This is a genomic window from Streptomyces paromomycinus (assembly GCF_003865155.1).
GTDB classification, from domain to species: domain Bacteria; phylum Actinomycetota; class Actinomycetes; order Streptomycetales; family Streptomycetaceae; genus Streptomyces; species Streptomyces chrestomyceticus.
In genome coordinates this window covers 7,835,807-8,061,444 of sequence record NZ_BHZD01000001.1, presented here as the reverse complement: position 1 = coordinate 8,061,444, position 225,638 = coordinate 7,835,807, and the positions used below count along the sequence as shown (strand labels likewise).

Sequence of the window (225,638 nt, the reverse complement as noted above, 5' to 3'; positions counted from 1 at the left end):
AGCCGTAGCCCCGGCCATACTCAGTCATCGATCCCCTAGAGCCGCGAGGCGGTGCGCTCCAGAGTGGCAGCGCCTGCGGTACCGACCGCCTCTTTCTGCACGTGCGGTTGTTCGATCCGCCGCTACGTCGCGCGGAACGTTACCGTACCGCGATCAGATGACCACTTCGACGCTCTCTCCGGGTGGCTGTCCAGACACCCGTTCGGTCTCCAGTGCGCTCTGCAGAATCACCACGGCAGCGGCCTGATCCACCACCGAACGTCCCTTTTTGCTCCGCACTCCCGAGGCCCGCAGCCCCTGGGTGGCTGTGACGGTTGTCATGCGCTCATCGACGAGGCGTACCGCCACCGGAGCGATCCCGCGCGCCATCTCCTGCGCGAAGGCCCGCACCTTGGCCGCGGCCGGCCCCTCTCCCCCGTTCAGGGAGCGGGGCAGGCCGACGACGACCTCGATGGGCTCGTACTCCTCGACAATGGCCCGAAGCCGCCGGTGCGCGGCCGGGACGTCCCGGCCCGGCACCGTCTCCACGGGGGTCGCGAGGACCCCGTCGGGGTCGCACGAGGCGACCCCGATCCGGGCGTCACCGACGTCGATGGCGAGGCGCCTGCCGCGTCGCATCTCACTCACGCGCTCAGGCCGCCTCGGCCACGAGACGCTCGACGGCCTCGATCGCCTCGGGCACCGCGGCGGCGTTCTGGCCGCCGCCCTGGGCGACGTCCGGCTTGCCGCCGCCACCGCCACCGAGCGTCTTGGCAGCCGTACGGACCAGGTCACCGGCCTTGATGCCGCGCTCGCGGGCGGCCTCGTTGGTGGCGATCACGGTCAGCGGGCGGCCGTTGGCGACGGTGAACAGGGCGACCACGGCCGGGCGGTCGCCCGGGATGCGGCCGCGCACGTCCAGCACCAGCTTGCGCAGGTCGTCGGCGGAGGTGCCGTCGGCGACCTGGGCGGCGGCCAGCGCGACACCCCGTACGTCCTTGGCCTCCTGGGCCAGCCCGGCGGCGGCCTGGAGGACCTTCTCGGCGCGGTAGCGCTCGATCTCCTTCTCCGCCTCCCGGAGCTTGGCCAGCATCCCGGAGACCTTCTCGGGCAGCTCCTCGGGACGGCCCTTGACCAGCTCGGTCAGCTGCGAGACGACGGTGTGCTCGCGGGCCAGGAAGTGGTACGCGTCGGCGCCGACCAGGGCTTCCACCCGGCGCACGCCGGAGCCGATGGAGGACTCGCCGAGCAGCTTGACCAGGCCCAGCTGGGCGGTGTTGGCGACGTGCGTGCCGCCGCACAGCTCCTTGGAGAAGTCGCCGATGGTCACCACACGCACCTGGTCGCCGTACTTCTCGCCGAACTCGGCGATGGCGCCCTGCTTCTTGGCGTCCTCCATGCTCATGACCTCGGCCTGGACGTCCAGCTCGCGGGAGAGCACCTCGTTGATCCGCTGCTCGACGTCGGTCAGGACCGTGCCGGGCACGGCGGCCGGCGAGCCGAAGTCGAAGCGGAAGCGGCCCGGGGAGTTCTCCGAGCCGGCCTGGGCGGCGGTCGGGCCGAGCGCGTCGCGCAGCGCCTGGTGGGTGAGGTGGGTGGCGCTGTGGGCGCGGGCGATGGCCCGGCGGCGCTTGACGTCGATGGTGGCGTACGCGGCCGAGCCGACCACGACCTCGCCGACCTGGACGACACCCTTGTGCACCGTGACGCCGGGGACCGGCCGCTGCACGTCGCGGACCTCGACGACGGCGCCCGACTCCAGCCGGATGCGGCCGGTGTCGGCGAGCTGGCCGCCGCCCTCGGCGTAGAAGGGGGTGCGGTCCAGGACGATCTCGACCTCGTCGCCCTCGTGGGCGGCGGGGGCGGCGGTGCCGTTGGCCAGCAGGCCCACGACGGTGGACTCGCCCTCGGTGTGGCTGTAGCCGGTGAAGACGGTGGCGCCGGCCCGGTCGGCGACCTCGCGGTAGGCGGACAGGTCGGCGTGGCCGTGCTTCTTGGCCTGGGCGTCGGCCTTGGCGCGCTCCCGCTGCTCCTTCATCAGCCGGCGGAAGCCGTTCTCGTCCACCGAAAGGCCCTGTTCGGCGGCCATTTCGAGGGTGAGGTCGATGGGGAAGCCCCAGGTGTCGTGGAGCAGGAACGCCTTGTCGCCGGAGAGCACCGTGCCGCCGCCGGCCTTGGTCTCGCTGACGGCGGTGTCCAGGATGGTGGTGCCGGCCTTGAGCGTCTTGAGGAAGGCGGCCTCCTCGGCGAGGGCGACCGTCTCGATGCGCTTGCGGTCCTCCAGCAGCTCCGGGTACTGCTGGCCCATCGTCTTGATGACGACGTCCAGCAGATCGGCGACGACCGGGCCGGTGGCGCCGAGCAGGCGCATGTTGCGGATGGCGCGGCGCATGATGCGGCGCAGCACGTAGCCGCGGCCCTCGTTGCCGGGGGTGACGCCGTCGCCGATGAGCATGGTGGAGGTGCGCATGTGGTCGGCGACCACGCGCAGCGACACGTCGGTGTCCGCGCCGGCGCCGTAGCGCACACCGGTCAGCTCGCCGGCCTTGTCGATGACGACCCGCAGGGTGTCGGTCTCGTACATGTTGTGGACGCCCTGGAGGATCATCGCCAGGCGTTCCAGGCCGAGGCCGGTGTCGATGTTCTGGCTGGGCAGGTCGCCGAGGATCTCGAAGTCGTCCTTCGAGGTGCCGGCGCCCCGCTCGTACTGCATGAAGACCAGGTTCCAGATCTCCACGTACCGCTCGTCGTTGACGGCCGGGCCGCCCTCGACGCCGAACTCGGGGCCGCGGTCGTAGTTGATCTCGGAGCAGGGGCCGCACGGGCCCGGGACGCCCATGGACCAGTAGTTCTCCGACTTGCCCAGGCGCTGGATGCGCTCCTTGGGCACGCCGACGACCTCGTGCCAGATGCGCTCGGCCTCGTCGTCGTCCAGGTAGACCGTGACCCAGAGGCGTTCCGGGTCCAGGCCGTAGCCGCCGTCCGCCTGCGAGCTGGTCAGCAGCTCCCAGGCGTACTTGATGGCGCCTTCCTTGAAGTAGTCGCCGAAGGAGAAGTTGCCGCACATCTGGAAGAACGTGCCGTGCCGGGTGGTCTTGCCGACCTCTTCGATGTCCGGCGTGCGCACGCACTTCTGGACGCTGGTGGCGCGGTCGAAGGGCGGCTTGACCTCGCCGAGGAAGTACGGCTTGAAGGGCACCATGCCCGCGGGGACCAGCAGCAGGGTCGGGTCGTCCGCGATGAGCGACGCCGACGGCACTACGGTGTGCCCGCGCTCCTCGAAGAAGCGCAGCCAGCGGCGGCGGATTTCAGCCGACTCCATCAGTGGTCCTCATTTCCGGTCGGTCCGGTCGGGCCGGGTGTTCTTGTTCGGTGCTGCGTGAGCTGGTGCTGCGTGCTGCGGTACTGCGTCGTTTCGAGTGCGCCGCGGGAGCGTGCCGGCGGCAGTTCGCGGGCGTCGCCCGGGTCCGTCAGGCCCAGCGCTTCGTGGAGCTGCCCTTCACGGTCCGCCATTCCCGTCCGGACGTCCAACGCGAATTGGCGCAGCCGCTGTCCGGTCTCGACGGCCTTGTCGGCGGCCTGCGCCGCGAGGCTGTCGGGCTGGAGCTTGCGCAGCTTGCGGTTGACCTTGGTGGTGGCCCAGACTCCGGCGGCGGCGCCGGTGGTGAACCAGAATGCGCGGCGGAACATCGCGGCGATCAGTCCTTGGAGCGACGGTTGCGGCGCCCGCCTCGGCGGGCTGCGGGCAGGGTACGGCCGACGACGGTGCGCTTCGGCTCGGGCGGTGCGCCCTTCTTGCCGATCGCGCGGCGCACCCCGTAGCCGAACGCCGCGACCTTGACCAGCGGTCCGCCGAACGCGGAGGAGACGGTCGAGGAGAGCGCGGAGGCGTTGGCGGTGACCTCCTGGACGTCGGAGGCGATCGCGTCGACGCGGGCGAGCTGGGTGTGCGCGGAGCGGACGGTCGCGGACGCGTCGGCCAGCAGCGGTACGGCCTGTTCGGACACCTCGGCGACCATCTTGGTCGTCGCCTTGAGCGTCTGCGCGAGCCTCACCAGCGCCAGGGCCAGGAAGGACACGAGGATCGCCCAGAAGACGGCCACGAGGATCCCGGCCACCTCTCCACCGGACACGTTGGCACCACTCTCCGACTGACTTGTTCTGGTTTCGTCCCGCTCGAACGGCAGAGCCCGAGCCTATCGCGCCGCGGCCGCCGGCCCGTACCGCGTTCCCCGTGCGGCGCGGGGCCCACCGCCGGGCGATTGTACGGTGCGCACACCTGCGAGTACGCTCCGTGTTCCATGCGACGCTCCATGCGCCCCGATCCCTTCCCCCGGGTTTCCCGCCCCTTCGCCGCGCGCCTGCGGGTGCCCGGGAACCTGCCCGCGGAGCTCACCCGGTTCGTCGGCCGTGACGGTGAACTCGCCGCGCTCGCCGGTCATCTGGAGTCCGCCCGGCTGGTGACGGTCACCGGTGTCGGCGGGGCCGGGAAGACCCGGCTCGCCACCCAGGCCGCGGAGATCTTGCAGGATCGCTTCTGCGACGGGGTGTGGCTGGTCGAGCTGGCTGCCCTGCGCCACGGCGGCCTGCTGGACCACGCCGTGGCCGAAGCACTGGGCCTCGCCGACCACACGGGCCGGCCGCCGCGCGCCGCGCTCCGCGACCACCTCGCCGGACGCGAGCTGCTGCTCGTCCTGGACGGGTACGAGCACCTGGTCGACGACTGCGCCGTGCTCGCCGCCGACCTGCTGCGACGGGCGCCCGGCCTGCGGGTCCTGGCGGCGGGCCGGCGCCCGCTCGGGCTGCCCGGCGAGCAGAACCTGCCGCTGCCGCCGATGGACGGCCCGGACGCGGCCGCCCTCTTCCACGACCGCGCCGCTGCCGTCGTGCCCGGCTTCCGCACCGACGCGGACGGCGAAGCCGCCGTCGCCGAGCTGTGCCGGCGGCTCGACGGCATCCCGCTCGCCCTGGAACTGGCCGCCGGGCGGCTGCGGGTCCTGTCGGTGGCACAGCTGCTGCACCGGATCGACGACCGCTTCCGGCTGCTGACCGGGGGTGCCCGTACCTCTCCCCCGGCCTTCCCGGCGTCCCCGGAGCCGGGCACCCCACCGGCACGTCACCAGACCCTGCGGACGACGATCGGCTGGAGCCACGAGCTGTGCACCCCCGCGGAGCGCCTGCTGTGGGCGCGGCTCTCCGTCTTCGCCGGGCAGTTCGACCTGGACGCCGCCGAGTACATCTGCTCCGGCCCCGACCTGCCCGCGGACGAACTGCTCGACGTCCTCGGTGAACTGGTGGCCCAGTCCGTGGCCGTACGGGAGGAGACCCCGGCGGGCCTGCGCTACCGGATGCTGGACACCGTGCGGGAGTACGGGGCCGGCTGGCTGGAAGCGCTGGGCGACGTCGAGCGGCTGCGCCGCAGGCACCGCGACTGGTACGTGGGCCTGGCCACCTGGTGCGAGCTGGACTGGTTCAGTCCGCGGCAGGCCGAGGTCGCCGCCCGTATCGAATGCGAGCTGCCCAACCTGCGGATCGCCCTGGAATACAGCCTCGACAGCTCCGGAGACGCGCACCTGGGCCAGTACCTGGCAGGCACCTTGTGGTTCTACTGGGTCGGCTGCGGCCGGCTCTCGGAAGGGCGGCACTGGCTTGACCGCTCCCTGGAGCTGGACAGCGAGCACGACGACGCACGCCTCAAGGCCCTGTGGGTGGCCGGGTACGTGGCGGTGCTCCAGGGCGACGCGGTCGGCGCGCTGGGCGCGCTGCGGGAATGCGGCGAGGAGGCGGAGCGCGCGGGCAACGCCACCGCGGCCGCGTACGCCGTGCACCGCACCGGATGCCTCGCACTGGTCCGCGACGACATGCCGCGCGCCGAGCGGCTGCTGCGCGACGCGCTCTCCCGCTACCGGGACATCGGCGAACTCAACAGCAACGTACTGATGGCACAGGTCGAACTGGCGATGGCGGTGGCCTTCCAGGGCGACATCGCGGAGGCGGTGCGGCTGTGCGAGGACGTACAGCAGGTCTGCGACGACCACGGGGAGCGGTGGGCCCTGGCGTACGCGCTGTTCGTACTGGCCTACGCGGCCTGGAACCGCGGCGAGGCGGCGCGGGCGCGCGCGCTGCTGGAGGAGTGTCTCGCCATCGACCATGCCTTCCACGACCTGCTGGGCGCGGTGCTGGCCGTCGAGCTGCTGGCGCTGGTCACCCTCGGCGAAGGCGATCCGGCGGAAGCGGCGCTACTGCAAGGGGCCGCCGGGCGGATCTGGCCCTCGGTCGGGCTGCCGCTGTTCGGCTCCCGCTACTACAACCAGCCGCACCAGCTGTGCGAGGAGCAGGCGCGGGAGCTGCTGGGAGCGGAGCGGTACGAGCGCTGCGCGCGGGCCGGCAGCCGGCTCGACCTGGACGCGACGGTCGCCCGGATTCTGAGCGACGGCGACAGCGACAGCAGCGGCAGCGGCAGCGGGGACGCACGGCCGGACGGCGCCGTACCCGGCCTGCGGGCCACACCACCGGGGCCACGCCCGGAAAACAGCGAACCCGCCGCCTCCCCCACCGCGAGCGGCGGGGAGACGACGGGCTGAGCACGCGGCTGTCCGCGCGCGGGGCGCGCGGACCGATCCGTGCGGCGCCTACGCCTGGATCAACGGGCGTAGTACTCGACGACGAGCTGCTCGTCGCAGATCACCGGGATCTCCTTGCGCTGCGGGTCACGGTCCAGGCGGAACGCCAGGGCCTTCAGGTTGACCTGCAGGTAGCGGGGGGTCTCACCGTCGGGGGCGTAGCCACCCTCACGCGCGACCTGGAAGGGGTGCTTCTCGCGGCTGCGCTCGCGGACCATCACGACGTCGTCGGGACGGACGCGGAAGGACGGCTTGTCGACCTTGCGGTCGTTCACCGAGATGTGGCCGTGGACGACCATCTGACGGGCCTGGTAGATCGTCCGGGCGATGCCCGAACGCAGGACGAGCGCGTCCAGACGGCGCTCAAGCTCGATGATCAGCGCTTCGCCGGTCTTGCCTTCGACCTTCCGAGCGCGGTCGTAGGCACGCGCCATCTGGCGCTCGCTGATGTCGTACTGCGCACGCAGACGCTGCTTCTCCAGCAGACGGACCTTGTAGTCACTGTTCTGCTTGCGGCCACGGCCGTGCTCGCCGGGCGGGTAGGGACGGGCCTCGAAGTACTTGACGGCCTTCGGCGTCAGGGCGATGCCGAGAGCGCGCGACTTCTTGACCTTGGGACGCGACTGGTTCACGTGGAACGGACCTCCGTGTAGGTTAGGTTAGGCTTACCTTACTTCGAGGAGAACGCATGTTTCGACCTGGGATCCCCCTGCCCGGTGCTGGTCAGAGCACCGGGACGGGTCAGCCGCGTCCCGTGGAAGACGCCCAGCAGCCAGCCGCCGCCGAGCGCGTACGAACCCTCGTCGAGTCCAATGGTATGGCCTCGCTGAGCATCCCCGGAATCGAGGACCCCGACGACGCCGGACTCTCGTCCCCAGTATGCCGTACGGTCACCAGTGCTGGTGACGTGCTCCTCCTGGTTCCCGGGGACTCCGCGGCCGCCAGGGCCGCCGCCCACGCCCAGGACGACGACCTGACCGCCGTGATGGAGATCACCGATGTGGCACCCGTCTCGGTGCCGCACCGCATCCGCGGCCGGGCCTGGGTGGCGGGCTGGCTCACCCCCGTACGCAACGAGGACCGCGCCCGCGCGGCCATGCTGCTCGCCGAACGGCACCCGGTCGGCGAGCTGCTCGGCATCGGCGAGGCCCTGCAGCCGGACCCGCCGCCGGGCATGTTCGGCCGGCCCGCGTGGATGATGCTGCGCATGGAGGTCGGCGAGGCGGCCGTGGACGACCTGTGGGGTGCCCAGGCCGTCGAGCCGGACGAGTTCGCCCGGGCCGAACCCGACCCGCTGGCGGCCCACGAGGCGGAGCTGCTCCAGCACCTCCACTCGGCCCACAGCGACCAGGTCCGCGGTCTGTGCACGCTGCTCGGGGACCGCTCGCAGCGCGCGTGCGACTTCCGCGACCGGGCCGTACCGGTGGCCCTGGACCGCTTCGGCCTGCGGGTCCGCTTCACCGACGACGCACACCGCTCGTTCGACGCCCGCTTCGACTTCCCGGAACCCGTCCGCGACGTCGCCGAACTCCGCCGCGCCATGCACACCCTCTTCGACGCGGCCGCGTCCGGATGACCACGGCAGCCGCTCCTCGCCGGACGGGCCGGCAACCGGCCCGTCCGGCGATCGGGAAGCCGTGCAAAAGCCCTTGAGCCACCGCGTCACAGATAGAGCGCCCGGTTGACCGGAATGCCCTGCTCCGCGCAGCCCCGCTCGTAGTGGTCGATGAACCAGAAGACGTCGATCACCTCCGTCACCCGGTCCCGCTCGTCGAGGAACTCCACCGGCCCGTTCAGCCAGAAGACGGTCTTCATGCCCTCGTCGGAGACCAGGGTGTGGGTACGGCCCGGACTCTCCCGGACGAAGTCGCCGGGGCGGCCGACCCAGTCGTACTCCAGGTAGCGCCAGCTGCCGTCGAGCACATAGCCCGAGACCGGCCCGCGATGGCGGTGCCGGCCCAGCACGCCCCCCGCCTGCACCCACAGGACGTTCGCGGCCGAACTGCTGCGGATGTCGAACGTCAGATGCTTGATCATCACCTGCGGGGCGAACGGGATCCAGGGCGAGTCCGCCGCCGCGATGTGCCCTTCGGGCAGCGCGTACTGGTCCCGGCGCCGGTCGATCCGCGCTTCGGTCTCGGCCAGACTGTCCGCATCCGGATTCGAGCTGATCGTCATGGCGGGATCCTTCCTGTCGGTGCCGGGGCGAACGCGCAGGCACCGCCATGGTCGACGCTCCCCGCCCCGGAACGACAGTCGCCTTCCGGACGGCCGGGTCAGCAAGAATCAGCCCGTCCGGCGCTTGAGGACGGCCCTCGGCCACGAGCGGCCCGCACCCGGCACGCAACCGTCCGCCCGCGTCCCCGCGTCCACGGTTCCCCGCCGCGAAGCCGGTCCCGCGTCTACGGCTCCTCGCCGCGAAGGCGCCCCCGTACCCGGTCCGTCACATCCGCATACCGCGCCTCGGCGCCGTACCGCGTAGGCGCGTAATACCGCTTGCCGTGCACCTCGTCCGGCGCATACTGCTGGGCCGCGATCCCGCCGGGCAGGTCGTGCGGATACTGATAGCCCTTGCCGTGGCCCAGTTTCTCGGCGCCCTTGTAGTGGCTGTCGCGCAGATGCGCCGGCACCGGGCCCGCCAGACCGGCCCGTACGTCCGCGAGGGCCGCGTCGATGGCCAGGTAGGCCGCGTTGGACTTGGGGGCCAGCGCCAGCGCGATCGTGGCCTGGCTGAGCGTGATCCGGGCCTCCGGGAAGCCGATCAGCGCGACGGCCTGGGCCGCGGCCACCGCGGTCTGCAGGGCGGACGGGTCGGCGAGCCCGATGTCCTCGCTCGCCGAGATCATCAGCCGGCGGGCGATGAACCGCGGGTCCTCGCCCGCCTCGATCATCCGCGCGAGGTAGTGCAGCGCCGCGTCCACGTCGGAGCCGCGGATCGACTTGATCAGCGCGCTGGCAACGTCGTAGTGCTGGTCACCGGCCCGGTCGTACTTGACCGCGGCCCGGTCGACGGACTCCTCCAGCGTCTGGAGGGTGATCTCCTTCTCCCCCTTGGAGATGGCCGACCCGGCCCCCGCCTCCAGGGCCGTGAGCGCCCGGCGCGCGTCGCCGCCCGCGATGCGCAGCAGGTGCGCCTCGGTGTCCTCGGGCAGGGTGACCGCGCCCGCCAGCCCCCGCGCGTCCGTCAACGCGCGCTTGAGCAGGCCGCGCAGGTCGTCGTCGGTGAGCGGTTCGAGCGTCAGCAGCAGCGAGCGGGAGAGCAGCGGGGAGATCACCGAGAAGTACGGGTTCTCGGTCGTCGCGGCGATCAGCGTCACCCAGCGGTTCTCGACGGCGGGCAGCAGGGAGTCCTGCTGGGCCTTGCTGAAGCGGTGGATCTCGTCGAGGAAGAGGACGGTCTCCTTGCCGTAGCCGCCCGAGGCGCGGCGCGCGCCGTCGATGACGGCGCGGACTTCCTTGACGCCCGCGGTGATCGCGGAGAGCTCCACGAAGCGCTTGTTCGTCGCCTGGCTGACCACGTACGCGAGGGTGGTCTTGCCGATGCCGGGCGGGCCCCACAGGAAGACGGAGGACGGGCCGGCAGGTCCGCCGTTGCCCTCGCCGACCAGGCGGCGCAGCGGCGATCCGGGCTTGAGCAGATGCTGCTGGCCGACCACCTCGTCGAGGGTGCGCGGACGCATCCGTACGGCGAGGGGTGACCCGGTGGGGTCTTTCTCCTGGCGGTCTTCGGCAGCGGCGGTGAACAGGTCGGGCTCCACGCTGAGAGCCTAATTCACCGCACTGACAATGCCGCCGGGCAGCCGGTTCCCCGGCCGCCCGGCGGCGTCGTCCGAAGCCCGGACCGGCCTCAGAGCAGCGAGCTCCAGTACGACCACCACTTGGTGAGGATCAGCAGTGCGATCACGCCGTACCAGAGCACCGGCACGACCCAGTGGAACTCCAGCACGGCCTTCCGCAGGCCGGCCGGCGCGGGGATGATGCCGTGCTTGAGGTTGTGCACGGTGGTGTACCAGAACATCAGGATGGTGACGCACCAGGTCAGCGTGCACCACAGGCACAGCGAGTTGATGACGTACAGCGACTGCGACATCAGCCACATGCAGAAGACGGAGGCGGCGAGGGTGCCGATGTTCAGCCCGATCCAGTACCAGGCGCGGTAGCGGGCCCCGGCGAGCAGGCCGACGCCGATCCCGATGACCACGCCGAAGGCGATGAGACCGGCGACCGGGTTGGGGAAGCCGAAGACCTCGGCCTGCGGGCTCTGCATCACGCTGCCGCAGGAGACGATCGGGCTCAGGCTGCAGGCCGGCTTGAAGTTCGGGTCCTTCAGCAGCTCGATCTTGTCCATGGTGATCACCCAGGACGCGAGCAGCCCCAGGGCGCTGGTGATCACCAGCAGCCAGGCCAGGCCCCGTCCCGAGCCGGTCGGGCCGCCGCCGCGGCCCGGGTGATCGTCGCCGGTGGACACGTCGTCAAGCGCTGTCGTCGTCATATCGCCGTTCCGTCGGTGCCGTGGGGAGTGAGCGGGCGGCGCGTTCCAACTGGCGCGCGCCGGGCCCTCATTCTGCCCCAACCGGACACCTGACCACTGTTCGATGCGCATAAAGACCCCCTTCCGAGCCACCGCGCGCGCAGCGCGGTGGACGGCCGGAAGGGGGTCTCTACACGACGACAGCGGCCCCGTACAGAGGCGGCCGGGATCAGCCGAGCCTGCGGCGGACCTCTTCGGCCACCGAGTCGAGCGCGACCGGGGTCTGCTCGCCGCTCTCCAGGTCCTTGAGCTGCACGACGCCTTCGGCCAGATCCCGCTCACCGGCGACGACCGCGAGGCGGGCGCCCGAGCGGTTCGCCGACTTCATCGCGTTCTTCAGACCCTTGCCGCCGTACGCGAAGTCGGTGGCGACCCCGGCCCGGCGCAGCTCGGTGACGGTGGCGAACAGGGTCCGCCGGGCCTCCTCGCCGAGCGGCACGGCGAAGACGGCGGTGCTCGCGGGCAGCTCCAGCTCGACGCCCTCGGCCTCCAGCGCGAGGACCGTGCGGTCCACGCCGAGCGCCCAGCCCACCGAGGGCAGCGCGGGGCCGCCGATCATCTCGGACAGGCCGTCGTAGCGCCCGCCGCCGCCGACCGCGGACTGCGAGCCGAGGCCGTCGTGGACGAACTCGAAGGTGGTACGGGTGTAGTAGTCCAGGCCGCGCACCAGCTTCGGGTCGTCCTCGTAGGCGACGCCCGCCGCGGTCAGCAGCTCGCGCACCTGCTCGTGGTACGCCTTGCACGCCTCGCACAGGTGGTCGCGCAGCAGCGGCGCGCCCACCAGCTGCTTCTGCACGTCGGGGCGCTTGTCGTCGAGGACCCGCAGCGGGTTGATCTCGGCGCGGCGGCGGGTGTCCTCGTCCAGGTCGAGCCCGTACAGGAACTCCTGGAGGGCGGCCCGGTAGACGGGGCGGCACTCCTTGTCGCCGAGCGAGTTCAGCAGGATGCGGAAGTTCTTCAGGCCCAGCGACCGGTAGGCGTCGTCGGCCAGGATGATCAGCTCGGCGTCCAGCGCCGGGTCCTCGGCACCGATGGCCTCGGCGCCGACCTGGGAGAAGTGGCGGTAGCGGCCCTTCTGCGGGCGCTCGTAGCGGTAGTACGAGCCGGAGTACCAGAGCTTGACGGGGAGGTTGCCCGTCTTGTGGAGGTTGGCCTCCAGGGCGGCGCGCAGCACCGAGGCGGTGCCTTCGGGGCGCAGCGCGAGCTTGTCGCCGCCCTTGGTCTCGAAGGCGTACATCTCCTTGGTCACGATGTCGGTGGACTCGCCGACGCCGCGTGCGAACAGCTCGACGTTCTCGAATCCGGGCGTCTCGACGTAGCCGTAACCGGAGCGCTTGAGGGGTCCGGAGATCGCGTCGCGGACCGCCAGGTAGGTGGCGGACTGCGGCGGGATCAGGTCGTAGGTGCCCTTGGGGGCCTTGAAGGTGCTCACGGAAGTTCTCGTCACATTCCTCGTCGCGGAGCCGGGCTGTGCGGTGCGCCGTCTCCGAGGCCGGCGGCCACCTCCCGCAGGAACGGGTTGGTGGCGCGCTCGCGGCCGATGGTGGTCTGGGGGCCGTGGCCGGACAGTACGACGGTCTCGTCCTGGAGGGGCAGGCACACCCGCTCCAGCGACCGCAGTATCTCGGCGTGGTCGCCGCCCGGCAGGTCGGTACGTCCGATGGAGCCGGCGAACAGCAGGTCGCCCGAGAAGAAGACCGGCGGGCACCCCTGATTTCCAGAAGTGGCGGCCTGCTCGGGCATCCGGAAGGTCACCGACCCCTTGGTATGGCCCGGGGCGTGCGCGACCGAGAACTCCATCCCGGCCAGCTCCAGCCGCGCGCCGTCGCCCAGCTCCTTGACGTCGTCCGGCTCCCCCACGGTCAGCTCGCCCATGAGCTGCTGCCCGATGGAACGGCCGAGGGCCTTCTCCGGGTCGCTCATCATGTAGCGGTCGGCGGGGTGGATCCAGGCGGGCACGTCGTGCGCGCCGCACACCGGGACGACCGAGGCGACGTGGTCGATGTGTCCGTGGGTGAGGACGACGGCGACGGGCTTGAGCCGATGCTTCTTGAGCGCTTCCTCGACGCCCTGGGCGGCCTGGTGGCCCGGGTCGATGATCACGCACTCCTCACCCGCGGCCGGGGCGACCAGGTAACAGTTGGTCCCCCAGGCCCCGGCGGGGAACCCGGCAATGAGCACGTTCGTCCTCAACAATCGACAGCGGCGGACGGATCACCGGCGGCGATCCGGAAGATTTCGGCTGTTGAAGAGCCTACCGGCGGGACTCCCGCCCCGGCGAACCCGTATACGGTACGGCCCACGGCAGACCTCAGCGCACACCTAGGAGACGACCGGTGGTCAGCAGCGATCAGCGGCGGCGGCAGCTCGCCCGCGAGAAGTACGAGCGCCAGCAGCAGCGGCGTGCCGCGGCCCGGCGCAAGCACAAGCGCCGCAACGTGATCGTCGCGGCGGCCGTGGCGGTCGCGCTGGCCGCCGGCGCGGCCGCGTACGCCTCGGTCGGGCTGGCGGGCGGCGGTGACGACACGGTCGACGCGGCGGCGCCGAGCCCGAGCAAGGCCGCCGACCCGTGCGGCAAGCCGGCGCCGGGCTCGCCGTCCAAGAAGACCTGGAAGAAGGAGCCGGAGATGTCCGTCGACACCTCCGCGGCGTACGCGATGAAGCTGCAGACGACCTGCGGCGACATCGGCATCAAGCTGGACGCCGCGAAGGCGCCGCACACCGTCAACTCCTTCGCGTTCCTGGCGGGCGAGAAGTTCCTCGACCACAGCAAGTGCCACCGGCTGGTCGACCAGGGCATCTACGTCCTCCAGTGCGGCGACCCGACCGGCACCGGCGCGGGCACCCCCGGCTACACCGTCCCGGACGAGAACCTCAAGGACCCGAAGCTCAAGGGCGACATCTACCCGGCGGGCACGGTCGCGATGGCCAACCGCTACGACGGCAAGAGCGACAAGACCCGTAACAGCGGCGGCAGCCAGTTCTTCCTCGTCTACCAGGACAGCAAGCTGCCCCCGAACTACACGCCGTTCGGCACCGTCACCGAGGGCATGGACGTCCTGAAGAAGATCGCGGCAGCGGGCTCCGTCCCCGACCAGGCGACGGGCAACACCGCGCCCAACGCGACGGTGGTGATCGACCGGGCGACCGTCACCAAAACCTGACCCGGGTGCGCCCCCGGGCACGCCGGAGGCGCCGCCGCGGTGGGCGAACCGCAAATTTCGGTCGTGCTGGATGCGGACAGCCGGCCCGCCGGTCGCCTAGATTGGCGTTGTGTAGGGTGCCTGCTCCGACGGCTGCCACCCGCACCCGCAAGACACCCGTCGGACCGGCCGGGGCGCTGCCCCGCCGGACAGAAACTGTGGACGATGCCGGGGGGCGACGCGCTCTCGTCGGCATCATGTGGAGGAGGCGCTGTGAGCAGCGACCCATGGGGCCGCGTCGACGAGACGGGGACCGTGTACGTGCGTACCGCCGACGGCGAGCAGGTCGTCGGATCGTGGCAGGCGGGAACTCCCGAAGAGGCCCTCGCCTACTTCGAGCGCAAGTATGAGGGCCTGGTCGTCGAGATCGGCCTCCTCGAACGGCGGGTCAGGACCACCGACCTGTCGGCCAAGGACGCGACGGCCGCGATCGACCACCTGCGGCAGCAGGTGGACGAGCACCACGCGGTGGGTGACCTGGACGCGCTGCGCAAGCGGCTGGACCAGCTCGTCACCGATGTCGAGGCGCGCCGCGAGGAGCGCAAGGCGCAGAAGGCGCGGCAGAGCGACGAGGCCCGGCAGGCCAAGGAGAAGCTGGTCGCCGAGGCCGAGGAGCTGGCGGCCAGCGAGCAGTGGCGGGCGGCCGGCGAGCGGCTGCGGGCCCTGGTGGACACCTGGAAGGGCCTGCCGCGGCTGGACCGCAAGGCGGACGACGAGCTGTGGCACCGCTTCTCGCACGCCCGCTCGGCGTTCTCCAAGCGGCGCAAGGCGCACTTCGCGTCGCTGGACGCGCAGCGCGAGGAGGCCCGGAAGACCAAGGAGCGGCTGGTCTCGGAGGCCGAGGCGCTGTCCGGTTCGACGGACTGGGGGCCCACCGCGGCCCGTTACCGCGAGCTGATGGCCGACTGGAAGGCCGCGGGCCGCGCCCAGCGTGAGCACGAGGACGACCTGTGGAACCGCTTCCGCGGCGCCCAGGACGTCTTCTTCCAGGCGCGCAGCGAGGTGTTCGCCGAGCGCGACGCCGAGCAGCGGGAGAACCTGACGCGCAAGGAGGAGCTGGTCGTCGAGGCGGAGAAGCTGCTCCCGGTCTCGGACCTGAAGGCGGCGCGGGCCGCGTTCCGTTCGATCAACGAGCGGTGGGAGGCCATCGGCCATGTGCCGCGGGACGCCCGCCCGAAGATCGAGGGCCGGATGCACGCGGTCGAGCGCGCCATCCAGGAGTCCGAGGAGGCCGAGTGGCGCCGGACGAACCCGGAGGCGCGGGCGCGCGCCGCGGGTCTGACCGGGCAGCTCCAGGACGCGGTCGACAAGCTGCAGAAGCAGATCGACGCGGCCCGCGCGGCCGGCAACGACGCCAAGGCCGACAAGCTCGGCCGCGAGCTGGAGGGCCGGCAGGCGCTGCTGGACCAGGCGCTGAAGGGGCTGGAGGAGTTCGGCGGTAAGTAGGCAGCAGGACGAGGGCCCCGGTACGGCATGCCGTACCGGGGCCCTCGTACGTGGTCGTTACGGGCGCCGTGCCGAGGTCACGCGGTACACGTCGTACACGCCCTCCACACTCCGTACCGCCTTCAGGACGTGCCCAAGATGCTTCGGGTCGCCCATCTCGAAGGTGAAGCGGGAGGTCGCCACCCGGTCGCGGGACGTCTGGACGGCCGCGGACAGGATGTTGACGTGCTGGTCGGACAGGATGCGGGTGACGTCCGACAGCAGCCGGGAGCGGTCCAGCGCCTCGACCTGGATGGCGACCAGGAACACCGAGGACTGGGTGGGCGCCCACTCGACGTCGAGGATGCGCTCCGGCTGCTTGGACAGCGAGTCGACGTTGACGCAGTCGGCGCGGTGCACCGAGACGCCGTTGCCGCGGGTGACGAAACCGATGATCGGGTCGCCCGGCACCGGCGTACAGCAGCGCGCCAGCTTCACCCACACGTCGTCGACGCCCTTGACCACCACGCCCGGGTCGGCGCTGGAGCGCCGCTTGGAGCGCGGCCGGATCGGTGTGGACTCGGCGATGTCCTCGGTCGCCTCGTCCTGCCCGCCGAGCGCCTGGACCAGCTTCTGCACGACGCTCTGCGCCGTGACGTGGCCCTCGCCGATGGCGGCGTACAGGGACGAGATGTCCGGGTAGCGCATCTCGTGCGCGAGGGTGACCAGCGAGTCCCCGGTGAGGATGCGCTGGATCGGCAGGTTCTGTTTGCGCATCGCGCGGGCGATGGCGTCCTTGCCCTGCTCGATGGCCTCGTCGCGGCGCTCCTTGGAGAACCAGGCGCGGATCTTGTTGCGGGCGCGCGGCGACTTCACGAAGCCGAGCCAGTCCCGGGAGGGTCCGGCGCCGGGCGCCTTGGAGGTGAAGACCTCCACGAGGTCGCCGTTGTCGAGGGTCGATTCGAGCGGGACGAGCCGTCCGTTGACGCGGGCGCCTATGGTCCGGTGGCCGACCTCGGTGTGCACCGCGTAGGCGAAGTCCACGGGAGTGGCACCGGCGGGCAGCGCTATCACGTCACCCTTCGGCGTGAAGACGAAGACCTCGTTGCGGGACAGGTCGAAGCGCAGCGACTCCAGGAACTCGCCCGGGTCCTCGGTCTCCTTCTGCCAGTCCAGCAGCTGGCGCAGCCACGCCATGTCGTTGACTGTGTCTTGACCGTCGGCCTTGTTCTTCGGTACGTCGGTGCGCACCTTGGACGCGCCGGCCACCGCCTCCTGCTTGTACTTCCAGTGCGCGGCGATGCCGTACTCCGCGCGCCGGTGCATGTCGAACGTACGGATCTGCAGCTCGACGGGCTTGCCGCTGGGACCGATCACGGTCGTGTGCAGCGACTGGTACATGTTGAACTTGGGCATCGCGATGTAGTCCTTGAACCGCCCCGGGACCGGGTTCCACCGGGCGTGGACGGTGCCGAGCGCCGCGTAGCAGTCACGGACGGTGTCGACGAGGACGCGGATGCCCACCAGGTCGTAGATCTCGGCGAAGTCACGGCCCCGCACGATCATCTTCTGGTAGACGCTGTAGTAGTGCTTCGGCCGGCCCGTGACGGTGGCCTTGATGCGCGCCGCGCGCAGGTCGGCCTGGACCTCGTCGGTCACTATGGCCAGATATTCGTCGCGCTTGGGGGCGCGCTCGGCGACGAGCCGCACGATCTCGTCGTACATCTTGGGGTAGAGGATCGCGAAGGCGAGGTCCTCCAGCTCCCACTTGATGGTGTTCATGCCCAGGCGGTGCGCCAGCGGAGCGTAGATCTCCAGCGTCTCGCGGGCCTTCTTCTCCTGCTTCTCGCGCTTGAGGTAGCGCATGGTGCGCATGTTGTGCAGCCGGTCGGCCAGCTTGATCACCAGGACCCGGGGGTCCTTGGCCATCGCCACGACCATCTTGCGCACGGTCTCGGCCTGCGCGGCCTCGCCGAACTTGACCTTGTCCAGCTTGGTGACGCCGTCCACCAGCAACGCGACCTGGTCGCCGAAGTCGCGGCGCAGGGTGTCCAGGCCGTACTCGGTGTCCTCGACGGTGTCGTGCAGCAGGCCCGCCATCAGGGTGGCCGGGTCCATACCCAGCTCGGCGAGGATCGTGGTCACCGCGAGCGGGTGGGTGATGTACGGGTCGCCGCTCTTGCGCTTCTGACCGCGGTGCCAGCGCTCGGCGACCTGGTAGGCGCGTTCCACCTGCCGCAGGGTGGCGGTCTCGATCTTCGGGTCGTTGCTGCGCACGATCCGCAGCAGCGGTTCGAGGACCGGGTTGTACGGGCTCTGCCGCTGCACGCCCAGGCGCGCCAGGCGGGCCCGTACCCGGTTGGAGGAGCCGGTGCGGCCGGTGTAGACGGGCGGCGTGGGCTTGGCGGCCGGCACGGGGGACGCGGCGGGCCGGACGGCGGGCGGCTGCGACCTGGGCACGCCGGTGCCCTCGCTGTTCTTCTGCGCACCCGAGCCCTGCGCACCCGAGGCAGCCGCGTCCGCGGGGCCGGGCTGGTCCGGATGGGCGGACGGCGACGCCCCCGGGCGGAGTCCGGGAGAAAGCGGCTGGGCCTCGTCTGGCAAGAGCACTCCTCAAAGGGGGTCCGGACCACAAGACCACGAACGGGTCGGGCTGCCATGGTATCGACCTCGGCGCTCCGGCTCTTCCGCGGCCGCCGGGTCCGTACATGACAGCAAAAGGGCATCCGGGTTTGTTCCGGATGCCCTTTTGCTCGCTCTTTGCGGAATTCCGCGCGTACGGAGGCGGCTAGGCCACCGCCGTACGGACGGCCCGCAGGCCCATCAGACCGTGATCAGCGACTCCAGCGGAGCGCCCTTCAGGCCCGGCCCCAGCCGCTGCCGCCCGGCCAGGAAACCCAGCTCCAGCAGCACCGCCACACCGGCGACCTCGGCCCCGGCCCGCCGGACCAGCTCCAGCGACGCCTCGGCCGTACCGCCGGTGGCCAGCACGTCGTCGATCACCAGCACCCGGTCGCCGGGCGCGAGCGCGTCCGCGTGTATCTCGATCTCGGCCGCGCCGTACTCCAGGTCGTACGCCTGGCGGAGCGTCGCGCCAGGCAGCTTGCCTGCCTTGCGTACGGGCACGAAGCCGATGCCGGCCCGTACGGCCACCGGAGCGGCCAGGATGAATCCGCGCGCCTCCAGGCCCACGACCTTGTCGGCCTCGTACCGCTCGCACAGCGACACGAACGCGTCGGTCAGCGCGCCGAAGGCGGCCGGGTCCGCCAGCAGCGGCGTGATGTCCTTGAACACCACGCCCTGCTTCGGGTAGTCCGGCACGTCCGCGATCCGGCTGAGCAGCAGCTCCCGCAGGCCGTCGGGGGCGCTCATCGGCGCTTGCCCGACGGGCGGCCGCGGCCGCGGTTGCGGGACGCGGGCTGGGTGCGCTGGCCGACCATGCTGCCGGCCGCGTCCTCGTCGGTCTCCGCGTCCTGCGGCAGGTCCTCGTCACCGGCGCCCTGCGCGGTCTCCTGCTGCTCCGGCGCGTCGGCCTTGGCGGCGGCCGCGGCGCGCTTCGCGCGCACCCGCTTGGCCAGCGCCTTCATCTCCGGGTCGCGCTCCTTGAAGTCGGCGACCAGCGGGGTCGCGATGAAGATCGAGGAGTACGCACCGGCCGCGAGGCCGACGAACAGGGCGAGCGAGATGTCGTTGAGCATCCCGGCGCCGAGCACACCGCCACCGACGAAGAGCAGACCGGCGACCGGCAGCAGCGCCACGACCGTGGTGTTGATGGAGCGCACCAGGGTCGAGTTGATGCTGCGGTTGGCCAGCTCGCTGTAGGTGAAGCGGGTCTGCTTCCCGATGTCCTTCGACGCTTCCTTGAGGCTGTCGAAGACCACGACGGTGTCGTAGAGGGAGTAACCGAGGATCGTCAGCAGACCGATGACGGTGCCCGGGGTGACCTCGAAGCCGACCAGCGCGTACACGCCGACCGTGATCGTGAGGTCGTGGATCAGCGCGATCAGGGCCGCCAGCGCCATCCGCCACTCGAAGGCGATGGCGAGGTAGATCACCACCAGGATCATGAAGATCCCCAGGCCCAGCCAGGCCTTGTTGGCGATCTCCTCACCCCAGCTGGGGCCGACGAGCTGGGTGTTGATGTCCTTGACCGGGACGTTCAGGTCCTTGGCTAGGGCCTCCTGCACCGGCAGCGACTGCTGGGTGTCCAGCTCGCTGATCTGGATGCGCAGACCGCCGTTGCCGAGCTTCTGGACGGTGGCCTGGTGGCCCTCCGCCGCGGCCTCGGCCTTGTGCTCCGCCTCCGTCGCGGAGACGGAGGTCTTCGGGGTGGTGAAGACCGCGCCGCCGGAGAACTCGATGCCCATGTTCAGGCCGCGCACCGCCAGGCCGACGATGGCCGTGATGGTGATCAGGATCGAGATGCCGTACCAGATCTTCCGCTTGCCGATGAAGTCGTAACCGACCTCACCGCGGTAGAGCCGGGCGCCGATGTTGCCGAGCTTCGACATCTCACGCCTCCTTCGTCTCGGTGGGAGCGGTGGTACGACGGCGGCGCAGCGGCGGCTTGGCGCCCAGGCGCTTGGGGTCCAGACCGGACCACGGGTGGCCGCCCGCGAAGAACTTCCGGCGGGCCAGCAGCGTCATCAGCGGCTTGGTGAAGAAGAAGACCACCACGACGTCGAGGAGGGTGGTCAGGCCCAGCGTGAACGCGAAGCCCTTCACCTTGCCGACGGTGACGATGAACAGCACGAACGCGGCCAGGAACGACACGAAGTCGGAGACCAGGATCGTGCGCCGGGCGCGCGGCCAGCCGCGTTCGACAGCCGGGCGCAGGGTGCGGCCCTCGCGGATCTCGTCCCGGATGCGTTCGAAGTAGACGATGAAGGAGTCGGCCGTGATGCCGATGGCGACGATGGCGCCGCAGACGGCCGGCAGGTTCAGCGCGAAGCCGATGGCCGGGCCCAGCAACGTCATGATCGCGTAGGTGAGGACCGCGGAGACCGCGAGGCTCGCCAGCGCGACCAGCGCCAGACCGCGGTAGTAGGCGACCAGGTAGACGACGACCAGCGCGAGGCCGATGGCGCCCGCGATCAGCCCCGCCTGGAGCTGCTCGCCGCCGAGCGCCGCGGTGACCGTGGTCTCGTCGGCGATCTTGAAGGAGAGCGGCAGGGCGCCGTAGGACAGCATGTTCGCCAGGTCCTCGGCGGTCTGCTGGGTGAAGCCGCCGGAGATGGTGGCGCTGCCGCCGTTCAGCCGCTGGCTGACCCGCGGGTCGGAGACGACCGCACCGTCCAGCACGATGGCGAACTGGTTCTGCGGCTGGGTCTTGGCGGCCAGCTTGCCGGTGATGTCGGCGAACTTCTTGCCGCCGGCGCCGGTGAAGTCCATCTGGACGATCCAGCCCTGGCCCTGCTGGCTGTCGAAGACCGCGGAGGCGTCCTTGACGTCGGTGCCCTCGACGCCGACCGGGCCCAGCACGTACTTCTGCGAGCCGTCGTCCTTGCAGGCCACGACCGGGTCGCCCGGCTTCGTGCCGGCGGCCTTCTCACCGGCCGCCGCGCGCGACTGCTTGGTGGTGCAGTCCAGGTCGGCGAGCTGCTTCTGCAGCGCGGCCGGGATCTCGTCGGCGCCGGTGGACGGCTGCGGGGTGTCGCTCGGCGCGGGCGTGCTGCTGCCGGACGCCTTCGGCGGGTCGGACGGACCCTTCTTCAGCGCGTCGGTGACGGCGCGGCCCTGGGTCGTGGAGGTGGGCGTCGGCTTCGTGGAGGGCTTGTCACCCTGCTTGCCGTCGTCCTTCCCGTCCTTCTTGCCGTCGTCGCCCTTGCCGCTCGCGGAGGGGGTGGGGCTCGGGCTGGTCGACGGTGTCTTCGCACCGGCGGTGGTGGTCAGCACCGGCCGGAAGCCGAGCTGAGCGGTGGTACCGACCTGCTGGCGGGCCTGTTTCGCGTCCGTCCCCTTGGGGATGTTGACGACGATGTGGTTGGTGCCCTGGGTCTGGACCTCGGCCTCGGACACACCGAGCCCGTTGACACGCCGCTCCATGATGCCCGCGGCGGTGTTCATGTTGGTCTCGTTGATCGCGTTGGGCTTGCCGGGCTGGTTACGGGCCTCCAGCGTGAAGCTCGTACCGCCGGCGAGGTCGATGCCCAGCCGGGGCGTCGAGCTGCCGGAGAGGAACATCCCGCCGACCAGCGCCACCATGGCGATCAAGATCAGGACCAGGGTGCGCCCCGGCCTTCCCTGGCCCCCAGGAGACCTGCGGCCCTTTTTCGGTGCTGCCACCTTCTCGTATCTCCCTGTCCAACCGCCCGGCTCGGTGCCTTGCCGGGCGGCCACGAAGTGTAGTGGGGACGTGCCCCCGCCGGAGCCTAAACCGTCCCGGAACCGCGGTGCACCGCTCGAAGGGTGCTCCGCGGTTCCGTCGGGGCGGGGCTACTTCGCGTCGGCGCCGCCGTCCTTCTTCTCGGCCTGGTCGGCCTTGTCGGCCTGCGCACCGCTCTTGGCGCCCTCGGCGGCCTCGGCGCCGGCCGCGTCCTCGGCCTTCCCGGCGTCCTTCGCGTCCGCGGCGGGCTCGCCCTTCGCCAGGTCGGCCTTCGGCGACTTGTCCAGGTTCGCGGGCTTGTCGCCGGCGTCGGCCCGGTCGTCCGCGGCGGTCACGGCCGGGGTGCCCTCGGTCAGCGACGAGGCGTCGTCCGGCACGACCGCGCCGTCCTTGCCGCCCTCGGCGCCGTCGAGGATGCGGTTGTACTCCTCGTCCGGGAGGACCGCGCCGACCGCGTTCTTGGCGTAGAGGGCGTGCACGCCGGGGGCCACCTCCAGGAGGACGGTGTCGTCGTGGATCTCCTTGACGGTGGCGTACATGCCCCCAATCGTCCGGACGCCGGTGCCGGGCTGCATCTCGTCGCGCATCTGCGCGGCCGCCTGCTGCTTCTTCTTGGCGGACCGGGTCATCAGGAACATGGCCCCGATGAGGACGATGAAGGGGAGGAGAGTCACGATACTCACGGGACGAAAATCCTTCGCACGACCGCAAGTCCGCGGTCTGATATACGGGGGTGGGAATGCCGGACCATACGGTCGGCATCGGCGGAGTCTAAGCGAGTCCGCACCGGTGGAACAACGCCCAGCATGGCACCGCAGTTCCTGACCCGGCGAGTCCCCGCGCCGTCACGCCCCGAAGAGCCCCTGCTGTCCGGCGCCGCCCGCCTGCTGCTGGGGCGGCGTCAGCCCCATGTGGGTCCAGGCGGCGGGGGTGGCGATCCGGCCCCGGGGGGTACGGGCGAGCAGGCCCTCGCGTACGAGGAACGGCTCGGCGACCTCCTCGACGGTCTCACGCTCCTCCCCCACCGCCACCGCCAGGGTGGACAGGCCCACCGGTCCGCCGCCGAACAGCTTGAGCAGCGCGGTGAGCACCGCGCGGTCCAGGCGGTCCAGGCCGCGGGCGTCGACCTCGTAGACGTCCAGGGCCTGTGCGGCGGTCTCCCGGGTGATCACGCCGTCCGCCTTGACCTGCGCGTAGTCGCGGACGCGGCGCAGCAGGCGGTTGGCGATGCGGGGGGTGCCGCGGGAGCGCCCGGCGATCTCCGCGGCGCCCTCGGCCTCTATGTGCACGTCGAGCAGCCCGGCGGAGCGGTGGATGACGCGTTCCAGTTCGCCGGGGGCGTAGAACTCCATGTGGCCGGTGAAGCCGAAGCGGTCGCGCAGCGGCGGGGGCAGCAGGCCTGCCCGGGTGGTGGCGCCGACCAGGGTGAAGGGCGGCAGTTCCAAGGGGATGGCGGTGGCACCGGGGCCCTTGCCGACGATGACGTCGACGCGGAAGTCCTCCATGGCCATGTAGAGCATCTCCTCGGCGGGCCGGGACATCCGGTGGATCTCGTCGAGGAAGAGCACCTCGCCCTCCTGGAGGGAGGACAGGATCGCGGCCAGGTCGCCGGCGTGCTGGATGGCGGGGCCCGAGGTGATCCGGATCGGGGCGCCCATCTCGGCGGCGATGATCATGGAGAGGGTGGTCTTGCCCAGGCCGGGGGCGCCGGAGAGCAGGACGTGGTCGGCGGTGGCACCCCGGGCGCGGGCCGCGCGCAGGACCAGGTCGAGCTGCTCGCGCACCCGCTCCTGGCCCACGAACTCGTCCAGGTCCTTGGGGCGCAGCGCGGCCTCGACCGCGGTGTCCTCGCCGTCCGCGTCGGACCCCACCAGCCGGTCGGGCCACTCGGCCGTGCCGCCCGGGGGCGGTCCGGCCGCGGTCTCGGTGGGCTCGTCCCAGTTCACTGCGTCCTGCCTCACGTGGTCGTACCGGCCGGGTCGGCCGGCTTCATGTCGCGGTTCTTACGGGGGTGGCCGGCCGTACGGGCCCGGGGCGCGAAGCCGCCGCGCCGGGCCCGGCGGCCAGGGGTCGCTTCCCACCGCACCGGGCTCACCGCGCCCGGTTCAGCGACTGGAGGGCCGCCTTGAGCAGCTGCGACACCTGCGGCGTGCCGCCCTCGGCGAGCGCCGCCTCGGCCTGCGGCGCGACCGCGGACACCGCCTCGTCGGCCTCCCGGGTCGCGTACCCCAGGCCGATCAGCGCGGCGTGCAGCTGGTCGCCCCACCCGGCCGTCACGGCACTGCCGACGCCCGCGCCGCCCGTGCCGACGGGCGCTCCGAGCCGGTCCTTCAGCTCCAGCAGAAGCTTCTGTGCACCCTTCTTGCCGATGCCGGGCACGGCCGTGAGCGTCTTCTCGTCACCGTTGGCGACGGCGAGGCGCAGCGTGTCCGGGGAGTGCACCGCGAGCATGGCCTGCGCCAGCCGCGGCCCCACCCCGCTGGCGGTCTGCAGCAGTTCGAACGTCTGCCGCTCGTCGTCGTCGGCGAAGCCGTACAGGGTGAGCGAGTCCTCCCGTACGACGAGGGAGGTGGCCAGTTTGGCCTGCTGGCCGATGCGCAGCCCGGACAGGGTGCCCGGCGTGCACTGCACGGCCATGCCGATGCCGCCCACCTCCACGACGGCGGTGTCCGGAGCCAGGGCCGCGACCGGGCCGGAGACGAAGGCGATCATCGGGTGGTGCCCTTCTGGGGTGTCCCGGGCCGCGGCCCGGGTGCGCGTGCGGGAGTACGTCGGACTGGTGCGGGCGCCGGGCGGGCACGGGCGGCCGCCTGTGCCTGCTGGAGCCGGTTGACGGCGTGCGCCTGCTGGAGGCGGTTGACGGCGGGCGCGCGCCAGATGTGGCAGATGGCCAGCGCCAGCGCGTCCGCCGCGTCGGCCGGCTTGGGCGGGGCGTCCAGCCGCAGCAGCCGGGTGACCATCGCGCCGACCTGCGCCTTGTCGGCGCGGCCCGACCCGGTCACGGCGGCCTTGACCTCGCTGGGGGTGTGCAGCGCGACGGGCAGTCCGCGGCGCGCGGCGCACAGCATGGCGACCGCGCTGGCCTGGGCGGTGCCCATGACCGTACGGACATTGTGCTGGCTGAAGACCCGCTCGACGGCGACGCAGTCGGGCCGCTGCTCGTCGAGCCACTCCTCGATGCCGCGCTCGATGAGCACCAGCCGGTGCGCGATGTCCGCGTCGGTGGGCGTGCGGACGACGCCGACGCCGGCCATCGTCAGCGGGCGGCCCGCGACGCCGTCGACCACGCCGACACCGCAGCGTGTCAGCCCCGGGTCCACGCCCAGCACCTTCATCGCCGCTCCCCCCACTTCTCCCCTGGGTCCAACCGTTCGCCGCGGGCCTCGACCCGCTGATCAGCACAGTATCCGCTGCCACTGACAACGCAGGACGGGCCGGCGGGGTGTGTTCCCCGCCGGCCCGTCACCGCCGCAGCTGACCGCCTGTCAGGCGTCGACCTTCGCCATGACCTCGTCGGACACGTCGAAGTTGGCGAAGACGTTCTGCACGTCGTCGCTGTCCTCCAGCGCGTCGACCAGCTTGAAGATCTTGCGGGCGCCCTCATCGTCCAGCTCGACCTGCATGGTCGGCACGAAGTTGGTGTCGGCCGAGTCGTAGTCGATGCCCTCCTTCTGGAGAGCGGTGCGCACCGCGACCAGGTCGGTGGCCTCGCTGAGCACCTCGAAGGACTCACCGAGGTCGTTGACCTCCTCGGCACCCGCGTCCAGGACCGCGCCGAGCACGTCGTCCTCGGACAGCTCGCCCTTGGGGACGATCACCACGCCCTTGCGGTTGAACAGGTACGAGACCGAGCCGGGGTCGGCCATCGAGCCGCCGTTGCGGGTCATCGCGACCCGCACGTCCGAGGCGGCGCGGTTGCGGTTGTCGGTGAGGCACTCGATGAGCACCGCGACACCGTTGGGGCCGTACCCCTCGTACATGATCGTCTCGTAGTCGGCACCGCCGGCCTCAAGACCGGCGCCGCGCTTGACCGCGGAGTCGATGTTCTTGTTCGGAACCGACTGCTTCTTCGCCTTCTGGATGGCGTCGAAGAGGGTCGGGTTGCCCTCGACGTCGGCGCCGCCGGTGCGCGCCGCGACCTCGATGTTCTTGATCAGCTTCGCGAAGAGCTTGCCGCGCTTGGCGTCGATCACGGCCTTCTTGTGCTTCGTCGTAGCCCATTTAGAGTGGCCGGACATCCGCCTGTCTCCTTCGCGTAACCAGGTTGAGAAACGAACGCCCCAGATCCTACCGGGACGGGGTCGGGCCGCCGCACACACGGCGCCCGCCCCGCGGCGGACCACTACGCACCGGCGCGCACCATGTCCACGAAGTACGCGTGCACCCGATGGTCGCCCGTGAGCTCCGGATGGAAGGACGTGGCAAGGACGTTACCCTGCCGGACCGCCACCGTGTGCCCGTCGTACGACGCCAGCACCTCGACGACGGCCCCCGTCGACTCCACCCAGGGCGCCCGGATGAAGACGCCCTGGACCGCTCCGCCCGCGATTCCGGCCACCTCGACCGCCGCCTCGAACGACTCGTTCTGCCGCCCGAAGGCGTTACGGCGCACGATCATGTCGATGCCGCCCAGCGTCTCCTGGTCGGCGCGCCCGTCCAGCAGCTTGTCGGCCAGCATGATCATGCCCGCACACGTCCCGTAGACCGGCTTGCCGGAGCGCACGAACTCCCTCAGCGGCTCCAGCATCCCGAAAACGACCGCCAGCTTGGACATGGTCGTGGACTCACCGCCCGGTATGACCAGGCCGTCCAGATCATCCAGTTCCTCGGGCCGGCGCACCGGCCGGGCCAGGGCGTCCGCCGTCGCCAGCGCCGTCAGATGCTCGCGCACGTCGCCCTGGAGGGCCAGCACGCCGATGGTGGGGGTACTCATGCGTCCGTCGTTCTCCCGCTCGCCGTCTTCGCGCCCTCGGCGCCCGTCCGCCCGCTCACCAGCCGCGGTTGGCGTAACGCTCCGCCTCGGGCAGCGTGTCGCAGTTGATGCCGACCATGGCCTCGCCCAGGTTGCGCGAGACGTCCGCGACGATCTTCGGGTCGTCGTAGAACGTGGTCGCCTTCACGATGGCGGCGGCGCGCTTGGCCGGGTCACCGGACTTGAAGATGCCGGACCCCACGAAGACGCCCTCGGCGCCGAGCTGGCGCATCAGCGCGGCGTCGGCCGGCGTGGCCACACCACCGGCGGAGAACAGCACGACCGGCAGCTTGCCCAGCTCGGCGACCTCCTTGACCAGCTCGTACGGGGCCCGCAGCTCCTTGGCCGCGGCGAACAGCTCGTTGTTGTCACAGCCCCGCAGCTTGGCGATCTCACCCTTGATCTGACGCAGGTGACGCACCGCCTCGACGACGTTGCCGGTACCGGCCTCGCCCTTCGAACGGATCATGGCCGCACCCTCGGCGATCCGGCGCAGCGCCTCACCCAGGTTGGTGGCGCCGCACACGAACGGGGTGGTGAACGCCCACTTGTCGGAGTGGTTGACCTCGTCGGCCGGGGTCAGCACCTCGGACTCGTCGATGTAGTCGACGCCGAGGGACTGCAGCACCTGCGCCTCGACGAAGTGCCCGATCCGCGACTTGGCCATGACCGGGATGGAGACCGCCTCGATGATCCCGTCGATCATGTCCGGGTCGGACATCCGGGCCACCCCGCCGTCCTTGCGGATGTCCGCGGGCACCCGCTCCAGGGCCATGACCGCGACGGCACCGGCGTCCTCGGCGATCTTCGCTTCCTCCGGCGTGACGACATCCATGATCACGCCGCCCTTGAGCTGCTCGGCCATGCCGCGCTTGACGCGGGCGGTACCGGTCTCGGGGTTCCCGGCGGGAGCGGTGGCAGACGTGGCGTTCGGCGTGCTGGACACGGTATGACCTCACTAAGTGCGGGCGGATGGACTCCGCCGCCCACACAACCGTTTGCGCCCGGCCAGTGAAAAGGGCCAATCGGAAGGCAGTGGCTCGTCAGCGGCCGACAGCACGGTCGCCGAGCACCAACGGGGGCTCGTCGTCCATCTCGAAGGCCATCGGAAACGGCGCATGCCCCGCGAGCCGGAACCAGCGCACCACCCGGTGACGGCGCACGGCACGCGCGGCCCGCACGGCGTCGTTGTGGAACCGCCGCGCCATCGGCACCCGGCGCACCGCCGCCGTCAGCTCGGCCACCGTCTGCTCACCGCCGGGCGCCTCCCGCACGGCTTCGAGCTGCCCCTCGTCGTCGAAGACCGCCCGCAGCGCCTGGCTCAGCCCGCTCTCGGCCACCTCCCGCTGCTCCTCGGCCGCCTGCCGCGCCTCGTGCGCCACCTCGTAGAGCACGATCGACGCGGCCGGATCGAGAATCCCCGACGTCCCCAGCTCCTGAGCCACCGAGGCCCGCCGCAACAACTGCGCGTCCAGCGCCGCGCGCGCCGCGTCGATACGGGCGTGCAGACGGTCCAGCCGCCCCGCGGTCCAGCTCAGGTAGACACCGATGACGACGAGAACGGCCGCGATCCAGATCAAAGTGGTCACGCCGGGTCACAGTACCGGCCGCCACGAACTCCTCGGTGTTCGCCTGGTGGGGGGTGCGATGCGCGCGTTGCGCGCGTGGTGCGCGGTGGGGCCGGTGGTGGGTGGGCTCGGGGTCACTCCGGGGTCACGCGACCCCGAGCCCTGCCCGTCGGGCGACTTTCGGAGTCATCGGGCTGGGCTTTTCACAAGCCCGAGCGTTCCCGGTGCGGTGCGCGCGTTGTGCGCGGAGGGGCCGGTGGGTGGGGGCTCGGGGCCGCTCCGGGGTCACTCCTCGGCATCCTTTAGTTGAAGTGATTTGGATACGTGGGCCCGCGTGCGGACTGCCTGCGGGGAGACCCCTGCGCGACCCCGAGCCCCGGCCGTCGGGCGGCTTTCCGAGCGATCGGGCTGGGGACTTACACAAGCCGGGCGTGTCCCGGTGCGTCCCGGCACCCCGGTGCGCCCCTGCGCCCGAGTGCCCGGGCGCGCGAGTGCCCGAGTGGCGTCCGGCGCGCCAGCGTCCGAGGGCTCGCGTGCCCGAGTGGCCGCGCGTCGTCCGGCGCGTCAGCGTCCGAGTGCCCGAGCATCCGGGTGCCCGAGTGGCCGGGTGTGGTCCGGCACGCCAGTGCCCGGGTGCGCGAGTAGCGTCCGGCGCGTCAGCGCCCGAGTGGCGCGGCGGAGCCGCGTCGGGGTGGGCTGGTCCGGGGCGCGCGTCTCATCGCCGGGGAGTGGGCTGCCGTGCCGCCATGCCCGCCGTGAGCCTCACCACCAGGAGGGCGGGCACCGGTGTGATCGGAAACCTCCCCCACCGACCTCGGCTCGCCGAACCGGCCGGAGGGGGCGTGTAGGGGGCCATCCCCGCAGGCAGTCCGCACGCCGGCCCACGTATCAATTCACTTCAACTAAAGGATGCCGAGGAGTTGGCCCCCTGCGCGCCCCCGCCCCCACCACGAACCCCACGCGAGCCGAACGTCAGCACAAAACCACCCTCGCGCGAAGCGCACGAGGGCACCCCGGGCCTTCGGCGGCCAAAGGCCGCCTCAGTCCCGCGCCAACCCCCACCGCGCACGCAACCCCGTCCGCTCATCCGTCGCCACCATCGCCGCCCCCGCGGTAACCGTCTCGTACACGGCGAGAATGTCCGCCCCGACCGTCGACCAGTCGAAGCGCCGCACATGCCGGCTCCCCCGCTCCCGCAGCTCCGCGAGCCGATCGGGGTCCCCCAGGAGCCGTACTGCCGCAGCGGCGAGCGCCCCCGCATCCTCGTTGGCGAACAGCTCCCCGGCCTCCCCCTGATCCAGCACCTGGGCGAACGCGTCCAGGTCACTGGCCAGCACCGGCGCCCCCGCCGACATCGCCTCGACGAGGATGATGCCGAACGACTCGCCCCCGGTGTTGGGCGCGACGTACAGGTCCACGCTGCGCAGCAGCCGCGCCTTGTCCTCGTCGCTGACCATGCCGAGGAACTCCACCCGGGAGCGCAGGTCGGCGGGCAGTGCCGCGACGGCTTCCTCCTCGTCGCCGCGGCCCGCGACCAGGAGCCGGGCGTCGGGTACGGCGGCGAGGATGTCCGGCAGGGCCCGCATGAGGACGGGCAGGCCCTTGCGGGGTTCGTCGATGCGGCCGATGAAGCCGATGGTGCGGCCCTGCCACTCCTCCTTCGGCGCGGCGTCGGCGAAGAAGTCGACGTCGACGCCGTTGGGGATGACGACCGCGTCGCCCCCGAGGTGTTCGACCAGGGTGCGCCGGGCGTATTCGCTGACCGCGATCCGGGCGCTGATCTTCTCCAGCGCGGGCTGCAGGATCGGGTACGCCGCGATCATGACGCGGGAGCGCGGGTTGGAGGTGTGGAAGGTGGCCACGATCGGGCCCTGCGCCGCCCAGCAGGCGAGCAGCCCGACGGACGGGGTGCCGGGTTCGTGGATGTGGATGACGTCGAAGGCGCCGTCGTGCAGCCAGCGGCGGACGCGGGCCGCCGACAGGAAGCCGAAGTTGAGCCGGGCAACCGAACCGTTGTACGGCACGGGGACGGCACGTCCGGCGGAGACGACGTACGCCGGCAGTGGTGTCTCGTCGTCCGCCGGAGCGAGTACGGACACCTCGTGGCCCAGCCGGATCAGGTGCTCGGCGAGGTCACGGATGTGGAACTGGACGCCGCCCGGAACGTCCCACGAGTACGGGCAGACGATGCCGATTCTCAAGACTGCTCCGTCCCCCGGGCGTCGGCACGCGCCTCATCGGTACCCGCTGCACCGGGACGCACCCCGTCGGCACCCCCCGCCTCCGCGCGCCCGGCGCGCCCCGCGGGGCCCCGCGCCTCCAGGTCACCGAGCCACAGACGTTGCAGCATGTGCCAGTCCTCCGGGTGGTCGGCGATGCCGGAGGCGAAGGCGTCGGCCATCTCCTGCGTCATCGTGGCGGCCTTCTCGGCGCGGGTGCCGGTCTGCGGCACCTCGATCTCCGGGTGCACCCGCCCGCGCATGACGGAGCTTTCGTCGTACCACAGGGTGACCGGCAGGAGCATCGCCCCGGTCTGCACCGCGAGCATCGCGGGCCCGGCCGGCATCTTGGCCGCCTCACCGAAGAATTTCACCTCGATGCCGGAGGCGGACAGGTCCCGGTCGGCGACGAGGCAGACCAGGCCGCCGGCCCGCAGCCGCCGGGCGAGGATGCCGAACGCGGCGCCGCCGGTGTGCGGCAGCACCTCCATGCCCAGGCCCTCGCGGTAGGCGACGAACCGGTCGTAGAGCGATTCGGGCTTGAGGCGTTCGGCGACGGTGGTGAAGGGCACGCCCAGTTTGGTGGTGACCCAGGCGCCCGCGAGGTCGTAGTTGCCCATGTGCGGCAGGGCGAGGATCACGCCGCGGCCGCTCTTCAGACCGTCCACCAGGTGGTGCACGTCGGCAGGCGCGAACCCGCCCCGTATCCGCTCCTTGCTCCAGGCCGGCAGCCGGAAGGATTCCATCCAGTAGCGCAGATAGGAGCGCATCCCGGCCCGGGACAGCTGGGCGAGGCGCTGCGGCGTGGCGTCCGGGACGACGCGCGCGAGATTGGCCTCCAGGCGCAGGATGCCCTTGCCGCGCCGTTTCCAGACCGTGTCGGCGATCCGGCTCCCGAGCGCCTTCGCGGCAGGTTCGGGCAGTTTCTTGACCGCGCTCCAGCCCAGGGCGTACGCCCCGTCGGTCAGCTTCTCGCGGTCGATGGTCGGGCGCTTCACGCGCTGTTCCCCCCTTGTGCGACGGCGTCGGCCTCGGCGGACTCCCGGCGTACGGTCACCACGCGCTGGGCGAGGGTGACCGCGCTGCCGACGGCGACCACCCACAGGGCGACCGGCAGCAGGTACTGGACGCCGGGGACGCCGAAGGCGTGCAGTCCGGCGAGGCCGGCGGCGACCAGCGTGATGACGAGCCGCTCGGCCCGTTCCACCAGTCCGTTGACGTTCACCGGCAGCCCGATGCTCTCGCCCCTGGCCTTGGTGTACGAGACGACCTGGCCGCTGGCCAGGCAGAAGATCGCCACCGCGCAGAGCCAGAGACTGTCGCCGGCCCCGGCGTACCAGAGCGCCAGCCCGCCGAAGATCGCCGAGTCGGCGACCCGGTCGAGCGTGGAGTCGAGGAAGGCCCCCCAGCGGCTGGAGCGGCCCAGCTGCCGGGCCATGTTGCCGTCCACCAGGTCCGAGAACACGAACAGCGTGATGACGATCGTGCCCCAGAAGAACTCGCCGAGCGGGAAGAAGACCAGGGCACCCGCCACCACACCCCCCGTGCCGACGAGGGTGACCGCGTCCGGGCTGACCCCGAGACGGATGAGCAGGGCGGCGAATGGCGTGAGGACACGCGTGAAGAATGCACGCGCGTACGTGTTCAGCATGGCCTTCCCGGAGGTCGATACGGGCCGCGCGGTCAATGGGGCCACCGGCTGGCCCATCGTAGCCAGGCGGCACCCGCGTACCGCGAACGCACCACGGCCCGGGGCACGACCTGTGACCGGCCAAGACGTGGGCGCAGCAGCTGTCACACCGGCGCGGGCCCGCGGTGGCGGGGCGTACCGCAAGATCCCTGATCGTCCCTTGTGCGATGTATGGACGTGCCATGACCAGGGTGGAAAGCTCGAACCACCGCAAAGTGTCGACCGGGAGGCGAGACACATGGGCGAGAAGACGAGGACACATCCAGGAGCCGCCGGCAGGGCGACATCGGCCGGCCGGCCCACGTCCCTGAGGAATGTGGTGCTGGTCGGCCACAGTGGTGCGGGGAAAACGACGCTGGTGGAGGCGCTGGCCCTGGCGACCGGCGCGGTCAACCGGGCGGGCCGGGTGGAGGACGGCGGCTGCCTGTCGGACTACGACGAGATCGAGCACCGGCAGCAGCGGTCGGTGCAGCTGTCCCTGGTGCCCGTCGACTACGGCGGAATCAAGATCAACGTATTGGACACACCCGGGTACGCCGACTTCGTCGGAGAGCTGAGGGCCGGTCTGCGGGCAGCGGACGCGGCCCTCTTCGTCGTTTCGGCGGCGGACGGCGTGGACGGCGCGACGCGCATGGTCTGGGACGAGTGCGCGGCGGTCCGGATGCCGCGCGCGCTGGTCATCACGCACCTGGAGGCCGCGCGCGCCGACTTCGACCAGATGACCCGGCTGTGCGGCGCCACGCTGGGCGGCGACGACCCGGACGCCGTCCTCCCCCTGTACCTGCCGCTGTACGGCACGGCGGGCGCCGACGGCCACGCGCCGGTGCACGGTCTGATCGGCCTGCTCACCCAGCGGGTCTTCGACTACTCCTCCGGCGAACGCGTCGAGCGCGCGCCGGAGGCCGACGAGCTGCCGCTGATCGAGGAGGCCCGCAACCGGCTCATCGAGGGCATCATCGCCGAGAGCGAGGACGAGTCCCTCATGGACCGCTACCTCGCGGGCGAGGACATCGACGTGAAGACGCTCATCGGTGACCTGGAGACGGCGGTGGCCCGCGGCACCTTCCACCCCGTGCTGGCCGCGGCCCCGGCCGCGGAGGGCGCCCGGCAGGGCCTCGGCACCGTCGAGCTGCTGGATCTGATCGCCCGCGGCTTCCCCACCCCCGCCGAACGCGAAGCCCCGGCCGTCACCACCCCCGACGGCAAGCCGCGCCCGGCGCTGACCTGCGATCCGGCGGGCCCGCTGGTCGCCGAGGTGGTCAAGACCTCCTCCGACCCGTACGTGGGCCGGCTCTCGCTGGTCCGGGTCTTCTCCGGCACCCTGCGGCCGGACGAGACGGTGCACGTGTCGGGGCACGGCCTGGAGGACCGCGGCCACGAGGACCACGACGTGGACGAACGGATCGGCGCCCTGTCCGCCCCGTTCGGCAAGACCCAGCGCTCCCTGTCGCAGGCGATCGCCGGCGATCTGGCCTGTGTGGCGAAGCTGACCCGCGCCGAGACCGGTGACACGCTCTCCGACAAGGACGCGCCGCTCCTGATGGAGCCGTGGACGATGCCGGACCCGCTGCTGCCGGTCGCCATCCAGGCGCACAGCAAGGCGGACGAGGACAAGCTCTCCCAGGGGCTGTCCCGGCTCGTCGCCGAGGACCCGACGATGCGCCTGGAGCACAACCAGGGCACCCACCAGGTGGTGCTGTGGTGCCTGGGCGAGGCGCATGTCGACGTGGCCCTGGAGCGGCTGCGGTCCCGGTACGGCGTGCAGGTCGACACCGTGCCGTACAAGGTCTCGCTGCGGGAGACCTTCGGCGGCAAGGCGGCGGGCCGCGGGCGGCATGTGAAGCAGTCCGGCGGGCACGGCCAGTACGCGATCTGCGAGATCGAGGTGGAACCGCTGCCGGGCGGCAGCGGCATCGAGTTCGTGGACAAGGTCGTGGGCGGCGCGGTGCCGCGGCAGTTCATCCCGTCCGTGGAGAAGGGCGTACGGGCGCAGGCGGCGCGCGGTGTCGCGGCCGGCTATCCGCTGGTCGACGTCCGCGTCACGCTGCTGGACGGCAAGGCGCACTCGGTGGACTCCTCCGACGCCGCGTTCCAGACGGCGGGTTCGCTGGCGCTGCGCGAGGCCGCCGGGGACGCCCGTATCCATCTGCTGGAGCCGGTGGCCGAGGTGACCGTACTGGTTCCGGACGATTTCGTCGGGGCGGTGATGAGCGATCTGTCCGGGCGGCGCGGCCGGGTGGTGGGCACCGATCAGGCGGGGCACGGGCGCACTCTCGTACGGGCCGAGGTGCCGGAGATCGAGATCAGCCGGTACGCCGTGGACCTGCGCTCCCTCTCGCACGGCACCGGCCGCTTCCACCGGTCCTACACGCGGCACGAGCCGATGCCGCCGCAGCTCGCCGCGAAGCTCCGCGAACAGGAGGAGAACGGCTCGTGAGAGCCCGCACACCGGCTCCGCCGCACGTCACGTCGCCGGCCGTCCGCCTCGGCAGCACCGGGGTGGACGGCGGCGGTACGCTGTGACCGCAGCTCAGAAGGTGTGCGACCGACGGTAGTTGGGCAGAAGGCCGCAGCAGCGGATGCGTGCGGGTGATGGGGGCGGTAGTGGCAGCAGACGGCTTCGACTTCAGTCCCGGGGCGCAGGTCCCGCTGTCCGGCGGTGCCGGACAGACCGCGGCCACCCAGGCGTTGGCCTCGGCGGCGTACCGGGACAATCCGCTCGCCGACATCTCCAAGGCCGACTCCGCCACCGCGAAGTCGACCATCAAACCACCCAAACTCTCCCTGTTCGAGCCGAATCTGGGCGAGGCGTTCTCCCGCGCGCTCCAACTGCGGATGCTCGGCGGTGCCCGCGGCGCGCTCATCCAGTCCTTCGGCATCGAACCGCAGACGGTCGTCGAGCACTGCCTCGCCGCCATCCGCATCCGCAAGATCCGTGATGTGAAGCTGACCGTCCTGATGGTGGGCTTCGGGCTGCTCTTCCTGCCCGGCGTGCTGCTGTGGCTGGGCGCGTTCCAGCTCAAGAAGCTGCTGTCGAAGGCGCAGGGCACCGGCACCTCGGCGCTCGGTGTGGCGCTGATGCTCGCCGTCGGCGCCATCGCGGTGCTCTTCCTGGTGAAGCTGCCGTTCACCGGTTTCTGGTCGGTGTATCTGCGCGCCATGGTGGTGGTGCCGGTGATCGGCTGGTGGTGGGCGAAGCGGATCAGTGAGGCCACCGCGAAGGATCTGCGGGAGGCGTGGAAGGGCCTGCTCGAAGGCGGCGGCGTGGGCGCCAAGATCCCCGAGGCGGTCCCCAAGGACCCGAACGAGACCGCCGCCGAGCAGATGCGCCAGAGCCTGGCGAAGCTCACCGCCGAGCAGCACAGCAACGTCGCCTTCTACGCGGGCCCCAACGGCATACTCGGCATGGGCACCCGCTGGGGCAGCTGGCAGATGGCCGAGGAGCTGCGGCCCGCCGTGGAGGGCGGCGAGATCAACCCGTTCCGCAGCTACGACGTGATCCGCGTCATCCACGACCGGCTGCGGCTGCTGGAGCGCAGCCCGCTGCACACCGGCGGCTTCAAGGACGCCCCCTCCGTACGCCACTGGGTCGTGGTGCCGGTCGGCGAGAAGGCCGGTTCCGTCTCCCGCCCCGAGGGCACCGAGGTGGAGGCGTTCCAGGTGCGCGGGCACGAGATAGAGCGGATCTGCAACGAGCAGCAGTTCGGCAGCGGCAGCCGGCACTACCTCGGCGTGCAGTTCGTACTGTGGGACGGCCAGCTGGTGATAACCCTGCTGATCACGGTCACCGTGCTGCACGAGACGCTGCGGGTGGAGGTCACCGGTCACGCCCTCGGCCCGGTCAATCCGCTGTTCACCTCCAAGCCGGCGCCGAAGAGCAAGAGCGTCTCCAAGACGGTGAAGTTCTGGGAGACCAAGTCCGTGAGCCTGCCGCTGGTCGACGCGAGCGAGGTGGTACGGCTCGCCGCCCGCGCCCCGCTGACGTGGTTCCCCGGCTTCCTGGAGTTCCTGGGCGGGAAGCTGACCCTGCCGGAGCCCTTCGGCCTGCGGCACGCCTGGGCCGACAAGCCCTGGCGGCACCGCTTCATGGCCGACGACGCGCTGCGGGCGGCGACCCCGGTGCTGCGCGTGGTGCACTCCGCCGCCCTGAGCGTGCTGAAGGAGAACGGTGTGGACATCGCGCGCTTCGACAGCCGCTCGCTGGTGCTGAGCGGCCAGGTGCAGGCCGCAGAGCCCAAGAAGGCCGACGAGTACAACGCGTAGCCGCGGAGCCGCTCGTCGCGGCGGTCGGCCGAGAACCCCGGGACGGCCGGGCGGCCGAACGCCCTGGGGCGGGGTGGCCGCGTACACCGCCGGGCCCTCGCGTCGTGGTCGCGCGCCGTTGCGGCGGGAATTTCGCCGGAGCGGCGCCGGGGCGTAGGCGGGCCCGCGCACTCGTCGGGCCCGCCTGCCGTGGAACCGTCTACCGGAAGATCCCTGTATGTCCCAGTGAGTACCGTCCCGGCTGCGGATAGACCGCCAGCCCGTGCGGTCCCTCCCCCACCGGAATCTTGGCCAGCGTCTTCCCGGTCCTGGTGTCCATCGCGTACACCTCGGAGTTGTAGCGGCCGGACAGCCACAGCACGTTGCCGTCGGCGGACACCCCGCCCATGTCGGGGCTGCCGCCGCCGGGGATGTGCCACTTGTCCACGAGTTTGCCGCTCTTGAAGTCGAGCAGGGAGACGGAGCCCTCGCCGCGGTTGGAGATGTACATCTTCTCGGAGTCACGGCTGACGTAGAGGCCGTGGGCGCCCTTGCCGGTCGGCATCAGCTTCGGCTGTTCGAACGTGTCGCCGTCCAGCACCCACATGCCGTCGGCCATCATGTCCGCGACGTACCACGTCCGGCCGTCCGGCGACATCTTCACGTCCTGCGGCATGGCGCCCCGGAACGGCAGTTTCTGCTGTCCGACGACCTTCATCCGCTCGGTGTCGACCTTCAGCAGTTCGCCCGAGAACTCGCAGGAGACGATGAAGTACTTCCCGTCCACCGAGAAGTCCGCGTGGTTGACGCCCGCGCAGCTGACCGGGACGGTCTTGCGCACCTCCATCGACTTCGGGTCGCGGAAGACCAGTTCCTTGTCCATGGAGGCCATCACGACGGCGTACTTGCCGTTCGGCGTGAAGTAGAGGTTGTACGGGTCGTGCACGTCCACCGCCTGGCCGGACCTGCCGGTCGCCGGGTCGATCGGCGTCAGGTCGTGGCCGCGGTTGTTGTTCACCCACAGGGTCTTCATGTCCCAGGACGGGACGACGTGCTGCGGCTGCACCCCGACCGGGATGGTCTCGATGACCTTGTACGTCTTGGGGTCGATGACGCTGACCGTGTCGGAGCCGGTGTTGGGCACGTACACGCGGGAGGGGAAGTTTCTGACCTGCGGCGCGAGCTTGTTCGGGCGGTCGGCCGCGTACACGTCGCGCTCGTCCAGCGGCGGCGGCATGCCCGGCAGCAGCGACTTGGCGGCCTGCGCGGGCGAGGCCGGGGTCGACGCCCCGGGGCTGCCGCCGGCGGCCTCCGGTCCGCTGCCGCCGCACCCCGCCGCCGTCAGTGCGCAGGCGACGGCCAGCAGCGCGGCCCGCCGGCCGGTACGGGCACGTTTTCGATCGTGGGTCGGGGTCCGGTCAGCCATCAGGTCACAAGCTCCGTTGTCGTCACCGCGCGCAGTCCGCGCCGGTGCAGGCCGTCGAGGATCGGGGGCAGCGCGGCAACCGTGCCGGCGTGCCCGAGGTGGAGGCTCACGATGGATCCCGCGCGGGCCCGGTCCAGCACGGTGCGCTGGACGGCGGGGGCGCCGGGGTCGTCCGCGTCGAGGGAGTCGACGTCGTAGGAGAGGACGTGCGGATAGCCGGCCTTACGGGCCAGCCGGGTCACCAGTGCGGTGGCGTACTGCGTACGGGAGGGGCGGAACCAGCTGCCGATCGTGCCGGTCAGTTTCCGCAGCCGGTCGGCGCATCCGGTGATCTCGGCGTACGCCTCGGCCGCCGGGAGGGTGCAGAGGTCGAGGTGGCGCTGGGTGTGATTGCCCAGTTCGTGGCCGCCGTCGAGAATGCGGCGGGCCATCAGCGGCTGCTCGTCGAGCCAGCTGCCGACGGCGAGCACGGTCACCCGGGCGCCGGCCCGCTCGGCCTCGCCGAGCAGCGCGGCGGCCGTCTTCGGGTCGCCCTGGCCGTGGAAGGTGAGGGCGATCGCGTCGCCGCGCTGCGGGCCGTGCTGGATCTGTACGGGCAGGCCGGGCGCGCGGGTCGGCGGGCGGGCCCGCCGGGCGGCGCCCGAGGCGGCCGTTCCCGAGGGGCGCGTCCCGGGACCCGGCGGACCGGTCCCGCTCGGTGGCGGGGAGCCGGAGGCCCGTACGGGCGCGGTGTCCGTACGGGCTGTCGCGCACCCCGGGGCGAGCGCACCGGCGGCCGCGGCCGTGGCGGTGCGCAGCACGGAGCGACGAGGCAGGGAAGTCACCCCACCATTAGAGGGCAACGTGTCCGCATTTGTCGCTTTGTCGGATTTATCGCAGCGCGTGTCTCGGCCGTCGCTGCGACGTCCGGGCTACTGCGGCCAGGCGTCGGCCAGCATCTTGCGGGTGTCGGCCAGCAGCTGCGGCAGCACCTTCGTCTGTCCCACCACGGGCATGAAGTTGGTGTCGCCGCCCCAGCGCGGCACGACGTGCTGGTGCAGGTGGGCGGCGATGCCGGCACCGGCCACGGCGCCCTGGTTGAGGCCGATGTTGAAGCCGTGCGCGCCGGAGGCGGCCCGCAGCGCGGTCATCGCCCGCTTGGTGAACTCGGCCAGCTCCAGGGTCTCGGCCCGGTCCAGCTCGGTGTAGTCGGCCACGTGGCGGTACGGGACCGACATCAGGTGGCCGCCGTTGTACGGGTAGAGGTTGAGCACCGCGTACACGTGCTCGCCGCGGGCGATCACCAGCCCGTCCTCGTCCGACTTGGCCGGAATCGTGCAGAAGGGGCAGCCGTCCTCGGCGCCCGGTCCGGACGGTTTGTTCTCCCCCTGGATGTACGCCATCCGGTGGGGCGTCCACAGTCGCTGGAAGGCGTCCTGTGTCCCGACTCCGATCTGCTGCTCCGGCTCACTCGTCATGCGGGCCAGCATATTCCCCGGTCGCGCGGGCATGCGGCGAGGGGCGGCCCCGGACTCCGGGACCGCCCCTCGCTCAGAGCCGGGAGCTCACACCTGGACCCGGCGCTCCACCGCGTCCAGGATCTCGGCGATCGCCTGCGCCTTCGGGATGCCGTTCTTCTGCGACCCGTCGCGGTAGCGGAAGGACACCGCGCCGTTGGCGACGTCCTCGTCACCCGCGATGATCATGTACGGCACCTTGCTGCGCTGCGCGTTCCTGATCTTCTTCTGCATCCGGTCCGAGGAGGCGTCCACCTCGACCCGCAGCCCCTGCTTCTTGGCCTCGGCGGCGAACTCCTGGAGGTACGGGACGTGGTCGTCGCCGATCGGGATGCCGGTGGCCTGCACGGGGGCCAGCCACACCGGGAAGGCGCCCGCGTAGTGCTCCAGCAGCACCGCGAAGAACCGCTCGATGGAGCCGAACAGGGCGCGGTGGATCATCACCGGGCGCTGCTTGGAGCCGTCCGGCGCGGTGTACTCCAGGTCGAAGCGCTCCGGCAGGTTGAAGTCCAGCTGGACGGTCGACATCTGCCAGGTGCGGCCGATGGCGTCCTTGGTCTGCACCGAGATCTTCGGTCCGTAGAACGCGGCGCCGCCCGGGTCCGGGACCAGCGGCAGGCCCTGCTTCTCGGCGACCTTGCGCAGCGTCTCGGTGGCCTCTTCCCAGACCTCGTCCGAGCCGACGAACTTCTCCGGGTCCTTGGTGGACAGCTCCAGGTAGAAGTCGGTCAGGCCGTAGTCGCGCAGCAGGTCCAGGACGAAGGTGAGCGTGGCGTCCAGCTCGTCCGCCATCTGCTCCTTGGTGCAGTAGATGTGCGCGTCGTCCTGGGTGAAGCCGCGGGCGCGGGTCAGGCCGTGCACCACACCGGACTTCTCGTACCGGTACACGGTCCCGAACTCGAACAGACGCAGCGGCAGTTCGCGGTACGAGCGGCCGCGCGCGTCGAAGATCAGGTTGTGCATCGGGCAGTTCATGGGCTTGAGGTAGTAGTCCACGCCCTCGTCGAGCTGCATGGGCGGGTACATGCCGTCGGCGTACCAGTCCAGGTGGCCCGACTTCTCGAACAGCTTCCCCTTGGTGGCGTGCGGGGTGTAGACGAACTCGTAGTCCGCCTCCTCGTGGCGCCGCCGCGAGTAGTCCTCCATCACCCGGCGGATGATGCCGCCCTTGGGGTGGAAGACCGCCAGGCCCGAGCCGATGTCCTCCGGGATGGAGAACAGGTCCAGCTCAGCGCCCAGCTTGCGGTGGTCGCGCTTCTCGGCCTCGGCGAGGAACTCCAGGTACGCCTTGAGCTCGTCCTTGGTCGGCCACGCGGTGCCGTAGATGCGCTGGAGCTGCTTGTTCTTCTCACTGCCGCGCCAGTACGCGGCGGCCGAGCGCATCAGCTTGAAGGCCGGGATGACCCGGGTGCTGGGCAGGTGCGGGCCGCGGCACAGGTCCTTCCAGCACAGGTCGCCGCTCTTGGCGTCGAGGTTGTCGTAGATGGTCAGCTCACCGGCACCGACCTCGGCGGACGCACCCTCGGCGGCCTCCGCGGCGGAGCCCTTGAGGCCGATCAGCTCCAGCTTGTACGGCTCGCCGGCCAGCTCGGCGCGGGCGTCGTCGTCGCTCACCGCGCGCCGGGCGAACCGCTGCCCGCGCTTCTGGATCTCCTGCATCTTCTTCTCGATGCGCTTGAGGTCCTCGGGGGTGAACGGGGTCTCGACGTCGAAGTCGTAGTAGAAGCCGTCCTTGATGGGCGGGCCGATGCCCAGCTTCGCCTCCGGGAACAGCTCCTGCACGGCCTGCGCCATCACGTGCGCGGTGGAGTGGCGCAGAATGTTCAGGCCGTCCTCGCTGCCGATGTCGACGGGCTCGACCTCGTCGCCCTCGTTCAGCTCGTACGCCAGGTCCCTGAGCTGCCCGGCGACGCGGGCGGCGACGACGGAGCGCTCGCCCTGGAAGAGGTCGGCGGCCGTAGTGCCCGTGGTCACCACGCGTTCTTCCCGCTCGGAATCGCGTTGGATGGTCACACGGACGTCTGACACCGGTCTCTCCTGACTTCTCGGGCGCGACAGCGTTTGCTGCGCAGGCGAATCGTACCGAGGGACCGGCGGTCCTCGCGAAACGGTTATGGCGGGGCGGCGCGGTGGGGGGCTGGGGTTCCTGTGTCCTCAAGCGCCGGACGGGCTTGTGGGGGCTGGGCCCTTGGGGGCGGTTGGGCCGGGTGGGGGTGCGCGTTGTGCGCGATGGGTCCGGTGGTGGGGGCTCGGGGCCACACAGGGGTCACTCCTCGGCACCGTGTACGTCGCCCAGGGTGTGTTGGTGAGCCGGGGGCTCCCGGCTGCCTGCGGGGAGACCCCTGTATGTCCCCGAGCCCGCGCCGTTTGCGGCTATCCCGCCATCGTGGTGAGGAACAGCCACAGGCGGGGCCGAGCGCACCTCGCGCGCAGCGCGAGGAGGGGAGAGATGACTGGGCCGCCTTGCGAGGCTCACGTGCAAGCGGCATGACCCCCTACCCCGGCGTGCGCCTCACCATGTGGTCAGGGCTCACCAGGGTGATCGAAAAACTCCCCCAGCTGACCCGGACTCGCCGAACCGGCCGGCGGGGGCGTGTAGGGGGCCATCCCCGCAGGCAGCCGGGAGCCTTCGTTCACCAACGCACCCTGGGTGACGTACACGGTGCCGAGGAGTTGGCCCCCTGCGCGCCCCCGCCACCACCACCCAAGCAATGCGAGCCGCGCGTCAGCGCAAACCTCGCGCGAAGCGCGAACGAGCCCCCTCACTCCTCCGGCAACGGCAACGGCAACGGCCCCCCACAAGCCTCCTCAAAAAAGTCCAGATTCTCCTGGAGCGACTTCAGCAACCGATCCCGCTCCGCCTCGTCCACCTGAACAGGCGTGACATCCGACGCCCCCGTGATGCGGCGAAAGCCGCCCCGGCTCTCCAGCCGCCCGCTGACCCGGATCGGCAGGCCGACCAGATGGGCGTGCCCGGCGATGCGGTAGTCCTCCTCGTCGAGCGCGACCCGTACCTGGAGCACGTCGGCCCCGGACAGCACCCGCAGCCGCACCACGCCGGGGCCCCCGGGGCGCTCGCGCCGCAGCCGTACCACCGCGCCGGTGACCCGCACCGGCAGCGACGGCTCGTCGCGGACGTAGCGCTGGGCGGCCTGCTGGAGCGCGGGCAGGTCGCCGGGCGAGAACTCGACCGGTTCGGGCCGGGCGGCGAACCCCGGGGGCGGGCCCGCCCCCGGCGACCACTCCACCGAGATCCGCACCCCCTCCGCGTCCCGCACCAGCGAGATCAGCGCCTCCGCCAGCTCATGGCACACCCCCAGCTCCACGGCGGCGTCGAACGCCTCCATTCCGCCGGTCGCCCGCTGGTAGTCCGTGGCGTCCCGGGTCGCGTGCAGCGCGCGCTGGAGCCCGGCCACGGCCGCGCGGCCCGCCGCCACCGGCACGTACGCGGTCAGCCGCCGCCCGGCCGGCGCGGGCCCGACCAGCACGTCCGCCATGAAGGCCTCGGCCTTGCGCTTGTGCCGGGCGCCGTAGAAGCCCGCCCTGCCGTACGTGCCGAGCGCACCGGCCATCAGCATCGAGCGGGCCGCCGTACGCAGCTGCTCCTGCGCGACCCACGGGGTGCCGCCGATGCCGTCCTCCGGGACCTCGCGCTCCCAGCGCACTTCGTCGCTGGGCACCGCGAGCGCCGCCAGGACCTCGCGCGCGGACGGCGCGGCGCTGTGCGCGAGGGCAACCAGCGCCTCCGCGATCAAGTCGGTGCTGTCCGGAAACGTCCGGGTCTGCGGTACGAGCAGACTGGTGCTCCCGGCGGCTCCGCCGGGCGGCGTCCAGCGGGCGTAGTGGCCGGCGGCGCCTCCCCGCCGCCGCCAGCCGTGCCGCGCCAGCAGGGCGCCGAGCACCGCCGGATCCAGCTGTGCCGGGTCCGGAAGCCGGAACGCGTACTCGTCGGTCGGCCGGTGCATCAGGGTCTCCCTCCCGCCCCGACCCGCGTCATGATCTCGCAGAGCGCGCGGTCGTCGAAGATCCGCGTGGTCGGGATCCGCACGTTGGTCCTGCGCCGTCCGGTCACCTCATGGCCGGCCAGGTTGATCCAGTAGCAGCTGTGCCGCAGTTCGAGCCGGTCGTGGTCCGCCCGCAGCCAGTCCTCCTGGGTCCGCGGCACCAGCATCACGACCAGGATCTTGTGCACCGCCACGGGCGTCCGCGCGAGCTTCACCAGATGGGCGTTGTCCAGGGTGAAGGCGAAGCTCGCGCCGGGCGGCCGGGGGTCGACCTGGTACGTGCACTTCAACTGCACCTTGATGGTCACTTCGTCGTCGACGGCATGGCCGGGCGCGCCATGGCTGACGTGCCAGTCGATGCCGTTGTCCGGGAAAGGCTGGGCCAGCGAGCAGCCCGACGCGGCGGCCACCGCGTGAAGATAGCCCACCTGGAGCGTCTCCATACAGGCCGTGGTGGCGAGCGCGCCGCGCAGCGAAGCCGTGCGCGCGGGCACCAGTCCCCCGGGGTCGGGCTGCGCGAGCGTCATCGCTCAAGTGCCTTCCGGGCCGGGTCGTTCGAAGGGGCTGCCGTCGTGGCGGCGGCCCGTTGTGGTGTTCTTGTCCGTCTCAAGTGGTCAACAAACCAGGACGGTTCGACAACCGGAACCCTCGGGTATCACCAGGTCGGGTGGCCGCGTCGGCTCACCCGCCGCATGAGCGCGAGGAGTTGTGAAGATGCCGTGCTGGTACGACGGTCCGCTCGCTTCCTTCGACACCGAGACCACCGGGATCGACGTGGAGCGAGATCGCATCGTGTCCGCCGCCCTGGTCGTCCAGGAAACCCCGCGCAGCGTCCCCCGCGTCACCCGGTGGCTGGTCAATCCCGGTGTGCCGGTCCCCGAAGCGGCCACCGCCGTGCACGGCCTGACGGACGAACACCTCGCCCTGTACGGCCGCTGGCCGGCACCCGTCATGGAGGAGATAGCCCGCGCGCTGACCGACCAGTCGCTCGCCGGGCGGCCGCTCATCGTGATGAACGCGCCGTTCGACCTGACCCTTCTGGACCGTGAACTGCGGCGGCACCGCGCCGCCTCGCTCCCCCACTACCTGGGCGCCCACCCGCTGTCCGTGCTGGACCCGAGGGTGCTGGACAAGCACCTGGACCGCTATCGCAAGGGCCGCCGCACACTCACGGACCTGTGCGCGGAGTACGGGGTCGAGCTGACCGGAGCGCACGAGGCCGCCGCGGACGCCCTCGCCGCACTCCAGGTCGTACGGGCGCTGGGGCAGCGGTACGCGGAGCGGCTGGAGTCGCTGAGCCCGGCGCAGCTGCACACCCGGCAGGCCGTGTGGCACGCCGCACAGGCGCGCGGCCTGGAGGCGTGGTTCGCGCGCAACGGCACGGAGGAGGCGGTGGATCCGCACTGGCCGATGCGTCCGGATCTCCCGGCCGCCGCCTGAACGACGCAGCACGACGCCGTACGCCGGGCCCCTGCCGGGCGCCGGTGCGCCAACGCCGAGGGCCGGACTGCCTGTTGACAGTCCGGCCCTCGGTCCCGGTGGGCGATACTGGGTTCGAACCAGTGACCTCTTCGGTGTGAACGAAGCGCTCTCCCACTGAGCTAATCGCCCGGGTGTTTTCCGCTCCCGGGGTTTCCCCCGCGAACGACTCGAACAATACAGGCCGTCGGGCCTATTCATCAAATTCCCCGCCCGCGCATTCCGGTCCCCCTCAGTCTGGAGGCCAGGCCCCGGTGTCCGGCGCGCATCATCAGCGTGTGGTTGGCGACGAAGAACGGCCGGCCCGGCAGCGCGAGCCGGCGTAACGACGGCTTGCGCACCTCGACCTCCTGCTCGAAGACGGCGCACGTCCCACCGCCGGACGCGCCCACCGTCCAGCGCGCGAAGCCTTCCAGGTCGCCGCGCATCGCTATCTCCAGGACGCCGGTGGCCGGGTCGTGGCACGTCTCGGTCGCGGTCACGGTGAGGACGTACGGGAGCAGCGACCGGAAGCTGGCGGTGCCGCTGCGGTCGTCGACGCGGGTCACCCGACGCACTTGCGGCCACCACTGCGGATACGTTTCTGCGTCCTCCAGGGCGGCGAAGACCACCGGGGGCGGCGCGGCCAGCCGCCATTCGCTGCGGAAGCGGTACCGGTGCAGGACGTGCTGCCAGTCGACCATGCCCCTCAGTCTGCCGCCCGGCGGGGCACCGGGAGAACGACGACGGCCCGGAGGTCTGAAAACCTCCGGGCCGTCGTCCGGTGTGGGCGATACTGGGTTCGAACCAGTGACCTCTTCGGTGTGAACGAAGCGCTCTCCCGCTGAGCTAATCGCCCGGGCGCAGCGCCAACATTACCGCACGTCGCAGGGGTCTCGTGACCACCCGCGGGGACGGGCGGCACTCATCCGGCCGCGCGCCGGTCATTCACCCGTGTTCCACGGCAGCACGAGGCCGAACTTCCACAGGTACACGGCCAGCCCGGCCACGATGATCACGGCACCGACGCCGGTCAGGATGATGTTGCGGCGCCGCACCTTCGGGTCCAGGGCCTTCTGCGCGGCCTCGGTGACCTTGCGCTTGGTCCAGCGCAGCACCAGCTGGGCCCAGACGAACTCGGTCGCCCAGATCGCCATGCCCGCGAAGATCACCAGCCAGCCCGGTCCGGGCAGCGGCAGCATGATGATGCCGCCGACGACCACCGCGAGGCCGACGATGAATATGCCGGCCTGCCAGCTCAGGTGCAGGGGCCGGGAACGCTTGATGAAGTGCGGCGCCCGGGAGCCGAGTCGCTGTTCCACGTCCGCAGTCTCCCCCGCGGCACCCTCTTGTGCAGCCGGGGCCGCCGCGGCGGCGGTGATCCCGACTCCCCCGTTACTCTCCGTATTCATGCGGCCCAACTTACCCGACGGACGACGGTCACCGGAATGGCCGCCGAGGAGGATTGGCAACTCCGCCGTAAGAGGTACCGGAAGTCACCCAAAACCCTCAGAGGGGTTTACAACGGCACCGTAGGTGGCATGTCGATTTCGCCGACGTGCGAATCCCCGAGCGCACACTGAGCGAAAGGCCCTGGCGCTTATGAACACCACGGTCAGCTGCGAGCTGCACCTGCGCCTCGTTGTGTCGAGCGAGTCGTCACTGCCTGTACCCGCGGGCCTGCGGTATGACACGGCCGATCCCTATGCCGTGCACGCGACCTTCCACACCGGAGCCGAGGAAACCGTCGAGTGGGTCTTCGCCCGCGACCTCCTCGCCGAGGGCCTGCACCGGCCCACGGGCACCGGAGACGTCCGCGTATGGCCGTCCCGGAGCCACGGACAGGGCGTTGTCTGCATCGCCCTGAGCTCCCCGGAAGGCGAGGCCCTCCTGGAAGCCCCGGCGCGGGCCCTGGAGTCGTTCCTGAAGAGGACCGACGCGGCGGTTCCACCCGGTACGGAGCACCGGCACTTCGATCTCGACACGGAGCTCTCCCACATCCTCGCGGAGAACTGAAAGGCGGCGCAGCAGCCCATCGCAGCCATCCACCGCACCGAACCGCTCACACCTGCACCGTCCGACTCGGGGCGACGGCACAGGACCGACAAGTTCATACGGCACGAGCCGGCGCCGTCGCCGCGGACCCACCGCGGAGACGGCGCCGAGGCTTGTTGGACGCGCTAGAGTCGGCGACCATTCGGCAAGGACACCGGGGGCGGCGCCGTCCGACCCCACCCGGCCAGGGAGCGAAACCGTGATGATCACCCACGACACCCGGTGCGCGCTCGACGCGGTCGTCGACCTGTTGAACACCGCCCCGGAGGGCGACGCCCCCGGCGCCACCGACAGCCTGACCGACCTCGCGGCGCTGCAGGCGTTCGTCACGCGGAACGCGATCAGCGACGTGGGCACGCTCGGCGACCGTGACCTGGCCTCCGTACGGGCCGTACGGACCCGCTTCGCCGACGTCTTCGCGGCGCCGGACGACCGGACGGCCGCCGAGCGGCTCAACGACCTGGTCGCGGCGGCCGGCACCACACCGCGGCTGACCGACCACGACGGCTACGACTGGCACGTGCACTACTTCGCGCCCGGCGCCTCGGTCGCCGAGCACCTGGCGGCGGACGGCGGCATGGCGCTGGCGTTCCTGGTGGTCGCCGGGGAGCGGGAGCGGCTGCGGCACTGCGAGGCGCCGGACTGCCGGTTCGCCTTCGTGGACCTGTCCCGCAACCGTTCGCGCCGCTACTGCGACAGCCGTACGTGCGGCAACCGGCTGCACGTCGCGGCCTACCGGGCGCGCCGCCGCGAAGCCACCCGCTGACGGTACGGCCCGGGCCCGCCCGGATCGTCGCCCCCTCGTCCGGCCTCACAGGACGAGGAGGTCGTGCAGGGCGCCGATGAGCAGCAGGGCGGCGATGAAGGTGAGGAAGAGCATCAGCGGCGGCTGGGACAACGCGAAAAGACAGCCACGCGGTTCGGGGGCCGGGGGGTCCGCCGCTGTGACGGCGGGGTCCCGGGGAAGGGCGCACTCGTCGTTCATCTCGCGCCGATGATGGCGCAGACGATCAGGCGGGAAGGCCCGGATCACCCGTCAGAGCCAGGAGTTCACCAGATCCCGTGCACTTCCGTGATCGCTACGGTGTCCGAGGGGTCACCCGCAGGGAGCGTGCGGCACCCGCCGTGCAGCGCCTCCGGCGGCCCGCCTCCCGGGCCCGGCCGCCGTGCGGCTCCGGATGATCCCGCGCGCGTTCAGATCCCGTGCTTCTTCAGGATGGCCTCGATGTCGGAGAAGTCCTCCTCCGGCGCGCCGCTCCGGCCCTTGGCCTGGGCCGCGGGCTGCGGGGACCGCGTGCCCGCGCCGAGCGACGGGGCGGACGCCTTGGGCGCCACGGCGGCCGGGCCCTGCTGCCGGGCCGCGGCGCGGCGCTCCTTGCGGCTGCCGCCGGCCTTGAGGGAGTGCCGCTCGGCCATCCTCGCGATCATGAACAGCACGACCGAGAGCGCCAGCACCCCGAAGCCCGCCCAGACCACGGGCTTGAAGACCACACCGGTCAGCCAGTCGATGACGCCGGTCATCGCCAGGCCCACGGGGACCAGCGAGACGGCCGCGATACGGGTCGCCGCCAGGAACCGCTTGCGGTAGGCGGTCAGCGCGGCGATGCCCAGGCCCGCCACCGACACCACGGTACAGATGGTCGAGCTCAGCATCCCCGGTCCTCCTGCCGATCGGTTCTCGTCCTCCGTCGCGCCCGGCCCGCTCTCCCGCGAGGCGGCAGCGCGACGCCCCTCTTGCCCTGCTCTGCCTCCATCCTGCCTCCTTCCGGGCGCCCAGGGCCACGATCCGGAGCAGGCTCAGGGACATCTAGGGGTCCGGCTCCTCCGCAGGTGCCGGTCCGGCTCCGCGGGTGCCGGTTCGGCCGGGGTGCCGCGGGCTGGGAGACTGGGCGCATGAACGACGCCACGACCTCCGGTTCCGCCCGCCCCGTCGTCCTCGACGTGTGGTGCGAGCTGCAGTGCCCGGACTGCACCGCCGCACTCGACGACCTGCGGGCCCTGCGCGAGCACTACGGGGACCGGCTGGACATCCGGCTGCGCCACTTCCCGCTGGCCAAGCACCAGCACGCCTACGCCGCCGCCCAGGCCGCCGAGGAAGCCATGGAGCAGGGCAAGGGCCGGCCGTTCGTGGAGGCCGTCCTGGCCCGTACGGAGGAGCTGGGCGCCAAGGGCGAGCAGCTGCTGCTCGCGGTGGCCGGTGAACTGGGCCTCGACGCGGAGGAGATGGACACCGCGCTCATCGACGGCCGGCACCTGCTGGCCGTGGACGCCGATCAGGCGGAGGGCAAGGCGATCGGCGTGACCGGCACGCCCACGTACACGATCGGCGGGGAGCTGCTGGACGGCAGCAAGAGCCAGGACGGCCTGCGCGAGCGCATCACGGAGATCGCCGACCGGCTGCTGGCCGGGCAGGGCTGACCCGGCCCGCGCCGCGCCGGGCGGGGGCAGGTCGGGCCGCCCGCTCAGAGCAGGAGCTTGTGCAGGGAGTATTCGGTCGGCCGGTAGCCCAGGGTCTCGTAGAGACCGCGGGCCCTCGGGTTGTCCACGTAGACGTTGAGCCCCAGGACGGTGCGGCCCGCGTCCAGGGTGTCCCGCTCGGCGACCAGCATGAGCGTCCGGCCGTGCCCGCGTCCGCGGTGCTCCGGTGCCACCCGGATGTCCATGACATAGCCGCCGGGCCGGGCCGGGTGGTACGTCGTGGTCCAGACCGTCCCGACATCGATTCCCTCGTGGGCCAGCACGCGCAGCGACTGGTGCGCGGTGGCCGGCCCGTCCGGGAGCAGCGTCGCGTGGTCCTGCTCCGCGTTGCGCTCCGCGCGCTCGCGCGGCATCCCGTTGCCCACCTTCGCTTCGACGTAGGTGGTGACCGCCGCGGCCAGCCAGGCCGGGTACTCCTGCGCGCCGAGCGGCCGCACGGCACTGCCCGCGGGAAGTCCGGGCGGTGCGGCGAGCTCCTTGAGCATCCGGCGGCTGTGCTCCGTGTAGCCGAGGGCGGCGGCCAGCCGCAGGGCCGGCTCCGCGTCGGCCGGCACGTCCAGCGAGACCCGCCGGCAGCCCCAGCCGCGCAGCACCTCCTCGGCGGCGAGGGCCGCGACGGTGCCGCGGCCGCGGTGCCGGTCGCGTTCGTCGATGTGCAGGTCCGCGATGCGCCCGGCGGACAGGCCCAGCCGGGCGTCGACGGCCAGAGTTATCCGGCCCACCGGGCGGCTGTTGACACAGACTTCGTACGTACGGGCCCGGCCGCCGTCGTCGCGTCGTTCCTCGGGGCCGGCGGGGCGCAGCGTAGTGGTCACGCTGGCTTTCTACCCGGTTTTCCGGGCGTACGTCATCAGCGCGGGTCGAAGTCGGCGGCGGCGCGTTCAGCGAAGACCCGCATCGCCTCGGCGGTCAACGGCCCGGGCGTGTCACCCAGTTGGCGTCCGTCGACCCGGGTGACGGCCTGCACGTCGCGGAGCGTGGAGGTCAGGAAGATTTCGTCGGCGCGCTCCAGGACGTCCAGCGGCAGGTCGGTCTCCTTGGCGCCGGTCCACTCGACGGCAAGGGCGCGGGTGATGCCCGCCAGGCAGCCGGAGGACAGCGGCGGGGTGTGCAGCACGCCGTCCAGGGCGACGAAGACGTTGGAGCCGGTGCCCTCGCAGAGCTGCCCGACGGTGTTGCCGAAGAGCGCCTCGGAGGCGCCCTTCGCGCGGGCGCGGGCTAGCGCGACGACGTTCTCCCCGTAGGAGGTGCTCTTCAGGCCCGCCAGCGCGCCGCGCTCGTTACGGGTCCAGGGGACGGTGACGACCGTGGTGGTGTCGGGGCGGCGCGGCGCCTCGCCGAGCGCGACGACCAGTGTGGGGGCCGCCTCGCCGCGGTCCGAGCCGAGGGGCGAGAGGCCGCCGGTATACGTGATGCGCAGCCGGCCGAGCGGTACGGGACCGGCCTCCAGGACGGCCGCGCAGGCGCGCCGAATCTCGTCGTGGTCGGGGTCGGGGAGGCCGAGGCCGCGGGCGGAGGCGGTGAGCCGGTCCAGGTGGCGGGTGAGGGCGAAGGCCCGCCCGTCGACGGTCCGCAGCGTCTCGAAGACGCCGTCGCCGACCGTCAGGCCGTGGTCGAGGACCGAGACCCGGGCGCCCTCGGCGTCGCGCAGCTCTCCGTCGAGCCAGATCTTCATGGTCGTGTCCCTCCGCCGCTCGGCTCGTGCAGGCCCGACGCTACCGCCAGCAGTCTGCGGGCCTTCAGCTCGGTCTCGTCCCACTCCCCCTCGGGGTCCGAGCCCCAGGTGATGCCCGCTCCGGCGCCGAAGCGCAGCACCGGCCCCTCGGGGGCCGCGCGGTCGATCCAGAACGTACGGATGCCCACCGCCAGCTCACCGGTGCCGCGGTCGGCGTCCACCCAGCCGATGCCGCCGCAGTACGGGCCGCGGGGCGCGGTCTCCAGTTCCTCGATGACGCGCTGCGACGCGAGCTTCGGGGCGCCGGTGATGGAGCCCGCCGGGAAGGTGGCGTCGAAGAGGTCCGCCCAGCCGGTCTTCTCGTGCTCCTCCGCCAGCTCGCCGCGCACGGTGGAGACGAGATGGACCAGACCGGGGTGCGCCTCGATCGCGCAGAGTGCCGGGACGGTGACGGACCCGGTGCGGCAGACCTGGCCGAGGTCGTTGCGGACCAGGTCGACGATCATCACGTTCTCCGCCCGGTCCTTGTCCCGCAGGTCCTCGGGCACCCGGCCGGTGCCCTTGATGGGGCCGGACTCGACGGTGCGCCCGGAGCGGCGCAGGAACAGTTCGGGGGAAGCGGTGGCGACCTCGGTGCCGTGTGCGGGGAGGCGGACCGTGCCCGCGTACGGGGCCGGGTTGCCGCGGGCCAGGACGGCGGACAGCGCGTCGACGTCGGCGCGTGCGGGATCCGGCAGCGGCGCGCTGAGAATCCGGCAGAGGTTCACCTGATAGACCTCGCCGGCGGCTATGTGGGCGCGTATGCGCCGTACGCCCTCGATGTAGGCGGCGCGGTCCAGCGAACTGCGCCAGTCCCCGGGGGCCGGGCCCCGCCAGCGGGCGGGGTCGGGTGGGGGCGCCGCCCGGTCCTCCCGTACGTCCCCGAAGCGCGCGCAGAGCAGACCGCCCTCGTAGTCGGCGACGACGGCCCACCACCCCGCCGAGTCCAGGGCCTCTGGATCACGGGTGACATCGCGCAGGTCAGTGGCTGTACGGCCGCCGAAACGGGCCAGCGGAGGGAGGTCGTTCACGCCATCGAGTCTATGGCTGGGGCCCGGCGCCCGCCCCGATCGGGCGAGCAGCGCAGCACGCTGCACAAACGCGTTTTTGTACTGGCCCAGGAATCCGCTAGAGTTCAACACGTCGCCGGGACGCGGAAGCGAAACGGAGACGCGGTTCCTCCCCGGACCTGGTCCGGAAAGGCGCCTGCGGACGTAGCTCAGTTGGTAGAGCACCACCTTGCCAAGGTGGATGTCGCGAGTTCGAGTCTCGTCGTCCGCTCGAAGTGGGGGATCTTCCCGACCCCCGCACTCCTGGTGGAGTGGCCGAGAGGCGAGGCAACGGCCTGCAAAGCCGTCTACACGGGTTCAAATCCCGTCTCCACCTCCAAGGACGATTAGCTCAGCGGGAGAGCGCTTCCCTGACACGGAAGAGGTCACTGGTTCAATCCCAGTATCGTCCACTGGTCCGCAAGGACCGATCCCCCGGCCTTCGGGCAGGGCGGAACCCGCGCGATTAGCTCAGCGGGAGAGCGCTTCCCTGACACGGAAGAGGTCACTGGTTCAATCCCAGTATCGCGCACGCAGCACCCCGCGGCCCCGGCCGCGGTCCCGAGGACGATTAGCTCAGCGGGAGAGCGCTTCCCTGACACGGAAGAGGTCACTGGTTCAATCCCAGTATCGTCCACACCGTAAGGCCGAGGGCCGGAGCTTCTTGCTCCGGCCCTCGGCCGTTGTGGCGTTCCGGGCGGTCGCGGCCCCGGACCTCAGGAGGAGAAGAGCATCCGGCCGAAGCCGCGCTGTCCGTGACCGCCGTGGTGTCCGTGGTGGCCGTAGTGACCCTGGTGCGGTGCGCCCCACACGGGAGCGGACGGGTACGCCTGGGGGCCGGGCGGAGGCGGCGGGGCCTGCTGGGCCCACTGCGTCTCCAGGCGGGACAGCGCCTCCAGCTCCCCGTAGTCGAGGAAGATTCCCCGGCAGCCGGCGCACTGCTCGATCTGCACGCCGTTGCGGTTGTACGTCTGCATCGGTGCATGGCACTTGGGACAGTGCATGGCGCTCATCTCCTGTCAGGAGGGCGGCTCCCCGGAACGTCCGTCCGGCGGTGACGGTTTCACCCTACGGCTCCGGCCGGTCCGCCAACTCGGGTCCGGCGCAAGCCATCCGGCCGCAGGCGTCCACGACGGCCCCCTCGTCCTCGTCCAGCGGCCGGCCCGCCGCGGCGGCCTTGGCGACGGCGAGCGCGGCGGTCTGGACCGTCAGGGCGCGGGCCGGGGTGTCCAGTTCCGGCCAGGGAGCACCGCGGGGGCGTACGGCGGGTCCGCCGGCTGCGCGGTAGGCGCCGAGGAAGCGGGACCAGGCGGCGGGGGCCAGCAGACCGGTGGCGAACCAGGCGGCGGGGCGGGCCAGGTCCCATGCCGGGTCGCCGAGTCCCAGGTCGTCGATGTCTATGAGGAGCCAGGGGCCGTCCGGCACGGGGTGCCTGACGAGCTGTCCGAGGTGGAGGTCGCCGTGGCAGAGGGCGGTCGCGCGGGGCGGCGGGGCCTCGTCGCGGGCCCACGGGGGCAGCTGGGCCCAGGCGCGCTCGACGGTGGTGGCGGCGCGCCGGAGGGCCGGGGCGGGCGGGGCTCCAGTACCCGGTTCCGCGGTCGCGGCCCGCATACGGGCCAGGGCGCGGGCGGCCTTCGCCGGGCCACGCATCGGCGGTACCGGGCCGGGCAGCCGCGACGGCGCGACGGTGTGCAGCCGGGCGAGCAGCCGGGCCGTCTCCTCCCAGGGGGCGGCGTCGGGCGCGTCCGGGGAGACCGGCCGTCCGTACGGCCAGCGCGTCGCGGGGCGGCCGTCGGGGAGCGAGGTCAGGAGGCCGTCGGAGTCGGCCACCGGTGGCGACGGCAGGGGCGGGAGGGGCAGCGGCGGCAGCAGGATGCCGTGCAGCGCGGGGTGTGCGGCGATACGGAGCCGGACGGCCAGCCGCTCCGGGTCGCAGTCCGCAGCGTGCGCCTTGGCCACGACACGCCCGCTGCGGACGAGGGTGGCGTCGGGGCGGTCGGCGAGGAGGGTGGGGCGGTGGGCGGGGCGGGGATCGGTTCCGGGGTCGGGACCGGCTTCGGGACCCGCTCCAAGATCGACCTCGGGGCCAGGGCCAGGGCCGGGGCCGGGGTCGGCTTCGAGGCCGGGGCGGGCCCCGGGCCCGGGATCGGCCTCGGGCCCGAGGTGGGCCTCGGCCGCCAGGGCGGCCAGGCGGGCGATGTGTGACGCGGTCGCGGACATCGTTCCCCCCGGACGGAGTGGTTCGCCGGGGATCGTACGCCGTCGGCCGGGGCCGGGCCCCGGACAGACCGATGGCCGGGCATCTCCCCAGATGCCCGGCCACTCGTGCCGTCCGCCGCACCCCCGTCCCCACGGGGTTGTAGGCCGGAAGATCCCCCGTCCCGGGCCGCTCTCCCAGGACCGGGGCGCCTCAGCGCCCCAGCATTCCGGCCACGGACGACGCCTGTGTCATGACGGCCTCCCAGCCGCCGAACACCACGGCGAGCAGGACCGCCAGCGGCAGCACCATGGCCACCGCGACCAGCGGATGGCGGGTACCTGGACGCCGCCCGCCGAACGCCGAGGCGGCCCTGCGCCCTTGCGTGCGGACGGCCGTGCGCCCGAAGCTGTCTGCCATCGCCTAGCTCCCCGTCGAATTGGGGCGGCGGGCGTCTGACCTCGGGGGACGAGTGCGTTCGCCCGCCGCTTGCCTCCCACATTAGGGAACCGGCGGGCCCCGGGCGTCATGCCGTCGTACCGATTGGACGGCCTACGGGAGGATGACGGTACGCCGCGCCGCGTACTCCCCTGGGTGGAGACATCCCCCCGGAACCCCGGGTCATCCCGGAGGGGACGCTCACCCGGCGGCCGTCTCGGACTCCTCGGCCCGCGGAACGGGATGCTCGACCAGCGCCAGCACCCGGCTGGCCATGAACCGGGCCGTCCGCACCACCGAGCCGCTGCGGGTGACTTCGCTCACTTCCACCACTCCCCTGCGCACCGCCGTCTCGACTCTGCGGCCCGCTCTGCTCGCCACCACTTCGTACGTCCGGGTCGTGTCCCCGGCATCCACGACGATCTCGACTCGGTCACCCTTCACCGCGCCAATCCCCCTTCCGCGACGGATCATTGGGAGCACGCGCAGGAGGCCGGGCCGCGCCGCGCCCGGATTCCTGCCGCTCTTTCAGAATCCCACCCGGCACTGACAATCCGGCCGCCGACTCATGCGCGGCCTATCAGCACAGCGAGCCGTCAATCCGTAAGCTGTGCCACGTCAGACGGGACCGGGCAGCGGGGATGGACATGGCGATGATGCGGCTCCGGCGCGAGGACCCGCGTGTCGTCGGTTCGTACCGGCTGCACCGGCGGCTCGGCGCGGGCGGGATGGGTGTGGTCTATCTCGGCTCCGACAAGCGCGGGCAACGGGTCGCGCTGAAGGTCATCCGGCCGGATCTGGCCGAGGACCAGGAATTCCGGTCACGCTTCGCCCGTGAGGTGTCGGCCGCGCGGCGCATCCGCGGCGGCTGTACGGCGCGGCTGGTGGCCGCCGACCTCGACGCGGACCGGCCGTGGTTCGCCACCCAGTACGTCCCCGGGCCCTCGCTGCACGACAAGGTCAACGACGAGGGGCCGCTGTACCCGGCGCAGGTCGCCTCGATCGGCGCCGCGCTCTCCGAGGGCCTGCTGGCGGTGCACGACGCGGGCGTGGTCCACCGCGACCTGAAGCCGTCCAACATCCTGCTCTCCCCCAAGGGCCCGCGCATCATCGACTTCGGCATCGCCTGGGCCACCGGCGCGAGCACGCTCACCCACGTCGGTACGGCGGTCGGCTCGCCCGGCTTCCTCGCGCCGGAGCAGGTACGGGGCGCCGCGGTGACCCCGGCGACGGACATCTTCGCGCTCGGCGCCACACTCGCGTACGCCTGCACGGCGGACTCTCCCTTCGGCCAGGGCAGTTCGGAGGTCATGCTCTACCGCGTCGTCCACGAGGAGGCGCACCTGGGCGGTGTGCCGGACGCGTTGGCGCCGCTGCTGGCGGCCTGTCTGGCCAAGGACCCGGCGGACCGGCCCTCCACGCTGTCGCTGTCGCTGCGGCTGAAGGAGATCGCCGCGCGGGAGGCGCAGGGGCTGTCGTCGCCGGGTGGGTCCGGCGGCGAGGCGCTGCCCGGCGGGGCCGGGCGCGGGCGGGCCGGCCGTGGTCCGGCGTCCGAGCGTGGCGCGTCCCCGGACCGGGGGGCCGTGTCCGAGCGGAGCACTCCGGCCCGGGCCAGGCCCGTACGGCCGCAGGCGGACCGGCCGACCGGGAAGCGCGCGGAGGAGTACGCGCGGCAGCGGACGGAACGGCGGCCGGCCGGCACACCGACGCCGCGTCCGCAGGCGCCGCGCGGCGGCGCGCCGGGGCGCGGGAGCGCGCCGGGCCGCCCTCAGCCGGGCCCCGGGGCCGCTCCTGCGGGGCCTCCGGGGGATGCCGCGCCGAAGTCCCGTGGCGGCAGGCGGCCGTCCGTACCGGGGGCACGCACCTCCGGGCGTAACGGTTCTCGTCCGGCGCGGGCGCCCCGCACGGGGGCGCGGACGTCGCCCGGCGGACGCAGGCCAGGGCCCGACCGGCGGTTGCTGCGCCAGCGGATCATCGTGTTCATCACGGTGACGCTGCTGGTCGCGTTGGGGATCGCGACGGCGCAGGGGTGCCAGGGTCCGGCGCGCAGCCTGGGGGCCGAGGGGTCGGTGGTGACCTCGTCCGCGTCGTCGTCCACGTCCACGGCACCGGTGCATTCCGGGCGAAGTTGAGCGGCGTACCGGCCGGCTCCAGCCCAGACCGAGCAGACGTACCGAGGTCCGGGCGGGGGCCTCACGGGCCGTTGACAGGCCGTCCAGCGTGCTCCGCAAGGGCCCGGTAGGCAACTGACGGATGGGCCGGTCCGGGATGGTCCGCCGCGTACCGGTCACCGTGAATCGCCAGCATCGCCCAGTGCCACGCCTCGTCGTGGAAAACGAGGCCGCGGTACGGGTCACCGTCCGGCTCGTACGGGTAGCGCTCCAGCGCGGTTTCCCTGGCGGCCGAGGACGTCAGACCGCCATGCTGCCGCATCACATAGGCGTAGCCACGCCGCTCGGCCTGCAAGCAGTCGAGGTGATCCGCCTCGCTCCACGTCATGGCCGACTCTCGCCCTACTCGGTGGCCCGCCCCGTGTCCCCCCGCCCCGCCGTCACCGCGTAGAACGCCACCGCTGCCGCCGCCCCCACGTTGAGGGAGTCGACGTCGTGGGCCATCGGGATGCGGACCCAGGTGTCGGCGGCCCGTAGGGCCTTGGGGGTGAGGCCGTCGCCTTCGGCGCCGAGCAGCAGGGCCGCGCGGTCCAGGCGGTGGGGCGCCACCTCGTCCAGGGGGACGGCCTTGGCGTCCGGAGTGAGGGCCAGGAGGGGGAAGCCTGCCGCGCGAACCGCTTCGAGGTCGCGGGGCCAGTTCTCCAGACGGGCGTACGGGACGGCGAAGACCGCGCCCATGGAGACCTTGACCGAGCGCCGGTAGAGGGGGTCGGCGCAGTCCGGGGAGAGCAGGACCGCGTCCATGCCGAGGGCGGCGGCGCTGCGGAAGATCGCGCCGATGTTGGTGTGGTCGTTCACGGCTTCCATGACCGCGATCCGGCGGGTGCCGGGACGGGCCAGGAGTTCGGCGGCCGTCGGCAGGGGCTTGCGGGCCATGGACGCCAGGGCGCCGCGGTGGACGTGGTAGCCGGTCACGCGTTCGGCGAGGGCCGGGCTGACCACGTACACGGGGGCCTGGACCTCGTCGATGACGTCGCGCATGACGTCGACCCACTTGGCGGACAGCAGCATCGAGCGCATCGCGTAACCGGCGTGCTCGGCGCGCCGGACGACCTTCTCGCCCTCCGCGATGAACAGGCCCTCGGCCGGTTCACGGCGGCGGCGCAGTTCGACGTCGGTCAGACCGGTGTAGTCGCTCAGCCGCGGGTCGTCCGGGTCGTCGACGGTGATGATCTCAGCCACGGGATGGGGTGCCTTGTCGGTGCGGGCCGGCGAAAGGTTTCGCGGGTCAGGGGGCGGGGTTCACGGCGACGACGTCGCCGATGACGATGACGGCGGGCGGGCGGACGCCTTCGGCCCGTACCGTCTCGCCGAGGGTGCCGAGGGTGGCGTCCACCCGGCGCTGGGCCGCGGTGGTGCCTTCCTGGACGACGGCGACGGGGGTGTCGGCGCCGCGTCCGTGGGCGATGAGCGTGGCGGCGATGGCGCCGCTGTTCTCGACGCCCATGAGGACGACGACGGTGCCGCGCAGGCGGGCGAGGGCGGCCCAGTCGACGGTGGAGCGCTCGTCGTCGGGCGCGACATGGCCGCTGACGACGGTGAACTCCTGGGCGACGCCGCGGTGGGTGACGGGGATGCCGGCGGCGGAGGGCACGCTGATGGAGCTGGAGATGCCGGGGACGACGGTGCAGGGGATGCCGGCCTCGGCGAGGGCCTGGAGCTCTTCCATGCCGCGGCCGAAGACGTACGGGTCGCCGCCCTTGAGGCGGACCACGGCCTTTCCGGCGCGGGCGTGCTCTATCAGGGCGTTGTTGATGGCCTCCTGGGCCATGAACCGGCCGTAGGGGATCTTCGCAGCGTCGATGACCTCGACGTGCGGCGGCAGTTCGGCGAGCAGGTCGCGGGGGCCGAGCCGGTCGGCGATGACCACGTCGGCCTCGGCGAGCAGCCGGCGGCCGCGCACGGTGATCAGGTCGGGGTCGCCGGGGCCGCCGCCGACCAGGGCGACGCCGGTGGCGCGGGCGCGGTGGTGCGGGGCGGCGAGGGTGCCGTCGCGCAGGCCCTCGACGATGGCGTCCCGTACGGCGGCGGAGCGGCGCGGATCGCGGCCGGTGAGGACCGCGACGGTGACGCCCTCGCTGCGGCCGGTGGCCGGGGTCCAGGCGGTGGCGGCCTCGGCGTCGTCGGAGCGCACGCACCACACGCGGCGGTCCTCGGCCTCCTGGGAGGCGGCGGCGTTGGCCTCGGGGTCGTCGGTGGAGATCAGCGCGTACCAGGCGTCCGCGAGGTCCCCGGACTCGTACCGGCGGCGCTCCCAGCGGATCTCGCCGGTGTCGGCCATCGCCTCGACGGACGGCTTGGCGGACGGCGAGATCAGCAGGACGTCGGCGCCGGCGGCGACCAGGGAGGGCAGGCGGCGCTGGGCGACCTGGCCGCCGCCGAGGACGACCACGCGGCGGCCGGACAGGCGCAGTCCGACGGGGTAGGCGGCGTGTTCGGCGTGCTCGGCCATGGCGGTACGGCTCCTTGTGCGGTGGCGCGGGGCGCTGGTGGTGCGGGCAGCGCTCGCGGGCGGGGGAACGGGGACGCGTTCGCCGCTACGGCGCTGGAGCGGCTGGCGGGCGGGGCGGCTCGGCCCCGGGGTTCCGTACCTGGTGAGAGGGTACGGGCCCGGCCCACAGCCTATGTGGCTGCGGGCCGGGGGTCATGCTCAGGGCCGGTGGCCCGGCGGTCAGCTCTTCTCCGTGACTCCGGCGGAGTCGAAGGTGGCGACCTCGTGCATGGCGCGGGCGGCGCTCTGCACGACGGGCAGCGCCAGCAGGGCGCCGGTGCCCTCGCCGAGCCGCAGGTCGAGGTCGACCAGCGGGCGCAGTCCGAGCTTGTTGAGCGCGGCGACGTGGCCGGGCTCGGCGCTGCGGTGGCCGGCGATGCAGGCGGCCAGCGCCTCGGGGGCGATGGCGCGGGCCACCAGGGCGGCGGCTCCGGCGCTGACGCCGTCCAGGATCACCGGCGTACGCAGCGAGGCACCGCCGAGGATCAGGCCGGCCATCGCCGCGTGCTCCAGGCCGCCGACCGCGGCGAGGACGCCGATGGGGTCGGCGGGGTCGGGCCGGTGCAGTTCCAGGCCGCGGCGGACCACGTCGACCTTGCGGGTGTGCGTCTCGTCGTTGATGCCGGTGCCGCGGCCGGTGACCTCGGCGGGGTCGGTCTCGGTGTAGACGGAGATCAGGGCGGCGGAGGTGGTGGTGTTGGCGATGCCCATCTCGCCGGTGATCAGCGCCTTGTTCCCGGCGGCCACCAGGTCGCGGGCGGTCTCGATGCCCACTTCGAGGGCGCGCAGCACCTCTTCGTGGCTCATCGCGGGGCCCACGGTGAAGTCGGCGGTGCCCGGCCGGATCTTGCGCGGCAGCAGACCGGGAGTGGTCGGCAGGTCGGCCGCCACACCCACGTCCACGACGCAGACCTCGGCGCCCACCTGGTTGGCGAAGGCGTTGCAGACCGCGCCGCCGCCCAGGAAGTTGGCGACCATCTGCGCCGTCACCTCCTGGGGCCAGGGGGTGACGCCCTGGGCGTGCACGCCGTGGTCGCCCGCGAAGACGGCGACGGCGGCCGGCTCCGGGATCGGCGGCGGGCACTTGCGGGACAGGCCGCACAGCTGCGCGGAGATGATCTCCAGCATGCCGAGGGCGCCCGCGGGCTTGGTCATCCGCTTCTGGCGCTCCCACGCCTCGCCGAGCGCCTTGGCGTCCAGCGGACGGATGCCCTGGAGGGTCTCCTGGAGGAGGTCGGCGGGCGCCTCGCCGGGCAGGGCGCGGCGGCCGTACGTCTCCTCGTGGACGACCCAGGACAGCGGGCGGCGCTTGGCCCAGCCGGCCTGCATCAGCTCGGGCTCGTCGGGGAACTCGTCGACGAATCCGACGCAGAGGTACGCGACGACCTCCAGGTGGTCGGGCAGGCCCAGCTCGCGGACCATCTCGCGCTCGTCGAAGAAGCTGACCCAGCCGACGCCCAGGCCCTCGGCGCGGGCCGCCAGCCACAGGTTCTCCACCGCGAGGGCGGAGCTGTACGGGGCCATCTGGGGCTGGGTGTGACGGCCCAGGGTGTGCCGGCCGCCGCGGGTCGAGTCGGCGGTCACCACGATGTTGACCGGCGTTTCGAGGATGGCCTCGATCTTCAGCTCGCGGAACTGCTTGGCGCGGGCCTTGGGCAGGGACTTCGCGTACGCCTCGCGCTGCGCCGAGGCGAGCTGGTGCATCCGCTCCCGGGTCTCCTGCGAGCGGATGACGACGAAGTCCCAGGGCTGGGAGTGGCCGACGCTGGGGGCGGTGTGGGCCGCTTCCAGGACGCGCAGCAGCACCTCGTTGGGGATGGGGTCGGGGCGGAAGCCGTTGCGGATGTCGCGGCGTTCGCGCATGACGCGGTGCACGGCGGCCCGCTCGGAGTCGTCGTAGCCGGTGGCCGGAGGGGTGGTGGGCGCGGCCGGTACGGCGGCGGGGCCGGTCTCGGGCTCCGCGTCGGCTTCCGCGGCGGGGGCCTCGGTGGGCTGCTCCTGGGGGGCGTCCACCGGGGCGGCCGTGGCGTCGGGAGCCTGCGCCGTGTCCGTACCGTCCTGGTCGTCGCCGAGCTGGACGAGTTCGGAGGCGTCCTGCTCCGGGGCGGGCCGGTCGGCGGCGTCGTCCGGCGCTTCGGTCTCGGCGGCCTGGGCGGCCTCGGCCGCGGGCGCCGGGGCTTCCTCCGCCACCGGCGCGGCCGGAGTCTGCTCTGCGGCCGGGGCCGTCTGCGCGGGGCCCTGGGCCTCGGAGGTCTGCTCCGGGGAGACCGGGGCGGCGGCCTGCCCGGCCTCCGTGGGCACGGCCTCGGCGGCCGGGTCCTGCGCGTCGGCGGCCGGTACGGCCTCGGACACGTCGGCCGGCTGCTGCTCGGCGACCGCCGCCGGGGTGGCCGGTGCCGCGTCGGCTGCCTGCGGCTGCGGCTCTCCGGCCGGGGCGGCCGTCTCCTGCGGTACGTCGGTCACGGGCACGGTGGCCTGCTCCTGCTCCGGTACGGCCTGTTCTTGCTGCCCCACGGCCTGATCCTGCTCAGGTACGACCGGGGCGGCCGCGGTTTCCACGGGGGCCGCGGGCGATTCCGTACCGGGAGCTGTCCCGGCCGCGGTCTCCTGCGCCTCGGCCGCGCTCTGCGCCGGCTCGGCGGCCGGGGCGGCGGGTGCCTCCTCGGCGACCTGTATGGGCTGCGGCACCTGGGCCGGTTCCGCGGGCTGCGCGCCGTCGGCCGTGCCCGTGGCGTGCGTCGTCACACTCGGGTCGGTCACGTCCTGGGCCGGCTCCCCCGGTTGCGTGCCCCCGGCTTCCGGGACCGGCTGCCCGGCCGGTACGGGCTGTCCGGCCGTCGCGGCCTCGCCGGCCGGTGCCTGCTGCTCCGCCACCACGGGCTCGGCCGTCACGGCCTCCGCCACCACGGGCTCCGCCGCCTGCTCGCTGCCGTCGGCGTCCGTCTGCGGCGCGGCCCCCTCCGGAGCGGCCTCCGGCATGCCCTCGGGGCCTTCCGGAGCGGCCTCCGGCTGCGCTGCCGGGGCGACGGCTTCGGCCGCCTCGGCCTGCCCGTCGGCCTGCCCCTCGACCGGCTCCGCCGTCACATCAGTCGCCGCGTCAGCCGCCGTCACATCCGTAACCGCAGCCTCCTCAGCACCGAGATCGACCGATTCTGCAGCCGGAGCGGCGTCCGGGACCGCAGCGGTGTCCGGGACCGCAGCCTCGCCCGCGTCCGAAGGCTCGGCCACGTCCGGAGCCTCGGCCACCTCCGCGGCCTCGGCCACCTCCGCAGCCGGCGCCTCCCCGGCGGCCGTGGCCGTGTCCGGAACGGCCTGAACCGCGGCGGCGGCCTGTGCGGCGACCGGTGCCACCGGGGCCGCCTGCGCCGGAGCGCTGTCCCAGGACGGAACCTGCGCGGGCATCTGCTGCATGGGCATCTGCGCCGGCATCTGTACGGGGATCTCACCGAGCTGCGGCCCGGGCAGCGGTGCCGTACCGGAGGCCGCGTAGGCCTCGGCGGCGGACGTCTGCTGCGCGGCGGGGGCGGCAGCGGGGGCTTCCGGCTGCGGTGCGCCCTCCTCGACGTCCAGGTACTCGGGGCCGGTCGTCGGCGGGCCGGGGTTGCCGCGCACCGGAGTGCTCGGCGGCGCGCCGGCCGGGCCGCGGTCGGCGAGCGAGCGGACCACACCGCCGGTCGCGTCGGGCACCGGCGGGCCCATGTGCAGGGGGCGGCGCGGCGGCGCGGGGGCCTGCTGCGGCGCGGCGGGCGGCGGTACGCGTACGCCGCCCAGGTCGACGGAGGCGGAGTCGCGGCCGCCGCTCTCGTGGTCGCCGGCCTCCGGCGGCACCGGCTCGTACGCCATGGCGCCGAGCGGCGCGGAGTCGTACGGCCCGGCCTGCTCGGGCACGGTCGGCTGGGGCGCCGGCTGCGCCGACTGGGCCTGCTGGGCCTGCTGCGGGTACTGCGGCTGGTGGTGCTGCTGCTCGCTGCCCCACGCGCCCTGGGCGCCCGGCATCAGCAGCAGGTCGTCGTCCTCGGTGCCCGCGTCGGCGGGGTCCAGGAAGGTGTACGCGTCGGGCGCCTGGGGCGCCCCCGGCGGCTGCGTCGGGCCGGCATCGGCAGGCGGGGGAACGGCCGCCGGCTGCGGCTGTCCGGGCTGTGCGCCTGCGTTCTCCGGCAGTCCCTCGCCCGGGACCTGGCCGGTGTCGGTCATGCGTACCCCTCGCCCATTGGTAGTGCTCCTTCCAACCGCTCGTGCGACGCGCTCCACCGCGGCGCGCCGACCGCCCCTATAGCTAGAACGAGCGAGCGCGCCTCGCGGCACGTCCGCCCTTGAGTGCTTCATTTACGGCCAAAACCACAGCATGTTCCGGATATTGGCGTACGAAACCGAACGTGGGGCGGCGGCGCAACGATCCGCCAGCCTACCCCGCGCCGGTTGCGGGCCGGGTCACGGGTGAGCAACCCGGTAGCCGCTGAGCAGGAAGACGACGGCGCGTTCCCGCTCGACCCAGGCGGAGGTGTCCAGTTCGACGGACTGGAGGAGCGCGCATTCGGTCTCGTAGCCGCCGTCGGCCAGCGCGCGGCCGATCGCCTCGGCCTCGTCGCGGGTCGACGCGTGCGTCACGATGCGCTCGGGCCGGCGGGCCGCGCAGGCGGTGACCACCGCCGCTCCCCCGCCGCCGACCCGCACGACGTCCGGTTCCGGCAGGTCCTCCAGCACCTGGGGCGCCTGCCCCTGGACGACCTGGAGCTGGACGCCGTACCGGCGGGCGACCGCCGCGGTGCGCTCACAGGCGTCCGGGTCGGCGTCGACGGCGATGACGGCGGCGCCGAAGCGCGCTGCTTCGACGGCGGCGGCTCCGCTGCCCGCGCCGATGTCCCAGACGAGGTCTCCGGGCCGGGGCCCGAGGCGGGCCAGCTGGGCGCTGCGCAACTGGACGGATTCCCCCTCGTCCAGGACGCCGCCGTACGCCTGTGCGGGCAGCCCCCAGCCGCGCGGCGACGACGGGTAGGCGACGTCGCGCCCGGCCAGCCAGCCGCTGCCCTGGGTGGCGGCGTTGGCCCCGCCGACGACGATGACGACGTTGGGGTCGCGCCAGACGTGGTCGGCGGCCTTGTCGGAGGTGAGGACCGTCACCCGCTCGCGCGCGGTGCCCAGTTCCTCGCAGATGACGAAGGTGCGGTGGACGCCGTCCAGCAGCAGGGCGAGTTCGGCGGGGCCGGCGCCCGGCGCGGTGAGCACCGCGACCTTGGTGTGCGCGCGGCAGACGTTGACCGCCCGTCGCAGGTCGCGGCTGTGGGCGACGACGATCTGGGCGTCGTCCCAGGGCATTCCGGCGCGGGCGAAGGCGGCCGCGACGGACGAGACGGCGGGCACCACCTCGACCTCCAGGCCGTGCTCGGGTGCCCGCAGGGTCCGTACGACACCGAAGAAGCCGGGGTCGCCGTCGGCGAGCACCACGGCGGTGCCGCGGTGCTGGGCGATGCGGCGGGCGGCCAGGCCCACACTGCCCAGCCGGATGTGTTCGGCGTGCGGGGGCACTTCGGGCAGGGCGAGGTGGTGGGCGGCGCCGGCCACCAGGGTCGCCGCGCCGAGGGCGGAGCGGGCGGCGGCGGTCAACGGCGAACCGTCCCACCCGATCACCGTGACCCGGTCGGCCATCGTCGTCAGTCTCCTGAACTTCGCTTGCTACGGAACAGGGCAGGGCAATACGGGACAGAACTGCGGAACGCCGCACTCTCGCAGACACGCCGGGCGTCTCGCGCGGCGGCGGTCAGCCGCTCACGGCGTCCGGCGGGCAGGCCGAGACTACCCCGAGAGGTCCGGACCACAGCGAGGCGGGCCGGGGCACCGGTGGCCGGAACCGCCCGGTCGCGCGGGCCGCGGGCGCCGGGCCGTTCCCGCCGGGCGGGCCCCGGCGAGCGCGGTCACGGCGGGCGCGGTCACGGCACGGGCGCTCAGTTCCACTCGGGATAGGCGAAGCCGTTGGCGTCGGCCATCCGGCCCGGTACGCCGTCGAGGTCCTCGGGCAGCAGGCTCCACACGATCAGGTCCGTACGGATGTCCGCCCAGCCGCCGTCCTCGGTGCGCGAGCGGGCTATCCAGGCGTTGCGCAGCACGCCCTCGCTGATGCAGCCGACCTTCTGGGCGACCTGCTGGGCGGCGGTGTTGTCGGCGGCGGTGCGCAGCTCGACCCGTTCGAACTTCTGGTCCCTGAAGAGCCACTGCGCGACGGCGAGGACGGATTCGCAGGCGTAGCCCTCGCCGCGCGCCCAGGGGGCGGTGACATAGGCGATCTCGGTGCTCAGGATGCGCCAGTCGGTGTGGTCGAGTTCGACCGTGCCGACCAGGCGCTGGGTGAGGAACTCGGTGACGGCGAAGGCGATGCCGCGGCCTTCGGTGCGGACCGCGGCGGACCGGCGGGTGGCCCAGTCACGGGCGGTGTCGGTGGTGTACGGCTGCGGCCGCGCGGTCCAGGCGGCGGTCAGCTCGTCGTTCATCATCTCGGTGAGCGCGGGCACGTCGGCCTCTTCGAAAGGGCGAAGCACCAACCGATCCGTGCTGATGGAGATGTCCGGAAAGGTGGATGTCATGCCGCTGCTCCAACGCCGTTGACCGTGCTGCTCCGAAGTTCGGGCCCTGTTGACCGTCTTGAGTGCACCAGAATGCAGCATCCGACCGGGGATGTGCCACGCACGCGGGCCCCGGTGGCGCACGGAGCGCTCCCGGGGCCCGTCGTCTGTCCGGCTCAGCCGTCCTTACGGTGCTGACCTGCGGTGACGGCGATCAGCTCTGCGGAGCGCCGAACGCCGGGATCACCGAGCCGTCCGTGTACTTGTCCTCGATGAACTTCTTGACCTCGGGCGAGTTCAGCAACTTCGCCAGCTTCTTGACCCGCGGGTCGTCCTCGTTGCCCTTCTTGACGGCCAGGAAGTTGGCGTACGGGTTGCCCTCGGCCTTCTCCAGGGCGAGCGCGTCGGTGGAGGGCTTGAGCTGGGCGCCGATGGCGAAGTTGCCGTTGATGACGGCGGCGTCCACGTCGGCGAGGCGCGGCGCGACCTGCCCGGCCTCCAGCTCGGTGATCTTGATGCCCTTGGCGTCCTCGACGTCGGTCAGCTTGGCGTCGGAGCCGACGCCCTTCTTGAGGGTGATGACGCCGTTGTCGGCGAGCAGCTTGAGCGCGCGGCCCTCGTTGGACGGGTCGTTGGGGACGGACACGGTGTTGCCGGCCGTCAGCTCGGAGAGCTTCTCGACCTTCTTCGAGTACACGCCGAGCGGCTCGATGGCCACGTTGACGACCGGCACGACGTGGGTGCCGTTCTTCTTGTTGTAGGTGTCCAGGAACGGCTTGTGCTGGAAGAAGTTCGCGTCGACCTGGCCGTCCTCGGTGACCTTGTTCGGCAGGTTGTAGTCGTTGAACTCCTTCACCTCCAGCTTGAGCCCTTCCTTCGCCGCGAGCTTGTCGCGGACGAAGTTGAGGATCGCCCCGTGCGGGGTGGGGCTGGCGGCGACGGTCAGCGGCGCGCTGCTGTCCGCCTTCTTGCCCCCTCCGGAGGAGGAGACGTCGGAGGGCGCGCTGCAGGCGCTCGCGCCGAGGGCGACGGCTGCCGCGGCGGCGACGGCCACGGTGATGTTGCGGGTGGTACGCACGAAGAGTGCCCCTATCTCGGTTTCTCGGTCGCGCGGGGCCGGCGGCTCCGCGCGGGGTGCGCCCGGCAAAGGGTCCGGGCTCAAGAGGGTCCGCTGGACCCGGTCTCAGGCGCCGACCCGCTCCTTGGGGGTGTCGGCGGGTGCGGCCCCGTCGGTCTGTCCGGCGGCGGTGGCCGGGGCGGGTGCCTTGCGCAGTCCGACGCGTACGGAGGAGGAGCCGCGGCTGCCGCGGCGGGCCAGCCTGCGCACGATCAGGTCGCCGAGCAGCTGGACGGCGACGACCAGGACGATCAGCAGCACGATGGTGATGACCATGAGGTTGGTCTCGTACTGGAGGTAGCCGTAGGTGTAGGCCAGGTTGCCCAGGCCGCCGCCGCCCACCGCGCCGGCGATGGCGGAGTAGCCGATCAGCGTGATGACGGTGGTGGTGACGGCCGCGACCAGCGCGGGCAGGGCCTGCGGCAGCAGCACCTTGAAGACGATGGTCCAGGTGCCGCCGCCCATCGACTGGGCGGCCTCGATCAGCCCGTGGTCGACCTCGCGCAGCGCGGCCTCGACGAGCCGGGCGAAGAACGGGATGGCGGCGATCACCAGGGGTACGACCGCACCGGTGGGGCCGATGGAGACGCCGACGATCAGGCGCGTGAAGGGGATCAGCGCGACCATCAGGATCAGGAAGGGGAAGGACCGGCCGATGTTCACCACCGCGCCGATGATCTTGTTGACCACGACGTTCTGCAGGACGCCGCCGCGGTCGGTCAGGATCAGAAGGACGCCGAGCGGGATGCCGAACAGGACGGCGTAGAACGTCGACCACCACACCATGAAGAGCGTGTCGAGCGTGTTGTTGTACAGCAGCGGCTGCATCTGCGACCAGGTCACTTGGCACCTTCCTTCACCAGCGCGCCGGCGGGCGCCGTCGTCGCGGGCGCGGCCGGGTCGCCGGCCACGTCCACCTGGAGGCCCTGCTCGCGCAGGAAGCCGATGGGCACGACGTTGTCCTCGAAGCGGCCGGGCAGCTCGATGCGCATCCGGCCGATCTGCTTGCCGCCGACGGTGTCCATGGCGGCGCCCAGGATGGAGATGTCCACGTTGTACGTACGGGACAGCTCGGAGATCACCGGGCGGGTGGCGGCCTCGCCGTGGAAGGTGACGTCCACGACGGTGCGGTCCGGCCCGGAGGGCTCGCCGCCGACCGGGAACAGCTCACGGGCCAGCTCGGAGCCGGGGGTGGCGAGCAGCTCGGAGACGGTGCCCTGCTCGACGACGCGGCCGTTCTTCATCAGCGCGGCCGAGTCGCAGATCGTCTTGACGACGTCCATCTCGTGCGTGATCAGCAGCACGGTCAGGCCGAGCTGGCGGTTGAGGTCGCGCAGCAGCTGGAGGATGGAGCGGGTGGTCTCCGGGTCCAGGGCGCTGGTGGCCTCGTCGGAGAGCAGCACCTTGGGGTCGCCGGCCAGGGCGCGGGCGATGCCGACGCGCTGCTTCTGGCCGCCGGAGAGCTGGGCGGGGTACGCCTTGGCCTTGTCGGCGAGGCCGACCAGGTCGAGCAGTTCCAGCGCCTTGCGGGAGCGCTCGCGGCGGTCGACCTTGAGGATCTCCAGCGGCAGCTCGATGTTGTCCTGGACGGTGCGCGAGGACAGCAGGTTGAAGTGCTGGAAGACCATGCCGATGTGGCTGCGCGCGGCACGCAGCGCGGCGTTGGCGCGCTGTCCCTTGCCGGCCAGCGAGGTCAGTTCCTGGCCCGCGACGGTGACCGTGCCGGAGGTGGGGCGCTCCAGGAGGTTGACGCAGCGGATGAGGGTGGACTTGCCGGCGCCGCTCTGGCCGATGACGCCGTACACCTCGCCCTCGCGGACGTGCAGATCGACGCCGTCCAGGGCGGTGACTTCGCGGTCTCCTGAGCGGTAGACCTTGGTCAGGCCCGTTGTGGTGATCACTGGGAATTCCGTCACTGTCGTGTGCCGGGCGGCTCGCCCGCCGGGCACGGGGCATTCATTGCGGAGTGCGGCATGGAGGACCGAGAGGGGGCGCTGTGGACGCGGTGGCCCGGCTTCGGGTTCCGGTGACGCGGGGCGGCCGGGTCCGTGGGGTACGGCGGTGTACGTCTCGCACGGCTCAAGGCGGCGGGTCTCGCTTCGGGGCGCGAGGCTCGGCGGGGGCCCTCAGTGGTCACACATTCGACACATGCAACGAGCACCGGGCGTCAGGGGCGCCTCGGTCGCAGGGGTGCGGTTGCTCGTCGTGGTCATGTTCGCCAGTAAACCAGACACGCGTACGGCCGGATCAAGCCTGTCCGTATGGCGGACAGGCCCGACCGAAGGGTGGACGGTAGGTCAGTCCGCCGTGATGATCTCCAGGCCGTCCGCCGTGGCCTGCACGGACACCGCCGACAGGTCCTCGACGATCACGTCGGCGGACAGCTCGCCGGCCCGGTGGGTTGTGGTCAACGCCACGGTGGTCATGCCCGCCGCGCGGCCGGCCGTCAGCCCGGCGGGCGCGTCCTCGAAGACCACGCAGTCGGCCGGGTCCACGCCCAGCCGCCGGGCGGCCAGCAGGAACGGCTCCGGGTCGGGCTTGCCGCGGGTGATGTCGTCGGCGGCTATCAGGGCCTTGGGGCGGATGCCGACCTCGGCGAGCCGGGCCTCGGCCAGCCGGGCGGTGGCGGAGGTGACGACCGCCCAGCGCTCCGGCGGCAGCTGCGACAGCAGCGCGAGGGTGCCGGGCAGCGCGACCACGCCGCCCGCGACGTCCTCGACCTCCAGCCGCTCGATCCGGGCCAGCGCCTCCGGTGTCCGGGCGGCGGGCAGCAGATCGCCGATGATCTCGGCGGCCGGGCGCCCGTGCAGCTCGACCCGGGCGAATTCCTCGGGCGTGATGCCGTACTCCTCGGCCCACCGCGTCCAGCAGCGGTTCACGGAGTCCATGGAGGAGACGAGGGTGCCGTCGTTGTCGAAGAGCAGGGCGGCCGCGGAGATCTTCATGCTGCGCCAGGGTACGTGACAGGGGGTGACCGGACGGAGGGGGTGCGGACGGCTGCTCGGAGTGACCGGCCGGAGCGCCCGCGGGCAGCCGCTCGAAGCGACCGAGGGCGGCCGGTCGCGGCGGTCACGGGTGACCGGCCCGCGTGCCCGCGCCCGGTCGCCGAAGATCGCCCACCCGTGACCGGCGGGCCCGCGCGCACCCCCCGCCCGGCCGCCGATTAGAGTCACCTCATGCCCCTTTTCTCCACTGCGCGCAGCCGCGCCGCGCGGAGGTCCCGGTGATCGACGCGCTGACGGCCGCGATCGGCGTGACCGCGCTCGCCCTGGCCGCCTGGTGCGGCTTCGCCGCGTACCGCGACGAGCCGACGAAGGACTGGCACTTCATCGGCATGGCCGTGGTCTCGCTGCTCGGCGTGGTCCAACTGATCGTCGGGCTGGTGCAGTTGGGGGGCGGCCAGACACCCCGGGACGGTACGGCGATCTTCGTCGCCTATCTGGTCGGGGCGGCGGCCTGCGTGCCGGCCACCGGTTTCCTCTCGCTCTCGGAGCGGACCCGCTGGGGCTCGGCCACCGTCGCGGCGGGCGCGGTGGTCCTCGCCGTACTGGAAGTGCGGCTGTTCGACATCTGGGGAGGCGGCCATGCCTGAGACATCCGCGGGAGCCCGGTCCTCCGAGGCCGCTCCGAAGGGCTCCGCCGGGGAGCGGCGCTCCCTGGGCACCGGCCCCGGGCGGCTGCTGGTGGCCCTGTACGGCGTCTTCACCGTCGCCGCCGCGTCGCGCGCGGCCTACCAGCTGATCGCGCAGTTCGACCGGGCGCCGCTGGCGTACATCCTGTCCGCGGTCTCCGCGGTGGTCTACGCCTTCATCCTGTTCTCGCTGGTGCGCGGCGGGGAGGGGGCCCGCCGCGCGGCGGTCGTGTGCTGCGCGCTGGAGCTGCTCGGCGTGCTCGGCGTCGGCACGTGGACGCTGGTGGACCGCTCCGCCTTCCCGGACGCCACCGTCTGGTCGAACTTCGGGATGGGCTACCTCTTCATCCCGATCTTCCTGCCGGTGACCGGTCTACTCTGGCTGCGGCGGGCCCGCCGGGCGTGACACTTTCCCGGCGGGCCCTCGCCGTCCGGGGCCGGTCGGTCAGGCGCTCGCCACGTAGTCCTGCGCCGCGCCTGCCACGCCGGCCGCCTCCTTCTCCAGCGTGATGCGGCTGAGCCGGGGGCTGACCTGCTCGGTGCCGACGGAGGCGTAGCCGTGACTGCGGTACAGGCGCAGGTTGCCCTCGCTGCGGTGCCCGGCGGTCAGCCGGTAGCGCTTGGCCGAGCGCTCTGTGGCCAGCCGCTCCTCGACGGCGGTCAGCAGCCGTCCGCCGAGTCCGTGGCGCTGCATCCGCGGGTGGACGACGAGCGTGCCGATGGCGGCGGTGCCGTCGGCGCCGACCGTGCCGCGCACCGCCCCGACGACCTCCGTGCCGAGCCGGGCCACCACCACGCAGGCGTCGCTCAGTTCGGCACGCAGGTCATCCAGGGTCTGGGTGAGCGGCGGGATCGAGTAGTCGTCGTACAGCGCGGCCTCCGGCTGGTAGCAGAGGTACTGGAGTTTGAGGATCTGCTCGGCGTCCTGGTCGGTCGCTGCCGAGACGGTCACGCTCATGCCCATGCGCGTTTGCCTCCCCTTGTTCGGTTCGGTGCGCCCGGGCGCGCAGAGGGTGCGAGGGTACGCCCGGACCGATTGCCCTGACCGACAGCGCCGTGGGGTGCACGTCGCCGTCGTGGCGTGACTGACGCTGCTGCTTCCGGACTCCCCGGTTTCGCGCAGCGGCAACCTCCGCCGTGAGCATTCTGCGCAGGCATTCCAGGCAACGGGAACGGACCGGCCCCAAGCTCCCCTGTGACATTCCCAACGCGCTCGCGATTTCGCGGTAGGTGAGGTCGGAGCGCGACAACAGGGCACGGACCAGGGCGGGGCAGCGTCCGGGGAGCCGTTCGACGACGGCGAGCAGGGCCCGGCGTGCCTCGGCCTCCAGGGCCGCGCGTTCGGCGACGGCGGCGATCGGGGGCTGCGGTCCGGTGGGGTCGTACGGGATCTCCCATTGCGCCAGCCGCCGTGCGCAGCGGGCTTCGGCGCGGACCGCGTGGCGCAGCCAGCGGACGGGTTCGGCGGGCGGCCCGGCCGCGCGGGTGTGTTCCAGCAGCCGGGTCCACACGCCCTGTTCGAGGTCTTCGGCATCGGCTCCGGCGGCGGCCGCTTCGGCCGCGACTTCGGCGGCGAGCAGGGGGCGCAGCGTACGAATGAGGTCGTCGTCCGTGGTGGCGTGCCGCATGGCGTGCGAGACGCGGCGGCGCGGCCCGGTGGTTTCGCCGGTGCCACGGCCTCACTCGTCCGTGGCACCGGCGGTCGTGGGGTGACGCGTTGCGGCGCCCCGCCGGTCAGTGCTTGCGGAACTCCGCGGCGGCCAGCAGGGCCGTGTCGCAGTTGTCGGAGAAGAGGCCGTCGATACCGGTGGCCAGGCACTTCTTGAAGTAGCCCAGCGCGTCGCCGTACGCGTTCGGGTCGGTGCCGCGGCGGAAGTCGGCGGGCAGGAAGGTGTTCTCGTTACGGCCGGTGTAGGGGTGCAGGACCAGTCCGGCGGCGTGTGCGTCCTTGACGACGGAGGAGGGCGCGCCCAGCTTGTCGTCCTTGGTGCGCGGAAGGATGACGGTCAGGTCCGGTCCGATGCCCTCCGCGAAGCCGGAGATCCACTTCAGGCCGGCGGGCTTGACCAGGTCGGCGGTGGTGCGCGGGTCGCCCGCCACCTCGAAGTCCCACGGGCGGTCCTTGAGGGTGCCCAGCAGGACGACCTTGGGGCAGGCCACGAGCTTGTCGAGGCGCTGGATGCTGCTGGGCTCGAAGGACTGCAGGAAGTTGGGCGAGTGCTTCTTGTGGCGGCCGTACTTGCGCAGCAGCCGGGCGAGACGTTCCTCCAGCCCCAGGCCCAGCTTGCGGAAGTAGGTGGGGTGCTTGGTCTCAATGTGCAGCCAGATGCGGCGGCCGCGCTTGCGGCCCTCGCGGTCGGCCCACTTCAGCACCTCTTCGAAGGTGGGTACGTCCCACACGCCGTCATAAAGGGTGTTGTGCTGCCGGGTGCCCGGAATGCGCTCCTTCGCCCGGAGCGTCTTCAGCTCGGCGAGCGTGAAGTCCTCGGTGAACCAGCCGGTGAGCTTCACACCGTCGACCGACTTGGTTGTCTTGCGGTGCGCGAACTCCGGGTGCGCGGAGACGTCCGTGGTGGCGGTGATGTCGTTCTCGTGGCGGCAGACGAGGTGGCCGTCCTTGGTCGGCACGACGTCCTGCTCGATGACGTCCGCGCCCATGTCCAGGGCGAGCTGGTAGGAGCCGAGGGTGTGCTCGGGGCGGTAGCCGCTGGCGCCGCGGTGGCCGACGATCAGCGGTACGGGCAGCTCGTCGTGCGCGCCGTGACCGCGCCCGCGGGAACTCGCGGCGCTCGCCGTGCCGGTGCCGCCCCAGACCGCCGCACCCGCGCCGAGGGCCGCCGCGCCCAGTACCGTCCGGCGTCCCGGCTGCTGCCGTTCCTGCATGATCGCGCTCCTTGCTCCAGGGCACCGGTGAGGGTGTCCGGCACCTGACAATGGGGTCGGGGCGATCCTAGGCACGTACACCTTTCGAACGGGAGACCCGGCCCCCAACGCGTGGGAAACGGATGTCAACTCTGCGTATCGGTCCCGTGAACCCGATGTGCGATCGAGGCGGGCCGACGAGTATCGTCCTGGGCTGCATACTCGTGCACGCTCGCGGCGGCCGCCGCAGACCACCCACGACCGGAGGGCCCGTTGTCCCGCATTCTGCTGAAGGCGTTTCTCGGATTCGTCATGCGTGTCCTGTTCCGCCCGAAGGTCGAGGGCGTGGAGCGCATCCCGGGCAGTGGGCCGGTGATCCTGGCCGGCAACCACGTCACCTTCATCGACTCGCTCTTCCTCTCGCTCATCGTCAAGCGCCAGGTGTTCTTCATCGGCAAGGACGAGTACGTGAACGGCAAGGGCTTCAAGGGCCGCCTGATGGCCTGGTTCTTCACCACCGCCGGCATGATCCCGGTGGACCGGGACGGCGGGCACGGCGGCGTCGCCGCCCTGATGACCGGCCGCCGCATCCTGGAGGAGGGGAAGATCTTCGGCATCTACCCCGAGGGCACCCGCTCCCCCGACGGCCGGCTGTACCGCGGCCGTACCGGCATCGCCCGGCTCGCCCTGATGACCGGCGCGCCCGTCGTGCCGTTCGCGATGATCGGCACCGACAAGGTGCAGCCCGGCGGCAAGGGCCGCCCGCACGTGGCGCCGGTGACCTGCCGCTTCGGTGAGCCGCTGGACTTCTCCCGCTACGAGGGCATGGACCGGGACCGCTACGTGCTGCGCGCCGTCACCGACGAGGTGATGAGCGACGTCATGGAGCTGTCCGGCCAGGAGTACGTGGACATGTACGCCACCAAGGCACGCGCGGCCTGACCGCCGCCCGGACCCGCTGAGCGCAGGGCCCCGTCCGATCCCGGACGGGGCCCTGCGCGTTGCCGCGGTGTCACTCCCGTACGACAGCTGTCCCGTACCGCTAACAGGGCACGCGGAATCCTTCCGCCGACGGCCGCCCGGCGGCGAGCATCGCGGCCTCGGCCCGGGGCAGTACCTTGCCCCCCGCGCTGCGCAGCCGGGGCGGGACCGTGGTCGCGCCGATCCGCGCGCCCGGCGCGCTGCTGTTCTTCACCGTCACCCGGTTCAGCGGCGCGGGCTCGATACGGCCCCGCTCCTTGACGTACGCCACGAAGCTCTCGAAGTCGCGGTTGTGCCGGAAGGGCCGGGTGAAGCCGGTGAACGCCGGGTAGCCGTCCTGGTTGAGCAGCGTGTACGACGGCGCCGCGACGCGGTACGAGCGGGTCACGTCCAGCGCGGTGCCGTCGATGAACACGTCGGCCGGGTCGACCCGGTCACCCGCCGGGCCCGTCGCGTCGAAGCTGTAGCGGACGTTGGCGGAGACGGCCAGCGGCGCGTACTTCAGACCGCCGCCGACGGGCACGGTCCACTGCTGCTCCAGCGCGTCGTGGATCTGCTGCCCGGTGACGGTGGCCGTGACGATCGGGTCGCCGAAGCCGACCGCGTTCCACGCCTTGCCGAAGGCGACCGTGCCGTTCGTCGCGGCGTCGTACGGGAGGTCCCCGGCGATGATGGCCTGCCCGATGCGCGGCGCGATGGCGATGAGGGCCAGGTCGGCGGGGACGGCGGGGTCGAGGTTGGCGTCGTTCATCGGGCCCTGCGGCTGCCGCCCGGCCCACAGCGCCCAGTCGGCCACCAGGTCGCCCATGGTGGACTCGCCCGCCGCGTTGCGGGTCCGGGTGAAGGAGGCGGACTGCTTGCCGAGGGGCAGCGCGGCGCGCCGGGTCCCGTACCCCGCCCAGTACTTGACGACGTCCGACAGCTCCGGGTGGGGCGCCACGTCGCGGGTGTTGGGGTGGTTGGTGGAGGTGGTCAGCTCGCGGACGACCTTGCCGGTGCTCGGGTCCAGGCGGAGGCTGATCTCGTTGACGATCTGGCCGTGGCAGCCGGCCTCGACGAACGGGCGGGGTACCCCGTCGGGGTCGGGGACCATCATGTTGAAGGCGGTGTGCCAGTGGCCGCAGACGATGGCGTCGATGTCGGGCGAGCAGCGCAGCGCCAGTTCGTAGGCGGGGCCCGAGGGGTTGGTGCCGCTGTTGAAGTCGCCGCCGGCCACCGCGCCGTCGTGCATGCTGAGCACGATCGCGTTGACGCCGCGTGACTTCAGCTCGGCGGCGCAGCGGTTGGCGGTGGCCAGCTGGTCGAGGGTGCGCAGGCCCGGCTGGTAGGAGGCCGGCATGGTCTCGGTGCCGATGGCGGTCAGGTGGATGAAGCCGATCGGCAGCCGTCGTCCCTGTCCGGCGTCCACCCACTCGATGTTGTACGGCGGCAGGACCAGTTCCCCGTTGCGGGCCCACACCGTGTTGGCGCTGTAGTACGCGAAGTCGGCGCCGTGGAACCGCTGTCCGGAGGAGTCGACGAAGGAGTTGTCCCAGTCGACCGTCGGGTAGGAGATGCCGTCCACCATGTGCTGGGAGAGGAAGGCGGGCGACTTGTCGAACTCGTGGTTGCCCGCCGAGGCGAAGTCCATGCCCATCCGGTTGAGGGCTTCGATGGTCGGCTCGTCGGCGAGCGACTCGGCGGGGAACTCCCAGCCGGAGAAGAGGTCGCCGGGCGCGAAGAAGAGGGAGTTGGCGCGGTCCGCCCGCAGCCGTTCGAGGTGCGCGGCCATGTAGGCCACGCCGCCCACGGTGTACTTCCTGCCACCGGCGCCGGTGATGACCGAGCTGCTGCCCGGGGCCGCCTGGAGGTATCCGTGGAGGTCGGTGATGTTGAGCAGTTGCACGTCCACGTACTCGTCAGCCGACCCCGCGTCGCGCGCGTGGCCGGAGGCGTAGGCGTGGGTGCCGACCGCGCTGGCGGTGGCCAGAGCCCCCGCCGCGGTGAGGAACATGCGTCTGCCGAGCTCTGCCAAGGTCGTCACCCTCCAGAGAGTGCCCGAGTGCGGGGGAACGACTGGAGAGTCAAACGAGCCATGGGAGCCTCCCGGCCCACACGAGGCGGCCGGAACGTGAACGGGCGGGGGACAACTGCCGTCCCCCGCCCGGTACCACGGACCACAGGGGTCACTGCGGCACCTTCTCAGAAATCACTCGGACCGGTGATGCACGTTTTCACGGTTCACCCGGACCGGTGACAAAAGGCCGCCCGGACCACCCGGATCAGTGACGCGTGACCTCGGCCTCGGGTTCGGGCTCCACCCCGGCGGAGCCGTCCTCCAGCCGCTGCCCGCGCAGCAGGAACCACGCGGCACAGGCGGCGGCGATCAGGACGGCCGCGCCGACCCCGGCCGCGGTGTCCAGGCCGTCGACGAACGCGTGCTGAGCGGCCTTCAGCAGGCCGTCCCCGGCGTCGGGCGGCAGGCTTCCGGACGCCTCGACGGCACCGCCGAGCGACTCCCTGGCGGCGTCCGCGGTCGTCTCCGGCACTCCCTGCGGGGTCGCGAAGTCCCGGTAGATGCCGGTGACGATGGAGCCGAGCAGCGCGATGCCGAGGGCCGCGCCCAGTTCGTACGCCGTCTCCGAGACCGCGGAGGCGGCGCCCGCCTGCTCCTTGGGCACGCTGGAGAGGATCACGTCCGCGGTGACGGTGAAGGCGAAGCCCGCCCCGATGCCGACGGCGAACAGGATCGCGCCGAGGGTGAAGGTGCTGGTGTCCTGCCCCAGGCCGATGCAGCCGGCCAGGGCCAGGCCGACCACGCCCAGACCGCCGGCGACGACGAGCCGTACGGACAGCCGCCGGGCCACGTACCCGGCGGCCAGTCCGGCGCCCACCGCGCCGATCGCGGCGGGCAGCTCGACCAGGCCCGCGTTGAGCGGCGAGCGCAGCTGCACCATCTGGAGGAACTGCGAGAGGAAGAAGACCAGGCCGGACAGGCCCAGGATGGTCAGCAGGTCGGCCAGTACGGCGCCGGAGAAGCCGCGGTGCTGGAAGAGCTTCATGTCCAGCAGCGGCGAGGCCAGGGACTGCTGCCGGCGGACGAAGGTGACCAGCGCGAGCAGCCCGAGGACGGCGGCCGCCGCGATGTCCCAGCGGAAGCCGTGCACCGACGCTTCCTTGACCGCGTAGACGACGCCGACCATGCCCACCAGGGACAGGCCCACACTGGGCAGGTCCCACGGCCCGGGGTTCGGGTTGCGGGACTCCGGCAGCACCTTGGCACCGATGATCACCAGCAGCGCCATCACCGGCAGGTTGATCAGGAAGACCGAGCCCCACCAGAAGTGGCCCAGCAGGAAACCGCCGAGCACCGGGCCGACGGCCGCGCCCGCCGAGGCCATGGCGCCCCAGATGCCGATGGCCAGGCTGCGTTCCTTGGGGTCGTGGAAGAGGTTGCGGATCAGCGCGAGGGTGGACGGCATCAGCGTCGCGCCCGCCACACCCAGCAGCGCCCGCGCCACGATCATCATGGCCGGGCTGCTCGCGTAGGCGGCGAGCACCGACATGGCGCCGAACACGACCGATCCGGTCAGCAGCAGCTTCTTGCGTCCGATGCGGTCGCCGAGGCTGCCCATGGAGACCAGCAGACCGGCGATGACGAACGAGTAGACGTCGCCGATCCACAGCAGCTGGGTGCCGGACGGGCGCAGGTCCTCACTGAGGAACGGGGTGGCCAGGCCCAGGACGGTGGCGTCCACGCCGACCAGCAGGACGGCGAGGACCAGGACGGCGAGCGCGAGCCAGCGTCCGGGGCGGGGCTGGTGCTCCGCGGTGGCGCCGGTGCGCTCCGCGGTCTCCTTGGCGGGCTTGCTCATTTCTCCATGCTCCGTCGGATGCCGCCGAGCAGCAGCTCGGCGATCGAGTGGTCGAGGTCCCTGCGGGCGACGCGCCCTTCGTGCACGGCCCACGCGCCGGCGCCGATCAGTCCGTACAGCGCCTCGGTGAGCCACACGGGCGTCAGGTCGATCCGGAAGTCGCCCTCCTCCTGGCCGCGCCGGAACAGGGCGTGGATCCGGGCGTCCAGCCGCGCCCAGCCGTCGTTGACCTCCTCGCCCTCGAAGAGCTGGTTCTCGGTGTAGAGGAAGGACAGGAAGCCGGCGACCGGCTCGGACGCGGTGATCAGCCGGCGCAGCGCGCTCACCGCGTCGTCCTCGTCGAGTCGGGCGGCGTCCAGCGCCTCGGTGAACTGCCGGATGCCCAGCTCCTCCAGCGCCTTGATCAGGGCGTCGCGGCCCGCGAAGTGCCGGTGGAGGGTGGCCCGGCTGATGCCGGCGGCCTTGGCGATCTCGTCCATGCCGGCGGTCGCCTTGCGGGTGAGCAGGCCGGCGGCTTCTTTCAGTACGTGTTCTCGGTCAACGGCCATGAGACAGAGAATACCCGAATGAGACACGAACGTCTCACGCCTTTTCTCCCGCCCCTCCCCCGCCCCTTCCGGAAAACGGCCGCGGCCCCTCCGGACATCTCCGAAGGGGCCGCGGCCCGGGTGCGAACACCGCCGTCCGGTGCTCGCACCCGCCGTATCCATGCGGGCGCACGGTCGCTCAGCGCTTGGCGTCCGCCCACTCCCGCTGCGCAGCCAGATCCGTCTTGACCTCCGCCAGCTGGACGGCGACGGCGGACGGGGCCGTGCCGCCCCGGCCGCTGCGCGAGGCGAGCGCGCCGGCCACGTTCAGCACCGTCCGCACCTCAGGCGTCAGATGCGGCGAGATCGCGGCGAACTGCTCGTCGCTCAGCTCGTCCAGCTCGATGCCGTGCCGCTCGCACTCCTTCACGCACTCCCCCGCGACCTCGTGCGCCACCCGGAACGGCACCCCCTGCCGCACCAGCCACTCGGCGATGTCCGTGGCCAGCGAGAACCCCGCCGGGGCCAGCTCCGCCATCCGCTCCCGGTTGACGGTCAGCGTGGCCATCATCCCGGTGAACGCCGGCAGCAGGATCTCCAGCTGGTCGCAGGAGTCGAAGACCGGCTCCTTGTCCTCCTGGAGGTCCCGGTTGTACGCGAGCGGCAGCGCCTTCAGCGTGGCCAGCAAGCCCGTCAGGTTGCCGACCAGCCGCCCGGACTTGCCACGGGCCAGCTCGGCGATGTCCGGGTTCTTCTTCTGCGGCATGATCGAGGAGCCGGTGGAGAAGGCGTCGTGCAGGGTCACGAAGGAGAACTCCTTCGTGTTCCAGATGATGACCTCCTCCGCGATCCGGGACAGGTCGATACCGATCATCGCGGTGACGAAGGCGAACTCGGCGACGAAGTCCCGGGACGCCGTCCCGTCGATGGAGTTGGCCGCGCTGCCGCCCTCGAACCCGAGGTCGGCGGCGACCGCCTCCGGGTCCAGCCCGAGCGAGGAGCCCGCCAGGGCCCCCGACCCGTACGGCGAGACAGCCGTCCGCGCGTCCCACTGCCGCAGCCGCTCCGCGTTCCGCGACATGGCCTGGACGTGTGCGAGGACATGGTGCGCGAACAGCACCGGCTGCGCGTGCTGGAGGTGCGTACGTCCCGGCATCGCGACATCCGGGTGCGCCTCAGCCAGCCCGACCAGCGCCTCCTGAAGATCCGCGATCAGTCCGCCGATGATCCGGGCATGGTCCCGTAGATACATCCGGAACAGCGTGGCGACCTGGTCGTTCCGGGACCGCCCGGCCCGCAGCTTGCCGCCGAGGTCCGGTCCGAGCCGCTCCAGCAGCCCCCGCTCCAGCGCGGTGTGCACGTCCTCGTCCGCGACGGTCCCGACGAAACTCCCGTCGGCGACATCGGCCTCCAGCTGATCCAGCCCGCTCAGCATCCGCGTGAGCTCGTCCTCGGTGAGCAGCCCCGCCTTGTGCAGCACGCGCGCGTGGGCACGGGAACCCGCGATGTCGTACGGCGCCAGCCGCCAGTCGAAGTGGACGGAGGCGGACAGCTTCGCCAGGGCCTCGGCGGGCCCGTCGGCGAACCGGCCGCCCCAGAGCCGGACGTCACCGCTGTTGCTGCTCACTTGCTCAGCTCCTCGTGGATGGTGAGATGTACGGATCCCCGGCGGCCGGCGGAGAACCGGCCGCCGGGGACGGAGCCGGAGCAGCAGAAGCCCCCCGGCCGTGACGGCTTCCCGCCCCTGGGCTTCGCGCCCTTACGCCAGATCCCGCTTGGCGGCGATCTTCGACGACATCCCGAAGATCTCGATGAAGCCCTTCGACAGCGACTGGTCGAAGGTGTCGCCCGTGTCGTACGTCGCCAGGTTGAAGTCGTACAGCGACTGCTCCGACCGCCGGCCGGTGACCACCGCGCGCCCGCCGTGCAGCGTCATCCGGATGTCACCGGACACCGCCTGGTTCGCCTCCTCGACGAACCCGTCCAGGGCCCGCTTCAGCGGCGAGAACCACAGACCGTCGTAGACCAGCTCGCCCCACCGCTGCTCGACCTGCCGCTTGTAGCGGGCCAGCTCACGCTCGACGGTGACGCTCTCCAGCTCCTGGTGCGCGGTGATCAGCGCGATCGCGCCGGGCGCCTCGTAGACCTCCCGGGACTTGATGCCGACCAGCCGGTCCTCGACCATGTCGATCCGGCCGATCCCGTGCGCGCCGGCCCGCTCGTTGAGCTGCTGAATGGCCTGGAGCACCGACACGGGCTTGCCGTCGATCGCGACCGGCACGCCCTCCTTGAAGGTGATGACGACCTCGTCGGCCTCGCGCGGGGTGGCCGGGTTGGACGTGTACTCGTACACGTCCTCGATCGGCGCGTTCCAGATGTCCTCCAGGAAGCCGGTCTCCACGGCCCGCCCGAAGACGTTCTGGTCGATCGAGTACGGCGACTTCTTGGTCGTCGTGATCGGCAGGTTCTTGCTCTCGCAGAACGCGATCGCCTTGTCCCGCGTCATCGCGTAGTCCCGGACGGGAGCGATGCACTTCAGGTCCGGCGCCAGGGACGAGATCCCCGCCTCGAACCGCACCTGGTCGTTCCCCTTGCCGGTGCAGCCGTGCGCCACGGTGCTCGCCCCGTGCTTCTCGGCCGCGGCGACGAGGTGCTTGACGATCGTCGGCCGGGACAGCGCGGAGACCAGCGGGTACCGGTCCATGTACAGCGCGTTGGCCTTGATCGCCGGCAGGCAGTACTCGTCGGCGAATTCGTCCTTGGCGTCCGCGACCTCCGCCTCGACCGCGCCACAGGCGAGCGCGCGCTTACGGATGACGTCCAGGTCTTCACCGCCCTGGCCGACATCCACAGCCACGGCGATGACCTCGGCGCCCGTCTCCTCGGCGATCCAGCCGATGGCGACGGAGGTGTCCAGGCCGCCCGAGTAGGCGAGTACGACGCGCTCGGTCACGGGTTTCTCCTTACGGTGCATACGCTGATGGGTATAACTATGCACTCCACCGCATGATTCGTCAACGCGCTTCACACGAATGGCGCAGCCGCGGCCCCAGGACAGCGAATCACCCCAGGTCAACGCACGTTGAGCACCCTCCCCCCACTACTCCCCCAGCACCTCCGCCAACACCGTCACATGGCTCAGCTCCACGCTCTTGGTCGCAGTGAGCAGCGTCAGCGGCCCATCCTCCGCACACCCCCGCAGCCGCTCCAGCGCCTCCACGGCCGGCGAAACGGCCAGCTCCGCCCGATACCGCTCGGCAAACTCCTCGTACCGCTCGGCCCGGTGCCCGTACCAGGTACGCAGCTCCTTCGACGGCGCCACGTCCTTGCACCACTCGTCCAGCCGCGCGGCATCCTTCGCCACCCCGCGCGGCCACAGCCGGTCCACGAGCACCCGCACCCCGTCCTCGGCCTCGGGCGCCTCGTACACCCGACGCTGCCGAACCTCTCCCCGCCCTGACCGCTCACCCATGACGCCATGCAAGCACGCCCCCATCCGGCCTGCACGGCGCCAATACATCCCTTTTCAGACGTTCTGCACCCCCACGAGGCCCCCGCTTTGGAATCAGGGGCCCGGACAGGGTATTTTTCTTGTGCACGCCGCGACCGGGAAAACCCGGCCGAAGCGAGCACCGGGACGTGGCGCAGCTTGGTAGCGCACTTGACTGGGGGTCAAGGGGTCGCAGGTTCAAATCCTGTCGTCCCGACTCGTGAGAGTCGCAGGTCAGAGGCTGTATCGGAGAGATCCGATGCGGCCTCTTGGCCATTTCTCGGGCCGTTTCGGCGGCAGGCCCGTGACCATCACTGTGTACAAGTGGGACGTGCGGTCCTTTCCGGGTTCGGGCTCAGGTGGCGCCACGCCACCACTCACGCATCGGGCAGGTCCGTTCTGAGCGGTTAGCGGTCAGTCGTACTGCCCCAGCGCATCCGCGAGCAGACGCCCCTCCTTCGCCCCGCGGCGCATCAGGGCGGCGGCCGTGACGTGCAGCTCGTTCCAGGAGTGCGGGCGGCCGATCGTGGCTGCGTCGGGAACGAGCGGGACGGCCACGGTCAGGGCTTCGGCGGCCTCCCGGGCCCCGGCGTACGCGTGGGCCAGGCAGCACCCGTACCAGGTGCGGTCACGTCGGTATGGGGCCTCCAGCTTTGCCAGCCCGGTGCGTAGATGCCCGATGGCGTCGGGCCAGTCCCGCAAATGCATGGCGATCATGCCACGCTGGAGCGTGAACCACGTCTCGCCGTAGAAGTACATCCACGCGGGCTCGTCCTCCGGGTGCTCGGACGCCCGGGTGATCAGTCCCTGCGCCTCGTCGATCAGACGGTGGGCATGGTCTCCCGCGCCGTTGAGGGAGTGTCCGCGCGCGGCCATCTGCGCCGCCATCCCCCGCACGCCGGGAGACGCGTCCGGGGCCGACCAGCGCGCCGCCTCGGCCAGCCGTACGGCGCGGTCGCCCTGGCCTCCGGACCAGGCCATGTGAGCCTTCATGCTCAGCGTCGTGGCGGCCATGTCCGCGTCGCCGGCCTCCAGGGCCCAGTCGTGACTGCGGTCGTACCAGGCGAGCGCCGCGGCGGTCTGCCCCTGGTCCTGTGCCATCCACGCGAGGAACTGGGCGTGTTCGGCGGCGAGCCGGACCACCCGCCCCGCGAGCGGGCCCCGGGCACTCCCGAACAGGTCCACGACAGCACGGAGTTGCTGCCGCATCAGGCCCACCAGCGGCCGGGAGCCGATCAGGTCCTCGGCGGAACGGTGCTCGGCCAGCAGCCTGTCCAGCCGGTCCAGGGTGGCGGCGTCCGCCTTGTGCGTCGCCTCGGTCGCACCGGTGATGCGCGCGAGCAGATCGGCGTCGGGCCCGGGGCCGGGCAGCACAAGCCCCGCGACCGGTGCGCGGTACGGCTCAGCCACATGTACCGGCGCTCCCAGCCCGCCGACGATGCGCTGCCGCACCTCACCGGACGTCACCCTGCGACGCCCACGCTCGATATCGGAGACGTCCGGCTGCGCCAGCCCGACGCGTTCACCGACCTTCGTCTGTGAAAGTCCCGAGAGTCTGCGGTAGGTGCGCAGGACGGCGCCCCAGTCCTCGGCGGCGAGCGCGGAAAGCAGTTCCGGATGGGACCAGATGCTGAGGCCGGGTGCCGTCATACGGCGAATATAGGACGGCCTATAGGGCTGCGGGATGGGCCTGGCAGGCGCTCGTCCCGATGATCGGTCCGTAAGAACCCGGCGGCTGCGCGGACGGCTGCGGGACGTGACCGACCCGAAAGGGCGAATCGGCATGGCACGAGTTGCCGGAACCTTGCCCCGCGCCTCCGAGAGCGCGGCCACCGCCAGACGTCTGGTGCACGACGCCCTTTTCGCCTGGGGGCTGGAGGATTTGGCCGATGACGGCGCCCTGGTCGTGTCCGAGCTGGTGTCCAACGCCGTCCAGCACGCGCGGAGCCGTTGCATCCGAATCTCGGTCACCCGGCCGGGAGCGGCCCGCGTGCGTATCAGCGTCGTGGACAAGTCGACGAAGCTGCCGGAACTCCGGGAGCCGGGCGGCGGGGACGAGGACGGGCGTGGTCTCGCCCTCGTGGCCGGCCTGGCGGCGGCCTGGGGCGCCGATCCGTTGCCGTGGGGCAAGCGGGTGTGGGCGGAGTTGCACGGGAAGGAACGAGGATGAGCGACGAGCGGAGCCCATGGGTGGGCGACCTCATCCATGACGAGGCCCCCTGCCGGCGCGGGATCGTCACGGACGTGCGCGGCGGGACCGTGTGGGTGCTTCGGCCGGAGTGGGGGCAGGGGCAGTGGGCCTCCCGCCACCCCGGCCGCCTGACGTTGATCAGGCCGCGCGAGGACGTGCGGGATCAGTTGTAGGGGCATGCCTCCCCTCGCCGGACGCCCCTCACCTCACCCGCTGCCCACCCCGAATTACTGCCACCACATCCAGCACCGCCGCCACATCCGCCACCGGATCCCCACCCACCGCCACCAGATCCGCGTCGTACCCCGCCGCGATGCGTCCCTTCCGGCCGCCCAGCCCGCATACCAGCGCCGCCGTCGAGGTCGCGGCTCGGAGGGCCTCTACCGGGGAGAAGCCGAAGTCGGCCATGGCGGTGATGCCGTACGGGTAGCTGCCGTGGGCCTTCACCGGGAAGATGCCGGAGTCGCTGCCGAGGGACAGGGGAACTCCGGCTGCGCGGAGGGTGGCGAGGCCCGTGACGAGGGACGGGATGCGGCGGGCGATGTGGGGTGGTGGCGGAGGGCCGCCGGGGAGGGCGCCGAGGGTGAGGGAGGCGGTGGTGCCGCGGCGGGCCATTTCCTCGATCACTTGGCGGTCGAAGTCGACGCCGGCCTCGGTGAGGAAGAAGCAGTGTTCGATGGTGTCGAAGCCGGTGGCGACCGCTTCGCGGATGCCGGTGGTGGCGTGGGCGTGGGCGGTGACGGGCAGGTTGTGGCGGTGGGCCTCGTCGACGACGGCGCGCAGTTCGTCGCGGCCGTACTGGACGCTGTACGGGTCGGAGCCGGGGGTGAGGTCGCCGCCGGTCACCATGACTTTGACGAGGTCGGCGCCGCGTTCGGCCCGTTCGCGTACGGCCGCGCGGACGCCGTCCACGCCCTCCGCCGCACCGCCGAGGAACCAGCAGTGACCGCGGGTGGTGGTGAGGGGCGGGCCGGCGGCGATCACGTGCGGGCCGGCCGCCGGGTCCTGTGCGGTTTCCGTGCGGAGGCGGAGGGTGAGGTAGGCGCGGTCGCCGAGGTCTCGTACGGTCGTGACCCCGGCGGCCAGGGAGGCTCGCGCGGCGGCTCGGATGCGGTCGAGGAGGGTGGTGTCGTCGGCGGTGGTGAGCCGGCCGATGACGTCGTCGCTCGCGTCGAACGCCAGGTGGGTGTGGGTGTCGATGAAGCCGGGGAGGAGGGTGGCGGCGCCCAGGTCCAGGATGTCGGTGCCGATGAGCGGCAGCCCGCCGGGGCGGACGGCGGCGATCCGGCCGTTCTCGATCAGTACGGTGGGCCGTTCGGTCAGTCCTGGGCCCACTCCGTCGAACAGTGCTCGTGCGCGTACTGCCAGCATCGGGCCTCCCGTACCGCGTACCCGGCCCGGCCGGCTGAGCCGGGCTGCTCGGCCGCCCGGCCGCGGTGGCCTGGGCGAGGACCCAGTACAGCGGCCGGGCGGGTGGGCGGGTGAGGAACCCGCGGTTCAGCGTGCCTTTTGCGCCAGGTGCAGCAGGTGGTCGGCGAGGGCCTGGCCGCCGGCCGGGTCGCGGCTGATGAGCATCAGGGTGTCGTCGCCGGCGATGGTGCCGAGGATGTCGTGCAGTTCGGCCTGGTCGATGGCGGAGGCCAGGAACTGGGCGGCGCCGGGCGGGGTGCGCAGGACCACGAGGTTGGCGGACGCCTCGGCGGAGATCAGGAGTTCCCCGGAGAGCCGGCGCATCCGCTCCTCCTTGGCGGACTCCCCCAGCGGCGCCCGCGGCTTGCGGTCGCCGCCCTCGCTCGGTACCGCGTAGATCAGCTCGCCGCCGGTGTTGCGGATCTTCACCGCGCCCAGTTCGTCCAGGTCACGGGAGAGGGTGGCCTGGGTGACGGAGAGGCCGTCGTCGGCGAGCAGCTTGGCGAGCTGGCTCTGGGAGCGGACGGCCTGCCGGTTGAGGATGTCCACGATCCGGCGGTGGCGGGCGGTGCGGGTCTGCGGTACGGCAGGTCCCCCGTGCAGCGTCTCGTTGTCCTGCGCCTCGGTCATCGTTGTCGTCAGTCTCCGGATCGTTGTTCCCCGTGTGCCCCTGCGAGGGCCGCGTCGAGGACGGCGGGGAGCTTCCGGAGGAACGTATCCGCTTCGTCGTCCGAGACGATCAGCGGCGGGGCGAGCCGGACGACGTCCGGCGCGACCGCGTTCACCAGGAGGCCCGCGTCCTGAGCCGCCCGCTGCACCTGCGGTGCGAGGGGCTCGGACAAGACGATACCCAGGAGGAGTCCCACGCCGCGGACCTGGCCGACGAGCGGGTGCGCCGACGCCTCGATCCCGCCACGCAGCCGCTCGCCGACCCGCTTGACGTGGTCGAGGAGCCCGTCGGCCTCGATGGTGTCGAGGACGGCGAGCGCGCCGGCGCACACGACCGGGTTGCCGCTGAAGGTCGAGCCGTGCGAGCCGGGGGTGAGCAGGCCGGCGGCCGGGCCGAAGGCGAGGGTGGCGCCGATGGGCAGGCCGCCGCCGAGGCCCTTGGCGAGGGTGATCACGTCGGCCTCGACGCCCTGGGCCTGCGAGGCCAGCCAGTGGCCCGTACGGCCGATGCCGGTCTGGATCTCGTCCAGGACGAGCAGGGTGCCGGTGGCGGCGGTGATCTCGCGGGCGGCGGCGAGGTAGCCGGGGGGCGGGACGACGACGCCGTTCTCGCCCTGGACCGGTTCGATGATCACGAGGGCGGTGTCCGTGGTGACGGCGGCGCGCAGGGCTTCCGCGTCCCCGTACGGGACGAAGTCGACGTCGCCGGGGAGCGGCCGGAAGGGGGCCTGCTTGGCGGGCTGGCCGGTGAGCGCGAGGGCGCCCATGGTGCGGCCGTGGAAGCCGCCGGTCGTGGAGACCATGTGCGGCCGCCCGGTCAGCCGGCCGATCTTGAAGGCGGCCTCGTTGGCCTCGGCGCCGGAGTTGGAGAAGTAGACCCGGCCGGGGCGGCCGGCGATCCGCAGCAGCCGTTCGGCCAGCGCGACGGTGGGTTCGGCGACGAAGAAGTTGGAGACGTGCCCGAGCGTGGCGATCTGCTCGGAGACGGCGCGCACGACGGCGGGGTGCGCGTGGCCGAGGGCGTTGACGGCGATGCCGCCGAGGAAGTCGAGGTAGTCGTTGCCGTCGGCGTCCTGGACCCGGACGCCTTCGCCGCGTACGAGGGGGACGCGCGGGGTGCCGAAGTTGTCCATCATGGCGCCCTGCCAGCGCTCGGTGAGCGTGGTGTTGGACGCTGTAGTGGGCGTCGTATCCGTGGCCACGTCGCTCATGCCGCTCCCGCCTTCTCGCTCGCGCTGCTGCCCTCGGTGTCCGCGATACCCGCGGCACCCGCCGTCCCGTTCATCACGTCCGTCATGCCCGGCCCGCGCTTCACTTCCGGCCCGTCCGGCACGACCATCGTGCCGATCCCCTCGTCGGTGAAGATCTCCAGCAGGATCGAGTGCTGCACCCGGCCGTCGATGACGCGCGCGGTGTGCACCCCGTTGCGTACGGCGTGCAGGCAGCCCCGCATCTTCGGCACCATGCCGCTGGCCAGGTCGGGCAGCAGCTTCTCCAGCTCGGTGGCGGTGAGCCGGGAGATCACCTCGTCGCTGTGCGGCCAGTCCTCGTACAGGCCCTCCACGTCGGTGAGGACCATCAGCGTCTCGGCGCCGAGGGCCGCGGCCAGGGCCGCCGCCGCGGTGTCCGCGTTGACGTTGAAGACGCCGGTCCCGTCGCCCGCGTCGGCGCTGCGCGCGACGGAGGAGATGACCGGGATGCGGCCGTCGTCCAGCAGGGCCCGTACGGCGCCGGTGTCGATCGCGGTGACCTCGCCGACCCGTCCGATGTCCACCCGCTCGCCGTCCACCTGGGCGTAGTGCCGCGTGGCGGTCATCAGGTGGGCGTCCTCGCCGGTCATGCCGACGGCGAGCGGGCCGTGCTGGTTGAGCAGTCCGACCAGTTCGCGCTGCACCTGTCCGGCGAGCACCATGCGTACGACGTCCATGGCCTCGGGCGTGGTGACCCGCAGGCCCGCCTTGAACTCCGACTCCAGGCCCAGCCGGTCCAGCTGGGCGCTGATCTGCGGGCCGCCGCCGTGCACGACGACCGGCCGCAGTCCGGCGTGCCGCAGGAAGACGACGTCCTGGGCGAAGGCGGCCTTCAGCTCCTCGTCGACCATGGCGTTGCCGCCGAACTTGATGACGACGGTCTTGCCGTGGTGGCGGGTCAGCCAGGGCAGCGCCTCGATGAGGGTGCGGGCCTTGGGCAGCGCGGTGTGCTTACGGGTGCTCATGAGGAGTACGCGCTGTTCTCGTGGACGTAGTCGGCGGTGAGGTCGTTCGCCCAGATCACCGCGGACTCGGTACCCGCGCTGAGGTCGGCGGTGATCCGTACCTCCCGGTAGCGCATGTCGACCAGGTCCCGGTCCTCGCCCACCGAGCCGTTCTTGCAGACCCAGACGTCGTTGATGGCGACGTTCAGCCGGTCCGGGTCGAAGACGGCGGAGGTGGTGCCGATGGCGGACAGCACCCGCCCCCAGTTCGGGTCCTCACCATGAATGGCGCACTTCAGCAGGTTGTTCCGGGCGATGGACCGGCCCACCTCGACGGCGTCGTCCTCGCTCGCCGCGCCGACGACCTCGATCCGGATGTCCTTGCTCGCGCCCTCCGCGTCCCCGATGAGCTGCCGCGCGAGGTCGTCGCAGACCGTGCGGACCGCGTCGGCGAACGCGTCGTACTCCGGGACCTCCCCGGACGCGCCCGAGGCCAGCAGCAGCACCGTGTCGTTCGTGGACATGCAGCCGTCGGAGTCGACCCGGTCGAAGGTGGTCCGCGTCGCGTCGCGCAGCGCCCGGTCCAGGACCGGGGGCTCCAGGTCCGCGTCGGTGGTCAGCACGACGAGCATGGTGGCCAGCCCCGGCGCGAGCATCCCCGCGCCCTTGGCCATGCCGCCGACGGTCCACCCGTCCCGGCTCACCACCGCGGTCTTGTGCACGCTGTCCGTGGTCTTGATCGCGATCGCGGCCTTCTCCCCGCCGTGCACGCTCAGCTCGACGGCGGCCTTCTCGATGCCCGGCAGCAGCTTGTCCATCGGCAGCCGTACGCCGATCAGTCCGGTCGAGGCGATGGCGACCTCGCCCGCGCTGTGCCCCTTGAGCACCCCGGCGGCCTTCTCCGCGGTGGCGTGGGTGTCCTGGAAGCCCTCGGGGCCGGTGCAGGCGTTGGCCCCGCCGGAGTTCAGCACCACGGCCGAAACCTGGCCGCCTTTGAGCACCTGCTCGGACCAGAGGACCGGGGCGGCCTTGACGCGGTTGGCGGTGAAGACGCCGGCGGCGGCCAGTCGCGGACCGTTGTTCACCACCAGGGCGAGGTCCGGGTTCCCGTTCTCCTTGATCCCGGCGGCGATGCCCGCCGCCGAGAAACCCTTGGCTGCCGTGACGCTCACGGTGCGACTCCGATCGTAGAGAGCCCGGTGGCCTCGTCGAGGCCCAGGGCGATGTTCATGCTCTGCACCGCGCCGCCGGCGGTGCCTTTCGTCAGGTTGTCGATGGCGCTGACCACGACGATCCGGCCGGCCGCCGTGTCGAGCGCGACCTGCACCAGTGCAATGTTCGATCCGTACACGGCCGCGGTCGACGGCCACTGCCCCTCCGGGAGCAGCCGTACGAACGGCTCGTCGCCCAGCGCCTTCTCGTACGCGGCCCGTACATCGGCTGCGTCCACGCCGGGCCGGGCCTTGGCGGAGCAGGTGGCGAGGATGCCGCGGGACATGGGCGCGAGGGTCGGCGTGAAGGAGACGGTGACCGGCTCCCCCGCCACGGCGCCGAGATTCTGCGCCATCTCCGGTGTGTGCCGGTGCACGCCGCCCACGCCGTACGGGCTCATCGAGCCCATCACCTCGCTGCCCAGCAGGTGCGGCTTGGGCGCCTTGCCCGCGCCGGAGGCACCCGAGGCGGCGACCACGACGGCCTCCGGCTCGGCGAGCCCCGCCGCGTACGCCGGGAAGAGGGCCAGCGAGACGGCCGTCGGATAACAGCCAGGGACCGCGATACGCCGCGCCCCGCGCAGTGCCTCCCGCGCCCCCGGCAGCTCGGGCAGCCCGTACGGCCAGGTCCCGGCGTGCGGCGAACCGTAGAACTGCTCCCAGGCCGCCGCATCCGCCAGCCGGAAGTCCGCTCCGCAGTCCACCACCAGCGCCTCGGGCCCCAGCGCCTCGGCCACCGCGGCCGACTGCCCGTGCGGCAACGCGAGAAAGATGACGTCGTGCCCGGCCAGCGCCTCGGCCGTGGTGGCCACCAGCTCCCGCCCGGCCAACGGCACCAGGTGCGGCTGCACCACTCCGAGGCGCTGCCCGGCGTTGCCGTGCGCGGTCACCGCGCCGATCTCGACCTCCGGATGCCCCAGAAGCAGCCGCAGAACCTCTCCCCCGGCATAGCCACTCGCTCCGGCCACTGCTGCTCGTACTGGCATGGATCCTCCTCCTTGGGGGCATGACTATACGGATAGCGGCAGTTTTATGCAATGACGAGGTGCGCGCCCGGAGCTTGGGCGAGTGACTGAGCGCTTCGGTTGGCATGGGTGCGCGTCGACTCAGCCAGGCGTACGGTGTGGGCCACCCTTCGGAGCTTGGGCGGCGGCCGGTTGCCGCTGACGTACCGTGGACCGATGGGGAACGTGTTCCGGTGCGGTGGGCAGAGTCTCCACCTGTCCAATGGCGGCACCGAGGTGTTCATCGACGTACTGATGTTGGCAGTGTCTGATCTTGCTGCTGACGAGTGGGACTACCGGTTCGCCGCCCTCCTGACGCTGCAGGACCAGAACGTGATGGGGCGCGGGGCCGTCGGCTTCGACCTGCGGGACATCGCATGGGGTGCGTCCACGGCGGAACGCGACCGGTCGAAGGACTTCGTACTGCGCGCCACCGAACTGGCACTGGGCCGCCACCGGTGGAGCGAGTTGGGCTACGACCCACCTTTCGCCCGTGACTACCTGCTTCAGTTCACCTCCATGGTCACGTCCTTGGTGCCGACCGACGGTACTCAGCTCGGCGGCGGAGACTTTCCGCCTCCGGAGGAACGTGCGGTGGCCTCGTGCGCACGTCATCGGGTTCTCAGCGCACTGCCGCACTGGGAGGGCTGCTTCCTCTGCAACCGCCCGAGACCATCCTGAGCGCTTCGGTTGGCGAGAGCCGCCGGCCGAAGCGCTCAGGCACCGTCAGGCACGCTCCAGCGGGTTGGCCATGGTGCGGTCCGGCCAAGTGCCGGCCACCAATTGCGCTGCCGCGCACCGCGGCTTCCGTTCCGCCTGGTCGCGGAAGAGGCGGACGAAGGACTCGGCGAAGCCCAGGCGGGGGTATGCCTTGACGAGCGCTTCGACGAAGGCGGGGTCGAAGGCGTCCAGCCCTGCCCCGGAGACGTCCGCGCTCGTTCCCACCTGCAGCAGGCGGCTCTCCAGGTCCTCCTCCGGCTCCACGTCGTCCCGCATGTGCAGCACGATGAGTTCGGCCGCCCGCGCGCGCCGTTCACGCGGCCAGTCCAGGCCGGCCGCGAAGACCCACGCCAGATGACCGCCGGCCTCCTCGAAGGGGACCGCGTGGCTGTCGAACGGCGGGGTGAGCCCCAGGTCGTGCAGCAGCGCCGAGACGAACAGCAGCTCACGGTCGAAATCGAGACCACGGGCCTGCGCCCACGCCGCACCGAAGAAGTACGAGCGCACCGAGTGGTGGTACAGCGCGTCGTCCGCGTATTGCGTACACACCGACTGCGCCAGCTCCGCGGCCCGCCCATCGGGGGCCCGTACACCTGCGACGTCGATCAACACCGTTCCACCCCTGACAAGAGAAGATCGTCGTTCGGGCGCTCAGAATACGGTGACGCGGGCACGGCGATCGGCGGGTAGCGATGTGAGACGGGCCTGAGCTCGACCGGGTCGGCGGGGTCCATGGCCCGGCGGGGCAGGTGAGGGGAGCGCGGGCTCAGTCCCTCGCCCGCGCTCCTCCTCCACCGGCTCGCCGTTCCGCGCCGGCTTCCCGCTACGTGTTCCGCGTTGTTCTCCTGGTCCTGCTACTGGTCCTGCTGCTCGCGCTTGGCCTGTTCCGTCTTGTGCTTCTCCTTGATCCGCACGTTTTCCTTGCGGACCTCGGCCTGGGTGGCACGCTCCTTCTGCAGCCACTCGGGGGACTCCGCCTTCAGCGCGTCGATCTGCTCGGTGGTGAGCGCCTCGGTGACTCCGCCGCGGGCGAGGCCCGAGATGGAGACGCCCAGCTTCGCCGCCACGACGGGCCGCGGGTGCGGGCCGTTGAGCCGCAGTTCCCGGAGCCACTCGGGCGGGTCGGTCTGCAGCGCGTTCAGCTCGGCGCGCGAGACGACACCCTCCTGGAATGCGGCGGGGGTGGCTTCGAGGTACACACCCAGCTTCTTCGCCGCGGTCGCGGGCTTCATCGTCTGGGTGTTCTGGTGCGACGTCATGCTGTCAAGGGTATCGATCGTGTGCGCTACCGCTGACCACGACCGGTAACCTGGCGGAGTGACAGGCTCGGAAGAAACCCTCTCGTTCCGGCTCGCGTACGTCCCGGGGGTGACGCCCACGAAGTGGGTGCGGATCTGGAACGAGCGGCTGCCCGGCATTCCGCTGGAACTCGTCGCGACGCCTCCCGCCGAGGCGTACGACGTCCTGCGGGACGGCGGCGCCGACGCGGGTTTCGTACGGCTGCCGGCCGACCGGACGTTCTTCAGCGCGATCCCCCTCTATACGGAGACGACGGTGGTCGTGGTCCCGAAGGACCACCTCTTCACGGCGGCCGACGAGGTCTCCACGGAGGATCTGGCCGACGAGGTCGTGCTGCATCCCCTCGACGACACCCTCGGCTGGGAGCGCCCGCCGGGGCAGCCCGCGTTCGAGCGGCCCGCGACGACTGCCGACGCCATCGAGCTGGTCGCAGCGGGCATCGGCCTGCTGGTCGTCCCGCAGTCGCTGGCCCGGCTGTACCACCGCAAGGATCTGAAGTACCGGACACTGACGGACGCCCCGCAGTCCCAGGTCGCGCTGGCCTGGCCGGAGGAGCGGACCACCGATCAGGTCGAGGACTTCATCGGCATCGTCCGCGGCCGGACCGTCAACAGCACGCGCGGCCGTACCCAGCCCGAGGCCAAGGCTCAGCCGCAGACCAAGAACGCGGGTAAGTCCGGCGCCCGCCAGAAGCCCGCGGCCACCGGCAAGAGCGGCAAGGCGGCCGGTAAGGGCCCCAAGGGCCCGCGTAGCCGCTCGGGTGCCGGTGCCGCGAAGGGGGCCCGGCGCGGCAAGCCCCGCCGCCGGTCCTGATCATCGCCGGCGTCGGCCCCGGCCACCTCCACTGCCCGGCGCCTGCCTGAGGCGCGCCCGTCAGCTCCCCGGACGGACCGCCGCCCATCCCCGCTCCAGCAGGTCGAAGACTTCTTCGGTGGCCTGGCGGGGTGCGGGCCGCCCGCCGGTGAGGGTGCGGGAGGCGAGGGCGAAGTGGGCCAGGGCGGCGCAGGTGACGTCGTCCTCGGGGGCGCCGGCTTCCTGGGCGATGGCGCGCGCCAGGGCTGCTTCGTGGCGCATCCACATGCGGTGGGCGTAGTCGCGTAGTGCCGGGGTGTCGTCCACCAGGCGGGCGAACGCGGTGACGTCGAGAGAGGCCGCGTGTTCCTGGGTGAGCAGGACGTAGGCGCGGAGCGCCTGAAGGATCGACTGTCCGGGTGCCCGGTCGCGTACGGCGGCGACGAGGGACGCCTCGATGTCCTCCTCCAGGTCGAAGACGAGCGCTTCCTTGCTGGCGAAGTGCTTGAACAAGGTCGTCACCGAGACGTCGGCGGCCTCCGCGATCTCTTTGACGCCGACCTGCTCGTAGCCGCGTTCGAGGAAGAGCCGCAGTGCGGCGTCGGCCAGGGCCTGGCGGGTCCGGGCCTTCTTGCGTTCGCGGCGGCCGACCGGCGCGCCGGTACCTGCCGCGGTGGGGGCGGGCGGCTCGATGCGGGGGGCGGGTTCGGTCACGGGTGCAGCCTACTCCACGGCTTAGCGGGTCCAAAAGTTTAGTGATTGCGCTTTTTTAGTGGGTGTGCTTTTTTGGTGAGGCGCCGGCAGTCGGTCCGGCGTTCCGTTCACCCTCGGAGGGGAACCATGAACCTCACCCGTGAGGCCCGTGTCGCCGTCGTCGGCGCGGGCCCCGGTGGCCTGGTGTGTGCCCGCGTACTGCAGCTCCACGGCCGTTCCGTCACCGTCTTCGAGCGCGAGGCGGCCTTCGACGCCCGCCCGCAGGGCGGCTCGCTCGATCTGCACCCCGAGACGGGCCAGGCGGCGCTGCGCGCGGCGGGTGTGCTCGACCGGTTCCACGCCCTGTCCCGCCCCGAGGGCCAGGAGTGGCGGAAGGTGGATCACGTCACCGCGGCCGCCCTGGAACAGGAGTGGCCCCCCGGGGACGAGGGCGCGGGCGTCGAGGACCGGCCGGAGATCGACCGGGGGCACCTGCGGGGGTTGCTGCTGGACTCGCTCGCGCCGGGCACGGTCCGCTGGGGAAGCGCGGTCAGCGGCGCCGTACCGCTCGCTGACGGCACCTGCCGGCTGGAGTTCACGGACGGCACCTCCGAGGTCTTCGACCTGGTCGTCGGCGCCGACGGCGCGTGGTCGCGGGTCCGCCCGGCCGTCTCGGACGCCCTTCCCGCCTATACGGGTGTCGCCTTCGTCGAGACCGGCTTCGACGACAGCGACGTACGCCATCCCGCCCTGGCGCGGCTGGTCGGGCCGGGCACGCTGGTGGCGGAGTCCGGTTCGACGGTCCTGTTCGCCCAGCGGAACAGCAACGGTCACATCCGTACGTACGTGGCTTTCCGGGCTCCGCAGGACTGGCGCACGGCCGCCGGGCTGGACGTGGACGACACGGCGGCGATGCGTGCGCACCTGGGTGCGCGGCTCGACGGATGGGCCGAGGTCCTGCGGTACGCCATGCTGAACGGTGACCACGGCTTCGCCGACCGGCCGCTGTTCGCGCTGCCCGTACCGCACATCTGGGAGCACGTCCCGGGCGTCACGCTGCTGGGGGACGCCGCGCACCTGATGCCGCCCCTCGGCGTGGGCGTCAACCACGCGCTGCTCGACGGCGCCGAGCTGGCGCAGGCGCTGGTCGGTGCGGAGCGGGTGGACGACGCGGTACGTGCGTACGAAGAGGTGATGCTGCCCCGGTCGGCCGACTTGGCGAAGAGGTGCGCGGAGGGGCTGGGGCACTTGGTGCCGTGAGGGAACTCCGGCTCGCCCGAGTGGGCCGTACGGAAACGGGTCCGCCCCGGCCGGACAGCACTGCTGTCGGCCGGGGCAGACCCGTCGTACAGGTGCGGGGCGGCCGGCGGGCGGGAGCACCCGCCCGCCGGCCACCCCGGCGCCGTATCAGCTGCCGAGGGTGGCGAGCGCCTGGTTGAACGTCTGCGACGGGCGCATGACGGCCGCGGCCTTGGCCACCGAAGGCTGGTAGTAGCCGCCGATGTCGGCCGGCGAGCCCTGGACCGCGATCAGCTCGTCGACGATGGTCTGCTCCTGCTCGGCCAGCGTCGCCGCAAGGGCCGCGAAGGACTCCGCGAGCTGCGCGTCCTCGGTCTGCTCGGCCAGCTCCCGGGCCCAGTACAGGGCCAGGTAGAAGTGGCTGCCGCGGTTGTCGATGCCGCCGAGCTTGCGGCTGGGCGACTTGTTCTCGGAGAGGAACGAGCCGGTCGCGCGGTCGAGGGTGTCGGCGAGCACCTGGGCGCGCGCGTTGCCCGTCTTCTGCGCGAGGTGCTCGAAGCTCACCGCGAGCGCGAGGAACTCGCCCAGGCTGTCCCAGCGCAGGTAGTTCTCCTTGACCAGCTGCTGGACGTGCTTGGGCGCGGAGCCGCCGGCGCCGGTCTCGAACAGGCCGCCGCCGTTGATGAGCGGCACCACCGAGAGCATCTTGGCGCTGGTGCCCAGCTCCAGGATCGGGAACAGGTCGGTGAGGTAGTCACGCAGCACGTTGCCGGTGACGGAGATGGTGTTCTCGCCGCGGCGGATGCGCTCGACCGAGAACTTCGTCGCCTCGACCGGGGACATGATCTCGATACGCAGGCCCTCGGTGTCGTGCTCCGGGAGGTACTGCTCGACCTTGGCGATCAGGTTCGCGTCGTGCGCGCGGCCCTCGTCCAGCCAGAACACGGCCGGGTCGCCGGTCGCGCGGGCGCGGGTGACGGCCAGCTTGACCCAGTCGCGGATCGGCACGTCCTTGGTCTGGCACATACGGAAGATGTCGCCGGCGGCGACCGTCTGCTCCAGGACCGCGTTGCCGTCCTTGTCGAGGACCCGCACCGTACCGGTGGCAGCGATCTCGAAGGTCTTGTCGTGGCTGCCGTACTCCTCGGCCTTCTGCGCCATCAGGCCGACGTTCGGCACCGAGCCCATGGTCGACGGGTCGTACGCGCCGTTGGCCTTGCAGTCCTCGATGACGGCCTGGTAGACGCCGGCGTAGCTGCTGTCCGGGATGACGGCGAGGGCGTCCTGCTCCTGGTCGTCCTTGTTCCACATGTGGCCGGAGGTACGGATCATGGCCGGCATGGAGGCGTCGACGATGACGTCGCTGGGGACGTGCAGGTTGGTGATGCCCCGGTGGGAGTCGACCATGGCCAGGTCCGGGCCCTCGGCCAGCTCCGCGTCGAAGGACGCCTTGATCTCCTCGCCCTGGGGCAGCGACTCCAGGCCCTTCCAGATGCCGCCCAGACCGTCGTTCGGGGTCAGACCGGCCTTGGCGAGCACGTCACCGTACTGGGCGAAGGTCTTCGGGAAGAAGGCGCGCACCACGTGACCGAAGATGATCGGGTCGGAGACCTTCATCATCGTGGCCTTGAGGTGCACCGAGAACAGCACGCCCTCGGCCTTGGCGCGGGCGACCTGCTCCTTGAGGAACTCGCGCAGCACGGCGACGCGCATGACGGAGGCGTCCACGACCTCGCCCGCGAGCACCGGTACCGACTCGCGCAGCACGGTGGTCGAGCCGTCGTCACCGGCCAGCTCGATGCGCAGGGTGCTGTCCTCGGCGATGACCACGGACTTCTCGGTGGAGCGGAAGTCGTCGCCGCTCATGTGCGCGACCTCGGTCTTCGAGTCGGCCGACCAGGCGCCCATCCGGTGCGGGTTGGCCTTGGCGTAGTTCTTCACCGAGGCGGGGGCGCGGCGGTCGGAGTTGCCCTCGCGCAGCACCGGGTTGACGGCGCTGCCCTTGACCTTGTCGTAGCGGGCGCGGATGTCGCGCTCCTCGTCGGTCTTCGGGTCGTCCGGGTAGTCCGGCAGGGCGTAACCCTGCTCCTGCAGCTCGGCGACGGCCGCCTTGAGCTGCGGGATCGAGGCCGAGATGTTCGGCAGCTTGATGATGTTGGCCTCGGGCGTCTTCGCCAGCTCACCGAGCTCGGCGAGTGCGTCGTCGATGCGCTGTTCCTCCTGGAGCCACTCCGGGAACCCGGCGATGATCCGGCCCGCCAGGGAGATGTCACGGCTCTCCACCGCGACCCCGGCCGTCGAGGCGTAGGCCTCGATCACCGGCAGGAACGAATACGTCGCCAGGGCCGGGGCCTCGTCAGTGTGTGTGTAGATGATGGTCGAGTCAGTCACCGGGTGCTCCGCTCCACGTCTGCAACATTGCTCGACATCAAGATATCTCGTGATCGGGTCCTTACCGGAAGGGCCCTGGCCGGTCAGGGTTCCGGGCGGGGTCATGCAGCAGGTTCCCGTCGGCTCTGCCCCGTCGCCGCTCGCCCGGCAGCCGATGCGTACGCGCCGTCCCGCCGCGAATCCTTTGCATGATTCCCACAACTCCACGCCCTCGAACTCCGTGGAGGCTGCCACCTGTGACCCCAGCTCTCCCCTGGCAGAGTGAGCAACAAGTTGATCATTTCCCGGCCCGACACGGCCCGTCGCGGCCCGGGGAATTGTCTCCATGCGACAAAGGGGGTTCATCTGATGGCACAGGGGATTCATCTCATGGGTGCGGCCACCGAGGATGTGGTGGTCACCGGGCTCGGAGCCACGACGCCGCTGGGCGGGGACGCCGCCTCGACCTGGGAGGCCATGCTGGCCGGGCGGTCCGGCATCAGCGCCATCGAGGAGGAGTGGGCGGCCGGACTGCCCGTACGGATCGCGGGCCGGCTCGCGGTCGAGCCCGGTACGGTCCTGGACCGGGTGCAGGCCCGGCGCATGGACCGGTGCGAACAGGTCGCGCTCGTGGCGGCCCGGGAGGCGTGGGCCGACGCGGGGGCGCCGGCCGTCGATCCGGAGCGGCTGGCCGTGGTGATCGGTACGGGTACGGGCGGCGCCCTCACCATGCTCGGCCAGGACGACGTACTCGAAACGTCCGGCGTACGGAAGGTGTCCCCGCACACCGTCCCGATGCTGATGGCGAACGGCCCCGCCGCCTGGGTCAGCATCGAACTGGGGGCGCGCGGCGGCGCCCACACGCCGGTCAGCGCCTGCGCCTCCGGGGCCGAGGCCATCGCCATGGGCCTGGACCTGATCCGCCTCGGCCGGGCCGACGTGGTGGTGGCGGGCGGCGCCGAGGCGTGTGTCCACCCGCTGCCGCTGGCCGGCTTCGCCCAGGCCAAGGCGCATTCGACGCGCAACGACGAGCCGGAGCTGGCATCGCGCCCGTTCGACGTCGACCGGGACGGTTTCGTGATCGGCGAAGGTTCGGCCGTGGTCGTTCTGGAACGTGCCGGATTCGCCGCCGCCCGCGCGGCCCGCGCGCACGCCACCCTCGCGGGCGCGGGCGTCACCTCGGACGCCCACCACATCACGGCCGCGCACCCCGAGGGGCAGGTCCGCGCGATGCGGCTGGCCCTGTCCGCCGCCGGGCTGGCACCGCGCGACATCGAGCATGTGCATGCCCATGCGACATCCACTCCCCTGGGCGACCTCGCGGAGGCCCGGTCGATCACGGAGGCCGTCGGCACCCACCCGTCCGTCACCGCGACCAAGTCGATGACCGGCCACCTCTTCGGCGCGGCCGGAGCAGCGGGCGCCCTCGCCGCGATCCTCGCCGTACGCGACGGTGTCGTCCCCGCGACGCAGAACGTCGACACCCTCGACCCGGAGGTCGGCCTCGACGTCGTCATGGGCGAGCCGCGGAAGGGTGCCCTGTCCTCCGCCCTCACCAACTCCTTCGGCTTCGGCGGTCACAACGCGTGTCTGGTGTTCACGGCGGCGCCTTGAGGGGCGGCATGCAGGTCCTCGCCCCGCGGGAGCCCGTACTCGTAGAGTGCCGCCCATGCTCCTGTGGATCAACGGCCCTTTCGGCGGCGGCAAGACGCAGACCGCGCACGAGATCCAGCGCCGGCTCCCCGGCAGCGTCATCTGCGACCCCGAGCACGTCGGCTTCGGCCTGCACCGGATGACTCCGCCGGCCCTGCGCGGCGACTTCCAGGACCTCCCGGCCTGGCGGCAGGGTGTCCACGAGGTGCTGGACCTGGCCCTGACCAGGCACCCGGGCACGGTGATCGCCCCGATGACGCTCGTGGAGACGGCCTACTTCGACGAGATCGTCGGCCGGCTGCGGGACCGCGGCCACGACGTCCGGCACTTCGCGCTGCTCGCGGACCGGCGGACGGTGCTGCGGCGGCTGCGTGAGCGCGGCTTCGGGCATGTCGTGGGGTTCGTCGCCGGGAAGGACACCCCGTTGCGGCGGGAGAGCTTCGCCGTGGCGAAGCTGGACCACTGTCTGGAGCGGCTGCGGAGGCCGGAGTTCCGTGAGCACGTGTGGACCGACCGGCGTACGGTCGCACAGGTCGCCGGTCACATCGCCGCCTCGGCCGGGCTGGAGCTGGCCCCCGACACCGACAGCGCGCTCCGTGGGCGGCTGCGCCGTACGTGGACGAGTGTCAAGCACGTCCGCTTCGGCTGATCTGGTCGGCGGGGTCGGCCGGTGGGGTCGGCCGGTGGGGTCGGTCGGTGGGGTCGGTCGGTGGGGTCGGCCGGTCGGTGGAGTCGGCCGGTCGGTGGAGTCGGCCGGTCGGCCCGGTCGGCGGTCTCGGCCGGTCGGCGGTCTCGGCCGGTCGGCCCGGTCGGCGGTCTCGCCCAGTCGGGCGCCGGGCCGGGCCGTCGGGTCGGGCGCTCTTACCAACTCTGGCCCGCGACCTGCCGGGTCGTGACATTGACCCTGTTGAAGAAGTTCGTCATACCGATCATGAGTACCAGAGCGGAGAGCTGCCGCTCGTCGTAGTGCGCCGCGGCCTCGTCCCAGACCGCGTCCGGCACCGGGTCGGTACGGTCGCCGAGCCGGGTGGCGGCCTCGGTGAGCGCCAGCGCGGCGCGCTCGGCCGGGGTGAAGAAGGGGACGTCGGCCCAAGCCGCCACGGTGTGCAGCCGCTCGTCACGCTCACCGGCCTTCCGGGCCTGCTGTGTGCCGCCGTGCACGCAGAAGCTGCACCCGTTGATCTGGCTCGCCCGCAGGTGGACCAGGTCGAGCGTGGCCTGCGGGACGCCGGCCTTCTTGACCGCCTTGAGAACGGCGAGGACGTGTTCCGTGACGCCGGGCAGCAGCACGGCCGGGTTCGAAATCCGTGCCCGTACGGCGGCGGCTTCCGCTCCACCCTGCGCGCCCTGCGCGCTCTCCGTGCCCTCCGTGCTCTCCGTGCTCTCCGTGCTCTCCGTGCTCTGCATGATCGTGGCTCCTGTCCTGCCGCTCGTGCCCCGCTCCTGTGCCGGTCCGGCGCACCGGTCCTACGGGCCGATCCGTCACATCGAGGGGAAACGTTTCGTCATCGTTCTGACGGAACACGACGGGAGAATGTGACCGGTGGACGAGAAAGATTTCCTGGCGGAGCGCTTCGAGGAACACCGGGCGCATCTGCGGGCGGTGGCATACCGGATGCTCGGTTCGCTGAGCGAGGCGGACGACGCCGTGCAAGAAGCCTGGCTGCGGCTCAGCCGCTCCGACGTCAGCGGCGTGGCCAACCTCGGCGGCTGGCTGACGACGGTCGTCGGCCGGGTGTGCCTGGACCTACTACGGACGCGTACGGCACGCGGCGAGGAACCTTTCGACGTACGCGTCCCCGACCCCGTCATCAGCAGCGCCATCCGCGGTGGAAGGGACGGGAGCGGTACGGACGGGGCCGATCCGGAGCAGCAGGCGCTGCTGGCCGACGCGGTCGGGCTCGCCCTGCTGGTGGTACTCCAGACGCTGGTGCCCGCCGAACGTCTGGCGTTCGTTCTGCACGACATGTTCGGGGTGCCGTTCGACGAGATCGGCCCCCTCGTCGGGCGTACTCCGGCCGCGGCCCGGCAGCTCGCCAGCCGGGCTCGCCGCCGGGTGCGGAACACGGCCGCCGTGCCCGACACGGATCTCGGCCGGCAGCGCGAGGTGGTCGATGCCTTCCTCGCCGCCGCGCGCGACGGTGACTTCGACAGGTTGCTCGCGGTGCTCGATCCGGACGTGGTGCTCCGTGCCGACACGGGCACCGGCTTCCCGGGGCTGACCAGGACGGTTCACGGTGCGCACGAGGTGGCCGGGCGGGCGCTCGCTTTCCGGCGGTCCGCGCACGGTGCGCGGTACGCGCTGGTGAACGGGGCCGCGGGGGTGGTCACGGTCGTGGACGGGGCGCCGGTATCGGTGATGGGCCTGACGGTCGTGGGCGGGAAGATCGTCGCGATCGACATCCTCGCGGATCCGGAACGGCTGCGGGGGCTGGACCTGACGGCGCTCGGTGCGGACGCTGACGGCTGACGGCGGGAGGGCTCCGACGGGAGGGCATGTCGGCGGGAGAGCATGTCGGCGGCACTGTGGTGTTCCGCATGTGGAAGCGGGGGTTTTCCTCATGGTGGCGGCTGTGGACGGCGCTCTAACCTGAAGATCGCTGCACCGAGAGGCGCAGCGATCCGCACCGTGTACTGAATCAGGGGGAAAACCGTGCGTCGTCATCTTCGAGTCCTCGCGGCCGTCGCGCTGGCAGGTGTCGCTGTGAGCGGGCTCGGCGCGTGCGGGCTCACGGACCGCTCCACGTACGAGGACGATGCCAAGCTCTCCGCGAACATCAAGTCCGTGCGCTTGGACAGTGGTTCGGGTGGGCTCACCCTGCGCGGCAAGAAGTCCCTCGACACGGTGTCGGTCCACCGCGAGCTGCGGTATCGGGGCGAGCGGCCCGAGAAGGCGAGCCACCACGTGGAAAACGGTGTACTGGTGCTCGGCGGCTGCGGGAGCAACTGCTCGGTGCACTACACAGTCGTCGTACCGGCAGGCCTCCCGGTGACGGGCGAAACCGGATCCGGCGCGGTGAACCTCTCGGAGGTCGGTGCGGTACGAATGACCACCAGTTCCGGCGCGGTAAACCTGAACGGCGTGAGTGGCGCCGTGGACGTCCGTACCTCCAACGGACGGATCCACGGGCGCGGCTTGAGAGGGAACGGTGTGCAGGCGCGGACCAGCAACGGTGCCGTCGATCTCGTCACGGAGATACCGCAGAGCGTCCTGGCCGAGACGTCGAACGGCGCGATCAGCCTCACCGTGCCGGGCGGCCGACACAACCGCTACCGAATAGCCGCCGAGACCGACAACGGCCACAAGAGCCTGAATGTGCCCAACGACCCGGCCGGCACATACCGGCTCGACCTCACCACGGCGAACGGAGCCATCACGGTCAAGGAAGCCTGACCGGGCGACGGGGCAGCCAGTCAGGCAAGGACGGCGCACGCAACCGCCGTGTCGGACACTCACGGGAGACAGGGACGGGGGACGGAGGGGCAGCGCACAGAGCCGTCGTGTGGATGTTCACCGGACGAGGTCGGAACGCTAACCCTCCGTACGGAACTTTCCGGGGCGAGGCCGGAACACTGGATCTCCGTACGGAACTTCACGGAACGAGGCCGGAACACCGGACCTCCGTACGGAACTCCACGGGACGGGGGCATTGCGCGGGGCTCTGCGCGGGCCATCACAGGGCAGGGGGGCAGGGGGGGCAGGGCGCGAGGACATCGTGCAGGTGCCCGCGGGCAGGGGCAGGCGCAGGCGCAAGGCAGGTAGGCAGGCAGGCAGGCAGGAGGGCGGGCACCAGGCAAGCGTGTGTGACGCAGGAGCCAGAGGCAGACGTGTGGCACGGGCGCCGAAGGCAAGCGTGTTGCACGAGCCTCGGGCAGGCGTGTGGCACGGGCATCAGGCGAGCGTGTGGCGTGCGGGCGGGCGTGTGGTCGTGCGCCGGAGACAGCGTGGGGCATGGGCGCCGAAGGCAAGTGTGTTGCACGGGCGCCGGGCAGGCGTGTGGCAGGGGGCCAGGCTGGCGTGTGGCACGGGCCCCGGGCAGGCGTGTGGCACGGGGGCCAAGCGGGCGTGGGGCGTGCGAGCGGGCGTGTGGCTGTGCGCCGGAGACAGGCGTGGGGCACGGGGCAGGCGTGTGAGTGCCCGGGGCTGGACACTCACGGCATGGGGAGGGTGGGGCGGGGGGGAGGGGGCGGAACCGTTGCGCAAATGCTCGCGGCTCGGGGAACGAAGGCACGGCCCCGTCGTGCGGATGCCCTCGGCGCGGAGAGGAGCACGTGACTGTCGTGCGGATGCCCGCGGCATCGGAAAGGAAGCGGGGGCGGGCGCGAGGCTGGTGTGCGGGAACGTCGAGGGAGACTGTCGTGCGGGGAGTGTTTAGGGGCCGTCGTGCGGGCGCCCGCGGGTTGCTGTTGCGGGCGCCCGCCCCCGTCACGGGCTCAGGTGCCGGGATCACTGCCCTCCCGGCGGGGCCGCAGCCGGAGTGTTCAGGCGGACGAGGTCGCTTCGACGCCGCCCGGCACTCCTGCCGCGCCGCCCGGCATCTCTACTGAACCGGCCGACACTGCTACCGCGCCGCCAGACGCCTCTACCGCGCCGCCAGACATCTCTCCCTCGCTGTCCGGCACTTCTACCGCGCTGGCCGACGCCTCTGTCGGGCGATCCGACGCTTCTTGCCGGGCAGCCGATGTCTCTTTCAGGGCAGCCGATGCCTGCTCCGGGGTGCCGCCTCCGTATGGGCGGGTGATGAGTTCCATCGCGTGGCCTGCCGGGTCGAAGAAGTAGACCCCGCGGCCGCCGTCGTTGTGGTTGATCTCGCCCGGGTGCTTCCCGTGCGGGTCGGCGTAGTAGGTGAGGCCGGCCTGCTGGATTCGTGCGAAGGCGGTGTCGAATTCGGCTTCGCTGATGAGGAACGCGTAGTGCTGCATGACGATCGATTCCGCCGGGATCGTGGCGAAGTCCAGAGTGACGCCGTTCGCGGTGTCCACCGGAAGGAACGGGCCCCACTCGGTACCGATGTCGAGCCCGAGGATGTCTGCCAGGAAGATGGCGGATTCCCGGTTGTCCCGGGAGTGGATGATGATGTGGTTCAACTGCACTGACACTGTGGAATGCCTCCGTAAGGCAAACTCACGGACACCTCCATGCCTCACCCGGTCGGTGACCGACACGCGATGCCGTCGCCGCCGATGGTAAGCGGCGCCCCCGGTTTCGTCGAGTGACCTGCGGCCGAGACCGTTCGGGCGCCGTTCGGGAGGCTTCCGGCTCATCCGCCGGGGCGTTAAGCCGCGCGGGCAACGATGACGGCCTCGACACCGGCGATACCCAGGACCGTCAGGTCCTCACCCAGGCCCGTCAGGTCCTCGCTGATCAGCCGGTACGGGGCGGCCAGGTCCGGCACCCGGACGGCGGCGTGCAGGTTCGCCGTGTGGCGGGCCGGCCGTGGCAGGCCGGAGCGGCCGGCTTCCTCGTCGCGTCGTGTGGGCTGCACGGTCAGTTGCCGGATCTGCTGAACCCGTCCCTCGCGCCCTGAGCCCCGGCTGCCCGCTGCCCCGTCGGAGCCGTGGCCTTGGCCGGCCGCCGACGCGGCAGGGCCGTGCTCAGTCGGCCGGGCGGGGCATGAACGCCATGCCGACCGAGGCGGGGGCGGTCTCGATGAAGCCGAACTTGGCGTAGAGGTGGCGGGCGTCGCCGTCGGCGATCAGGGAGACGTAGGCGCCTGCCGGTGCGCGGCGCTCCAGTTCGGCGGTGAGGGCGGCCATGATGCGCTTGCCGAGGCCGTGGCCCTGGTGCTGGGGCAGCACACAGATGTCGACGATCTGGAAGAAGCAGCCACCGTCGCCGATGATCCGGCCCATGCCGACGGGGTCTGCGCCGTCCGCCGCGCCGCCGTCCGCGGGCCTCGGCGACGCGTGCACGGTGACGCCGTACCAGGTGTTCGGGAGGCCGATCGCCGCGCCCTCGGCCGACTTGGCGCCGAGGCCGGTCGCCCGGCGCAGTTGCCGGTACGTGTCGGCCGTCGGGACACCGGGCCTGACCTCGTAGCCGTCGTAGCCGTCATAGACGTTGGTGCCGTTGGTGCCGTCGTAACCGTCACTGTCGTCACTGTCGTTGCTGCCGTCGGTGGCGTCGGTACCGTCGGTCCGGCCGCCATGCGCGGTGACATCACCGTTCCCCTGTTTCATGCCTGACAGGTTAACGGTCCGGTCTGGTACGGAGCGGGAGGCCGCGAACCGGAGCGCAACGAAAAGACGTTGGGCGGCAGTTGCGCGTATGTCATGATCAGCGCGTGACTGATCCGGGGGCCGCCGCAGCCAAGGCGGAGAGGGCCGACCACGCCGACTGGGTGCGTGCGGCAGCTCGTAACAATGCCGAGTGGTGCGACGCGGTCTGCCGCGCTCACGGTCTACGGGGCGACTTCGGCGACGGCGCCTGGGCAAGTCCCCACCGCACTCCCCCGCTCTATCCGGACGCCGTGACGCTGACGGACCGCCTCGGCACTTCCGCCGATGCCGCCGCAGATCTGCTGGCCCGTATCAACACGGCTTCCCCCGGCTGCTCGGTCAAGGACAGTTTCGCGCGTCTGGACCTGGCTCCGGCGGGCTTCGAGGTGCTTTTCGAGGCTCAGTGGATCCATCGTCCGGCCCCAGCACCGACCACCGCCCCCGCGTTCCTGGGGTCCCTTGCCCATCCGCTGGAATGGGACGTGCTCACCGAGCCCGCCGACCTGTCCGCCTGGGCTGTCGCATGGGGAGCGGAACCGGGCGATTGCGGCCCGTTCCGGCCGGAGTTGCTCGCGGACGACGCCACCCACTTCCTGCGCGCCCGGCCCGCCGACACCGACACTGGCACAGGCACCGGCACAGGCACTGACACCGGCACTGGCACCGGCACAAACATCCTGGCCGGAGCCGTCGCCACCCTCAGCGGCGGCGAACTGGTCGGCCTGTCCAACGTCTTCACCACCCCCGAAGCCGCGACCGCCGGCATCGGCCCTCAGGACACCTGGGCCGGCTGCGTCTCCGCCGTGACCGCCCGGTGGCCCGGTCTGCCGGTCGTCGGCTACGAGTCCGGCGCCGACCTGGAGGCAGCGGTGGCCAACGGGTTCCGGGCGGTCGGGCCGCTGCGCGTCTGGTGGCGTACCGTACGGCCGGATGCGGACCATGCGGGCACAGGGGCGGCGGAAGGGGCGTAACAGGAACAGTCGTACGGGCGATTTCGGGGAGCATGACCACTCGATCAGCGGCAGCGGCCTGGTCGACCCTCGCCCTCCCCCTGGCCGCCCTGACCGCCCTGGCCGCCCTGTTCGCGGCGGGCCCCGCCGCCCCGACCGCCCTGTTCGCGGCGGGCCCCGCCGCCGCCACGTCCGCCCCCTCCCTCGCCGCCGCGTCCGCCCCGGCCGTCGGCCCGGACGTAGCCGTCTCACAAGCTGGCAACTACCCGACACAGCCGAACAGTTACGGCAACTTCTCGGTCAGCTGGACCTCGGCCGGTACGGCCGACACCACCGGCATCACCCACCTGACCGTCGACCTGCCGCCCGGGCTGACGACCGGGGGCGCGCTGATGTACTCGACGCCGTACGACTACACCTTCGACCAGACCGTGTCGCCGGACGGACGGCACCTGGAAGCGACCTTCCGCGGCACCCGCGTGCCCGGCCGCGGCGACTTCATGAAGGTGCAGGTGTCCTCGGGTGCGGAACGGCCGTCCGGGGTGATCAGGGCCACCGTCGCCAACCGTGACGACGTCGATGCCGCCGACAACGTGAGCACGTACACGGTCAACGGTCCTCAGCGGCCCGCCGATGTGCCGCGGCAGCCGGTGGTGACCGGGATCGGCACGACCACCGGGCCGGGCGCCGGCGGCACCGCCGTCACCGTCACCGGGACCGGCCTGGACGACGGGTTCGTGCTCTTCGGCGCCGACCAGGGCACCGCGTCGCACTGCACGGCCACGCAGTGCACCGCCACCACGCCCGGCGGCTCCGGCAGCGTTCCGGTCACCGTCGTCACTCCGGGCGGAGCCGCGGGCGCGCCGGGCGGCTTCGTCTACACCGGGCCGCCACCCGCGCCGCCCGCCGCACCGGTGGTGACCGGCCTGAACAGGATCAGCGGCCCGTCGCAGGGCGGGACTTCGGTGTCCGTCCTCGGAAAGAACCTGGCGGGCGGCACGATCGCGTTCGGGGACGCACCGGCCGCGCACGTCTCCTGCGGGGACTCCTTCTGCAGCAGCACCTCGCCCGCCGGGTCGGGGACCGTGCACGTCACCGTGACGACGGCGGGCGGTACGAGTGCCACCGTGGACGCGGACCGGTTCACGTACACGGGCCCAGAGGTTACGCACACGGGCCCGGCTGCTCCGTCGGCTCCGGGCACGCGGCGGCGCTGAACACCGCTGTGCGGGCGGGGCGGCCACGTCCCACCCGTCGCCGCAGCACCATTGCACTGATCGCTGCCTGCTGGTTAGCTCTTGAGGGCTCCCGGCCGTCCGGTCCGGGGGCCCGAGGGCGGGCGCAATCGGTTCTGCGGAACCTTGGACCGGTTCTTCGAGGGGGTGGCCGGTGATGCGCGACGCAACCGGCGCAGACACGGACTCGGCAGACTTACGGTACGACGGCGGCACACCGCAGCCCGGCGGACCGGCCCGGCAGCAACCCGCCGGACCACCCCGCCGCCGCCTCCTGCACACCGGCGCCGCGCTGGCGGCCGGCGCCGCGGGCGGGGCGCTCCTCAGCGCCTGCAGTCCCTCGGCGGCCAGGAGCGTGGGCGCCGACGGCAGGATCATCGTCGAGATGTGGCACGGTCAGGCCGACACCGGCCGCAAGGCCATTCAGGCGCTCGTGGACGACTTCAACCGCAGGCAGTCGCGCATCCGGGTCGACGCCGGGGGCGGCGGGGTGGTGGCCGACGCCATGCTCCAGAAGGTGACGGCGGCGCTGGCCGCGGGCTCGTACCCGGACATCGCGTACATCTTCGGGGCCGACCTGGCCCGGGTGGCCCGCAGCCCCCGCGTCGTCGACCTCACCGGCTCGCTGCGCGGCACCGCTCACTGGCCGCACTTCTGGGGCTCGGTCCGCGACGCCGTCGAACTCAACGGCCAGGTGCGGGCGGCGCCCGCCGTACTGGACTCCCTGTGCTACGTCTACAACAGGAAACTGTTCCGGCAGGCCGGGGTGCCCTACCCCAAGGCGGGCTGGACGTGGGACGACTTCGTCCGTACGGCACGCCTGCTGACCGACCCGCGCCGCGGCACCTTCGGTACGAGCTGGCCCGGTACCGGCGACGAGGACACCGTGTGGCGGCTGTGGCCGCTGGTGTGGGACCTCGGCGGCGAGGTCATCGCCCCGGACGGGCACAGCATCGGCTTCAAGGACGTCGGGGAGCGGGCGCTGGACACCCTGGCGCGGCTCGCCGCCGACAAGAGCGTCTATGTGGACCCGAAGCCGGGCGCCGAGCAGATGCACCAGGTCTTCATCGGCGGGCGGATGGCAATGATGGCCACCGGCCCGTGGGAGTTGCCGGACATCGTCGACGGCGAGGTCGACTACGACGTGGTGCCGCTGCCGACGTACAGCGGCCGGCCCTGCACGATCGCCGGCCCGGACACCTGGACCGTCTTCGACAACGGGCCGGAACGGTCGCGGGCCGCCGTCGAGTTCCTGCGCTGGCTGGGCGATCCGGCGCAGGACGTGCGGTGGGCGCTGGGCGGCGGCAGCCTGCCGCTGAGCAGGGCGACGGCCGCGCGTCCGGAATGGCGGCGGCACTCGGCGCGGACCACCGGGCTGCCGGTGTTCACCGCGGCGCTGAACACCGCGCGGGTCCGGCCCGTCCACCCGGCGTACCCGCAGATCTCGCAGGCCGTCGGCGAGGCGGTCGTGGCGGTGCTGCTGGGCCGCAGCTCGCCTGCCGAGGCGCTGCGGTCCTGCGCCGAGAAGGCCGACGCGGCCCTGCTGATCCCGCGATGAGACCGGACGACGCCCACGAGGCGGCGGCCGGACGCGGCCGGACGGAAGAGGGTGCCATGCCGTCAGAGCCCCGCGCGGGCCACGGGAAGAGCCAAAGCCGTGCCCCGGCGCGCGGTCCGGCGCCCCGCCGTACGACACCCCGCGCCCTCACCCTGGACCCGCACCGGTACGACGACGGCCGACGGGACACGCGTACGGCCACGAACCGGACGTCAGGCACCCCCGCTCCCCGCCGCCCGCGCACCCTCGCCGGCCGTGCCCGCCGGGAGAACGCCACCGCCTGGGCCTTCATCAGCCCGTCCGTCCTGATCATTCTCGGGCTGAGCATCGTCCCCGTCGTCTGGTCGCTGCTGCTGTCCTTCCGGGCGGACGACCTGGTCACGCCGGGGCGCTGGGTGGGCCTGGACAACTACCACGCGCTGGTGCGCGACCCGGGCTTCCGTACGGCGGTGGAGAACACCCTCGTCTACGCGGGCCTGTACGTGCCGCTCAGCCTGGTCGGCGGCCTGGCCCTCGCGCTGGCGCTCAACCGCCGCATCCGGCTGATCGGCCTCTACCGGACGCTGATCTTCATTCCGTTCGTGATCTCGGCCGCGGCGCAGGGCGTGCTGTTCTTCTTCATCCTCGACCCGCAGTTCGGGGTGGCCAACTCCCTGCTGCACCACCTGGGCGTGTCCCCGCAGGGCTTCCTCTCCGACCCGGGGCAGGCGCTGTACCTGCTGGTGCTCATCTCGCTGTGGAGCGGGATCGGCTTCTGTGTCGTCGTCTATCTGGCCGCGCTCCAGGACGTGCCGCCGGAACTGATCGAGTCGGCGCGGCTGGACGGCGCGAGCCGGCTGCGGGTGCTGTGGCACATCAAGCTGCCTTCGCTGACGCCGGTGACCGTCTTCCTGCTGCTGTGGCAGCTGATCACCGCGCTCCAGGTGTTCGACCTGATCTACGTCACGACGAAGGGCGGCCCGCTCGGGTCGACCACCGTCATCGTCTACTTCGTATGGGAGCAGGCGTTCCAGATGTTCACCGCCGGATACGGGGCCGCCGCCGCGTACGTCCTCGCGGTCGCCCTGCTCGTCGTGGGCACCGCCCTGCGCCTGTACCGGCGGCGCCGGCCGGGTGCCGCGCCGCACGGAGCGGTCCGTTGAGCGCGCCCGCGGCCGTGCCGCCCGGTGCCGCGCGCCCGCACGGGAGCGCAGGCACGAGCGGGAGCGCCACGCCGCGGCGCCCGGCCCGGCGCCGGCGCCTGCCCTTCAGCGCCTGGCACCTGGTGCTCGCGCCGCTGTCGCTGGGGTTCGCGCTGCCGCTGGTGTGGCTGGTGCTCAGTTCGGTGATGACCAACGCGGAGATCAACCGTTTCCCGCCCTCGCTGTGGCCGGCCGGCGTCGACCTGGGCGGGTACGACTACGTGCTGGGCAACGCGATGTTCCCGCGGTGGTTCGCCAACTCCTCGGTCGTCGCGGTCACCGCGGTCCTTTCCAACCTGGTGCTCGGTTCGCTGGGCGGCTACGCCTTCGCCCGGATGCGGTTCGCCGGGTCGCGGCTGCTGCTGGGGCTGATGCTGGCGACCATGGTCATCCCGTTCCAGCTCACCATGATCCCGACGTTCCTGGTGATGAAGAACCTGGGGCTGATCGACACGCTGGGGGCGCTGATCGTGCCGTCCCTGGTCACGCCGTTCGCGGTCTTCCTCTTCCGGCAGTTCTTCCTGGCGCTGCCCCGGGAGCTGGAGGAGGCCGCCTGGATCGACGGGTGCTCGCGGCTGCGGGTGCTGTACTCCGTCGTCCTGCCGCTGGCCCGCCCGGCGCTGGCCACCGTCGCCGTACTGACCTTCCTGACCACCTGGAACGACCTGACCTGGCCGCTCATCGCGATCAACCACGACACCCAGTACACGCTCCAGCTCGGGCTGACCACCTTCCAGGGGCAGCACCACAACCGGTGGTCGGCGATCATGGCGGGCAATGTGATCACGGTGCTGCCGGTGCTGGTGGCGTTCCTCTTCGCGCAGAAGACCTTCATCCAGTCGCTGACGTCGAGCGGGTTGAAGGGGTAGCCCGGCCCCGCCCCCTCCCGCCCGTACCGAGCCCTGCCGGTCTTCGAGCCCCGATCCCCTCGTCGAGCCCCCGCCCCGGAGGTACCCGTGCCCCGCTCCTTCGACCTCCTCGTGATCGGCGACGCCAACCCCGACGTGGTGGTCGGCCCGGTCCCGCCCATCCTGGAATACGGGCAGCGCGAGCGACTCGTCGCCTCGGGACGCCTCCTGATGGGCGGTTCGGCCGCGATCACGGCCTGCGGAGCGGCGCGGCTGGGGCTGCGCGTGGCGTTCGCCGGGCGGGTCGGTGACGACGCCGCGGGCGCCTTCGTGCGTACGGCGCTGGCCGAGCGCGGCGTGGACGTCACGGCGCTGGCCACGGACCCGGAGCTGCCCACCCCGCTCACCACCGTGCTCACCCGGGGCGACGACCGCGCCATCCTCACCGCCCCCGGCTGCCTGGCCGCCACCGGGGCACAGGACGTGCCGGACCGGCTGCTGGCCGACTGCCGGCACGTGCACGCCGGATCGTTCTTCCTGATGCCGCGCCTGGCCCGGGCGCTCGGCGACCTCTTCGCGCGGGCCCGCGGGCACGGCGCCGCCACCTCGCTCGACACGAACGACGACCCCGCGCAGCGCTGGGACCCGGAACTCCTCGGCCCCGTACTGACGTCCACCGACGTCCTGCTGCCGAACGCGGCGGAGGCGCGGGCACTGGCCGCGACGCTGGCCCCCGCATCCCCCGCATCCCCCGCATCCCCCGATCCCGGCTCATCGGAAGGCGACGGACCCGAATGCGGCCCGCCCGCCACGGCCGCCGCTGCCGCCGCCCTCGCCCGCCTCGGCCCGCTCGTCGTCGTCAAGGACGGCGCGTCCGGCGCGCTCGCCCACGACGGCGTCACGCTCACCCGTACGGCTGCCGTCCCCGCCGACCCGGTGGACAGCGTCGGCGCCGGGGACAGCTTCGACGCCGGTTTCGTCGCCGCGGTCCTGCACGGCCTGGACCTGCCCGCGGCGCTCTCCTTCGCCGCGGCCTGCGGCGCCCTGTCCACCCGCGCCCACGGCGGTACGGCGGCCCAGCCCACCTGGGACGAGGCCCGTGCCACCGCCCTCACCATCCGACCAGGGAGCCACGCATGACCAGCCCTGCCCCGACCGGCCCCACCACCCCGACCGGCCGCACCGGCCCCGGCACCGTGAAGATCGCCTTCATCGGCGCCGGCAGTGTCGTGTTCACCCAGGGACTCCTCGCCGACCTGCTCGCCTTCCCCGAACTGCGGCGCGTCCACGTCGCCCTGCACGACATCGACCCGGAACGCCTCGCCACCGCCGAGGGCGCGGCCCGCCACATCGCCGCCACCCGCGGCGCCGAGCCGGTCGTCACCGCCCACCTCGACCGCCGGGCGGCGCTCGAAGGCGCGGACTTCGTCATCAACACCGTCCAGGTCGGCATGAACGAGGCCACCCGTCTCGACTTCCGCATCCCCGCCCGCTACGGGCTGCGCCAGACCATCGGCGACACCCTCGGCGTCGGCGGCATCTTCCGCGCGCTGCGCACCTTCCCGGTGCTGCGCGCCCTCGCCGACGACATCGCCGAACTCTGCCCGGACGCGTGGCTGCTGAACTACACCAACCCGATGGCGATGAACGTGATGTACCTGGCGCAGGCCACACCGCTGCGCCGCGTCGTCGGCCTGTGCCACTCGGTGTACTGGACGGTGCACGACCTCGCCGAACTGCTGGGCGTCCCGTACGAAGAGGTCTCCTACCTGGCCGCGGGCGTCAACCACCAGGCGTGGGTGCTGCGTTTTGAACACAACGGGCAGAACCTGTACCCGCTGCTCGACGACATGATCGCCAAGGATCCGCAACTGCTGCGCCGGGTACGGGTGGACATGTACCGCCGGCTCGGCCACTACCCGACCGAGACCAGCGAGCACTCCTCCGAGTACGTGCCCTGGTACCTCCACCACGACAGCGAGGTGGAGCGGCTGCGGCTGCCGATCGGCACGTACCTGGACATCATCAAGGAGAACACCGCGGAGTACGAGCGGACCCGGGACGCGCTCGCCGCCGGAGCACCGCTGCCGGTGGAGGGCACGATGGAGTACGCCCCGCAGATCATCCACAGCATCGTCTCCGGCACCCCGCGCACGGTCTACGGCAACGTCCCCAACCACGGCCTGATCGACAACCTGCCCGCCGAGGCCGTGGTGGAGGTGCCGTGCCTGGTGGACCCGCTGGGCGTCCAGCCGACCCGGGTCGGCGCTCTGCCCCCGCAGTGCGCGGCCCTGAACCGGGCCTACGTCAGCGCCAACGAACTGGTCGTACGGGCCGCGGTGGACGGCGACCCGCGCCACATCAGGCACGCGGCGATGGCCGACCCGGCCACCGCGGCCGCACTGCCCGTCGAGCGCATCTGGGACCTGTGCGACGACCTCGTACGCGCCCACGCCGACCTGCTCCAGCCGGAACTGCGGGAGGTGCTGGGGCACTGAGGGCCTGGGCCCGGCACCGCTACCGGAAGCCGAACGCCATCCACTTGCCGGGCTCGGACAGCGGCTCGAAGCCCACCCGCGCGTACACGTCGTGGGCGTCGCCGGTCGCCAGCAGGATGCGGCTCAGGCCGTACGGTGCCAGGTGGTCGCGGATGTGGGTGACGAGGGCGGTGCCGAGGCCCTTGCCGCGGGCGGCGGGGGCAATGTAGACGTCGCAGAGCCAGGCGAAGGTGGTGCGGTCGGTGATGACGCGGGCGTAGCCGACCTGCCGTCCCCGGCCGGGACCGGCGCCGTCCGCCGTCCCGGTCTCGTAGAGGCCGAAGTTGAGCGACCCCGCCACCGCGCGGTCCTGGCGCTCGCGCGGGCGCCCGAGTGCCCAGTAGGCGTCGGTGGAGAGCCAGTGGTGGATCAGGGCCAGGTCCAGCCGGTCCGCGTCGGTGGAGACCTCGTAACCGGCCGGGATGCCGTCGGACACGGTCGCGGGTGCGCGCTCGCCCGGAGCGTCGGGGGTGCTGTCGTTCATGGACGGAGGCTCGCAGAGGAGCCGTCCGGAGTCGAACGTATTACCCGTCGCCCCGTCCGTGGTCCCGCGCCTCGCCCCGCCCGTCCGGCGTCCCCCGTCGGCTCATCCCTGCCCCGCCACTTCGTCGTACGCCGTGCGTAACCGCCGCGCTCCCTCGGCCAGTTCGGCCGTACCCGCGGCCGATGCGAACGTCAGGCGCAGGTGCGGGGCGGGAGGCTCGGCGGCGAAGTACGGACGGCCGGGCGCGACCGCGACACCCGCGCGCAGTGCCGCGCCGGCGAGGGCCGCCTCGTCCGTACCGTCGGGCAGGCGCAGCCAGAAGTGGTAACCGCCGGGCGGGACGACCTGCACGCCCGGGCCCGCCCCGGACGGCTCCGTACCGCCGAAATGCCTCCGGAGTGCGGTGGCCAGCGCGTCCCGCCGCACTGCCAACTGCCCGGAGACGGCACGCAGGTGGCGGTTCCAGGCCGGGGAGCCCACCAGTTCCAGGGCCGCTTCCTGGAGCGGCCTGGGGACGAAGAAGCTGTCCACGACCTGGATGGCGCGCAGCCGGTCGAGGACCGGCCCGTGCGCGGCGAGCGCGCCCACCCGCAGGCTCGGCGAGGTGGCCTTGGTCAGCGAGCAGACGTGGACGACCGTGCCGTCCGGGTCGTCGGCGATCAGCGTGGGCGGCAGCGGCGGCGCGTCCTCGTGGACGAGGCGGCGCGCGAAGTCGTCCTCGACCACGAACGCGCCGGCCGCGCGGGCGATCCGCAGCACCTCGGCCCGGCGCCCGGCGGTCAGCACGGTCCCGGTCGGGTTCTGGAACAGCGGCTGGCAGACGAAGAGCCGGGCCCCGCTGGCGCGGAACGCCTCGGCCAGCAGGTCGGTCCGTACCCCGTCCGCGTCCATCGGTACGGGCACGGGCCGCAGCCCGGACGCGCGGGCGGCGGCCAGCATGCCCGGGTACGTCGGTGACTCGACGAGCACCGGCGCGCCGGGCGGGGCCAGCGCGCGCAGCGCCGCGGTCAGCGCGCTCTGTCCGCCCGCCGTCACCAGGACGTCGGAGTCGGCGAGGGTGCCGCCGGGGCCGCCGATCTCGCGCGCGAACCAGGCCCGCAGTTCGGTGACGCCTTCCATGGGCGGCCGGCCCCAGGCTCCGGGGCGGCGTCCGGCCCGTGCGAGCGCGGCGGCGAGCGCGCGTTCCGGCTGGAGGCCGGGGTGCAGATAGCCGCCGTTCAGCTCGATGACGCCAGGGGCGGGCGCGGCCAGGGTGGCCAGCACGCCGGAGGCGTCCACGCCGCGCGGCGTGTGGTCGTCGGCGGCCTCCGCGCTCAGCGCGATCTCCTGCCAGGAGGTGTCCACGGCGCGCGCCTGCGGCCGGGCCTCGGCGCGGAAGGCTCCGGCGCCGGGGCGGGTGGTCACCAGCCCCTCGGCCGCCAGCTCGGCCAGGGCGCGGGAGACCGTCACCGGGCTGACCCGGTGCCGTTCGACCAGGGCGCGACTCGATGGCAGCTTCTCACCCGGAGAGTAGCGGTTGAGGCCGTCGCGGAGGATGGCGGCCAGTTCAGCGACGCTGCTACGCTCATGCATGAGAGATCACGATAGCGCTACTCCGGGCAGCACGATAGCGGTCAACGCCCCGGGCGCCGGGCCCGCCGAAGCCCGCCCCGCCGCCGGAGCCGCCCACCCGGCCGCCGGTCCGGCCTCCGGAGCCACCGCTCCGGTCGGCACGGCCCCCCGCCCAGCCCCCGTCGTGCACGCCCCCGCCCCCCGCGCCGCCGCCCGCGGCACCCTGCTCGCCGCCCTCGGTGTCGCCTCCTTCTCCCTGACCTTCCCGGCCACCGCCTGGGCCCTGGAGGGCATGGGCGCCTGGACGGTGGTGACCCTGCGCAGCGTGCTCGCCGCCGCCGTCGCCGGGACCTGCATGGTCGTCCTCCGCGTCCGGCTGCCGGAACGCCGCCACTGGGCGGGCCTGGCCGTCGTGGCAGCCGGTGTCGTCCTCGGTTTCCCGCTGCTGACGACCCTCGCGCTGGAGACCTCCACCACCTCGCACGCCGCGGTCGTCGTCGGCCTGCTGCCGCTGACCACCGCCGCGTTCTCGGCCGTACGGACCGGCGCCCGCCCGTCGCGCACCTTCTGGGCCGCGGCGCTGGCCGGCGCGGTCGTCGTCATCGGCTTCGCCGTCCAGCAGAGCGGCGGCGCGCTGAGCACCGGCGACCTCTGTCTCTTCGCGGCGCTCCTCGTGTGCGCGGCGGGCTACACCGAGGGCGGCCGGCTCGCCCGTCACCTGCCGGGCTGGCAGGTGATCGGCTGGGCCCTGGTGACGGCCCTGCCGGTCACCGTGCCCGGCGCCGCCCTGGCGCTGGTCGCCGAACCGCCGCACCTGACGGCGCACGCGGTGGCGGGCCTGCTGTGGCTGGCTCTCGGCTCGCAGTTCCTCGGCCTGGTGGTCTGGTACCGCGGCATGGCGGCCGTCGGCGTCGCCAAGGCCAGTCAGCTCCAGCTCGCCCAGCCGCTGCTGACGCTGGTCTGGTCGGTGCTGCTGCTCGGCGAGCAGTTGCCGCTGGCCGCTCCGGCCGCCGCCGTCGCCGTCCTCGTCTGCATCGTCGTCACCCAGCGTTCGGCCTCCTGAGGGCGGCGGGAGCAAAAGTCCGTACCGGAGCTGTGCGGGTGGCGCGTTCCGCGGGTGCATCGGCGGCGCCCGGCCGTAGACTGACGGCCACGGAACAGTCACCCTCCGACCGACTGACGAGGAGGCCGTAGCCGATGAGAGCGAGTGTGGGAGACCGGCTGCTGGTGCACGGCAGGATCGTGGGGCAGCACGACCGGACCGCCGAGATCATCGAAGTCCTGGGGGCGGACGGCACCCCGCCGTACCGGGTGCGTTTCGAGGACGGCCACGAGACGCTGATGTCGCCCGGCCCGGACACCGTCGTACGGCACTTCACGGCCGACGCCCAGGAGTAGCGGGCCGGCCGGCGCTCACGACGCGGGGCGCGGGGGCCGCACCGGCCCGTGGTAGTGGTCGGCGACGACCCGCGCCATCGCGCCGGTGCGGTCCTCGGCCACCTCCTTCGCGGAAAAGAAGAGGTGCCCGCGCACCTGCGGGTAGCCGCGGGCCAGGGTGAGGTGGCGGGAGAGCTCGGCGGGGTCCTGCCAGGCGGGCGGCTGGCCCGGCGCGCCCGCCTTGTACAGCGCCTCGCCGATGCACAGCTGGACGCGGGTGCCGGTGACCGTCTCCGACCACCAGGGCAGGAGCTTGGCGTAGTCGGCGGCGGGGAAGCCGATGTTCCAGTAGACCTGCGGCACGATGTAGTCGATCCACTCCTCGCGCACCCACTTGCGGGTGTCGGCGTAGAGGTCGTCGTAGGTCTGCACGCCCGCGCGGGTGTCCGAACCGGCCGGGTCGGTGGCCTGGTTGCGCCATATGGCGAAGGGGCTGATACCGAAGCGTACGGGCCGGTGGTGCGTACGGCGCGGCCTGCGCCACCGGCCGCCGCCCAGGCCGGGCCACCGGCCGCCGCCGCCCGGCGACCGCGCGTCCCGCACCCGCTGCGCGGTCTCGCGCACCAGCAGGTCGATGTTGTCGCGCCGCCAGTCCGCCCGGTTCGCGAAGTCCCCGCCGTACTCCTCGTACGCGGCGTCGTCGTCGAAGGTCTGGCCCGCCACCGGGTACGGGTAGAAGTAGTCGTCGAAGTGGACGCCGTCGATGTCGTAGCGCTCCACCGCGTCCAGGATCGCGTCCTGCACGAAGGCGCGGACCTCGGGCAGGCCCGGGTTGTAGTACAGCTTGCCGCCGTACGGCACGGCCCAGTCCGGACGCAGCCGCGCCGGGTGGGTGGGCACCAGCCGCGACGGGTCGGTGTGGTTGGCGATGCGGTACGGGTTGAACCAGGCGTGCAGCTCCAGTCCGCGCCGGTGGGCCTCGCGGACGGCGAAGCCGAGCGGGTCCCAGCCGGGATCACGGCCCTGCACACCGGTCAGGTACTCCGACCAGGGCTCGAACGGGGACGGCCACAGCGCGTCCGCCGTCGGCCGCACCTGGAAGACCACCGTGTTGAGGCGGCGCGCCACCGCCGCGTCCAGGTACGCGCGCAGTTCGGCCTGCTGCGAGGCGGCGGGCAGGCCCGCCTTGGAGGGCCAGTCCCGGTTGGCGACCGTGGCCAGCCACATGCCGCGGAACTCCGGCCGGCCGCCGTTCGCACCGCGGCCGCGGGCCGCCGCGCTCCCCGGTGCCGGTGCCGCGGCGGCCGCCGAGAGAGCCGCGACCGCGAACGCTCTTCGTGTGATCCGTCTCATGCCGCGCCCCCAAAGTGTCCGGAACGTCCGTCTCAGGACAACAGAATGCCCGCCCCTGCCCCCGCCGCACAGCATTCCGCGGAGTAACGTCGGGGCCGAGGCGGACGCCGGGGTCCCTGCCGCAGGTACGGACGGCCCCGCGCGCCCCGCCGGACCCCGAGATCAGCGAAAGGCACGATGTGACCGACATCGAACGCGTCGGAGTGGTGGGCTGCGGCCAGATGGGCGCCGGTATCGCCGAGGTGTGCGCCCGCTCCGGCCTGGACGTGATGGTCGCTGAGACCACCGGTGAGGCGCTGGAGCTGGGCCGTACGCGGCTGACCAACTCCCTCGGCAAGGCAGCCGAGCGCGGCAAGATCACCGTCGCGGAGCGCGACGCGACGCTCGACCGGCTCAGCTTCACCACCGACCTCGGTGAGTTCGCCGACCGCGACCTCGTCATCGAGGCGGTCGTGGAGAACGAGCAGGTCAAGACGGAGATCTTCCAGGTCCTCGACCAGGTGGTCACCCGCCCGGACGCGATCTTGGCCTCCAACACCTCCTCCATCCCGCTGGTGAAGCTGGCCGTCGCCACCTCCCGCCCCGACCAGGTCATCGGCATCCACTTCTTCAACCCGGCGCCGGTGCAGAAGCTGGTCGAGCTGATCCCCGCGCTGACCACCGGCGAGGAGACGATCAAGCGGTCGGAGGCGCTGGTCCACGACGTGCTGGGCAAGCACGCGATCCGCGCCCAGGACCGCTCCGGCTTCGTCGTCAACGCGCTGCTGATCCCGTACCTGCTCTCGGCGATCCGGATGTTCGAGTCCGGCATCGCCAGCCGCGAGGACATCGACAACGGCATGGAGATGGGCTGCGCCCACCCGATGGGCCCGCTCAAGCTCTCCGACCTGATCGGCCTGGACACGGTCGCCTCGGTCGCCAACTCGATGTACGAGGAGTACAAGGAAGCCCTCTACGCCGCTCCCCCGCTGCTGGCGCGCATGGTCGACGCGGGCCGCCTCGGCCGCAAGACCGGGTCGGGGTTCTACTCGTACTGATCCCGTACTGATCCTGTACAGACCCCGTACTGACCCCGTACGGATCTTGTACGCCCCGCCGCACGCAGGAGTAAGGGCGGGACCGGTGCCCCGGTCCCGCCCTTTTCCGCGTCGCCGGTGCGAAGCCCGCGACCGTCCGTGCCGCCCGCCGTCCCCGATTCCCTGAGTGGCGCCCCCCGTCGTGGTCCGCCCGCCGCTCGGGGGAAAGACGGCGGGCGGACAAACCGGCCGATGGGCGCCCGTCCACCGGCAGCGGCCCCCGTTGCAACCAGCGTCGGCTTTCCGGGCCGTGACCGGGAGCGTGTGAAGCCGGTCTCTTCGGGTGCGCGGTTCACACCCCGTGTGAACCGGGCGCTCCCCCGGCGGCCGTCACGGCGGGTGACTTCACACGGGGTGTGCGCGGCAGACCCGCATATTCGTCCCGCACACGTTCCCCCGCCCGTACCGAGGTAGTTGACTGGTGCGCGTATGGACAACGAAGTCCCGTCCGAGAGAGGAAAGAGGAGCGGACCGTGACCGCCCACCCCGAACCCGACCTGGTTGCCACCGACATGGCGGAGTTGAGACGCTGCCTGGATGTGCGGACGGCACGTGTCGACGGCCAACTGGCGCTGCTCGCGCAGCGCTCCGAACAGAACGAGCGTGACGCGGGCGACATGCAGGCCCGCGTCACGCGGTTGGAGCACGGCCGCTGGCCGCTGCCCTCCATCGCCGCACTCACGGGGCTCGCGGCGCTGGCGATCGCCGTATGGCAGGCGATGGGGCGCTGAGGCCGGCGGGTCAGCGGCGCGCCTCAGGTGCCGCGGCCCGGGTCACCCCAGCCGGATGTGATGCAGCAGCAGCAGAGCGGCCGCCATGTTGGCGGCCGGCACCTCCCCTCGCGCGATCATGTCGGGTACCAGTTTCAGGGGGACCCACTCCCGTTTGTCGGACTCGAAGTCGTCCTCGGGATGGCCCACGTACGCGCCCTGGTCGGACCAGAAGATGTGGTGCCGGGCGTCCGTGAGGCCGTTGGACGGCTCCACCGAGAGGAGGTGTTCGAGGGGGCCGGGGCGCCACCCGGTCTCCTCCTCCATCTCCCGGGCGGCCGCGGCGGCGATGTCCTCGCCGTCCTCGACCACGCCTGCGGCGAGTTCCCATCCCCAGGTGTCGGTGATGAAGCGGTGCCGCCACAGCAGCAGCACCTCGTTGGCCTCGTTGACCACTGTGGCCACGGCGACGGGCCGCAACCGGATCAGGAAGTGATCCAGGTGGCGGCCGTCGGGGAGTTCGACATCGGCGAGGTTGACCCGGAACCAGCGGTTCTCGTACACGGTCTGCTCACTGAGATTCTTCCATCGCACGTATGTGCCACCTTCCGCCGTTGAGCAGGCAAGGTGACACGGGCCGGCCTCACAGTGGAACGCGCAGCGCCTCGTCGATCAGATCGGCAGCTCGGTCGGTGGCGGAACCTCCGGTTTCGGCCAGGTGCTCGCGCACCGCCCGCAGCCGGTCCCGTAACCGCTGCGACTCCATTCCCCGCGCCTGTTCGGTCATCTGCGCGGCGTTGGCCACAGCCTGGTCCGCGTCCCCTTGGCGCAGCTCGATATGGGTGAGCATGGCCAGCCGGTGGACCCGGCCCCGGTCGTGCGCGGGGGTGTCGACGGCGGCGTCCGCGTGGGCCCGGGCGGCCCGCAGGTCCCCCAGGCTCAGCAGCGCCTCCGCCACTTGGACGTTCACCAGGCCCGGCTGGACGTAATCCGTTTCGTCGGGTTCCTGACCAGGGCGTATGCGCTCGGCCGCCGCCTCCGCCCGTCGGATGCAGGAGAGCGCGCTCGCGCCGTCGCCCAGGCGTGCGTACGCCTTGGCCTGCATCGCGTAGAGGTCGGCCGCGAGCGCCGGGGTGATCTGCGGCCCCGCCGCCCGCAGGGCCGCCTCCGCGAAGGCGACCGCCTGACGGTACTCCCGTACGAACAGGGACTGGTTGACCAGCAGCGCGATGACGTACGCGCCGAGCCCCCGGTCCCCGCTCGCCTTGGCCAGCCGCAGCGCCTGATGGAAGTAGCGCTGGGCGAGCCCCAGGGCGTCCGAGTCGTACGCACAGATTCCCGCGACGGCCACCAGCCCGCCGGTGGCCCGGTGGAGCTGACGGCCCGTCGCGTCGGTGTAACTGCCCCGCAGCAGCGGCGCCGCCTCGGTGTTGAGGAATCCCACGATCCGCGTTCTCGTCGCGATACCACCCGCCTTCCGGTACATCTGCTCGTAGTGCGTACGCGCCGCGCGGAGCATCTCGATGTCCGCCATGGAGACCCTGGTCAGGCCGGTCCGGGACACGTCGGAGTCCTCGGGCGGGTTCTCCCACTCCCAGACCGGGATGACCGCCGAGGTACCGGTGAGGGCGGGGGCGGACAGCACATGGGGGCGCTGCTGCTCGTCGGAACGCCACAGCGCGGTGGCCCGTTCCACGAATCCGGAGAGCGGCGTGTCCGGGGCGCGGCGCACCCCCGGCCGGCTCAGTCCGATGTCGTCGAGGCCCACGGCCCGGTGCAGCCGTTCGCTGAGCACCTCACAGATCAGGTCGGGCACCTGGCCCCTGGGCCGCTGGCCCTTCAGCCACCGGGCCACGGCCGTGTGTTCGTAGCGCAGCGCGAGTCCGCGCTGCCGGCCGAGCTGGTTGACGTGCAGCGCCAGCCCGGCGTGCGATATGCCTGCCTCGTCGAGAATCGCGTCGAGCAGGCTGTTGGGCTCCATGGTGCCCTCCTGACGGGGCCGCCCCGCCTCCCTGGCCGGGCGACCGCTCGTAGACTCAACAACCCTTGAGATCAGCGTAGACAGGCGGCCTTCACACGGGGTGTGAACCGGCCGCGCCCTGCTTCACTCCGCCCGGCCCGCCCGGACGCGCCCGCGTGCCAGGGCCGCCGGGTCCGCCCCGGCGGGTACCCGCAGGCGGTCGTTGCAGAGCACCAGCAGCGCCACGTCGTCGGAGAGCCGCCCGCCGCAATGGCGCAGCAGCGCGGCCCGTACGCCTTCCACGACCGCGGCGGCGCGGCAGTCCCGGACCGACCGGACGCTCTCGTCGAGCGCACTCGGCAGCGGGAAGAACGTGCCGTCGGCGTCCCGCGCGTCCGTCGCCCCGTCGGTGTGCAGGAAGAGCGCCTGGCCGGGCAGCAGCGGCGGACATTCGGTCACCGGCAGTTCGGCGGGCAGCGGGAACAGGCCGAGCGGCGGCATCGGTTCGCCGGGCGCGTCGGGCAGCGCGCCGCTGCGGCTGAGGCGGTACGGCCATGGATGCCCGCAGTTGAGGGTCCGTACGGAGCCGTCCGGGGCGATCTCCACCAGCAGCAGCGTCACGAACTCCTCGGACAGCGGGTTCTCCGGCTCCCCGCCCCCGGCCGACGGGTGCTCAGCGCGCGCCCGCTCCCGCAGGTGCCGGTGCAGCGCCCGCTCCAGGCGGCGGAGCACCCGGCCCAGCTCCGGCTCGTCGTGGACCGCCTCACGGAAGCTGCCGAGCACCGCGGCGACCGTGCCCAGGGCGCCGAGGCCGTGGCCGCGCACGTCGCCGATGACGACCCGTACGCCGTGCCGGGTCGCCACGACGTCGTACAGGTCGCCGCCGACCGTCGCCGCCTCGCCCGCCGCCAGGTGGTCGGCGGCGACCACGATGCCGTCCACCCGCGCGGGCGGCGGGCGCAGCAGCACCCGCTGCGCCGCGGTGGCCACCTCTTTCGTACGCTCCAGCTCCCGCAGCAGGCGCAGCCGCCGGCCCGCGGTCAGATAGCTGGCGGCGACGACCACGAGGACGGCACAGCAGGTGCCGATCCGGGTGAGGGGATGCGCCCCGGAGGACTCCGTCCCGAGGGGCAGCAGCGCGAGCAGGGCGCACAGACCGCCGAGCACGACACACTGACGCCGGCCGGTGCCGGCGCAGGCTATGGCGGGGGCCGCGGCGAGGAGCTGGAGGAACTGGCCTTCGGCTGGGGTGCAGCGCTCCCAGACCACCACGGCGAGCACCCACAGACCGGGCAGCACGAGGACGAAGGCCCGCCGGGCCCGCGCGGCGCGCAGCCGCCCGGCACTCCGCCGCGCCCAGGATCGGATCATGCCGATGCTTCCCCCCAGCAACCATCGAGGCGGTCGGCCCGGTCCCGCGGCAGACCCTCTGTCTGAGCAAGCCGCATCGTCCGCTGACGATTCTTGCGACCGCATGTGCTCACACGGATACTTTGCGCTCTGATCTCACCCGATCGGATGAAGGTCGGCGCAACGCAGCGGGGCCCGGCGACGAACCTGAGGTTCGTCGCCGGGCCCCGCCGGCAATCCCGCGTGGATCAGGCGCCGCGCAGTACCGCGCCCGTCCGCTCGACCGCGGATGCGACCGCCGCGTCACGGGCGGCGGACGCCTCGTCGGCGGTCAGCGTGCGGTCGGGTGCCCGGAAGCGCAGCGCGTAGGCCAGGGACTTCTTGCCCTCGCCCACCTGCTCGCCGGTGAACACGTCGAACAGCCGCAGCGATTCGAGGAGGCCGCCCGCGCCGGAGCGCAGCGCCGCCTCCACCTCCGCCGCCGGGACCGACGCGTCCACGATCAGCGCGACGTCCTGGGTGGCGACCGGGAAGGTGGAGATCCGCGGGGCCTGGACGGCGCCCGGGCCGGCCCGCTCCACGCGGTCCAGGTCGATCTCCATCGCGCCGGTGCGCTCCGGCAGGCCGAGCGCCTTGGTGACGCGCGGGTGCAGCTCACCGGCGTTGCCGACGAGCACCTCCTCGCCGTCGATCAGCGCGAGCAGCGCCGCGCAGCGGCCCGGGTGGAAGGGCGCGTGCTGGTCCTGGCGGACGATCAGCTCGACGCCCGCCTCGCGTGCCACGGTGCGGCCCGCCTCGACGGCGTCCGCCCAGGTCGCCGGGCGGCCCTTGCCCCACCAGCCGTCCTGCTCGCGGGCGCCGGCGAACACCACCGCGACGCGGCGCGGCTGCTCGGGCAGCGCGGCGTCCAGCGCGGCGATCTCCTCGTCGGCCGGGCGGCGGTCGACGGGCAGCCGTACGGACGGCTTCTCGTCGCCGGTCGGCCGGAAGACCAGGCCGGTCTCGAAGAGCGCGAGGTCGTGCGAGCCACGGCCGTCGTTGCGGCGCAGCGCGCCGAGCAGGCCCGGGAGCAACGTCGTACGGAGCAGCGGCTCCTCGTCGGAGAGCGGGTTGACCAGCCGCACGGTCCGGCGGCGCGGGTCGTCGTCCTCGATGCCGAGCTGGTCGAGCACCGTCTCGCCGATGAACGGGTAGTTCAGCGCCTCGACGTAACCGGCACCGGCCAGCGCGCGGCCGACCCGGCGGTGCAGCCGCTGACGCTCCGTCAGGCCCCGCCCGGCGGGCGGCTTCGGCAGCGTGGAGGGCAGGTTCTCGTAGCCCTCCAGGCGGATCACCTCTTCGGCGAGGTCGTTCGGGTCGGTCAGGTCGGGCCGCCAGGACGGCACCGTCACGACCAGCTCGTCCTGGCCGTACACGTCACAGCCGACCTGCTGGAGACGCCGTACGACGGTCTCGCGGCCGTACGTGACGCCCGCGACGCGGTCCGGGTGGTCCGCGCTCACGGTGATCGTGCGCGGCCCGCTGGGCGAGACGACCTCGGTGACGCCGGCCTCGGCGGTGCCGCCCGCGAGCAGCACCAGCAGGTCGACGGTGCGCTGCGCCGCGGCGGACGCGGCCTGCGGGTCCACGCCGCGCTCGAAGCGCTTGGACGCCTCGGAGGTCAGCCGGTGACGGCGGGCGGTGCGGGCGATGGCCACCGCGTCGAAGTGCGCGGCCTCGATCACGACCTCGGTGGTGCCGTCGACCACGCCGGTCTCCGGGTCTGCCACCGCGTCCGCGATCTCGGTGTTGGCGCCGCCCATCACGCCCGCGAGGCCGATCGGGCCGCGGTTGTCGGTGATGACCAGGTCACCGGCGTCCAGGACGCGCTTGGTGCCGTCCAGGGTCGTCAGCTTCTCGCCGGGCTCCGCGCGGCGCACGCCGATCGTGCCCTCCACACGGGAGCGGTCGTAGGCGTGCAGCGGCTGGCCGAGCTCCAGCATCACGTAGTTGGTGACGTCCACGGCGAGCGAGATCGGGCGCATGCCGGCCTTCTGCAGGCGGCGCTGGAGCCAGATCGGGGAGCGCGCCTCCGGGTCCAGCCCGACGACGGTACGGGCCGTGAAGCGGTCGCAGCCCATCGGGTCGGCGACCTTGACCGGGTAGCCGTAGGAGTTCGGCGGCGGCACGTCCAGCAGCGCGGGGTCGCGCAGCGGCAGGCCGTAGGCGATGGCGGCCTCGCGGGCGATGCCGCGCATGGACAGGCAGTCGCCGCGGTTGGCGGTGACGGCGATGTCCAGGACCTCGTCGACGAGCTGGAGCAGCTCGATGGCGTCGGTGCCGGGCTCGTACTCCGGCGGCAGCACGATGATCCCGCCGCTGCCGTCGTCGCCCATGCCCAGCTCGTCGCCCGAGCAGATCATGCCGTGCGAGACCTTGCCGTACGTCTTCCGCGCGGCGATCTTGAAGTCGCCGGGCAGGGTGGCGCCGGGCAGCACCACGACGACCTTGTCGCCGACGGCGAAGTTACGGGCGCCGCAGACGATCTCCTGCGGCTCACCGGTGCCGTTGGCCTGGCCGACGTCGACCGTGCAGAAGCGGATCGGCTTCTTGAAGCCCTCCAGCTCCTCGATGGTCAGCACCTTGCCGACGACCAGGGGGCCTTCCAGACCGGCGCCCAGCTGCTCGACGGTCTCGACCTCCAGACCGGTGGCGACGAGTTTGGCCTGTACGTCCCGGCCGGACTCGCCGTCCGGCAGGTCGACGTACTCCCGCAGCCAAGAAAGCGGGACCCGCATCAGATCTCCATCCCGAAAGGCCGGGTGAACCGGACGTCACCCTCGACCATGTCTCGCATGTCCTCGACGTTGTGGCGGAACATCAGCATCCGTTCGATGCCGAACCCGAAGGCGAATCCGCTGTACTTCTCCGGGTCGACGCCGCAGGCGACCAGCACCCGCGGGTTGACCATGCCGCAGCCGCCCAGCTCGATCCAGCCCTCGCTGGAGCAGGTGCGGCACGGGCGCTCCGGGTCGCCGACGGAGGCGCCGCGGCAGACGTAGCAGACCATGTCCATCTCGGCGGACGGCTCGGTGAACGGGAAGTAGTTCGGCCGCAGCCGGGTCTGCATGCCCTCGCCGAAGAGCGCCCTGACCATGTGGTCCAGAGTGCCCTTGAGGTCCGCCATGGTCAGGCCCTCGTCGATGGCGAGCAGCTCGACCTGGGAGAACACCGGGGTGTGGGTGGCGTCCAGCTCGTCGGTGCGGTAGACGCGGCCGGGGCAGACCACGTACAGCGGCGGCTCGCGGTCGAGCATCGACCGGATCTGCACGGGCGAGGTGTGGGTGCGCAGCACCACACCGGACTGGTCGGTCCCGGTCGCGGCGTTCTCGACGAAGAACGTGTCGTGCGTCGTGCGGGCCGGGTGGTCCGGCGAGAGGTTCAGGGCGTCGAAGTTCAGCCACTCCGACTCGACCTCGGGGCCCTCGGCGACCTCGTAGCCCATGGCCACGAAGATGTCCTCGATCCGCTCGGACAGGGTGGTGAGCGGGTGCCGGGCACCGGCCTGGGCGCGGTCGTACGGCAGTGTGACGTCCACCGCCTCCTCGACCAGCACCCGGGCGTCGCGCTCCGCCTCCAGCTCTTCCTGGCGCTTCTTGAGCGCCTGGCTCACCTGGCCGCGGGCCTGGCCGACGCGCTTGCCGGCCTCGGCCTTGGCCTGCGGCGGCAGCGCGCCGATCTCGCGGTTGGCCAGCGCCAGCGGCGAGGTGCCGCCGGTCTGCGCGACCTTCACCTCGTGGAGCGCCTGGAGGTCACCGGCGGCGGCGATGGCGGCGAGCGCCTCGTCCCGCATGCGGGCGATCTCTTCCGGTTTCAGGGCCTCGACCTCGACAGGGTCGTACGACTTATTGGGTGCGGACATCTCTTCCCGTGCTTCCGATGGGCTTGGCGCGCGGCTTGCCCCCGACGTGTGCAGTGCCAAAGGTGCCAAAGGTGCAGTCTACGGGGCAGGGCGGCCGCGCCTCATCCGAGCCCCGACGGGGGTGGGCCCGCCGGGCGCCGCTCAGGCCATGAAGGCCGGGGTCCCGACGGGCAGGATAAATCGGAACAGGGCGCCGCCGGCGGGCGCGCGGCCGACCGTGACGGTGCCGCCGTGGGCCTCGACGATGCCCTTGACGATGTAGAGGCCCAGGCCGGTGCCGCCGCGTTTGCTGCCCCGCCAGAAGCGGGTGAAGACGCGGCTCATCGACTCCTCGGGGATGCCGGGGCCCTCGTCGCTCACGGTGACGCTCGTCCCTTCCGCTCCGGAGCCGCTCGCTGCCGGCTCCACCTCGATGGTGACGGTTCCCTCGCCGTGCCGCACCGCGTTTTCCAGCAGGTTGCCCAGCACCTGGTCGACCTTGTCCGGGTCCGCCCACAGATCGGGCAGCGGCCCGGTCGCGCGGATCAGGAAACGGTCGGGCAGCTGCCCCGCCGTCGCCTGCGCCTGGACGTGCCGGCGTACGGCGGCGACCATGTCCACCCGCTGGCGGCGCACCTCCAGCCGGCCCGAGTCGATGCGGGAGATGTCCAGCAGCTCGGCGATGAGCCGGGTGACGCGGTTGGCGTCCGCGTCCACGGTCTCCAGCATCAGCCGCTTCTGGTCGTCGGTGAACCGCTCCCACTTCTGCAGCAGGGTGGCGGTGAAGCCCTTCACCGAGGTGAGCGGCGAGCGCAGCTCGTGGGCGACGGTGGCGATCAGCTCGGCGTGGGACAGCTCGGTGCGGCGCCGCGCCTCGGTGCCGCGCAGCGCGACGACCAGCCGCCGGACGGGTCCGGTGGGGTGGCTGCGGACGTACCGTGCGGAGACCAGCACCTCGCGGCCGCCGAGCAGCAGGTTGCGCTCCGGCTGGCCGCTGCGGATCGCCAGTCCCCCGTACGGGTCGGTCAGCTGCCACCAGCGGCGGCCCTCGATGTCCTGGAGCGGCAGCGCCTTCTCCAGCGGGCGGCCCAGCGCGTCGTGCGGGTCGATGGCGGTGATCCGGGCCGCGGCGGCGTTGAAGCAGACGACCCGGCCGGTCTCGTCGGCGACGACCAGGCCGTCGGGCAGGTCGTCCGGGTGGAGCCCGGCACCGGTGGGATCAGCCCCGAGAGGCACGGGGCCGACGTCCGGACAGGGATCGGCGGCGACTGCCGTACCGGATGCTTTCGTACTCATCCCCGCTGCCCCCTTCCGGTCCCCCCGGGCACGCAACCCTACTAGTCGCCGGAGGCGGAGCGGCACCCTCCGGTGGTGCGCTGGGCGCGGGCCGAGGCGTACAGGCAGACGGCGGCGGCCGTGGCCAGGTTGAGGCTCTCGGCCTTGCCGTGGATGGGTACGCGCACCACGGCGTCCGCCAGCGCGCGGGTCTCCGCCGGCAGGCCCCACGCCTCGTTGCCGAACACCCAGGCGGTGGGGCCGCTCATGGTGCCCGCGTCCAGCTCGGCGTCCAGGTCGTCGGCGCCCGCGCCGTCGGCCGCCACGATGCGTACGCCGGCCTCCCGCAGCCCGCCGACCACCTGTTCGACCGGTACGCCCACGGCGACCGGGAGGTGGAAGAGCGAGCCGACCGAGGCGCGTACGGACTTCGGGTTGTACAGGTCCACGGAGGCGTCGGTCAGCACGACCGCGTCGGCGCCCGCGGCGTCCGCGCAGCGCAGCACCGTACCGGCGTTGCCGGGGTCGCGTACGTTGGCGAGCACCGCGACCAGCTTGGGCCGGGCGGCCAGGATCTCCTCGAACGGTGAGTCCAGGAACCGGCAGACGCCGATCAGGCCCTGCGGGGTGACGGTCTGGGACAGCTCGGCGATGGTCGCGTCGTCGGCGAAACGGACCGGCACCCCGGCCGCCCGCACCGCGTCGACGATCTCCGCGTGCCGCTCGGCGGCCTCCGGGGTGGCGAACAGCTCGACGAGCGTGCGCTCGCCGCCGGAGCGGTGCTCGACGGCTTCCCGTACGGCCTGTGGGCCCTCGGCGATGAACCGGCGCTCCTTGCCGCGGAAGTTGCGGCGGGCCAGCCGCCGGGCGGCGGCGACGCGTGCGGAACGCGGGGAGATCAACTCGGGGGTGCCCATGGGCGGCGGCTCACTTCTTCGGGTGGGTGGGGGCGTGCGGAAAGCGACGGACCCGCAGGCCAGGGGCCTGCGGGTCCGTGACAAACGTGCCTCAGGCCGTGGTTCAGGCGGCCTTCGGGGCGTTGACGTCGCTCGGCAGCGCCTTCTGGGCCACCTCGACCAGCGCGGCGAACGCGTTGGAGTCGTTGACCGCGAGCTCGGCCAGGATCTTGCGGTCCACCTCGATGTTGGCGGCCTTCAGACCCTGCACGAAGCGGTTGTAGGTCATGCCGTTGGCGCGGGCAGCGGCGTTGATGCGCTGGATCCACAGCTGACGGAAGTCGCCCTTGCGCTTCTTGCGGTCGTTGTAGTTGTAGACGAGGGAGTGGGTGACCTGCTCCTTCGCCTTGCGGTAGAGGCGGGAACGCTGGCCGCGGTAGCCGCTGGCCTGCTCGAGGATCGCCCGGCGCTTCTTGTGGGCGTTGACTGCCCGCTTGACGCGTGCCACTTGTTAACTCCTTGTAGCGGGGCCGTGGTTGTCGTCACACGGCCCGAATCGAATGGGTCCCGGTCCGGGTCCTGTGCCGCGCCCTGGGGCGGGCGGTCAGGACTTACTTGCCGAGAAGCTTCTTGATCTTCGCGGCGTCGCCCGGGGCCATCTCGGCGTTGCCGGTGAGGCGACGCGTCACGCGGGACGACTTGTGCTCGAGCAGGTGGCGCTTGCCGGCGCGCTCCCGCATCACCTTGCCGGAGCCGGTGACCTTGAAGCGCTTGCTGGCACCGCTGTGCGTCTTGTTCTTCGGCATGCGCCGTTCTCTCCTCTTGGATGGCGCCCCCACCGGTCCGGGGACCGGCGCCCGGGGGCGTCAGATGTATCGGTTGCTGTCCGTCCGGGGCGACCCCGGCGCGGTCCGGGGCGCGCGCCCTGGATCACGCCTCGGCGGGCTCCTCGACGTCCTGCTCCGGGGCAGGACCCTGGCGCTCCGCCTTGCGGGCGGCCTGTGCCTCGCGGGCCTCGGCCATCGCCTCGGTCTTCTTCTTGTGCGGACCGAGGACCATGATCATGTTGCGGCCGTCCTGCTTGGGGTTCGACTCGATGAACCCCAGGTCCTGGACGTCCTCCGCGAGGCGCTGCAGCAGTCGGAAGCCCAGCTCGGGACGGGACTGCTCGCGACCACGGAACATGATCGTGATCTTGACCTTGTCACCCTGCTTGAGGAACCGGACGACGTGACCCTTTTTGGTGTCGTAGTCGTGCGGGTCGATCTTCGGCCGGAGCTTCATCTCCTTGATGACCGTGTGCGCCTGGTTCTTGCGCGCCTCACGGGCCTTCATGGCCGACTCGTACTTGAACTTTCCGTAGTCCATGAGCTTGCAGACCGGCGGACGGGCGTTCGCCGCCACCTCGACCAGGTCGAGGTCGTACTCCTGCGCAAGCTCCAGGGCCTTGGCAAGCGGCACGATGCCGACCTGCTCGCCACTGGGACCGACGAGTCGCACCTCGGGGACGCGAATCCGGTCGTTGATGCGGGGCTCGGCGCTGATGGATCCTCCTCGGTAGCACCACGCGACGGCCTGGCGGACTGCCGCGTAACGTCTGTTTCGGTGTGACCAACCGCGCCGGAATGCGAAAAACGCCCCGGACGGGACACAGGCGGGGCTCCTCAAAGGATCAGGAGCACCGCCGCGATGTCATCGCGGGGCGCAGCCGGACCGTTGACCCACCGACCGTGAGGTCGGTTCGGGTGGGAGATCGGAGCCTCCACTTGTGGGTCGGGCACGTCAGTGCTCGACCGGTCGGATTCCCAGAATACACGAGCGGACGGCTGGGCCCCACTCGTGTACGGGGCGGGCCGCGGGGGCGGGCCGGGTCCGCGCGCGGGCGGGGACCGGGCGGGGCCTAAGGTTGGGCAGACCCCTGAGCAGGAAGTGAAGCGCGAGCCATGAGTGACCAGACCCCGCAGCAGCCCGGACCGGCGGAGCCGGGCGGCCCCGCCGCCCCCGCGAACCCGGACTTCGACGCCATGACCCGCGACATCGCGGACGTACCGGCGGTCGAGGTGATCACCACGGTGGCCGTGCACCTGATGTCCTCGGCGGCGGTCAACCTCGGGCTCGCCGAGGAAGGCAGCGAGCACAAGGACCTGGACGAGGCCCGCAAGCTCATCCAGGCGCTGGCCGGGCTGGTCACCGCCAGCGCGACCGAGATCGGCTCGTACCATGCCGCTCCGCTGCGGGACGGGCTGAAGTCGCTGCAGCTCGCCTTCCGCGAGGCGTCGCTGGTGCCGGACGAGCCGGGGCAGGGGCCCGGGGAGAAGTTCACGGGGCCGGTGTACGGGTAGCCCGTAGAGCAGGTGGAAGGGCCGCTCCCGGGTCGGTGCCGGGAGCGGCCCTTTCGTTCTCGGTGGACGGCCTACGTGGCCGACGGATCGTTTCGGCTAGTCGGCGGACCGTTCGTCCGCGACCAGCTTCGGTTCGTTCGGCGGGTGGGTGATCTGGTGCACCACCGCGGCCAGCGCGCCACCGATCATGGGCGCCACGATGAACAGCCAGAGCTGCGACAGCGCGCCGCCGCCCGCGAACAGGGCCGGGCCGATGCTGCGGGCCGGGTTCACCGACGTACCCGTGAGCGGGATGCCGACCAGGTGCACGACCGCCAGCGCCAGGCCGATCGGCAGGCCGTCGAAGCCGACCACCGCCACCCGGTGCGTCACCGCGAGCACCACGAACACCAGCAGGAACGTCAGCACGATCTCGGCCACGAAGGCGCCGCCGAGATTGATGTGCACGGCCGAGCGGTCACCCCACCCGTTGGAGCCGAACGCCTCGCTGGTCTTCAGGCCCGGCACCTGCTTGGCGACCAGGAACAGCAGCGCGGCGCCGACGATGCCGCCCAGGAGCTGGGCGATCCAGTACTCGACCGCCGCACGCGGGGTGATGCGGCGCGCCAGCAGCATGCCGAGCGTCACCGCCGGGTTGACGTGGCTGCCGGAGATCGGGCCGAGCGCGTATGCCAGGGCCAACAGGGTGAAGCCGAATGCCAGGGCGATGCCGAAGGTTCCGATGTACTCGCCGGCCAGCACCGCGGAGCCGACGGCGAAGAACACCAGGAGCAACGTCCCGAGGAACTCGGATACGACCGTGCGGGTCTCCGTTGTCGTCTCCATGGGGCCTCCTCGCGCGGATCTTGCTCTCTCCTTCGCATTGTGAGCCCGGTCACGGGGTTCTGCCTGTTGGCGGTGGCAGCAGCGGTCGGGGCCGTCAGCGGGTGAAGAAGGCTCCGGCGGTGTCGGCGCCGGGCGGCAGCAGGGCCAGGTCGAGGCCGCGTACGAGCCGGGACCGCAGCGTCTCGTCGGCGGCCAGCGCCTCGGCCAGCCGCTGCGCGACGGCGGCGGGCGCGGCCTCCGGGGCGAGCCCGAGGGCCAGGGTCGCGTCGGCCTCCGCCGACGGGTCCAGGCGGGCGGCCAGGACGTCCGGCTCGGCGGCCAGCAAGGCGCGCACCGCGTCCGTGACGGCCGGGTCCTCGCGCGGGTCGCTGCTCTCCCGGCCCTCCGCGATGGCGCGCAGTGCGGCGCCGGTGAGCTGGTACGTCGCCGGGCCCGCCAGGTCGATGACGACGGTGTCCGCCTTCTCGTGGGCGGCGGCGAGCAGGGCCTGGCGCATCGGTACGGCCACCGGGCGGGCGTCCGGGCGCCAGCGGTGCAGCGTCTCCATGGACGTGAAGGCGGGCAGTGCGCGGCGGCCGTCGGGGGCCTGCAGCGTCGGCACGGCCATGTCGCTGGTCTTCTCCCGCTGCAGGCCGTCCGGACCGGTCTCCACCTCGCCGAGGACGGCGACGACCGGGACGAGGAGCCGGGCCCGGCTCAGCAGGGGCAGGAGCCGGGCCTCGGAGGCGGCGGCCTGGTCCTGGGAGCGCGCCGCGTAGGCCGCCAAGGCGGCCGCCAGTTCCGGGTCGGCGGTGCCGTCGTCGTCGGAGAAGTCTGAGGTGGGGATGTTTTTGAGCACGTTGTCGAGCCTAGCGCTGGGCCCTTTGGGCCCGGTTTTCGGGCCGGTCGGTCCCGGTTCGCTTTCGGGTGCGGCGCCGTTCGCGCCTGCGGCGGGCGGGGGCCGCTGCGGAGCGCCCCTCGGGCGCGGGTTTTCGGGGCGCCGGTGCCGGTCCGCATTGAGGTGCGGCGCCGTTGCGCCTGCGGCGGGCGGGGGCCGCTGCGGAGCGCCCATTGGGCGCGGGTTTCCTGGGGCGCCGGTGTCGGTCCGCTTTGAGGTGCGCCGCCGTTGCGCCTGCGGCGGGCGGTGGCCGCTGCGCGGGGCTGTCAAGGTTCGGGGGCGGGCCTGCGCGGCAGGCCGCTCCGGCCCGCCCCCTTCCGTTGGGGGGGTGGAAGGGGGTCGTGAGGAGGTGGGGTGGGTGGCTGGGTGCGGCGGTGTTTGGGCTGGGACCGGTTCGGTGGGTGGGGTGGTGCGGCGGTGTTTGGGCTGGTCAGGTGCGCTTGCGCCAGAAGACTGCGGAGGTGGTGATCAGGGCTATGCCCCCGATCGTCGCTGTCCACGGGAGCCAACCGGTCTTGTCGGTGGCCGGGGCGGTGGTCGGGCCGGTGCCGAAGTACTGCTTGGTGTGGGTGGCTGGTTCGGGCTTTTGGGGGGTCGGCTCGAGGGTTCTGGCCTCTTCTATCGCGGCGGCCGGGTCCACCATGCCGGCGCCCAGCTCGTCGTTGCGGCCGTCTTCGGGGGCGTCCTGGGCGGTGTCGGTGAGGAGTTTCTTGATCTGGGCGGGGCTGAGGTCCGGGTGGGCGGAGCGGACGAGTGCCACCGCGCCGGAGACGAAGGCGGACGCGGCGCTGGTGCCCCAGCCCTCGTAGTACTTGCGGTCCGGGTTGGCGATGACGACGCCGACGCCGGGCGCGCAGACGGTGGCGTACCAGCGGCGGGTGGAGAAGTTGGCGCGGGAGCCCCACTGGTCGACGGCGGTCACGGCGATCACGCCGGGGTAGGCGGCCGGGTAGGAGACGTGGTCGCCGTCCTTGCCGCCGTTGCCGGCCGAGGCGATGACCGGGACGCCCTTGCTCAGGGCGTACTGGATCGCGGCGTCCTCGCGGGGTTCGGGGTGCGCGGAGCGGCTGTCGTCGCCGAGGGAGAGGTTGATGACGTCGGCGCCGTGGTCGGTGGCCCACCGGATGCCGTCGGCGAGGGCCCCGGCGCGTTCGGTGCGGGCGCGCCGGCGTTGCGGGTCGCTGTCTTCGAGGATCACGCGGACGGGGAGGATCTTCGCCTCGGGCGCGACGCCGATGACGCCGTCGGCCCGGTCGGCGCCGTGGCCGTGGCCCGCGATGATGCCGGACATGGCGGTGCCGTGCTCGGCCCAGGAGCTGTCGCCGGGGCTCGCGCCGAAGCCGACCAGGTCGTTGGCGGGCAGGACCTGGCCCTGGAGGTCGGGGTGGTCCGCGTCGACGCCGGTGTCCAGGACGGCGACGGTGATGCCGTCGCCCTTGGTGGTCTCCCAGGCCTTCTCGGCGTGCAGGGCGTTCAGCGCCCACTCCTGGGCGCGTATGCCGTCGGCGTGGGCGGGCAGGGCGGGCAGCACGGTCAGCGCGGCGGCGGACAGGGTGACACCGGCGGCGCGCAGCAGGGGCCTCCTGGTCATTGCGGCTCCGTGGTTCCCTTGGCGGCCTGTTTCCGGAAGGTCTGCTCGATCCGTTCGGTGACGGCCTTGGCGTCGTGGCCCAGTCCGGCTTCGGCGGGAGCGGTGGTGGCGCCGGTGCGGGTGGCTTCGGCGGCGGGCTGCGGGTCGTCGACGGTACGGCCGTCGGCGAAGCCGGAGACGGCGTAGACGACGACGGGCAGGTCGTCGAGGACGCGGATGCTCCAGCTGGCGCGCTGGTCGGGCCCGAAGTCTGCCGCGGGAGTGCCCTTGGCGGCGTACGGGCGGGGCATCAGGTCCGTACGGGTGTCGAGGCGCTCCTCGGCGAAGCGGCGGCGCAGGTCCTGCATGGCGGTGCGGTCGGCCTTGGTGGCGACGGCGCCGACGGTGACGAGGTTGGTGCGGGTGACGTCGATGTAGGTGGCGCGTACCAGGCGGTGGCAGCCGACCGGGGCGAGTGCCTTGGCCAGCAGCGGGTCGAAGGCGCCCGCGCAGCCGCTGTCGGGGGCGACGGCGGCCCGGATCCAGGTGCGGTCGGCGCCGCCGGGGCCGGTGCCCACGCCGTTCAGGGTGCGGGGGAAGAGCGTGTCGACGGGGGCGCTGTGCCAGACCTCGCGGCCCTGGGCGAAGACCGCCTCGGCGGCGGGGCTGCCGCCCGTGTCGTCGGCGAGCCAGGTGCCGGCGGTGGCTCCCGCAACGAGGCCGAGACCGAGTACGAGTCCGGCGGCCGCGAGCGCGGTGCGCCGGGAGGGCCTGGCGCGGAAGGCCGGAGCCGGGGGCAGGGGCGGCCCGGAGAGCGGAGTGCCGGTGGGGGGCGGTTCGGTCACGGCCGGGGGCTGGGTGGGGCGGGGCGGGGTGTTCGGGTGCGCTTCGGCGGCACCGGGGCCGTTCCAGAAGGCTTCGCTGTTGGCGAGGTGGAAGGCGGCGGTGTCGCGGGGGGTGGCGGAACGGTCCGCCGGGGGCTGGGCGGGGACGGGCGCGGGTGCGGGCCCGAGTGTGGCGTCCGTACGGGGCGGGGCCGGGGTCGGGGCGTGGGTAGGCAGCGGGGGGACGCCCGCGGGGGGCGGGGGTTCCGTGGAGGCCTGGGGCGCCGGCGGGGCAGCGGGGCGGGGCGGGGCGGCGGTCGGAGTCGCGGGGCGGGGCGGGGTCGCTGCCGGGGCCGTGGTGGGCGCGGCGGGCGGCATGGGGCCGGGGCCGGGCTTGGCGGGGCGTTCCGGCGGGACCGGGCGCAGGACGGCGGTCTGCGGGTCCTCGGCGGGCGGTGCCGGTACCCGGGGCGGGGTGCGGGGAAGGCGCGACGCGTCGGCGAAGTCGGCTTCGGTGCTCACCCGCGCTCCCCCTCGCGCCTGTGTTCCACCGGCCCGACCGGCAATCGGGGCAGGGTGGTTCGTATCCGGACATCACACCGCTGACCTGCTGGTTGCGGCGTCCGCCACTCTACGGGCTGGCGCCGCCGGTGCTCCAACTCGTCCGCCGTGGCCGGGCGTCCGGCGCCCGGTCTGTCGTGTTCTCTCCCCCTACCCACCCGTAGCCCGTTCTGGCAGGCTGCGGGCCATGTCCCGGTACTCGTGCGACGCAGTTGGTGACAGGGCCCGCCTCGACCGGGCCACCGCCGGTCTCGACGCGCCGCTGGCCGTCGTGGACCTGGCGGCGTTCGACGCCAACGCCGCCGATCTGGTGCGGCGGGCCCAGGGCAAGCCGGTGCGGGTGGCGAGCAAGTCGGTACGCTGCCGGGCCCTGCTGGAGCGGGCGCTGGCGCGCGACGGCTTCGCGGGGATCATGAGCTTCACGCTGGCCGAGTCGCTGTGGCTGGCCCGGTCGGGGTTCGCGGACGTGCTGCTGGCGTATCCGTCTGCGGACCGGGCCGGGTTCGCGGAGCTGACGGCCGACCCGAAGCCGGCCGGCGCGGTGACCGTGCTGGTCGATGACGTGGCGCAGCTGGAACTGATCGACGCGGCCCGGCCCGCGGGTGGCGGCGAGGAGGTGCGGGTGTGTCTGGAGTGGGACACCGCGTTGCGGCCGCTGGGCGGGCGGGTGCGGGTGGGTGCGCGGCGTTCGCCGCTGAGCCGCCCGGAGCAGGTGGCCGCGCTGGCCCGTGCGGTGACGCGCCGTCCGGGATTCCGGGTGGTGGGCCTGATGGCGTACGAGGGGCATGTGGCGGGTGTGGGTGACGCGGTGGCCGGGCAGCCGCTGCGCTCGCGGGCCGTGCGGGCGATGCAGTCGGCGGCGCGCCGGGACATCGCGCGGCGGCGCTGGGAGGTGGTGCGCGCGGTGCGGGCCGAGGCGCCGGACCTGGAGTTCGTCAACGGCGGCGGTACGGGCAGCGTGCAGCACACGGCGGCGGAGGCTGCGGTGACGGAGGTGGCGGCGGGTTCGGGGCTGTACGTGCCGCGGCTGTTCGACAACTACCGGTCGTTCTCGGGACGTCCGGCGGCGATGTTCGCGCAGCCGGTGGTGCGGCGGCCGGGGGACGGTGTCGTGACCGTGCTGGGCGGCGGGTATCCGGCGTCCGGGGTGGCGGGGCGGGACCGGTCGCCGGTGCCGTATCTGCCCGAGGGGCTGCGGTACGACCCGCAGGAGGAGGCCGGGGAGGTGCAGACGCCGCTGCTGGGGCCGGCCACGGACGGACTGCGGCTCGGCGACAAGGTGTGGTTCCGGCACGCGAAGGCCGGTGAGCTGTGCGAGCGGTTCGCCGAACTGCACCTGGTCGAGGGGGACCGGGTGATGGCGACGGTGCCGACGTACCGCGGGGAGGGCCGCACCTTCCTGTAGGTGACGGGAAGCACGGCCCTCCGGGCGGGTCAGGCGTGGATGCGGTCCTTCTGGTCGGGGACGACCGTGCCGTCGGGGCGGCGGACCGGGCCGGTGCCGCCGTCGGTGTTGGTGTAGCCGGTGGTGGCGCAGGGGTACGTACCGGACTTCTTGGGCAGCGGCTCGATGAACATGGGGTTGACCACCCAGCGGCCGTCGGCGTTGTCGTAGCCGCGGCACATCAGTTCCGGCTGGTTGCGGTTGACGGCCAGGTGAATGCCGGTGGCGTCGTTGACGAAGGTGACGTCGGTGTTGGCGTCGCCGCCGCCGAGCGCGATGCGGTGCGCGGGGTCCTGGAACCGCCACGCCTCGGCGCCCTTGATCTTGAAGATCTCCTGGTTGATCAGGCAGCGCTTGCCGTCCATGTACGGAAGCACCTCGCCGTGGCCGTCCTTGACGTCGCCGCAGCCTCGGATGCCGGTGGTGAACCGGCCGTTCTTCAGGATGCTGCGGACGCCGATGGTGTGCGCGCGGTCGACGCCCACGCCGCCGGACCACGCCTCGGCGACGGTCTCCGAGGACGCGGAGACGATGTAGACCTCGAACCCGGCCGCCTTGAGGGTGCGGATCAGGTCCTTCTGCTGGTCGTAGTAGCGGATGTAGCCGGCCAGCCGGTGGGTGCCGACGGTCTGCTGCGCGCCGATCGGCGCGGCGAGGGCCTCGGCGCGGGCCTGCCGGGTGTACGAGGTGAGCTGGGCCGGGGTCAGGCCGGCGAACAGCTGCGGGACCCAGGCGTACTCCGGCTTGGTGCGGCGGTGATTCCACTCGCCGGCGAAAGCGGCCTTGCCGTCCATGGTGCGGGCGGTGCCGCGGATCTCCATGATCTCGTCGGCGCAGGCCGCGTTCTTCGAGGTGCGCAGCGGGCGCCCGACGGGTACGGAGGTGCCGCAGGCCTTGGTCAGGGCGCGGTCGGCCGCCGTGGTCATCCAGGGGCTGGTGGCCTTCCAGCTCTTGGGGCGCAGGATCTTGTCGTGCTTGAGGGACCAGGCGAGCGTGGCGTCGGTGATGTCGTTCTTGACGACGGTGTTGTCCCAGTCGAAGGCGGCGACGGGGCGGCCCTCGGGGCCCGGCTTCGGGTGCGCGCAGGTGCCGCGCTCGTCGATCATGCGCTGGATCTTCGCGCGGTTGGCGCCGTACCACTTGATGTTCTTGGAGAGCTGCGGACAGCTCGTACGCTCCGGGGCCTTCGCGGGGTGCGCGGGCGCGGCGACCGCGGGTCCGGTGGCCACGAGGGTGGTGACGGTCGCGGCGGCGGCGAGTCCCAGGGCGAGGGCGTGTCTGGTGCGCATGGTTCTCCGGTGATTGGGGCGGAATGTCGGCAGTGACATTCCTGCGGGCAGAGCACCCCGGGACCGGCGCGCCGGGGCGCCGGTCCCGGTGGTGATCTTCGGACTGTATCCGCGAAGAAGGCTGCGGCCTACACGGGTGTGACGTACGCCCCTGCGATTCCGCCGTCCACCAGGAACTCCGCGGCGTTCACGAAGGACGCGTCGTCGCTGGCGAGGAAGGCGACCGCGGCGGCGATCTCCTCCGGCTCGGCGAACCGGCCGACCGGGACGTGCACCAGGCGGCGCGCGGCGCGCTCCGGGTCCTTGGCGAACAGTTCCTTCAGCAGCGGTGTGTTCACCGGCCCCGGGCACAGCGCGTTCACCCGGATGCCCTCGCGGGCGAACTGCACGCCCAGCTCGCGGGACATCGACAGCACGCCGCCCTTGGAGGCGGTGTAGCTGATCTGCGAGGTGGCGGCGCCCATGACGGCCACGAAGGACGCCGTGTTGATGATGGAGCCCTTGCCCTGCCGCTGCATGTAGGGCAGCGCGTGCTTGCAGCACAGGTAGACGGAGGTGAGGTTGACCTCCTGGACGCGCTTCCAGGCGTCCAGCCCGGTGGTGAGGATCGAGTCGTCGTCGGCGGGCGAGATGCCGGCGTTGTTGAAGGCCACGTCCACCGAGCCGTACGTGTCGTACGCGGCCTTGAACAGCGCTTCGACCTGGTCGGAGTCGGTCACGTCGACCTGGACGAAGGTGCCGCCGACCTCCTCGGCGGCGGCCTTGCCGGCCTTCTCGTCGATGTCGGCGCACACGACGTTGGCACCCTCGGAGGCCAGGCGGCGGGCGGTGGCCAGGCCGATGCCGCTGCCGGCGCCGGTGATGACGGCGGTGCGGCCGACGAGCCGGCGGCACACGGGGGTCGCGCTGCCTTCGGTGGCCGCGGCGGTCTGGTCGGTCACTTAGCTCTCCTCGGTGCTGATGAAGATGTTCTTGGTCTCGGTGAAGGCGGCGAGCGCGCCGGGGCCCAGCTCCCGGCCGAGGCCGGACTGCTTGTAGCCGCCGAACGGGGTCCAGTAGCGGACGCTGCTGTGCGAGTTGACGGAGAGGTTCCCGGCCGCGACCGCGCCGGACACCCGCAGCGCGCGGCCGACGTCGCGGGTCCAGACGGAGCCGGACAGGCCGTAGTCGGTGGCGTTGGCGAGCCGTACGGCGTCGGCCTCGTCCTCGAAGGGGATGGCGACGGCGACCGGGCCGAAGATCTCCTCGACGGCGGTCCGGTCGTCCGGCCTGCCCTCCAGGACGGTGGCCGGGTACCAGAAGCCCTTGCCCTTGGGGGCCTCGCCGCGGATGGCGGCGGGCGCGTCCTCGGAGACGTACGACCGTACGCGCTCGCGCTGGGCCGCGGAGATCAGCGGACCCATCTGCGTCGCCGGATCGGCCGGGTCGCCCGCGACGAACGCCTTCACGGCGGGCTCCAGCAGCTCCATGAAGCGGTCGTAGACCGAGCGCTGGATGAGGATGCGGCTGCGGGCGCAGCAGTCCTGGCCGGTGTTGTCCAGGAAGGAGCCGGGGGCGGCGGCCGCGGCCCGTTCGATGTCGGCGTCGGCGAAGACGATGTTGGGGCTCTTGCCGCCCAGTTCGAGGGTGAGGCGCTTGGTCTGTGCGGCGCACTTGGCGGCGACGGCGCGGCCAGTGGCGGTGGAGCCGGTGAAGACGACCTTGGCGACGCCGGGGTGCTCGACGAGGGCGTTGCCGGTGACGGCGCCCTCGCCCGGCAGGACCTGGAACAGTCCCTCGGGCAGGCCCGCCTCCAGCCCGTACTCGGCGAGCCGGAGGGCGGTCAGCGGGGTGGTCTCGGCGGGCTTGAGGAGGACGGCGTTGCCGGCGGCCAGCGCGGGGGCCGTACCCCAGGCGGCGATCGGCATCGGGAAGTTCCAGGGCGCGATGACGGCGACGACACCGAGCGGTTCCTGGACGGTGATGTTCAGCCCACCGGCGACGGGGATCTGGGTGCCGGTCAGCCGCTCCACTCCCCCGGCGGCGTAGTGCAGCAGGTCGACGACGTTGTTCGCCTCCCACCGGGCGTTGCCCAGGGGGTGGCCGGCCTCGGTCAGCTCCAGCTGGGCCAGCGACTCGCTGTTCTCCTCGACGATCCCGGCGAACCGCCGCAGGACGCGGGCCCGGTCGCCGGGCGGCAGCGCGGCCCACTTCTCCTGCGCCGCGGCGGCCCGCCGGACCGCTTCGTCCACCTCGGCGGGGGTGGTGACGGGGACGACGGCTACCGGTTCCTCGGTCGCCGGGTTGATGATGCGCAGCTCTTGCAACACGTAGCGGTCTTCCTTACATGCGCTCGAAGGAGCGGAAGCGCTCCCAGTCCGTGACGGCGGCGTCGTAGGCGTCCTGTTCGACGCGGGCCATGTGGAGGTAGTGCTCGACGACCTCGTCGCCGAACGCTTCGCGGGCGATGGGGCTGGCCTCCCACAGGGCGGCGGCCTCGCGGAGGGTGCCGGGCACGTGGTCGGCGTCGCCCGCGTAGGCGTTGCCGGTACACGCCTCGGGGAGTTCCAGCTCGTGCTCTATGCCGTAGAGGCCGGCGGCGACCATGGCGGCGACGGCGAGGTACGGGTTGACGTCGCCGCCGGGCAGGCGGTTCTCCAGGCGGTGGCCGGGGCCGTGGCCGATGACGCGCAGCGCGCAGGTGCGGTTGTCCGGGCCCCAGGCGACGGCGGTGGGGGCGAAGGAGCCGGGCCGGAAGCGCTTGTAGGAGTTGATGTTGGGGGCGTAGAAGAGCGTGAAGTCGCGCAGCGCGGCGAGCTGTCCGGCCAGGAAGTGCCGCATGACCGTCGACATGCCGTACGGGCCCGAGTCGTCGGCCATCACGGGCTGCCCGGCCTCGTCGCGCAGCGAGAGGTGGATGTGGCAGCTGTTGCCCTCGCGCTCGTCGTACTTGGCCATGAAGGTCAGCGCCATGCCCTCCTGGGCGGCGATCTCCTTGGCGCCGGTCTTGTAGACGGAGTGCTGGTCGCAGGTGGTCAGCGCCTCGTCGTAGCGGAAGGCGATCTCGTGCTGGCCGAGGTTGCACTCGCCCTTGGCGGACTCCACGGTCATCCCGGCGGCGCCCATCTCGTTGCGGATGCGGCGCAGCAGGGGTTCGATGCGGCCGGTGCCGAGGACGGAGTAGTCGGTGTTGTACTGGTTGGCGGGGGTCATCCCGCGGTAGCCGCGGTTCCAGGCGTCCTCGTAGGTGTCGCGGAAGACGATGAACTCCAGCTCGGTGCCCGCGTAGGCGCTCCAGCCACGCTCGGCGAGCCGGTCGAGCTGGCGGCGCAGGATCTGCCGCGGGGAGGCGGCGACCGGCGAGCCGTCGTGCCAGGCGAGGTCGGCGGTGAGCAGGGCGGTGCCGGGGTTCCAGGGCGTGCGGCGCAGGGTGGCGGCGTCGCCGTGCATGGCGAAGTCGCCGTAGCCGCGCTCCCAGGAGGACATCGCGTAGCCCTGCACGGTGTTGACGTCCACGTCCACGGCGAGGAGGTAGTTGCAGCCCTCGGTGCCGTGCTCCAGCACCTCGTCGAGGAAGTGGCGGGCCGCGAACCGCTTGCCGGTGAGCCTGCCCTGCATGTCGGTGAAGGCCAGGACGACAGTGTCGATCTCCCCGGCGTCGACGAGCCTTCTCAGCTCCTCGACGGAGAGCGGGGGCGTGCGGTCTGCCACGGTGGTGCCTCCTGTCGCTGCATCCGGAGGTCATAAGGTAGGCCGACGAACCATTGGTTGGGAAGGGGTTCCGGTGGACGGTGCGGACAACGGCGCGGCGGGCTGCGCGCAAGACGGTCCGGCGATGCGCCCGGCGGACCGGCTGGCGCCCGTACTGCGCCCGGTGCGGGCGGGCAACGGGTTCGAGGAGGCGCTGGAGCAGATACTCCAGGTCGTCCGGCTGGGTCTGGTGCCGGGCGGCGAACGCCTGCCCGCCGAGCGGGAGTTGGCGGAGCGGCTGCACATCAGCCGGGTGACCTTGCGCGAGGTGCTCAAGGTGCTCCAGGACGAGGGGCTGGTGGAGAGCCGGCGCGGCCGCTACGGCGGTACGTTCGTCCGGCCGCGCGGGGAGTCGGCGGGCGAGGACGAGCTGCGGCGCCGTATCGGGAAGGTGGACGTCGAGGACACCCTGCGGTTCCGCGAGGTGCTGGAGGTGGGCGCTGCCGGGCTGTGCGCCGCGCACGGCCTGGACGACGGGCAGGCACGGCGGCTGCGGGAGGCCCTGGCGGCCACCCACGACGCGCCGCTGGCGGACTACCGGCGGCGCGACACGCTGCTGCATCTGACGCTGGCCGAGCTGGCCGGTTCGCCGTCGTTGGCGGCGCAGTACGCCGCGGTGCGGGCGGGCGTGAACGAGCTGCTGGACTGCATCCCGCTGCTGGTACGCAATCTGGAGCACTCCCAGGCGCAGCACACCGCGCTGGTCGAAGCCGTACTGGAGGGTGACGCGGACGGCGCGCGGGAAGTGATGCGGGAACACTGCGCGGGCACGGCGGCGCTGCTGCGCGGGTTCTTGACGGGCCCGCCGGCGTAACCAGTCTTTTACGCAGGGGGCTTGCGCTCGGCCGCGCCGCGAGGCAAAGGTATGCGGCTGAACCATTACTGCACTTCCCCCCTCACGCACCCCTCGGCGAGGCAGGAGCGGCTCATGGCCGACAGCACGGATCCCCGTACCGCACCGCCCGCGTCCACCGCAGCCGGCGCATCCGTACCCCAGGACGCCTACCTCCAGAAGCGCACGCTGCGGCGCGGCAGCGCGGGTCCGCTCCTGCTCACCGGCCTGGGCGTCGCGTACGTCGTCTCCGGCGACTTCTCCGGCTGGAACAACGGCCTGGCCCAGGGCGGCTTCGGCGGACTGGCCGTCGCCGCGGTCCTGATGGGCCTGATGTACACCTGCCTGGTCTTCGCACTGGCCGAGCTGGCCTCGATCCTGCCCACGGCGGGCGGCGGCTACGGCTTCGCCCGCCGCGCGCTGGGCACCTGGGGCGGCTTCCTGACCGGCACGGCCATCCTCATCGAGTACGTCCTCGCGCCCGCCGCGATCTCCATCTTCATCGGCGACTACGTGGAGTCCCTCGGCCTGTTCGGGCTCACCTCCAGCTGGCCCGTGTACCTGGCCTGCTTCGTCGTCTTCATCGGCATCCACCTGTGGGGCGTGGGCGAGGCGCTGCGCTTCAGCCTGGCCGTCACCGCCGTCGCGGTCGCCGCGGTCGTCGTCTTCGCGATCGGCGCGCTGAGCGACTTCCACGTCGGCGCGCTGGACGACATCCCGGTCGACTCGGACGCGTTCGGGGCGAGTTCGTGGCTTCCGTTCGGCATTCTCGGCATCTGGGCGGCGTTCCCGTTCGGCATGTGGTTCTTCCTCGGCGTCGAGGGCGTGCCGCTGGCCGCCGAGGAGACCAGGGACCCGGCCCGTACGCTGCCGAAGGCGATGGCCGCCGCGATGGGCATCCTGCTGCTGCTCGCGCTGGTCACCTTCGTCGCCGCGACCGGCGCCCGGGGCTCCGCCGCCATCCAGTCGGCGGGCGACCCGCTGGTGCAGGCCCTTCAGCCGCACGGGGAGCCCACCGCCGTCTCCCGCATCGTCAACTACGCGGGCCTGGCGGGCCTGGTGGCGTCCTTCTTCTCCCTCATCTTCGCCGGCTCCCGGCAGCTCTTCGCGCTCTCCCGGGCCGGCTACCTGCCCCGCTTCCTGTCCCTCACCAGCCGCCGCAAGGCCCCGTACCTGGCACTGCTGGTGCCCGGCGCGCTGGGCTTCGCGCTGGCCGCCGCGACCGGCGACGGCGCCCGGATGCTCAACATCGCCGTATTCGGCGCCACCATCTCCTACGCCCTGATGTCGCTCTCGCACATCGTGCTGCGCCGCCGCGAACCGGGGCTGCCCCGCCCGTACCGCACTCCGGGCGGCACCCTCACCTCGTCCGTCGCCTTCGTCCTGGCCTGCGCCGCGCTGGTGGCGACGTTCCTCGTCGACAAGCAGGCCGCCTTCATGGCTCTCGGTGTCTACGGCGTCGCCCTGGCGTACTTCGCGTTCTACTCCCGGCACCGGCTGGTCGCGGCGGCCCCGGAGGAGGAGTTCGCGGCGCTCGCGGCGGCCGAGGCCGAACTGGAACGCGACTGACCGGCAGCCGCCGGGCAGCCCCTCACCCCCGCACCCTCCGGAGGCCCCGTGTCCACTCCCCCGCCCCTCATCGGTGTCACCACCTACGTCGCCGACGACGCCCGCTGGGGCGTCTGGGCCCTGCCCGCCGCCGTGCTCCCGGCCGGCTACCACCGGCTCGTGCAGCGCTGCGGCGGCCTCGCCGCACTGCTGCCGCCCGGCGACCCGGGCACCGCGGCCGCAGCCGTCACCCGGCTGGACGGCCTCGTGATCGCGGGCGGCCCGGACGTGGAGCCCGTACGGTACGGAGCCGACGCCGACCCGCGCACCGGCCCGCCGGCCCGCGACCGGGACGCCTGGGAGCTGGCGCTGATCGACGCCGCGCTGGAGGCACACGTGCCGCTGCTCGGCATCTGCCGGGGCCTGCAACTGCTGAACGTCGCCCTCGGCGGCACCCTCGTCCAGCACATCGACGGGCACGCGGGCCCGGCCGGCGTCTTCGGCCGCCACGAGGTCAAGCCGGAGCCCGGCACCCTGCTCGGCGGCATCCTGCCCGAGGCGGTGTCCGTACCGACGTACCACCACCAGGCCGTGGACCGGCTCGGCAGCGGCCTGCTGCCGTCCGCCCACGCGGCGGACGGCACGGTCGAGGCCCTGGAACTGCCCGGCGCCGGGCATTTCGTCCTGTCGGTGCAGTGGCATCCGGAGGCCGGGGACGACACCCGGGTGATGGACGCGCTGGTGCGGGCGGCGAAAGGCTCCTGAAAACCGTTCCCGGGAGCTGCAAATTGCGGCGGCAAACCCATCCGATTCAGCGATGCCATCTCGCACCGGAGCCCGGATACGCTCGCTGAAACGGCGCTGACCTGCGTCAACGCCGTGGGGCTCGGCCGTTTCCGGCGGAGCCCGGCTTCGTGCTGTCCTTCCGACGGAAGTGGGTTCCGCCATGACGCACCGATTCCACCGACGCCACCTGAAGTCCGCCGCCTTGGGCCTGTCCACCGCGCTGGCCCTCGGCTTCCTCGCCCAGCCCGGATCCGCCGTGGCCGCCCCCGGCCAGTGCGGGGGCAGCGAGAGCGACTACGTCCAGGCCCCGCAGGCGGGCGGCAGAGCGCAGTTCGAGCTGTCCAAGCCGTACACCCAGGACGGCACCAAGGTACGGACCGTGCAGTTCCAGGCGGGCGGCGCGCTCACGGTCGTACCGACGGACTCCGCGAGCACGGCGCAGGGCAACTGGATCTTCGAGCCGCCGAACGGGAGCAATCCCGCGAAGAAGGGGGTGGTGACCTTCGTGACGCAGGTGTCCACGTCCGACGGAGCGCGCTACCGCACCGTCTTCACCGTCCCCGTCCCGGTCTGCAACCCGCGGAACCAGCAGCGGCCCACCAATGTCTTCCAGATCAGAGGCGACCGCACGGTCACCGTCTTCGCCCCCAACGGCCGGTCCGTCACCGGCGCCGACGCGGCATACCAGGCCGACCGCTGAGCCGCGTGCTCACGGCAGGGCCCGGGTCAGCCCCAGCAGGTGGCGGGCCGGGCCCGCGGGCCGCTGTCCGGCGGGCCAGACGGCCCGCAGCTCGCGCCCGAAGCCCGTACCGAGCACGGGCACCTCGACCAGCCGCCGGGCCGCCAGCTCCTCCCCCACGGCCAGTTCGCTCAGCACCGACGGCCCGGCGCCGCTCACCGCGGCGGCCTTGACCGCCGTCGTGGAGGCCAGCTCCAGCAGCGGTGCGGCGAGCCCGCCGTGCCCGGCCAGCGCCGCGTCCAGGACCTGCCGGGTGCCGGAACCGCGTTCGCGCAGGATCAGCGGGGTCGCGGCGAGTTCGGCCGCCGTCAGCTCCGTGCGGCGCCGGGCCCAGGGGTGGGCGGGCGCGGCGACCACCACCAGGCGGTCGTGGCCGATGACCGCGCCGTCCAGCCCGGCGGGCACGTCCAGCCCTTCCACGAACCCGAGGTCCGCCTCGCCCGTGAGCAGCCGCTCGGCGACGGCGGCGGAGTTCCCGGCCAGCAGGGAGACCGCGGTGTCCGGGCGCTGCGCGCGCAGCGCGATCAGCCAGCCCGGCAGCAGGTACTCGGCGATGGTCATACTGGCGGCGACCCGCAGCCGCGAGTCCCGCCGCCCGCGCAGCGCCTGCGCGCCCGCGTCGAACGCCTCGGCGGCCTCCACCACCTGCCTGGCCCAGTCCGTGACCAGGGCACCCGCGTCCGTCAGGCGGGAGCCGCGCGGCGAGCGCTCGACCAGGGCGACCCCCAGTTGCTGCTCCATCGAGCGGAGGCGGCTGCTGGCGGCGGGCTGGCTGATGCCCCGCTCGCGGGCCGCCCGCCCGAGGCTGCCGAGCCGGGCGACGGCGAGCAGCAGCTCCAGCGCGCCGAGGTCCGGTACCCGGTGCGACAGCGGAACCACTGGGCCCGTCGCCGTGTGCCCTTCGTTTCCTGCACCCATAACCCCACCTTATGGCCTCATAGGCACGAGCTCCCTGGTGGGAGGCGGTGCGTGGACCGACCCTGGAAGACATGCCACCCCTGACGCAGCTTTCCGCCCGCCCCGGCCCCCGTCTCTCCGGCACGTCCCCGGCCCTGCGTCACCTCGGCCCCAACTGGTACGCCGCCGTCATGGGCACCGCCATCGTCGCCAACGCCGGCGCGGCCCTGCCGCTGCACGCCCCCGGACTGCGCGGCGCGTACGTCGTGGTCTGGGCCCTGTCCGCCGTCCTGCTGGCGGCCCTGCTCACCGCCCGTACCGTCCACTGGCTGCGCCACACCGACCAGGCGCGGCGCCACCTGCTCGACCCGGCGGTGGCGCCGTTCTACGGCTGCCTGGCGATGGCCCTGCTGGCGGTCGGCGGCGGGACGCTCGCCGTCGGCCCGGACGTGCTCGGCGAGCGGGCCGCCGTCGCCGCCGACGCGGTCCTGTGGTGCGCCGGTACGGCGGTCGGCCTCGCGGCGGCCGCGGCGGTGCCGTACTTGATGGTGGCCCGGCACCGCGTCGAGGCCGGCACCGCCTCCCCCGTGTGGATCCTGCCGCTGGTCGCGCCGATGGTCTCCGCGGCGCTCGGGCCGGGCCTGGTGCCGCACCTGCCGGCCGGGCAGTGGCGGGCGGCGATGCTGCTCGCCTGTTACGCGATGTTCGGGATGTCCCTGCTGGCCACCCTGCTGGTGCTGCCGCTGGTGCTGGCCCGGCTCATCCACCACGGCCCGCTGCCGCTCGCGCTGAGCCCGACGCTGTTCCTCGTCCTCGGGCCGCTCGGCCAGTCCACGACCGCGGTCAGCAACCTCGCGGACGCCGCGCCGGGCGCGGTCGGCGCCGGGTACGCACAGGCGATGAGCGGCTTCGCGCTCCTGTACGGCGTGCCGGTCATGGGCTTCGCGCTGCTGTGGCTGGCGCTGGCGACGGCCCTGGTCGTCCGGGCCTTCCGGGCCGGGATGACGTTCTCGATGACCTGGTGGGCGTTCACCTTCCCGGTCGGTACGTGCGTGACGGGCGCGGCCGGTCTGGCGCGGCACACCGGACTCACCGCCTTCACCTGGCTCGCGGTGGGACTGTTCGCCGTACTGGTGGCGGCCTGGCTGACGGCCGGGACCCGTACCGCGCTGGGGCTGGCGCGCGGTCAGCTCCTCGTGGCGCCGCCGGAGAAGCCGGGTGCGGCGGCCCTGGCGGGCGCGACCGCGATCGCGTCCCGGCTGGTGCCCTCGGCACCGGCGGGCACGGTGGCTCCGGTGGCCGCCGCGGTTCCGGCGGATTCCACGGCGCCGGTGCCCCCGGGGGCCTTGGTGACCTCTGAAGCACCGGCGGCCGCGGCGGCCCCGCGCCCCCGGTAGCGCCGCTCAGCGGGCCGCGTCCAACGCGGCCCCGAGCACCGTCGGCGCCTCGGCCAACGACGGCCCGTACCACGTCAGATGACGCCCGCTGACCAGCGCGGACGGCAGCCCCGGGAACGCCTCGGGGCCGTCGTCCGCCGTGAAGCGGTACGGCTCGTCCGGGAGCACCACCAGGTCGGCGCCGCGCGCGTGCAGCTCCTCGACCGGGACGCGCGGATACCGTTCGGCGTGGTCCGCGTAGAGGTTGCGCACGCCGAGCCGGGCGAGCAGGTCGCCCGCGAAGGTGTCCCGGCCCAGCACCATCCAGGGCCGCCGCCAGATCGGCACCACCGCGCCGCGCGCGTCAGCCACCCCGGCACGGACCCCGGCACCGGCCCCGGCCCGTACGTCCTGCCAGGCGTCCGCCGCGTCGTCCAGCCAGCCGGGTCTGGGCAGCCGGCAGCCACGCACCAGGACCCGTTCCAGTTCGCGCAGCGCCTGGTCCAGGTCCCGGATCTCGGTGACCAGGACGTCCAGTCCGGCGGCCCGCAGCGCGCCGAGGTCCGGTGCCCGGTTCTCCTCCTCGTTGGCCAGCACGAGGTCGGGCGCGAGGGCGGCGATCCGGGCCGTGTCCGGGTTCTTGGTGCCGCCGACGCGCGGCACGTCCAGCCCGGCGGGGTGACTGCACCAGTCGGTGACACCGACGAGCAGGTCGGGCGCGGTGGCGGCCACGGCCTCGGTGAGTGAGGGCACGAGGGAGACCACGCGCGGGGCGCGGTGCTGACCGGTCGTCATCACCCCACCGTACGCGGGCGTGGCCTCACCCGACGTGGAAAGGCCCCGCCCCCGGCCGTACAGCCAGGGACGGGGCCCGCGCGGTGCCGGCGGGTTCAGCGCCTCACTTCACCGGCGCCATCTTGTCGACGATGCCCGGGTGGGCGTCGATCCACTTCTCGACACCGTCGTTCTCGTGGCCCTTGCCGGCGTCCTGGATCTCCTTCTCCAGGCTGCCCAGCTCCTCGGGCGACATCTTCCAGTTCTTCAGCCAGCCGTTGAACTCCGGGAACTTCTCCGGGAAGCTCTTGTGGCCCAGCGACTTGATCTGGTTGTTGTCGCCCCAGGTGTGCTTCGGGTCGGCGAGCTTGGTCAGGTCGTACTTGCTGTACGCCCAGTGCGGCGACCAGAGCACGACCGCGATCGGCTCCTTCTTGGCGTAGGCGCGGTCCAGCTCGGCCAGCATGGAGCTGGTACCGGCCTCGGTGATCTGGAAGTCCTGGAGGCCGTACGCGGGGGCGACGGTGTCCTTCAGACGCTTCATCTCACCGGTGCCCGGCTCGATGCCGATGATCTTGCCCTTGAACTCGTCCTGGTGCTCGCGCAGGTCGTCCAGCGTCTTGACGTCCTTGACGTACGACGGCACCGCGATCTCCAGCGACGTCTTGTCGTACCAGGCGCCGATGTCGACGAGATCGTCCTTGTACTGGTCCCAGTACTGCTTCTGCGCGACCGGCAGCCAGCCGTCGAACTCGACGTCGATCTGCCCGCTGGACAGGCCGGTCCACATCGGGCCGACGTCGAGGTTACGGATGTTCGGCTTGTAGCCGCGCTTCTCCAGGACGTTCTTCCACAGGTACGTGGTGGCGATGCCCTCGTCCCACGCCGGGTAGCCGATGTTCGGCGCCGCGCCGGCGTCCTTGCCCTTGGCGAACGTGGCGTTCGCCGACGGCGCGAACTTGTCGACCAGGCCCGGGTTCTTCTTCAGCCAGCTGCGCACGCCGTCCTGCTCGTGGCCCTCGCCGGCGCTCTTGACCTCGTTCTCCAGGCTGGTGAGCTGCTTCTCGTCCAGGTGGAAGTTCTTCATCCACTTGGCGACCTCGGGCTCGTCCTGGGCGAAGCCCTTGCGGCCGAGCAGGTGCAGGCTGTCACCGGAGCCGAAGGAGCCCTTGGGGTCTTCGAGCTTGGTGAGGTCGTACTTGTCGTACGCCCAGTGCGGCGACCACAGCGTGACGGCGATCGGCTTCTTGGCCGCGTACGCCCGGTCCAGCTCGGTGAGCATGGACGCGGTGCTGGACTCGGCGACCTTGTACTCGCCCTCCAGGCCGTAGTCCTTGAGGACCTTGTCCTTGAGGATCTTCATTTCGCCGGCGCCCGGCTCGATGCCGGTGATCTTGCCGCCGAACTCGCCCGCCCTGCCCTTGAGGTCGTCGAGGGTCTTGACGTCCTTCATGTACGACGGGACCGCGATCTCCAGCGAGGTCTTGTCGTACCAGGCGCCGAGGTCTTCGAGCTTGTCCTGGTACTTCTTGTAGTACTCGGCGTGCGTGGTGGGCAGCCAGGCGTTGGTCTGCACGTCGATGTCGCCGCGGGCCTGCCCGGTGAACAGCGCGCCGGCCTCCAGTGCCTGCGCCTTCGGCTTGAAGCCGCGCTGTTCGAGGATCTCCTTCCACAGGTACGTGGTGGCCTTGCCCTCGTCCCAGTTGACGTACCCGAGGGTGATCGGGCGGCCGCCGCCGTCGGTCTTCGCGCCGTCCTTGCCGAAGACGTTCAGACCGCCCGCGACCAGCGCGAGCACGACCACGCCGACCATCGCGACGGAGGTGGCGGGCTTCCAGTACAGGAACTTCGTGCCGCCCAGCGCGGCCTGCGCCTTGGCCAGCGCGCGGCGGCCCAGCGGCGAGACCCGCTCGTTGAGGGCGCCGGTCATCCGGTCCAGGTACATGGCGAGGATGACGACGGCGAGACCGGCCTCGAAGCCGAGGGCCACGTTCACGGAGCTGACCGCGTTGTAGACCGACGAGCCCAGGCCCTCCGCGCCGACCATGCCGGCGATGACGACCATGGACAGCGCCAGCATGATGACCTGGTTGATACCGGCCATGATGGTGGGCAGCGCCAGCGGCAGCTGCACCCGGAAGAGGGTGCGGCGCGGGTGCGTACCGAACGCTTCCGCCGCCTCGACCAGTTCCCCGTCGACCTGCCGGATGCCCAGCTCGGTCATCCGGACGGCGGGCGGCATCGAGAAGATGATGGTCGCGACCATGCCGGGCATCACGCCGATGCCGAAGAAGAGGATGCCGGGGATCAGGTAGACCATCGCGGGCATCGTCTGCATCAGGTCCAGGACCGGGCGCAGCGCGCCGCCGACGACGCGGTTGCGGGCCGCCCAGATGCCGAGCGGCACCGCGACGACGATGGTGATGATGCAGGCGACCAGCACCAGCGACAGGGACTGCATGGTGGCCTGCCACTGCTCGATCGAGTCGATCAGCGCGAAGCCGGCGAAGGTGAGGACGGCGGCCGGCAGACCGCGCAGCCACCAGGCGAGCACCGCGAAGATGCCCATCAGCAGGAACGGCTGCGGGGCGGTGAGGACCGCCTCGATGCCGTTGTACATGGCCGTCAGGACGTCCGAGACGAAGTCGAAGAGCCACGCGAGGTGGCTGCGCAGCCATTCGACGCAGGTGTTGGCCCAGGAGCCGACATCGATTCTAGGCACCGGCGATCACCTTGCCCTCGGGCTTGCCGCCCGTCATGCCGTCGGGTTTGCCGTCCGGCTGGACGTCCGCCGTGCCGTCGGCGGCCGTCTGCCTGCCGCCGGCGTCGGCCTTCTTGTCCGCGGTCTCCGTGGGCGCGGCTTCGGCCTCCGCGGCCCGCGTGTCCGCGGCCTTCGTCTTCGCGGTCTTCGTCTTCACGGTCTCCGTCTTCACGGCATCCGCCTGCCCGGCGGTTCCGCCCGCCTGCCCGGCGGTTCCGCCCGGCTGCCCGCCTTCGCCCAGTACGGACAGCAGCCGCTGCACCGGCACCGCGCCGGCCAGTGCGCCCTCCGCGTCCACGACGGCGACCGGCACGGTCCCGAGGGAGCAGGGTCCGAACAGCTCCGCGACCGGCGTGTCCAGGGGGACCGTGGCGGGTGCGGCGGCGAGGAAGTCCTCGGCCGTACGGATCGTCTCGCCGTGGTCCGCGGTGCGGCCCAGTACCTCGTCGGCGTCGACCATGATGGCTCCGGCGGTGAGCACCCGGGAGCGGTCGACGTCCTGGATGAAGGACGCGACGTAGTCGTTGGCGGGCCGCAGGAGGATGTCCTCGGCGCTGCCGATCTGCACGATGCGGCCGTCGCGCATGACGGCGATCCGGTCGCCGAGGCGCATGGCCTCGTTGAGGTCGTGGGTGATGAAGACGATGGTCTTCTTCAGCGTCTTCTGGAGCTCCAGGAGCTGGTCCTGCATGTCGCGGCGGATCAGCGGGTCCAGCGCGCTGAAGGACTCGTCCATCAGCAGCAGATCGGCGTCGGTGGCCAGCGCGCGGGCCAGGCCCACCCGCTGCTGCATGCCGCCGGACAGCTCGTCGGGCCAGGACTTCTCCCAGCCTTCGAGGCCCGCGAGGTGCAGTGCCTCGGTGGCGCGCTTCTCGCGTTCGGCCCGGGGGACGCCCTGGACCTCCAGCCCGTACGCGGCGTTCTCCAGCACACTGCGGTGCGGGAAGAGCGCGAAGTGCTGGAAGACCATGGAGATCTTCTCGGAGCGGACCTTGCGCAGTTCCCTGTCGCTGAGCGAGGTCAGGTCCTGACCGTCGAACCGGACGCTTCCGGCGGTCGGCTCCAGCAGCCCGTTGAGGGTCCGCAGCAGCGTGGACTTACCGGATCCGGACAGACCCATGACGACGAAGATCTGGCCCTCGTCCACGGAGAACGACGCGTCGATCACCGCGGCGGTCGTTCCGTCGGCCCGCAGCTCCTCGCGGCTTGCACCGTCTTCGAGCCGTCGTACGGCGTCCTCGGGTCGTCTCCCGAACACTTTGTACACGTGCTCGGCTTGCAGCCTGGCCACATACACCTCTCGAATTGACTGTGTACGACCCGCCACCCCCGTCGGCAGGTCGTGGAGCGTGCACGGGTCGGGCCCGCCGTTAACCGGTGGAAATGTTGAATATCCACCGGTCCCGCTCCGGCCGCGCGCCTGCCCCCTTTGAAAAATGACAAACACATAAGTGACTCAGTTCACACACCCACCCGTCCCGCCTCCGCGGCACCACCCGGTCGCACCACCCGCGGTACGGCATCATCGGGGTGTGACTCGACGCCTGATGCTCCTCGACACCGCCTCCCTCTACTTCCGCGCCTATTTCGGCGTGCCGGAGTCGGTCCGGGCGCCGGACGGCACGCCGGTGAACGCGGTGCGCGGCCTGCTGGACTTCATCGCCCGGCTCGTCCAGGACCACCAGCCCGACGACCTGGTGGCCTGCATGGACTTCGACTGGCGCCCGCAGTGGCGGGTCGACCTCATCCCCTCGTACAAGGCGCACCGGGTCGCCGAGGAGGCGCCGTCCGGCTCCCCCGAACCGGACGCCGAGGAGATTCCGGACACCCTCTCCCCGCAGGTCCCGGTGATCGAGGAGGTGCTCGACGCGCTCGGTATCGCCCGGGTCGGCGCCGCCGGGTACGAGGCGGACGACATCATCGGCACCCTCACCGCCCACGCCACCGGGCCGGTCGACATCGTCACCGGCGACCGGGACCTGTTCCAGCTGGCCGACGACGCGCGGGGCGTCCGCATCCTGTATCCGCTCAAGGGCGTCGGCACCCTCCAGATGACCGACGAGGCCCTGCTGCGCGAGAAGTACGGCGTGGACGGCAGCGGTTACGCCGACCTGGCGCTGCTGCGCGGCGACCCCAGTGACGGCCTGCCGGGGGTGCCGGGCATCGGCGAGAAGACCGCCGCCAAGCTGCTGGCCCAGTACGGCGACCTGGCGGGGATCATGGCCGCGGCCGACGACCCGGCGTCCAAGCTCACCCCCTCGCAGCGCAAGCGGCTGACCGAGGCCCGGCCGTACGTCGAGGTCGCGCCGAAGGTCGTACGGGTGGCCGCCGACGTGCCGGTGCCGGACTTCGACGCCGCGCTGCCCGGCGAGCCGGCCGACCCCGAGCGGCTGCAGGCGCTCGCCGACCAGTGGGGACTCGGCGGTTCTTTGCAGCGGCTCCTGGCGACGCTCCGCCCCTGAACTGTTAGGTTAGGTAAACCTAACAAGACCGTGGCAGGGGAGATCGTCGTGGCAGCAGAGCGTCCGGCCCGCAAGAAGCCCAAGCTCATTCACGCAGAGGTGCTGCGCACCGAGCAGCTCACGCCGCACATGGTGCGGGTGGTGCTGGGCGGTGACGGCCTGGCGGAGTTCTCGGCGGGCGAGTACACCGACCATTACGTCAAGCTGGTCTTCCCGGTTCCCGGCGTGGCCTACCCGCAGCCGCTGGACATCGCCGAGATCCGCGCCACGTTCCCCCGTGACCAGTGGCCCAGGACCCGCACCTACACCGTGCGCAGCTGGGACCCGGACACGCGGGAACTGGCGGTCGACTTCGTGGTGCACGGCGACACCGGCCTCGCGGGGCCGTGGGCGGCGCAGGCCCGTCCGGGTGACGAGGCGCTGCTCCTCGGCCCCGGCGGCGCGTACGCCCCGGACGCCGACGCCGACTGGCACCTGCTCGCCGGTGACGAGAGCGCCCTGCCGGCCATCGCCGCCTCCCTGGCCCGGGCGCCCGAGGAGGTACCCGTCCACGCCTTCATCGAGGTCGCCGGCCCCGAGGAGGAGCAGAAGCTGGAGGCGCCGGCCGGCGCCGAGATCACCTGGCTGCACCGCGGCGCCGCGCCGGTCGGCGAGCGGCTGGTCGAGGCCGTCCGCGCGCTGGACTTCCCCGCGGGCCGGGTGCACGCTTTCGTCCACGGCGAGGCGGGCTTCGTGAAGGAGTTGCGCAAGTTGCTGCGCGTCGAGCGGGAAGTGCCGCGCGAGGACCTGTCGATCTCCGGCTACTGGCGCAAGGGCCACGACGAGGACGGCTGGCAGGCGTCCAAGCAGCAGTGGAACCAGCAGGTCGAAGCCGAGCAGGAGACCACTCCGCCGGCCGCTTCCTGACGGGCTTCCGGGGGGCCGGTGGTGGAATCCGTACAGCGGGCGGTCGGTGCCGTGGTCGGCTCGGCCGCCGGGGACGCCCTCGGCGCGCCCTTCGAGTTCGGCGCGCCGGGTGCGTACACGGACCGCTTTCCCGACGGCCGGGGAACCATGTGCGGAGGCGGTGGTCGGGATCCCGGCGAAGCCACGGACGACACGCAGATGGCGGTGCTGACCGCCGAATCGCTGCTGGAACGCGGCGGGCTCGACCTCCCCGACGTCTTCCGCAGATTCCGGCGCTGGGCGGCGGCCGAGCCGAAGGACATCGGTCTGCAGACCGAGGACGTGCTCGGCAACGGCGAGCCGTGGGACCGGACCGCCGTCCGGCACTTCCAGGTCAACCGGCGCGCCGCGGGCAACGGCTCACTGATGCGCGCCACGCCCGCCGCTGTGTACTTCGCCGCGGCGGGCCGGGCGGTGTCCATGGACGCCGCCCGGCGGCTGTCCGCGCTGACGCACGGGGACCCGGCAGCCGGGGAGGGTGTGGCACTGTTCCACGCGCTGCTGCACGCCGCCCTTCAGGACGACGACCCGCTCGACGCCCTGCCGGACGCGCTCTCCCGCCTCCACCCCGCCCACCGCGCGCGCTACGCCGCCGTCCTCGCGCCCGGCTGGCACCCGGACCAGGCCACCGAGTTCAACGGCGCGGTGTGGCCCTGCCTCGGCTCCGCCGTCTGGGCACTGCGCACCACCGGCTCGTACGAGGACGCGCTGCGTGCCGCCATCGATCTGGGCGGCGACACCGACACCGTCGCCGCGGTCACCGGCGGCCTCGCCGGCGCGGTCTACGGGGCCGACGCGATCCCGGAGCCCTGGGTCCAGAAGCTGCACGTACCGCTGCCCGGGTTCGGGGGCCGGGTTCTGCGGGTAGACGAACTGCGGACTCTGGCCGAAGAGTTGGTGTGCACCGCGGTCGGCCCGTGCTGACCGTGGCCGGACCGTACAAGCCATGGCCGGGCGGCGCGCCTTCTTATGGAACAGCGACCTCCGCCCCGTACCACCTGGCATTCCACGAGCAGGACGCCCTCCGGGGACAGTACGCATCTGCCGGACACCCACGAACCCGGCACCGCCACCCCACATCCTCGCTGCATCCCAGAAGGCAAGCACGGCGTGTCGGCCGGGCCCCCACGACGCGCCCGACACGCCGGTCCGACACCGCCCACGAGCCGACACGCCCCGCCCGGCCCCTCGCCAGCGCCGTAGCGACCTGACACGCCCTGCCGGAACCGGGGGGCAGCGCCGCGCTCACCCCAGCACACTTCCGACGACCGCCACGACCGCCACTCCCTCCGCGATCTCGGTCCCCGTGCTCGCGGCGTAGCCCAGCACCAGCCCCGGCCACCCGGGGCCCTGCCGGTGCCAGGAGAGCGGCTGCACCTTGACGCCCCGGGCGAGCGCGGCCGCTGCCAGGTCCGCGTCGGCGAAGTCCGCGACGAAGGTGACCGTCAGGTGCAGGCCCGCCGCTGCGCCCCGCACGCGTGCGGGGTCAGCGCCCAGACGGTGGTGCATCCGGCCGCCTCCAGTGCGGGGGCGCACGTCACCGCGGTCGGCATCTCCGCGGACTCGCCCGGCCAGGCCCGCGCCCGTCTCGCCGCCCGTCCGCACGCGGCGACGGTGCACTGGCAGGAGGACGACCTGACCGACCTGCCGTACGCCGACGCCTCCTTCGACCACCTCTTCGTCTGCTTCGTCCTGGAGCACCTGCCCGACCCCGCCCAGGCGCTGGCAGGCATGCGGCGCGTCCTGCGGCCGGGCGGCGGCATCACCGTCATCGAGGGGGCCACGGGTCGGCGTTCTTCCACCCGGGTCCCGGGGCCGGGCGAACGGCCCGCGGGCCCGTCCCCCGACCAGGGAACGGACCCGCGCGACGGAACACCGGCAACCAGGGCCCGGCCCCCCGGCCAGGTCTGGAAGCCGCCTCACGGCCTCACGGCCACCCGGCCTCACCCCACCGACGAGTACGCCACCACGCCCCGCAGCACCGCGTCCACGGCCTTGCGGGCGTTGCGGGCCACCTCCGGCGGTGCGGCGGCGGCGATCTGGCCGAGGATGTCGATCAGCTGCTTGCACCAGCGCACGAAGTCGCCGGCCGGCATCTCCGCCTCGCGCAGCACCTCGTCCAGGCCGAATCCGGAGGCCCAGCGGTACGCGGCCCAGGCGAAGCCGAGGTCCGGCTCGCGCTGGCCGACGCCCTCGGCCTGGTTGATCTTGTGGTCCTCCTCCAGGGCGTCCAGCCGGCCCCAGATCCGCACCATCTCGGCGAGCGCGTCCCGCGCCTTGCCCGACGGCAGCTTCGGCGCCACCGCGTCGTCCGCCTGCCGGGCCTCGTAGACCAGGGCCGAGGCGCAGGCGGCCAGTTCGGCGGGGCCCAGCCCGTTCCAGACGCCGGCGCGCAGGCATTCGCTGGCCAGCAGGTCCAGTTCGCCGTAGAGCCGCGCCAGCCGCCGGCCCTCGTCGGTGACCGTGTCACCTTTCAGGTAGTCAAGTCCGGTCAGCAGAGCGCAGATCCGGTCGAAGGTGCGCGCGATGGTGTTCGTACGGCCTTCGATACGGCGCTCCAGCTGCCGCGTGTCGCGCAGCAGCCGGTGGTACCGCTCGGCCCACCGGGCGTGGTCCTCGCGCTCGTCGCAGCCGTGGCAGGGATGCGCCCGCAGCTCCGTACGCAGCCGGGCGATCTCCCGGTCGTCGGCCGCCGCCGCCCGCTGCTTGCGGTGCCGCTCCGGCGCGATGTGCCCGGCCTTCGTCCGCAGCGCGGACGCCAGGTCCCGGCGGGACTGGGGGCTGCGCGCGTTGAAGGACTTCGGGATGCGCATCCGGTCCAGGGCCGCCACCGGCACCGGGAAGTCCATCGACGCCAGCCGCTTGACCTGCCGCTCGGCGGTCAGCACCAGCGGCCGGGGCCCGTCGTGCGCGTCGTAGCCACGGTGTCCGTTCGTCCGCCCCGACGGCATCCCCGGGTCCAGCACCAGCGCCAGCCCCGCGTACTTGCCCGTCGGTACGTGGATCACGTCGCCCGGCCGGAGCTTCTCCAGCGCCGCGGCGGCCGCGGCCCGGCGCTGCGCGGCGCCCTGCTTGGCCAGCTCCGTCTCCCGGTCCTTCAGCTCCCGGCGCAGCCGCGAGTACTCCTCGAAATCGCCGAGGTGGCAGGTCATGGACTCCTGGTAGCCGGCCAGGCCCTCCTCGTTCTTCTGCACCTGCCGCGAGATGCCGACGACCGACTTGTCCGCCTGGAACTGCGCGAACGACATCTCCAGCAGCTCCCGCGAACGGTGCCGCCCGAACTGCGAGACCAGGTTGACCGCCATGTTGTACGACGGCTTGAAGGACGAGCGCAGCGGATACGTACGCGTACCGGCCAGGCCCGCCAGGGCGCCCGGGTCCATGCCGCGCTGCCAGAGCACCACCGCATGGCCCTCGACGTCGATACCGCGGCGCCCGGCACGGCCGGTGAGCTGGGTGTACTCGCCGGGGGTGATGTCGGCGTGCTGCTCGCCGTTCCACTTGACCAGCTTCTCCAGGACGACCGAACGGGCGGGCATGTTGATGCCCAGCGCCAGCGTCTCCGTCGCGAAGACGGCCTTGACCAGCCCCTTGAGGAACAGCTCCTCCACGACCTCCTTGAAGGTCGGCAGCATGCCGGCGTGGTGCGCGGCGATGCCCCGCTCCAGCCCCTCCAGCCACTCGTAGTAGCCGAGGACATGCAGGTCCTCATCGGGAATCCCGGCCGTACGCTCCTCCACGATGGCGCGGACCCTGGCCCGCCCCTCCTGGTCGTTGAGCCGCAGCCCGGAATACAGGCACTGCTGGACGGCGGACTCGCACCCCGCCCGGCTGAAGATGAAGGTGATCGCCGGCAGCAGGCCCTCGTTGTCCAGCCGGTCGATCACCTCGGCACGGCCCGGCGTCCAGATGCGGCTGCGCTGGCGCCGCTCGCGCTCCCGGTCCGCCTCCCGCAGATTGCGGCCGCGGCGCTTGTCCCGCCCGAACGTCGGACGGCTGTTCTCCAGCCGCGCCAGCCGCTCCAGGTCCGGGTTGACCTCCCGGCGCCCGGCACCGGAACGGCCCTCGCGCTCCTCGAAGAGGTCGTACATCCGGCGCCCGGCGAGCACGTGCTGCCACAGCGGCACCGGGCGGTGCTCGGAGACGATCACTTCCGTGTCACCGCGCACCGTGTCCAGCCAGGCGCCGAACTCCTCGGCGTTGGAGACCGTCGCGGACAGGGACACCAGCGTCACGGACTCCGGCAGGTGGATGATCACCTCTTCCCACACGGCGCCCCGGAAGCGGTCGGAGAGGTAGTGCACCTCGTCCATCACCACATGGCCGAGGCCGTTGAGCGACTGGGAGCCCGCGTACAGCATGTTCCGCAGTACCTCGGTGGTCATCACGACCACCGGCGCCTCGGAGTTGACACTGTTGTCACCGGTCAGCAGGCCGACCCGGTCCGCGCCGTAGCGCCGCACCAGGTCCTGGTACTTCTGGTTCGACAGCGCCTTGATCGGCGTGGTGTAGAAGCATTTACGGCCCTGCTCCAGGGCCAGGTGGACGGCGAACTCGCCCACGATCGTCTTGCCGGATCCGGTCGGGGCCGCGACCAGCACGCCCTTACCGGCCTCCAGGGCCTGGCACGCCTCGATCTGGAACGGGTCCAGCGCGAAGTCGTACATCTCACGGAAAGGGGCGAGTGCGGTGGCCTGCTCCGCCGCCCGCAACTTGGCGGCGGCGTAGCGCTCAGCAGGGGACATGTCCTCGGTCATCGTGCTTACGAGCCTACCGGCCACCCCTGACAACGAGCCGATCATTATGGACGCCCTTTACCGGGGGCCTTCCGGCCATCGACCCCTTTTTCAGCCGAAAGCACACAACGGGCACCCCTGCGCCAAAAACAGAGCGATCACCCTGTTACCCTCTTGCTGATCATTGCGCGGTTCGGCGTTCCGTCCCGGCCTGCACCGTTGACCAGGTGCGCCGGTCGCCGTCCGCACAGTCGAACGGGGCCTTTGCGCCCCGATGGAGGGGAAAGATGAAGAAGATCAAGGCAGCGACGACCGCTGCGACGCTGGCCGTCATCGCCGTGGGCATGCCGATGGCCGTGGCCGCACCGGCCTCGGCAGCGAGCTCGGCCGTCGCCAAGTGCGTCACGGCGACGTGGTACCCGAGCAAGAACGCGGTGAACATCTACAACGGCTGCGCGAACACGATCAAGGTGCAGGTGGACGAGCGCTGGTGGTGGGACAGCGACTGCATCACCATCAAGCCGAAGAAGAGCCACTACTACAAGGGCACCGGCACGCTGCGGAGCATCAAGTACTGCTGATGAACGGCATGCCGGACGTCCGCTGACAACGGCAGATCAACAGGAAAGGGGCGGGGAGCCCAGCCGGCTCCCCGCCCCTTTCCCTTGCCCTCTCGGGCATCACGTCGCGTCGTCGTACCCGCTCCGGCGCGGGGAGCGGTCACCCTGTACGTCGCCTGCCGCCTGCTCCGGCAGCATCCGGTGACCGGCGACCGGCTCGACCTCACCGATGTCCTCGGGCGTCAGGTCCAGCTCGGACGCCTCGTCGTCGGCGGGCCCCTCGGCCAGTCGGCGCTGCCTGCGGGAGTCGTTCATCGTGGCGATCCCGACGGCCCCGAAGTACAGGAGACAGATCGGCGCGGCCAGCGCGATCATCGTCAGCGGGTCGGTGCTCGGAGTGGCGATGGCCGAGAAGACGGTGATGCCCATCACCATGCCGCGCCACCAGCCACGCATCCGGACCGCGGTCAAAACGCCGGCGAAGTTGAGCATGACGAGGACCAGCGGCAGCTCGAAGGACAGTCCGAAGACCACGAACATCCGGGTGACCATGTCGAGCAGCTTGTCCAGCGTCAGCAGGTTGTCCACACCGATCGGGGTGAACTCCAGCAGCACCTTGGCGGTGGTCGGCAGCACCGAGTACGCGAAGTACGCGCCGACGACGAAGAGCGGGAAACCCGTGGCGACGAAGCTGAGCGAGTACTTCTTCTCATGGCGGTGCAGGCCGGGCGCGAGGAAGGCCCACAACTGGTACAGCCAGACCGGGCTGGCCACGATCACGCCACCCATCAGGGAGACCTTCAGGGCCAGTGCGAACGGCCCGAGCAGGTCCAGCATGACGATGCGGGCACAGGTGCCCTTCTGCTGCTTGGCGAGATCCGTGAACAGCACATCACAGCCGACCGCCTGCAGGATCGGCTTGGTGATGAAGTCGATGATCTCGCCGTAGAAGAACGCACAGACGATCGTGGCGATCAGGATGGCCAGGACCGACTTGGCGAGCCGGTTGCGCAGCTCGCGCAGATGTTCCACGAGCGGCATACGCCCCTCGGGATCCTTCTCTTTGCGGTTCTTCTGAAGGGCGGACTTGAGCACCCCACGTCCTCATCTCGTACGAGAGGCAGTGGCCGACACCCCTGCCCCGTCCGGACCCTCGGTCAGCGCTTGGTGGTCGTGTCGGACGGCTGGGCGACCGGTCGGCCGCTGTTGACGTCGCCGGGAGCGGCCTGGATCGTCCGGGGGGCTTCCTGCTGGCCGTTCGGGTTCGGCGGGTCGGACGGCGCCGACTGCGAATCCGTGCCCTCCGACTTCATCGCCTTGGCCTCGCTCTTGAGAATGCGTGCGGACTTGCCGAGCGAACGAGCCATGTCGGGGAGCTTCTTCGCGCCGAACAGCAGGAGTACGACGACGAGGATGAGCAGGATCTCGGGAACGCCGATCTTTCCACCGAACATAACTGTGTACCTTCTCACCGAGGCGGCTGGGGGTTGGGGCTGCTCGGCAGATCGGACATATGTCCGTCCGCCGCGCCAGCAGCGATCGTAACGCGCGGCGGCAAACGCTGGACAATCTCCGCGCGTACTCCCGGTTGCGGACCGGTGCCTCGCTCTTCGGTCCGCTTCAGCAGCGTACCGGTCGCGCGTGCGACTGAGCAGAGCGCGTCATCCCTTTACTCCCCCGCCCCGGGCCGCCAGCGGCGTCGCCGCGCGCTCCAGGTCCCCGGCGGCCCGCTGGATGCGCTCGGAGGTCTGTGCGACCTGGCGGGCCAGCCGCCGTACCTCCACGAAGACGCGGACGGCGAGGACGCCGAGCACGGCGAGGCCGAGGAAGCCGAGGGCGACAGCGATCATGGGCCAGAGCATGGGAGGAGCCTATCGGGGCGGGTGCGACGGAAGGTGTACGGAGCGGGCGGGGCGGCAGGCCCCGCGGCCAAGACGGCGGGCGGGTCAGCCCGTGTGCAGCCGCAAGGTCCGCACCCCGCCCCCGGTGAGCAGCTCGACGATCCGCTCCCCCGCCGGTTTGCGTACCGCGCTGCCGCAGTCCGGGCAGGTGAAGGAGTAGAAGGTGGTGCGGCTGCTGGCGCCGATGGCCAGGCGCAGTGCGTCCGACGCCAGCTCGAAGCAGCTTCGGCAGTCGGGGCAGGCCGCTTTGAAGAGCACCGGGCCGGTCAGGGTCGTGGTCATCGCGCCCGCCATGGTCGTCGTCATCGTGCCGCCGCCCTCCGCGTCCTATTCGCCGTACGCCGCGAGCGCCTGCCGGGACGCCTGGCGCGCGCTGTCCGCCAGGGCCTGCGGTGAGACGATCCGGCCGTCCCGGCCCAGGCGCAGCGCGAGCCGCCGCAGCGAGGCGGGGTCGGGGGTGCGCAGGGTGATGCGCAGGCCGCCGTCCGGCAGTTCCTCGGCGCTGTCGTGCGGGTAGTACTCGGCCACCCAGCGCCCGCCGGGCGCCACCTCGATGACGACCTCCGGGTCCTCGGCCGCGGGCTGCACCAGTCCTTCGGACAGGTCGCGCAGTTCCACGGGCGGCGGGTCGGCGGGGGCGTCCAGCAGTTTGATCTCGGCGACCCGGTCGAGCCGGAAGGTACGGCGGGCCTCGGAGAGGCGGCACCACGCCTCGACGTAGGTGTGGCCGACCGCAAACAGCCGGATCGGGTCGACCTCGCGCTCGGTCAGCTCGTCGCGCGCGGGCGAGTAGTAGCGCAGCCACAGCCGGCGGCGCTCGGCGATGGCCCGGTCGACGTCGGCGAAGACGCCGCCCTCCGACTCGAAGGTGACCGACACCCGGGAGCTGGCGCCGGCCGCCTCGCCCGCCGCCGCCTCCAGCTTGGCGGTGGCGCGCAGCAGCGCCTGCCGGTCGCCCTCGCGCAGGCCGGGGAGGGTGGCCACCGCGCGGGCGGCCACGAGCAGGGCGGTCGCCTCGTCGGCGGCCAGGCGCAGCGGCTCGGCGACGTCGTCGGGGTTGTGCCACCAGATGCGGTCGCCGTCGGTGTCGATGTCGAGCAGGTCGCCGCCGCGGAAGCTCGTACCGCACATCGGCAGGACGTCGAGGTCGCCGATCAGCTCGTCCTCGGAGATGCCGAAGGCGCGGGCGACGTCGGAGACGCGGGCGCCGGGGCGCTCGCGGAGATAGGTGACCAGCGACAGCATCCGCCGGGTCTGGTCGATGGCGTTGGTAGCCATGGAGTGTGCGTCCCGTCCCTCTCAGCCCTTGGCCACGGCGCGCAGCCGGTCCACGACGTCAGCCCGCAGTTCGGCGGGTTCCAGCACCACGACGTCGGGGCCGAACTCGACCAGCCAGGCGTCGAGCCCGTGCCCGTACGGGATCTCCAGTTCGTCCCAGCCGTCGCCCAGCTCACGGATGCTCAGCGCGCGGGCGCGCAGCGGGTAGCCGTGGTCGGTGCGCAGTCTGATCCGGGCGGTGCCGGTGGCGGTCTCGCCCGCCCAGCTCTCCACCGTCTCGCGGACGGTGACGTGGTCGGGCACCTCGGCGGTGAACTTCCCCTGCCGGGAGCGGACCTTGCCGGTGATGCGGGAGAGCCGGAAGACCCGTTCGGCCTGCCGTTCGCGGTCCCAGCCGGCGAGGTACCAGTGGCCGCGCCAGCATTCCAGTATCCACGGTTCCACCTGCCGCTGCTCGGGGCGGGCGGCGGTGGACTTGCGGTAGTCGAAGACGACGGGCCGGCGGTCGCGGCAGGCGAGCATCAGCGGCTCGAAGGCGGCCTCGTGGGCGGGTATGCGGGGCTCCAGGGCGCTGTGCGGCTGCTGCGCCTCGAAGCTGCCGTCGTCCTGGAAGGGCACACCGGCCGCGCGCAGCTTCTGCAGTGCGCCGCTGGCCGCGCCGGCCAGCCGGGCCTGCTGCCAGATCTTGGCGGCGAGTCCCAGGGCGGCGGCCTCGGCCGCGTCCAGGGTGATCGGGGGCAGGCGGTTGCTGTCCCGGCGCGCGAGGTAGCCGGTCTCGCCGTCCAGCCCTTCGACGGTCTCGATGACCAGGCCCAGTTCGCGCAGGTCGTCCTTGTCGCGCTCGAACATCCGGTTGAAGGAGTCGTCGCTGCCCGTACCGGCGTCCCCGGAGCCGAACGTCTCCACGTACGCCTCGATGGAGGACCGCAGTTCACGTTTGGTCAGCGGGCGACGGGTACCCAGAAGGCACAGCGCCAGATTCATCAGCCGCTCGGCCTTGGCAATGGCCATCGACGCCCTTTCTTGTCGGACTCCCGACCGATGACCGTACCGCTCCGGGGACCTGCGGCAAAGCCGAGGGTCCGGACCGTGACGGGCGGCGGGGCCGACGGGCGCCGGGCGGAGAAGGACGAGGGCCCGTGCCGGGTGGCACGGGCCCTCGGTGCGGGCCGGCCGCCGCTGTGCCGCGGCCGGCTGCCGTCGTCCTCAGAAGGACATGCTGCTGTCGTCCTCAGACGGACATCAGGTCGCAGACGAAGATCAGCGTCTCGCCCGGGGCGATCCGGCCGCCACCGGCGCCGTGGTCGCCGTAGGCCAGGTGCGCGGGGATGGTCAGCCGGCGGCGGCCGCCGACCTTCATGCCCTGCACGCCCTTGTCCCAGCCGGCGATGACCTGACCGGCACCGAGCTGGAACTCCAGCGGCTTGCCGCGGTTCCAGCTCGCGTCGAACTCCTCGCCGGAGCTGTAGGCGACCCCGACGTAGTGGACCTTGACGAAGTCCCCGGCCTTGGCGACGGGCCCGTCGCCCTCCCACAGGTCCACGATCTCCAGGTCGGTGGGGACCGGGCCCTCGGGGAAGTCGATCTCGGGCTTGTCGATGTTCACGAAAGTGCTCCTACGAAAGAATCTGCACAGCTACCTGCACAGTCTGGCAGATCATGCTCAGACGGTGCCGACGATGTCGACGGAGAACACCAGGGTGTTCTTCGCCAGCTCGCTCTGCGGGTTCGCGCCGTAGCCCAGCTTCGGCGGAATTACGATCTCCACCCGGTCACCGACGTTCTTGCCGACCAGGGCCTGGTCCCAGCCCTTGACGACGGCACCGGTGCCGATCTGGAAGGCGGTGGCGCCGCCGTGGTCCCAGGAGGAGTCGAACTTCTTGCCGTCCTCCCACTTCACACCGGTGTACTGCGCGATCAGCCCGTCACCGGCCTTGACCTTCGGGCCCTTGCCCTTGATCAGCACCTGCTCCTTGAGCTCGGCGGGCGCCTTCTCCCCCTTGGGGATGGTGATTGTCGCGGCCTTCTCGCCCTCCGACTTCACCTCGGGCATGCCCTCCTCCGGCGCCGCCTGCTCGCCCTCCGACTTGCCCTTCTTGTCGGCCTTGCCCGCGCCGACCACGTCCACGACCCACACCAGGCCGTCCTCGGGCTTGATGCCGGACTGCGGGTTCAGGTTGTCGCCGACCAGCGCCTTGGCAGTGCCCTCGACCTCGAAGCGGCTGCCGACCTTCTGGCCCGCGACCGCCTCCATGACCTTCTGCGGCAGCTGCTGCTGGGTCGGCTGGTCGCTGATCTCGCCGACGATCTGGGTGCGCGGCGCCTTCGCGTCCGCGCCGGGCTGCTTGGTCCAGGTGCTGCCGAGGTTCTGGCCGGTCTTCATGGTCTGCGCCGCGAAGTCCAGACGTACGTAGTCGCCCTTCTTGACCTCCGCGCCCGAGCCCTCGTGCAGCGTCTTGGTGACCGCCTCGCCGGGCGCCTTGGCGTCCTTCGGCACGGTGATCTTGGGCTGCTCCCCGGGCTTCCCCTCCACCTTGGCGACCGCGGCGGCCGACGACCCCTTGCCGTCATCGGACCCACAGGCGGCGGTGAACAGCAGGAGGGGAACGGTCAGCGCCGCGGCGGCGGCGCGGCGGGTGTTCTTCGTGAAGTTCATGAAGTCCAACTCGGGGTCGTCGGGTGGGTGGACAATGCCCGCCACTCTACGACCTGACCCTGGGTGCGTTTCCCCGCGCAACACAACGGAACAGCCGCGCCGCACGGCAAAGTGCCGGGAGCGCGGGCACCCCCGGCACCGTCACGGCCGAACCGTCACCGTATCCGGTGATACACCGGATACGGTGACGAACCGGACTCACATCCCCGCGATCAGCTTCTCCACCCGGTCGTCCACGGACCGGAACGGGTCCTTGCACAGCACCGTGCGCTGCGCCTGGTCGTTGAGCTTCAGGTGCACCCAGTCGACGGTGAAGTCGCGGCGCTGCTCCTGCGCCCGGCGGATGAAGTCGCCGCGCAGCCGGGCCCGGGTGGTCTGCGGCGGCACCGACTTGCCCTCGAAGATCTTCAAGTCGTTGCAGATGCGGGCTGCCTGGCCCTTCCGCTCCAGGAGGTAGTAGAGGCCCCGGCGGCGGTGGATGTCGTGGTAGGCGAGGTCTATCTGCGCCACCCGCGGATGCGACATGGTGATGTTGTTCTTGGCGCGGTAGCGCTCGATGAGCTGGTACTTCATCACCCAGTCGATCTCGGTGGAGATCCGGTCGAGGTCCTCGTCTCGGACGGCTTCGAGCGTACGGCCCCACAGCTCCAGGACCCGCTCGACGGTGCCCGTACGGATACCGCGCCGTTCGACGAAGTCGACCGCCTTCTCGTAGTACTCCTGCTGGACCTCCAGGGCGGACGCCTCCCGGCCGCTGGCCAGCCGTACCTTGCGCCGGCCCGTTATGTCGTGGCTGACCTCCCGGATGGCCCGGATCGGGTTCTCCAGGGTCAGGTCGCGCATGACCGTGCCCGCCTCGATCATGCGCAGGACGAGGTCGGTGGCGCCGACCTTCAGCAGCATGGTCGTCTCGGACATGTTGGAGTCGCCGACGATGACGTGCAGCCGGCGGTAGCGCTCCGCGTCGGCGTGCGGTTCGTCGCGGGTGTTGATGATCGGACGGGAGCGGGTCGTCGCCGAGGAGACGCCCTCCCAGATGTGCTCGGCGCGCTGGCTCACGCAGTAGACGGCCCCGCGCGGTGTCTGCAGGACCTTGCCCGCGCCGCAGAGCAGCTGACGGGTCACCAGGAACGGAATGAGAATGTCCGCGAGCCGGGAGAACTCCCCGTGCCGGGCCACGAGATAGTTTTCGTGGCAACCATAGGAGTTTCCGGCGGAATCGGTGTTGTTCTTGAAGAGATAGACGTCGCCCGCGATTCCTTCCTCGTGCAGGCGGCGCTCGGCGTCGACCAGCAGACCTTCGAGAATGCGCTCGCCGGCCTTGTCGTGGGTGACCAGCTCGGTCACGTTGTCGCACTCGGGAGTTGCGTATTCCGGGTGCGATCCCACGTCCAGGTACAGGCGGGCGCCGTTCCGCAGGAAGACATTGCTGCTGCGGCCCCATGACACGACACGGCGGAAGAGGTACCGAGCCACCTCGTCAGGAGACAGTCGGCGCTGTCCCCTGAACGTGCATGTGACGCCGTACTCGTTCTCCAGCCCGAAAATGCGGCGGTCCATGACTGAACATTACGCCTGATGGCCTGCTCTGAAACCGGGTTGGGCGGCCTCGTTCCGATCATTTTCCGCCGTGACCTGCACAGCATCGCTCACGAGCCCACGTCCACCGGGGGAAAGAAAGCGCTTTGTCGACAGAAGTACGAGCAGTGCGGCGACGCCGCCCGCCCCCGCCACGCCGAATCCGGCGGCCGGGCCGCCCCGCTCCACCGCGGGCCCGACCACCGTCATCCCCAGCGCGGACCCGACCCCGAACGTCGTCACCAGCCAGGAGAACGCCTCGGTGACCGTCCCCCTGGGCGCGTGCCCGTCCACGACGACGAACGCACACGCCAGCGCCGGCGCCAGGAACACCCCCGCCACCCCCGTCAGCAGCGTCATCCCCACCACGCCCGGCGTCAGCGCCAGTGGCAGGTACCCCAGCGCCAGCAGCGCCACCAGCAGCCGCAGCCGGTTCTCCGGGTGACCGGGCCACTGCCGCGCGCCGTAGACCACCCCGCCCAGGAGCGCACCGACACCGAGCGCGGACAGCAGATAGCTGGAGACCATGCCACCGCCGTGCTCGTCGGCGTACGCGACCGCCGCCACCGCGATGGACCCCAGCGCCAGCCCCACGAAGAAGAACGAGGCGATCAGCACCAGCATCCCGGAGGACCGCAGGGCCCCGAGCCAGTGCGCCTCACGCGGCGCGCTGCGCCATTCCCGTGAGGGCGGGGAGGCGACCACGGAGAGCGCGCCGAGCACCCCGATCACGTTGATCACCAGCAGCGCCCACCGCTCCGACCAGAGCGCCACACACGTCGTCACCAGCAGCGGACCCACCGCGAAGAGCACTTCCTGCGCCACCGCGTCCAGCGCGTACGCGGCATGGACCCGGTCCGCGCGCTTGAGCACCCCCGGCCACAGCGCCCGCAGCCCGCCCTCCAGCGGCGGGGTGAAGAACCCGGCGATCACCATGGCCGCGTAGGCCACGGGCAGCGGGTCGAGGCCGACGACCGCCAGCAGCGCCATGCCCAGGGCGGAGACCGCGGCCGAGGGCAGCATCACGCGCGGCTGCCCGTACACGTCCACCGCGCGCCCCAGGAGCGGCTGCCCGATCGCGTTGAACACCCCGTACACGGCGGAGAGCACGCCCGCGAGGACGTAGCTGCCGCCCTCGGCCCGGGTGAAGAGCACCACCGCGAGCGGTCCGGTCGCGTTCGGCAGCCGGCCGATCAGCGTTCCGGCCAGCAGCCGGGCCGCGTGGCGCGTTCTCAGCAGTTCCGCGTATCCAGCGGCCATGCCCGCCTCTTCTCCCCTGGCGCGTCCAGGAAGTGTTACGTATAACGTGCGGCGTCATACGTACCATGGACGCAACCCGCGGGTCCACACCGCGACGTACGACGCGAGGAGCCCGGCCCCGGTGACCGCCCACGAGACCACCCACGAGCCCCCGGCGGCAGCGCGTCCCGGCACCACCGCCGCACCCCGCGTCACCAGCCGCGACGTCGCCCGCGCCGCCGGCGTCTCACAGGCCGCCGTCTCCCTCGTGCTGGGCGGCAAATGGCGCGGCCGTGTCTCGCCCCACAAGGCCGACGCGGTACGCACCGCCGCGCGCGACCTCGGTTACCGCCCCAACCTCGCCGCACGCAACCTGCGGATGGGCCGTACCCGCACCGCCCTGCTCGTCGTCCCCGCCTTGACCAGCGAATACTTCGCCCGCGTCTACACCGGCGCGGCCCGCGCCGCCGCCGACCACGGCTTCGGCGTCGTCCTGTACCCCTCCCCCGAGGGCATCGGCCCGGCCCGCGACCCCTTCGCCTCGGCGCGCGCGGCGCTCGACGGCGTCATCGCCTCCTCCATGGCCACCGACGCCCTGACCGCCATGCGCGGCGAGGAGCTGCCGCTGGTCATGCTCGACAGCGACCCGGACGACGCCCAGGCCACCGCGACCGTCAATCCCGACATCGCCGACGGCGTCCGGCGGCTCACCGCGCATCTGCTCGCCCTCGGCCACCGCCGCATCACCCACCTCTCCGCCGCCATCGACTCCTGGACCTTCCACGTACGGTCCGCCGCCTTCGCGGAGGCGCTGCGCGGCGTCCCGGACGCGGACGTACGCAGTGAGCCCGCCGCGCTCAGCGTGGAAGCCGGTCTGCACGCGGCCCACGCGGCCCTGACCCGGCCGGGCCCCCGCCCGACCGCCCTCCTGTGTGACGACGACCTGCTGGCGGCCGGCGCCTGCAAGGCGGCTCGCCGGCTGGGCCTGCGGGTGCCGGAGGACGTCTCCGTCACCGGCATCGACGATCTGGCACTGGCCAGGGCCGTGGAACCGGAACTGACGACCGTGGGGCTGCCCGCCGAGGAGGTAGGGGCCGCCGGGATGCGCGCCCTGATGACCGCCCTGGACGGCGGCACGCCGGAGCCCGTGACGCTGCCCGTCGAACTGCTCGTGCGCGGCTCGACGGCGCCGCCGCCGTAGGGGACGCGCGAGCAGGGCGGCCGCAACGGCCCCGGAACGCGGCGCGCCCCGGCGGGTGCATACCCGCCGGGGCGCGTGAAGGCCCGTACCGTACGGACGGCAGCGCGTCCGTACGGCGGCAGCCTACGGTCCCGCCGTACGCCGCCCGCGTCGCGTCACGACGTGCCGGAACCGCCTTCGGAGCCGGAAGTGCCCTCGGAGTCCGCGGCGTCGTCCTCGGCGGGCGCGGTGCCGTTCTCCTCCAGCAGCCGGGAGAGCTGACGGCCCAGGATCCGCTTGAACTTCCGCTGCTGCGGACGCGTACGGTCCAGGGTCGCGACCTCCAACTGGTCGGCGGCCAGCGTGCGTTCACCGCCGTTGTTGTCGCGGGAGAGCGACTCGACGGCCAGCTTCAGCGCCTCGCCCAGCGTCATGCCGTCGCGGTGCCGCTGATCGAGATAGCTGCTGATCTGATCGGCGTTGCCGCCGACCGCGACCGAGCCGTGCTCGTCCACGATCGAACCGTCGTGCGGCAGCCGGTAGATCTGGTCGTCCTCGGGGGCGTTGCCCACCTCGGCGACGATCAGCTCCACCTCGTAGGGCTTCTCGGCGGCGCTGGAGAAGATCGAGCCGAGGGTCTGGGCGTAGACATTGGCCAGGCCGCGAGCGGTCACGTCCGCGCGGTCGTAGGTATAGCCGCGCAGGTCGGCGTAGCGCACGCCGCCGATGCGCAGATTCTCGAACTCGTTGTACTTGCCGACCGCCGCGAAGGCGATGCGGTCGTAGATCTCGCTGACCTTGTGCAGGGCCCGGGACGGGTTCTCGGCGACGAAGACCACGCCGTCGGTGTACTGCAGCACCACGACGCTGCGGCCGCGCGCGATGCCCTTGCGGGCGTACTCCGCCCGGTCGGCCATGGCCTGCTGGGGTGAGACATAGAACGGCGTCGACACCGGCTATCCGTCCCTTTCTGTCAATGACTCTCTCAGTGGCGCGTGCATGGCGGTCTCCCGTCCTCAGAGCAGCGCGGCACGCGGGCCGTCGGGCTGGTCGAGCCGCTGCTCGTGGATGGCGCGGGCGATCTCCGACACCTCCGCCTCGGTGTACCGCTTGAAGCCCTCGTCGGTGATCACCGTGACGATCGGGTAGATCCGGCGGGCCAGGTCCGGGCCGCCGGTCGCCGAGTCGTCGTCCGCGGCGTCGTACAGCGCCTGGACCACGGCCGTGGCGGCCTGGTTCTCCGTGAGGTCGTCGCGGTAGAGCTTCTTGAGGGCACCGCGCGCGAAGACCGAGCCGGAGCCCGTCGAGGCGAAGCCGTGCTCCTCCGAGCGCCCGCCGGTCACGTCGTACGAGAAGATGCGGCCCTTCTCGCGGTCCACGTCCCAGCCGGCGAACAGCGGCACCACGGCCAGGCCCTGCATGGCCATGCCGAGGTTGCTGCGGATCATCGTCGAGAGGCGGTTCGCCTTGCCCTCCAGGGAGAGTTGGGCGCCCTCGACCTTCTCGAAGTGCTCCAGCTCCAGCTGGAAGAGCTTGACCATCTCGACCGCGAGACCGGCCGTGCCGGCGATGCCGACGGCTGAGTACTCGTCGGCCGGGAAGACCTTCTCGATGTCGCGCTGCGCGATGACGTTGCCCATCGTCGCGCGGCGGTCACCGGCGAGCACCACCCCGCCGGGGAACGACGCCGCGACGATCGTGGTGCCGTGCGGCGCCTCGATGGTCCCCTGCACGGGCAGCGGCGGCCGCCGTCCCGGCAGCAGCTCCGGCGCGTGCTCCCCGAGGAAGTCCATGAACGACGAGGACCCGGACGTCAGGAAGGCAGCTGGTAGATGCCCGGCGTTACGAGTGTTGGCTTCCACACGTTTCCTTCCGGATATTCGGCCGCCGCCCCAAGACGTCCGGCCGATCCTTGAATTGGCCCAGCGCTGCGTTGCAGCTGAAGCACAGTACGTCCCGGACCTTACCTGTCCTGCGGTCATGATCCACATGCACGCGGGACCGGACCGGACGACGGCAGCGGCGGCCCTTCGCGTTCCGGCCTCCGCGGCCGTGCGCCGATACCGGGACGGCTGGTGCGTACGCGCTCGTACCGGCAAACCCGGGAGCGCGCGGCAGCCTGCGCGGCCACGCGCCCCGGAGCCGGCGCCGGGGCCCGTCATGCCGGTGCGTGCGCACGGCCCGCGCGGTGTGCGCGGACCGTGGCCCGCCGCGCCCGGACATCCGGTGCGCCGGCCGCCGACGGAACCCGGCGATCCGTTACTGTCCGCCCTTTTGCACGAACGACCGCACGAAATCCTCGGCGTTCTCTTCGAGCACGTCGTCGATCTCGTCCAGCACGGAGTCGACGTCGTCCGACAGCTTCTCCTGCCGCTCCTTGAGATCGTCCGCGGCCTGCGCGTCCTGCGACTGCTCCTCGACCTCCTCGGTCGAACGCGTCGCCTTCTGCTGTCCGCCGCCGGTGTCCTTGGTCGCCATGTCCCTCACCCCGCTCGGTTCGCCCCGCTCGATGTGACTGTCAAGATCAGACCCTACAAGCTGGGTCTGACATCGGCCCTGTTCTCGGTTGTCTTCGTACAACGTCCGGGAGTCACCCCGATGATTCCCGGCCGGGGGGCCTTTAGCCCCGGATCGGGAGCCCGATCGGGCCCGCCGTCACCCTCCGGACAGGACCCGCACCAGGTCCTCGGCCGTACGGCACCGGTCGAGCAGCTCCTTCACGTGGTTGCGGGTGCCGCGCAGCGGTTCCAGCGTCGGTACCCGTTGCAGAGAGTCACGGCCCGGCAGATCGAAGATCACCGAGTCCCAGGAGGCGGCCGCCACGTCGTCCGCGTACTGCTCCAGGCACCGGCCGCGGAAGTACGCCCGGGTGTCCTCCGGCGGCGCCTGGGCGGCGCGCGCGACCTCCGCGTCGGTCAGCAGGCGCTTCATCTTGCCGCGGGCCGCGAGACGGTTGTAGAGGCCCTTGTCGGCCCGTACGTCGGCGTACTGGAGGTCGACGAGGTGGAGGCGGGCCGCGTCCCACTCCACGCCGTCCCGGCGCCGGTAGCCCTCCATCAACTCCCGCTTGGCCACCCAGTCCAGCTCGCCGGACAGGCTCATCGGGTCGTGCTCCAGGCGCCCCAGCACGTCCTCCCAGCGGGCCAGGACGTCCATGGTCTGCTCGTCGGCGTCCGCGCCGAGCCGGTCCTCCACGTACTTGCGCGCCAGCTCGAAGTACTCCATCTGGAGTTGTACGGCGGTCAGGGTCCGGCCGCTGCGCAGGGTGATCAGGTGGCGCAGCGTCGGGTCGTGGGAGACCTGGTGGAGGGCGCGGACGGGCTGGTCGACGGCGAGGTCGACGGCGATGAAACCGTCCTCGATCATGGACAGGACCAGCGCCGTGGTGCCCAGCTTGAGATAGGTGGAGATCTCGGAGAGGTTCGCGTCCCCGATGATCACGTGCAGCCGGCGGTACTTCTCCGCGTCCGAGTGCGGCTCGTCGCGGGTGTTGATGATGGGCCGCTTGAGGGTGGTCTCCAGGCCGACCTCGACCTCGAAGTAGTCGGCCCGCTGACTGATCTGGAAGCCGTGCTCGTGGCCGTCCTGGCCGATGCCGACCCGGCCGGCGCCGGCGAAGACCTGGCGGGAGACGAAGAAGGGCGTCAGGTGCCGCACGATGTCCGAGAACGGGGTCTCGCGCTTCATCAGGTAGTTCTCGTGCGTGCCGTAGGAGGCGCCCTTGTTGTCGGTGTTGTTCTTGTAGAGGTGGATGGGCTGGGCGCCGGGGACCTGGGCCGCGCGCTCGGCGGCCTCGGCCATGATGCGCTCCCCGGCCTTGTCCCAGAGCACCGCGTCGCGCGGGTTGGTGACCTCCGGCGAGCTGTACTCCGGATGCGCGTGGTCGACGTACAGGCGTGCCCCGTTGGTGAGGATCACATTGGCCAGCCCGATGTCCTCGTCGGTGAGCTGGCTGGCGTCGGCGTTCTCGCGGGCGAGGTCGAAGCCTCGGGCGTCCCGCAGCGGGTTCTCCTCCTCGAAGTCCCAGCGGGCGCGTCGCGCCCGTTGCATCGCCGCCGCGTAGGCGTTGACGACCTGGGACGAGGTGAGCATGGCATTGGCGTTCGGGTGGCCGGGGACGGAGATCCCGTACTCCGTCTCGATTCCCATTACTCGCCGTACGGTCATGCGGCCCTCCTTGCCCGGCGGCGCCCCCGGATGGGGTCGGCGCTCAAGTACCGCTGCGCTTCCGGTCCGTGTGCGGCCCCCGCTTCCGCAGTGCGTGTCGCGGCGGTACCGAAGAGCCTAGAACGCCTTTGCGGCGCTGGGGAGATCATTACAGTCATTGCTCCAGTCCGGTTTTCACCTGCTCCGCCGCAGCCTTCCGGGGATCACCCGCGGAGCCCCGGAAATGCGTCCGGCTGCGGACGCCCCGTGCAGGACATCCGCAGCCGGTCGGCGGTGTTACAGGTATTGGCCGGTATTCGCCACCGTGTCGATGGAGCGGCCGGTGTCCGCGCCCTGCTTGCCGGTGACCAGGGTGCGGATGTAAACGATCCGCTCACCCTTCTTGCCGGAGATACGGGCCCAGTCGTCCGGGTTGGTGGTGTTGGGCAGGTCCTCGTTCTCCTTGAACTCGTCCACGCACGCCTGGAGCAGGTGGGCGACGCGAAGACCCTTCTGGTTGTGTTCGAGGAATGCCTTGATGGCCATCTTCTTGGCGCGTCCGACGATGTTTTCGATCATTGCGCCGGAGTTGAAGTCCTTGAAGTACAGGACTTCCTTGTCACCGTTGGCGTAGGTGACCTCCAGGAAGCGGTTCTCCTCGGATTCCGCGTACATCTGCTCGACGACCGACTGGATCATCGCGCTGACCGCGGCCTTGCGGGAGTCGCCGTGCTCGCCGAGATCGTCGGCGTGCAGCGGCAGACGCTCGGTGAGGTACTTCGAGAAGATGTCCTTGGCGGCCTCGGCGTCCGGACGCTCGATCTTGATCTTCACGTCCAGCCGGCCGGGGCGCAGGATCGCCGGGTCGATCATGTCCTCGCGGTTCGAGGCGCCGATGACGATGACGTTCTCCAGGCCCTCCACGCCGTCGATCTCGGAGAGCAGCTGCGGGACGATGGTGTTCTCCACGTCCGAGCTGACTCCGGACCCGCGGGTGCGGAAGAGGGAGTCCATCTCGTCGAAGAAGACGATGACGGGGGTGCCCTCGCTCGCCTTCTCCCGGGCCCGCTGGAAGACGAGGCGGATGTGCCGCTCCGTCTCACCGACGTACTTGTTCAGCAGCTCGGGGCCCTTGATGTTGAGGAAGAAGCTCTTCCCCGCGGGCTGGCCGGTCACCTCGGCGACCTTCTTGGCGAGCGAGTTGGCGACCGCCTTGGCGATGAGCGTCTTGCCGCAGCCGGGCGGCCCGTAGAGCAGTACGCCCTTGGGCGGGCGCAGTTCGTGCTCCTTGAACAGGTCCGGGTAGAGGTACGGGAGCTCGACCGCGTCGCGGATCAGTTCGATCTGGCCGCCCAGACCACCGATCTTCGTGTAGTCGATGTCCGGGACCTCTTCGAGGACGAGCTCCTCGACCTCGCTCTTGGGAATGACCTCGTAGACATAGCCGGAGCGGGGCTCCAGGAGCAGGGCGTCACCGGCGCGGATGTTGATGTCCAGCAGCGGCTCGGCGAGCCGCACCACCCGCTCCTCGTCGGTGTGCCCGATGACCAGGGCGCGCTCGCCGTCCTCAAGGATCTCCTTGAGGGTGACGATGTCCCCGGCGTTCTCGTACTCCATGGCCTCGACCACGTTGAGCGCCTCGTTGAGCATGACCTCCTGGCCACGCCGCAGCTCGTCGAGGTCGACGCTGGGACTGACGTTCACCCGGAGTTTTCGGCCTCCGGTGAAGATGTCGGCCGTGCCGTCCTCGTTCGCCTGCAGGAAGACGCCGAAACCGGCCGGCGGCTGCGCGAGCCGGTCGACCTCTTCCTTGAGGGCCACGATCTGGTCGCGCGCCTCGCGCAAGGTGTTGGCGAGTCGCTCGTTCTGTGCCGAAACACCGGCCAGGTTGGTCTGCAGCTCGACGATCCGCTCTTCGAGAATCCTCGTGTGACGCGGAGAGTCGGCGAGCTTGCGTCGCAGGACGGCGATCTCCTGCTCAAGATAGGCAACCTGGCCGGCAGGGTCGTCAGACCCCCGCCCCGGCCGGATGCCGCGGTTGATGTCGTCGTCGTGGGCTGCCACGGTCCTCACCTCCTCCAAGGGGAGCTGGACGCTTCCTGACCCTACCTGGGCCGGTGCAGGTTGAAACCCCTAGATCGAAAAGACTGTCGGGGTGTGTCCGATCTTCACCCTTGCGCACGTCCTCACCTCAGGGGGATACCCACCCAACAACATCAGAAAGCGACCGGTTGTATCGTCGAGACGGTCAACACCCGTCAGGGTGGGCCCCATTTGATTCACGTACGCAGGAACGGCAGGCGAGATGACGGCGCAGGACGAAGCACTGGAGGTCTGGATCGACCAGGACCTCTGCACCGGCGACGGCATCTGTGCGCAGTACGCGCCGGAAGTCTTCGAACTCGACATCGACGGTCTGGCTTATGTGAAAAGCGCCGACGACGAGCTGCTCCAGGAGAAGGGGGCCACCACCCCCGTCCCCCTGCCGCTGCTCAATGACGTACGGGACTCCGCGAAGGAGTGCCCGGGCGACTGCATCCACGTACGCCGCGTTGCGGACCGCGTGGAGGTCTACGGCCCGGACGCGGAGTAGTCACCGTGTGACCGATCACACACCCTCGGTGTCGGAAGAGGCGGGGAGTTCGCTCTGGACGAACTTCCCGCCTTTCCATTGCCACTTGGTCGGCACGCGTACATCCGGGCAGCAGCGCGGCACGCCGGTCGAGGAGTAGCCCAGGAGTGTCGCGGCGACCACACCGTCGCGTACGGCGAAACCCTCCACGCTGCGCTGCTGTGCGGGCGCGAGAAGGGTCGCGACGACCCTCGGGGCGCCCTTGCCCGTGCGGCCCGCCGCGGGGCCACTGAGGACGTACACGCCGCTGGGCGGGGTGCCCGTCTCGGTGTGGCAGCGCACCACGGCCACGGTCTCGGGGCTGCCGTCGCCGTCGAGGTCGCCGACGGCGCTGTCGACCACGTCGAGGCGGTTCGGGCCGCAGTCCACCGGATAGGACGCGGCGTGCGGGTCGGGGGCCGGGGCGGCGGCCGCGCGGGCGCCGGAGGCGGCGTCGGTGGTGGCCGTGGCCGTGGCGTCGGGGGGCTGGACGAAGGACGCGGCCGCGACCACCGCCGCCAGGGCGGCAGCGGTGGCGAGCCAGTGCAGGGCGCGGGTGCGGGTGTGCGGAAGGTCCTGGCCGGCCGTGAACTGCACGCGGGGTAACTCCTGTGAAGAGCTGTGGCGGTGGGAGTGCCCAGCATCGTTCCACAGGCCGGGGCCGCCGGGGAACACTCGGGCGGGGTTTCCCGCCAGGCCTCCACCCGCTGAACGCGACGGCGCCGCCGACGGTTCCCGCGGGGCGGGAACTGGTCGGCGGCGCCGGACGGTTCGAGAGGGCGTGCGAGGCGGGCCGGCCGCGCTGCGCCGGGGCGTGCGCCGGGTCAGCCGCGCTCCGCGCCCCCGCTGGAGCTGCCGGGACCGGAGTAGTCCTCGCCGTACGCGCCCTTGGCCGGGCGACGGCGGCGCAGCGGCGGCTCGACGCCGTCCGCGAGGCGGCGGGCGGTCAGCAGGAAACCGGTGTGCCCGATCATGCGATGGTCGGGGCGGACGGCCAGGCCCTCGACGTGCCAGGTGCGGACCATGGTCTCCCAGGCCGACGGCTCGTTGAAGGTGCCGTGCTCCCGGATGGCCTCGACGGTACGGGCCAGCTGCGTCGTGGTGGCCACGTACGCGCACAGGATGCCGCCCGGGACGAGCGCCTTGGAGACGGCCTCCAGGCACTCCCAGGGGGCGAGCATGTCCAGGATGACCCGGTCGACGTCCGTGTCGGAGAGGTTGTCCTGGAGGTCACCGACGGTGAGCGTCCACGCCGGGTGCGGACCGCCGAAGTACCGCTCGACGTTCTGCGTGGCGATCTCGGCGAAGTCGGCGCGCCGCTCGTAGCTGTGCAGCATGCCCTGGTCGCCGATGGCGCGCAGCAGGAAGCTGCTGAGCGACCCGGAACCCACCCCCGCCTCGACGACGCGCGCGCCGGGGAAGATGTCGGCCATCGCCAGGATCTGCCCCGCGTCCTTGGGGTAGACCACGGCGGCACCGCGGGGCATGGACAGGACGTAGTCGGGGAGCAGCGGGCGCAGCGCGAGGTAGGCGACGTTCCCGGTGGTACGGACAACACTGCCCTCGGGAGCACCGATCAGCTCGTCGTGGGGGAAGGCTCCCTTGTGGGTGTGGAAGCTCTTGCCCTCTTCGAGCGTGAACGTGTAGTGGCGTCCCTTGGGATCGGTGAGCTGGACCTGGTCCCCGACCTTGAAGGGCCCGCGACGGCGGGCGGCACCGGTCGGTTCGGACATGTGACCAGCCTACCGGGCGTCAGGGGTGATCCTTACCAGGGTGGAGGGGGTGGGGGTGTGGGGTTGGGTTGTGGGGTGGGGTGTGGGGTGGGAAGCGTGGGGGCCGGGGAGCGGGGCCGGGGCACGGGGCCGGAGTGGGTGCGGGACGGGAAGCCTGCGGCCGGGGTCAGGACGGGCGGGCCATGGCGGCCACGAAGGCGCGTTCGACGTCGGCGGTGGACAGGACGCCGTAGATCTCGCCGGTCTCCTCGACCACCAGGTACTCGGTGGCGGGGGTGGCGCGCAGGTAGTCCAGCAGATCCTCGCCGGCCAGTTCGGCGGAGACCCGCATCCCGTCCTTGAGGTCCTGGGCGAGACCGCTGACGGCGACCCAGGGGCGGCGGTGTTCGGGGACGCCGACGATGGCGGTCTCGCGGACCACGGCGGTGGGCCGGCCCACCCGGTCCACGACGACCAGGGCGCGGGCACCCGCGTCGTTGGCGCGGCGCAGGGCCTCGGACAGCGGGGTGTCGGCCTCCACCGGGACGGCGCGCCGGGTGAGGGTACGGGCCTGGAGGTCCGGGAGGCGTTCACGCAGGCGGGCCATGCGCAGGCTGTTGCCCGCGCCGGTCCAGATGATCGCGGCGAGGATCGCGGCGAGCAGCGCGTCGGTGATCGAGTCGGCGCCGCCGAGGTCGGTGGGGGCGTTGCCCAGGGCGCCGGTGTGGGTGAGCAGCGGCAGGCCGATCAGGACGGAGATCGCGAGCGCGCGGCCGACCCAGGCGGCGGCGACGGTGCCGGTCATCGGCTTGCCGGTGATCTTCCACACGACGGCGCGGAGCATCCGGCCGCCGTCCAGCGGGAGGCCGGGCAGCAGGTTGAAGACGGCGACGATGAGGTTGGAGATCATCAGCCCGGCGAGCAGCACACCGGGTACGGTGCCGGGCTCGACCGCCTTCATCCCGCCGTAGAAGACACCCGCGAGGACCAGCGAGAGCAGCGGGCCGACGAAGGCCAGGACGAACTCGCGGCCGGGCGTCTCGGACTCCTTCTCGATCTCGGAGACGCCACCGAAGAACTGCAGCTGGATACGGCGTACGGGGAGCTTGAAGCGCAGCGCGGCGACGGTGTGCGCCAGCTCGTGGACGAGCACCGAGGCGTAGAAGGCGACGGCGAAGAAGAGCGAGACGAGGTAGCGGGCGGAGCCGAGCTCCGGCAGGATCCGTTCGAGCTGGCCGCCGAAGACCCAGGTGATCAGTGCGGCGACGACGAACCAGCTGGGGGCCACGTAGACCGGTACGCCGAAGGGGCGGCCCATGAGGATGCCGCCGCCGGTGCGCCTGCCCTGGCCGTCCTTGGCCGGGCGCTGCGCGGAGGGGCGGTTCCCGGACGGCCTCGTACGGCCGGTGGCGCGGGCCGGGTCGGACGGTCCGGGCGGGTCGGGCGGTCCGTGGTGCGCGGACTCCTCAGGGTCCTGCGGCTTCCCACTCTCGTCCACGGCGTCCCCTCGTCGGTTGCGGCCTTCGCTCCTGTCCGTCCAGGTGCTGTCCGGTACGGCATGTCGATCATGCAGGGCGAAGGGGTCTGGCGTCGATGGTATGCGGAGTGCTTCGCGACACCCCGCCTCGGTCTCCCATTGTGATCCCTCGGTCGCGGTGGCTGTCAGTGGCGGGCCGTAGGGTCGGGTGTCATGGGAACGAGCACCGAAGAGGCCGGGCCGGACGCCGCGGACGACGGACACAGTGGTCAGGGCGGCGGACAGGGCGGGACGGCCTGCGCGGCCCCGGCAGCCGGAGCGGACGGAGAGGCCATAGCGGGCGGAGAGGGCGGAGCGGACGGAGAAGCCGGAGCGCCCGGCGGGCCCGGGACAGCCGGTGAGCCCGGAGCGCCCGGCGACCCCGAGGCGGTCGGCGGGTCCGGCCGCGCTGTGACATCCGCCGCAGTCACCGCGCCTGTGCCCACGCCCGCGGCGTCGGCCGCGCCCGCAGCCGACGCCGAGCCGGTCACGGCCGCCGGCTCCCCCGCTCCCCTGCCTGTCTCTCCCCCGCCCGCCACCCCTCCCGTCTCGCTCTCCCCCTCACGGGCGGGCGACTTCATGCAGTGTCCGCTGCTGTACCGCTTCCGTGTGATCGACAAGCTTCCGGAGAAGCCGAGCCCCGCGGCGACGCGCGGCACGGTGGTGCACGCGGTGCTGGAGCGCCTCTTCGACGCTCCGGCGGCGCAGCGTACGGCGGGCGGTGCGCGCTCGATGGTGCCGGGCGAGTGGGAGAAGCTGCTGGCGAAGCGGCCGGAGCTGGCGGGGCTGTTCGAGGACGATCCGTCGGGCGAGCGGCTGGCGGCGTGGCTGGCGGACGCCGAGGCGCTGGTGGAGCGGTGGTTCACGCTGGAGGACCCCACGCGTCTGGAGCCCGCCGACCGCGAGCTGTATGTGGAGACGGTGCTGGACTCGGGGCTGCGGCTGCGCGGCTTCATCGACCGGGTGGACGTGGCGCCGACGGGCGAGGTGCGGCTCGTCGACTACAAGACCGGCAAGGCGCCCCGCCCGGAGTACGCCGACGGTCCGCTGTTCCAGATGAAGTTCTACGCGCTGGTGATGTGGCGGCTGCGCGGCCGGGTGCCGCGGCGGTTGCAGCTGGTGTACCTGGGCAGCGGCGACGTGCTGACGTACGACCCGACCGAGGCGGACCTGCGCGGCGTGGAGCGCAAGCTGCTGGCGCTGTGGGACGCCATCCAGCGGGCGACCGCGACCGGCGACTGGCGCCCGCGCCGTACGAAGCTGTGCGGCTGGTGCGACCACCAGGCGGTGTGCCCGGAATTCGGCGGTACTCCCCCGCCGTATCCGCTGCCGGTGCCCGGTCCGGCGCAGGCGCTCCCTGTGGCGGCTCCCGGGGAGGGGCAGGGCAGAATGGGCCTGGTCTAACGAAGGAGTTCCTGTGGCAATCCGCGTCCTGCTGGTCGACGACCAGCCGCTGCTGCGTACCGGTTTCCGGATGATCCTGGAGGCCGAGCAGGATCTCGCGGTCGTCGGCGAGGCCGGGGACGGTCTGCAGGCGCTGGAGCAGGTGCGGGCGCTGCAGCCCGACGTGGTGCTGATGGACATCCGGATGCCGCGGATGGACGGGGTCGAGGCGACCCGGCAGATCACCGGGCCCGCGAAGGACGGTCCGGCGAAGGTGCTGGTGCTGACCACCTTCGACCTGGACGAGTACGTGGTCGAGGCGCTGCGCGCGGGGGCCAGCGGCTTCCTGCTGAAGGACGCGCCGGCCCAGGAGCTGGTGCAGGCGATCCGGGTGGTGGCGGCGGGCGAGGCGATGCTCGCGCCGAGCATCACGCGCCGTCTGCTGGACAAGTACGCGGGTCATCTGCCGTCCGGTGAGGAACCGGTGCCGGACACGCTGCACACCCTCACCGAGCGGGAGGTGGAGGTGCTGAAGCTGGTGGCGCGCGGTCTGTCGAACGCGGAGATCGCCGCGGATCTGTTCGTGAGCGAGACGACGGTCAAGACGCACGTCGGGCACGTGCTGACGAAGCTGGGGCTGCGGGACCGGGTGCAGGCCGCGGTGTACGCGTACGAGAGCGGGCTGGTGCGCCCCGGCGCCCAGTAGCCCCGGCCCGCCGGCGTCCGCCCCGGCCGTGCCCGGCAGGCAGGCAGGCGTACGGGAGCAGACGTACGAGAACGGCCCGGCCCGCCCCGCTCCCGGAAGGAGCGGTGGCGGGCCGGGCCGTAGCTGTAGCTGTAGCCGTACGGGGCGGGCGGGCCGGACTCTTCGCCGCCCCTCTCCCGTCAGCCCTTCTTCAGCTCCCAGAAGCGGAAGACGGTGGTGGCGTCCAGCGTCCACTGGAGGCCGTCGACGTTCTGGCGGGCGACGGCGTACTGCTTGCCCTGCCACAGCGGTATGACCGGCAGGTCCTCGGCGACGATGTCCTGCACCTCACGGAAGGCGGTCTTGGTCGCCTGCCGGTCGGGCTGGCCGGCGGTGCCGGGCAGCAGCTTCGAGGTGATCCGCTTGGCGTCGTAGTTGTTGCGCAGGACGTTGTCCTTGCCGAAGAACGGCTGGGTGAAGTTGTCCGGGTCCGGGTAGTCGGGGACCCAGCCCTTGACGTAGGCGCCGTACTTCCCGGCTTCCACGCCCTGCTCGAACTCCTCGATGGGCACGCTCTTGACCTTGACGTCGAAGAGGCCGCTGGCGTTGAGCTGCTGGGCGATCTCCTGGAAGGCCGGGACGGTGCCGGGACCGTAGCGGACGGGGGTGGCCCAGAGGGTGAGCGGGACCTTCTTGTTGTTGTAGCCGGCGTCGTGCAGGGCGGCGAGGGCCTTGTCGGTCTGCGGCCGGTCGCCGTAGGTGGAGAAGAAGGCCGTGTTGTGGCCGGTGATGCCCGCGGGGACAATCGAGTACAGCGGTTCGGCGGTGCGCTTGTAGACGTCGCGGACGAGCGTGGAGCGGTCCAGCAGGTAGGCGACGGCCTTGCGGACGCCGAGCTTGCCGGCCACCGGGTCGCGCATGTTGAAGACCAGGTGCATGACCTCGGCGCTCTTGCCTTCGACGACCTGGATGCCGTGCGTCTGGCTGTCGGACGCCTGGTCCAGCGAGGCGATGTCCTTCATGGCCAGACCGCGGTAGGCGATGTCGATCGAACCGTCCTGGACCGCCTTCTTCAGCGTGTCCTGGCTGGTGAAGAACTTCATGGTCATGCCGGAGTTCTTGACCTTGGCGGGGCCCTTGTAGGAGCTGTTGACGCCGAAGACGGCCTCGGAGGAGGCGTCGTAGTCGTTGAGGGTGTAGACGCCGGAGCCGACGGCCTTGTTGTCGGTGCGCAGCTTGTCGGGCGCGTACTCACGGTGGTCGACGATGGAGCCGGCACCGGAGGCGATCTTCATGGGGAAGGTCGCGTCGGGCGTCTTGAGGCGGAAGACGACGGTCTGGTCGTCGGGGGCCTCGACCTTGTCCAGACCGGCGAACATCACGGCGGGACCGCGCTTGTCGTTGATCCGCTTGATCCGGTCGAACGAGAACTTGACGTCCTCGGCGGTGAGGCTGTTGCCGTTGCTGAACTTCAGGCCGTCCTTGAGGGTGCACTTGTAGACGGTGCTGCCGCCCTCGACGAAGCCGCAGGAGTCGGCGGCCTCGGGTTCGGGGCTGGTGCTGCCCTTGGGGAAGCTGAGCAACGACTGGAAGACGTTGTTGAACAGCAGCCAGGAGACCGGGTCGTAGCCGGCGGCGGGGTCGGTGGAGACGACCTTGTCGGTCATGCCCATCACCACGGGTTCCCCGGTCCCGCCGGCCGAGCCCTCGCCGGTTCCGCAGCCGCTGACCAGGGCGGCGACGAGCCCTGCCCCCAGCGGTGCGGCGAGCCACTGGTCGCGTTTCCTCACGTGCGTGTTCCTCACAGTCGTCCTGGCGGTTCAGCGGTGTGTCCGCGCCGGCGGGTGCCGGTGTCGGTGTGCCGGCAGGGTGCCGTCATCGGTTGTGGTGGTGCGCGCCGTCTCGGGGATGCGGCAGCCGGCCGGCGCGCGGTGGCGCCGGCCGGAGGTCGTCGTCAGTTGCTGCTCACGCCGCGGCCCAGTTCCCAGATCTGCAGGGCCGAGGAGGAGTTCAGGGCCCACTCGGCGCCGGTGATGTCGTCGCGGGAGGCGACGTACTGCTTGCCCTGCCACAGCGGGAGGACCGGTACCTCGTCCGCGATGATGTCCTGGGCCTGCTTGAAGCCCTCGGCGGCGGAGTTGCGGTCGGTCTGCTGGCGGGTGGTGGGGATCAGCTGGTTCTCGATCTTGTTGTTGCGGTACGGGGAGTTGAGGAAGTTCCCCTTGCCGATGAACGGCGCGATGTAGTTGTCCGCGTCGGGGAGGTCGGCGAACCAGCCCATGCCGTAGACGGCGTACTTGCCCTCGGACTGCTCCTTGCGGAACTGCGTCCAGTTGTCGATGCCCTTGATCTGGACGTCGAACAGGCCGCTCTTGTTGAGCTGGCTCTGGAGTTCCTTGAACTCGTCGGCGGTGCTGGAGCCGTAGTGGTTCGCGGTGTAGGTGAGGGTGAGCTTCACCGGGGTGTTGATGTGCGCCTGCTGGAGGATCCTGCGGGCGGCGGGGACGCTCGGGTTGCCGTACTTGGTGAAGAACGAGTTGATGTGGCCGGTGAGGCCCTTGGGCACCAGGGAGTACAGCGGGTCGCCGGCGTAGGAGTACACGTCGCGGACCAGCGCGGAGCGGTTGACCAGCTGGGCCATGGCCTGGCGGACGGCCTTGTCGGAGACCGACGGGTCGTCGGTGTTGAAGGCCAGGTAGCGGATCTCGGAGCCGGGTACGGCCGTCAGGGCGACGTGCTCGTCGCGGGCGTTCTCCAGGCCCTTGACCTGATCGGGGGTCAGGCTGCGGTTCATCAGGTCGATGTCGCCCTTGCGCAGCGCCTTCTCCATGCCGTCGGAGTCCTCGAAGAACTTCATCTCGACGGTGGAGTTCTTCGTCTCGATCCCGCCCTTGTAGTCGGGGTTCTTGGTGAAGACGGCCTTGCTGATGCGCTCTCCGCTGTGCTCGACCTGCACGGTGTACGGGCCGGAGCCGGACACCTCGAAGCCCTTGTAGAGGCCCTTGGCCGGATACACCTCGCTGTCGACGATGGCCGCCGCCGGGGTGGCGAGCTTCTGCGGGAAGGTGGCGTCCGGCTTCTTGAGGTGGAAGACCACCTCGGTCTCGCTGGGCGTCTCGACCTTGTCGACGTTGTCCACCAGGGAGATGGGGCCGCGGTCGTACTTGATGGCCAGCATCCGGTCGATGGAGAACTTCACGTCCTTGGACGTCAGGGCGTGCCCGTTGGAGAACTTCAGTCCGTCGCGGAGTTTGCAGCGGAACTGCTCGTTCTGGGTGTCCCGGAATCCGCAGGACTCGGCGGCCTCGGGCACCGGCGCGGTGCCGCTGCGGGGCAGCCGCATGAGCGTCTGCAGGGTTCCGCGCAGCACGTTCCACGCGTCGACGTCGTACGCCTGCGCGGGGTCGAGCGGGGCGGGCGCGTCCTTGGTGGCCTCCAGTTGGGCGGTGGTGCCGACCTTGATCGGCTTGCCGCCTTCGCCGGAGCCGTCCGAACTGCCGCAGGCGGCGAGCGTGGGGACGAGCAGACCGGCCAGGGCCGGCAGCACCAAGGTCTTGCGATTCATCGTCGGCAGGTTCCTTATCAGCGCAGAGGTGTTGCTCGCGTTGACATTAGTAGGAACTGCCAGGGCCTCCGGGACACAACAGAGTTGAACGGATATCACGCCCGGATAACGGATGCCCGGTGATCGATATCCGGACGGTGGAACGAACCGTACGCGCCTCCATCAATCCGGACACTTACCCCCAGGGAAACCAGGAGAAAGCCACCTTGGAACGACTGCGCGCCGCACTGTCGACGGGTCCGCGCGTGAGAAACGTCACTCCGCCATTGGGGGGATCGTCCGGTTGAATTCGGCCGCCGCATTCGTCACGGAAAATGAGCGGCCCGCTCCTTACAGTTTCTTCCGCTTTCAGCGGGACACGCTCAGTGCACACGTCACCGGCCGTCCGTGATGAGCGACCGGAGAAATGGGAGATCCACTTCTTCCAGCGATCCGACCACGGTGCGGCCCGCGCCGGGGCCGATCGGGGCCACCGACGGCACCGCGACGACCTGGCAGCCGGCCGCCTCCCCCGCCGTCACCCCGGTGACGGTGTCCTCCACCACGGCGCAGCGCCGGGGGTCCACGCCGAGCCGGGCGGCCGCGGTCAGGTAGGGGTCGGGGTGGGGTTTCGTACGGGGCAGGTCGTCGCCGGCCAGCGTCAGGCGGAAGTGCTCGGGACCCAGGGAGTACAGCATCCGGTCGATGACGGTGCGGTGCGAGGCGGAGACCAGGGCGGTGGGCACGCCGTGCGCGGACAGTTCGGCGAGCAGCCGGCGGGCGCCGGGCATCAGCGGCACGCCGCGGGCGATGCGCTCGGCGAACCGGGCGTTGAGCAGCACGCTCAGGTCGTCCAGGCCGATGTCGGCGCCGGTCACCTCGATCAGGTACGCGGCACTGCGCTTCATCGGCCCGCCGACGACGACCTGGCGGTGGTGGTCGTCCAGTACGTGGCCCAGTTCGGCGAAGACCTGGGCCTCCGCCTCCCACCAGAAGCCCTCGGTGTCGACGAGGGTGCCGTCCAGGTCGAGGAAGACGGCCTGCAGGGTGGCGCCGTCGGCCGTACGGGTTCCTACCGCGGGGATGCTGCTGGTCATCCGTGCACCTCCGTACTCGCGCGTCCCCGGAGGGACGAAAGGGCCGGCCGCTCTCCCGCGAGGAGAGAGCGGCCGGCCTCTACCGGACCGACCAGTGTACGTCTGTGCGGGGGGACGCGCGTGGCCCGCGGGGACTTCCGTGGCCCCGCCGGCCCCGGTGCTACCGCGCGTTGAAGTACTTCGCCTCCGGGTGGTGGATGACGATCGCGTCGGTGGACTGCTCCGGGTGCAGCTGGAACTCCTCGGAGAGCTGCACCCCGATCCGCTCCGGCCGCAGCAGGTCGGCGATCTTGGCGCGGTCCTCCAGGTCGGGGCAGGCTCCGTAGCCGAGCGAGAAGCGGGCGCCGCGGTACTTCAGCGCGAACATGTCCTCGACGTCCGCGGGGTCCTCACCGGCGAAGCCCAGCTCGGCGCGGACCCGGGCGTGCCAGTACTCGGCGAGGGCCTCGGCGAGCTGCACGGACAGGCCGTGCAGCTCCAGGTAGTCGCGGTAGGAGTCGGAGGCGAACAGCTCGGCGGTGGCCTCGCCGATCTTCGAGCCGACGGTGACGACCTGGAGGCCGACGACGTCCCGCTCGCCGGACTCCTCCGGGCGGAAGAAGTCCGCCAGGCACAGGCGCCGGCCGCGGCGCTGGCGCGGGAAGGTGAAGCGGGTGCGCTCGGTGCCGTCCTCGTTGAGCAGGATCAGGTCGTCGCCCTTGGAGTAGCAGGGGAAGTACCCGTGGACGACGGCGGCCTCCAGGAGGTTCTCGGTCTGGAGCTTGTCCAGCCAGCCGCGCAGCCGGGGCCGTCCCTCGGTCTCGGCCAGTTCCTCGTACGAGGGTCCGTCGCCCGCGCGGTTCTGCTTGAGGCCCCACTGCCCCTTGAACAGGGCGCCCTCGTCCAGCCAGGAGGCGTAGTCGGCGAGCTGGATGCCCTTGACGACGCGGGTGCCCCAGAAGGGCGGGGCGGGGACGGGGTTGTCGGTGGACACGTCGGAGCGGACGGTGCCCTCCTCCGGCTCCGGCTCCTTGATCTCGATGTCGCGCTTGGGGACGCGGCGCTGCTTGAGCTCGGGCAGGGTGGCGCCGGGCACGCCGCGCTTGACGGCGATCAGGGCGTCCATCAGGCGCAGGCCCTCGAAGGCGTCGCGGGCGTAGCGGACCTCGCCCTCGTAGATCTCGTGCAGGTCCTGTTCGACGTAGGCGCGGGTCAGGGCGGCGCCGCCGAGGATGACGGGGAAGTCGGCGGCCATCTTGCGCTGGTTGAGCTCCTCCAGGTTCTCCTTCATGATCACCGTGGATTTGACCAGCAGTCCGGACATGCCGATGACGTCTGCGCGGTGTTCCTCGGCGGCTTCCAGGATGGCCGAAACCGGCTGCTTGATGCCGAGGTTGACGACGTTGTAGCCGTTGTTGGACAGGATGATGTCGACCAGGTTCTTGCCGATGTCGTGCACGTCGCCGCGGACGGTCGCCAGGACGATGGTGCCCTTGCCCTCGGAGTCGGACTTCTCCATGTGCGGCTCCAGGTAGGCCACCGCGGTCTTCATGACCTCGGCGGACTGGAGCACGAACGGCAGCTGCATCTGGCCGGAGCCGAACAGCTCGCCGACCACCTTCATGCCTTCGAGCAGGGTGTCGTTGACGATGTCCAGGGCCGGGCGTTCGGCGAGCGCCGCGTCCAGGTCGGCGTCCAGGCCGTTCTTCTCGCCGTCGATGATGCGGCGCCGCAGCCGCTCCTCCAGGGGCAGCGCGAGCAGTTCCTCGGCCTTGCCGGCCTTCAGCGACTTGGCGGTGGCGCCCTCGAACAGCTCCAGGAGCTTCTGGAGCGGGTCGTAGCCCTCCTCGCGCCGGTCGTAGATCAGGTCGAGGGCGACCTTGACCTGCTCCTCCTCCAGGCGCGCGATCGGCAGGATCTTGGAGGCGTGCACGATCGCCGAGTCCAGTCCGGCCTTGACGCACTCGTCGAGGAAGACGGAGTTGAGCACGATACGGGCGGCCGGGTTGAGGCCGAAGGAGATGTTGGACAGGCCCAGCGTGGTCTGCACGTCGGGGCGACGCCGCTTCAGCTCGCGGATCGCCTCGATGGTGTTGACGCCGTCCTTGCGGGACTCCTCCTGACCGGTGCAGATGGTGAAGGTCAGGCAGTCGATGAGGATGTCCGACTCGCGGATGCCCCAGTTTGACGTCAGGTCCTCGATGATGCGCTCGGCGATGGCGACCTTGTTCTCGACGGTACGGGCCTGGCCCTCCTCGTCGATGGTCAGCGCCATCAGCGCGGCACCGTGCTCCCGGGCCAGCGCGGCCACCCGGGCGAACCGCGACTCGGGGCCGTCGCCGTCCTCGTAGTTGACGGAGTTGATGACCGCGCGGCCGCCCAGCTTCTCCAGGCCCGCCTGGATCACCGGGACCTCGGTGGAGTCCAGCACGATGGGCAGGGTGGAGGCGGTGGCGAAGCGGCCGGCCAGCTCCCGCATGTCGGCGACGCCGTCCCGGCCGACGTAGTCCACGCACAGGTCGAGCAGGTGGGCGCCCTCGCGGATCTGGTCGCGGGCCATCTCCACGCAGTCGTCCCAGCGGCCCTCCAGCATGGCCTCGCGGAACTTCTTGGAGCCGTTGGCGTTGGTGCGCTCGCCGATCGCCAGGTACGAGGTGTCCTGGCGGAACGGGACGGTCTGGTAGAGGGAGGCGGCGCCGGGCTCGGGGCGCGGGCTGCGCTCGGTGGGGGCCAGGCCCCGTACCCGCTCGACGACCTGGCGCAGGTGCTCCGGCGTCGTACCGCAGCAGCCGCCGACGAGCGAGAGCCCGTACTCGGCGACGAAGGTCTCCTGGGCGTCGGCCAGCTCGCCCGGGGACAGCGGGTAGTGGGCGCCGTCCTTGCCGAGGACGGGCAGTCCGGCGTTGGGCATGCAGGACAGCGGGACGCGGGCGTTGCGCGCGAGGTAGCGCAGGTGCTCGCTCATCTCGGCGGGGCCGGTGGCGCAGTTCAGGCCGATCATGTCGATGCCGAGCGGCTCCAGCGCGGTCAGCGCGGCGCCGATCTCCGAGCCGAGCAGCATGGTGCCGGTGGTCTCGACGGTCACCGAGCAGATCACCGGCAGGTCGGTGCCGGTGGCCGCCAGGGCGCGGCGGGCGCCGAGGACGGCGGCCTTGGTCTGGAGGAGGTCCTGGGTGGTCTCGACGAGCAGCGCGTCGGCGCCGCCGGCGATCATGCCTTCGGCGTTCTGCTGATAGGCGTCGCGCAGGGTGGCGTAGTCGACGTGCCCGAGGGTGGGCAGCTTGGTGCCGGGGCCCATGGAGCCGAGCACCCAGCGCTGCTGCCCGGTCGAGGCGGTGAACGCGTCGGCGGCCTCGCGGGCGATGCGGGCGCCCGACTCGGACAGTTCGAAGACCCGTTCGGGGATGTCGTACTCGGCGAGCGCGGCGTAGTTGGCACCGAAGGTGTTGGTCTCGACGCAGTCGACACCGACCGCGAAGTACTCCTCGTGGACCGAACGGACGATGTCCGGACGGGTGATGTTCAGGATCTCGTTGCAGCCCTCCAGCTGCTGGAAGTCCTCCATCGACGGGTCCTGTGCCTGGAGCATCGTGCCCATCGCCCCGTCGGCCACCACCACGCGGGAGGCGAGGGCCTCGCGCAGTGCCGTGGTGCGGGATGTGCTGGTGGACGATGGCGTGTACGAGGCCATGGAGGTGCTCCCCTGGTTGCGACGGCTGTCGGCTTTGCGTCTTCCGGTAGAAGGCGCACCCGGTCAGGGTAGCGGGCGTGGCTGCCGGTGGCCCGGGTGTCCCAGGGCTTGGACTCCCGCAAGTCGTACGGGGACCTCGGCGGCGGCCGGGCACCTCGGGAGCCGGGCGGGAGGCGGCGCCGGACCCGGTCAAGATCATTGACAGGGGTCGGTCGACTGCCACAGGGTCGGCATTCACCGATATCGTTCAGCATTGCCGAACCGCTCCCCCGGGCCGGTCGCGCGCCGTACACCGCACCATGTCACCCGCTTCACCGCTTCACCGGAGGTTGCCCGATGGCACGGAACATCCAGTCACTGGAACGTGCCGCCGCGATGCTGCGGCTGCTGGCCGGCGGCGAGCGGCGGCTGGGCCTCTCCGACATCTCCTCCGCGCTGGGCCTGGCCAAGGGAACCGCGCACGGCATCCTGCGCACGCTCCAGCAGGAGGGCTTCGTCGAGCAGGACCCGGCGTCCGGCCGCTACCAGCTGGGCGCCGAGCTGCTGCGCCTCGGCAACAGCTACCTGGACGTGCACGAGCTGCGCGCCCGCGCGCTCGTGTGGACGGACGACCTGGCGCGCTCCAGCGGCGAGAGCGTCTACCTGGGGGTGCTGCACCAGCAGGGCGTGCTGATCGTGCACCACGTCTTCCGGCCCGACGACAGCCGCCAGGTGCTGGAGGTCGGCGCGATGCACCCGCTGCACAGCACGGCGCTGGGCAAGGTGCTGACGGCGTACGACCCGGTGGCGCACAGCGAGGCGGCGGAGGCCGAGCGGCAGGCGTTCACGCCGCGCACGGTGACCGCGCTGGAGGACCTGGAGGGTGTGCTGGACCTCACCCGGGCGCGCGGCTGGGCGGCCGACGTGGAGGAGACCTGGGAGGGCGTGGCCTCGGTGGCGGCGCCCATCCACGACCGGCGGCGGATGCCGGTGGGCGCGGTCGGTGTGACCGGTGCGGTGGAGCGGGTCTGCCGGGACGGCGAGCCGGGTGAGCTGCGGCCGGAAATCGTCGCCGCCGTGCGGGATTGCGCCCGTGCCGTCTCCCGGGACCTGGGCGCAGGGCGATTCTGACCCTTCCAGTCCCATATGTTCACCTAAGTTTTCAGTCACAGAACCCTTGACGGGGTGCTACGTGTGAAGAAAACTGCCGTTCGTCGGTCGGCATTGTCGAACACCAAACGACAATATTGGTTATGGTGGACAGTGCCGGAGGCCGACCAACGCCCTCTCGGAGGGCGCGGACCTCGGAGGGACCCGGGGTCCGCCTTCCCCTGGACGAAGGACAAAGGAGTCGCGGGTGTCCAGCTCCGACATCTTCATCAGCGAGACCATCGGTACCGCTGTTCTGATCCTGCTGGGCGGTGGCGTCTGCGCCGCCGTCACGCTGAAGCGCTCGAAGGCATTCGAAGCGGGATGGGTGGCCATCGCCTTCGGGTGGGGTTTCGCCGTACTGACCGGCGCGTACATCGCGACGAAGTCCGGCGCGCACCTCAACCCGGCGGTCACCGTGGGACTGGCGATCAAGGGCGGTACACCGTGGGGCGACCTGCCGGTGTACTTCGCCGGGCAGCTGCTCGGCGCCATGATCGGCGCGGTGCTCGTGTGGCTCGCGTACTACGGCCACTTCAAGGCCCATCTGAGCGACCCGGAGATCGTGGGCGAGCAGAGCGGGCAGGAAGGCATGGTCGACAGGGCGGCGGCCCCCAAGGCCGGCCCGGTTCTCGGCGTCTTCTCCACCGGACCCGAGATCCGCAACGTGGTGCAGAACCTGACCACCGAGGTCATCGCCACCATCGTGCTCGTGCTGGCGATCCTCACGCAGGGCCTCAGTGACGACGGCAAGGGCGTCGGCGTCATCGGTGCGCTGCTGACCGCGTTCGTGGTCGTCGGCATCGGTCTGTCGCTGGGCGGCCCGACCGGCTACGCGATCAACCCGGTTCGCGACCTCGGTCCGCGTATCGTCCACTCGCTGCTTCCGCTGCCGAACAAGGGCGGGTCGGACTGGGGCTACGCGTGGATCCCGGTCGCCGGTCCGCTGATCGGCGGCGCGATCGCCGGTGGTATCTACAACCTCGCGTTCGCCTGAGCCGCGCCGCCCGACCGAAGATTTTTGGAGCACAGACACCATGAGCGACAACCACAGCACCGCCTCCCACGGGCACGGCCCGTTCATTGCGGCCATCGACCAGGGCACCACGTCCAGCCGCTGCATCGTGTTCGACAAGGACGGCCGGATCGTCTCGGTCGACCAGAAGGAGCACGAACAGATCTTCCCCAAGCCGGGGTGGGTCGAGCACGACGCCAAGGAGATCTGGGAGAACGTCCAGCAGGTCGTGGCCGGTGCCGTCGACAAGGCCGGCATCACCGCCAAGGACGTCAAGGCGATCGGCATCACCAATCAGCGCGAGACCACGCTGATGTGGGACAAGAACACCGGCGAGCCGGTCCACAACGCCATCGTCTGGCAGGACACCCGCACCGACGCGCTCTGCCGCGAGCTGGGCCGCAACGTCGGCAAGGACCGCTTCCGCCGCGAGACCGGCCTGCCGCTGGCCTCGTACTTCGCCGCCCCGAAGATCCGCTGGCTGCTGGACAACGTCGAGGGCCTGCGCGAGCGCGCCGAGGCCGGCGACATCCTCTTCGGCACCATGGACTCCTGGGTCATCTGGAACCTGACCGGCGGCGCCCAGGGCGGCGTGCACGTCACCGACGTCACCAACGCCTCGCGCACCCTGCTGATGAACCTGCGCCGGCTGGAGTGGGACGAGAAGATCCTGCACTCCATCGACATCCCGGCCGCGGTGCTGCCGGAGATCCGCTCGTCGGCCGAGGTGTACGGCACCGCCGCCGCGGGCGCGCTGGCCGGCGTGCCGGTCGCCTCGGCACTGGGCGACCAGCAGGCCGCGCTGTTCGGCCAGACCTGCTACGACAAGGGCGAGGCCAAGTCCACGTACGGCACCGGCACCTTCATGCTGATGAACACCGGTGACGAGCCCGTCAACTCCTACAACGGGCTGCTGACCACGGTCGGCTACCGCATCGGCGACGAGCCGCCGGTGTACGCCCTGGAGGGCTCGATCGCCGTCACCGGTTCGCTGGTGCAGTGGATGCGCGACCAGATGGGCCTGATCAACTCGGCCGCCGAGATCGAGACGCTGGCGTCCACCGTCGAGGACAACGGCGGCGCGTACTTCGTCCCGGCCTTCTCCGGCCTGTTCGCCCCCTACTGGCGCTCCGACGCGCGCGGCGTGATCGCGGGCCTGACCCGCTACGTCACCAAGGCGCACATCGCCCGCGCCGTCCTTGAGGCCACCGCCTGGCAGACCCGCGAAATCACCGACGCCATGACCAAGGACTCCGGCGTCGACCTGACCTCGCTGAAGGTCGACGGCGGGATGACCTCCAACAACCTGCTGATGCAGACCATCTCGGACTTCCTGGACGCCCCCGTGGTGCGCCCGATGGTGGCCGAGACGACCTGCCTCGGCGCCGCCTACGCCGCCGGACTGGCCGTCGGCTTCTGGCCGGACACCGACGCGCTGCGCGCCAACTGGCGCCGGGCCGCCGAGTGGACCCCCCGCATGGACGCGGAGACCCGCGACCGCGAGTACAAGAGCTGGCTCAAGGCCGTCGAGCGGACCATGGGCTGGATCGAGGACGAGGAGTAATCATGAGCACCCTGCAGAGCGTCCCGGCCCTCGGGACGCACCCGGCCGACGGTTCGACCCAGAGCCGCGCCGAGACCCGGGAGCAGCTTTCCAAGGCGACGTACGACCTCCTGGTGATCGGCGGCGGCATCCTGGGCATCTCCACCGCCTGGCACGCCGCGCAGTCGGGGCTGCGGGTTGCGCTGGTGGACGCCGGCGACTTCGCCGGCGCCACCTCCTCCGCCTCCTCCAAGCTGCTCCACGGCGGCCTGCGCTACCTGCAGACCGGCGCGGTCAAGCTGGTGGCGGAGAACCACTTCGAGCGCCGTGCGGTCTCGCGTGAGGTGGCCCCCCACCTCGCCAACCCGCTGACCTTCTACCTGCCGGTCTACAAGGGCGGCCCGCACGGCGCGGCCAAGCTCGGCGCGGGCGTCTTCGCCTACTCCGCGCTGTCCGCCTTCGGTGACGGTGTCGGTCACGTCATCAGCCCGTCCAAGGCCCAGCGCGACGTGCCGGAGCTGCGGACGGACAACCTCAAGGCCGTCGCGGTGTACGGCGACGACCAGATGAACGACGCCCGGATGGCCCTGATGACGGTCCGCGCGGCCGTCGAGGCCGGCGCCACCGTCCTCAACCACGCCGAGGTCACCGGCCTGCGCTTCACCCAGGGCCGGGTCACCGGTGCCGAGCTGAAGGACGGCACCGACGGCACCGAGTTCGGTGTCAACGCGCGCCTGGTCCTGAACGCGACCGGCCCGTGGGTCGACCACCTGCGCAAGATGGAGAACCCGAACGCGGCGCCCTCCATCCGCCTGTCCAAGGGCGCGCACCTGGTCCTCAAGCGCACCTCCCCCTGGAAGGCCGCGCTGGCCACCCCGATCGACAAGTACCGCATCACCTTCGCCCTCCCCTGGGAGGACATGCTGCTGCTCGGTACGACCGACGAGGAGTTCGAGGGCGACCCGGCGGACGTCCGCGTCACCGAGAAGGACACCGCGCAGATCCTGGACGAGGCGGCGTTCTCCGTCCGCGACCAGCAGCTCTCGCGTGACCTGATCACGTACTCCTTCGCGGGTCTGCGGGTGCTGCCGGGCGGCCCCGGCGACACCTCCAAGGCCAAGCGCGAGACCGTCGTCACCGAGGGTGCGGGCGGCATGCTCTCCGTCGCGGGCGGCAAGTGGACCACCTTCCGCCACATCGGCCGTACGGTCATGAACAAGCTGGCGGCGCTGCCCGGCCAGCCGCTGGCCGAGGACATGGAGCCGATCGCACACCTGCCGAAGAAGCTGCCGCTGCCGGGTATCGCCAACCCCAACGCGGTCGCCCACCGGCTGCTGGTCGACGGCTCGGCCCCCGGCCCGCGCATGGCGCCGGAGACCGCCCGCCACCTGGCCACCCACTACGGTTCGCTGTCCTTCGACATCGCGCGGCTGGCCAACGAGGACGCGGCCCTGGCCGAGCGCATCCACCCGGACGCGCCGGAGATCTGGGCCCAGGTCGTCTACGCCCGGGACCACGAGTGGGCGGAGACCGTCGACGACGTGCTGCGCCGCCGCACCACGCTGACCATCCGCGGCCTGGACACGGAGGACGTCCGCGCCCGGACCAAGTCGATACTGGAGCAGCGCGGCTGACCCGCTGCGTCCCCTGTCGTCCTGAGGGCGGCTCCCTGGTGGGGAGCCGCCCTTCGGCGTACCGGAAGCGCCTCAGAGCCCGTGCGCGCAGTGCTCGGCGATCGCCATGGCGGTGAGGTTGGTGTTGGCGGCGGGCAGCGTCGGCATCACGGACGCGTCGACGACGTGCAGGGCGTCGACTCCGTGCACGGCGCCGGTGGCGGAGACCACCGCGCCGGGGTCCGCTGCCGGGCCCATCCGGCAGGTCCCGGCAGCGTGCTGGTAGCCGCTGACGGTCTGCCGCAACGCTTCCGCCAGCTGCGCGTCGGTGGTGACGGCGGGGCCCGGCGCGCGCTCCTCGCGGAGCAGGCCGGACAGGGGCGCGGTACGGGCGAGGGAGCGGGCCAGCCGCATGCCCGTCACCATGCGGCGGGTGTCCTCCGGGTCGCGCAGGAAGCCGACGTCGATGCGCGGGGCGTCGCGGGGGTCGGCACAGCGGAGCCGGAGCCGGCCGCAGGAGGAGGGACGCAGCAGGGCCACCCAGAAGGTGAGCACCGTCGTCCCGTCCTCGTCCGTCTCGGGGCCCGAGGGGAAGACCTGGAGGTCGGGCGGTCCGTCGCCGCCGCTGAGGTCGCAGGTCAGAAAGGTTTGCAGCACCGGATCGCGCGGTCCGGGCGGCGGGGCGCCGGTGGCGTACCTGAGGGTGACGGCGGGGTGGTCGCGCAGGTTCTCCCCCACGCCGGGCAGGTCGGCCGTCACGGGGATGCCGAGGCCGTGCAGGTGGTCCGCCGGGCCGATGCCGGAGCGCAGGAGGATGGGCGGGCTGCCGTAGGCGCCTGCGGCGAGCACCACCCGGTGGGCGGGCAGCACCGTACGGGCCGGGTCGGCCAACTGGACGCCCACCGCCCGGCCGTCGCGCAGGACGACCCGGTCGACGAGGACGTCGCCTCGCACGGTGAGGTTGCTCCGGTCGCGTGCCCGGGCGAGGTAGGTGAGGGCGGTGCTCTGCCGGACGCCGCCGATCCGGTTGACCGGGACCGGGCCGACGCCGCGGGCGCCGGGGGCGTTGTGGTCGGCGACGGGCGGGTGGCCGAGGGCGGTGCAGGCGTGGTGGAAGGCGCGCTGCCACCGGTTCGTCTCGTCCGTGCCGTACCGCCGCACGGGGACCGGGCCGTCCGTGCCGTGCCAGGGCGGCCCGGCGTCCAGGTCGCGTTCGACGCGGCGCAGGCTGGGCAGGAAGTCCGCGAACGACCAGCCGTCGTTGCCCTGGGCGGCCCAGGCGTCGTAGTCCCGCGGGTGCCCGCGCAGGGCGATCGCGGAGTTGATCGCCGAGGAGCCGCCGACGAGCTTGCCGCGGGGCAGCGCGACGGTGCGGCCGAGGGCGCCGGGCTCGCTCACGTACCCCCAGTCGTGGCTGTGCGTGGCGGCCGGGCTGGTGGCCACGTCGTCGGGCAGGCCGTCGGGCGAGCTGCCGTGATCGGGCCCCGCCTCCAGCAGCAGTACGGACCGTCCGGGGTCCTCGGTGAGCCGGTCGGCCAGTACGCCGCCGGCCGAGCCCGCGCCGACGACGATCACATCCCAAGCGTCCATGACCTGCGCTCTTCGCCTCCCGCCGGTTTCGTCCGCACGCTTCCGGCTCCCTGAGGTACCCGCCGGGCGGAGATCGCACACGTACCGGCGGGGCCGCGCCCGGCTCCGGTTGCGGACGCCCGCACTAGCATCGCCGGACAGGGGCCCGGCCGCTCCCGCGGCCCGTGTCCCGTGTTTCTCCAGCCCGTCACCGACCTTGGAGATCCTCATGACCTTGCTGACCACCTGGCCGGAGAGCGGCCCGGAGACCGTGCTGCGGCGCACGGCCGAGCCCGCGGAGATCGCCGCGGCGCTGGCGCCGATCGGGGTGCGGTACGAGCAGTGGCCGGTGCGTCCGGACGTGGCGCCGGACGCGGAGCCCGCGGCCGTCCTCGCGGCGTACCGGGCGGAGATCGCCACGCTGACCGCCGAGGAGGGGTTCGTGACGGTGGACGCGGTGTCCCTGCATCCCGGTGACGACCCGGCGTGGCCCGGCAAGGCGAAGGCGGCGCGGGAGAAGTTCCTGGCCGAGCACACCCACGAGGACGACGACGAGGTGCGGTTCTTCGTCGCCGGGTCCGGGGTGTTCTACCTGCACGTGGGCGGCGAGGTGCACGCCGTGCTGTGCGAGGAGGGCGATCTGCTGGGCGTGCCCCGGGGCACCGCCCACTGGTTCGACATGGGCACCCGCCCGTCCTTCACGGCCCTGCGCTTCTTCCACGAGGAGGACGGCTGGATCGGCACGTTCACGGGCGACGACATCGCGCTGCGGTTCCCGGACTTCGACACGCTCACGGCCGGCCGGGCGGAACGGGGCGCGGCGTGACCCGGACGTTCGACGTGGACCATGTGGTGCTGGACATCGAGGGCACCACGAGCGCGACGGGTTTCGTCGTCGGCGAGCTGTACCCGTACGCCCGCAAGCGGTTCGGGCGGCTGCTGACCGAGCGGGCCGCCGAGCCCGAGGTTCGGCGGGCCGTCGGGCAGATACGGGAGATGCTGGACGAGCCGGCCGCCGACGCGGCCCGGATGGAGCGGGCGCTCGGCGCGTGGCTGGACGAGGACCGCAAGGCCACGCCCCTGAAGACCCTCCAGGGCATCGTGTGGGCGGAGGGCTTCGCGAGCGGGGAGCTGGTCTCGCACTTCTACCCGGACGTGCTGCCCCGGCTGCGGGAGTGGCACGCGGCGGGGGTACGGCTGCACGTGTACTCGTCGGGGTCGGTGGCGGCGCAGCGGGCGTGGTTCGGGCACAGCCCGGAGGGCGATCTGCGGCCGCTGGCCGGGGAGTTCTACGACACGGAGAACGCCGGGCCCAAGCTGGTGGCCGCGTCGTACGAGGCGATCACCGCGGACCTGGGGGCCGCGCCGGGGCGGGTGCTGTTCCTGTCCGACCGGCCCGGGGAGCTGGACGCGGCGCGGGCCGCCGGGTGGCGGACGGCCGGGGTGCGGCGGCCGGGTGAGCCGTACTACGAGAGCGGGGTGGGCCATCATCCCGAGGTGGCCTCTTTCGCGGAACTGGAGATCCGTACGGGAGGTGGGGCCCGCACGCCGGCCGGGGCCGGGACAGCGGCACCGCCGGACGTACCGGCCGTCGGCGCCGACGAGGTGCGGCGGGCCGGGGCCCGGCTGGCCGCCGAGGCCGCGCGGTTCGCCGGGTTCGGCTGGATGCGCGGCACGTCCGGCAACCTGTCGGTCGTGCTGGCCCGCGATCCGTTGCGGCTCGCGGTGACCGCGAGCGGGCGGGACAAGGGCGAGCTGACCGAGGACGACGTGGTGCTGGTCGACGGCCGGGGCGCCGCCGTCGAGGGGGCGGCGGGCACGTCGGCCGGGGCCGGGAAGCCGTCCGCCGAGGCCGGACTGCACGCGCGCGTGGTGCGGCTGACCGGGGCGGGCGCGGTCGTGCACGTCCACACGGTCGCCGCCGTGGCGATGGGACGGCGGCGGCCCGGCGGCATCGTCTTCCGGGACCTGGAGATGCTCAAGGGGCTCGGCCTGCCCGCCGAAGGGACGGCGGTGCGGCTGCCGGTCGTCGCCAACAGCCAGGACATGGACGTGCTCGGGGACCGGCTGGAGGAGGCCAGGGAACCGCGGATGCCGGCCGTGGTCGTCGCGGGACACGGTCTGTACGTGTGGGGAGCGAACCTGCTCCAGGCCCGGCACCACGCCGAAGTCGTGCAGTGGCTGCTGGAGTTGGAGGTGGCGTCGGGGCGGGGATGAGCCGGCCGGGGCGGCCGGCGGGACCACGTTGCGGGTGTGCCGGGGCGGGCCCGTAGGTTGGGGGGCGACCGCCGTCCCGTCCGCATTGTCCCGTGTCCCGGGCCGTGCGCCCGAGCCCTTGGAGCCGACCCGTGTCCCCAGAGTTGTCCCCCCTCGCCCGCCTGCCGCGCGGCGGGTTGCCGCCGCATGCCGTCGTGGTCGGCGACCCGGCCCGTGCCGCCGCCGTCGCCGAGCTGCTCGATGACGCCGTGGAGATCGCCTGCCACCGGGAGTACCGGACGTTCACCGGCACCTGGCAGGGCCTGCCGGTGGTGGTCGCCTCGCACGGGGTCGGCGCGCCCGGCGCGGTGCTGCTGTTCCAGGAACTGGCCGACGCGGGCGTACGGACCTTCGTACGCCTCGGTACGGCGGGCGCGGTCCGGCCGGGGATCGGCGACGGCGACCTGGTGATCGCCGAGGCGGCCGTACGGGACGACGGGGTGACGCAGCAGCTGGTGCCGCCGGAGTACCCGGCCGTGGCCGCGCCGGAGGCGGTGCTGGCGCTCGCCGGGGCGGCGGCGCGGGCCGGGGCGCCGTACCACCGGGGGGTGGTGTGGACCCGGGCGGCGTTCCAGCCGGGGCTGCTGCCGCTGCCGGTGGCGGCGTACACCGCGGCGGGCGTGGCGGCGATCGAGATGGAGGTGTCCGCGCTGCTGGTGACCGCCGGGCTGCGCGGGCTGACGGCCGGCGCGGTCCTGGTGATCGACGGGGTGAACGCGGACGAGCTGGTCGACGAGGCGGCCACCGGTGGGTACGACCCGCACCGGGACGCCGTCGCCGAGGGCGTGGCGCGCGGCTGCGTCGTCGCGCTGGACGCCCTGCGGACGCTGGCGGAGGAGGCCCGGTGAGCGCGGTACGGAACACGCGGGCGGCCGGGGGCGCCCCGGCGGCGGCCGATCTGCTGGTGCACGGCGGTACGGTGCTCACCGTCGACGCGGCGGGCACGGTGCTGGCCGACGGCGCGGTGGCCGTACGGAACGGGGAGATCGTCGCGGTGGGCGCGGCGGCCGGGCTGCGCGCCTCGTACCGCGCCGCGCAGGAGATCGACGCCACCGGCTGCCTGGTCCTCCCCGGCCTCGTCAACACCCACACCCACCTGGCGATGACGCTGCTGCGCGGCCACGCCGACGACCTGGACCTCCAGGGCTTCCTGGGCCGGGTGGTGCCGCGGGAGAACGCGCTGCTGTCCCCGGAGGCGGTGACCGCGGGCCTGCGGCTGGCCGTCGCGGAGAGCGTGCGGGGCGGGGTGACCACCGCCCTGGACATGTACTGGTTCCACGAGGCGGCCGAACGCACGGCGCGGGACGCCGGCTGGCGGCTGCTGTCCGGCCCGACGTTCATGGACGTGCCCGGCCCGCCCGACCGGATGCCGTACGGGGACCGGATGGCGTGGGCGCGCGGGTACCTCGACGGCCGTGCCCCCTCCCCCGGCACCCGCCCGGTGGTCTTCGCGCACAGCGCCTACCTCCTGGACGCCGCGCAGCTCACGGACATCGCGGCGCTGGCCAGGGAACACGGCGCGCTGCTGCACCTGCACGCCGCGGAGAACGCCAACGAGGTGGCGACGGTGCGCGAGCGGCACGGCAAGCGCCCCGTCGAACTGCTGGATTCCCTGGGGCTGCTGGGCCCAGACACGCTGCTCGCGCACGCCGTCGAGCTGACCGACACCGAGATCGCCGCGCTGGCCGCGACCGGTACGGGCGTCGCGCACTGCCCGGTCTCCAACCTCAAGCTGGGCAGCGGCATCGCCCCGGTACCGGAGCTGCTGCGGCAGGGCGTACGGGTCGGGCTCGGCACGGACGGCGCGGTCAGCTCCAATTCCCTGGACATGGTGGGCGCGTTGGGGATGGCGGCGCTGGTGCACAAGGCGGGCGGCGACCCCACGGCGGTCGGCGCCGAGCAGGCCGTACGCATGGCGACGATCGAAGGGGCACGGGCCCTGGGGCTGGGCGGGCAGCTCGGCTCGCTGGAGGTGGGCAAGCGCGCGGACCTGGCGGTGCTCGATCTCGGCGGTACGCACCTGGCGCCCCGGCACGACCCGTGGTCGACGCTGGCGTACTCGGCGCGGGCCGGTGACGTGCGGGACACGGTCGTCGACGGCCGGGTGCTGATGCGCGACCGGCGGCTGACGACGCTGGACGAGGCGGCCGCGGCGGCCGAGGCGGAGGCGCTCGTCCGGGCTGTTTGAGCGCGCCGGTGACCTTCCGGGCCGCGAGCCGTGCTGTGCGTACGCGGCCCGGGAGTTCACCCGTCACCGGCTTCGGCCGGAGGGTCCCGAGGCCGGGCTTCCGTGGCCATAATGACGCAGACATCGGATGTATGCGGGCATCCGGTGGTGGCGTGCGAGCGGGAAGGCTGCGGACATGGCGGTCACGGACGAGGCCATAGAGAAGATCAAGGCGATGATCGTCTCCGGTGCGCTGCGGCCGGGCGACCGGCTGCCCAAGGAGAGCGAACTCGCCGCGGACCTGGGCCTGTCCCGCAACTCGCTGCGCGAGGCGGTACGGGCCCTGTCGCTGATCCGCATCCTGGACGTCCGCCAGGGCGACGGCACCTACGTCACCAGCCTGGACCCGCAGCTCCTCCTCGAAGCGCTGAGCTTCGTGGTGGACTTCCACCGCGACGACACAATCCTGGAGTTCCTGGCCGTCCGCCGGATTTTGGAGCCGGCCGCCACCGCGATGGCGGCCGGCCGTATCCGCCCCGCCGAACTGGACGACCTGGAGCGCCAGTTGGACGCGCTCGGCCCGTATCCGCCGGTGGAGGGCCTGGTCGCCTGCGACCTGGAGTTCCACCGGCGGATCGTGGCCACCGCCGGCAACTCGGTGCTGTGCTCCCTGCTCGACGGTCTGTCCGGGCCGACGACCCGGGCCCGGGTCTGGCGCGGGCTGACACAGAAGGACGCCGTCAGCCGCACCCTCACCGAGCACCGGGCGATCCTCGGCGCCCTCCGCGACCGGGACGCGGAGGCGGCGCGGGCCTGGGCGACGGTGCACATCGCCAGCGTCGAGCAGTGGCTGCGCTCGACGCTGTGAGGAGAACCGCCCCCGGCGCCTTCCCCGTCCCGGTCAGGCGGTGAACCCGCCGTCCACCGCGATCGACGCGCCGGTGACGTACCGGCCGCTCTCCCCCGCCAGGTACGCCACGGCCGCCGCGATGTCCGACGGCTGCCCGTAGCGCCCGAGCGCGGTCAACTGGGCCTGCGTCGGCGCGCTCTCGCCGTCGGCGGGGTTCATGTCGGTGTCGACCGGTCCCGGGTGGACGAGGTTGACGGTGATGCCGCGCGGGCCCAGTTCCCTGGCCAGGGTCCTGGTCAGGCCGGTGAGCGCGGCCTTGCTCGTCGCGTACAGCGTGCCGCCGGGGAAAGGGGCGCGCCCGGCCATGCAACTGCCGATGCCGATGATGCGCCCGCCGTCGTCCATCCGGCGGGCGGCGGCCTGCGCGGCCAGGAACGGCCCTCGGACGTTGACGGCCAGCACCCGGTCCACGTCCTCTTCGGCGATCTCCTCGACCGGCCCCAGCACACCCACGCCCGCGTTGTTGACCAGAATGTCCAGCCGCCCGAACCGCTCCACCGTGCCGTCCACGGCCGCCCGCACGGCCGCCGCGTCCGCACTGTCGGCCCGCACCGCCCGGGCACGGCGCCCCAGCGCCTCGATCTGCACCACCACCTTGGCGGCGCGGGCCGCCTCCCCGCGGTAGGTGAACACCACATCGGCCCCGTCGGCGGCGAGCCGCACCGCGACGGCCTCCCCGATCCCCCGGCTGCCGCCGGTCACCAGTGCCACCTTGCCGTCGAGCTGTGCGGTCGTCATGTCCGCCCCTTCGTGTTCGCTGCGCCCGTCGCGCTGTCCATCGAGATGTCGCGATCTGTCGCCCTCGGCGACATGACTCGATCCTCGTGCGCGGTGGACGGCGGAGCTGGCGGAATCCGGACGGTGCGTCCGGGCCGGCCGGGCCGGGGCTGGTCAGGTCGGCACGGGGCGGGGAGGGCGGAGGTACGGCCGTTCACGCCGGGGTGCACGGCAGTACCGGCCCCCGGTACGGCTCGGACGATCGCCCCCAGGTGATCGCGCGGCAGCAGGCGCTCCTCGGCGAGCTCCCCCTCCTCGTGCGGTCGTCGAGGGCGTGGGTACGGCGGATCGGGTCGGCCCAGGCGCCGTCCGTCCAGGGCTGCGGGCGGCGGGGCAGGTCCCGGAGGTGGTGGTGCGGGTCGATGCGGCCAGGCGGGAGCGTCACGGGCGCGCTCCGGGGTCGGCGGTGGGCAGGGGCAGGCCGGGGGCGAGCAGGCCGCGGTCGGCGAGCGCGTGCCAGAGGGCGTCGGGGATGTCGTACGTGAACAGTTCGGCGTTCTCCCGGGCCTCCTCCGGAGACGCGGCGCCGACCAGAGCGCCCGCCACGGCGGGGTGGCCGAAGGGGAAGCGCAGGGCCGCGGCCTTGAGGGGGACGCCGAACTCCGCGCACACGGCGCCGAGCCGCCGCGCCCGCTCCACCAGCGCGGTGGGGGCCGGCGCGTAGTCGTACGGCGCGCCGGGCGACGGGTCGGCCAGCAGCCCCGAGTTGTAGACACCGCCGACGACGACCGACGTGCCGCGGCGCACGCAGACCGGCAGCAGGTCGTCGAAGGCCGGCTGGTCGAGCAGGGTCCAGCGCCCGGCGCACAGCACCACGTCCACGTCGAGGTCGGCGACGAACCGGGCCAGCGGGCCGCTGTGGTTCATGCCGACGCCGATGGCGCCGACCACGCCTTGCGCGCGCAGTTCGGCGAGGGCGGGGAAGCCGGACGCGTACACCTCGGCGGCGCGGCCTTCGACGTCGTGCAGATAGACGATGTCGACGGCGGGGACGCCGAGCCGATCCAGGGAGGCGTCGAGCGTGCGGCGGATGCCGTCGCGGGTGAGGTCCCGTACGCGGGCGCGCGGCGGGGTGGCGGTGTAGCCCTGGCCGTCCACCGCCTCGCCCGGCGCGAGGGGCCGCAGCCGCAGGCCGACCTTGGTGGACAGGACGTACGAGGCGCGGTCACGCCCGGCCAGCGCGCGGCCCAGACGCTCCTCGGACAGGCCGAGTCCGTAGTGCGGCGCGGTGTCGAAGTGGCGGACGCCGGTGTCGAGGGCGGCGCGTACGGTCTGCTGGGCGCGGTCCTCGGTGAGGGGCCGGTAGAGGTTGCCGAGGGGCGCGCAGCCCAGTCCGAGGGGCGGTACGGTCACGTCCGTACGGCCCAGCCGCCGTCGGCCGTGGGGTAGGTACGGCATGTCGGCCTCCTTGGTCCCGGTCGTCGGTTCTGCTTCTCGGTCCTGCTGGGCCAGCAGGCTCTGCTACTTGGCGGAGGCCGCCTCGCCCTTCCAGTCGGTGAGCGCTGCGGCGATCAGTACGGCACAAGCTGCCGCGCCGGCCGGTACTACGCAGTCTCATGGTCCCGTCCCTGGTCGAGGTGTACGGCTGTGCAGCGCGGCCCGCCTCCCCGGGCCGTACGACCCGTACGGCTCAGGGGGCGGGCCGCAGGCGCAGTCCCTGCATCCCGCCATCAACCGCGAGGGAGGTGCCGGTGATGCCGGAAGCGGCCGGGGACGCCAAGTGAACAATGGCGGCGGCCACTTCGTCCGCGGTGACCATCCGGCCGGTCGGCTGCCGGGCGTTGAGCGCGGCCCGCTCGGCCGCCGGGTCGGGGGCCTGGTCCAGCAGCCGCCCGATCCAGGGGGTGTCGGCCGTACCGGGGTTGACGCAGTTGACGCGGATGCCTTCGCGGACGTGGTCGGCGGCCATGGCGAGGGTGAGGGAGAGCACGGCTCCCTTACTGGCGCTGTACAGTGCGCGCTGCGGCAGTCCGGCGGTGGCGGCGATCGAGCAGGTGTGGGTGATCGAGGCACGGCCGGGGCGGGCGGCGGCCGTGCGCCGCAGGTGCGGCAGGGCGGCACGCGCGGTGCGCACCAGCCCCAGGATGTTGACGTCGAGGACGTGCCGCCACTCCTCGTCGGCGTTGTCCTCCACCGTGCCGACGGCGCCGATGCCCGCGTTGCCGACGAGGGTGTCCAGCGCTCCGCCCAGCGCGTCCACGGCCGCCGCGACGGCTGCCCGTACGGCGTCGTCGTCGGTCACGTCGGCCGTGACGGGCAGGGTGCCGGGCGGCGCCCCGGCCGGGTCGCGGTCCAGTACGGCGACGCGGGCGCCGCGGCGCAGCAGCAGGGCGGCGGTGGCTGCGCCGATGCCGGAGGCGCCGCCGGTGACGATCGCCGCCATACCGGCGAAGTCGCGCCCTTCCGTAAGAGCCGAGGATGTATGCGGTCCGGCGGCGCCGCTCATTCCGCGGCCCCCTCTCTCCCGGCTTCCGCGGTCTCCTGTCCCCCGGCTTCCGCGGTCTCTTCTCCCCCGGCCCGCCACACCGGCCCGTCCGGGAAGCGGTACGCGGCGACCGAAGCGGGCTTCATGCGGGCCGAGAAGCCGGGGGCCGAGGGTGCCCGGTAGCGGCCGCCCTCCACGACGGCCGGGTCGGTGAAGTGCTCGTGGAGGTGGTCGACGTACTCGATCGCCCGGCCCTCCCGGCTCCCGGACACCGCCACGTAGTCGAACATCGCCAGGTGCTGCACCAGTTCGCACAGCCCGACCCCGCCCGCGTGCGGGCATACGGGCACGCCGTACTTGGCGGCCAGCAGCAGGATCGCCAGGTTCTCGTTGACGCCCGCCACCCGGGCCGCGTCGATCTGGACGAAGTCCACCGCCCGGGCCTGGAGCAGTTGCTTGAAGACGACGCGGTTGGCGGCGTGCTCCCCGGTGGCGACCTTGACCGGCTGGCCGGCCCGCACGGCGGCGTGTCCCAGGATGTCGTCGGGGCTGGTCGGCTCCTCGATCCAGTACGGCCGGTACGGCGCGAGCGCGGTCGTCCAGCGCACCGCGTCGGCCACGTCCCAGCGCTGGTTGGCGTCGACCGCGATGCGCACCTCGGGCCCGACGGCCTCCCGTACCAGCCGCAGCCGCCGCAGGTCGTCGCCGAGGTCGGCGCCCACCTTGAGCTTGATCTGCCCGAACCCGTCGGCCACCGCCCGCTCGGCCAGCCGTACGAGCGTGGCGTCGTCGTGGCCGAGCCAGCCGGGCGAGGTGGCGTACGCGGGGTAGCCCTCGGCGCGGAGCCGGGCGGCGCGTTCCTCGCGGCCGGGTGCGGCGGCCCGCAGGATCGCCAGCGCCTCGTCCGGGGTCAGCGCGTCGGTGAGGTGGCGGAAGTCGACGAGGGAGACCAGCTCCTCGGGCGGCATGGCGGCCAGAAAGGCCCACAGCGGCAGGCCGGCGCGGGTGGCGGCCAAGTCCCAGGCGGCGTTGACGAGCGCCCCGGCCGCCATGTGCGTCACGCCCTTCTCCGGGCCGAGCCAGCGCAGCTGCGAGTCGTGGGTCAGGTCGCGGTGCAGGGCGGCCAGCCCGGCGGCCGTCGCGGGGGCCGGGCGGCCGGTCACGGACGGGGCGAGGGCGCGGATCGCGGCGGCGGCGAGGTCGTTGCCGCGGCCGATGGTGAAGCACAGGCCGTGCCCCCGGCCGCCGTCGGCGGTGTGCAGGACGACGTAGGCGGCGGAGTAGTCGGGGTCCCGGTTCATGGCGTCCGAGCCCTCGCGCCGCCGCGAGGTGGGGAAGCGGACGTCGTGGACCTCGACCTCCGTGACGGGCGCGGATGCGGTGACGGCCATGCGTACGCCTCCGGCGAGGTGCGGACGGACATCGGACCTTTCCCGGATCTCCGATGTATAGCGCCGCTTCCCACCACCGTCCAGAGGGCGCGGCGCAGTTGCCCGCCGCTGTCCGAACCCGGACGCGGGGCGGGGTCCGGCCGGCCGCGGAGGGCGCACGGGAGGCGGTCGGGAGGCGGGCCGGACGGAATCCGAACACGTCGGATGTATGCACACTCGTTCGTGCACAGGGGCTGCGTCGGGGTCCCACGGACGCCGTAGGCTGGGGGCGCACGCAATGGAACTGCTGCCGGTGACCGCCCCGAGGAGGCGGCGCCGGTCGGAAGGAGGCGCTGGGTGATCGAGCTCGACGGAGTTCCCGAGCTGATCGACCCGGTCATGGTGGCCGCGTTCGAGGGCTGGAACGACGCCGGCGACGCCGCCTCCGCCGCGGTCGCGCACCTGGACCGGGAGTGGAAGGGGGAGGTGTTCGCCGCACTGGACGCGGAGGACTACTACGACTTCCAGGTCAACCGCCCGACGGTCTGGCTGGACGGCGGCGTCCGCAAGATCACGTGGCCCACCACACGGCTCTCCGTCGTGCGGATCGCCGACGCGGACGGCAAGGGCAAGCCGCGCGACCTGGTGCTCGTGCGCGGTATCGAGCCCAGCATGCGCTGGCGCTCGTTCTGCAACGAGATCCTGGGCTTCGCCCACGAGTTGGGCGTGGAGATGCTGGTGGTGCTGGGCGCTCTGCTCGGCGACACCCCGCACACCCGGCCGGTGCCGGTCAGCGGTGTCACCTCCGACCCGGACCTGGCCCGCACGATGGACCTGGAGGAGACCCGGTACGAGGGCCCCACCGGCATCGTCGGCATCCTCCAGGAGGCGTGCACCCACGCGGGCGTCCCGGCGGTCAGCCTGTGGGCGGCGGTGCCGCACTACGTCTCGCAGCCGCCGAACCCGAAGGCGACCCTGGCCCTGCTCAACCGCCTGGAGGACCTGCTCGACCTGCGTATCCCGCTGGGCGAGCTGAGCGAGGACGCGCGCGCCTGGCAGCTGGGCGTGGACCAGCTGGCGGCGGAGGACAGCGAGGTCGCCGAGTACGTCCAGTCGCTGGAGGAGGCGCGGGACACCGCCGACCTCCCGGAGGCGTCGGGCGAGGCCATCGCCCGGGAGTTCGAACGCTATCTGCGGCGCCGCGACCCGCAGGCCGGCCCCGGCCTGGCGACCGAGGGCGGAGTGGCCGACGGCCGCGACGGCTCGTATCTGCGCGACACGGCGAGCGGCCGCACCCGCCCGCCGAAGCCGGCGGCCAAGGAGCCGAAGGACGCCAAGGATTCCAAGGACTCGAAGGAGCCGAGGGAGTCCAAGAGTCCGAACGGCGAGCCCGCGGGCGCGGCGGAGTCCACGGGCGCGGATGCAGGGGGCCAGGACGCCCCGGACCCGAGGGCCGGGAAGCCGGACACCAAGGGGCCGTCGGAGGGCGGCCGCGGGGACGACAGGGCGGACGACCGGGTGGACGGCCGGGCGGACGACTCCGAGGACTGACGCCGCCAGGGGCGGCCTCCGGGTCGCCCCCTAAGGCACGGCCAGGGTGGGCTCCTCCTCATCGGTGATCTTTGGTGAGCCCGTGCGGGAGAAGCTGCTCTTCGTCTTCGTACGAACGAGCCCCGGCTCGCCCACCCCTTGGAGCACCCTTGCGTACCCGCATCCGTACGGTCGCCCTGGCCGCCGCCCTGACCACCACGCTCGTCGCGGGGGTCACCGCGGTGCCGGCGGCCGCGGCGCCCGCACCGGCCGGGGCGTCCTGCACCCGTACGAGTCCGTCCTCCCCGCAGCCCGGCCTGGACACCGAAGCGCTCGCACAAGCCCTCCGCGGGCTGCCGGACCGGGACACGACCGCCGCGCTGGTACGCGTGGGCGGGCAGGAGACGTGGCACGGCAGCGCCGGGGTCCGCTCCCTGAAGACCGGGCGCGGCCCCCTGGAGAACGCCCGGTTCCGGGCGGGCTCGACCACCAAGGTGGTCACCTCGGCGATCGTGCTCCAGCTCGCCGCCGAGCGGAAGCTCGACCTGGACGGCACCGTGCAGCACTACCTGCCCGGCCTGCTGCCCGCCACCTTCGACCCCATCACCGTACGGCAGTTGCTGACCTTCACCAGCGGACTGCAGCCGGGGGCGTCCCTCGGCGCGGAGAACGCCGAGGGCTACGAGAACCGCTTCCGGACCCTCACCCCGCAGGACGTCGTCGCGGCGTCCGCTGCCAAGGGCCCCTATGAGGGGCCGGACGAGGGCCCGGGCAAGAAGCAGCGCTATGCCAACATCGACTACACCGTGCTCGGCCTGCTGATCGAGAAGGTCACCGGCGACACGTACGCGCACCAGGCGCGGAACCGGATCTTCCGCCCGGCCGGCATGACGCACACCGCGTTCCCCGCCGGACCCGACCCGCGCATCCACGGCCCGCACCACCGGGGCTACCAGCGCCTGGCGAACGGCGCGGTGGTGGACGCCACCGAGTGGAACATGTCGGACCGCTGGGCCGCCGGAGACATGATCTCCACCACCGCCGACCTGGAGAAGTTCCTCGTCGCGCTGTTCCGGGGCAGACTCGTGCCGCAACCGCTGCTGGACGCGGAGATGTTCACCGTCCCGGACATCGAGGGCGCCCGGCTGAGCGCCGGACTCGAACGCCGGGATCTCGGCGGCGGCCGGATCGTCTGGGGCAAGACCGGGGCCCGCCCGGGCTACAACACCCTCTTCGCCGCCGACCGGAACCTGTGCCGGACGCTCGTGTACTCCGTCAACGCCGTCGACGCCAAGGCCGAGACGGTGAACCCGGCCGCCCAGCGGCTCGTGCAGGCCGTCTTCGCGCCGGGCAGGCGCTGAGACGCGGGACGCCCGGAGGGACGCCCTAAGGCCAATGCCGTTGCGTTATCGGTGCAGGATTCATGGTGCGCGGATGACGATGGCTTCGGCGGGGTTGCTGGCGGGCTGGGGCCAGGTGCGGTGTTCGGCTCGCTTGAGTCGATAGTTGGACATCTTGCGTTTGACGACACGGGGCTGGCTGCGGATTCGTCGGGGTGGCAGCAATCGGGCAAGAAGGTCGTCCCGGAGCCGTGCGAGGGCGGCGACAAGCAGTTCAGGGGGAAAAGACGCCCGGCGTGGTGGTGACGCTGCGCCGGGCGGCCCGCAGGGTGTCGGTGAAGGAGATACGGTCGGGATCGATGCCGCGGGCGGCGGCAGTTCTGGTCATCAGTTCCCGCAGCGCATGGTGGACCAGCAGATGGGCCCAGATCTGCTGGCGTACTCCGTCGGGGGTCCTGCTCGCCAGCACCACCCCGGCACCGCGCTGGTGAGTCTTGATCTCACCGAGGACGGACTCGATCTCCCAGCGTTCCCGGTAGAGTCCCGCCAGCTCGCGAGCCGGATACCGCCCGGCGTCCAGCAGGTCGGTGACCAGCCGGTATCCGTCCGGATCGGCGCCAGGCACCCCCTGGAGCCGGTAGGCGATCACCCGCACTCGCACGGGATGGTTCTTCTTGCCGTCGGTCTGTGCATGGATCGCGGAGAGCCAGGAGCCGTCCGGCAGGTGCTGCTGCACCGGCAGCACCCGGTTGGCCGGCACCCGCCACAGCAGATGGCAGCCGGTGGCGGTGAACGCCTGCCATAAGGGCACACCGAGGAACTCCCGGTCGGCCAGGACCAGCTGGCCCGGCCCGCACGAGCGGACCAGGCGGGCGGCCAAGGTGACCTCGCCGGTGCGGCAGCCGGCCACCTCCGCGTCCAGGACCGCATGGGTGCCGACCTCGACCAGAGCGGCCATCCTCACCTGCGGGAACGCGGCCTTGTTGCCGGGACGGGTGTTGCCCGGACGGCCGAACTCCTGCTCGTTGGCCGGTGTGTCGGCCGCATCCCAGCAGGTCCCGTCCACCGCGAGCAGCCGCAGCCCGCGCCAGAAGGCCCCGGGCACCCCCTGCCCGGCCAGCGGCCGGGCGGTGGCGGCGAACAGCACCCGCAACGGCTCCGGCCCCAACCGGTCCCGCGCCCGAAACAGTGACGACTTCGCCGGCAGACGCCAGTCGCCCCACAGCCCCGCCCCGCGCAGCCCTTCCACCAGATGCCGCAGCACCTCCAGATACGAGGCCGGCGAGAACAACGCCAGACCGAGCATGAAGTACACCGTCAGCCGGGCCGGCAACAACCGCCTGCGCTGTTCGGACCGTCCGCACGCCGCGACCACCCGGTCCACCAGACCCGGCGGATACAACCAGGTCAACACCCCAAGACCCGTCAGCTCGGGCACACTCTCGGCCACCGGCACCACCCCCGACACCGTGCCAGCACAGTACGCCTACCGATAACGCAACGGCATTGGCCCTAAGGCACGGTAAGCACGATCTTGCCCTGGATGTGTCCCCGGGCGGCGCGCTCGTGCGCTGCCCGGGCGTCCGCGAGCGGGAACGTGCTGTCGATCGCGACGCGGATCGCGCCGGTGTCGAGCAGGCGCACCAGTTCGGCGAGTTGGGCACCGTTGGCGCGAACCTGTGTGCCGGTGACGGTGACGCCCAGCTCCGCGTTCTCCTTGTCGTCGAACTCCCCGAAGTACACCGGGTACAGTGCGCCGCCGCGCTTGAGGGTGGGCAGGAAGCGCCGGCTGGCGGGCCCTCCGACGGTGTCCAGGACGAGGTCGACGTCCCGGACGATGTCCTCGGGGCGCTGCTCGGTGTAGTCGATGTACGCGTCGGCACCGAGGTCGCGCAGGAGTGTCTCGTGGGCGCCGGAGGCCACGGCGATGACGTGGGCCCCTTTCCACTTGGCCAGTTGCAGGGCGAGGTGGCCCACTCCGCCGCCGGCGCCGTTGACGAGCACGGTGGTGTCGCCGCCCAGCGCGACGGGGCGGTGCCTGGCCTCCTGGAACGGGGAGGGGTGATCGTGTCCGACCTCGATCAGGTACTGCCATGCGGTCAGCCCCGACATGGGCAGCCCGGCGGCGTGTGCGTGGTCGATGCCGGCCGGTTTGCGGGCGAGGTCGGCTGCCGGTGCGGTGACGTACTCGGCGTACGCGCCGCTCTGCATCAGGACGGGGAAGCGCAGCAGGCCCACCACCTCGTCCCCGGCCGCGAAGTCCTGGACGTCGGCGGCGACGGCCTCCACGGTCCCCGAGATGTCGGTTCCCGGAATGAGCGGCAGGTCGAACGGGGGCCTGAATGCGGGAGGGATGCCGGGCATGCCCTCGCGTACGTACCAGTCGGGCGGGTTGAGACCGACCGCCCTCACCCGGACGAGCACCTCGCCCGGCGCCGGTTCGGGGACCGGCACCTCTTCGTGACGCAGCACCTCGGGGCCGCCGAACCCGTGCAGCCGGATCGCCTTCATCGTGCGGGTGGGCACGGTCTTCCTCCTGACGCAGCGCGGAACACGCTAATCTGGATCAGTGAACCAGGTAAGCGGTTCACTGATCCGAATATATGGATCGGTGAACCGTTTCGTCAATCGAGGAACCGATGCGGGCCGACGCCAAGAGAAACCGTGACCAGCTGCTCGCCGTGGCGGGCACCGCCGTCGCCGAGCAGGGCGTCGAGGTGTCGATGCGCGACATCGCGCGCACGGCCGGCGTCGGGCTCGCGACGCTGCTGCGGCACTTCCCGACCCGCGAGGCACTGCTGGAAGCCCTGATGCACACGAGCTTCGGCGACCTGACAGCCGAGGCGGGCGAGCTGGAGCGCGCGCAGGCGGCCGGCGACGCTCTCGTCTCCTGGGTCCGCGACTGTGTCGCCTGGACGACCGAGTACCGCGGAGTGACGGTGCTGATGGCAGCCGCCATCGAGGATCCCGACTCCGCGCTGCACTCCTCGTGCGTCACGCTGCGCGCAGCCGGTGCCCGGCTCCTCGCCCGGGCTCAGGCCGCCGGTGCGGCCCGGGACGACATCGACGGCGAGGACCTGTTCGCGCTGATCGCCATGCTCGCCTGGGCCGGTGACCAGCCCGCGCTCGCACCGCGCGCCGACCGGCTCCTCGGCCTCGTGGAAAGCGCCGTTCTGGTGGGCGCGGGCGGCGGCCGGGGCACGCCGGACAAGTGAAGCGGGGCGCTCCCTCGTGAGAGGGAACGCCCCGGAAGGAAGGCAGCGGCGAACCGTTTCGTCCGCGGCTCGTCAGCGCGTCACAGGGCGACGCCGAGCAGTGCGTCCACGGCCCGCGACACGAGGCCGGGCGCGCCCTCGTCGCTGCCGCCGTCCGCGGTCTGGGCGGCGGCCCAGCGGTCGACCGCGGCGAGCGCGGCCGGCGAGTCCAGGTCGTCCGCCAGCGCCGTACGGATCTCCTCCAGCAGCGCGTCGGCCGACGGCCCGTCCGGGCGGGAGACCGCGGCGCGCCAGCGCGCCAGCCGCTCCACGGCCTCCTCCAGGACCGCGTCCGTCCACTCCCAGTCGGACCGGTAGTGGTGCGCGAGCAGGGCCAGGCGGATCGCCGCCGGGTCGGTGCCGTCGCGCCGCACCTTGGAGACGAAGACCAGGTTGCCCTTGGACTTGGACATCTTCTCGCCGTTCAGGGCGACCATGCCGGCGTGCACGTACGCCTGGGCGAAGGGGTGCTCGCCGGTCAGGGCCTGGGCGTGCGAGGCGCCCATCTCGTGGTGCGGGAAGGCCAGGTCGGAGCCGCCGCCCTGCACGTCGAAGCCCATGCCGAGGTGCTGGAGGGCGATGGCGACGCACTCGATGTGCCAGCCCGGGCGGCCGCGCCCGAGGGAGGCGCCGTCCCAGCTGGGGTCGCCCTCGCGGGCGGCCATCCACAGCATCGGGTCGAGCGGGTTCTTCTTGCCGGGGCGCTCCGGGTCGCCGCCGCGCTCGGCGGACAGCACCCGCATCGCCTCGGCGTCGAGCCGGGAGACCTCGCCGAAGTGCCGGTCGGCCTCGACGGAGAAGTAGATGTCGCCTTCGAGCTCGTAGGCGGCGCCGCTGTCGCGCAGCCGCTCGACCATCGGGACGATCCACGGTATGGCCTCGACGGCACCGACGTACTCGCGCGGCGGGAGCATCCGCAGGGCCGTCATGTCCTCGCGGAACAGGGCGGTCTCCCGCTCGGCGAGCGCGGTCCAGTCGTCGCCGGTGGCCAGGGCCCGCTCCAGGAGGGGGTCGTCGACGTCGGTGACGTTCTGCACGTAGTGCACCTGGCGCTTCGTGTCGAGCCACACGCGCTGAACCAGGTCGAACGCGTTGTAGGTCGCCGCGTGCCCCATGTGGGTGGCGTCGTACGGCGTGATGCCGCAGACATAGATACGGGCGACGGGACCGGGGGCGAGGGTCACCCGTCCGCCGGTCGCGGTGTCGTGGATCCTCAGGTCGCGGCCCTGGCCGGGCAGGGCGGGGACCTCAGAAGCGGGCCATGCATGCATGCCTTGAGCGTAACCGGATGCACGTTCCGCATACGAACCGGACCTCGGATCTTGGCCGAGATGACACTCTTGTGCCGAGGGGAGATCTGTGCTGACGGAGCCGCCGCCCGGGCCCGGGTAAGGCCCCGGGCCTGCTACGACGTACTACAGCGGGCTCCGGGGCGCCCCTCAGCGGCGGCCCGGCGGGTGCTGCGGGCCGTCGCCACCGCGTCTCAGACCGGCGGCCAGGGGATCGGCGGCCAGTCTCCGCCGGGCCGCGGGTGCACGCCGGTGCGCAGCAGGTCCGCCACCCGGGCGCGCAGCGCCGCCAGCTCGGCGGCGGTGATCAGTCCGGCGAGCCGGGCGGCGAGCGGAGCGCCCTCCTCCAGTGCCGTCGCGAGCCGCCCCAGCACCTCGCGGGCCTCCTCGGTCAGCGGCTCACCCGCCCAGCCCCACAGGAGCGTACGCAGCTTGTCCTCGGCGTTGAAGGTCACACCGTGGTCGATGGCGTAGAGCCGGCCGCCGTCGGCGGGCAGCAGATGGCCGCCCTTGCGGTCGCCGTTGTTGATCACGGCGTCCAGGACGGCCAGGCGCCGCAGCCGCTCGTCGTCGGCGTGTACCAGAAGCGCCGTACGTCCTTCGCCGACCTCGGCGAAACCCACCGGTTTCCAGCCGGGCTCCGGCTCCTCCCCCTCGACCAGCGCCAGCAGCTCCGCGCCCTCGGGCGCCGCCTCGATCCACTCCTGGACCATGCCCTGCCCGTACGGGCCGTCGCGCAGCACGGTGGTCGGGACCAGGTCCCAGCCGGTGGCCCGGGACAGCTCGTAGGCGGCGACCTCGCGCTGGGCGAGCGTGCCGTCGGGGAAGTCCCACAGCGGGCGCTCGCCGGCGACGGGCTTGTAGACGCAGGTGCCGCTGATGTCCTCGTGGGTGACCGTGCAGTACAGGACGGCGTTGGACGCCTCGCGGACCTGTCCGCGGACGGTCAGCTCGCCGTGCGTGAGGGCCTCGGCGGTCAGCCGTCCCGGGCGGCCCGCGGCGCGGGCGGATATGCCGCCGGTCGCACTGCCGTTCCCGCTTCCGTTCGCCCCGCCGTTCCCGTCGCCGTTCGCCTGCCCGTCCGGTCCGCCGTCCGGACTGTCACCCCGGCCGCCCCCCGGGCCGTCACCCGTACGGCCGTCCGCCGCCCGGCCGGCCGCTCCGCCGCCCGCCGTCACCGTCTCCTCCCCCGGCATCACGCGTCCCGCCGGTATCCGTTCTGGCGCGGGCATACGTGTCCCTCCGGGTCGAGCGGCAGGCTGCACAGCGGGCAGGGCGGGCGTCCCGCGTTGACGACTTCCAGGGCCCGCTTGGCGAAGGAGCGGGCCATCGTGCCGGTGAGGCGCACGCGCAGCATCGGCGGCCCGTTCTCGTCGTCCTGGAGCAGCCGCTCCTCGGCCTCGGCGAGGTCCTCGTCGGTGTCGGCCTCCAGCTCGACCAGCGCCTGGGCCTCGATGATCATGCGCTGTTCGTCGCCGTCCCAGGCGAGCGCCATCGTGCCGACCCGGAACTCCTCCTCGACCGGCGATTCCAGCGGAGCGGTGTCGGACAGTTCGGCGGGGGCCACCGCGGGGACGGGCGCGTTGCCGCCGCTGCGGCGCACCACCTCGTCCAGCAGCTCGTCGACGCGCTCGGCGAGCGCGGCGACCTGGGTCTTCTCCAGGGCGACACTGGTGGTACGGCCGGAAGCCGTCGCCTGGAGGAAGAAGCTACGGCGGCCAGGCAGCCCGACCGTACCGGCCACGAAGCGGTCCGGCGCGTCGTAGAAGAACACCTGACGGGACAACGTCCTGCTCCGTTTGCTCGACTGCGGGGTCTTTGAGGTCGCTGCGGTTCCTGTGGGTGTGGCTTCCGGGTGCGGAACGCAGGAGGTGTGGCAGGCAGCGCCGTCGCACCACCCTACTGCGCCCACTGATCACGCTCCGCCCGCGCCACCACCGACGGCCGCGTCCCGGTCGTCCGCCGCCGTACTGCCGTCCGCCCGCGGCGCCAGCCCGCCGAAGTGGCCGGTGTCGCCGAGGCGTACGAGGTAGGGACGCAGCCGGGTCCAGCGGATCGCGGTCAGCGAACAGGGCTCGACCGAGATCCGCTGGAAGAGGTCGAAGTGCAGACCGAGGGCCTCGGCGACGAGGGACTTGATGATGTCGCCGTGCGAGCACATCGCGTAGACCGCCTCGGGGCCGTGCTCCGCCTCGATCCGGGCGTTCCAGTCGCGCACCGCGTCCACGGCGCGGGCCTGCATGGCCCGCATGGACTCCCCGCCCGGGAAGGCGGCGGCGGACGGGTGCTGCTGGACGACCTCCATCAGCGGCTCGTCGTTGAGTTCGGCCAGTTTGCGGCCCGACCAGTCGCCGTAGTCGCACTCGTTGATGCGGTCCTCGACGTGCAGCGGCAGGCCGGGCCGGGCGTCCAGGAGGGGCCGCAGGGTCTCCAGGCAACGCTCCAGCGGGCTGCTGACGGCGGCGGCGAGCGGCAGGTCCGCGAGGCGGCCGGGGAGCGCGGCGGCCTGGGCGGCACCCCGCTCGTCGAGGGTCACCCCGGGTGTCCGCCCGGCGAGCAGGCCGGACGTGTTGGCGGTGGAGCGGCCGTGCCGCACCAGGATCAGCGTGGGCATGGCAGCCAGCCTACGTTCCCGGGGCCGCGGTGCCGGACGCGGGACCGCCGCCCCGGGTGCGCGGGCGGGGGCTCCTGGCACGACGCGGCGCGGCGAGTGACAATTCCCCGTGTGATCGTCGACTGCGCCATCTACCAGGACGGCCGCCGCACCCAGGGGCCGGAAGACTTCTCCGACGCCCTCGAAGCGGCGCGCGCCGAGGGTCACTCCTTCCTGTGGCTCGGGCTGCACGAGCCCACCCAGGAGGAGTTCGACCATGTCAGCAGGGAGTTCGGGCTGCACCCGCTCGCCGTGGAGGACGCGCTCAAGGCCCATCAGCGGCCGAAGCTGGAGGTGTACGACGACTCCCTGTTCGTGGTGCTCAAACCGATCGCGTACGACGACGCGGCGGGCGCCATCTCCGCCAGCGAGCTGATGATCTTCCTCGGGGACTCCTTCGTCGTGGTCGTCCGGCACGGTACGGCCAGCCCGCTCACCGCCGTACGCCGCCGCCTGGAGCACGAGCCGGACGTGCTGCGGCACGGCCCCACCGCGGTGCTGTACGCGGTCAGTGACGCGGTGGTCGACCACTACATCGAGGTGGCCACCGAACTCCAGGTGGACCTGGAGGAGTTGGAGGCGGAGGTGTTCGCGCCGTCCCGGTCGGACAGCGGCAACACCGCCGCCGCGATCTACGCGTTCAAGCGCGAGGTGCTGGAGTTCCGGCGGGCCACCAACCCGCTGGTGGAGCCGATGCTGCGGCTGCAGAACCCCGGCGTGCCCTTCGTGCACGACGAGGCGCGGCCGTTCTTCCGGGACGTCGGCGACCACCTCACCCGCGCCAACGAGTCCGTCGAGGGCCTGGACCGGCTGCTGTCCGACATCCTCAGCGCCCACCTGGCGCAGATGGGCGTGCGCCAGAACGACGACATGCGCAAGATCTCCGCCTGGGCGGCCCTGGCGGCCGTACCGACGCTGATCGCGGGCGTCTACGGCATGAACTTCGAGCACATGCCCGAACTGAAATGGTCCTGGGGCTACTACGGCATCCTGCTGCTGATGGTGATCATCGAGCTGTCGCTGTACCGCCTCTTCAAACGCCGCGGCTGGCTGTGAGCGGCCACCCGTCTCAGGCCGCCCCGGGCGCCGGGGCGGCCGGGCCGCCCAGCGCGTCGCGCCGCTCCGGGAGCCGCAGCGAGACCATCCGGCGCCATCCGGCGAGCCGTTCGTAGACGTACACGGCGCGGATGCCGGCGGCGAGGAGGGCGGACTTCGGCCGCGGCCAGCCCAGGATGCGTCCCATGTGGTCCAGCACGGCCAGGCTGACGTCCCGGTAGACCTCGATCTCGACGCGCGCCGCGTCGCGCAGCGTGCGCCGGATCGCCGGGCCGTGGCCCCGCGCCGCCAGCCGCAGCAGCTCCTCGTGGCAGTAGGCGAGGTGGTTCTCCTCGTCCTGGGCGATCATCAGGACCGCCCGGCCGATGTCCGGGTGGCCGCCGAAGTGCTTCTTGAGCAGGTCCATCTGTTCGGCGGCGCGCTGCTCGGTGACCCGGCTGTGCGCGAGGTAGGTGACGACGTCCTGCTCGGTCAGCGGCTCGTCGCGGCGCAGCCTGTCGTGGGCCAGGCCGATGCCGCGGCGCTCCAGCAGGACGGTGTAGTCGGTGGCTTCGGGGACGGGGACCGGGTCCAGGCCGCGTTTGCGCAGCAGGGCGGTGAAGAGGCGGCCGTGCTTGTCCTCGTCGGCGCCGTGCCGGGCGGCCTTGGGGGCCAGCGCACGCAGCGATCCGGGGATCAGCACGGCGATCCGCCCGTTCTCCCAGCCCCCCTGGGCCTCGCCGCCGGCCGCGATGGAGCAGAAGAGCCGGTAGGACTCGTCGTGGTCGAGAATCTCCTGGAACAGGCTTCTGGCCGAGAGCACCGGGACACCTCCGATACGCCGCACCCGCAGAAGAAGAGTGAAGTGCGGTACGGCGAAGGTGGCAACCGTGGCGTCGGCCATCTCCTCCGAACAGGTGACGTCGCGGGGAGCCGGCGGTCCGGCCGGGAGGGGGCTCCGGAGGTGGAGCGGAGGGCGGTCCGGGAGACGGTCCGGAGAGGTCCGGAACGGCGGCCCGGCGGCCGGACGGAGCACCGTGGCGTAACCACGCGGGCCGTCCCCGCGTTGTGCCGGGTGACGGCCGTGGCGGGGAAGACCCCCGAGCCCCCACCACGGCCGCAGGCTTGCCCGGGGCCGGCGCCCGGCCCGGTGCTCCCGCCGTCCGGGCCCGTTGCGCGCCTCCCGCGCCCCTTATGCCAGCCCCGCGCGCTCCAGGGCCTCGGTGCCCGCCCGCAGCGAGGCGAGGCGCTCCTCCAGCGTGAAGCCGGCGGGCGCGAGGGTCAGCGTGGTCACGCCGGCCGCCGCGTACGCCTGCATCCGGTCCGCGATGCGCTCGACGGAGCCCAGCAGCGTGGTCTGGTCGATCAGCTTCTGCGGGATCGCGGCCGCCGCGCCCTCCTTGTCGCCGGAGAGGTACTTGTCCTGGATCTCGGCGGCCTCCTTCTCGTAGCCCATGCGCTGCGCGAGCTGGTTGTAGAAGTTCTGCTTGCGGCTGCCCATGCCGCCCACGTACAGCGCCGTGTACGGGCGGAAGGTGTCGGCGAGCGCGCTGACGTCCTTGTCCTCGCCGACGGCCAGCGGCAGCGTCGGGCAGACGTCGAAGCCCTCCAGGGTCTTGCCCGCCTTCTCCCGGCCGGCCCGGATGTGCGTGATCGCCGTCTCCTCCAGGTGGTCGGCGGACGGGAAGATCAACAGCGCGCCGTCGGCGATCTCACCGGTCTGGGTGAGGTTCTTGGGGCCGATCGCGGCGATGTAGAGCGGGATGTGCTCGCGCTGCGGGTGCACCGTCAGCTTCAGCGGCTTGCCCGGGCCGCCGGGCAGCGGCAGCGTCCAGTGCTGCCCCTCGTAGGACAGCCGCTCGCGGGTCATCGCCTTGCGGACGATCTCCACGTACTCGCGCGTGCGGGCCAGCGGCTTGTCGAACTTCACGCCGTACCAGCCCTCGGAGACCTGCGGCCCCGAGACGCCCAGGCCCAGGCGGAAGCGGCCGCCGGACAGCGAGTCGAGGGTGGCGGCCGTCATCGCGGTCATCGCGGGCGTACGGGCCGGGATCTGGAAGATCGCCGAACCGACGTCGATGCGCTCGGTCCGCGAGGCGACCCAGGAGAGCGCGGTGGGGGCGTCGGAGCCGTACGCCTCGGCCGCCCAGCACACCGCGTAGCCGAGCCGGTCGGCCTCCTGCGCGACGGCCAGATTGTCCGCGTCCATCCCGGCGCCCCAGTAGCCGAGGTTGATCCCGAGCTTCATACCGCTCCCCTTACTGATCAGTAACGTCGGTGTTCCGGGGACTCTAGCGCGGGGTGGCCTCGGCCGTCACCGGCCGGCCGGCCGCGGACCGGCGGCGCGGCGGGCCGCCGGGTTGTCCACAGGCCGGCGGCGCACCGTGCGGCCGGTTGTCCACAGGGTCCCGTGAGCCGGACGACGGGCCAGTAACCTCAGGGCCCATGGAGCAAAGGCACCTCGGCCGTACGGGCCTGCGCGTGTCCCGTCTCGGCCTCGGCACCCTGACCTGGGCCAGGGACACCGACGAGCACGACGCCGCCGAGCAGCTCAAGGCGTTCTGGGAGGCCGGCGGGACCCTCGTGGACACCGCGGACGTGTATGCCGACGGCGGCGCCGAGTATCTGCTCGGCCGGCTCTGCGAGGGGCTGGTGCCGCGCCGGGACCTGGTCATCGCGACGAAGGCGGGCAGCGTCCTGGACGCGGACCGCCGCGTCGACGGCTCCCGCCGCCACCTCCTGGACGCGCTGGACGCCTCGCTGGAACGTCTCGGCACGGACTACGTGGACCTCTGGCAGCTGCACGCCTTCGACCCGCACACCCCGCTCGACGAAACCCTCCAGGCGCTCGACATCGCCGTCGCCACCGGCCGCGCGCGCTATGTCGGCGTCTCGAACTTCTCCGGCTGGCAGCTCGCCAAGGCGGCGACCTGGCAGCTGTCCGCCCCGACCCTGCGTACGCGGCTGGCCGGCACCCAGATGGAGTACTCCCTCCTCCAGCGCGGCATCGAACGGGAGCTGCTGCCCGCCGCGCGTGACCTGGGCGTCGGCCTGCTGCCCTCGTCGCCGCTGGGCCGCGGGGTGCTCACCGGCAAGTACCGGCACGCCACCCCGGCCGACTCGCGGGGCGCCTCGGAGCAGCTCGCGCCGTTCGTCGCGCCGTACCTGGACGACACGGCGGGCCGGATCGTCGAGGCGGTCACCACGGCCGCCGACGGGCTCGCCGTCACCGCGCTGCAGGTGGCTCTCGCCTGGGTGCGCGACCGGCCGGGAGTCACCGCCCCGGTCGTCGGCGCACGCACGGCGCAGCAGCTCAGAGCCGCGTTGTCAGTGGAGACCCTTAGTCTTCCTGACGAGATCTGCCGGGCCCTGGACGATGTCTCGGCCCCGGTGCACCACTATCCCGACCACGACTGGAGCACGCTGTGAGTACCGACCGCCTCTCCGAGGACGCGCCCGAGCCCACCGCGCCCGGCCCGGAGACCGCCCCCGAGGAGACCGCCACGACGGCGGCACCGGAGGCAGCCGGGAGGGAGGACGGCACGGGCGGTGACACGAGTGGTGGCACGGGCGGTGGCACGGACGGTGGCACGGACGGTGTGTCCGAAGGTTCGGCGGGAGCCGGGGACGCGGCGGGAGCCGGGGACGCGGCGGGAGCCGGGGACGCGGCGGCCGAGAGCGTGGCGGCAGCCGGGGATGTGACGGCGGCCGGGGATGCGGGTGGCCCGGAGGGGGCTGCGGGTGGCCCGGAGGCGGGTGCGGGCGCGCCTGCGGCGGCGGGCGGCGGGCGGGCCGCCGAGGGGGGCGGGAAGCTCAGCGCCGCCGCGCTGGCGGCGGCCGTGCGGGCCGTGGAGAGCGGGGAGCGGTCCGCGGACTCGTTCTTCACCGAGCGGTCACCCCGGTCGGGCGGCGCCGGCGCGGCAGCGGGCGCCCGCAGGCCCCAGGGCGGCGTACCGGCTCCCGCGACGGGCACCCCGGAGCGCGGCGGTCCGGCGGGAGCCCCGCCGCAGGCCCCCGCGGTGCCCGGCCAGGAGAGCGCCCCCGACCACACCCGTCCGGCCCCGGGCGGTGACGGCGGCGGCCGCCCCGCCCCCGCCGCGCACACGACGCCCCACCCGGCCACGACCGCGGACCTGGCCCCCGGCCTCGACGGCGTGCGGCAGGTCCTGACGGCGGGCGGCGCCCCGGAGGCCCTGGCCGAGAAGACCGCCGAGACGCTCGGCGAGCGCGCGGCGGAGGCGCTGCGCGAGGACCCGTGGCAGCTGCTCTCCGTGCCGGGCGTCCGCCCCGAGCAGGCCGACGGCTTCGCGCGGGCGCTGCTCGGCCCGGCCTGCGGGCCGGACGACGACCGGCGTGCGCAGGCCCTGGTCGGCTGGCTGCTGGAGCAGGCCGCGCTGGCGGGGCACTCCGCGCTGGAGGCGCCCGCGCTGCGCGCCGCGCTCGCCCAGCGCTCCGTACCGGACCCGGACGAGGCCCTGCAGACGGCCATTGCCGAGGGGGCCGTACTGGTCTTCCAGGACGCCGTCGAGACGCCCGGCGGAGCGCGTCCGTCGGTCGGCGACGAGGACGAGGAACAGCCGGTCCGGGTCCTGCTCGGGCTGGACCGGTTCGCCATGGCCGAGGAGAGCGTCGCGGACGGCCTGGCGCGGCTGCTCAACACCTTCGAGGAACCTGCCGACGAGCAGCCCGCCGACGAGGAACCCGCCGACGCCGGGCCCACCGGCGCTGGCGGCGAACCGGCCACGAGCAGCGCACCTGAGCACGGCGGCCCCTCGGAGCCGGCCGACGGCGCACCGGAGGACGACACCTCTGCGCGGGACGACACTTCCGTACGGGACGACACTTCCGTACGGGACGACATCCCCGTGCGGGCCGTACGGCAGCCGTCCGCCACCGCCTGGGAGGCGGCCGCCGCGGCCGCCCCCTCCCCCTCCGCCGCCGGACTGATCCGTGCCGCGGCCCGCAGCGGCCTGGTCGCGCACACCGGTGCCGAGGCCGCCCGCGCCGAGCCCGCCGCGCTGATCGCCGCGGCC

Annotated in this window: 203 protein-coding genes, 8 tRNA genes and 4 pseudogenes (2 of these 215 running past the window's edge); 71 read left to right on the top strand and 144 right to left on the bottom strand. The window is 72.2% G+C overall.

Annotated features, from left to right (window positions below):
- The 5 genes from mltG to OEIGOIKO_RS34845 form a co-directional block, all read right to left on the bottom strand.
- A protein-coding gene (gene mltG / locus OEIGOIKO_RS34870; protein WP_125057378.1) for an endolytic transglycosylase MltG crosses the window boundary here: on the bottom strand, nt 1–28 show its 5' end (the start). It extends 1,931 nt beyond the left edge of the window; 28 of the gene's 1,959 nt are visible here — the first part of the coding sequence; it begins with the start codon at nt 26–28; the stop codon falls past the left edge of the window.
- A gap of 125 nt (nt 29–153) precedes the next feature.
- Nucleotides 154–618 (bottom strand): Holliday junction resolvase RuvX, encoded by a 465-nt coding sequence (gene ruvX, locus OEIGOIKO_RS34860; protein ID WP_125059350.1) that lies wholly within the window; start codon nt 616–618, stop codon nt 154–156.
- Between the two features lie 13 nt (nt 619–631).
- Nucleotides 632–3,301 carry an alanine--tRNA ligase gene (alaS, locus tag OEIGOIKO_RS34855; protein ID WP_125057377.1) on the bottom strand — a complete coding sequence of 890 codons (2,670 nt, stop codon included), beginning with the start codon at nt 3,299–3,301 and terminating at the stop codon, nt 632–634.
- Nucleotides 3,301–3,669, bottom strand: a complete 369-nt coding sequence (locus tag OEIGOIKO_RS34850; RefSeq protein WP_125057376.1) for a DUF6167 family protein — start codon at nt 3,667–3,669, stop codon at nt 3,301–3,303. The genes alaS and OEIGOIKO_RS34850 overlap by 1 nt, the downstream gene beginning before the upstream one ends.
- A gap of 8 nt (nt 3,670–3,677) precedes the next feature.
- On the bottom strand, nt 3,678–4,112 hold the full coding sequence (locus tag OEIGOIKO_RS34845) for a DUF948 domain-containing protein (protein ID WP_174856498.1): 435 nt from the start codon (nt 4,110–4,112) through the stop codon (nt 3,678–3,680).
- 168 nt (nt 4,113–4,280) lie between these two features.
- Between OEIGOIKO_RS34845 and OEIGOIKO_RS34840 the strand changes: the two genes are divergently transcribed.
- Nucleotides 4,281–6,563 carry an ATP-binding protein gene (locus tag OEIGOIKO_RS34840; RefSeq protein WP_125057375.1) on the top strand — a complete coding sequence of 761 codons (2,283 nt, stop codon included), beginning with the start codon at nt 4,281–4,283 and terminating at the stop codon, nt 6,561–6,563.
- Nucleotides 6,564–6,622: 59 nt separating this feature from the next.
- On the opposite strand, the gene rpsD is transcribed toward OEIGOIKO_RS34840, so the two are convergent.
- Nucleotides 6,623–7,234, bottom strand: coding sequence for a 30S ribosomal protein S4 (rpsD, locus tag OEIGOIKO_RS34835; RefSeq protein ID WP_030023487.1), 612 nt, complete (start codon nt 7,232–7,234; stop codon nt 6,623–6,625).
- Between the two features lie 185 nt (nt 7,235–7,419).
- On the opposite strand from rpsD, the gene OEIGOIKO_RS34830 reads away from it, so the two are divergent.
- On the top strand, nt 7,420–8,178 hold the full coding sequence (locus tag OEIGOIKO_RS34830; RefSeq protein WP_125059348.1) for a DUF2470 domain-containing protein: 759 nt from the start codon (nt 7,420–7,422) through the stop codon (nt 8,176–8,178).
- Between the two features lie 86 nt (nt 8,179–8,264).
- Here the strand turns inward: OEIGOIKO_RS34830 and OEIGOIKO_RS34825 are convergent, their stop codons facing one another.
- The 5 genes from OEIGOIKO_RS34825 to OEIGOIKO_RS34805 form a co-directional block, all read right to left on the bottom strand.
- Nucleotides 8,265–8,780 carry a 2,4'-dihydroxyacetophenone dioxygenase family protein gene (locus OEIGOIKO_RS34825; RefSeq protein ID WP_125057374.1) on the bottom strand — a complete coding sequence of 172 codons (516 nt, stop codon included), beginning with the start codon at nt 8,778–8,780 and terminating at the stop codon, nt 8,265–8,267.
- A 224-nt stretch (nt 8,781–9,004) separates the two neighbouring features.
- The gene (locus tag OEIGOIKO_RS34820) at nt 9,005–10,360 is read right to left on the bottom strand and encodes a replication-associated recombination protein A (protein WP_125057373.1); all 1,356 of its coding nucleotides are present in this window, start codon (nt 10,358–10,360) and stop codon (nt 9,005–9,007) included.
- 89 nt (nt 10,361–10,449) lie between these two features.
- Entirely contained in the window at nt 10,450–11,094 is a 645-nt protein-coding gene (locus tag OEIGOIKO_RS34815; protein WP_125057372.1) for a vitamin K epoxide reductase family protein, read from the bottom strand.
- A 208-nt stretch (nt 11,095–11,302) separates the two neighbouring features.
- Nucleotides 11,303–12,565, bottom strand: coding sequence for a histidine--tRNA ligase (gene hisS, locus OEIGOIKO_RS34810; protein WP_125057371.1), 1,263 nt, complete (start codon nt 12,563–12,565; stop codon nt 11,303–11,305).
- Nucleotides 12,566–12,576: 11 nt separating this feature from the next.
- Nucleotides 12,577–13,314 (bottom strand): MBL fold metallo-hydrolase, encoded by a 738-nt coding sequence (locus OEIGOIKO_RS34805; RefSeq protein WP_125057370.1) that lies wholly within the window; start codon nt 13,312–13,314, stop codon nt 12,577–12,579.
- A 155-nt stretch (nt 13,315–13,469) separates the two neighbouring features.
- Here OEIGOIKO_RS34805 and OEIGOIKO_RS34800 point away from each other — a divergent pair, with 155 nt between their 5' ends.
- Nucleotides 13,470–14,297: a peptidylprolyl isomerase gene (locus OEIGOIKO_RS34800; RefSeq protein WP_125057369.1), complete on the top strand. Its 828-nt coding sequence runs from the start codon at nt 13,470–13,472 to the stop codon at nt 14,295–14,297.
- A gap of 252 nt (nt 14,298–14,549) precedes the next feature.
- Entirely contained in the window at nt 14,550–15,782 is a 1,233-nt protein-coding gene (locus tag OEIGOIKO_RS34795; RefSeq protein ID WP_125057368.1) for a DUF349 domain-containing protein, read from the top strand.
- 57 nt (nt 15,783–15,839) lie between these two features.
- On the opposite strand, the gene OEIGOIKO_RS34790 is transcribed toward OEIGOIKO_RS34795, so the two are convergent.
- The 16 genes from OEIGOIKO_RS34790 to pgsA form a co-directional block, all read right to left on the bottom strand.
- Nucleotides 15,840–18,365, bottom strand: a complete 2,526-nt coding sequence (locus tag OEIGOIKO_RS34790) for a RelA/SpoT family protein (protein ID WP_125057367.1) — start codon at nt 18,363–18,365, stop codon at nt 15,840–15,842.
- A gap of 219 nt (nt 18,366–18,584) precedes the next feature.
- The gene (locus tag OEIGOIKO_RS34785) at nt 18,585–19,133 is read right to left on the bottom strand and encodes an adenine phosphoribosyltransferase (protein WP_125057366.1); all 549 of its coding nucleotides are present in this window, start codon (nt 19,131–19,133) and stop codon (nt 18,585–18,587) included.
- Entirely contained in the window at nt 19,130–20,272 is a 1,143-nt protein-coding gene (gene secF, locus OEIGOIKO_RS34780) for a protein translocase subunit SecF (protein ID WP_125057365.1), read from the bottom strand. The genes OEIGOIKO_RS34785 and secF overlap by 4 nt, the downstream gene beginning before the upstream one ends.
- A 1-nt stretch (nt 20,273) precedes the next feature.
- The gene (gene secD, locus OEIGOIKO_RS34775; RefSeq protein ID WP_125057364.1) at nt 20,274–22,046 is read right to left on the bottom strand and encodes a protein translocase subunit SecD; all 1,773 of its coding nucleotides are present in this window, start codon (nt 22,044–22,046) and stop codon (nt 20,274–20,276) included.
- 150 nt (nt 22,047–22,196) lie between these two features.
- Nucleotides 22,197–22,769, bottom strand: coding sequence for a preprotein translocase subunit YajC (yajC, locus tag OEIGOIKO_RS34770; RefSeq protein WP_125057363.1), 573 nt, complete (start codon nt 22,767–22,769; stop codon nt 22,197–22,199).
- A gap of 162 nt (nt 22,770–22,931) precedes the next feature.
- A complete protein-coding gene (gene ruvB, locus OEIGOIKO_RS34765; RefSeq protein ID WP_371858820.1) occupies nt 22,932–24,032 on the bottom strand; it encodes a Holliday junction branch migration DNA helicase RuvB in 1,101 nt (366 codons plus the stop codon).
- 11 nt (nt 24,033–24,043) lie between these two features.
- Complete coding sequence (locus OEIGOIKO_RS43625) at nt 24,044–24,172, bottom strand: hypothetical protein (protein WP_281288418.1); 129 nt, start codon at nt 24,170–24,172, stop codon at nt 24,044–24,046.
- A 5-nt stretch (nt 24,173–24,177) separates the two neighbouring features.
- Nucleotides 24,178–24,798 carry a Holliday junction branch migration protein RuvA gene (gene ruvA, locus OEIGOIKO_RS34760; protein WP_125057362.1) on the bottom strand — a complete coding sequence of 207 codons (621 nt, stop codon included), beginning with the start codon at nt 24,796–24,798 and terminating at the stop codon, nt 24,178–24,180.
- Nucleotides 24,795–25,421, bottom strand: a complete 627-nt coding sequence (gene ruvC / locus OEIGOIKO_RS34755; RefSeq protein ID WP_125057361.1) for a crossover junction endodeoxyribonuclease RuvC — start codon at nt 25,419–25,421, stop codon at nt 24,795–24,797. Before ruvC ends, ruvA begins: the two co-directional genes overlap by 4 nt.
- Before the next feature lie 150 nt (nt 25,422–25,571).
- Nucleotides 25,572–26,324 (bottom strand): YebC/PmpR family DNA-binding transcriptional regulator, encoded by a 753-nt coding sequence (locus tag OEIGOIKO_RS34750; protein WP_125057360.1) that lies wholly within the window; start codon nt 26,322–26,324, stop codon nt 25,572–25,574.
- 104 nt (nt 26,325–26,428) lie between these two features.
- Nucleotides 26,429–27,019, bottom strand: a complete 591-nt coding sequence (gene pdxT / locus OEIGOIKO_RS34745; RefSeq protein WP_125057359.1) for a pyridoxal 5'-phosphate synthase glutaminase subunit PdxT — start codon at nt 27,017–27,019, stop codon at nt 26,429–26,431.
- A 55-nt stretch (nt 27,020–27,074) separates the two neighbouring features.
- Complete coding sequence (gene pdxS, locus OEIGOIKO_RS34740; RefSeq protein ID WP_125057358.1) at nt 27,075–28,004, bottom strand: pyridoxal 5'-phosphate synthase lyase subunit PdxS; 930 nt, start codon at nt 28,002–28,004, stop codon at nt 27,075–27,077.
- Between the two features lie 97 nt (nt 28,005–28,101).
- Nucleotides 28,102–28,647, bottom strand: coding sequence for a LemA family protein (locus OEIGOIKO_RS34735; protein ID WP_125057357.1), 546 nt, complete (start codon nt 28,645–28,647; stop codon nt 28,102–28,104).
- Nucleotides 28,648–29,666: 1,019 nt separating this feature from the next.
- Nucleotides 29,667–30,827 carry a glycosyltransferase family 4 protein gene (locus tag OEIGOIKO_RS34730; RefSeq protein ID WP_125057356.1) on the bottom strand — a complete coding sequence of 387 codons (1,161 nt, stop codon included), beginning with the start codon at nt 30,825–30,827 and terminating at the stop codon, nt 29,667–29,669.
- On the bottom strand, nt 30,824–31,843 hold the full coding sequence (locus OEIGOIKO_RS34725; protein ID WP_246177724.1) for a phosphatidylinositol mannoside acyltransferase: 1,020 nt from the start codon (nt 31,841–31,843) through the stop codon (nt 30,824–30,826). Before OEIGOIKO_RS34725 ends, OEIGOIKO_RS34730 begins: the two co-directional genes overlap by 4 nt.
- The gene (gene pgsA / locus OEIGOIKO_RS34720) at nt 31,840–32,553 is read right to left on the bottom strand and encodes a phosphatidylinositol phosphate synthase (RefSeq protein ID WP_371858757.1); all 714 of its coding nucleotides are present in this window, start codon (nt 32,551–32,553) and stop codon (nt 31,840–31,842) included. The genes OEIGOIKO_RS34725 and pgsA overlap by 4 nt, the downstream gene beginning before the upstream one ends.
- A 220-nt stretch (nt 32,554–32,773) precedes the next feature.
- Between pgsA and OEIGOIKO_RS34715 the strand changes: the two genes are divergently transcribed.
- On the top strand, nt 32,774–34,972 hold the full coding sequence (locus OEIGOIKO_RS34715) for an elongation factor G-like protein EF-G2 (protein WP_125057355.1): 2,199 nt from the start codon (nt 32,774–32,776) through the stop codon (nt 34,970–34,972).
- Between the two features lie 155 nt (nt 34,973–35,127).
- Complete coding sequence (locus OEIGOIKO_RS34710) at nt 35,128–36,798, top strand: hypothetical protein (RefSeq protein WP_125057354.1); 1,671 nt, start codon at nt 35,128–35,130, stop codon at nt 36,796–36,798.
- Between the two features lie 199 nt (nt 36,799–36,997).
- On the opposite strand, the gene OEIGOIKO_RS34705 is transcribed toward OEIGOIKO_RS34710, so the two are convergent.
- From OEIGOIKO_RS34705 to OEIGOIKO_RS34680, 6 genes are all read right to left on the bottom strand, one after another.
- Complete coding sequence (locus OEIGOIKO_RS34705) at nt 36,998–38,203, bottom strand: YncE family protein (protein WP_125057353.1); 1,206 nt, start codon at nt 38,201–38,203, stop codon at nt 36,998–37,000.
- Nucleotides 38,203–39,027, bottom strand: coding sequence for a polysaccharide deacetylase family protein (locus OEIGOIKO_RS34700; RefSeq protein WP_125057352.1), 825 nt, complete (start codon nt 39,025–39,027; stop codon nt 38,203–38,205). Before OEIGOIKO_RS34700 ends, OEIGOIKO_RS34705 begins: the two co-directional genes overlap by 1 nt.
- 87 nt (nt 39,028–39,114) lie before the next feature.
- Entirely contained in the window at nt 39,115–39,672 is a 558-nt protein-coding gene (locus OEIGOIKO_RS34695; RefSeq protein ID WP_030999463.1) for an HIT family protein, read from the bottom strand.
- Between the two features lie 75 nt (nt 39,673–39,747).
- Nucleotides 39,748–41,727: a threonine--tRNA ligase gene (thrS, locus tag OEIGOIKO_RS34690; RefSeq protein WP_125057351.1), complete on the bottom strand. Its 1,980-nt coding sequence runs from the start codon at nt 41,725–41,727 to the stop codon at nt 39,748–39,750.
- Between the two features lie 734 nt (nt 41,728–42,461).
- A complete protein-coding gene (locus tag OEIGOIKO_RS34685; RefSeq protein ID WP_125057350.1) occupies nt 42,462–43,664 on the bottom strand; it encodes a hypothetical protein in 1,203 nt (400 codons plus the stop codon).
- Nucleotides 43,664–44,230 carry a DUF4365 domain-containing protein gene (locus OEIGOIKO_RS34680; protein ID WP_125057349.1) on the bottom strand — a complete coding sequence of 189 codons (567 nt, stop codon included), beginning with the start codon at nt 44,228–44,230 and terminating at the stop codon, nt 43,664–43,666. Before OEIGOIKO_RS34680 ends, OEIGOIKO_RS34685 begins: the two co-directional genes overlap by 1 nt.
- A 187-nt stretch (nt 44,231–44,417) precedes the next feature.
- Here OEIGOIKO_RS34680 and OEIGOIKO_RS34675 point away from each other — a divergent pair, with 187 nt between their 5' ends.
- A complete protein-coding gene (locus OEIGOIKO_RS34675; protein WP_125057348.1) occupies nt 44,418–45,143 on the top strand; it encodes a 3'-5' exonuclease in 726 nt (241 codons plus the stop codon).
- A gap of 99 nt (nt 45,144–45,242) precedes the next feature.
- Here OEIGOIKO_RS34675 and OEIGOIKO_RS34670 read toward each other — a convergent pair.
- The 4 genes from OEIGOIKO_RS34670 to OEIGOIKO_RS34655 form a co-directional block, all read right to left on the bottom strand.
- Nucleotides 45,243–45,314, bottom strand: a tRNA-Val gene (locus OEIGOIKO_RS34670).
- 68 nt (nt 45,315–45,382) lie between these two features.
- Nucleotides 45,383–45,865 (bottom strand): SRPBCC family protein, encoded by a 483-nt coding sequence (locus tag OEIGOIKO_RS34665; protein ID WP_125057347.1) that lies wholly within the window; start codon nt 45,863–45,865, stop codon nt 45,383–45,385.
- An 83-nt stretch (nt 45,866–45,948) separates the two neighbouring features.
- Nucleotides 45,949–46,020, bottom strand: a tRNA-Val gene (locus OEIGOIKO_RS34660).
- A gap of 85 nt (nt 46,021–46,105) precedes the next feature.
- The gene (locus OEIGOIKO_RS34655; RefSeq protein WP_125057346.1) at nt 46,106–46,573 is read right to left on the bottom strand and encodes a TIGR02611 family protein; all 468 of its coding nucleotides are present in this window, start codon (nt 46,571–46,573) and stop codon (nt 46,106–46,108) included.
- Between the two features lie 190 nt (nt 46,574–46,763).
- Here OEIGOIKO_RS34655 and OEIGOIKO_RS34650 point away from each other — a divergent pair, with 190 nt between their 5' ends.
- Together OEIGOIKO_RS34650 and OEIGOIKO_RS34645 are read left to right on the top strand one after the other, a co-directional pair.
- On the top strand, nt 46,764–47,177 hold the full coding sequence (locus OEIGOIKO_RS34650; RefSeq protein ID WP_003987206.1) for an SsgA family sporulation/cell division regulator: 414 nt from the start codon (nt 46,764–46,766) through the stop codon (nt 47,175–47,177).
- Nucleotides 47,178–47,415: 238 nt separating this feature from the next.
- Nucleotides 47,416–47,982: a CGNR zinc finger domain-containing protein gene (locus tag OEIGOIKO_RS34645; RefSeq protein WP_030999476.1), complete on the top strand. Its 567-nt coding sequence runs from the start codon at nt 47,416–47,418 to the stop codon at nt 47,980–47,982.
- A 45-nt stretch (nt 47,983–48,027) separates the two neighbouring features.
- Here the strand turns inward: OEIGOIKO_RS34645 and OEIGOIKO_RS41920 are convergent, their stop codons facing one another.
- Both OEIGOIKO_RS41920 and OEIGOIKO_RS34640 read right to left on the bottom strand, forming a co-directional pair.
- Nucleotides 48,028–48,201 carry a hypothetical protein gene (locus tag OEIGOIKO_RS41920; protein ID WP_170251945.1) on the bottom strand — a complete coding sequence of 58 codons (174 nt, stop codon included), beginning with the start codon at nt 48,199–48,201 and terminating at the stop codon, nt 48,028–48,030.
- A gap of 209 nt (nt 48,202–48,410) precedes the next feature.
- Nucleotides 48,411–48,869 (bottom strand): hypothetical protein, encoded by a 459-nt coding sequence (locus OEIGOIKO_RS34640; protein WP_125057345.1) that lies wholly within the window; start codon nt 48,867–48,869, stop codon nt 48,411–48,413.
- A 240-nt stretch (nt 48,870–49,109) separates the two neighbouring features.
- Here OEIGOIKO_RS34640 and OEIGOIKO_RS34635 point away from each other — a divergent pair, with 240 nt between their 5' ends.
- On the top strand, nt 49,110–49,634 hold the full coding sequence (locus OEIGOIKO_RS34635; protein WP_125057344.1) for a DsbA family protein: 525 nt from the start codon (nt 49,110–49,112) through the stop codon (nt 49,632–49,634).
- Nucleotides 49,635–49,678: 44 nt separating this feature from the next.
- Here the strand turns inward: OEIGOIKO_RS34635 and OEIGOIKO_RS34630 are convergent, their stop codons facing one another.
- Genes OEIGOIKO_RS34630 through OEIGOIKO_RS34620 form a run of 3 tightly spaced genes read right to left on the bottom strand, consistent with a single transcriptional unit; the run spans nt 49,679 to nt 52,439 of the window.
- On the bottom strand, nt 49,679–50,509 hold the full coding sequence (locus tag OEIGOIKO_RS34630) for a GNAT family N-acetyltransferase (RefSeq protein WP_125057343.1): 831 nt from the start codon (nt 50,507–50,509) through the stop codon (nt 49,679–49,681).
- 35 nt (nt 50,510–50,544) lie between these two features.
- Nucleotides 50,545–51,369: an aminotransferase class IV gene (locus OEIGOIKO_RS34625; protein WP_125057342.1), complete on the bottom strand. Its 825-nt coding sequence runs from the start codon at nt 51,367–51,369 to the stop codon at nt 50,545–50,547.
- Nucleotides 51,366–52,439 (bottom strand): chorismate-binding protein, encoded by a 1,074-nt coding sequence (locus OEIGOIKO_RS34620; RefSeq protein WP_170251944.1) that lies wholly within the window; start codon nt 52,437–52,439, stop codon nt 51,366–51,368. Before OEIGOIKO_RS34620 ends, OEIGOIKO_RS34625 begins: the two co-directional genes overlap by 4 nt.
- A 177-nt stretch (nt 52,440–52,616) precedes the next feature.
- Here OEIGOIKO_RS34620 and OEIGOIKO_RS34615 point away from each other — a divergent pair.
- From OEIGOIKO_RS34615 to OEIGOIKO_RS34595, 5 genes are all read left to right on the top strand, one after another.
- Nucleotides 52,617–52,689: transfer RNA gene (locus OEIGOIKO_RS34615), tRNA-Gly, on the top strand.
- A 34-nt stretch (nt 52,690–52,723) separates the two neighbouring features.
- Nucleotides 52,724–52,797 (top strand) — tRNA-Cys (locus OEIGOIKO_RS34610).
- Between the two features lies 1 nt (nt 52,798).
- Nucleotides 52,799–52,870, top strand: a tRNA-Val gene (locus OEIGOIKO_RS34605).
- Nucleotides 52,871–52,917: 47 nt separating this feature from the next.
- Nucleotides 52,918–52,989, top strand: a tRNA-Val gene (locus OEIGOIKO_RS34600).
- 33 nt (nt 52,990–53,022) lie between these two features.
- Nucleotides 53,023–53,094, top strand: a tRNA-Val gene (locus OEIGOIKO_RS34595).
- Between the two features lie 79 nt (nt 53,095–53,173).
- Here the strand turns inward: OEIGOIKO_RS34595 and OEIGOIKO_RS34590 are convergent.
- From OEIGOIKO_RS34590 to OEIGOIKO_RS34575, 4 genes are all read right to left on the bottom strand, one after another.
- A complete protein-coding gene (locus tag OEIGOIKO_RS34590; RefSeq protein WP_125057340.1) occupies nt 53,174–53,461 on the bottom strand; it encodes a TFIIB-type zinc ribbon-containing protein in 288 nt (95 codons plus the stop codon).
- A 64-nt stretch (nt 53,462–53,525) separates the two neighbouring features.
- Nucleotides 53,526–54,677, bottom strand: coding sequence for an aminoglycoside phosphotransferase family protein (locus tag OEIGOIKO_RS34585; protein WP_170251943.1), 1,152 nt, complete (start codon nt 54,675–54,677; stop codon nt 53,526–53,528).
- A 190-nt stretch (nt 54,678–54,867) separates the two neighbouring features.
- Entirely contained in the window at nt 54,868–55,074 is a 207-nt protein-coding gene (locus OEIGOIKO_RS34580) for a hypothetical protein (RefSeq protein ID WP_030999493.1), read from the bottom strand.
- Nucleotides 55,075–55,293: 219 nt separating this feature from the next.
- The gene (locus OEIGOIKO_RS34575) at nt 55,294–55,536 is read right to left on the bottom strand and encodes a hypothetical protein (protein WP_125057339.1); all 243 of its coding nucleotides are present in this window, start codon (nt 55,534–55,536) and stop codon (nt 55,294–55,296) included.
- Between the two features lie 203 nt (nt 55,537–55,739).
- Between OEIGOIKO_RS34575 and OEIGOIKO_RS34570 the strand changes: the two genes are divergently transcribed.
- A complete protein-coding gene (locus OEIGOIKO_RS34570) occupies nt 55,740–57,224 on the top strand; it encodes a serine/threonine protein kinase (protein WP_170251942.1) in 1,485 nt (494 codons plus the stop codon).
- A gap of 61 nt (nt 57,225–57,285) precedes the next feature.
- On the opposite strand, the gene OEIGOIKO_RS34565 is transcribed toward OEIGOIKO_RS34570, so the two are convergent.
- The 10 genes from OEIGOIKO_RS34565 to OEIGOIKO_RS34520 form a co-directional block, all read right to left on the bottom strand.
- A complete protein-coding gene (locus tag OEIGOIKO_RS34565; protein WP_125057337.1) occupies nt 57,286–57,591 on the bottom strand; it encodes a hypothetical protein in 306 nt (101 codons plus the stop codon).
- Between the two features lie 14 nt (nt 57,592–57,605).
- On the bottom strand, nt 57,606–58,445 hold the full coding sequence (locus OEIGOIKO_RS34560) for a TrmH family RNA methyltransferase (protein WP_125057336.1): 840 nt from the start codon (nt 58,443–58,445) through the stop codon (nt 57,606–57,608).
- Between the two features lie 46 nt (nt 58,446–58,491).
- Complete coding sequence (gene cobA / locus OEIGOIKO_RS34555; RefSeq protein WP_125057335.1) at nt 58,492–59,715, bottom strand: uroporphyrinogen-III C-methyltransferase; 1,224 nt, start codon at nt 59,713–59,715, stop codon at nt 58,492–58,494.
- Nucleotides 59,716–59,934: 219 nt separating this feature from the next.
- Nucleotides 59,935–63,948 carry a nicotinate-nucleotide--dimethylbenzimidazole phosphoribosyltransferase gene (gene cobT, locus OEIGOIKO_RS34550; protein ID WP_125057334.1) on the bottom strand — a complete coding sequence of 1,338 codons (4,014 nt, stop codon included), beginning with the start codon at nt 63,946–63,948 and terminating at the stop codon, nt 59,935–59,937.
- A gap of 237 nt (nt 63,949–64,185) precedes the next feature.
- Entirely contained in the window at nt 64,186–65,400 is a 1,215-nt protein-coding gene (cbiE, locus tag OEIGOIKO_RS34545) for a precorrin-6y C5,15-methyltransferase (decarboxylating) subunit CbiE (protein WP_125057333.1), read from the bottom strand.
- Between the two features lie 296 nt (nt 65,401–65,696).
- Nucleotides 65,697–66,332: a GNAT family N-acetyltransferase gene (locus OEIGOIKO_RS34540; protein WP_125057332.1), complete on the bottom strand. Its 636-nt coding sequence runs from the start codon at nt 66,330–66,332 to the stop codon at nt 65,697–65,699.
- Between the two features lie 193 nt (nt 66,333–66,525).
- Nucleotides 66,526–67,389, bottom strand: coding sequence for a MetQ/NlpA family ABC transporter substrate-binding protein (locus tag OEIGOIKO_RS34535; protein ID WP_125057331.1), 864 nt, complete (start codon nt 67,387–67,389; stop codon nt 66,526–66,528).
- 105 nt (nt 67,390–67,494) lie between these two features.
- A complete protein-coding gene (locus OEIGOIKO_RS34530) occupies nt 67,495–68,271 on the bottom strand; it encodes a methionine ABC transporter permease (protein ID WP_125057330.1) in 777 nt (258 codons plus the stop codon).
- Nucleotides 68,268–69,329 (bottom strand): methionine ABC transporter ATP-binding protein, encoded by a 1,062-nt coding sequence (locus tag OEIGOIKO_RS34525; RefSeq protein WP_170251941.1) that lies wholly within the window; start codon nt 69,327–69,329, stop codon nt 68,268–68,270. The genes OEIGOIKO_RS34530 and OEIGOIKO_RS34525 overlap by 4 nt, the downstream gene beginning before the upstream one ends.
- A 396-nt stretch (nt 69,330–69,725) precedes the next feature.
- Nucleotides 69,726–70,373, bottom strand: coding sequence for an HAD family hydrolase (locus OEIGOIKO_RS34520; protein WP_125057328.1), 648 nt, complete (start codon nt 70,371–70,373; stop codon nt 69,726–69,728).
- A 278-nt stretch (nt 70,374–70,651) separates the two neighbouring features.
- Between OEIGOIKO_RS34520 and OEIGOIKO_RS34515 the strand changes: the two genes are divergently transcribed.
- Both OEIGOIKO_RS34515 and OEIGOIKO_RS34510 read left to right on the top strand, forming a co-directional pair.
- Nucleotides 70,652–71,020, top strand: coding sequence for a hypothetical protein (locus tag OEIGOIKO_RS34515; RefSeq protein WP_125057327.1), 369 nt, complete (start codon nt 70,652–70,654; stop codon nt 71,018–71,020).
- Nucleotides 71,013–71,465, top strand: coding sequence for a hypothetical protein (locus OEIGOIKO_RS34510; protein WP_125057326.1), 453 nt, complete (start codon nt 71,013–71,015; stop codon nt 71,463–71,465). The genes OEIGOIKO_RS34515 and OEIGOIKO_RS34510 overlap by 8 nt, the downstream gene beginning before the upstream one ends.
- A gap of 39 nt (nt 71,466–71,504) precedes the next feature.
- Here the strand turns inward: OEIGOIKO_RS34510 and OEIGOIKO_RS34505 are convergent, their stop codons facing one another.
- From OEIGOIKO_RS34505 to OEIGOIKO_RS34495, 3 genes and pseudogenes are all read right to left on the bottom strand, one after another.
- Nucleotides 71,505–72,023, bottom strand: coding sequence for a GNAT family N-acetyltransferase (locus OEIGOIKO_RS34505; RefSeq protein WP_125057325.1), 519 nt, complete (start codon nt 72,021–72,023; stop codon nt 71,505–71,507).
- Nucleotides 72,024–72,165: 142 nt separating this feature from the next.
- Nucleotides 72,166–72,687: pseudogene (locus OEIGOIKO_RS43245) on the bottom strand (sigma-70 RNA polymerase sigma factor region 4 domain-containing protein); the annotation flags it as partial.
- Between the two features lie 106 nt (nt 72,688–72,793).
- The gene (locus OEIGOIKO_RS34495; protein ID WP_125057324.1) at nt 72,794–73,942 is read right to left on the bottom strand and encodes a glycerophosphodiester phosphodiesterase; all 1,149 of its coding nucleotides are present in this window, start codon (nt 73,940–73,942) and stop codon (nt 72,794–72,796) included.
- A 252-nt stretch (nt 73,943–74,194) separates the two neighbouring features.
- On the opposite strand from OEIGOIKO_RS34495, the gene OEIGOIKO_RS34490 reads away from it, so the two are divergent.
- Nucleotides 74,195–74,863: a lysophospholipid acyltransferase family protein gene (locus OEIGOIKO_RS34490; RefSeq protein ID WP_125057323.1), complete on the top strand. Its 669-nt coding sequence runs from the start codon at nt 74,195–74,197 to the stop codon at nt 74,861–74,863.
- A 100-nt stretch (nt 74,864–74,963) separates the two neighbouring features.
- Here the strand turns inward: OEIGOIKO_RS34490 and OEIGOIKO_RS34485 are convergent, their stop codons facing one another.
- The 6 genes from OEIGOIKO_RS34485 to OEIGOIKO_RS34460 form a co-directional block, all read right to left on the bottom strand.
- The gene (locus OEIGOIKO_RS34485; protein ID WP_174857342.1) at nt 74,964–76,895 is read right to left on the bottom strand and encodes a bifunctional metallophosphatase/5'-nucleotidase; all 1,932 of its coding nucleotides are present in this window, start codon (nt 76,893–76,895) and stop codon (nt 74,964–74,966) included.
- 268 nt (nt 76,896–77,163) lie between these two features.
- The gene (locus OEIGOIKO_RS34480) at nt 77,164–78,756 is read right to left on the bottom strand and encodes an MFS transporter (RefSeq protein WP_125057322.1); all 1,593 of its coding nucleotides are present in this window, start codon (nt 78,754–78,756) and stop codon (nt 77,164–77,166) included.
- Complete coding sequence (locus OEIGOIKO_RS34475) at nt 78,753–79,304, bottom strand: TetR/AcrR family transcriptional regulator (protein WP_125057321.1); 552 nt, start codon at nt 79,302–79,304, stop codon at nt 78,753–78,755. The genes OEIGOIKO_RS34480 and OEIGOIKO_RS34475 overlap by 4 nt, the downstream gene beginning before the upstream one ends.
- A 178-nt stretch (nt 79,305–79,482) precedes the next feature.
- Complete coding sequence (gene argH, locus OEIGOIKO_RS34470; protein ID WP_125057320.1) at nt 79,483–80,910, bottom strand: argininosuccinate lyase; 1,428 nt, start codon at nt 80,908–80,910, stop codon at nt 79,483–79,485.
- Between the two features lie 132 nt (nt 80,911–81,042).
- Complete coding sequence (locus tag OEIGOIKO_RS34465) at nt 81,043–82,236, bottom strand: argininosuccinate synthase (RefSeq protein WP_125057319.1); 1,194 nt, start codon at nt 82,234–82,236, stop codon at nt 81,043–81,045.
- 147 nt (nt 82,237–82,383) lie between these two features.
- Entirely contained in the window at nt 82,384–82,755 is a 372-nt protein-coding gene (locus OEIGOIKO_RS34460) for a DUF488 domain-containing protein (RefSeq protein ID WP_125057318.1), read from the bottom strand.
- A 161-nt stretch (nt 82,756–82,916) separates the two neighbouring features.
- Between OEIGOIKO_RS34460 and OEIGOIKO_RS34455 the strand changes: the two genes are divergently transcribed.
- A tRNA-Pro gene (locus OEIGOIKO_RS34455) sits at nt 82,917–82,990 on the top strand.
- A 197-nt stretch (nt 82,991–83,187) separates the two neighbouring features.
- On the opposite strand, the gene OEIGOIKO_RS34450 is transcribed toward OEIGOIKO_RS34455, so the two are convergent.
- A complete protein-coding gene (locus OEIGOIKO_RS34450; protein WP_125057317.1) occupies nt 83,188–84,423 on the bottom strand; it encodes a helix-turn-helix domain-containing protein in 1,236 nt (411 codons plus the stop codon).
- Between the two features lie 133 nt (nt 84,424–84,556).
- Between OEIGOIKO_RS34450 and OEIGOIKO_RS34445 the strand changes: the two genes are divergently transcribed.
- Both OEIGOIKO_RS34445 and OEIGOIKO_RS34440 read left to right on the top strand, forming a co-directional pair.
- Nucleotides 84,557–84,943 (top strand): ATP-binding protein, encoded by a 387-nt coding sequence (locus OEIGOIKO_RS34445; RefSeq protein ID WP_125057316.1) that lies wholly within the window; start codon nt 84,557–84,559, stop codon nt 84,941–84,943.
- On the top strand, nt 84,940–85,137 hold the full coding sequence (locus tag OEIGOIKO_RS34440) for a hypothetical protein (protein ID WP_125057315.1): 198 nt from the start codon (nt 84,940–84,942) through the stop codon (nt 85,135–85,137). The genes OEIGOIKO_RS34445 and OEIGOIKO_RS34440 overlap by 4 nt, the downstream gene beginning before the upstream one ends.
- A 28-nt stretch (nt 85,138–85,165) precedes the next feature.
- On the opposite strand, the gene OEIGOIKO_RS34435 is transcribed toward OEIGOIKO_RS34440, so the two are convergent.
- The 6 genes from OEIGOIKO_RS34435 to argC all read right to left on the bottom strand — a co-directional run bounded on the left by OEIGOIKO_RS34435 (nt 85,166) and on the right by argC (nt 91,434).
- Nucleotides 85,166–86,335 (bottom strand): metal-dependent hydrolase family protein, encoded by a 1,170-nt coding sequence (locus tag OEIGOIKO_RS34435; protein WP_125057314.1) that lies wholly within the window; start codon nt 86,333–86,335, stop codon nt 85,166–85,168.
- Between the two features lie 126 nt (nt 86,336–86,461).
- Complete coding sequence (locus tag OEIGOIKO_RS34430) at nt 86,462–87,004, bottom strand: arginine repressor (protein ID WP_030017304.1); 543 nt, start codon at nt 87,002–87,004, stop codon at nt 86,462–86,464.
- A gap of 8 nt (nt 87,005–87,012) precedes the next feature.
- Nucleotides 87,013–88,254 carry an acetylornithine transaminase gene (locus tag OEIGOIKO_RS34425; protein ID WP_125057313.1) on the bottom strand — a complete coding sequence of 414 codons (1,242 nt, stop codon included), beginning with the start codon at nt 88,252–88,254 and terminating at the stop codon, nt 87,013–87,015.
- Nucleotides 88,251–89,258, bottom strand: coding sequence for an acetylglutamate kinase (gene argB, locus OEIGOIKO_RS34420; protein ID WP_125057312.1), 1,008 nt, complete (start codon nt 89,256–89,258; stop codon nt 88,251–88,253). Before argB ends, OEIGOIKO_RS34425 begins: the two co-directional genes overlap by 4 nt.
- Nucleotides 89,255–90,409 carry a bifunctional glutamate N-acetyltransferase/amino-acid acetyltransferase ArgJ gene (argJ, locus tag OEIGOIKO_RS34415; protein WP_125057311.1) on the bottom strand — a complete coding sequence of 385 codons (1,155 nt, stop codon included), beginning with the start codon at nt 90,407–90,409 and terminating at the stop codon, nt 89,255–89,257. The genes argB and argJ overlap by 4 nt, the downstream gene beginning before the upstream one ends.
- Complete coding sequence (argC, locus tag OEIGOIKO_RS34410) at nt 90,406–91,434, bottom strand: N-acetyl-gamma-glutamyl-phosphate reductase (RefSeq protein WP_125057310.1); 1,029 nt, start codon at nt 91,432–91,434, stop codon at nt 90,406–90,408. The genes argJ and argC overlap by 4 nt, the downstream gene beginning before the upstream one ends.
- Before the next feature lie 195 nt (nt 91,435–91,629).
- On the opposite strand from argC, the gene OEIGOIKO_RS34405 reads away from it, so the two are divergent.
- A complete protein-coding gene (locus tag OEIGOIKO_RS34405; RefSeq protein WP_125057309.1) occupies nt 91,630–92,133 on the top strand; it encodes a hypothetical protein in 504 nt (167 codons plus the stop codon).
- A 45-nt stretch (nt 92,134–92,178) separates the two neighbouring features.
- Here the strand turns inward: OEIGOIKO_RS34405 and OEIGOIKO_RS34400 are convergent, their stop codons facing one another.
- Entirely contained in the window at nt 92,179–92,781 is a 603-nt protein-coding gene (locus OEIGOIKO_RS34400; RefSeq protein WP_246177723.1) for an HD domain-containing protein, read from the bottom strand.
- Between the two features lie 245 nt (nt 92,782–93,026).
- Complete coding sequence (locus OEIGOIKO_RS34395) at nt 93,027–93,431, bottom strand: DUF5997 family protein (RefSeq protein WP_125057308.1); 405 nt, start codon at nt 93,429–93,431, stop codon at nt 93,027–93,029.
- Nucleotides 93,432–93,489: 58 nt separating this feature from the next.
- Between OEIGOIKO_RS34395 and OEIGOIKO_RS34390 the strand changes: the two genes are divergently transcribed.
- Complete coding sequence (locus tag OEIGOIKO_RS34390) at nt 93,490–94,284, top strand: LysR family transcriptional regulator substrate-binding protein (protein WP_125057307.1); 795 nt, start codon at nt 93,490–93,492, stop codon at nt 94,282–94,284.
- A gap of 60 nt (nt 94,285–94,344) precedes the next feature.
- On the opposite strand, the gene OEIGOIKO_RS34385 is transcribed toward OEIGOIKO_RS34390, so the two are convergent.
- Nucleotides 94,345–94,977 carry a TetR/AcrR family transcriptional regulator gene (locus OEIGOIKO_RS34385; protein WP_246177722.1) on the bottom strand — a complete coding sequence of 211 codons (633 nt, stop codon included), beginning with the start codon at nt 94,975–94,977 and terminating at the stop codon, nt 94,345–94,347.
- Nucleotides 94,978–95,103: 126 nt separating this feature from the next.
- Here OEIGOIKO_RS34385 and OEIGOIKO_RS34380 point away from each other — a divergent pair, with 126 nt between their 5' ends.
- Nucleotides 95,104–96,216 (top strand): FAD-dependent oxidoreductase, encoded by a 1,113-nt coding sequence (locus tag OEIGOIKO_RS34380; protein WP_125057306.1) that lies wholly within the window; start codon nt 95,104–95,106, stop codon nt 96,214–96,216.
- 147 nt (nt 96,217–96,363) lie between these two features.
- Here the strand turns inward: OEIGOIKO_RS34380 and OEIGOIKO_RS34375 are convergent, their stop codons facing one another.
- Nucleotides 96,364–98,586, bottom strand: coding sequence for an NADP-dependent isocitrate dehydrogenase (locus OEIGOIKO_RS34375; RefSeq protein WP_125057305.1), 2,223 nt, complete (start codon nt 98,584–98,586; stop codon nt 96,364–96,366).
- 369 nt (nt 98,587–98,955) lie between these two features.
- Here OEIGOIKO_RS34375 and OEIGOIKO_RS34370 point away from each other — a divergent pair, with 369 nt between their 5' ends.
- Together OEIGOIKO_RS34370 and OEIGOIKO_RS34365 are read left to right on the top strand one after the other, a co-directional pair.
- Complete coding sequence (locus OEIGOIKO_RS34370) at nt 98,956–100,179, top strand: beta-ketoacyl-[acyl-carrier-protein] synthase family protein (protein WP_125059336.1); 1,224 nt, start codon at nt 98,956–98,958, stop codon at nt 100,177–100,179.
- Nucleotides 100,180–100,234: 55 nt separating this feature from the next.
- Nucleotides 100,235–100,867: an AAA family ATPase gene (locus tag OEIGOIKO_RS34365; protein ID WP_125057304.1), complete on the top strand. Its 633-nt coding sequence runs from the start codon at nt 100,235–100,237 to the stop codon at nt 100,865–100,867.
- A gap of 212 nt (nt 100,868–101,079) precedes the next feature.
- On the opposite strand, the gene OEIGOIKO_RS34355 is transcribed toward OEIGOIKO_RS34365, so the two are convergent.
- Nucleotides 101,080–101,523: a carboxymuconolactone decarboxylase family protein gene (locus OEIGOIKO_RS34355; RefSeq protein WP_246178207.1), complete on the bottom strand. Its 444-nt coding sequence runs from the start codon at nt 101,521–101,523 to the stop codon at nt 101,080–101,082.
- A gap of 238 nt (nt 101,524–101,761) precedes the next feature.
- On the opposite strand from OEIGOIKO_RS34355, the gene OEIGOIKO_RS34350 reads away from it, so the two are divergent.
- Both OEIGOIKO_RS34350 and OEIGOIKO_RS34345 read left to right on the top strand, forming a co-directional pair.
- Complete coding sequence (locus OEIGOIKO_RS34350; RefSeq protein ID WP_125057301.1) at nt 101,762–102,688, top strand: sigma-70 family RNA polymerase sigma factor; 927 nt, start codon at nt 101,762–101,764, stop codon at nt 102,686–102,688.
- A gap of 234 nt (nt 102,689–102,922) precedes the next feature.
- Complete coding sequence (locus OEIGOIKO_RS34345) at nt 102,923–103,612, top strand: DUF4097 family beta strand repeat-containing protein (protein WP_246177721.1); 690 nt, start codon at nt 102,923–102,925, stop codon at nt 103,610–103,612.
- 1,328 nt (nt 103,613–104,940) lie between these two features.
- Here the strand turns inward: OEIGOIKO_RS34345 and OEIGOIKO_RS34340 are convergent.
- The 3 genes and pseudogenes from OEIGOIKO_RS34340 to OEIGOIKO_RS34330 all read right to left on the bottom strand — a co-directional run.
- A pseudogene (locus OEIGOIKO_RS34340) lies at nt 104,941–105,318 on the bottom strand (VOC family protein); the annotation flags it as partial.
- Between the two features lie 176 nt (nt 105,319–105,494).
- On the bottom strand, nt 105,495–105,704 hold the full coding sequence (locus OEIGOIKO_RS34335; RefSeq protein ID WP_125057299.1) for a hypothetical protein: 210 nt from the start codon (nt 105,702–105,704) through the stop codon (nt 105,495–105,497).
- Nucleotides 105,705–105,813: 109 nt separating this feature from the next.
- The gene (locus tag OEIGOIKO_RS34330) at nt 105,814–106,212 is read right to left on the bottom strand and encodes a GNAT family N-acetyltransferase (RefSeq protein ID WP_246178205.1); all 399 of its coding nucleotides are present in this window, start codon (nt 106,210–106,212) and stop codon (nt 105,814–105,816) included.
- A gap of 290 nt (nt 106,213–106,502) precedes the next feature.
- Between OEIGOIKO_RS34330 and OEIGOIKO_RS34325 the strand changes: the two genes are divergently transcribed.
- The 7 genes from OEIGOIKO_RS34325 (at nt 106,503) to melA (ending at nt 114,707) form a co-directional block, all read left to right on the top strand.
- Nucleotides 106,503–107,408, top strand: a complete 906-nt coding sequence (locus OEIGOIKO_RS34325) for a hypothetical protein (protein WP_246177720.1) — start codon at nt 106,503–106,505, stop codon at nt 107,406–107,408.
- A 32-nt stretch (nt 107,409–107,440) separates the two neighbouring features.
- The gene (locus tag OEIGOIKO_RS34320; protein ID WP_125057297.1) at nt 107,441–108,604 is read left to right on the top strand and encodes an IPT/TIG domain-containing protein; all 1,164 of its coding nucleotides are present in this window, start codon (nt 107,441–107,443) and stop codon (nt 108,602–108,604) included.
- Nucleotides 108,605–108,779: 175 nt separating this feature from the next.
- Nucleotides 108,780–110,180 (top strand): ABC transporter substrate-binding protein, encoded by a 1,401-nt coding sequence (locus OEIGOIKO_RS34315; RefSeq protein WP_125057296.1) that lies wholly within the window; start codon nt 108,780–108,782, stop codon nt 110,178–110,180.
- 56 nt (nt 110,181–110,236) lie between these two features.
- Nucleotides 110,237–111,322, top strand: coding sequence for a carbohydrate ABC transporter permease (locus OEIGOIKO_RS34310; protein WP_246177719.1), 1,086 nt, complete (start codon nt 110,237–110,239; stop codon nt 111,320–111,322).
- Between the two features lie 14 nt (nt 111,323–111,336).
- Nucleotides 111,337–112,230: a carbohydrate ABC transporter permease gene (locus OEIGOIKO_RS34305; protein WP_371859035.1), complete on the top strand. Its 894-nt coding sequence runs from the start codon at nt 111,337–111,339 to the stop codon at nt 112,228–112,230.
- Between the two features lie 87 nt (nt 112,231–112,317).
- A complete protein-coding gene (locus OEIGOIKO_RS34300) occupies nt 112,318–113,349 on the top strand; it encodes a carbohydrate kinase family protein (RefSeq protein ID WP_125057295.1) in 1,032 nt (343 codons plus the stop codon).
- Nucleotides 113,346–114,707: an alpha-glucosidase/alpha-galactosidase gene (gene melA, locus OEIGOIKO_RS34295; protein ID WP_246177718.1), complete on the top strand. Its 1,362-nt coding sequence runs from the start codon at nt 113,346–113,348 to the stop codon at nt 114,705–114,707. Before OEIGOIKO_RS34300 ends, melA begins: the two co-directional genes overlap by 4 nt.
- Nucleotides 114,708–114,726: 19 nt before the next feature.
- Here melA and OEIGOIKO_RS34290 read toward each other — a convergent pair whose 3' ends face one another.
- On the bottom strand, nt 114,727–115,230 hold the full coding sequence (locus OEIGOIKO_RS34290) for a GNAT family N-acetyltransferase (protein ID WP_125057294.1): 504 nt from the start codon (nt 115,228–115,230) through the stop codon (nt 114,727–114,729).
- A gap of 102 nt (nt 115,231–115,332) precedes the next feature.
- Nucleotides 115,333–116,802: an aminotransferase-like domain-containing protein gene (locus tag OEIGOIKO_RS34285; protein WP_125057293.1), complete on the bottom strand. Its 1,470-nt coding sequence runs from the start codon at nt 116,800–116,802 to the stop codon at nt 115,333–115,335.
- On the opposite strand from OEIGOIKO_RS34285, the gene OEIGOIKO_RS34280 reads away from it, so the two are divergent.
- Both OEIGOIKO_RS34280 and OEIGOIKO_RS34275 read left to right on the top strand, forming a co-directional pair.
- Complete coding sequence (locus OEIGOIKO_RS34280; protein WP_125057292.1) at nt 116,801–117,844, top strand: DMT family transporter; 1,044 nt, start codon at nt 116,801–116,803, stop codon at nt 117,842–117,844. The two genes, OEIGOIKO_RS34285 and OEIGOIKO_RS34280, sit on opposite strands and share 2 nt — an antisense overlap.
- Nucleotides 117,845–117,978: 134 nt before the next feature.
- Entirely contained in the window at nt 117,979–118,179 is a 201-nt protein-coding gene (locus OEIGOIKO_RS34275) for a DUF1918 domain-containing protein (RefSeq protein ID WP_030017679.1), read from the top strand.
- A 15-nt stretch (nt 118,180–118,194) separates the two neighbouring features.
- Here OEIGOIKO_RS34275 and OEIGOIKO_RS34270 read toward each other — a convergent pair whose 3' ends face one another.
- Nucleotides 118,195–119,511 carry a glycoside hydrolase family 10 protein gene (locus tag OEIGOIKO_RS34270; RefSeq protein WP_125057291.1) on the bottom strand — a complete coding sequence of 439 codons (1,317 nt, stop codon included), beginning with the start codon at nt 119,509–119,511 and terminating at the stop codon, nt 118,195–118,197.
- A 179-nt stretch (nt 119,512–119,690) separates the two neighbouring features.
- Between OEIGOIKO_RS34270 and OEIGOIKO_RS34265 the strand changes: the two genes are divergently transcribed.
- Complete coding sequence (locus tag OEIGOIKO_RS34265) at nt 119,691–120,548, top strand: 3-hydroxybutyryl-CoA dehydrogenase (RefSeq protein WP_031011827.1); 858 nt, start codon at nt 119,691–119,693, stop codon at nt 120,546–120,548.
- 512 nt (nt 120,549–121,060) lie between these two features.
- Complete coding sequence (locus OEIGOIKO_RS34260) at nt 121,061–121,318, top strand: hypothetical protein (RefSeq protein WP_030017682.1); 258 nt, start codon at nt 121,061–121,063, stop codon at nt 121,316–121,318.
- Nucleotides 121,319–121,360: 42 nt separating this feature from the next.
- On the opposite strand, the gene OEIGOIKO_RS34255 is transcribed toward OEIGOIKO_RS34260, so the two are convergent.
- From OEIGOIKO_RS34255 to infC, 10 genes are all read right to left on the bottom strand, one after another.
- Nucleotides 121,361–121,891, bottom strand: a complete 531-nt coding sequence (locus OEIGOIKO_RS34255) for an NUDIX domain-containing protein (protein WP_030017683.1) — start codon at nt 121,889–121,891, stop codon at nt 121,361–121,363.
- 49 nt (nt 121,892–121,940) lie between these two features.
- Nucleotides 121,941–123,278 (bottom strand): hypothetical protein, encoded by a 1,338-nt coding sequence (locus OEIGOIKO_RS34250; RefSeq protein ID WP_030017684.1) that lies wholly within the window; start codon nt 123,276–123,278, stop codon nt 121,941–121,943.
- A gap of 123 nt (nt 123,279–123,401) precedes the next feature.
- Nucleotides 123,402–124,628, bottom strand: coding sequence for a PP2C family protein-serine/threonine phosphatase (locus tag OEIGOIKO_RS34245; RefSeq protein ID WP_125057290.1), 1,227 nt, complete (start codon nt 124,626–124,628; stop codon nt 123,402–123,404).
- A gap of 227 nt (nt 124,629–124,855) precedes the next feature.
- Nucleotides 124,856–127,384, bottom strand: a complete 2,529-nt coding sequence (gene pheT / locus OEIGOIKO_RS34240; RefSeq protein ID WP_125057289.1) for a phenylalanine--tRNA ligase subunit beta — start codon at nt 127,382–127,384, stop codon at nt 124,856–124,858.
- Nucleotides 127,384–128,508, bottom strand: coding sequence for a phenylalanine--tRNA ligase subunit alpha (gene pheS, locus OEIGOIKO_RS34235; protein WP_125057288.1), 1,125 nt, complete (start codon nt 128,506–128,508; stop codon nt 127,384–127,386). Before pheS ends, pheT begins: the two co-directional genes overlap by 1 nt.
- 141 nt (nt 128,509–128,649) lie before the next feature.
- Nucleotides 128,650–129,783, bottom strand: coding sequence for a sensor histidine kinase (locus OEIGOIKO_RS34230; protein WP_125057287.1), 1,134 nt, complete (start codon nt 129,781–129,783; stop codon nt 128,650–128,652).
- 41 nt (nt 129,784–129,824) lie between these two features.
- Nucleotides 129,825–130,679 carry a TrmH family RNA methyltransferase gene (locus tag OEIGOIKO_RS34225; protein ID WP_125057286.1) on the bottom strand — a complete coding sequence of 285 codons (855 nt, stop codon included), beginning with the start codon at nt 130,677–130,679 and terminating at the stop codon, nt 129,825–129,827.
- A gap of 103 nt (nt 130,680–130,782) precedes the next feature.
- Nucleotides 130,783–131,166: a 50S ribosomal protein L20 gene (gene rplT, locus OEIGOIKO_RS34220; RefSeq protein WP_030017690.1), complete on the bottom strand. Its 384-nt coding sequence runs from the start codon at nt 131,164–131,166 to the stop codon at nt 130,783–130,785.
- Between the two features lie 103 nt (nt 131,167–131,269).
- Nucleotides 131,270–131,464 (bottom strand): 50S ribosomal protein L35, encoded by a 195-nt coding sequence (gene rpmI, locus OEIGOIKO_RS34215; protein WP_030017691.1) that lies wholly within the window; start codon nt 131,462–131,464, stop codon nt 131,270–131,272.
- A gap of 124 nt (nt 131,465–131,588) precedes the next feature.
- Complete coding sequence (gene infC / locus OEIGOIKO_RS34210) at nt 131,589–132,203, bottom strand: translation initiation factor IF-3 (RefSeq protein WP_125049771.1); 615 nt, start codon at nt 132,201–132,203, stop codon at nt 131,589–131,591.
- Nucleotides 132,204–132,601: 398 nt separating this feature from the next.
- Here infC and OEIGOIKO_RS34205 point away from each other — a divergent pair, with 398 nt between their 5' ends.
- A complete protein-coding gene (locus tag OEIGOIKO_RS34205; protein ID WP_125057285.1) occupies nt 132,602–133,000 on the top strand; it encodes a DUF1844 domain-containing protein in 399 nt (132 codons plus the stop codon).
- Between the two features lie 96 nt (nt 133,001–133,096).
- Here the strand turns inward: OEIGOIKO_RS34205 and OEIGOIKO_RS34200 are convergent, their stop codons facing one another.
- From OEIGOIKO_RS34200 to OEIGOIKO_RS34185, 4 genes are all read right to left on the bottom strand, one after another.
- A complete protein-coding gene (locus OEIGOIKO_RS34200) occupies nt 133,097–133,825 on the bottom strand; it encodes an MIP family channel protein (RefSeq protein ID WP_125057284.1) in 729 nt (242 codons plus the stop codon).
- Nucleotides 133,826–133,919: 94 nt separating this feature from the next.
- The gene (locus tag OEIGOIKO_RS34195) at nt 133,920–134,663 is read right to left on the bottom strand and encodes an SseB family protein (protein WP_125057283.1); all 744 of its coding nucleotides are present in this window, start codon (nt 134,661–134,663) and stop codon (nt 133,920–133,922) included.
- 469 nt (nt 134,664–135,132) lie between these two features.
- Nucleotides 135,133–136,293, bottom strand: coding sequence for a type VII secretion-associated serine protease mycosin (gene mycP, locus OEIGOIKO_RS34190; RefSeq protein ID WP_125057282.1), 1,161 nt, complete (start codon nt 136,291–136,293; stop codon nt 135,133–135,135).
- On the bottom strand, nt 136,290–137,618 hold the full coding sequence (locus tag OEIGOIKO_RS34185) for a hypothetical protein (protein ID WP_281288417.1): 1,329 nt from the start codon (nt 137,616–137,618) through the stop codon (nt 136,290–136,292). The genes mycP and OEIGOIKO_RS34185 overlap by 4 nt, the downstream gene beginning before the upstream one ends.
- 226 nt (nt 137,619–137,844) lie before the next feature.
- On the opposite strand from OEIGOIKO_RS34185, the gene OEIGOIKO_RS34180 reads away from it, so the two are divergent.
- Nucleotides 137,845–139,062 carry an amino acid deaminase/aldolase gene (locus OEIGOIKO_RS34180; RefSeq protein WP_125057281.1) on the top strand — a complete coding sequence of 406 codons (1,218 nt, stop codon included), beginning with the start codon at nt 137,845–137,847 and terminating at the stop codon, nt 139,060–139,062.
- A 29-nt stretch (nt 139,063–139,091) separates the two neighbouring features.
- Here OEIGOIKO_RS34180 and OEIGOIKO_RS34175 read toward each other — a convergent pair whose 3' ends face one another.
- From OEIGOIKO_RS34175 to OEIGOIKO_RS34160, 4 genes are all read right to left on the bottom strand, one after another.
- Nucleotides 139,092–140,390, bottom strand: coding sequence for an HAD family hydrolase (locus OEIGOIKO_RS34175; protein WP_125057280.1), 1,299 nt, complete (start codon nt 140,388–140,390; stop codon nt 139,092–139,094).
- Between the two features lie 128 nt (nt 140,391–140,518).
- A complete protein-coding gene (locus OEIGOIKO_RS34170; protein WP_031011077.1) occupies nt 140,519–141,331 on the bottom strand; it encodes a 3-oxoacyl-ACP reductase in 813 nt (270 codons plus the stop codon).
- A complete protein-coding gene (locus OEIGOIKO_RS34165) occupies nt 141,332–142,699 on the bottom strand; it encodes an aldehyde dehydrogenase family protein (protein WP_125057279.1) in 1,368 nt (455 codons plus the stop codon).
- A gap of 13 nt (nt 142,700–142,712) precedes the next feature.
- Nucleotides 142,713–144,080 carry a glutamine synthetase family protein gene (locus tag OEIGOIKO_RS34160; RefSeq protein WP_125057278.1) on the bottom strand — a complete coding sequence of 456 codons (1,368 nt, stop codon included), beginning with the start codon at nt 144,078–144,080 and terminating at the stop codon, nt 142,713–142,715.
- 124 nt (nt 144,081–144,204) lie between these two features.
- Here OEIGOIKO_RS34160 and OEIGOIKO_RS34155 point away from each other — a divergent pair, with 124 nt between their 5' ends.
- From OEIGOIKO_RS34155 to OEIGOIKO_RS34140, 4 genes are all read left to right on the top strand, one after another.
- Nucleotides 144,205–144,933 carry a FadR/GntR family transcriptional regulator gene (locus tag OEIGOIKO_RS34155; protein WP_125059324.1) on the top strand — a complete coding sequence of 243 codons (729 nt, stop codon included), beginning with the start codon at nt 144,205–144,207 and terminating at the stop codon, nt 144,931–144,933.
- A gap of 114 nt (nt 144,934–145,047) precedes the next feature.
- Complete coding sequence (gene eat / locus OEIGOIKO_RS34150) at nt 145,048–146,520, top strand: ethanolamine permease (protein ID WP_125057277.1); 1,473 nt, start codon at nt 145,048–145,050, stop codon at nt 146,518–146,520.
- A gap of 48 nt (nt 146,521–146,568) precedes the next feature.
- Nucleotides 146,569–147,264 carry a gamma-glutamyl-gamma-aminobutyrate hydrolase family protein gene (locus OEIGOIKO_RS34145; protein ID WP_125057276.1) on the top strand — a complete coding sequence of 232 codons (696 nt, stop codon included), beginning with the start codon at nt 146,569–146,571 and terminating at the stop codon, nt 147,262–147,264.
- Between the two features lie 181 nt (nt 147,265–147,445).
- A complete protein-coding gene (locus OEIGOIKO_RS34140) occupies nt 147,446–147,985 on the top strand; it encodes a hypothetical protein (RefSeq protein WP_125057275.1) in 540 nt (179 codons plus the stop codon).
- 9 nt (nt 147,986–147,994) lie between these two features.
- Here OEIGOIKO_RS34140 and OEIGOIKO_RS34135 read toward each other — a convergent pair whose 3' ends face one another.
- Complete coding sequence (locus OEIGOIKO_RS34135; RefSeq protein ID WP_125057274.1) at nt 147,995–148,942, bottom strand: LysR family transcriptional regulator; 948 nt, start codon at nt 148,940–148,942, stop codon at nt 147,995–147,997.
- Nucleotides 148,943–149,013: 71 nt separating this feature from the next.
- Between OEIGOIKO_RS34135 and OEIGOIKO_RS34130 the strand changes: the two genes are divergently transcribed.
- On the top strand, nt 149,014–150,318 hold the full coding sequence (locus OEIGOIKO_RS34130; protein WP_218040024.1) for a TDT family transporter: 1,305 nt from the start codon (nt 149,014–149,016) through the stop codon (nt 150,316–150,318).
- Nucleotides 150,319–150,324: 6 nt separating this feature from the next.
- On the opposite strand, the gene OEIGOIKO_RS34125 is transcribed toward OEIGOIKO_RS34130, so the two are convergent.
- From OEIGOIKO_RS34125 to OEIGOIKO_RS34115, 3 genes are all read right to left on the bottom strand, one after another.
- A complete protein-coding gene (locus tag OEIGOIKO_RS34125) occupies nt 150,325–151,092 on the bottom strand; it encodes a helical backbone metal receptor (protein WP_125057273.1) in 768 nt (255 codons plus the stop codon).
- A 103-nt stretch (nt 151,093–151,195) separates the two neighbouring features.
- A complete protein-coding gene (locus OEIGOIKO_RS34120; RefSeq protein WP_125057272.1) occupies nt 151,196–153,793 on the bottom strand; it encodes an ABC transporter permease/substrate binding protein in 2,598 nt (865 codons plus the stop codon).
- Entirely contained in the window at nt 153,786–155,123 is a 1,338-nt protein-coding gene (locus OEIGOIKO_RS34115; protein WP_246177717.1) for a quaternary amine ABC transporter ATP-binding protein, read from the bottom strand. Before OEIGOIKO_RS34115 ends, OEIGOIKO_RS34120 begins: the two co-directional genes overlap by 8 nt.
- 256 nt (nt 155,124–155,379) lie before the next feature.
- Between OEIGOIKO_RS34115 and OEIGOIKO_RS34110 the strand changes: the two genes are divergently transcribed.
- The 3 genes from OEIGOIKO_RS34110 to OEIGOIKO_RS34100 are packed head-to-tail and all read left to right on the top strand — an operon-like array spanning nt 155,380 to nt 158,163.
- On the top strand, nt 155,380–156,294 hold the full coding sequence (locus OEIGOIKO_RS34110; protein ID WP_125059322.1) for a 5'-3' exonuclease: 915 nt from the start codon (nt 155,380–155,382) through the stop codon (nt 156,292–156,294).
- Between the two features lie 48 nt (nt 156,295–156,342).
- On the top strand, nt 156,343–157,200 hold the full coding sequence (locus OEIGOIKO_RS34105; protein ID WP_125057271.1) for a siderophore-interacting protein: 858 nt from the start codon (nt 156,343–156,345) through the stop codon (nt 157,198–157,200).
- A 21-nt stretch (nt 157,201–157,221) separates the two neighbouring features.
- Nucleotides 157,222–158,163, top strand: coding sequence for an ADP-ribosylglycohydrolase family protein (locus OEIGOIKO_RS34100; protein WP_125057270.1), 942 nt, complete (start codon nt 157,222–157,224; stop codon nt 158,161–158,163).
- Nucleotides 158,164–158,484: 321 nt separating this feature from the next.
- On the opposite strand, the pseudogene OEIGOIKO_RS34095 reads toward OEIGOIKO_RS34100, so the two are convergent.
- A pseudogene (locus tag OEIGOIKO_RS34095) lies at nt 158,485–158,721 on the bottom strand (PLP-dependent aminotransferase family protein); the annotation flags it as partial.
- Between OEIGOIKO_RS34095 and OEIGOIKO_RS34090 the strand changes: the two are divergent.
- Nucleotides 158,689–158,958, top strand: a pseudogene (locus OEIGOIKO_RS34090) (class I SAM-dependent methyltransferase); the annotation flags it as partial. The pseudogenes OEIGOIKO_RS34095 and OEIGOIKO_RS34090 sit on opposite strands and share 33 nt — an antisense overlap.
- A gap of 224 nt (nt 158,959–159,182) precedes the next feature.
- On the opposite strand, the gene OEIGOIKO_RS34085 reads toward OEIGOIKO_RS34090, so the two are convergent.
- The gene (locus OEIGOIKO_RS34085) at nt 159,183–161,996 is read right to left on the bottom strand and encodes a DEAD/DEAH box helicase (RefSeq protein WP_125057269.1); all 2,814 of its coding nucleotides are present in this window, start codon (nt 161,994–161,996) and stop codon (nt 159,183–159,185) included.
- Between the two features lie 266 nt (nt 161,997–162,262).
- On the opposite strand from OEIGOIKO_RS34085, the gene OEIGOIKO_RS34080 reads away from it, so the two are divergent.
- Nucleotides 162,263–162,556, top strand: coding sequence for a hypothetical protein (locus tag OEIGOIKO_RS34080; protein WP_125057268.1), 294 nt, complete (start codon nt 162,263–162,265; stop codon nt 162,554–162,556).
- Nucleotides 162,557–162,655: 99 nt separating this feature from the next.
- Here the strand turns inward: OEIGOIKO_RS34080 and tatC are convergent, their stop codons facing one another.
- The 10 genes from tatC to OEIGOIKO_RS34030 all read right to left on the bottom strand — a co-directional run bounded on the left by tatC (nt 162,656) and on the right by OEIGOIKO_RS34030 (nt 171,208).
- Complete coding sequence (tatC, locus tag OEIGOIKO_RS34075; RefSeq protein WP_170251940.1) at nt 162,656–163,630, bottom strand: twin-arginine translocase subunit TatC; 975 nt, start codon at nt 163,628–163,630, stop codon at nt 162,656–162,658.
- 62 nt (nt 163,631–163,692) lie between these two features.
- A complete protein-coding gene (gene tatA, locus OEIGOIKO_RS34070; protein WP_030017446.1) occupies nt 163,693–163,989 on the bottom strand; it encodes a Sec-independent protein translocase subunit TatA in 297 nt (98 codons plus the stop codon).
- Between the two features lie 207 nt (nt 163,990–164,196).
- Nucleotides 164,197–164,397: a hypothetical protein gene (locus tag OEIGOIKO_RS34065; protein ID WP_125057266.1), complete on the bottom strand. Its 201-nt coding sequence runs from the start codon at nt 164,395–164,397 to the stop codon at nt 164,197–164,199.
- Between the two features lie 84 nt (nt 164,398–164,481).
- Nucleotides 164,482–164,742 carry a hypothetical protein gene (locus tag OEIGOIKO_RS34060; protein ID WP_125057265.1) on the bottom strand — a complete coding sequence of 87 codons (261 nt, stop codon included), beginning with the start codon at nt 164,740–164,742 and terminating at the stop codon, nt 164,482–164,484.
- 21 nt (nt 164,743–164,763) lie between these two features.
- The gene (locus OEIGOIKO_RS34055) at nt 164,764–165,714 is read right to left on the bottom strand and encodes a helix-turn-helix transcriptional regulator (protein WP_031011131.1); all 951 of its coding nucleotides are present in this window, start codon (nt 165,712–165,714) and stop codon (nt 164,764–164,766) included.
- Between the two features lie 21 nt (nt 165,715–165,735).
- Entirely contained in the window at nt 165,736–166,725 is a 990-nt protein-coding gene (locus OEIGOIKO_RS34050; protein WP_125057264.1) for a helix-turn-helix transcriptional regulator, read from the bottom strand.
- 220 nt (nt 166,726–166,945) lie between these two features.
- Nucleotides 166,946–167,320 (bottom strand): FKBP-type peptidyl-prolyl cis-trans isomerase, encoded by a 375-nt coding sequence (locus OEIGOIKO_RS34045; protein ID WP_125057263.1) that lies wholly within the window; start codon nt 167,318–167,320, stop codon nt 166,946–166,948.
- A gap of 57 nt (nt 167,321–167,377) precedes the next feature.
- Nucleotides 167,378–168,370 carry an FKBP-type peptidyl-prolyl cis-trans isomerase gene (locus OEIGOIKO_RS34040; protein WP_125059320.1) on the bottom strand — a complete coding sequence of 331 codons (993 nt, stop codon included), beginning with the start codon at nt 168,368–168,370 and terminating at the stop codon, nt 167,378–167,380.
- 198 nt (nt 168,371–168,568) lie between these two features.
- Nucleotides 168,569–169,930 carry a Pup--protein ligase gene (gene pafA, locus OEIGOIKO_RS34035; protein ID WP_031011139.1) on the bottom strand — a complete coding sequence of 454 codons (1,362 nt, stop codon included), beginning with the start codon at nt 169,928–169,930 and terminating at the stop codon, nt 168,569–168,571.
- A gap of 9 nt (nt 169,931–169,939) precedes the next feature.
- Complete coding sequence (locus OEIGOIKO_RS34030; protein WP_125057262.1) at nt 169,940–171,208, bottom strand: MFS transporter; 1,269 nt, start codon at nt 171,206–171,208, stop codon at nt 169,940–169,942.
- A gap of 46 nt (nt 171,209–171,254) precedes the next feature.
- On the opposite strand from OEIGOIKO_RS34030, the gene OEIGOIKO_RS34025 reads away from it, so the two are divergent.
- Nucleotides 171,255–172,388 (top strand): LacI family DNA-binding transcriptional regulator, encoded by a 1,134-nt coding sequence (locus OEIGOIKO_RS34025; protein ID WP_371858992.1) that lies wholly within the window; start codon nt 171,255–171,257, stop codon nt 172,386–172,388.
- Nucleotides 172,389–172,543: 155 nt separating this feature from the next.
- On the opposite strand, the gene prcA is transcribed toward OEIGOIKO_RS34025, so the two are convergent.
- The 6 genes from prcA to arc all read right to left on the bottom strand — a co-directional run bounded on the left by prcA (nt 172,544) and on the right by arc (nt 178,577).
- On the bottom strand, nt 172,544–173,320 hold the full coding sequence (gene prcA / locus OEIGOIKO_RS34020; RefSeq protein ID WP_125057260.1) for a proteasome subunit alpha: 777 nt from the start codon (nt 173,318–173,320) through the stop codon (nt 172,544–172,546).
- Nucleotides 173,321–173,383: 63 nt separating this feature from the next.
- Nucleotides 173,384–174,229, bottom strand: a complete 846-nt coding sequence (gene prcB / locus OEIGOIKO_RS34015) for a proteasome subunit beta (protein WP_125057259.1) — start codon at nt 174,227–174,229, stop codon at nt 173,384–173,386.
- Complete coding sequence (locus tag OEIGOIKO_RS43800; protein WP_307721253.1) at nt 174,210–174,590, bottom strand: endonuclease domain-containing protein; 381 nt, start codon at nt 174,588–174,590, stop codon at nt 174,210–174,212. The genes prcB and OEIGOIKO_RS43800 overlap by 20 nt, the downstream gene beginning before the upstream one ends.
- Before the next feature lie 36 nt (nt 174,591–174,626).
- Entirely contained in the window at nt 174,627–174,845 is a 219-nt protein-coding gene (locus OEIGOIKO_RS34005) for a ubiquitin-like protein Pup (RefSeq protein ID WP_003981605.1), read from the bottom strand.
- 177 nt (nt 174,846–175,022) lie between these two features.
- Nucleotides 175,023–176,534 carry a depupylase/deamidase Dop gene (gene dop, locus OEIGOIKO_RS34000; RefSeq protein WP_218040023.1) on the bottom strand — a complete coding sequence of 504 codons (1,512 nt, stop codon included), beginning with the start codon at nt 176,532–176,534 and terminating at the stop codon, nt 175,023–175,025.
- A 276-nt stretch (nt 176,535–176,810) separates the two neighbouring features.
- Entirely contained in the window at nt 176,811–178,577 is a 1,767-nt protein-coding gene (arc, locus tag OEIGOIKO_RS33995) for a proteasome ATPase (RefSeq protein ID WP_125057258.1), read from the bottom strand.
- Between the two features lie 241 nt (nt 178,578–178,818).
- Between arc and OEIGOIKO_RS33990 the strand changes: the two genes are divergently transcribed.
- Nucleotides 178,819–179,106 (top strand): ferredoxin, encoded by a 288-nt coding sequence (locus OEIGOIKO_RS33990; protein WP_125057257.1) that lies wholly within the window; start codon nt 178,819–178,821, stop codon nt 179,104–179,106.
- 15 nt (nt 179,107–179,121) lie between these two features.
- Here the strand turns inward: OEIGOIKO_RS33990 and OEIGOIKO_RS33985 are convergent, their stop codons facing one another.
- From OEIGOIKO_RS33985 to OEIGOIKO_RS33975, 3 genes are all read right to left on the bottom strand, one after another.
- Nucleotides 179,122–179,721, bottom strand: coding sequence for a hypothetical protein (locus OEIGOIKO_RS33985; RefSeq protein WP_125057256.1), 600 nt, complete (start codon nt 179,719–179,721; stop codon nt 179,122–179,124).
- 227 nt (nt 179,722–179,948) lie between these two features.
- On the bottom strand, nt 179,949–180,857 hold the full coding sequence (locus OEIGOIKO_RS33980) for a tRNA (adenine-N1)-methyltransferase (protein ID WP_003981600.1): 909 nt from the start codon (nt 180,855–180,857) through the stop codon (nt 179,949–179,951).
- 166 nt (nt 180,858–181,023) lie between these two features.
- On the bottom strand, nt 181,024–182,334 hold the full coding sequence (locus OEIGOIKO_RS33975; protein WP_125057255.1) for a site-2 protease family protein: 1,311 nt from the start codon (nt 182,332–182,334) through the stop codon (nt 181,024–181,026).
- Between the two features lie 192 nt (nt 182,335–182,526).
- Here OEIGOIKO_RS33975 and OEIGOIKO_RS33965 point away from each other — a divergent pair, with 192 nt between their 5' ends.
- Both OEIGOIKO_RS33965 and OEIGOIKO_RS33960 read left to right on the top strand, forming a co-directional pair.
- Complete coding sequence (locus OEIGOIKO_RS33965) at nt 182,527–183,756, top strand: RecB family exonuclease (protein WP_371858991.1); 1,230 nt, start codon at nt 182,527–182,529, stop codon at nt 183,754–183,756.
- A gap of 13 nt (nt 183,757–183,769) precedes the next feature.
- Nucleotides 183,770–184,441: a response regulator gene (locus OEIGOIKO_RS33960; protein ID WP_003981597.1), complete on the top strand. Its 672-nt coding sequence runs from the start codon at nt 183,770–183,772 to the stop codon at nt 184,439–184,441.
- A 179-nt stretch (nt 184,442–184,620) separates the two neighbouring features.
- On the opposite strand, the gene OEIGOIKO_RS33955 is transcribed toward OEIGOIKO_RS33960, so the two are convergent.
- The 4 genes from OEIGOIKO_RS33955 to metH all read right to left on the bottom strand — a co-directional run bounded on the left by OEIGOIKO_RS33955 (nt 184,621) and on the right by metH (nt 192,731).
- A complete protein-coding gene (locus OEIGOIKO_RS33955; RefSeq protein ID WP_125057253.1) occupies nt 184,621–186,210 on the bottom strand; it encodes an ABC transporter substrate-binding protein in 1,590 nt (529 codons plus the stop codon).
- 164 nt (nt 186,211–186,374) lie between these two features.
- Nucleotides 186,375–187,985: an ABC transporter substrate-binding protein gene (locus OEIGOIKO_RS33950; RefSeq protein ID WP_125057252.1), complete on the bottom strand. Its 1,611-nt coding sequence runs from the start codon at nt 187,983–187,985 to the stop codon at nt 186,375–186,377.
- A gap of 374 nt (nt 187,986–188,359) precedes the next feature.
- A complete protein-coding gene (locus OEIGOIKO_RS33945; RefSeq protein ID WP_125057251.1) occupies nt 188,360–189,061 on the bottom strand; it encodes an HAD family hydrolase in 702 nt (233 codons plus the stop codon).
- A gap of 160 nt (nt 189,062–189,221) precedes the next feature.
- A complete protein-coding gene (gene metH / locus OEIGOIKO_RS33940) occupies nt 189,222–192,731 on the bottom strand; it encodes a methionine synthase (RefSeq protein WP_125057250.1) in 3,510 nt (1,169 codons plus the stop codon).
- Nucleotides 192,732–193,067: 336 nt separating this feature from the next.
- Between metH and OEIGOIKO_RS33935 the strand changes: the two genes are divergently transcribed.
- From OEIGOIKO_RS33935 to OEIGOIKO_RS33920, 4 genes are all read left to right on the top strand, one after another.
- Nucleotides 193,068–193,841 carry an IclR family transcriptional regulator gene (locus OEIGOIKO_RS33935; protein WP_030021479.1) on the top strand — a complete coding sequence of 258 codons (774 nt, stop codon included), beginning with the start codon at nt 193,068–193,070 and terminating at the stop codon, nt 193,839–193,841.
- A 226-nt stretch (nt 193,842–194,067) separates the two neighbouring features.
- Nucleotides 194,068–194,856 (top strand): MIP/aquaporin family protein, encoded by a 789-nt coding sequence (locus OEIGOIKO_RS33930; RefSeq protein ID WP_125057249.1) that lies wholly within the window; start codon nt 194,068–194,070, stop codon nt 194,854–194,856.
- 40 nt (nt 194,857–194,896) lie between these two features.
- Nucleotides 194,897–196,438, top strand: coding sequence for a glycerol kinase GlpK (glpK, locus tag OEIGOIKO_RS33925; protein ID WP_125057248.1), 1,542 nt, complete (start codon nt 194,897–194,899; stop codon nt 196,436–196,438).
- A gap of 2 nt (nt 196,439–196,440) precedes the next feature.
- Complete coding sequence (locus OEIGOIKO_RS33920; RefSeq protein WP_125057247.1) at nt 196,441–198,051, top strand: glycerol-3-phosphate dehydrogenase/oxidase; 1,611 nt, start codon at nt 196,441–196,443, stop codon at nt 198,049–198,051.
- Nucleotides 198,052–198,123: 72 nt separating this feature from the next.
- Here the strand turns inward: OEIGOIKO_RS33920 and OEIGOIKO_RS33915 are convergent, their stop codons facing one another.
- The gene (locus tag OEIGOIKO_RS33915; RefSeq protein WP_170251939.1) at nt 198,124–199,620 is read right to left on the bottom strand and encodes a GMC family oxidoreductase; all 1,497 of its coding nucleotides are present in this window, start codon (nt 199,618–199,620) and stop codon (nt 198,124–198,126) included.
- A 208-nt stretch (nt 199,621–199,828) separates the two neighbouring features.
- Here OEIGOIKO_RS33915 and OEIGOIKO_RS33910 point away from each other — a divergent pair, with 208 nt between their 5' ends.
- The 5 genes from OEIGOIKO_RS33910 to OEIGOIKO_RS33890 all read left to right on the top strand — a co-directional run bounded on the left by OEIGOIKO_RS33910 (nt 199,829) and on the right by OEIGOIKO_RS33890 (nt 204,890).
- Entirely contained in the window at nt 199,829–200,425 is a 597-nt protein-coding gene (locus OEIGOIKO_RS33910; RefSeq protein WP_125057245.1) for a 1,2-dihydroxy-3-keto-5-methylthiopentene dioxygenase, read from the top strand.
- Nucleotides 200,422–201,816 carry an acireductone synthase gene (gene mtnC / locus OEIGOIKO_RS43620; protein WP_125057244.1) on the top strand — a complete coding sequence of 465 codons (1,395 nt, stop codon included), beginning with the start codon at nt 200,422–200,424 and terminating at the stop codon, nt 201,814–201,816. The genes OEIGOIKO_RS33910 and mtnC overlap by 4 nt, the downstream gene beginning before the upstream one ends.
- Before the next feature lie 131 nt (nt 201,817–201,947).
- Nucleotides 201,948–202,703, top strand: a complete 756-nt coding sequence (locus OEIGOIKO_RS33900; protein WP_125057243.1) for a nucleoside phosphorylase — start codon at nt 201,948–201,950, stop codon at nt 202,701–202,703.
- Nucleotides 202,700–204,043, top strand: a complete 1,344-nt coding sequence (locus tag OEIGOIKO_RS33895; RefSeq protein WP_125057242.1) for an amidohydrolase — start codon at nt 202,700–202,702, stop codon at nt 204,041–204,043. Before OEIGOIKO_RS33900 ends, OEIGOIKO_RS33895 begins: the two co-directional genes overlap by 4 nt.
- A 175-nt stretch (nt 204,044–204,218) precedes the next feature.
- On the top strand, nt 204,219–204,890 hold the full coding sequence (locus OEIGOIKO_RS33890; RefSeq protein WP_125057241.1) for a FadR/GntR family transcriptional regulator: 672 nt from the start codon (nt 204,219–204,221) through the stop codon (nt 204,888–204,890).
- 33 nt (nt 204,891–204,923) lie between these two features.
- On the opposite strand, the gene OEIGOIKO_RS33885 is transcribed toward OEIGOIKO_RS33890, so the two are convergent.
- The 5 genes from OEIGOIKO_RS33885 to OEIGOIKO_RS33865 form a co-directional block, all read right to left on the bottom strand.
- Nucleotides 204,924–205,670 carry a 3-oxoacyl-ACP reductase family protein gene (locus OEIGOIKO_RS33885; protein ID WP_125057240.1) on the bottom strand — a complete coding sequence of 249 codons (747 nt, stop codon included), beginning with the start codon at nt 205,668–205,670 and terminating at the stop codon, nt 204,924–204,926.
- Nucleotides 205,671–205,863: 193 nt separating this feature from the next.
- Nucleotides 205,864–206,094: a hypothetical protein gene (locus OEIGOIKO_RS33880; RefSeq protein ID WP_125057239.1), complete on the bottom strand. Its 231-nt coding sequence runs from the start codon at nt 206,092–206,094 to the stop codon at nt 205,864–205,866.
- Nucleotides 206,091–207,107 (bottom strand): aldo/keto reductase, encoded by a 1,017-nt coding sequence (locus tag OEIGOIKO_RS33875; protein ID WP_125057238.1) that lies wholly within the window; start codon nt 207,105–207,107, stop codon nt 206,091–206,093. Before OEIGOIKO_RS33875 ends, OEIGOIKO_RS33880 begins: the two co-directional genes overlap by 4 nt.
- Before the next feature lie 232 nt (nt 207,108–207,339).
- Nucleotides 207,340–208,155, bottom strand: coding sequence for an SDR family NAD(P)-dependent oxidoreductase (locus OEIGOIKO_RS33870; RefSeq protein ID WP_125057237.1), 816 nt, complete (start codon nt 208,153–208,155; stop codon nt 207,340–207,342).
- Entirely contained in the window at nt 208,152–209,525 is a 1,374-nt protein-coding gene (locus OEIGOIKO_RS33865; protein ID WP_125057236.1) for an enolase C-terminal domain-like protein, read from the bottom strand. The genes OEIGOIKO_RS33870 and OEIGOIKO_RS33865 overlap by 4 nt, the downstream gene beginning before the upstream one ends.
- A 336-nt stretch (nt 209,526–209,861) precedes the next feature.
- On the opposite strand from OEIGOIKO_RS33865, the gene OEIGOIKO_RS33860 reads away from it, so the two are divergent.
- Both OEIGOIKO_RS33860 and OEIGOIKO_RS33855 read left to right on the top strand, forming a co-directional pair.
- Entirely contained in the window at nt 209,862–211,055 is a 1,194-nt protein-coding gene (locus OEIGOIKO_RS33860) for a PAC2 family protein (RefSeq protein ID WP_125057235.1), read from the top strand.
- A 149-nt stretch (nt 211,056–211,204) separates the two neighbouring features.
- On the top strand, nt 211,205–212,395 hold the full coding sequence (locus OEIGOIKO_RS33855) for a serine hydrolase domain-containing protein (protein WP_125057234.1): 1,191 nt from the start codon (nt 211,205–211,207) through the stop codon (nt 212,393–212,395).
- A 253-nt stretch (nt 212,396–212,648) separates the two neighbouring features.
- On the opposite strand, the gene OEIGOIKO_RS33850 is transcribed toward OEIGOIKO_RS33855, so the two are convergent.
- On the bottom strand, nt 212,649–213,824 hold the full coding sequence (locus tag OEIGOIKO_RS33850; RefSeq protein WP_246177715.1) for an IS4 family transposase: 1,176 nt from the start codon (nt 213,822–213,824) through the stop codon (nt 212,649–212,651).
- A gap of 62 nt (nt 213,825–213,886) precedes the next feature.
- The gene (locus OEIGOIKO_RS33845; protein WP_125059314.1) at nt 213,887–214,885 is read right to left on the bottom strand and encodes an NADP-dependent oxidoreductase; all 999 of its coding nucleotides are present in this window, start codon (nt 214,883–214,885) and stop codon (nt 213,887–213,889) included.
- Nucleotides 214,886–215,013: 128 nt separating this feature from the next.
- On the opposite strand from OEIGOIKO_RS33845, the gene OEIGOIKO_RS33840 reads away from it, so the two are divergent.
- Entirely contained in the window at nt 215,014–215,589 is a 576-nt protein-coding gene (locus OEIGOIKO_RS33840) for a TetR/AcrR family transcriptional regulator (protein ID WP_125057232.1), read from the top strand.
- A gap of 80 nt (nt 215,590–215,669) precedes the next feature.
- Here OEIGOIKO_RS33840 and mshC read toward each other — a convergent pair whose 3' ends face one another.
- The 4 genes from mshC to OEIGOIKO_RS33820 form a co-directional block, all read right to left on the bottom strand.
- Entirely contained in the window at nt 215,670–216,899 is a 1,230-nt protein-coding gene (mshC, locus tag OEIGOIKO_RS33835; RefSeq protein ID WP_125057231.1) for a cysteine--1-D-myo-inosityl 2-amino-2-deoxy-alpha-D-glucopyranoside ligase, read from the bottom strand.
- A gap of 212 nt (nt 216,900–217,111) precedes the next feature.
- Nucleotides 217,112–217,930 (bottom strand): SCO1664 family protein, encoded by an 819-nt coding sequence (locus OEIGOIKO_RS33830; protein ID WP_125059312.1) that lies wholly within the window; start codon nt 217,928–217,930, stop codon nt 217,112–217,114.
- Between the two features lie 182 nt (nt 217,931–218,112).
- A complete protein-coding gene (locus OEIGOIKO_RS33825; protein WP_078624393.1) occupies nt 218,113–218,703 on the bottom strand; it encodes a DUF3090 domain-containing protein in 591 nt (196 codons plus the stop codon).
- A gap of 129 nt (nt 218,704–218,832) precedes the next feature.
- The gene (locus OEIGOIKO_RS33820) at nt 218,833–219,531 is read right to left on the bottom strand and encodes a histidine phosphatase family protein (RefSeq protein ID WP_125057230.1); all 699 of its coding nucleotides are present in this window, start codon (nt 219,529–219,531) and stop codon (nt 218,833–218,835) included.
- Nucleotides 219,532–219,642: 111 nt separating this feature from the next.
- Between OEIGOIKO_RS33820 and corA the strand changes: the two genes are divergently transcribed.
- Nucleotides 219,643–220,626, top strand: coding sequence for a magnesium/cobalt transporter CorA (gene corA, locus OEIGOIKO_RS33815; protein ID WP_125057229.1), 984 nt, complete (start codon nt 219,643–219,645; stop codon nt 220,624–220,626).
- Nucleotides 220,627–220,639: 13 nt separating this feature from the next.
- On the opposite strand, the gene OEIGOIKO_RS33810 is transcribed toward corA, so the two are convergent.
- Both OEIGOIKO_RS33810 and OEIGOIKO_RS33805 read right to left on the bottom strand, forming a co-directional pair.
- Nucleotides 220,640–221,428 carry a ferritin-like domain-containing protein gene (locus OEIGOIKO_RS33810; protein WP_125059311.1) on the bottom strand — a complete coding sequence of 263 codons (789 nt, stop codon included), beginning with the start codon at nt 221,426–221,428 and terminating at the stop codon, nt 220,640–220,642.
- 369 nt (nt 221,429–221,797) lie between these two features.
- Nucleotides 221,798–222,853 (bottom strand): LLM class F420-dependent oxidoreductase, encoded by a 1,056-nt coding sequence (locus OEIGOIKO_RS33805; protein ID WP_125057228.1) that lies wholly within the window; start codon nt 222,851–222,853, stop codon nt 221,798–221,800.
- Nucleotides 222,854–223,050: 197 nt separating this feature from the next.
- Here OEIGOIKO_RS33805 and OEIGOIKO_RS33800 point away from each other — a divergent pair, with 197 nt between their 5' ends.
- Nucleotides 223,051–224,034: an aldo/keto reductase gene (locus OEIGOIKO_RS33800; protein WP_125057227.1), complete on the top strand. Its 984-nt coding sequence runs from the start codon at nt 223,051–223,053 to the stop codon at nt 224,032–224,034.
- Nucleotides 224,031–225,638, top strand: partial view of a helix-hairpin-helix domain-containing protein gene (locus OEIGOIKO_RS33795; RefSeq protein WP_125057226.1) — the 5' portion only. The gene runs 1,110 nt beyond the window's last position; the window shows 1,608 of its 2,718 coding nt (coding positions 1–1,608); the start codon lies at nt 224,031–224,033; its stop codon lies beyond the right edge, outside the window. Before OEIGOIKO_RS33800 ends, OEIGOIKO_RS33795 begins: the two co-directional genes overlap by 4 nt.

Excerpts from the sequence above, each read along its gene's own strand:
- OEIGOIKO_RS33865 (WP_125057236.1), bottom strand. The coding sequence starts at position 209,525 with ATGGCCGTCACCGCATCCGCGCCCGTCACGGAGGTCGAGGTCCACGAC.
- ruvA (WP_125057362.1), bottom strand. The coding sequence starts at position 24,798 with ATGATCGCCTTCGTCTCCGGCCCGGTCGCGGCCCTGGCTCCGGACACC.
- OEIGOIKO_RS34460 (WP_125057318.1), bottom strand. The coding sequence starts at position 82,755 with ATGGGTGAGCGGTCAGGGCGGGGAGAGGTTCGGCAGCGTCGGGTGTAC.
- OEIGOIKO_RS34030 (WP_125057262.1), bottom strand. The coding sequence starts at position 171,208 with ATGGCCGCTGGATACGCGGAACTGCTGAGAACGCGCCACGCGGCCCGG.
- argC (WP_125057310.1), bottom strand. The coding sequence starts at position 91,434 with ATGCCAGTACGAGCAGCAGTGGCCGGAGCGAGTGGCTATGCCGGGGGA.
- OEIGOIKO_RS34065 (WP_125057266.1), bottom strand. The coding sequence starts at position 164,397 with ATGCTCTGGCCCATGATCGCTGTCGCCCTCGGCTTCCTCGGCCTCGCC.
- OEIGOIKO_RS34850 (WP_125057376.1), bottom strand. The coding sequence starts at position 3,669 with ATGTTCCGCCGCGCATTCTGGTTCACCACCGGCGCCGCCGCCGGAGTC.
- OEIGOIKO_RS33965 (WP_371858991.1), top strand. The coding sequence starts at position 182,527 with ATGGGAACGAGCACCGAAGAGGCCGGGCCGGACGCCGCGGACGACGGA.
- dop (WP_218040023.1), bottom strand. The coding sequence starts at position 176,534 with ATGACCGTACGGCGAGTAATGGGAATCGAGACGGAGTACGGGATCTCC.
- cobA (WP_125057335.1), bottom strand. The coding sequence starts at position 59,715 with ATGGCCGAGCACGCCGAACACGCCGCCTACCCCGTCGGACTGCGCCTG.
- ruvX (WP_125059350.1), bottom strand. The coding sequence starts at position 618 with ATGCGACGCGGCAGGCGCCTCGCCATCGACGTCGGTGACGCCCGGATC.
- OEIGOIKO_RS34155 (WP_125059324.1), top strand. The coding sequence starts at position 144,205 with ATGCGCCCGGCGGACCGGCTGGCGCCCGTACTGCGCCCGGTGCGGGCG.
- OEIGOIKO_RS34370 (WP_125059336.1), top strand. The coding sequence starts at position 98,956 with ATGGGTGCGGCCACCGAGGATGTGGTGGTCACCGGGCTCGGAGCCACG.
- ruvC (WP_125057361.1), bottom strand. The coding sequence starts at position 25,421 with ATGAAGGTGCTGGGCGTGGACCCGGGGCTGACACGCTGCGGTGTCGGC.
- OEIGOIKO_RS34200 (WP_125057284.1), bottom strand. The coding sequence starts at position 133,825 with ATGGAGACGACAACGGAGACCCGCACGGTCGTATCCGAGTTCCTCGGG.
- OEIGOIKO_RS34085 (WP_125057269.1), bottom strand. The coding sequence starts at position 161,996 with ATGACCGAGGACATGTCCCCTGCTGAGCGCTACGCCGCCGCCAAGTTG.
- OEIGOIKO_RS34505 (WP_125057325.1), bottom strand. The coding sequence starts at position 72,023 with ATGGGCATGAGCGTGACCGTCTCGGCAGCGACCGACCAGGACGCCGAG.
- OEIGOIKO_RS34445 (WP_125057316.1), top strand. The coding sequence starts at position 84,557 with ATGGCACGAGTTGCCGGAACCTTGCCCCGCGCCTCCGAGAGCGCGGCC.
- glpK (WP_125057248.1), top strand. The coding sequence starts at position 194,897 with ATGAGCGACAACCACAGCACCGCCTCCCACGGGCACGGCCCGTTCATT.
- OEIGOIKO_RS34680 (WP_125057349.1), bottom strand. The coding sequence starts at position 44,230 with ATGACGCTCGCGCAGCCCGACCCCGGGGGACTGGTGCCCGCGCGCACG.
- OEIGOIKO_RS34520 (WP_125057328.1), bottom strand. The coding sequence starts at position 70,373 with ATGAAGATCTCCGCGGCCGCCCTGCTCTTCGACAACGACGGCACCCTC.
- OEIGOIKO_RS34580 (WP_030999493.1), bottom strand. The coding sequence starts at position 55,074 with ATGGCAGACAGCTTCGGGCGCACGGCCGTCCGCACGCAAGGGCGCAGG.
- OEIGOIKO_RS33885 (WP_125057240.1), bottom strand. The coding sequence starts at position 205,670 with ATGACGACCGCACAGCTCGACGGCAAGGTGGCACTGGTGACCGGCGGC.
- OEIGOIKO_RS34510 (WP_125057326.1), top strand. The coding sequence starts at position 71,013 with ATGCCTGAGACATCCGCGGGAGCCCGGTCCTCCGAGGCCGCTCCGAAG.
- OEIGOIKO_RS34380 (WP_125057306.1), top strand. The coding sequence starts at position 95,104 with ATGAACCTCACCCGTGAGGCCCGTGTCGCCGTCGTCGGCGCGGGCCCC.
- OEIGOIKO_RS33870 (WP_125057237.1), bottom strand. The coding sequence starts at position 208,155 with ATGAGCGGCGCCGCCGGACCGCATACATCCTCGGCTCTTACGGAAGGG.
- OEIGOIKO_RS33920 (WP_125057247.1), top strand. The coding sequence starts at position 196,441 with ATGAGCACCCTGCAGAGCGTCCCGGCCCTCGGGACGCACCCGGCCGAC.
- rpmI (WP_030017691.1), bottom strand. The coding sequence starts at position 131,464 with ATGCCGAAGAACAAGACGCACAGCGGTGCCAGCAAGCGCTTCAAGGTC.
- OEIGOIKO_RS34205 (WP_125057285.1), top strand. The coding sequence starts at position 132,602 with ATGAGTGACCAGACCCCGCAGCAGCCCGGACCGGCGGAGCCGGGCGGC.
- OEIGOIKO_RS34050 (WP_125057264.1), bottom strand. The coding sequence starts at position 166,725 with ATGGCCATTGCCAAGGCCGAGCGGCTGATGAATCTGGCGCTGTGCCTT.
- OEIGOIKO_RS34585 (WP_170251943.1), bottom strand. The coding sequence starts at position 54,677 with ATGTCCGCGACCGCGTCACACATCGCCCGCCTGGCCGCCCTGGCGGCC.
- OEIGOIKO_RS34395 (WP_125057308.1), bottom strand. The coding sequence starts at position 93,431 with ATGACGTCGCACCAGAACACCCAGACGATGAAGCCCGCGACCGCGGCG.
- mshC (WP_125057231.1), bottom strand. The coding sequence starts at position 216,899 with ATGCATGCATGGCCCGCTTCTGAGGTCCCCGCCCTGCCCGGCCAGGGC.
- OEIGOIKO_RS34435 (WP_125057314.1), bottom strand. The coding sequence starts at position 86,335 with ATGCTGGCAGTACGCGCACGAGCACTGTTCGACGGAGTGGGCCCAGGA.
- OEIGOIKO_RS34425 (WP_125057313.1), bottom strand. The coding sequence starts at position 88,254 with ATGAGCGACGTGGCCACGGATACGACGCCCACTACAGCGTCCAACACC.
- OEIGOIKO_RS34625 (WP_125057342.1), bottom strand. The coding sequence starts at position 51,369 with ATGAAGATCTGGCTCGACGGAGAGCTGCGCGACGCCGAGGGCGCCCGG.
- OEIGOIKO_RS33990 (WP_125057257.1), top strand. The coding sequence starts at position 178,819 with ATGACGGCGCAGGACGAAGCACTGGAGGTCTGGATCGACCAGGACCTC.
- OEIGOIKO_RS33980 (WP_003981600.1), bottom strand. The coding sequence starts at position 180,857 with ATGTCCGAACCGACCGGTGCCGCCCGCCGTCGCGGGCCCTTCAAGGTC.
- OEIGOIKO_RS34315 (WP_125057296.1), top strand. The coding sequence starts at position 108,780 with ATGCGCGACGCAACCGGCGCAGACACGGACTCGGCAGACTTACGGTAC.
- OEIGOIKO_RS41920 (WP_170251945.1), bottom strand. The coding sequence starts at position 48,201 with ATGAACGACGAGTGCGCCCTTCCCCGGGACCCCGCCGTCACAGCGGCG.
- OEIGOIKO_RS34135 (WP_125057274.1), bottom strand. The coding sequence starts at position 148,942 with ATGGGTGCAGGAAACGAAGGGCACACGGCGACGGGCCCAGTGGTTCCG.
- OEIGOIKO_RS34785 (WP_125057366.1), bottom strand. The coding sequence starts at position 19,133 with ATGAGCGCCCCCGACGGCCTGCGGGAGCTGCTGCTCAGCCGGATCGCG.
- OEIGOIKO_RS33935 (WP_030021479.1), top strand. The coding sequence starts at position 193,068 with ATGGCACGGAACATCCAGTCACTGGAACGTGCCGCCGCGATGCTGCGG.
- metH (WP_125057250.1), bottom strand. The coding sequence starts at position 192,731 with ATGGCCTCGTACACGCCATCGTCCACCAGCACATCCCGCACCACGGCA.
- mycP (WP_125057282.1), bottom strand. The coding sequence starts at position 136,293 with ATGACCAGGAGGCCCCTGCTGCGCGCCGCCGGTGTCACCCTGTCCGCC.
- OEIGOIKO_RS34310 (WP_246177719.1), top strand. The coding sequence starts at position 110,237 with ATGCCGTCAGAGCCCCGCGCGGGCCACGGGAAGAGCCAAAGCCGTGCC.
- tatA (WP_030017446.1), bottom strand. The coding sequence starts at position 163,989 with ATGTTCGGTGGAAAGATCGGCGTTCCCGAGATCCTGCTCATCCTCGTC.
- OEIGOIKO_RS34055 (WP_031011131.1), bottom strand. The coding sequence starts at position 165,714 with ATGGCTACCAACGCCATCGACCAGACCCGGCGGATGCTGTCGCTGGTC.
- OEIGOIKO_RS43800 (WP_307721253.1), bottom strand. The coding sequence starts at position 174,590 with ATGTCCGGGCGCGGCGGGCCACGGTCCGCGCACACCGCGCGGGCCGTG.
- cbiE (WP_125057333.1), bottom strand. The coding sequence starts at position 65,400 with ATGGCCGACCGGGTCACGGTGATCGGGTGGGACGGTTCGCCGTTGACC.
- OEIGOIKO_RS34830 (WP_125059348.1), top strand. The coding sequence starts at position 7,420 with ATGGCCTCGCTGAGCATCCCCGGAATCGAGGACCCCGACGACGCCGGA.
- OEIGOIKO_RS34570 (WP_170251942.1), top strand. The coding sequence starts at position 55,740 with ATGGCGATGATGCGGCTCCGGCGCGAGGACCCGCGTGTCGTCGGTTCG.
- OEIGOIKO_RS34675 (WP_125057348.1), top strand. The coding sequence starts at position 44,418 with ATGCCGTGCTGGTACGACGGTCCGCTCGCTTCCTTCGACACCGAGACC.
- OEIGOIKO_RS34815 (WP_125057372.1), bottom strand. The coding sequence starts at position 11,094 with ATGACGACGACAGCGCTTGACGACGTGTCCACCGGCGACGATCACCCG.
- OEIGOIKO_RS34230 (WP_125057287.1), bottom strand. The coding sequence starts at position 129,783 with ATGAGTACGAAAGCATCCGGTACGGCAGTCGCCGCCGATCCCTGTCCG.
- OEIGOIKO_RS34140 (WP_125057275.1), top strand. The coding sequence starts at position 147,446 with ATGACGCACCGATTCCACCGACGCCACCTGAAGTCCGCCGCCTTGGGC.
- OEIGOIKO_RS34705 (WP_125057353.1), bottom strand. The coding sequence starts at position 38,203 with ATGGCTGACCGGACCCCGACCCACGATCGAAAACGTGCCCGTACCGGC.
- OEIGOIKO_RS34695 (WP_030999463.1), bottom strand. The coding sequence starts at position 39,672 with ATGCTGGCCCGCATGACGAGTGAGCCGGAGCAGCAGATCGGAGTCGGG.
- OEIGOIKO_RS34405 (WP_125057309.1), top strand. The coding sequence starts at position 91,630 with ATGGGGAACGTGTTCCGGTGCGGTGGGCAGAGTCTCCACCTGTCCAAT.
- OEIGOIKO_RS33890 (WP_125057241.1), top strand. The coding sequence starts at position 204,219 with ATGGCGGTCACGGACGAGGCCATAGAGAAGATCAAGGCGATGATCGTC.
- OEIGOIKO_RS34825 (WP_125057374.1), bottom strand. The coding sequence starts at position 8,780 with ATGACGATCAGCTCGAATCCGGATGCGGACAGTCTGGCCGAGACCGAA.
- melA (WP_246177718.1), top strand. The coding sequence starts at position 113,346 with ATGACCAGCCCTGCCCCGACCGGCCCCACCACCCCGACCGGCCGCACC.
- OEIGOIKO_RS33915 (WP_170251939.1), bottom strand. The coding sequence starts at position 199,620 with ATGGACGCTTGGGATGTGATCGTCGTCGGCGCGGGCTCGGCCGGCGGC.
- OEIGOIKO_RS33875 (WP_125057238.1), bottom strand. The coding sequence starts at position 207,107 with ATGCCGTACCTACCCCACGGCCGACGGCGGCTGGGCCGTACGGACGTG.
- OEIGOIKO_RS34590 (WP_125057340.1), bottom strand. The coding sequence starts at position 53,461 with ATGCACTGTCCCAAGTGCCATGCACCGATGCAGACGTACAACCGCAAC.
- OEIGOIKO_RS34275 (WP_030017679.1), top strand. The coding sequence starts at position 117,979 with ATGAGAGCGAGTGTGGGAGACCGGCTGCTGGTGCACGGCAGGATCGTG.
- OEIGOIKO_RS34650 (WP_003987206.1), top strand. The coding sequence starts at position 46,764 with ATGAACACCACGGTCAGCTGCGAGCTGCACCTGCGCCTCGTTGTGTCG.
- alaS (WP_125057377.1), bottom strand. The coding sequence starts at position 3,301 with ATGGAGTCGGCTGAAATCCGCCGCCGCTGGCTGCGCTTCTTCGAGGAG.
- OEIGOIKO_RS34495 (WP_125057324.1), bottom strand. The coding sequence starts at position 73,942 with ATGCAGGAACGGCAGCAGCCGGGACGCCGGACGGTACTGGGCGCGGCG.
- OEIGOIKO_RS34130 (WP_218040024.1), top strand. The coding sequence starts at position 149,014 with ATGCCACCCCTGACGCAGCTTTCCGCCCGCCCCGGCCCCCGTCTCTCC.
- eat (WP_125057277.1), top strand. The coding sequence starts at position 145,048 with ATGGCCGACAGCACGGATCCCCGTACCGCACCGCCCGCGTCCACCGCA.
- OEIGOIKO_RS34280 (WP_125057292.1), top strand. The coding sequence starts at position 116,801 with ATGAGAGATCACGATAGCGCTACTCCGGGCAGCACGATAGCGGTCAAC.
- OEIGOIKO_RS34440 (WP_125057315.1), top strand. The coding sequence starts at position 84,940 with ATGAGCGACGAGCGGAGCCCATGGGTGGGCGACCTCATCCATGACGAG.
- OEIGOIKO_RS34750 (WP_125057360.1), bottom strand. The coding sequence starts at position 26,324 with ATGTCCGGCCACTCTAAATGGGCTACGACGAAGCACAAGAAGGCCGTG.
- OEIGOIKO_RS34270 (WP_125057291.1), bottom strand. The coding sequence starts at position 119,511 with ATGAGACGGATCACACGAAGAGCGTTCGCGGTCGCGGCTCTCTCGGCG.
- OEIGOIKO_RS34175 (WP_125057280.1), bottom strand. The coding sequence starts at position 140,390 with ATGCGCACCAGACACGCCCTCGCCCTGGGACTCGCCGCCGCCGCGACC.
- OEIGOIKO_RS34485 (WP_174857342.1), bottom strand. The coding sequence starts at position 76,895 with ATGTTCCTCACCGCGGCGGGGGCTCTGGCCACCGCCAGCGCGGTCGGC.
- OEIGOIKO_RS34250 (WP_030017684.1), bottom strand. The coding sequence starts at position 123,278 with ATGGAGCCCAACAGCCTGCTCGACGCGATTCTCGACGAGGCAGGCATA.
- OEIGOIKO_RS33945 (WP_125057251.1), bottom strand. The coding sequence starts at position 189,061 with ATGACCAGCAGCATCCCCGCGGTAGGAACCCGTACGGCCGACGGCGCC.
- OEIGOIKO_RS34060 (WP_125057265.1), bottom strand. The coding sequence starts at position 164,742 with ATGACGACGACCATGGCGGGCGCGATGACCACGACCCTGACCGGCCCG.
- cobT (WP_125057334.1), bottom strand. The coding sequence starts at position 63,948 with ATGACCGACACCGGCCAGGTCCCGGGCGAGGGACTGCCGGAGAACGCA.
- OEIGOIKO_RS34080 (WP_125057268.1), top strand. The coding sequence starts at position 162,263 with ATGAAGAAGATCAAGGCAGCGACGACCGCTGCGACGCTGGCCGTCATC.
- OEIGOIKO_RS34685 (WP_125057350.1), bottom strand. The coding sequence starts at position 43,664 with ATGCACCGGCCGACCGACGAGTACGCGTTCCGGCTTCCGGACCCGGCA.
- OEIGOIKO_RS34640 (WP_125057345.1), bottom strand. The coding sequence starts at position 48,869 with ATGCTGAGCTCGACCATCTGTACCGTGGTGTCGGTGGCGGGCCTGGGC.
- OEIGOIKO_RS34245 (WP_125057290.1), bottom strand. The coding sequence starts at position 124,628 with ATGATCCGATCCTGGGCGCGGCGGAGTGCCGGGCGGCTGCGCGCCGCG.
- OEIGOIKO_RS34450 (WP_125057317.1), bottom strand. The coding sequence starts at position 84,423 with ATGACGGCACCCGGCCTCAGCATCTGGTCCCATCCGGAACTGCTTTCC.
- secF (WP_125057365.1), bottom strand. The coding sequence starts at position 20,272 with ATGTCGAAGCTCGGCAACATCGGCGCCCGGCTCTACCGCGGTGAGGTC.
- pafA (WP_031011139.1), bottom strand. The coding sequence starts at position 169,930 with ATGGACCGCCGCATTTTCGGGCTGGAGAACGAGTACGGCGTCACATGC.
- OEIGOIKO_RS33840 (WP_125057232.1), top strand. The coding sequence starts at position 215,014 with ATGCGGGCCGACGCCAAGAGAAACCGTGACCAGCTGCTCGCCGTGGCG.
- argB (WP_125057312.1), bottom strand. The coding sequence starts at position 89,258 with ATGAGCACCCGTAAGCACACCGCGCTGCCCAAGGCCCGCACCCTCATC.
- OEIGOIKO_RS34110 (WP_125059322.1), top strand. The coding sequence starts at position 155,380 with ATGCTCCTCGACACCGCCTCCCTCTACTTCCGCGCCTATTTCGGCGTG.
- pgsA (WP_371858757.1), bottom strand. The coding sequence starts at position 32,553 with ATGGGCCAGCCGGTGGCCCCATTGACCGCGCGGCCCGTATCGACCTCC.
- OEIGOIKO_RS34430 (WP_030017304.1), bottom strand. The coding sequence starts at position 87,004 with ATGACCGAGGCGCAGGACAACGAGACGCTGCACGGGGGACCTGCCGTA.
- OEIGOIKO_RS34180 (WP_125057281.1), top strand. The coding sequence starts at position 137,845 with ATGTCCCGGTACTCGTGCGACGCAGTTGGTGACAGGGCCCGCCTCGAC.
- OEIGOIKO_RS34225 (WP_125057286.1), bottom strand. The coding sequence starts at position 130,679 with ATGGGCACCCCCGAGTTGATCTCCCCGCGTTCCGCACGCGTCGCCGCC.
- OEIGOIKO_RS34540 (WP_125057332.1), bottom strand. The coding sequence starts at position 66,332 with ATGACATCCACCTTTCCGGACATCTCCATCAGCACGGATCGGTTGGTG.
- OEIGOIKO_RS34040 (WP_125059320.1), bottom strand. The coding sequence starts at position 168,370 with ATGAACTTCACGAAGAACACCCGCCGCGCCGCCGCCGCGGCGCTGACC.
- OEIGOIKO_RS34005 (WP_003981605.1), bottom strand. The coding sequence starts at position 174,845 with ATGGCGACCAAGGACACCGGCGGCGGACAGCAGAAGGCGACGCGTTCG.
- pdxT (WP_125057359.1), bottom strand. The coding sequence starts at position 27,019 with ATGAGTACCCCCACCATCGGCGTGCTGGCCCTCCAGGGCGACGTGCGC.
- OEIGOIKO_RS33910 (WP_125057245.1), top strand. The coding sequence starts at position 199,829 with ATGACCTTGCTGACCACCTGGCCGGAGAGCGGCCCGGAGACCGTGCTG.
- OEIGOIKO_RS33845 (WP_125059314.1), bottom strand. The coding sequence starts at position 214,885 with ATGAAGGCGATCCGGCTGCACGGGTTCGGCGGCCCCGAGGTGCTGCGT.
- OEIGOIKO_RS34480 (WP_125057322.1), bottom strand. The coding sequence starts at position 78,756 with ATGAGCAAGCCCGCCAAGGAGACCGCGGAGCGCACCGGCGCCACCGCG.
- OEIGOIKO_RS34285 (WP_125057293.1), bottom strand. The coding sequence starts at position 116,802 with ATGCATGAGCGTAGCAGCGTCGCTGAACTGGCCGCCATCCTCCGCGAC.
- OEIGOIKO_RS33800 (WP_125057227.1), top strand. The coding sequence starts at position 223,051 with ATGGAGCAAAGGCACCTCGGCCGTACGGGCCTGCGCGTGTCCCGTCTC.
- OEIGOIKO_RS34635 (WP_125057344.1), top strand. The coding sequence starts at position 49,110 with ATGAACGACGCCACGACCTCCGGTTCCGCCCGCCCCGTCGTCCTCGAC.
- OEIGOIKO_RS34475 (WP_125057321.1), bottom strand. The coding sequence starts at position 79,304 with ATGGCCGTTGACCGAGAACACGTACTGAAAGAAGCCGCCGGCCTGCTC.
- OEIGOIKO_RS34840 (WP_125057375.1), top strand. The coding sequence starts at position 4,281 with ATGCGACGCTCCATGCGCCCCGATCCCTTCCCCCGGGTTTCCCGCCCC.
- OEIGOIKO_RS34565 (WP_125057337.1), bottom strand. The coding sequence starts at position 57,591 with ATGACGTGGAGCGAGGCGGATCACCTCGACTGCTTGCAGGCCGAGCGG.
- OEIGOIKO_RS34715 (WP_125057355.1), top strand. The coding sequence starts at position 32,774 with ATGGGCGAGAAGACGAGGACACATCCAGGAGCCGCCGGCAGGGCGACA.
- OEIGOIKO_RS33820 (WP_125057230.1), bottom strand. The coding sequence starts at position 219,531 with ATGCCCACGCTGATCCTGGTGCGGCACGGCCGCTCCACCGCCAACACG.
- OEIGOIKO_RS34290 (WP_125057294.1), bottom strand. The coding sequence starts at position 115,230 with ATGAACGACAGCACCCCCGACGCTCCGGGCGAGCGCGCACCCGCGACC.
- OEIGOIKO_RS34710 (WP_125057354.1), top strand. The coding sequence starts at position 35,128 with ATGGGGGCGGTAGTGGCAGCAGACGGCTTCGACTTCAGTCCCGGGGCG.
- OEIGOIKO_RS34320 (WP_125057297.1), top strand. The coding sequence starts at position 107,441 with ATGACCACTCGATCAGCGGCAGCGGCCTGGTCGACCCTCGCCCTCCCC.
- OEIGOIKO_RS34665 (WP_125057347.1), bottom strand. The coding sequence starts at position 45,865 with ATGGTCGACTGGCAGCACGTCCTGCACCGGTACCGCTTCCGCAGCGAA.
- OEIGOIKO_RS33950 (WP_125057252.1), bottom strand. The coding sequence starts at position 187,985 with ATGAATCGCAAGACCTTGGTGCTGCCGGCCCTGGCCGGTCTGCTCGTC.
- OEIGOIKO_RS34365 (WP_125057304.1), top strand. The coding sequence starts at position 100,235 with ATGCTCCTGTGGATCAACGGCCCTTTCGGCGGCGGCAAGACGCAGACC.
- OEIGOIKO_RS33805 (WP_125057228.1), bottom strand. The coding sequence starts at position 222,853 with ATGAAGCTCGGGATCAACCTCGGCTACTGGGGCGCCGGGATGGACGCG.
- OEIGOIKO_RS34655 (WP_125057346.1), bottom strand. The coding sequence starts at position 46,573 with ATGAATACGGAGAGTAACGGGGGAGTCGGGATCACCGCCGCCGCGGCG.
- pheT (WP_125057289.1), bottom strand. The coding sequence starts at position 127,384 with ATGCGGGTCCCGCTTTCTTGGCTGCGGGAGTACGTCGACCTGCCGGAC.
- OEIGOIKO_RS34125 (WP_125057273.1), bottom strand. The coding sequence starts at position 151,092 with ATGACGACCGGTCAGCACCGCGCCCCGCGCGTGGTCTCCCTCGTGCCC.
- pheS (WP_125057288.1), bottom strand. The coding sequence starts at position 128,508 with ATGTCCGCACCCAATAAGTCGTACGACCCTGTCGAGGTCGAGGCCCTG.